The organism is Tenacibaculum sp. 190130A14a (assembly GCF_964048965.1).
GTDB lineage: Bacteria > Bacteroidota > Bacteroidia > Flavobacteriales > Flavobacteriaceae > Polaribacter > Polaribacter polynesiense.
On record NZ_OZ040189.1, the window covers coordinates 2,768,228 to 2,998,913 of the forward strand.

The following is a 230,686-nucleotide window of genomic DNA, read 5'->3' on the forward strand; positions in this document are numbered from 1 at the left end:
ACGCATAGCTATTGGAGCGTTCGTTAACACAAACTCTGCTCCTTCTTCATGAGCACGTTCAGCTACTTTCCAAGCGATAGAATTTTCATCTAAAGCTCCAAAAATAATTCCTTTTTTTCCTTTTAATAAATTATACATACTGTTTGTTTTAGTCTTTAGTTTTGTTAAGCAAATATAGTTTAATTTAATAATTCTTTTGCATGAGTTAAAGCACTTTCAGAGAAGTCTTTTCCACTTAGCATTTCTGCTATTTCTTCTACTCTTTCTTGTGTTGAAAGTAATTTTAAATTAGACTCTGTTATTCCTTCTACTTCAGATTTATATACTTTGTAGTGTTGAACACCTTTGGCTGCAATTTGTGGTAAATGCGTAATAGTTATTACTTGCATATGACTACTCATTTGTTGCATAATTGCAGCTATTTTATTTGAAACCTCTCCGGAAACTCCAGTGTCTATCTCATCAAAAATTATGGTTGGAAGTTTACTATTTTCAGATAATATCTTTTTAATTGATAGCATAATTCTAGAAAGTTCTCCTCCAGAAGCTACTTTTTTCAGTTCTCCGAAATTCCCACCTTTATTTGCAGAAAATAAAAATGATAATTCATCCTTTCCATTTGAAAAATAGTTATCAGATAAGTTCACATCAATAGCAAATCTAGCATTCGGCATTCCTAAATCTGCTAATAATACCTCTAATTCCTTTTTTAACTTTGGAATCACTTTATTCCTAGCACTTGAAATTGTTTGTGCCAGCGCGTCCAGCTTTTCAGCAACATGAGCAATCTCTTTTTCTTTATTAGCTATAATACTACCAGCATCTTCTACTTGAGCTACCTTATCTGCCAAAGATTCATGAATCTTTTGTAACTCTTCAATAGAACTTACAAAATGTTTCTTTTGTAAATTATAAATCAATTGTAAACGATCATTCAGCTCTTCAATTTCTGAAGGATTGTATTCAATCAACTCATTTGCATTTTCTATTTCTTTTGCTACATCATCTAACTCAATTTTCAGGCTAGAAACTCGGTTACTTAACTCCTCGTATTCTTTAGAAAAGGAACTGATTTTTTGCAAATTATTCTCTAGAGAGTACAACATCGTTTGAATACCAACTTCTTCATTGATTGTCTTTTCTAGTGCTTCAGATAAGTTTAACTTAATTTCCTCAACATTATTCAGCTTATCTAATTTCTCTTCTATACTTTTTTGTTCTCCAATCTGTAACTCAGCTTCTTCTAACTCTTTAAATAAATGCAAGTTATACTCATATTGTTGTTTCGCTTCTTCTTGAGAAAGCAATAACGTTTTTAATTCTTTCTGTAAGCCATTATACTTTTTCAAACCTCTTTTATAAGAAGCTATTTTTGTATGATTTCTTGCTAAAACATCAATAACATGAAATTGAAAATTAGTGTCTGACAACTCCATCGTTTGATGCTGTGAATGAATATCAAGTAACTTTGTTTTTAAAGATTGTAAAACGGATAATGTTACTGGAGTGTCATTTACAAATGCTCTTGATTTTCCTGAAGGAAGAATTTCTCTTCTAATGATAGTTTCATTCTCATAATCTACATCCAATTCATCAAATAATTCTTGAAGATTATAATCTGCTACAGAAAATTGTGCTTCTATTACACATTTTTTTTCTGTATTTTTTAAAGAAGATAAATCAGCTCTATTCCCAGTAACCAAACCTAAAGCTCCTAATAAAATAGATTTACCTGCTCCTGTTTCTCCTGTTATAATAGATAGTCCACTGCTTAAATCAATAGATAACTGATTGATTAATGCATAGTTTTGTATAGTTAAATGTGCTAACAAATTTTACTCTTTAAAAAAGAATAAAAGTACGGATTTTTAACAAACTAAAAAGAGAAGTTTTAAACTAAAACTATATCCATTCAGAGATAAATTAAAATAGGTGTTACTCAAATTTCACCTATCTTTAAACAAAGAAGATCAGCAAAAACTTCATATACTTTTGACCTTGATTACAGATTACTCTTCAAAAAAAATAACCTATTAAAAATTGAATTTAATAGGTTACTAATATTTTATTTATGTATCAACGTTTAATTAATTCTCTTCCACTTGTCTGAGTAAGTTGGAGAAATATCTCTTAACGTTTGTACCATTTTTGCTTGATTACTAGTAGGTCGACCATCTGAAAAAACATTTACAATTTCATCTGATTTTGCATCTAAAAATACACGAATCATGTAGTTACCAACGGTTATATTGAACATCTTATCCAAATCTATTACCGCCTTTTCAATAGCTTGTTTTGCTTTATTTTCGTCTTCTGAAAAGTAATCAAATCCTTGTCTATGATAGTTATAATATATATTTCGTAAGGTCTCAAATTTTGAAGATAACAAACCATCAATCAAAGCAAATCTATTTTGCTTTCCTACTTGGTTTTGCCAGTTTGTATCACCACTTTGTTGTGCCTGTAACATTACGTTCTCCGCTTTTTTCAAATACTCTTGTCCTCCTTTTAATGCAAATGTATCTGCATCTACTCCTAAAATGGTGTACACATAAAAAACAATGGTAGATACTAAATTAGAATCAAATCTTGTGGGATTAAATAACAACGGATCAAACTCATTATATTCAAAATTAAATCCTGTATCATTGATATTTAAAAGAGGTGTTGCATATGAAGAACCATACACCGGTCTTGTCGATTGAATTTGCAAGCTTCCTAAAAACTGATTATTATTTTGTTCACTTACTATAATTGTAAATGCACAATTAATACGTTCTTGCGGTTTAAAATTTCTATTAGTCCATTTTGTTTGGTTTATAAACTCTGTCAACGCCTTTTGTAACGTTTGATAAACTTGCTTATTTGAACTTTGAACTTTATCAGCATTAATGGTTACCAAAGCATTTATTTCTTGCGCTTGAACAAACGAAGAAACAAGTAAGACTACTCCTAATAAAAACTTACGCATTTAATTTTTGAATGATTTCGTTAATTATATCTTTAGATACTTCTTTTTTAGATTTTAACGCAAATTCTTTTTTGCTAAAATCTACATCAATAATAGTGATTTTATTTGTATCTGTTGCAAAACCTGCTCCCTTATCTCTTAAGGAATTTAGAACTATCATATCTAAATTCTTTCGTTTGATTTTACTTTTCGCATTCTCTTCTTCGTTATTTGTTTCTAAAGCAAAACCAACTAGTAATTGGTTTTTCTTAATTTCACCTAACGATTTTAGAATGTCTTGGGTAGGTTCTAACTCTATACTTAACGCTGCTTCTTTCTTTTTTATTTTTTGAGAAGCTACATTTTTTGGTCTGTAATCGGCAACTGCAGCAGAAAGTATAGCTACATCAACATCATTATAGTATTTATGACAAGCTTCATACATTTCTTGCGCCGATTTTACATCTATTCTTTTAATAAAAGAATGTTTTACTGATTGGTGAGATGGTCCTGAAACTAAAAATACCTCAGCTCCTAAATTTGCAGCTGTTTTGGCTATTTCAAAGCCCATTTTTCCAGAAGAATGGTTACCAATAAATCTTACTGGATCTATTGCTTCATATGTAGGTCCAGCTGTTATTAATACCTTTTTACCTCTTAAGGGTAACTTTGATACTATATCTTTTTCAATAAAATCTATAATATCTTCTGGTTCAGCCATTCTTCCTTCACCAACCAAACCACTCGCTAGTTCGCCAGAAGTAGAAGGAATCATTATGTTTCCAAAACTTTGAAGTTTATCAAAACTTGTTTTTGTTGAAGGATGCTTATACATATCTAAATCCATTGCAGGAGCAAAATATACTGGACATTTTGCCGATAAATACGTTGCTAATAATAAATTATTGCAAGTACCATTGGTCATTTTAGATAAGGTATTAGCAGTTGCTGGGGCAATAATCATTAGATCTGCCCATAATCCTAATTCAACATGATTATTCCAAAGCTCATTTTCGTCTTCAGAATCATAAAAAGTTGAATTAACTGGATTTTTAGATAAGGTAGATAAAGTAAGTGGTGTTACAAAATCTTTAGACGCAGGAGTCATTACTACTTTGACTTCTGCGCCTGATTTTATAAATAAACGGACTAAATTTGCTGTTTTATATGCTGCAATTCCCGCAGTTACTCCTAATAAAACTTTTTTCCCGTTAAGTACAGACATTCTTACTTCTTGTCTGAATTTCTAAAATAAATTTTCTCTTCTAACCACTCTTCCACTGCAATTGCATGTGGCTTAGGTAAGCGTTCGTAGAATTTTGAAACTTCTATTTGCTCTTTGTTTTCAAATACTTCTTCTAAGCTATCGTTATACGTAGCAAACTCATCTAATTTATCTATTAATTCTTTCTTAAGATCAGAATTAATTTGTGTAGCTCTTTTCGCTATAATCGAAATAGCTTCATAGATGTTGTCTGTAGGAGTTTCTATTACCTCTTTGTTGTAAGTTACTGTAGATACAGGTGCCTTCGTTTCTTTATAATCCATCACTTAACTTTTAACTAATTGTTCTTGTTCCTTTTGTAATGCTGTTAGCATCTTATTAGAATCTTCCATGAATTTAGACTCAGGAAAATTTCTTTTTAATTTATCGTAAGCTTTAATTGCTTCTTTAATTCTTTCTGCCTTTCTTCTTTCTGTACTCTTCAATACAAAATCGTGCGCAGCCTTTAATCTGTAATACAAGGCTTCTTCCTTAAAAGAAGTTCCTAAATAATCAGATAATAAATTATCGAACGCTACAATTGCCGCTCTATAATTTCTTGGATAAGTTTCTGCTGTTCTGTAATAAGTTTTAGCTATTTCAAAAGCTTTTTTCTCTAACTTATATCTTAATTCAGCATAATACTTATTTGCTTCGTCTATCTTATCAGAATTTGGATAAGCGTCTATAAATGCTTGAAACTTTTCTAACGCTTTATTAGTATCTGTTGGATCTAAACTAAATCTTGGTGCTGCTTTGTAATATCCTAATGCTGATAAAAATGCAGCTTCCTCACTCTTAGAACTTTTAGGATAGTTCTTAGAAAAACGCTCAAAATAATATCCTGCTAAGCTGTAGTTTTTCACATTAAAATTAGACTGTGCCACCATGTATTGAATACGCTCCATTTGTGGTTTTCCTCTGTAAGAAGGAACTATTTTTTCAAACAAACGAATGGCTTTATTGTACTTTTGAGCTTCGTACATCTTCGTAGCCATTTTATATTGCTCTTCTACTGTTCCTTTATTCAATACTTTTTGATATTCTCCACAAGAAGTTAACAATAAAGTAACTACTAATAAATACGCTAAATTTTTAATTTTTTGCATTCGGCAAAATTAATGATTAATTATGGATTATTAAAACGATTTTTTACACTTCAAATTGTGTACCGCAATAAACTATAATTTATGTTAGTAAAAAGGTAAAGAAACCCTAAATGTTTGTTAATCTTAATTATTGAGGTGCTTCTCCTCCAGCATCTGCTCCTACCAGTTGCTTTACATCATTATCAAACAAATATAAACCTCCCTTATCATCTCCAATCAAATTGATCTTATCTAGGATGTTTCGTGCTAACGCTTCCTCTTCTATCTGCTCAGAAACATACCATTGTAAAAAGTTATGCGTAGCATAATCTCTTTCTTCTAATGTTATATGAACTAAATCGTTAATTGATTGAGACACCATTACTTCATGATCAAACAATTCTTGAAACATATCTTTAAACGATCCAAACTCAGTTGGAGGTGCTGCTAATTCAGAGATCTTAGCGTGTCCTCCTCTTTCATTTACAAACTTTACCAATTTCAACATATGCATACGTTCTTCATCTGAGTGTGCATACATAAATTGAGCTACTCCTTCAAAACCTTGAGTTTCTGCCCAACAAGCCATTGATAAATATACTTGAGATGACTCGGCTTCTAATTTAATTTGTTTATTTAATGCGTCTTCTATTTTCTTTGATAACATAATTGCTTCTAATTTTGAAATACAAATATCTTAAAAAAAGCGCAAAAGAAGATTTATTATCAATTAGAAATATAAAAGATTTCACGCAACTAAGCACTCTCATTTAATAACTAATATTAGGATAACATTTTTAAAAACCATGAACCTAAAGGTAATTGTAGTAACATCAATTGTTAAACTTCCAACTATTCTACGTATCCCTAACATTAATAGTAGTTGTTTTTCAATTGAATTAATTAGCAAACTGTTCAAGTAATATTTAAACAGTTATTTTATTAAATCTTAGCAGATTGTCATCTTATATATAAGATGCAAAAAAGACCATAGTGTACACTATGGTCTTTTATTTATGTTTCGGTGTAGTCTTTTTATAAATTATCTAAAAAGTCACCAATTTTTCCCTGTAATTCTTTACTCGCTACTACTAATGGCAAACGAACATTATCAGAAGTAATGTTCAATTTCTTTAAAACGGCTTTTATTCCTGCGGGATTATTCTCTTCGAAAATATAATCTACAATATCCATTAATTCAAAATGAATATTAAATGCCTCTTTGTTCTTTCCTTCTAAACCTAGTTGAATCATTTGAGAAAACTCTTTAGGTAAACCCTGTCCTATTACTGAAATAACTCCCGCTCCTCCAGCTAAGACAATTCCTAAAGCTAAATCATCATCACCTGAAATAATTAGAAAATCTTCTGGTTTATCTTTTAATAAACTATAGTATTGTTGCTGATTGTTTCCTGCTTCTTTGACTCCGATTACGTTATCAAAGTCTTTTGCTAAACGTAAAGTTGTAGCAGGTTCCATATTTTTCGCCGTTCTCCCTGGAACATTATATAAAATAACTGGTTTAGGGCTTGCTTCTGCTACCGCTTTAAAGTGTTGATAAAACCCTTCTTGTGTAGGTTTACTGTAATATGGTGCTACAGATAATATTGCATCTATTTCAGTTAAATCTAACGTTTGTAGCTCTTCAACTACAGTTTGTGTATTGTTACCTCCAACACCTAAAACAAGTGGTAAACGTTTCTTGTTTACGGCTGCAACAACTTTTATAATTTCTGTTTTCTCTTCTTTTGTGATAGTTGCACTTTCACCGGTGGTTCCATTAATTACTAAATAATTAGTTCCGTTTTCTATGTTATAGGTTACTAATCTTTCTAACGCATCGTAATCGACACTTAAATCTTCTTTAAATGGAGTTACCAATGCTACACCAAGTCCATAAAACTGTTGCATTATATTTTATTTAATATGGTTAAATACTTTTTTAATTCTTGATTCAAAATTGCCTCATTAAAAGCTTCATCAGATACTACAATATCAAACAATCTATCATCGATATTTGCAAACCCAGCCTTTAATTTTGCTTGCGATAACAAAGTTACCATATTTGTAAAAATATTAGACGATTTAGTGTAGTTAATCAGTAAATCATATTCATTTTTAACGAAGTTTTTTAGATTGTCTGATTTTAAACTTGCTTTGAATCCAAAATCATTCTCTGTAAAGAATTCTGGAGATTCCTCTTGTTTTTTAGAATATTCTCTAAGTGTAAAAACAGTTATTTGTTCCTTTGTAAAAGGAAGCTTATTTGTTAAGTTAGCTAATACAATGTTTATAAGTGATTCATTATCTAATACAATAGCTACTTTCTTAATTTTATTAGAATCTTGACGTTTACTTATTGACTTTCGAACTAGTTTGTCAAACGCCTTTTGAATAGATTTTTGTTTAAATTTGGATATCATTGTAAAAAATTGCGGACGCTAAAAATACATTATTTATTGTGAATTTCTAAAAGAATAAATTGATTCAATTGCTTTCCATACACTTGAAAATTATCATCAGAAATTAAAATGACCGATTGATTTCCATTAGACAACGTTGGTCCGAAGGTTATTCCTTCAATATTATCTATTATTCCTTCTGTTAACTCTTTTTGAATTGAATCAAAATCTAATAATAATTCTTTCTTTAATGGAATATACGCTTCTTTCTTCAAAGATCTTAAGGCTAGAGTGTTTGTTGTTTCTTTATCTGCAAATGCATTGAAAATTCTCACAACATTCCCATGACTTCCATATCCACTTTGATAAATTCTTTCTACTACGAGAAACTTCCCCTCTTGATACTCTAAAATAGCAGTGACACCATTCAGGTTTATTTTACCTTTTGCAGGTTTATCAATCTTTTCTAATTCATAGGCATATTGCTTTTCAGCTAATTTGGTCTTATTATTAAAATAAGTAATTCTAACTGGTGATTGTGTTTTATGAAAAGTTGGTTCTTCTCCATCTGCACGTAACGGCGCTTCCATAGCAACCCAAAATCCATCAGTACTAAAGCCTCTACTTGAACCTTCAAAAACACCATTATGTTTGGGTTTTTCTTTTGAACTTGCTTTAAAATAATCAGGAACTATAAACTCTGTAACAGCTCTTGAATTGATATCAATCGTAAAAACAAGTGGGTCTTTTCCTTTTCTAATTGATCCTTCAGAAACTAAATTTAGCTTTCCTCCAGCGTCTATAAAAACTGATTCTAAATCTAAAGCATTACTATTGTAAAATGAGCTTGTAGTATCTTTTAATTTGATAATATTGTTAAAATTTACTGCTTGAATTTGATCTTCATCAATTAGAATATCCGCCTGTAAAATTCGTGGATTTCTTGCATCATCGACTACCATATAATATTGGTCCTTATATCTATCAATTCCTGATAACCCACCTATTACTGTAGTACCAAACTGAAGAGAGTCTTTTACAACAAGTTCATCTAAAAAAGTTAGGGTCATTTTTTTCTTCTGACAACCTAAGAATACAACTACCATCATTAGGGTAGTAAATGTTATTTTTTTCATAAAACAAAAATACTATTTAATTAGTTCCTGTAAGGATTAAAAACCACTTCGTCTAAATTATAAAACCAATACATAATGAATAAATATTTGCCTATTATTTTAAAACTTGTGGCAGCTGTAATAATGTTACAAACATTATTTTTTAAGTTCACAGGCGCTCAAGAAAGTATCGATTTATTTACAAAACTAGCTGGAGAAAATGAAGCGTCCATGAGAATTGGAACTGGAGTTTTAGAATTGATAGCATCGATTTTACTATTTATTCCGAATAAAACTTGGTTAGGCGCAATACTAACTGTAGGATTAATGGGAGGTGCAATAATGGGACATTTAACCAAGATTGGTATTGAACATAATGGAGATGGAGGTGGATTATTTATTTGCGCTATTATAACTTTAGTTGCTGGGGCAATCTTACTCATACTAAATAGAAAGCACATTCCTTTTATAGGAAGTAAATTATAATTTTTCCGATTTAATTTGTTAACTACAACAAGCGGTTTTAGAATTTTCTCTAAAACCGCTTGTTTATTTTAATAATCAAAAGTTATTCTTATTCTATGGCGATAAAAATTTCTGCTTCTCCATTTTTAGGGTCTTGTGCTTTTTCTCCATACACTTCAAAATCTGCTGTATAGGTTCTTTTACTATCAGAATTCCAAATTTTCATCCACTCGTTTACCACTGCGTCTTTTGTTAAATCTCCTTTAGCAATGTACTTCTCGTAATTTGAAGCCTCTATTTTTGTTCCAACCATGTTTTCTGGAAGGTTTTCCAAATTTTCCACTCGATAACCTAATATCATTGTATATGGCTTTGTATGATCTTTTTCATAATCAGTATATACTGCATAACTTTCTGAACCTAATTTATTCAAAAGTTTCTCGCCTACATTTTCAACCATAAATTGTTGCCATAATGCCGGTATATCTTGCATTGCTTTTCCATTCTCATTAGTTGTTCTAACAGAGATTCCTGCAACGTAAAACGCTTCTTTTTTTATTGTGTCCATTTTCTTATTTTTTAATGTTTACACAAAAATAAAAGTGGGTGATGACAACAGTTTGTCAGGGGGTATTGTATTTTTCTTCACAAATTTTAAAATACTCTTCCAAAGTTAAATTATGAGGTTCAAAATTGCCTCCAGTTAATTGTATATTCTTAATACAATCTATTCTAAAGGCTCTAAACTCATTACGTAATCGACAGAATGCTATTAACAACCAATTTAAGTTCGTACTGTACATTGCAAAAGGTTCTACCACTCTTTTGGTAGCTTGATTTTGAAGAGATAGATAAGCGATTTCTACCAATTGAAAGTTTGTTATTGCCGTTTGCAATTGCATCAAATAATTACTGGATCTTTCATTATCTTGATTCAATCGAAATACAATTCGTTTTGACAGTAAATCTGCTTTATCTTTTTGAGAATATTTTAAAACAGCTTTAATTTTTGTAATTGCATTACTGTAATTATCTACAAAAGAAGCATCCTTGTTTTTTAATATTAATTGTTCAGCCGTTATCAATGCATTTGCCTCTTCTTCAGAAAACATTACAGGAGGTAATTGAAAACCTTCTTGTAAAAAATATCCCTTTCCTTCTTCAGTTACTACAGGTACCCCAGCATCTTCTAGCGTTCTTATATCTCTGTAAATTGTTCTAATACTTACACTGAATTTTTCTGCTAGCTCCCTTGCTGTCAGCAATCTTTTCGACTGCAATAAAGTAACCATTTGTGTTAACCTGGTAAGTCTAGGTTTTTCCATTATTATTTCAAGTTAACTCCTTTTTGCTATTAGTGCTTTTACTATAAGAAATTGAGATACAATATATAAAGCTATAATTGAAACATCAAAAAGTCTTTTAGGTGTATAAAAGTTATTCAATGCAATTAAACTATCAGAAGCTATAAACAACACGGCCCCTAACAACAACCAGGTACTTGCAGTTGTTTTATCTTGTCGATAATGCAACAATGCTGCTGTACCAAAAGTTGAAATAGTTACTCCGTACACAATTACAGGCACTAACATATCCCCAAGATTCGCATAAATCAAACTTAACAAACCAATAAACAACACTACAAAGGGAATTGCTGATGTTATCATTTTCGACGTTAACTCTTTCTGCAACAGATCGGTAGTGATTTTTATATAAATAACATGAGCTAACAAAAATAATGCTAAACCAAATACAAAAAACTTCTCTTTATCTAATAAAAACACATCTCCCCAAAACGAAAAGAACAATGCTGATAATACCCAAAAGCTTGGTTTTTTAACCGAAACCAAATACACCACTGCCAGTGTTGTCATTAGTAAAGGTTTAAATATCATTTCTAATGTTTTGTTTTGCGTAATTACTGCATATACATCAGTAATTGCAACACCTAAAAACAGCAGGCTTACAATGGTTATTCTAGTTTGTTTGGTCATTATTCTTATTTATTATAAAAGGAGCATACTTATTTTCTCCATGCCAATGTTCAACTACCTTTAATTTTCTAAATCTTGGATTAACTATAAACAGTATACGATTTTCATTCATTTGTACTTTAATCCAAAGAGGCATCTTATTTCTTTGCGTTATTAGAACTTCACTAATTTCATCTAAAGAAAGTAATGTATTTTGAGTTTGTTTAATCAACTTCCTTTCTATTACTCCCATTACACCTGAATCAAAGGGCTCTCCTTCACTAAACTCAAATTCAAAACAACCTTGATTACATCCAAAATCAACTTCTAAAAGTTTTATTTTTTTCTTTAAAAAATCTTTATTTGATTTTTGCATAAAGAATTACCCTATCATATCAATAAAATCTTGTTCTGAAATGATTGGTATTTCAAGGTTTTGTGCTTTTTCCAGTTTACTTGGCCCCATATTATCTCCAGCTATAACATAACTTGTCTTTTTAGAAATAGAAGAACTTACCTTTCCTCCATTATCTTCAATAGCCTTTTTTAATTCATTTCTACTCATCTGGTGAAACACTCCTGAAACCACAAATACTTTTCCAGACAATTTATCTGTTTGCCCTTCTAAACTCTCAGCAGAAATTTCTAACTGTACTCCATACAATTTTAATCTATCTACCAATTGAATATTCCCTAAATCGTTTGAAAAATCAATAATACTTTGAGCGATTCTATCTCCAATTTCATCAACCGCCACTAAGGTTTCAAAATCAGCAGCCATTAAATTATCAATCGACTTAAAATGTTTCGCCAATTTCTTAGCTACAGTTTCTCCAACAAATCGAATCCCTAATGCATACAATACTTTTTCAAATGGAATTTCTTTAGATTTTTCTATTCCATTGATCATATTTTGTGCTGATTTTTCCGCCATTCTCTCTAACGGAATTACTTGTTCAACTTTCAACTCATACAAATCCGCATAGTTTTGAATCAAACCTTCTTTTCTTAATAAATCAACAGTCTCTCCTCCTAACCCATCTATATCCATTGCTTTTCTACTAATGAAATGTTGAATCCTTCCCGTTATTTGAGGAGCACATCCAAATTCATTCGGACAATAATGTTTAGCATCTCCTGCTGTTCTTATTAATTCTGTATTACATTCAGGACAATGCGCAGCATATACTGTAGGCTGTGAATCTTGATTTCTTTTGGTAAGATCTACTTTAATTATTTTCGGAATAATTTCTCCTCCTTTTTCTACAAACACAGTATCTCCAACTCGAATATCTAATTTTTCAATCTGATCGGCATTATGCAAGGAAGCTCTCTTTACAATTGTTCCTGCCAAATGAACTGGCTCTAAATTAGCTACAGGTGTAATTGCTCCTGTTCTTCCTACTTGATAGGTAATTTCATTTAACACTGTTGAAACTTGCTCTGCTTTAAATTTATAGGCAATTGCCCAACGTGGTGCTTTTGAGGTATACCCAAGTTCATCCTGTTGTTGAAAAGAGTTCACCTTAATTACTACACCATCTGTTTCATAGGGTAAATCATGGCGTTTTTCATCCCATTCATTTACAAAAGCTAACACTTCTTCTATTGAGTTTTTCAACTCAATAGTTTCCGGAACTTTAAATCCAACTTTACGGGCCGCTTCTAAACTTTCATAATGTGAAGCATACTTACGTTCATTCGTTACAACTTGATATAGCAAACAATCTAATGGTCGTTTTGCAACCTCTGCACTATCTTGTAGCTTTAAACTACCACTTGCAGTATTTCTTGGGTTTCTATAAGGGTCTTCTCCATTCGCTACTCTTTCTTCGTTCATCTTATCAAAGCCAGCAATCGGTAAAATTATTTCACCTCTCATTTCAAAGTCAGAAACAAAATCGCCATTTGGCACCAATGGAATGGATTTTATAGTACGTATATTGGTTGTTACCTCATCTCCTTGAAATCCATCTCCTCTAGTAACGGCTCTTACAAATGCTCCATTTTCATAAGTCAAATTTATAGAAGCACCGTCATATTTAAGTTCACAGGTATATGCTATTTCTGTTGTTCCTAGTATTTTTTGAATTCTCTTTTCCCAATCTAATAAATCATCTTTAGAATACGAGTTATCTAAAGAGTACATTCTGTTTTTATGAACAATGGTTTCAAAGTTCTTAGTTACATCTCCTCCTACTCTCTGAGTCGGTGAATTAGGATCAAAAAACTGTGGATTATCTTCTTCTAATTTTTCTAATTCTTTCAACATAATATCAAACTCATAATCTGATATTGTAGCATTGTCTAACACATAATAATTATGATTGTGTTGACGTAATTCTTCTCGTAATTGCTGTATTTTTTGTTCGATTGTCATTCTAATAATTAGCTTTTATCCTTCAGGATTAAAAATCCCTAAAGCCATTTTAATATCTATATCCGTATGTACTCCCTCTAAAATTTGTAATGAATCTTTTTGTTGAAGTACTACACCATAATCCAATTCTTTTTCTCTTCTATCAATATAAGTAGTATCACTTTGGGAATTAATTATAGCTACATTAGGTTGTTCTGCAAAATATATCTTGTATTCGTCTTTGTGTTCTTTGTAAAACTGATTTGCATAATAGTTAAAATCTCCAGCCACCTCTTCAATTCCCTCACTACCTTTCAAATGTTCTTCAAAGTACTTCTCCGAAGGCTTTAAAAACAATATACAGTTGCCTTTTACAAAAAATGTTGGGCTACTATTCTTGGAAGAATACTGAACCTTTTTCTTCGTTTCTGTATTCTTACAAGCTACTATACATATTAGTAAGAGTACTATTAATTGTCTCATTTTATTTCCTTACCGTTCCAGTTAAAAAACTTGGTCCTTTAGGCAAAGGATTTCCCGCAGAACGTCTAAAAGAAACTATTTGACCGCAATGCCAAATTGCATCCGCTATTGGTCCGTTTAACTGATTCCAAAATGGATACTCAGCTACGTTTCCATTTCTTCTTGGTATTTTCATTACAAACTTTGATAAATCGTCTGAAGCTTTTAAAATATCACTAGCCTTCTTAAAATTTTCAAGTGTTAATTTTCTCATTTCAGCAAAGGTTAAGGAACCTTCTTTTGGAAATGTCATCTCAACACCTTCTACTGCACTTAATGTCATAATAGACAGTACTAGAATATGATCTACTGTATCAAATAAACTTCTTCCATCTTCACTCGGTTTAAATTTCAAATCTTTATCCTGTAAACCTTCTGTTGCCCAATAATATCTAAACCCAAGACCATCAACTAACCTTCCAGCAACTGTGCCTTCTGTATATTTTTTTGGTGCTTCTGGTATTTCATAATAAGGTAGTTCTTGTGCATTCATAGCAGTACAAAATAGTATTAATAAAAAAGATGTAAAGATTGATTTCATTTCTATGTTTTATGGGCTAAGTTAAAGAAAACTTTTGAGTAATTTCATGCCGAAACCTTTCTCTTATCAACAAAAAAACCGAAGTATTTCTACTTCGGTTTTTAACTATTCTAACATTATATAACACTATCTTCTTAAGGTCATTGTATATACAATGTCTCCTTCAGTTGCAGAAAATAATAGTTCTTTCTCGTTTAACTTTTCTATTTTGAAGCCAGCTGCTAATGCTTTATCATCTTCAAAAGTAACAGCTTTCTCTTCTTCATCAAATTTCCATAGACCTTCTTTTTGATCATTACTCATTTTGATTTGATACTTTCCATCTGCATGAAAACGCATCCAACTATCTTGCTGAGTAAAATCTTGCTTTTGTTCACCAATTTGAACAGAACTTAAAGACCATTTACCAGCGGTTAAAAAGTCAAGTTCATTAATTTCTTGAGCATACGAAAATGTTGAAATAACTATAAGAAATGTGAAAATAGAGAATACTTTCACAAAAAGTGTAAGTACTTTTTTCATAATAAGGGGATATTTTAGGGGTTTATCTTTTCAAAAATAACAAAAAAACCGAAACATTCAAATGTTTCGGTTCTAATTTTATTTATTTCTTAACTTATGTTAATAGTAAGTATAACGACGTACTTTAGCAATATGCTTTGCTAAACGCATTACTTGATGAGAGTATCCATACTCATTATCATACCATACATAAATTACAATTGTATCTCCATCAGCTATTGTAGCTTTGCTATCAAAAATAGAAGGCGCCGTAGTTCCAACAATATCAGAAGAAACTAATTCATTACTTAAAGAGTATTGAATTTGCTCTACTAAGTTACCTTCTAAAGCGTTTTGTTTCATAATTGCATTTACAGACTCAACAGTTGCAGTAGAGTTTAACTGTAAGTTTAATATCGCTAAAGATCCATTTGGTACTGGTACACGAATAGCACTAGAAGTTAATTTCCCTTCTAAAGCTGGCAACGCTTTTGATACCGCTTTTCCTGCTCCTGTTTCAGTAATTACCATGTTTAAAGCTGCTGCTCTACCTCTACGATATTTTTTATGCATATTATCTACCAAGTTTTGATCATTGGTATAGGCATGGATCGTTTCTAAGTGTCCTTTTTTAATTCCGAAGTTATCTTCTAATACTTTTAATACCGGTGTAATTGCATTGGTAGTACAAGAAGCTGCCGAGAAAATATCAATAGTATCTGGGTTATTTTCTAAGTGATTTACTCCATGAACGATATTAGGAATTCCTTTTCCAGGGGCAGTTAATAATACCTTGCTTGCTCCATTTGGAACTAAGTGACGACTTAAAGCTTCTTTATCTCTAAATGCTCCAGTATTATCAATAATTAAAGCATCGTTAATTCCATATTCAGTATAATCGATATCTTCTGGCTTTGCAGCAGAAATCATATATACTGTAGTCCCGTTAATGATTAATGCATTGTTTTCAACATCTACTTGAACCGTTCCTAAAAAATCTCCGTGAACAGAATCAATACTTAATAAAGAAGCTCTTTTTTCTAAAACTGCCTCATTAATTTCTCCACGAGTAACTACTGCTCTTAAACGTAATTGAGAACCTTTACCCATTTTACTGCTTAATTCACGAGCCAATAAACGTCCAATACGACCAAAACCGTATAATACAACATCTTTTGGTTGAATATCAGCTGCTCCAGTAGCATCCGCTAATTGATCCTTTACGAAATCAACTGTATCAATAGCGCTATCTTCTGCTAAATGATATTCGTAAGCTAATTTCCCTATATCTAATTTTGAAGCAGGTAAGTCTATTGATTGAATTGCTTTGGCAATAGCTAAAGCGTCTTCAATGGTAATTGGCTTTGCAACAAACTCTTTTGCATAGTTGATTAAATTTAAAACCTCACTAGCTCTTTTATCTACTAATGGGTTTCTAAATAATACTAATTCAATAGATTTATCATACCATAAATCATTCACGATATTGATAAACTCAACTGTAGCTCTTCTTACTTGTGCTTGATTTACTACTTCTTTTTCGTAATTTGTTATTGTTGACATAGTTGTGTGTTAACTAAATTTAAAAAATTTGCTGCAAAAGTAGTTATTTCAATCGATTTCGTAAACCTTTTATAAAAGAAAAAATCTCATCAAATTTTGATGAGATTTTTTCTTTTATATTTTAATAAACTTCTTAGTATCTAAATCTTTCCACTTGTCCAGACGGACTTACCATTTCTAGTAAAAGTCTTCTTGTTCTACTATAGTTAGCATCTAACATTTGAACAGCCTCTTTAGCCGAAGTTACTTGCTTTCCGTTAATTTTGGTTAAAATATATCCTTTCCCAACCTCAAATTCCTTGAATGCAGCGTTTTGAGTACTTTTAATCTTAGCTCCTCCTTCTATATTATACTTTTGCAGGTCTTTCTTAGAAACATCTTCGAATTCTGTTTGTAAAACTCTACTAACTGGTACTTCTATTAATTTGGTTAACTTCACCACCTTTGTTAGCTCTTCTCCATCTCTATCTACTGTTACGTTAATATACTCACCAGGCCTTTTTGCTGTTAACTGTCCTTTTAAGTCAGAAAATTTAGAAATTTTCACATCATTTACTTTGGTAATAACATCTCCATCTCTTAATCCTGCTTTTTTCGCTCCTCCTTCTTCAAAAACTTTATCAATTTTAACTCCTTCAATTACACCCTCAACATCTTGATGGGGTCTAAAACCAATTAAAGCCTGCTGTACAGAACCGAATTCTAATAAATCATCAACAATCTTCTTAGTAATGTTTGAAGGAACTGCAAATGAATACCCAATAAACGAACCTGTTCTTGAAGTAATAGCTGTATTTATACCAACTAATTCTCCTCTTGTATTAACCAAAGCACCTCCACTATTCCCAGGATTCACAGCTGCATCTGTTTGAATAAAAGATTCTATTTTATTTCCATTCCCTTCTAAATCACGCCCTTTTGCACTCACTATTCCTGCAGTTACAGTAGAGGTTAAGTTATATGGATTTCCAACAGCCAGTACCCATTCACCTACTTTTACATTGTCTGAATTTGCAAACGGTAAATTTGGTAAGTCACCTTCAAAATCTACTTTTAATAAAGCAATATCATTTGCTTCATCTGCTCCAATCAATTCTGCTTTTATTTTCTTTCTATTATTCAAAGTAATTTCAATGTCTGTAGCATTCGCAATTACATGGTTATTAGTAACAATATATCCATCAGGTGAAATAATCACACCACTTCCTGTACCCACTTGCTTGTATTCACGAGTTCCATCCCCACCAAAAAAGAAACTATACGGATCTTGTTTGGTTCTTACAGAAGTGTTTTTAACATGCACTACTGCATTGACTGTTTTTTCTGCCGCTTCAGTAAAATCTGTGGGCTTTGATGATGAATTAATAACTGTAGGTGTATAACCTGCTTTTACTGTTTGTAAAGTAGGCTCTGTTTGCTCTACAACAACTTGTGGTTTTTCAATTAACACTTTGTAGCCTGTAAGCGCAACTGCGCCACCGATAAACGCTACTCCTAAGATTCCAAAAATTTTCTTCATATGCTTACAAATAATTTATGATTCAAATATACATTTTTAACATTTTAACAAAATGTGTTTAACTTCATTTTAACGCATTTTAACCGCTATTTAACACACCTCTTTTCCTCCATAAATATGTATCTTTGCTAACGCAATGATTTTAGATTTTTACAAATATCAAGGAACGGGTAATGACTTTATTATAGTCGATAACCGTACAAAAACCTTTCCAAAAAACAACATCGCTTTAATAAGTAAATTATGTGATCGTCATTTTGGAATTGGAGCAGATGGAGTTATGTTATTGGAAACACATGAAACTGCTGATTTTAGAATGATTTATTACAATGCCGATGGAACCCAAACCATGTGCGGTAATGGTGCTAGATGTATTGTTGCTTTTGCTAAATATTTAGGCATAATCGATTCTAAAACCAATTTCATGGCTCATGACGGAGAACATTATGCTGAAATTTCTGATGGTATTGTATCACTGCATATGATTGATGTAGATGAAGTAAAAGTAAATAATCACTACGTTTTTGCAGATACAGGCACACAGCATCATGTTCAAATGGTAAATGATTTAACAGACTACCCAGTTTATGAACAAGGTAAAAAAATTAGATATGATGTTTATGGAGTACCTGGAAGCAATGTGAATTTTGTTCAGCAAATTGACAACAAAACTTTTCGAGTAAGAACGTATGAAAAAGGTGTAGAAGATGAAACATTAGCTTGTGGTACCGGAGTAACTGCTGTTGCATTGGCAATGCATGCTACAAAAAAAACTACCGAAAACAATCTTACACTTCCAGTTGAAGGAGGGACACTTTCTGTTAGTTTTAATGAACACAATGGTTCATATTCTAATATCTACCTAAGCGGCCCAGCAACTTTTGTTTTTAAAGGACAAATTTCTATTTAAATGAATACCTTAGAAGGACAACATACAATACTTCGTGCTATAGAACCTGAAGATCTTCAGTTTCTTTTTGAAATAGAAAATAACGAAGAGTTTTGGGAAGTTAGTCATACACAAGCACCCTTTTCTAAGTTTCTTTTAAGACAATATTTAGAAAATGCTCATTTAGATATTTATGAAGCTAAACAGTTACGTTTAGTAATTGAAAATGAAAGTGGACAATCTGTTGGAATGATTGATTTATTTGATTTTAATCCGCAACACAAAAGAGCTGGTATTGGTATTTTGATTCATCCCAGCTTTCAAAAACAAGGGTTTGCTTCAGATGCTTTGCAATGTTTGATAAAATATTGTTTCAATCATTTGAATTTACACCAATTATACGCTAATATTACAGCGATCAATTTAAATAGTTTGGAATTATTTAAAAAACATGGATTTCAACAAGTTGGTATAAAAAAAGATTGGATTTTTAGTAATAAAACTTTTAAAGACGAAATACTTTTTCAGTTAATCAATGAATAAAAAAATTATTTACATATCGGTTTTAGCTCTACTTATTATTGGAGGAATTGTCGGATTTAATTTTTATCAGAAAATATTCGGTAATGCGGTAAAAAAAGATGGAGCCATTTATATAGGATCTAACTATCATTTAATGGATGTTAAAAAGCTATTAACCGAGTATATTAATAAACCTGAAAACTTTGTTTGGGTTGCTGAAAAGAAAAAATTTACCAAACCCAAAGGTGGTAAATATTTACTGAAGAAAGGGATGAGTATGAATGATGTGGTCAATTTATTAAGAAGTGGAAATCAAACTCCTATTAAAGTAGCCTTTAATAATCAAGATACTTTGGAAAAATTAGCCGGAAGAATAGCCCAACAAATTGAAGCTGATTCTACTTCACTAATAAATGCTTTTACAGATACTAGTTTTTTAAAGAAAAATGATTTTAGTAAAAAATCGGCATTAGGAATGTATATTCCGAATAGCTATGAATTGTATTGGAACACCTCAGCAGAAAAATTTAGAGATAAAATGCTTCGAGAGTACAAACGTTTTTGGAATACTACTCGATTAGAAAAAGCAAAAAAACAAAATTTGACACCTCAAGAAGCCATTACATTGGCCTCTATAGTTCATAAAGAGACGGTACAAAAAAGCGAGAGACCTACGGTTGCTGGATTGTATTTAAATCGTTTAAGAGATGGATGGCCTTTAGAAGCTGACCCTACAATTATTTATGCAAAACAACAGCAGGATAAAAATATTGTTATTAAGCGTGTTCTCTTTAAGTATATTGACGAAACCAAAGACTCTCCTTATAACACCTATAAAAATAGGGGCTTACCTCCTACTTTAATTGCGATGCCTGATATTTCTGCTATCGACGCGGTTTTAAACCCTCAAAAGCACAATTATTACTTTATGTGTGCAAGTATTGATAAAATCGGTTATCATGATTTTACAAACTCTTTAGCACAACATAATAGAAATGCAGCGAAATACCAAAGATGGATTAGCAAACAAGGAATTAAAAGATAATTTTAACAAAAATTTATTTTCAAAAGTATTTGTTAAATTTTATCAAGTTGATAATTATTCTTGATTTCTATTTTTATCCTCATAAAAAACACAGGGTTTTTTTCCTATTTTGACAAAATGAAAAACACCGTAAATTTCTGATTTTTAGTTTATTACACTTATTTAACATACCTTTGTACCGCTAAACAGAAAGAAATTAATTATTAGAAATTTAGTATTAATAATATTAGGGTTTGTCTTACTAAGTAGTTTTACAAATCCAACAACAAACAAAAAGGGGAAAACAACAACGACTACTGCTACGGTTACTTTTATCACTACAAATGAAAAAGTAAACATTCCTTTTTTACAAAATGACTTCGTAGGTTTTAAAGAAGCAGTTGCTTTTAAAGAATCACAAGGAAAGTATAGAATTGTTAACAAATTAGGTTATTTAGGAAAATATCAATTTGGTAGAGAAACTTTAAAACGTTTTAGAGTTTATAACACACAACAGTTTTTAACAAATCCAGAATTACAAGAGAAAGTTTTTATTGCTTACTGTAAAGTAAATAAATGGATTTTACGTAAAGACATTAGAAGAAGTGTTGGTAAAACTATAAACGGAATTAAAATTACTGAATCAGGTATTTTAGCGGCAGCACATTTAAGTGGAGCCGGTAATGTTAAGAAGTATTTAAGATCAAATGGGCATCATAAATTTAAAGATGCATTTGGTACTTCTATTGAAACCTATATGAAGAATTTTGGGGGTTATGATGTTTCTAACATTAAAGCCAACAAAAAACCAATAGTTTAAAAACTAATTAATTGTTTCAAAAAAGCATCAATCTGCCGATTGGTGCTTTTTTATTTTATTTCATATTTTTTATATTTATGGGTATGAAAAAAATTGCTTTACTTTTTATTACTTTAAGTTTTATCAATTGTCAGAAAAAATTTGAACCTCATAAATTCAATGGAGTTTGATTTAATATGAACAACGATGGTAGTTTCTCTAATTTACCTTCTATCATCTTTAAAAATGATTCTGCTTATTTTTCTGATATGTACTCTTATACTACTAAAGCTCGGTATCAAAATCAACAAAATAAGATAACCTTCTTTTTCAAAAAAGATACGTTAATGCAGAAATTAAGATTTAATACTAAAGACTCAACTTTATATATTGACAATCATAAATACAATTTTTGGAAGAATTATTATGGTAAAAATGATTGTACAAATTATGATTTGATTGGAATAAAAAGTAATATTATTAAAGATTCTATAAGCGGATTCGACTCAGGGTTCCATCTATTCAAAACTGATAAAGATTCTGTTAAATTAAAAATCAATGATAAAATCTTATCCGATAAAACAAACATCAAAAACTTTCTATTTATTAATCACCGAAGTTTTGAAAGACCACCTGTTGCTGTAATTTATATAGGAAAAGGAATCCTACTAAAAGATTTAGTAGAATGTTATATAGAAACGTGGGAGGTAAATTGGCAAAACGTAGTATTAATTACAGATTATAACTTCAAAGAAAATTCATATGCCTTTTTTTTCGATTATTTCCAATTTTCACACAAACAATTAGAGCAGTTTAAAAATACATTGCTCCCTCCTTATCCATCATATAATGAAAGTATGGAATTTTACCTGAAAAAATATTCTCCCAAAATAATTACAATAAACACCAAAGAAGATTTTCATTTCTTAAATACGTCAATAGAAAAGAAAAACCTTCTTATTAGCATCAATCCAAACTTAGATTTAAAAGATTATTTTATCTTAAAACAAAAAATTCGATTTCTAAAAAAAGAGAATAAACGAAAAATTCGAACAGAGTTTAATTTATCTTTATTAAACTAAAGCTATTTGAAAAGAAAAACTTTGCATTCGGAAAGTTAACGCTGTACAATACTTTGCTTCAACCTAAATTAGTGAAAAATACTAATTTAAAATATTATGAAACGAAACATTTTAAACCTAAAAGAGGTAAAAGAATTATCAAAAGAAGATTTAAAAAACGTACAAGGTGGAGTTATTGTAGGTTGGAGTAACTATTGGACTGGAGGTACTAACGAAGGTAATTCTACTCCAATTTATAGTGAACCAGACGATTATGTTCCTACTTGGAAATACAGATGCTATCCAAAAAATTACCAAACTGGAGGAACTTACTATATGAGTAATACTCTATTAAACGGATACGACTGTTATCCTGCATAAGTTAGAAAGAAATACTCTTAATTAAATTTGTAAATTTTTCCTTTAGTATATTAAGAGGTATTAAAAAAGCGAACCTAAATGGTTCGCTTTTTATTATAATTCTTCTAAGTTGGTTGGCTTTCGGTATCCTTGAAAAGGTTGCTTTAATAGCTCTTTTAAACTTGAATTCTTTTCTTCATCTGGAAAAGTATCAACTCCATACACTATTTTCTCTCTATCTAATTCCATGTACGTACCTAATAAGCGATCCCATACAGAAAAAATGTTTCCATAATTAGAATCGGTGTATGGTAGCAAATTATGATGATGTACTTTGTGCATATCTGGAGAACAGATAATATAACTCAACGCCTTATCTAGTTTTCTTGGCAGTTTAATATTAGCATGATTGAATTGTGTTAATACCAAAGAACACGATTGATACAACATTACAATAGCTATTGGTGTACCTACTAAAAATACTCCCATTAAGGTAAATGCAAATCGAATCACACTTTCTATAGGATGATGTCTATTAGCTGTAGTGGTATCTACTTTATGATCTGAATGATGTACCAAGTGCACCATCCACAAAGGTCTTACTTTGTGCTCTACTAAATGTGCTAAATAGGCTCCAAAGAAATCTAAAAATAATACGCCTAATAATACATATAACCACAAAGGCATTTCTGGCAACCAATTAATCAATCCAAAATCATTCGCAACTACCCAATCTGAAGTTTTTAATAACAAGAAGGCCAATACAAAATTGATGATTACCGTTGTTCCGGTAAAAAATAAATTAGGCCAAGCATGCTTCCATTTTTTATAGTCAAACTTAAATAAAGGTACCGCACTTTCAAGCAACCAGAAAAAAGTAATTCCTCCTGTTAATATTAATGCTCTGTGGGTTGATGGGATCGTTTCGAAATAGTTTACAAGGGTTTCCAATATGATATATTTTTTCTAAAAATAGTAATTTCTGATGAATCGCACTTACTACTATTTAATTGCCTTATAACTTCCCTTTATAAAAAGGTATATTTAATCTTGTTTCTGATACATGTTCAATGAGAACTCTTTTACAAAACCTAAGTTTTTATAAAGTCGTTCTGCACCTGAACTAGACAATACTTGAAGCGCTAATATACTATCTTTTGGAAGTTGACACGCTTCTAATGACTTCTTCATTATGGTAGTTGCTACTCCTTGTTTTCTGTACTTCGGATTTGTAGCTATAGCATAAAGACCATAAATCTTTTTATCTTCTACAATTAAACATACTCCAACGGGCACTTCATTTATATAAGCTATATAATAATGCTGATTTTCATATGTAAAACCTTCAACATTCTGTGTTCTTAACCAAGGATACCAATCTGAATAAGCTTCATCAGTTTCATTAAATCCACGTACTTGAACTTCGCTAAAAACTTCTAAATCTGTAGGAGTTGTAACTTTTTTTACTGTTATCGCAATATTTTCATTCCAACTTGAAATTACCTCAGAAGAAGCCGTCATATAAGTGATATTATTAACTAAAGAATAGTTAGTTTCCGGTATAATATTAGTATCATCTGGAATGTATAAAAATTCACTTTCTATTTCTAAATCAAATTTTTGATCCAATATGATACTTATATTAAACTCTCTTCTTTGACTAACAATTGTTTCAATATTTTTAAAACACTGATGTATTCCTCTATTTTGCTTTAAAAAGCATAAATGATGTTCAATTAGTCGCTTCTTATTCATAGCAATTAATATTTAGCGCTTCTTACTTCCCGACATAGGTAATCTCTTCTTCAATTCTTCTACGATTCTATACGTTGCTGGACAAACTTCTGTGTTTTTAATTGTTAAGTTTGTTAACTGAATAAACTTCCTTCTATTGGTATGTGGATACTCAGAGCATGCTTTGGGACGCACATCATAAATAAAACAAGAATTATCGTTTAAATCTAAAAACGGACAAGGTGCAGACTTCAACACATGAAAATCATCAGAGTCAATTTCTAAATATTGTTCTTTGAAATCGGCTACCTTCATTTTCAAATGCTTTGCAATTCTTTCAATGTCTTTATAGGTAAACATCGGACTGGTAGTTTTACAGCAGTTTCCACAGTCTAAACAATCGGTACGTTCAAACTCTTCTTCATGAATTTCTTGAACCACTAAATCTAATCGTTTAGGTGTTCTTTTTTTTAAACGTTGAAAGTATTTTTTATTCTCTTCTAACTTATCTGCCGATAACTTTTTTAAATTTTCTAAGTCTTTGTCCATTGATACATCTTTTATTACTCTACTACTTCGATTATTTCATTCCCTTTAAAATTGTCAAGCCTATCAATTATGGCAGGCATCTTCATTGTTGGGCAATGATTTACAACCACATCAAAATCTTTAGCATAATCTACAGTGGTTAAATAATATTCTTTTTTATTTTTTTCATTCTGATACGTCATTACATATAAGAAGTCTTTTATTCTTTCTATTTCTAGAATAGACCTTTGATCAGATGATAATGATTTATGAGTTTTCAATTCTAACTTTATCTTATTCTTAGAAATCCTAACCAACTTTGTAATAACCTCCACATAGGACTCTAAAGGCCCATAAAAAACAAAAGCATTTTTCTTTATCGCAAACCGAGGGTCTATACCATCACATGGGTCTAACAATACAAACTCATTATTTAACTTTCTCAAAGAAATGTAATGAATCGGAAAATTATAAGTATCAATATTCTTATCCTTTATTTCTACTCCTAACTCTTTTAGAGAAGCACTTATCAATGCCTTATCTAAATCCGATTCCTTCCACGAAATGATACTTTTATAATTCTTTGAATTTCCAGTAGTATCAATAAATATTTGGTGTTTCGTTAAATCTAAAAATCTTGGATTGTTCCTTTCCAAAACAGTATCTTCAATAGTTTCAGGTAATTCTGTTGAAGGTATTTTCATGCTGTTTTTCTCACTTCTAAAACAACCTAATAATAAAAAAAGGGAACATGACTTTATGAGATTTTTAAACATTCTTTTTGGATAAAACACCCTACAAAAATACCCATATAAATTGTTAGAATGAGTTTAAATATCATCCAAATAAATTATGTAATTTTGCACTTCAATTTTAATTAACTAATGAGTATTCAAACATTACTAGAAACTAAAGTAAAAGAAGGATTTTTAGCCTTGTATGATGTAGAAATTCCAAGTGTGGAATTTCAAGCAACCCGTAAAGATTTTGAAGGAGATATCACAGTAGTGGTTTTCCCATTATTACGGTACAAAAAAGGAAATCCAGTTCAAATTGGTGAAGATTTAGGAACCTACTTAGTTGAAAATATTGAAGATATTACTAGTTATAACGTAGTAAAAGGTTTTTTAAACTTAGTAGTTGCGGATAGTTTTTACACCAACTTTTTTAATCAAATTTCTACAGATGAACGCTACGGTTTTGCAAAGGCAGATTCAGTAGATAGCCGTATGGTAGAATATTCTTCTCCTAATACTAACAAGCCTTTACACTTAGGACATGTTCGTAATGTATTATTAGGATATTCTGTTGCAGAAATTTTAAAAGCTGCTGGGCATAAGGTATATAAAACACAAATTATCAACGACCGTGGTATTCACATTTGCAAGTCTATGTTAGCTTGGAAGCGTTTTGGAAACGGTGAAACTCCTGAATCTACAGGATTAAAAGGAGATAAATTAGTTGGTAATTATTATGTAAAATTTGAGCAGGAATTTCAGAAAGAATATTCAGAATTTGAGAAAACTGACGAGTTTAAAAAACAATTTTTAATCGATCAAAATAAAAATTTAGCTGAAAAGCTAACTAATGAAGATGGGGAAAATCATATTATTGCTTCTCCACATCCAACTGATAAGGATTTGTTTGAGTTTGATTTTAGCGATGAAGGTCAAAAGAAAATGTTTAAATCTAACTTCAAGAATGAATATTTCAATAAATTTAGTAAAATTGGTTCAGAAGTAAAAGATATGCTTTCTAAATGGGAATCTGGAGATACTGAAACTGTTTCTTTATGGGAAATGATGAATGGTTGGGTATACGACGGATTCGATGTTACCTACAAAAACATTGGTGTTGATTTTGACAAATTATACTATGAAAGTAACACCTACCTTTTAGGGAAAGATATTATTGAGCAAGGGTTAAAAGACAAAGTTTTTATCCAAAAGGAAGACGGTTCTGTTTGGTGTGACCTAACGGAAGATGGTTTAGACGAAAAGTTAGTTTTACGTTCTGACGGTACTGCAGTATATATGACACAAGATATTGGTACAGCAATTCAACGTGCAAAAGACTTTACGGATTTAAACGGTATGGTATATACGGTAGGAAACGAACAAGATTACCACTTTAAAGTATTGTTCTTAATCTTAAAGAAATTAGGTTATTCTTGGGCAGACCAGTTATACCACCTAAGTTATGGTATGGTTGATTTACCTTCTGGTAAAATGAAATCTCGTGAAGGTACCGTAGTAGATGCGGATGATTTAATGGATGAAATGACGGGAACTGCTCGCGAAATTTCTCAAGAATTAGGAAAATTAGAAGGATATTCTGATGAAGAAAAAGAGGCTTTATACAAAGTGATTGGTTTAGGTGCTTTAAAATATTTTATTTTAAAGGTAGATCCTAAAAAGAGAATTTTGTTTGACCCTCAAGCATCTGTAGATTTCCAAGGAAATACAGGTCCTTTTGTACAGTATACCTATGCAAGAATTCAGTCAATCTTACGTAAGGCTACATTTGACTATTCAGCTCAAGTAAGTGTTGAGTTACACGAAAAAGAAAAGGAGTTAATCAAACAATTAGAATTATATCCTGAAGTAATTCAGCAAGCAGCTAAGAATTATTCGCCAGCTGTTATTGCTAATTATACCTATGATTTGGTAAAAGAGTTCAATTCTTTTTACCAAAACGTATCGATTTTAGGAGAAGAGAATCAAGATAAAAAAGTATTTAGAATTCAGTTATCTAAAAAGGTAGCTGATACTATAAAATCTGCATTCGAATTATTAGGAATTCAGGTTCCTGAAAGAATGTAATTTCGCGTTAGGGATTGAATGGTTTGTTTGAGCTCGTTTAAGAAAACAATAGCGAGTAATGAAAGCCCGCTCGAACGCCCAAAACAATATTAAAACAAACAACAAGAAAATTAAACATCATGAAATACGACGTATTAGTAATTGGAAGTGGTCCTGGAGGTTATGTAACCGCTATTAGAGCATCACAATTAGGATTTAAAACTGCCGTAGTTGAAAAGGAAAACTTAGGTGGTATTTGCTTAAACTGGGGATGTATTCCAACAAAAGCATTATTAAAATCTGCTCAAGTATATGATTATTTAAAACATGTTGATGAGTACGGATTAAAAGCAGAGGCAATTGATAAAGATTTTGAAGCTGTTATTAAACGTAGTCGTGGTGTTGCTGAAGGAATGAGCAAAGGTGTTCAATTCTTAATGAAGAAAAATAAAATTGATATCATCGACGGATTTGGAAAGGTAAAACCTGGAAAGAAAGTAGATGTTACTGATGCAGATGGAAAAGTTACTGAATACAGTGCTGACCATATTATTATTGCTACTGGAGCACGCTCTCGTGTGTTACCAAACTTACCACAGGATGGTAAAAAAGTAATTGGATACCGTGAGGCAATGAGTTTACCAACACAACCAAAATCGATGATTGTTGTAGGTTCTGGTGCTATTGGAGTTGAGTTTGCTCATTTCTATAACTCAATGGGTACTGAGGTTACTATTGTTGAGTTTATGCCAAACATTGTTCCTGTTGAAGATAAAGATGTTTCTAAGCAAATGGAACGTTCTTTCAAAAAAGCTGGTATTAAAGTAATGACGAGCTCTTCTGTTGAGTCTGTTGATACTTCTGGTGACGGAGTAAAAGCTACTGTTAAAACAAAGAAAGGTGAGCAAGTTTTAGAAGCTGACGTTGTTTTATCGGCAGTTGGAATTAAAACAAACATTGAAAACATCGGATTAGAAGATGTTGGAATTATTACTGATAGAGATAAAATCTTAGTAAACGATTGGTACCAAACAAACATTCCAGGTTATTATGCTATTGGTGATGTTACTCCTGGTCCTGCTTTAGCGCACGTTGCTTCTGCGGAAGGAATTACTTGTGTTGAAAAGATTGCAGGTGTACACACTGAAGTTATCGATTATGGAAATATTCCTGGGTGTACATACGCAACTCCAGAAATCGCTTCTGTTGGTTTAACTGAAGAAAAAGCTAAAGAAGCTGGATATGAATTAAAAGTTGGTAAATTCCCATTCTCTGCTTCTGGTAAAGCAAAAGCAGCTGGAACTCCTGATGGATTTGTAAAAGTAATTTTTGATGCTAAATATGGTGAATGGTTAGGATGCCATATGATTGGTGCTGGTGTTACGGATATGATTGCTGAAGCGGTTGTTGCTCGTAAATTAGAAACTACTGGACATGAAGTATTAAAAGCAATTCACCCTCACCCAACAATGAGTGAAGCAGTAATGGAAGCAGTTGCTGATGCTTATGATGAAGTAATTCATTTATAATAAAAAATCAAAACCTTTAGATTTTTAGAAACAAGAGAATAGATATAAAAAAGCCTCGCAAATTGCGAGGCTTTTTTATATGTAAAAGTTCTATCTATACTATTTCAAATAATCAAATGTATTGACCATTTTATACTTTGGACTTCTACTTATAAAGTCTCTAAAAAAAGCAGTATGACTTGCTCCCATTAATATAAACACTCGGTCATCTTCGTTAAGTTCTATTCTGTTTAAATTGGTGTACATTCTTAAGTTTCGTTGATAATATTTTGCTGCCTCATCAGCTCCTTCAAAATTATCTTTTGTGGCAGCATGTGTTAACATATCTGCGTTAACTGTGATTAAAAAATCTAGAAAACGATCGTGGTTGGTTTGTTTTAACTTTTCTAAAAGGTTTAATTGAGTTTCATCATAGTTAACTTCAGGATAATATTTTAAAGGGTTTTTATAATACTTTTCATACCATTCAGCATCTACTTCATTTTTTATCTCTGCTCCAATATTATAATTATAACTCATTTTATGATCGATACCATAAATTCGTTTTGTATTTGACAACCTTCCCAATTCATACGCTAGTAACTCCACTTCATCTGGCCTTTCAAACTTCATATTTGGGTTATCCACATACGCCTTATACAGCGATTGTAACTTTTCATTATACGATGCAGTTGTTTCCACAATAATAACAGTAGGCTTAAACTGAGCTAACATTGCTGCCACTTTATGAACTTCTTCTTGATTTTTTTTATCATGTTCATCAAACTCTGTTTTGGTCGCATCTGAAGTTTCTCCCATATGAAAGGTTCCAAAATTTAGTACCGGAATTTTCTTTAAATCACTCGTTGCTTCTTGCTGAACTATTTGTTCTTTTTCTTTTGTTTTTTCGTCCGATTTTTGTTTTGCACATGCAGTAAGTAACAAAACTGCAGTTGCCAATAGTAAGTATATTTTTTTCATATTAATTTTATTAAAGTTTAGTAATCTCTTCAAAGCTTTTCAAATTGAAATCTACAGATGATTTTGCCAAGAAATTTAAAATTGATAAGTGTCCTGCTCCCATTAACACAAATACTTTATCCTCTCCAGCATTATTCATATTTAAAATATTTTGAAAAATTCTTAGGTTTCTGCTATACCACCAAATTGAATTGTCTGCTCCAAAATAATCTCCTTTTTCTGCCTCTCCCATTTTAAACTCACCAATTAAGTAATGCCCGTGATTATGGCTAACAACATCTAGATTATTCATGATTTTAAAATACTCTATCAAAGACATTTCCGTTTTTAACTTATCTCCTTTTTCATATAAACTAAAATAGGTGTCGTTAATATCCATTTCTCTTTTAAACATTGCTGGACCTGCCTTTTGAACATAATAGTTCTTCTTTGCTTTATATTCTTTTTGAGTTAAATCACTCTTAAAATTTCTTGAAGGAGCATCTACTGCATACAACTTTTTATGTCCTAATTCTTTACCTAACTTAAATGCTACTTGAAAAATTTCGTTTGACTTTAATGTGAACTTTCCATCTAAATAAGCAGTATATAGAGAGTCTAGTTTCTTCTGTCTGCTTGCCTTCCACTCTACTCCTATTTTTGTAGGTGCGTATTTTTTAATAACATTTAGTAATTCTCTTAATTCTTTTTGACGCTTTTCTGAAAAGATATCTACCGTATGCTTTGGTTTATAACTATCTAATTGTGGATTTGCAAAATGGAATGATCCTAAGATTAATAAATCTGATGACTTGACATTTTTAAAATGTTCATCTATTTGAGCTTTTTGAGCAAATATTGAAGTTGTAATAAACAAAATGATTAGTAAAATTCTTGATTTCATGGTTCTAAGTTTTTGATTTCGATACTCCAAAAGTATGTACTTAGTCTCCTTTAAAACCTCAATTTCAACCAACACTCAAATACATCGTATCAATCCTACAAAACATTACATCATCTATTTCATTGTATGGTTTTACCTGTTTGTCCTAAAAAACAGAAACTACATCTTAAAAAGAAAAAGAAAGTTACCTTTATGGCTACTTTTGAACTATGGAATTAAAAAACACATATAAATACCACTTAGTTTTAGGGCTCATAATTGTAGGAATGGACTTATTTCGAAGTTATGTAACGGGTGGTCACGAACGTTTCTTCTCAAACCTTCAACTAGGACTATTATATAAAACAACTTTCTATATTACATTCTTTAGTGTATATGCAATTAATGTTGGAATTATTTGTCCGAGAACTTTAGCTAAGAAAAATCTTATCTATTTTGTTCTTGGTCAAATTTCATTGTTTTTCATTTTTGCTGGTATTCGTTTTTTTTTAGAAGAAATTGTGGTGTATTCTATTGGAGGCTTTCACAATTACTCTGATAGCTCACGTACTTTTTGGTATTATATTTTTGACAATTCTTATTACAGTTTAAAAATCATTTTATTTAGTACATTTATTTATTTACTATTTCGTTTTTTAGAAAATAAAAACAAAATTCATGAACTAAAATTAGAGCACCAGAAAGCAGAATTAGATGCATTAAAAACACAATTAGAGCCTCATTTCCTATTTAATACCTTAAATGTTTTTTATTCTGAATTGGCAGAAAAACAGCCAGAAACTGCCAAGGGCATTCATAAACTCTCCGAGTTATTACGATATCTTACTTATGAAGCTCAAAAAGACTATATGCCTTTGACAAAGGAACTTAAATTTATCAAAGACTATATTTATTTTTATGAAAAAAGATTTGAGAACAATTTGTTTCTAAATCTATCTATAAAAGGTGAAGTAAAAGAGCAAGAAATTCCTTCATTAGTACTAGTACATTTTATTGAAAATATTTGCAAGCATGGCATTATCAATGATTCCGATAATCCAGCTGAAATATCTATTACCGTACATTCAGACTCTTTAGAACTTAGAACTAACAACAAAGTATCTAATGTTAAGAATTATAGTAGTAAAGGAATAGGACGAGAAAATCTAAAGAAACGTTTAGAGTTATTATTTTCTAACAACTTCATTTTTGAACATAAAGAAACAAACAATATGTTTACTTCATATTTAAAAATACCTATAAAAAATAGCTAACCATGAAAATTTTAAAATGTTTAATTGTTGATGATGAAGCACCTGCAATAAGATTATTGGAATCCTATGTAAAAAAAGTTCCTTTTTTAGAACTTGTTGGGTCTACAACTAATCCAATTGAAGCTATTAGTATTATAGAATCTGAAACCCTCGATTTAGTTTTCTTAGACATTCAAATGCCCACAATTACAGGTATTCAGCTATCTAAAATTATAAAGGACAAAATCAATATTATTTTTACAACTGCGTATCCTCAATTTGCCTTAGAAAGTTATGAGTTAAATGCTATTGATTATCTTCTCAAACCTTTCGAATTTGAACGTTTTTATAATGCGATTTTAAAGGTAAAGCCAACAAAAGATATCAAACCAATAACTAATAGTGATACATATATTTTTATAAAAACCGATGGAAAAAATAATTTTGAAAAAGTATATACAAACGAAATACTATATATAGAAAGTTTGAAAAATTATGTTTCTCTTCATTTAAAGAATAAGCAAATTATTACTTACAGTACCTTAAAACATTTTGAAAATGAATTGTCATCTAAAAATTTCGTCAAGATTCATAAGTCATTTATTGTAGCTATTCAGCATATTTCTAAAACAGATTCTCTTTCTGTTTACCTAAGTAATGGAAAAAACTTACCTATTGGAGATACTTATAAGAAGCATTTTTTTGAAAAAATTAATAAACTGCTCCTTTAAAAATATTTTTATTTCTTAATAGTTTCCTAATTATTAAATATTTAACAAATTAATTTTCTTTTTTTTCTAACCTTCGCAATAAATATGTTAAAAAGTTACAATTTTCGGCACGATAATTGTTTTAACATAGTCTTAACAAAAACATCTATACTATGATAAACTATCTACTATCACGTTTACATTTTGTGGGAGAGTTGTTATGAAAAAAGAAAAACTAAAAACCGAAGCTGCTACTTCGGTTTTATTTTTTATTTCTAAATTAGTTTCTTTACTGCGTGAAAAATCTTTGCAACCTTTAAATCAAAAGGTTACCTTACCATGCATAAAACTCAAATAATTTGTTAAATTCTTTGAAAAGAACAGTAAAAAAAGTATTTTCGGCTCTTATTTAAAGAATTAATACCCCTGTATTAGATATTTTATTATATTTAATATGAACACCCTAAAAACCTACAAAAAAATGAAAAAATTAGCATTTCTAACTCTCTTAGGATTAGCTATTGTATCTTGTAAGGACGATAAACCTGCTAAAGATTATTTAGTTCTTTCGGGTAAAATAGAAAACTTAAAAAAGAGAAATCTAACACTATCTGGTTTTAACTTTGAGAAAAGAATAAAATTTGATAGAAAAACTAGTTCTTTTGTTGATACTCTTAGAATTGACAGAGATGGTTATTACACCCTTATCTACGATAAAAACAAAGCTTTAACGCTTTATCTTTCAAAAACAGATGATACTGGAGTTTTGTTTGATTCGAAAAAAGCAGACTTAATTAATTTTGAAGGAAAAAATGCAAATATCAATGCATACTTCGTAGAAAGAGCTAAAAAATATCCAGAAATTTTTGGAAGCGCTCGTAAATTATATTCATTAGAAGAAAGTGAATTTGTTGATAAAGTAGACGAATATAAAGAAGCTTTAACTGACTTGACTATTAGCAGTAATTTACCTGCTGATTTCTTAAAAAGAGAAGTTCAAAATATAGAAAGTGAGTGTTTAAGAAACTTAAGTTTATATCAAAAGAATTACAGATTACTTTCAGGAGATAACGAATATGTTGTATCTGAAAACTTCCCTAATGTATTAGAAGATTTATCTTTTAATGAAGCTAATAATTATATGGACTCATTTTCTTATTCTAAGTTAGTTTCTGAAGAGCTTGAGAAAAAAGCTAAAGAAAATAATAAAGAAGGTGAAGATTTTTATTTAACACATTTAGAAACAATTCAGACTGAAGTAACTGATAGTTTAATTAAAAACGACTTGTTATATAAGAGAGTTAAAGGTGATATTACATATACTGAAAACTTAAAAGAGTACTATAATAAATTTATGGGGTACTCTACCAATAAAGGTCACAAAGAAGAAGTTACTAAAGATTACGACTTATTAAAAACAGTTGCAAAAGGTAAACCTGCTCCTAAGTTTAAAGATTATGTAAACTATAATGGAGGTACTACTTCATTAGATGATTTATTAGGACATGGAAAATATCTTTATATTGATGTTTGGGCAACGTGGTGTGGTTTCTGTAAAAGAGAAATTCCTTTATTAAAAAGATTAGAGCAAGAATATCATGGTAAAAACATTGAGTTTGTAAGTATTAATGTTGATACACAAGATAAACTTGAAAAATGGAAAGAAACTATTGTTAATAGAGAAATGACTGGTGTACAATTATTTAGTGGACAAAGTCATCTACGTTTACCTTGGGCGCAAAACTTCTTAATTAAAGGTTTACCAAAGTTTATTTTAGTTGATCCTGATGGAAATATTGTTAGCTCAAATGCTCCTGCACCATCTCAAGGTGAAAAACTAATTAATATGTTTGAAGATTTAGGAATTTAATAAATTCTTACAACAATAAAAAAAGCCCAAAGTATATACTTTGGGCTTTTTATTTATAAACAAACTTTTAATTTATAATAGCAATTGCTTTTGTTGTGTTAAGGTGTTATTTTCTCCTCTTCTGCTAACAAACCAAAAAACTTATCCAAATTCGGTAGTATCACGATTCTAGTCCTTCTATTTCGAGCTCTATTAGCTCGAGTATTATTCTCTACTAAAGGTACTGAACTTCCTCTTCCAGATGCAATAAGTCTACTAGCATCAACCCCATATTTCTTCTCTAGGATTCTTACAATTGATGTTGCTCTTTTTACACTTAAATCCCAGTTATCTTGTAATACAGCTGTATTAATGCTTCTAGAGTCTGTATGTCCCTCTATCATTACATCCATACTTGGTTCTGAGTTAATTACTTCAGCTAATTTTTTAATGAGCTTATAAGCACTCTTTTTGACTCTATAGCTTGCTGTATTAAATAGCATTTTATCTGAAACAGAAATCATCACAACTGTTTGGTCAATATCAATATTAATATCATCAGAATTCTCTAAGTCATTCGTATTAATAGATTTCTTCAAGTTATGAGCTATCGCAACATTCATAGAATCTTTTAAAGTTTTTACTCCTTCTAACTCTGAAGGATCTACCTTTGATAAAGTAGCTCTCATCTTTTTCTTTAATGAATTAGATATCACGGTATTCTCAACCATATCTAACTTTACATTATTTTCTTCTTCTAAAGATGCATTTACATTTTTAAGAGAGTTAATTTTATTGTTATAATCACTCACTCTCGCTTCTATTTTAGCGAATTTCGCTTCCAATTGTTCCTTCTCAAGAGTTGTTTTTTGCAAATTACCTCTTGTGTCATTATAACGCTGTTCTAACTCTACATATTTCTTTTTTGAAACACATGAAGTTGTTAATACAGCAAGTACTGCTAAAGGGAAAATTACTTTTTTCATGATATGTTTATTACTATTTACATTTACTCTTATAACTTCATCTATTGGCTTTTATTATATCTAAAATCAAAAAGCTCTGTTAAAAAACAGAGCTTCATGGTGCGTATTTCTACGGCTTCAATTTAAGGGGAAACTTAAATCTATAATTTCAGCTGCTTTGCTGATTTAATATTGTCTTCACAATTATCGTCTTCTTTTAAACATTTGTCATTTCCTTTTGAATCAGACTTTTTAAAGTTCTTTCTTAAAAATTGTAGAAAATTATTCCTTCTTGATATTTTCTTTTGAACCTTTATTTTTTCAGCTTCCTGACGAGCTTTTATATTTTCTCCTCCTTTTACAATGTAAAAATAAGATCGTCTATTCTTTTGATGATCTACATCTGAACACTTCTTATTGCTATCATCACAATTATTCAATAATTGATCTTCTCCATACCCAATAGCACTTTCTATTCTGTTTTTTGAAATACCTCTAGAAATAATATAATCTCGAGTAGCTTTAGCTCTTCTATCTGATAACTTTCTATTATAATCCTTACCTCCTCTACTATCCGTATGTGATTCAATCTTGATTACTACTTCAGGGTGATTCGTCATTACCGTAACAATATTCTCTAATTCGTATTCAGCATCTTCTCTAATTAAAGCTCTGTTATAGTCAAAATAAATCGGATTTATTACAATTTGGTTTCCAACAATTAACGGAGTTAAAGTTATATCCTTTCGTATTTCCTCACCTCTTTTTTCTCTTGTTGTAATGGTAGTTGCATTCGACCTATGGTCAAACTTACTCACTTGTACTATAAATTTAGTACTACATAAAACATTTGTAAAAGAATAACCTCCATTTACATCAGAGAGTGTTTCACTTATTACTCGACCGTTTGTTCCAACTAATTTAACTACGGCTCCATCAATAAAACCATTGGTTTTAGCATTTGAAATAACTCCTGTCACTGTTTGGTAGCATACAGGAGGATCTGAATAGATAAAAAAGCTATAAATATCATCATCTCCTTTTCCTCCTCTTCTATTAGAGGAGAAAAAACCTTTTTTACCATTTTCATTCAAGAAAAATGAAAAATCATCTCTTTTACTATTGAATGGATATCCTAAATTTTTTGCACTAGAAAAGCTATTATCTGATTTAATTTTAGCTTGAAAAATATCAAGCAAACCTAAACCTAAGTGTCCATCAGATGAAAAATACAATGTATTATCTTCTCCAATAAAGGGAAACATCTCTCTTCCAGGGGTGTTTATTTTTTCTCCTAAATTTTCAGGTTCTCCATACTCACCTTCATCATTGACTGAAACTTTGTAAATATCTGTTCCGCCATAACCATCAGGCATATTAGAAACAAAATACAATGTTTTTTCGTCAGGACTCAAAGCAGGATGTCCTACTGAGTATTCATCACTATTAAAAGGTAATTCAGTAACGTTAATCCAATATCCGTTTACCAAAGAAGCTTTGTATATTTTTAGATTGGACGTATTCTTTTTATCCTTTCCAACCTTTTTACCATTAGAATTGTTTCTTGTAAAGTAAATCGTCTTACCGTCTTTTGAAAAAATAGGTGTAGATTCATGTACATCCGTTGTTATAGGAGCTTCAAAAAGCTCCTGATTTACCAAACGCAAAATGGTATCTTTTTTACTTTCCTCTAAAGTTGTAATTTCTTCATCAGATTTATAAATATTTAAAAATGGTTGGTTATTCCATTTATAAATTCGTTCTCGTTTCGTATTCTTAGGAAGAGCAGATGTAAAATATACTTTTCCATTCAACAAGAAACCTCCAAAATCCGATAAAGGAGAATTAACTCCTAGGTTTCGTATACTAATTCTTTTATCATCATTTTTAGAAAAATCAAGTAAATAATCTTCATTCTCAAGCTCATTTGTTAAACCAGAATGCGCTCCTTTTGAAGCATATACATGAAGTATCGAGTCCGACTCTTTATATTTTCCAATACTTCTTAATACCTGAGCATACTTAAACAAGTACTTATTATCAATCTCTTGATAATTCTTTAAAAGCTTTTGATACCATTTTTCGGCCTGTTCTGTATCTGCATTATTATAATACGAATCAGCTAACCTAGATAAAACATGTTGCGAACTGTCTCCTTTTTGAAGTACTAGAGCTTCATAAATCTTAGCAGATTCCATAAACGAAAACTCGTCGAAATAACGATCTGCTACTTTTAAACTTTGACTAAATAAATTTCCCCCTACTATAAAAAATAGTATAGGTAATAACCTAACATTCATATTCTTTTAATATAAATTATACAATAAGATGGGGGGGATTAAATTATTCTTTCTTCTTTTAGAAGAATCGAGGAGATCTATATTTTATTTCTTTAAATACTTCGTAACGTAACATAATTTCATGGGTTCCTGAATTAACTACATTATAATTAGACGTTGTTAAATCATAGGCATACCCAATCATTAAAGAGTCTGAGATTTGAAACCCTAATAGAGCACTAATAGAGTCATCCCATCTCCAACCTACACCAACTCTAAATCTCTCACTAAATAGTAAATTTGCAGAAACATCTAACGATAACGGTGCTCCTGAAACTCCTTTTAATAAAAGAGCTGGTTTAAATTTTAAATCTTCATTCAAATCAAAAACATATCCTGTAATGAAGAAAAAGTGCATTCTTTCTAAAGCAACTTCTCCACTTGGTAAATCATTATCATAATGCTCTGTTCTGATAATATTCGGAACCGATAATCCAACATACCATTGTGGCTCATGGTAATATAACCCAGCACCAATTGTTGGTAATATTCTGTTAACCGGAGGAAATGTTTCAGCCGTTGTTGTTGTTCCTTTAGACCAATCAATATTCAACCATCTACCTCCTAAACGTAAACCAAATGCCAAATTACCTTGTTGACCAGTTTCAATTGTATAAGAAACATTAGCATCCAAATAAATTTCATGAGAAGGTCCGATTTTATCATTAACTAAGTTAACTCCTAGTCCTAAACCTGTATAACCTAAAGGAGTATCGTAACTTAAATTTTGAGTATCTGGAGCACCATCAAAACCAACCCATTGCGTTCTTCCTAAAGCTGAAATTACCGTATGTCCTCTAGATCCAGCATATGCAGGGTTAACCGACATTGTATTAAACATGTACTGTGTATACTGTGGATCTTGTTGTGCATAGGTATTTGATACAACACAAATACCCATGACACTTAATAAGAATATACCTAATAATGATTTCATTCTAATTGAACTTTTTTTCATAATCATTTTTACCTGTTAATATAAATCCAACCTTTTCTTACTTTAGAACCATTTCCTAAATCTAAGATATAGAAATATGTTCCAACCGGCAATTTATCATCTACATTAATATTTACTCTTCCATTTGATATTCCTTCAAACCTCTTGTCGGCTTCAATATTAGAATATCCCTTCATCTTAAATACTGTGTTACCCCAACGGTTAACAATTTCTATAGTATTGTTTCTATACTCTGGATTATCAATACAAGGAATGTGTAAATATTGGTTGGTATCATCTCCATTTGGACTAATGATATAATTTTCATCTTTGATACAACTATCATCAATAGCATCTCCAAATCCGTCTAAACCATCAACACTATCAGCAATTCCATCTCCATCTTCATCTGTACCAGTATCTGTTACAACTCCTACTCCTCCACTAACAGGATCTGTTGGATCTGTATCATTTACATCTGTATTTCCATCATCTCCAAAGTTCAGAACGTCATCGTCAACTTCATCTAAGATTCCGTCACCATCCGTATCAATACCGTCAATAACACCATTTCCATCTGCGTCATCGTTACCTCCTTCTTCAACATCATTAACTCCATCATCATCACTATCTAAATCTTGGTAATCAGGAATTCCATCTCCGTCACTATCTGTATTATCAGGTTCTCCATTTGATCCCTCACCAAATACACTATCATCAGCATCAACGCTATCTACAATTCCATCTCCATCTGCATCTACACCATCTGCAATACCATCGTTATTAACATCTACGTTTTCATCTTCAATTACGTCGTTAATACCATCGTTATCACTATCTAAATCTTTGTAGTCAGGAACTCCATCTCCATCTGTATCTGGCTCCTCATTTGCATCTACAGATCCATCTGCTTGTCCGTCATTATTAGCATCTGCAAAGTCAGAATCATTCGCATCAATAACGCCATCTCCATTAGTATCTAAAGCTCCGTTTCCTCCTTCATCAACATCTAAAATACCATCATTATCACTATCTAGATCTAAGCTATCTGGAATACCATCTCCATCAGTATCGTCATTTCCTTCATCAATATCTGGAATACCATCATTATCATCATCAACATCATCAATATCTGCAATTCCATCTCCATCGGTATCAATAGCATCTCCAAATCCATCTAATCCATCAACAGGGTCAAGAATACCATCTCCATCTGAATCTCCACCAGAAAGAACTCCATTACCTCCACTATTTGGATCAATTGGGTCAGAATCATTATCAGGATCATTTGCATCTCCATGTCCATCTAATCCATCAACACTATCAGCAATTCCATCTCCATCAGAATCTACATCTGGATTATCTACTTGACCATCTCCATCAGTATCATCATTACCACCTTCTTCAACATCATTTACTCCGTCATTATCACTATCTAAATCTTGATAATCTGACACTCCATCTCCATCACTATCAACAACATCTTCCGTTCCTGAGTCTCCTTCTCCAAATCCTGATGTATCACCATCAATACTATCTGCAATACCATCTCCATCGGTATCTGCACCTCCAGTATCATTAGCATCTATAACTCCATCATTGTTAGTATCAGATGAACCATTTCCGTTCTCAATAACATCATTGATTCCATCGTTATCACTATCTAAATCCTGGTAATCCGGTACTCCATCTCCATCTGTATCTGGCTCTTCATTTACATCTACAGATCCATCTGCTTGTCCGTCATTATTAGTATCTGCAAAACCTGAATCGTTCGCGTCAATAACTCCATCATTATTAGTATCTAATACTCCATTTCCTCCTTCATCAACATCTAAAATACCATCATTATCACTATCTAAGTCTAAACTATCTGGTACTCCGTCACCATCTGTATCACCATTTCCTTCTGCAACATCTGGAATTCCATCATTATCGTCATCTACATCATCAACATCTGGTATTCCATCTCCATCTGTATCAGTAGCTATAGTTAATTCATCCGTAGTTACATCTGAACTTGTATTTCCTGCAGCATCTGTAGCTTCTACTGTTACATCATACGTTCCTTCTGGAATCTCATTTCCTGCTGGAATGTTTAATGTCCATGTTCCATCTCCATTATCTACTAAGTTACCATCTCCTTCTGTATACGTTACTCCGTTTACTGTTACGGTAATCGTATCTGCCGAATCTGCAGTACCTGTGATTACTGGTGTAGTATCATTAGTAACTTGACTGTTTACTGTTGGTACTGTTGGTGCAGTAGTATCAATGATTAATTCATCTGTTGTTACATCTGAACTTGTATTTCCTGCTGCATCTGTAGCTTCTACTGTTACATCATACGTTCCTTCTGGAATCTCATTTCCTGCTGGAATGTTTAATGTCCATGTTCCATCTCCATTATCTACTAAGTTACCATCTCCTTCTGTATACGTTACTCCGTTTACTGTTACGGTAATCGTATCTGCCGAATCTGCAGTACCTGTGATTACTGGTGTAGTATCATTAGTAACTTGACTGTTTACTGTTGGTACTGTTGGTGCAGTAGTATCAATGATTAATTCATCTGTTGTTACATCTGAACTTGTATTTCCTGCTGCATCTGTAGCTTCTACTGTTACATCATACGTTCCTTCTGGAATCTCATTTCCTGCTGGAATGTTTAATGTCCATGTTCCATCTCCATTATCTACTAAGTTACCATCTCCTTCTGTATACGTTACTCCGTTTACTGTTACGGTAATCGTATCTGCCGAATCTGCAGTACCTGTGATTACTGGTGTAGTATCATTAGTAACTTGACTGTTTACTGTTGGTACTGTTGGTGCAGTAGTATCAATGATTAATTCATCTGTTGTTACATCTGAACTTGTATTTCCTGCTGCATCTGTAGCTTCTACTGTTACATCATACGTTCCTTCTGGAATCTCATTTCCTGCTGGAATGTTTAATGTCCATGTTCCATCTCCATTATCTACTAAGTTACCATCTCCTTCTGTATACGTTACTCCGTTTACTGTTACGGTAATCGTATCTGCCGAATCTGCAGTACCTGTGATTACTGGTGTAGTGTCGTTAGTAACTTGACTGTTTACTGTTGGTACTGTTGGTGCAGTAGTATCAATGATTAATTCATCTGTTGTTACATCTGAACTTGTATTTCCTGCTGCATCTGTAGCTTCTACTGTTACATCATACGTTCCTTCTGGAATCTCATTTCCTGCTGGAATGTTTAATGTCCATGTTCCATCTCCATTATCTACTAAGTTACCATCTCCTTCTGTATACGTTACTCCGTTTACTGTTACGGTAATCGTATCTGCTGAATCTGCAGTACCTGTGATTACTGGTGTAGTGTCGTTAGTAACTTGACTGTTTACTGTTGGTACTGTTGGTGCAGTAGTATCAATGATTAATTCATCTGTTGTTACATCTGAACTTGTATTTCCTGCTGCATCTGTAGCTTCTACTGTTACATCATACGTTCCTTCTGGAATCTCATTTCCTGCTGGAATGTTTAATGTCCATGTTCCATCTCCATTATCTACTAAGTTACCATCTCCTTCTGTATACGTTACTCCGTTTACTGTTACGGTAATCGTATCTGCTGAATCTGCAGTACCTGTGATTACTGGTGTAGTATCGTTAGTAACTTGACTGTTTACTGTTGGTACTGTTGGTGCAGTAGTATCAATGATTAATTCATCTGTTGTTACATCTGAACTTGTATTTCCTGCTGCATCTGTAGCTTCTACTGTTACATCATACGTTCCTTCTGGAATCTCATTTCCTGCTGGAATGTTTAATGTCCATGTTCCATCTCCATTATCTACTAAGTTACCATCTCCTTCTGTATACGTTACTCCGTTTACTGTTACGGTAATCGTATCTGCTGAATCTGCAGTACCTGTGATTACTGGTGTAGTGTCGTTAGTAACTTGACTGTTTACTGTTGGTACTGTTGGTGCAGTAGTATCAATGATTAATTCATCTGTTGTTACATCTGAACTTGTATTTCCTGCTGCATCTGTAGCTTCTACTGTTACATCATACGTTCCTTCTGGAATCTCATTTCCTGCTGGAATGTTTAATGTCCATGTTCCATCTCCATTATCTACTAAGTTACCATCTCCTTCTGTATACGTTACTCCGTTTACTGTTACGGTAATCGTATCTGCTGAATCTGCAGTACCTGTGATTACTGGTGTAGTATCGTTAGTAACTTGACTGTTTACTGTTGGTACTGTTGGTGCAGTAGTATCAATGATTAATTCATCTGTAGTTGAATCAGGACAAGAATCATCATTTACTGAAACATCATACGTTCCTTCTGGAATCTCATTTCCTGCTGGAATGTTTAATGTCCATGTTCCATCTCCATTATCTACTAAGTTACCATCTCCTTCCGTATACGTTACTCCGTTTACTGTTACTGTAATCGTATCTGCTGAATCTGCAGTACCTGTGATTACTGGTGTAGTGTCGTTAGTAACTTGACTATTTACTGTTGGTAGTAGATTACTATCATAATTATAAACTTGAGTAGCAGTACTAGTATTTCCATTTCCATCATCAAACGTCCAAGTAATTGTAGTACTTCCTCCATCTACAAAATTCAGGGTATCTGTTGTAGTTCCAGTTATAGTTCCTCCACAAGCATCGGTAGTTGTTGGAGCAATTAAAGCTACATTACATCCCACTGTAACAGCTGATAAAGTAGGTACTACTGGTGCAGTTGTATCTGCTATGTTAATTGTATGAGTAGTTGTCTCTGCATTTCCACACTCATCAGTAATAGTATAGGTTCTTGTGATGACTACAAGGTTAGGTAAAGTTCCTGCTACACTTGAATCACTACTAGTTACTGTTAAGTTAGCATCCGTAGTACATGTATCTGATATTGTTAAGCCTAAACCTTCTAAAGCTGCAACGGTAGTTACGGCAGCTGGTGCTGCACTTACATCACATCCCTCTACCGTAGTAGCAGTGATACTTCCGGTTACACTTGGTGCTGTTGTATCATCAATATTTATTGTGTGAGTTGCTGTCTCTGCATTTCCACACTCATCAGTAATGGTATAGGTTCTTGTGATTACAATCGGACAAGTACCTGTACTTGAATCACTACTTGTTACTGTTAAGTTAGCATCCGTAGTACATGTATCTGATATTGTTAAGCCTAAACCTTCTAAAGCTGCAACGGTAGTTACCGCAGCTGGTGCTGCACTTACATCACATCCCTCTACCGTAGTAGCAGTGATACTTCCGGTTACACTTGGTGCTGTTGTATCATCAATATTTATTGTGTGAGTTGCTGTCTCTGCATTTCCACACTCATCAGTAATAGTATAGGTTCTTGTGATTACAATCGGACAAGTACCTGTACTTGAATCACTACTAGTTACTGTTAAGTTAGCATCCGTAGTACATGTATCTGATATTGTTAAGCCTAAACCTTCTAAAGCTGCAACGGTAGTTACGGCAGCTGGTGCTGCACTTACATCACATCCCTCTACCGTAGTAGCAGTGATACTTCCGGTTACACTTGGTGCTGTTGTATCATCAATATTTATTGTGTGAGTTGCTGTCTCTGCATTTCCACACTCATCAGTAATAGTATAGGTTCTTGTGATTACAATCGGACAAGTACCTGTACTTGAATCACTACTTGTTACTGTTAAGTTAGCATCCGTAGTACATGTATCTGATATTGTTAAGCCTAAACCTTCTAAAGCTGCAACGGTAGTTACGGCAGCTGGTGCTGCACTTACATCACATCCCTCTACCGTAGTAGCAGTGATACTTCCGGTTACACTTGGTGCTGTTGTATCATCAATATTTATTGTGTGAGTTGCTGTCTCTGCATTTCCACACTCATCAGTAATGGTATAGGTTCTTGTGATTACAATCGGACAAGTACCTGTACTTGAATCACTACTAGTTACTGTTAAGTTAGCATCCGTAGTACATGTATCTGATATTGTTAAGCCTAAACCTTCTAAAGCTGCAACGGTAGTTACGGCAGCTGGTGCTGCACTTACATCACATCCCTCTACCGTAGTAGCAGTGATACTTCCGGTTACACTTGGTGCTGTTGTATCATCAATATTTATTGTGTGAGTTGCTGTCTCTGCATTTCCACACTCATCAGTAATGGTATAGGTTCTTGTGATTACAATCGGACAAGTACCTGTACTTGAATCACTACTAGTTACTGTTAAGTTAGCATCCGTAGTACATGTATCTGATATTGTTAAGCCTAAACCTTCTAAAGCTGCAACGGTAGTTACGGCAGCTGGTGCTGCACTTACATCACATCCCTCTACCGTAGTAGCAGTGATACTTCCGGTTACACTTGGTGCTGTTGTATCATCAATATTTATTGTGTGAGTTGCTGTCTCTGCATTTCCACACTCATCAGTAATGGTATAGGTTCTTGTGATTACAATCGGACAAGTACCTGTACTTGAATCACTACTTGTTACTGTTAAGTTAGCATCCGTAGTACATGTATCTGATATTGTTAAGCCTAAACCTTCTAAAGCTGCAACGGTAGTTACCGCAGCTGGTGCTGCACTTACATCACATCCCTCTACCGTAGTAGCAGTGATACTTCCGGTTACACTTGGTGCTGTTGTATCATCAATATTTATTGTGTGAGTTGCTGTCTCTGCATTTCCACACTCATCAGTAATAGTATAGGTTCTTGTGATTACAATCGGACAAGTACCTGTACTTGAATCACTACTAGTTACTGTTAAGTTAGCATCCGTAGTACATGTATCTGATATTGTTAAGCCTAAACCTTCTAAAGCTGCAACGGTAGTTACCGCAGCTGGTGCTGCACTTACATCACATCCCTCTACCGTAGTAGCAGTGATACTTCCGGTTACACTTGGTGCTGTTGTATCATCAATATTTATTGTGTGAGTTGCTGTCTCTGCATTTCCACACTCATCAGTAATAGTATAGGTTCTTGTGATTACAATCGGACAAGTACCTGTACTTGAATCACTACTTGTTACTGTTAAGTTAGCATCCGTAGTACATGTATCTGATATTGTTAAGCCTAAACCTTCTAAAGCTGCAACGGTAGTTACGGCAGCTGGTGCTGCACTTACATCACATCCCTCTACCGTAGTAGCAGTGATACTTCCGGTTACACTTGGTGCTGTTGTATCATCAATATTTATCGTGTGAGTTGCTGTCTCTGCATTTCCACACTCATCAGTAATGGTATAGGTTCTTGTGATTACAATCGGACAAGTACCTGTACTTGAATCACTACTAGTTACTGTTAAGTTAGCATCCGTAGTACATGTATCTGATATTGTTAAGCCTAAACCTTCTAAAGCTGCAACGGTAGTTACGGCAGCTGGTGCTGCACTTACATCACATCCCTCTACCGTAGTAGCAGTGATACTTCCGGTTACACTTGGTGCTGTTGTATCATCAATATTTATCGTGTGAGTTGCTGTCTCTGCATTTCCACACTCATCAGTAATGGTATAGGTTCTTGTGATTACAATCGGACAAGTACCTGTACTTGAATCACTACTTGTTACTGTTAAGTTAGCATCCGTAGTACATGTATCTGATATTGTTAAGCCTAAACCTTCTAAAGCTGCAACGGTAGTTACGGCAGCTGGTGCTGCACTTACATCACATCCCTCTACCGTAGTAGCAGTGATACTTCCGGTTACACTTGGTGCTGTTGTATCATCAATATTTATCGTGTGAGTTGCTGTCTCTGCATTTCCACACTCATCAGTAATGGTATAGGTTCTTGTGATTACAATCGGACAAGTACCTGTACTTGAATCACTACTAGTTACTGTTAAGTTAGCATCCGTAGTACATGTATCTGATATTGTTAAGCCTAAACCTTCTAAAGCTGCAACGGTAGTTACGGCAGCTGGTGCTGCACTTACATCACATCCCTCTACCGTAGTAGCAGTGATACTTCCGGTTACACTTGGTGCTGTTGTATCATCAATATTTATCGTGTGAGTTGCTGTCTCTGCATTTCCACACTCATCAGTAATGGTATAGGTTCTTGTGATTACAATCGGACAAGTACCTGTACTTGAATCACTACTTGTTACTGTTAAGTTAGCATCCGTAGTACATGTATCTGATATTGTTAAGCCTAAACCTTCTAAAGCTGCAACGGTAGTTACGGCAGCTGGTGCTGCACTTACATCACATCCCTCTACCGTAGTAGCAGTGATACTTCCGGTTACACTTGGTGCTGTTGTATCATCAATATTTATCGTGTGAGTTGCTGTCTCTGCATTTCCACACTCATCAGTAATGGTATAGGTTCTTGTGATTACAATCGGACAAGTACCTGTACTTGAATCACTACTAGTTACTGTTAAGTTAGCATCCGTAGTACATGTATCTGATATTGTTAAGCCTAAACCTTCTAAAGCGGCAACGGTAGTTACGGCAGCTGGTGCTGCACTTACATCACATCCCTCTACCGTAGTAGCAGTGATACTTCCGGTTACACTTGGTGCTGTTGTATCATCAATATTTATTGTGTGAGTTGCTGTCTCTGCATTTCCACACTCATCAGTAATGGTATAGGTTCTTGTGATTACAATCGGACAAGTACCTGTACTTGAATCACTACTAGTTACTGTTAAGTTAGCATCCGTAGTACATGTATCTGATATTGTTAAGCCTAAACCTTCTAAAGCGGCAACGGTAGTTACGGCAGCTGGTGCTGCACTTACATCACATCCCTCTACCGTAGTAGCAGTGATACTTCCGGTTACACTTGGTGCTGTTGTATCATCAATATTTATCGTGTGAGTTGCTGTCTCTGCATTTCCACACTCATCAGTAATAGTATAGGTTCTTGTGATTACAATCGGACAAGTACCTGTACTTGAATCACTACTAGTTACTGTTAAGTTAGCATCCGTAGTACATGTATCTGATATTGTTAAGCCTAAACCTTCTAAAGCGGCAACGGTAGTTACGGCAGCTGGTGCTGCACTTACATCACATCCCTCTACCGTAGTAGCAGTGATACTTCCGGTTACACTTGGTGCTGTTGTATCATCAATATTTATCGTGTGAGTTGCTGTCTCTGCATTTCCACACTCATCAGTAATGGTATAGGTTCTTGTGATTACAATCGGACAAGTACCTGTACTTGAATCACTACTTGTTACTGTTAAGTTAGCATCCGTAGTACATGTATCTGATATTGTTAAGCCTAAACCTTCTAAAGCTGCAACGGTAGTTACGGCAGCTGGTGCTGCACTTACATCACATCCCTCTACCGTAGTAGCAGTGATACTTCCGGTTACACTTGGTGCTGTTGTATCATCAATATTTATCGTGTGAGTTGCTGTCTCTGCATTTCCACACTCATCAGTAATAGTATAGGTTCTTGTGATTACAATCGGACAAGTACCTGTACTTGAATCACTACTAGTTACTGTTAAGTTAGCATCCGTAGTACATGTATCTGATATTGTTAAGCCTAAACCTTCTAAAGCGGCAACGGTAGTTACGGCAGCTGGTGCTGCACTTACATCACATCCCTCTACCGTAGTAGCAGTGATACTTCCGGTTACACTTGGTGCTGTTGTATCATCAATATTTATTGTGTGAGTTGCTGTCTCTGCATTTCCACACTCATCAGTAATGGTATAGGTTCTTGTGATTACAATCGGACAAGTACCTGTACTTGAATCACTACTAGTTACTGTTAAGTTAGCATCCGTAGTACATGTATCTGATATTGTTAAGCCTAAACCTTCTAAAGCGGCAACGGTAGTTACGGCAGCTGGTGCTGCACTTACATCACATCCCTCTACCGTAGTAGCAGTGATACTTCCGGTTACACTTGGTGCTGTTGTATCATCAATATTTATCGTGTGAGTTGCTGTCTCTGCATTTCCACACTCATCAGTAATGGTATAGGTTCTTGTGATTACAATCGGACAAGTACCTGTACTTGAATCACTACTAGTTACTGTTAAGTTAGCATCCGTAGTACATGTATCTGATATTGTTAAGCCTAAACCTTCTAAAGCGGCAACGGTAGTTACGGCAGCTGGTGCTGCACTTACATCACATCCCTCTACCGTAGTAGCAGTGATACTTCCGGTTACACTTGGTGCTGTTGTATCATCAATATTTATTGTGTGAGTTGCTGTCTCTGCATTTCCACACTCATCAGTAATAGTATAGGTTCTTGTGATTACAATCGGACAAGTACCTGTACTTGAATCACTACTAGTTACTGTTAAGTTAGCATCCGTAGTACATGTATCTGATATTGTTAAGCCTAAACCTTCTAAAGCGGCAACGGTAGTTACGGCAGCTGGTGCTGCACTTACATCACATCCCTCTACCGTAGTAGCAGTGATACTTCCGGTTACACTTGGTGCTGTTGTATCATCAATATTTATTGTGTGAGTTGCTGTCTCTGCATTTCCACACTCATCAGTAATGGTATAGGTTCTTGTGATTACAATCGGACAAGTACCTGTACTTGAATCACTACTAGTTACTGTTAAGTTAGCATCCGTAGTACATGTATCTGATATTGTTAAGCCTAAACCTTCTAAAGCTGCAACGGTAGTTACCGCAGCTGGTGCTGCACTTACATCACATCCCTCTACCGTAGTAGCAGTGATACTTCCGGTTACACTTGGTGCTGTTGTATCATCAATATTTATTGTGTGAGTTGCTGTCTCTGCATTTCCACACTCATCAGTAATAGTATAGGTTCTTGTGATTACAATCGGACAAGTACCTGTACTTGAATCACTACTAGTTACTGTTAAGTTAGCATCCGTAGTACATGTATCTGATATTGTTAAGCCTAAACCTTCTAAAGCTGCAACGGTAGTTACGGCAGCTGGTGCTGCACTTACATCACATCCCTCTACCGTAGTAGCAGTGATACTTCCGGTTACACTTGGTGCTGTTGTATCATCAATATTTATTGTGTGAGTTGCTGTCTCTGCATTTCCACACTCATCAGTAATGGTATAGGTTCTTGTGATTACAATCGGACAAGTACCTGTACTTGAATCACTACTAGTTACTGTTAAGTTAGCATCCGTAGTACATGTATCTGATATTGTTAAGCCTAAACCTTCTAAAGCGGCAACGGTAGTTACGGCAGCTGGTGCTGCACTTACATCACATCCCTCTACCGTAGTAGCAGTGATACTTCCGGTTACACTTGGTGCTGTTGTATCATCAATATTTATTGTGTGAGTTGCTGTCTCTGCATTTCCACACTCATCAGTAATGGTATAGGTTCTTGTGATTACAATCGGACAAGTACCTGTACTTGAATCACTACTAGTTACTGTTAAGTTAGCATCCGTAGTACATGTATCTGATATTGTTAAGCCTAAACCTTCTAAAGCTGCAACGGTAGTTACGGCAGCTGGTGCTGCACTTACATCACATCCCTCTACCGTAGTAGCAGTGATACTTCCGGTTACACTTGGTGCTGTTGTATCATCAATATTTATCGTGTGAGTTGCTGTCTCTGCATTTCCACACTCATCAGTAATGGTATAGGTTCTTGTGATTACAATCGGACAAGTACCTGTACTTGAATCACTACTAGTTACTGTTAAGTTAGCATCCGTAGTACATGTATCTGATATTGTTAAGCCTAAACCTTCTAAAGCGGCAACGGTAGTTACGGCAGCTGGTGCTGCACTTACATCACATCCCTCTACCGTAGTAGCAGTGATACTTCCGGTTACACTTGGTGCTGTTGTATCATCAATATTTATTGTGTGAGTTGCTGTCTCTGCATTTCCACACTCATCAGTAATAGTATAGGTTCTTGTGATTACAATCGGACAAGTACCTGTACTTGAATCACTACTAGTTACTGTTAAGTTAGCATCCGTAGTACATGTATCTGATATTGTTAAGCCTAAACCTTCTAAAGCGGCAACGGTAGTTACGGCAGCTGGTGCTGCACTTACATCACATCCCTCTACCGTAGTAGCAGTGATACTTCCGGTTACACTTGGTGCTGTTGTATCATCAATATTTATTGTGTGAGTTGCTGTCTCTGCATTTCCACACTCATCAGTAATGGTATAGGTTCTTGTGATTACAATCGGACAAGTACCTGTACTTGAATCACTACTTGTTACTGTTAAGTTAGCATCCGTAGTACATGTATCTGATATTGTTAAGCCTAAACCTTCTAAAGCTGCAACGGTAGTTACGGCAGCTGGTGCTGCACTTACATCACATCCCTCTACCGTAGTAGCAGTGATACTTCCGGTTACACTTGGTGCTGTTGTATCATCAATATTTATTGTGTGAGTTGCTGTCTCTGCATTTCCACACTCATCAGTAATAGTATAGGTTCTTGTGATTACAATCGGACAAGTACCTGTACTTGAATCACTACTAGTTACTGTTAAGTTAGCATCCGTAGTACATGTATCTGATATTGTTAAGCCTAAACCTTCTAAAGCTGCAACGGTAGTTACGGCAGCTGGTGCTGCACTTACATCACATCCCTCTACCGTAGTAGCAGTGATACTTCCGGTTACACTTGGTGCTGTTGTATCATCAATATTTATTGTGTGAGTTGCCGTCTCTGCATTTCCACACTCATCAGTAATAGTATAGGTTCTTGTGATTACAATCGGACAAGTACCTGTACTTGAATCACTACTAGTTACTGTTAAGTTAGCATCCGTAGTACATGTATCTGATATTGTTAAGCCTAAACCTTCTAAAGCGGCAACGGTAGTTACGGCAGCTGGTGCTGCACTTACATCACATCCCTCTACCGTAGTAGCAGTGATACTTCCGGTTACACTTGGTGCTGTTGTATCATCAATATTTATTGTGTGAGTTGCTGTCTCTGCATTTCCACACTCATCAGTAATGGTATAGGTTCTTGTGATTACAATCGGACAAGTACCTGTACTTGAATCACTACTTGTTACTGTTAAGTTAGCATCCGTAGTACATGTATCTGATATTGTTAAGCCTAAACCTTCTAAAGCGGCAACGGTAGTTACGGCAGCTGGTGCTGCACTTACATCACATCCCTCTACCGTAGTAGCAGTGATACTTCCGGTTACACTTGGTGCTGTTGTATCATCAATATTTATTGTGTGAGTTGCTGTCTCTGCATTTCCACACTCATCAGTAATGGTATAGGTTCTTGTGATTACAATCGGACAAGTACCTGTACTTGAATCACTACTAGTTACTGTTAAGTTAGCATCCGTAGTACATGTATCTGATATTGTTAAGCCTAAACCTTCTAAAGCTGCAACGGTAGTTACGGCAGCTGGTGCTGCACTTACATCACATCCCTCTACCGTAGTAGCAGTGATACTTCCGGTTACACTTGGTGCTGTTGTATCATCAATATTTATCGTGTGAGTTGCTGTCTCTGCATTTCCACACTCATCAGTAATGGTATAGGTTCTTGTGATTACAATCGGACAAGTACCTGTACTTGAATCACTACTAGTTACTGTTAAGTTAGCATCCGTAGTACATGTATCTGATATTGTTAAGCCTAAACCTTCTAAAGCGGCAACGGTAGTTACGGCAGCTGGTGCTGCACTTACATCACATCCCTCTACCGTAGTAGCAGTGATACTTCCGGTTACACTTGGTGCTGTTGTATCATCAATATTTATTGTGTGAGTTGCTGTCTCTGCATTTCCACACTCATCAGTAATGGTATAGGTTCTTGTGATTACAATCGGACAAGTACCTGTACTTGAATCACTACTAGTTACTGTTAAGTTAGCATCCGTAGTACATGTATCTGATATTGTTAAGCCTAAACCTTCTAAAGCGGCAACGGTAGTTACGGCAGCTGGTGCTGCACTTACATCACATCCCTCTACCGTAGTAGCAGTGATACTTCCGGTTACACTTGGTGCTGTTGTATCATCAATATTTATTGTGTGAGTTGCTGTCTCTGCATTTCCACACTCATCAGTAATGGTATAGGTTCTTGTGATTACAATCGGACAAGTACCTGTACTTGAATCACTACTAGTTACTGTTAAGTTAGCATCCGTAGTACATGTATCTGATATTGTTAAGCCTAAACCTTCTAAAGCTGCAACGGTAGTTACGGCAGCTGGTGCTGCACTTACATCACATCCCTCTACCGTAGTAGCAGTGATACTTCCGGTTACACTTGGTGCTGTTGTATCATCAATATTTATCGTGTGAGTTGCTGTCTCTGCATTTCCACACTCATCAGTAATGGTATAGGTTCTTGTGATTACAATCGGACAAGTACCTGTACTTGAATCACTACTAGTTACTGTTAAGTTAGCATCCGTAGTACATGTATCTGATATTGTTAAGCCTAAACCTTCTAAAGCGGCAACGGTAGTTACGGCAGCTGGTGCTGCACTTACATCACATCCCTCTACCGTAGTAGCAGTGATACTTCCGGTTACACTTGGTGCTGTTGTATCATCAATATTTATTGTGTGAGTTGCTGTCTCTGCATTTCCACACTCATCAGTAATGGTATAGGTTCTTGTGATTACAATCGGACAAGTACCTGTACTTGAATCACTACTAGTTACTGTTAAGTTAGCATCCGTAGTACATGTATCTGATATTGTTAAGCCTAAACCTTCTAAAGCGGCAACGGTAGTTACGGCAGCTGGTGCTGCACTTACATCACATCCCTCTACCGTAGTAGCAGTGATACTTCCGGTTACACTTGGTGCTGTTGTATCATCAATATTTATTGTGTGAGTTGCTGTCTCTGCATTTCCACACTCATCAGTAATGGTATAGGTTCTTGTGATTACAATCGGACAAGTACCTGTACTTGAATCACTACTAGTTACTGTTAAGTTAGCATCCGTAGTACATGTATCTGATATTGTTAAGCCTAAACCTTCTAAAGCGGCAACGGTAGTTACGGCAGCTGGTGCTGCACTTACATCACATCCCTCTACCGTAGTAGCAGTGATACTTCCGGTTACACTTGGTGCTGTTGTATCATCAATATTTATTGTGTGAGTTGCCGTCTCTGCATTTCCACACTCATCAGTAATAGTATAGGTTCTTGTGATTACAATCGGACAAGTACCTGTACTTGAATCACTACTAGTTACTGTTAAGTTAGCATCCGTAGTACATGTATCTGATATTGTTAAGCCTAAACCTTCTAAAGCGGCAACGGTAGTTACGGCAGCTGGTGCTGCACTTACATCACATCCCTCTACCGTAGTAGCAGTGATACTTCCGGTTACACTTGGTGCTGTTGTATCATCAATATTTATTGTGTGAGTTGCTGTCTCTGCATTTCCACACTCATCAGTAATGGTATAGGTTCTTGTGATTACAATCGGACAAGTACCTGTACTTGAATCACTACTAGTTACTGTTAAGTTAGCATCCGTAGTACATGTATCTGATATTGTTAAGCCTAAACCTTCTAAAGCTGCAACGGTAGTTACGGCAGCTGGTGCTGCACTTACATCACATCCCTCTACCGTAGTAGCAGTGATACTTCCGGTTACACTTGGTGCTGTTGTATCATCAATATTTATTGTGTGAGTTGCTGTCTCTGCATTTCCACACTCATCAGTAATGGTATAGGTTCTTGTGATTACAATCGGACAAGTACCTGTACTTGAATCACTACTAGTTACTGTTAAGTTAGCATCCGTAGTACATGTATCTGATATTGTTAAGCCTAAACCTTCTAAAGCTGCAACGGTAGTTACGGCAGCTGGTGCTGCACTTACATCACATCCCTCTACCGTAGTAGCAGTGATACTTCCGGTTACACTTGGTGCTGTTGTATCATCAATATTTATCGTGTGAGTTGCTGTCTCTGCATTTCCACACTCATCAGTAATGGTATAGGTTCTTGTGATTACAATCGGACAAGTACCTGTACTTGAATCACTACTAGTTACTGTTAAGTTAGCATCCGTAGTACATGTATCTGATATTGTTAAGCCTAAACCTTCTAAAGCGGCAACGGTAGTTACGGCAGCTGGTGCTGCACTTACATCACATCCCTCTACCGTAGTAGCAGTGATACTTCCGGTTACACTTGGTGCTGTTGTATCATCAATATTTATCGTGTGAGTTGCTGTCTCTGCATTTCCACACTCATCAGTAATGGTATAGGTTCTTGTGATTACAATCGGACAAGTACCTGTACTTGAATCACTACTAGTTACTGTTAAGTTAGCATCCGTAGTACATGTATCTGATATTGTTAAGCCTAAACCTTCTAAAGCGGCAACGGTAGTTACGGCAGCTGGTGCTGCACTTACATCACATCCCTCTACCGTAGTAGCAGTGATACTTCCGGTTACACTTGGTGCTGTTGTATCATCAATATTTATTGTGTGAGTTGCTGTCTCTGCATTTCCACACTCATCAGTAATGGTATAGGTTCTTGTGATTACAATCGGACAAGTACCTGTACTTGAATCACTACTAGTTACTGTTAAGTTAGCATCCGTAGTACATGTATCTGATATTGTTAAGCCTAAACCTTCTAAAGCGGCAACGGTAGTTACGGCAGCTGGTGCTGCACTTACATCACATCCCTCTACCGTAGTAGCAGTGATACTTCCGGTTACACTTGGTGCTGTTGTATCATCAATATTTATCGTGTGAGTTGCTGTCTCTGCATTTCCACACTCATCAGTAATAGTATAGGTTCTTGTGATTACAATCGGACAAGTACCTGTACTTGAATCACTACTAGTTACTGTTAAGTTAGCATCCGTAGTACATGTATCTGATATTGTTAAGCCTAAACCTTCTAAAGCGGCAACGGTAGTTACGGCAGCTGGTGCTGCACTTACATCACATCCCTCTACCGTAGTAGCAGTGATACTTCCGGTTACACTTGGTGCTGTTGTATCATCAATATTTATCGTGTGAGTTGCTGTCTCTGCATTTCCACACTCATCAGTAATGGTATAGGTTCTTGTGATTACAATCGGACAAGTACCTGTACTTGAATCACTACTTGTTACTGTTAAGTTAGCATCCGTAGTACATGTATCTGATATTGTTAAGCCTAAACCTTCTAAAGCTGCAACGGTAGTTACGGCAGCTGGTGCTGCACTTACATCACATCCCTCTACCGTAGTAGCAGTGATACTTCCGGTTACACTTGGTGCTGTTGTATCATCAATATTTATCGTGTGAGTTGCTGTCTCTGCATTTCCACACTCATCAGTAATAGTATAGGTTCTTGTGATTACAATCGGACAAGTACCTGTACTTGAATCACTACTAGTTACTGTTAAGTTAGCATCCGTAGTACATGTATCTGATATTGTTAAGCCTAAACCTTCTAAAGCGGCAACGGTAGTTACGGCAGCTGGTGCTGCACTTACATCACATCCCTCTACCGTAGTAGCAGTGATACTTCCGGTTACACTTGGTGCTGTTGTATCATCAATATTTATTGTGTGAGTTGCTGTCTCTGCATTTCCACACTCATCAGTAATGGTATAGGTTCTTGTGATTACAATCGGACAAGTACCTGTACTTGAATCACTACTAGTTACTGTTAAGTTAGCATCCGTAGTACATGTATCTGATATTGTTAAGCCTAAACCTTCTAAAGCGGCAACGGTAGTTACGGCAGCTGGTGCTGCACTTACATCACATCCCTCTACCGTAGTAGCAGTGATACTTCCGGTTACACTTGGTGCTGTTGTATCATCAATATTTATCGTGTGAGTTGCTGTCTCTGCATTTCCACACTCATCAGTAATGGTATAGGTTCTTGTGATTACAATCGGACAAGTACCTGTACTTGAATCACTACTAGTTACTGTTAAGTTAGCATCCGTAGTACATGTATCTGATATTGTTAAGCCTAAACCTTCTAAAGCTGCAACGGTAGTTACGGCAGCTGGTGCTGCACTTACATCACATCCCTCTACCGTAGTAGCAGTGATACTTCCGGTTACACTTGGTGCTGTTGTATCATCAATATTTATTGTGTGAGTTGCTGTCTCTGCATTTCCACACTCATCAGTAATAGTATAGGTTCTTGTGATTACAATCGGACAAGTACCTGTACTTGAATCACTACTAGTTACTGTTAAGTTAGCATCCGTAGTACATGTATCTGATATTGTTAAGCCTAAACCTTCTAAAGCGGCAACGGTAGTTACGGCAGCTGGTGCTGCACTTACATCACATCCCTCTACCGTAGTAGCAGTGATACTTCCGGTTACACTTGGTGCTGTTGTATCATCAATATTTATTGTGTGAGTTGCTGTCTCTGCATTTCCACACTCATCAGTAATGGTATAGGTTCTTGTGATTACAATCGGACAAGTACCTGTACTTGAATCACTACTAGTTACTGTTAAGTTAGCATCCGTAGTACATGTATCTGATATTGTTAAGCCTAAACCTTCTAAAGCGGCAACGGTAGTTACCGCAGCTGGTGCTGCACTTACATCACATCCCTCTACCGTAGTAGCAGTGATACTTCCGGTTACACTTGGTGCTGTTGTATCATCAATATTTATTGTGTGAGTTGCTGTCTCTGCATTTCCACACTCATCAGTAATAGTATAGGTTCTTGTGATTACAATCGGACAAGTACCTGTACTTGAATCACTACTAGTTACTGTTAAGTTAGCATCCGTAGTACATGTATCTGATATTGTTAAGCCTAAACCTTCTAAAGCGGCAACGGTAGTTACGGCAGCTGGTGCTGCACTTACATCACATCCCTCTACCGTAGTAGCAGTGATACTTCCGGTTACACTTGGTGCTGTTGTATCATCAATATTTATTGTGTGAGTTGCTGTCTCTGCATTTCCACACTCATCAGTAATGGTATAGGTTCTTGTGATTACAATCGGACAAGTACCTGTACTTGAATCACTACTAGTTACTGTTAAGTTAGCATCCGTAGTACATGTATCTGATATTGTTAAGCCTAAACCTTCTAAAGCTGCAACGGTAGTTACGGCAGCTGGTGCTGCACTTACATCACATCCCTCTACCGTAGTAGCAGTGATACTTCCGGTTACACTTGGTGCTGTTGTATCATCAATATTTATCGTGTGAGTTGCTGTCTCTGCATTTCCACACTCATCAGTAATGGTATAGGTTCTTGTGATTACAATCGGACAAGTACCTGTACTTGAATCACTACTAGTTACTGTTAAGTTAGCATCCGTAGTACATGTATCTGATATTGTTAAGCCTAAACCTTCTAAAGCTGCAACGGTAGTTACGGCAGCTGGTGCTGCACTTACATCACATCCCTCTACCGTAGTAGCAGTGATACTTCCGGTTACACTTGGTGCTGTTGTATCATCAATATTTATTGTGTGAGTTGCTGTCTCTGCATTTCCACACTCATCAGTAATGGTATAGGTTCTTGTGATTACAATCGGACAAGTACCTGTACTTGAATCACTACTAGTTACTGTTAAGTTAGCATCCGTAGTACATGTATCTGATATTGTTAAGCCTAAACCTTCTAAAGCGGCAACGGTAGTTACGGCAGCTGGTGCTGCACTTACATCACATCCCTCTACCGTAGTAGCAGTGATACTTCCGGTTACACTTGGTGCTGTTGTATCATCAATATTTATTGTGTGAGTTGCTGTCTCTGCATTTCCACACTCATCAGTAATAGTATAGGTTCTTGTGATTACAATCGGACAAGTACCTGTACTTGAATCACTACTAGTTACTGTTAAGTTAGCATCCGTAGTACATGTATCTGATATTGTTAAGCCTAAACCTTCTAAAGCGGCAACGGTAGTTACGGCAGCTGGTGCTGCACTTACATCACATCCCTCTACCGTAGTAGCAGTGATACTTCCGGTTACACTTGGTGCTGTTGTATCATCAATATTTATTGTGTGAGTTGCTGTCTCTGCATTTCCACACTCATCAGTAATGGTATAGGTTCTTGTGATTACAATCGGACAAGTACCTGTACTTGAATCACTACTTGTTACTGTTAAGTTAGCATCCGTAGTACATGTATCTGATATTGTTAAGCCTAAACCTTCTAAAGCTGCAACGGTAGTTACGGCAGCTGGTGCTGCACTTACATCACATCCCTCTACCGTAGTAGCAGTGATACTTCCGGTTACACTTGGTGCTGTTGTATCATCAATATTTATTGTGTGAGTTGCTGTCTCTGCATTTCCACACTCATCAGTAATAGTATAGGTTCTTGTGATTACAATCGGACAAGTACCTGTACTTGAATCACTACTAGTTACTGTTAAGTTAGCATCCGTAGTACATGTATCTGATATTGTTAAGCCTAAACCTTCTAAAGCTGCAACGGTAGTTACGGCAGCTGGTGCTGCACTTACATCACATCCCTCTACCGTAGTAGCAGTGATACTTCCGGTTACACTTGGTGCTGTTGTATCATCAATATTTATTGTGTGAGTTGCCGTCTCTGCATTTCCACACTCATCAGTAATAGTATAGGTTCTTGTGATTACAATCGGACAAGTACCTGTACTTGAATCACTACTAGTTACTGTTAAGTTAGCATCCGTAGTACATGTATCTGATATTGTTAAGCCTAAACCTTCTAAAGCGGCAACGGTAGTTACGGCAGCTGGTGCTGCACTTACATCACATCCCTCTACCGTAGTAGCAGTGATACTTCCGGTTACACTTGGTGCTGTTGTATCATCAATATTTATTGTGTGAGTTGCTGTCTCTGCATTTCCACACTCATCAGTAATGGTATAGGTTCTTGTGATTACAATCGGACAAGTACCTGTACTTGAATCACTACTTGTTACTGTTAAGTTAGCATCCGTAGTACATGTATCTGATATTGTTAAGCCTAAACCTTCTAAAGCGGCAACGGTAGTTACGGCAGCTGGTGCTGCACTTACATCACATCCCTCTACCGTAGTAGCAGTGATACTTCCGGTTACACTTGGTGCTGTTGTATCATCAATATTTATTGTGTGAGTTGCTGTCTCTGCATTTCCACACTCATCAGTAATGGTATAGGTTCTTGTGATTACAATCGGACAAGTACCTGTACTTGAATCACTACTAGTTACTGTTAAGTTAGCATCCGTAGTACATGTATCTGATATTGTTAAGCCTAAACCTTCTAAAGCGGCAACGGTAGTTACGGCAGCTGGTGCTGCACTTACATCACATCCCTCTACCGTAGTAGCAGTGATACTTCCGGTTACACTTGGTGCTGTTGTATCATCAATATTTATTGTGTGAGTTGCTGTCTCTGCATTTCCACACTCATCAGTAATGGTATAGGTTCTTGTGATTACAATCGGACAAGTACCTGTACTTGAATCACTACTAGTTACTGTTAAGTTAGCATCCGTAGTACATGTATCTGATATTGTTAAGCCTAAACCTTCTAAAGCTGCAACGGTAGTTACGGCAGCTGGTGCTGCACTTACATCACATCCCTCTACCGTAGTAGCAGTGATACTTCCGGTTACACTTGGTGCTGTTGTATCATCAATATTTATCGTGTGAGTTGCTGTCTCTGCATTTCCACACTCATCAGTAATGGTATAGGTTCTTGTGATTACAATCGGACAAGTACCTGTACTTGAATCACTACTAGTTACTGTTAAGTTAGCATCCGTAGTACATGTATCTGATATTGTTAAGCCTAAACCTTCTAAAGCGGCAACGGTAGTTACGGCAGCTGGTGCTGCACTTACATCACATCCCTCTACCGTAGTAGCAGTGATACTTCCGGTTACACTTGGTGCTGTTGTATCATCAATATTTATTGTGTGAGTTGCTGTCTCTGCATTTCCACACTCATCAGTAATGGTATAGGTTCTTGTGATTACAATCGGACAAGTACCTGTACTTGAATCACTACTAGTTACTGTTAAGTTAGCATCCGTAGTACATGTATCTGATATTGTTAAGCCTAAACCTTCTAAAGCTGCAACGGTAGTTACGGCAGCTGGTGCTGCACTTACATCACATCCCTCTACCGTAGTAGCAGTGATACTTCCGGTTACACTTGGTGCTGTTGTATCATCAATATTTATCGTGTGAGTTGCTGTCTCTGCATTTCCACACTCATCAGTAATGGTATAGGTTCTTGTGATTACAATCGGACAAGTACCTGTACTTGAATCACTACTAGTTACTGTTAAGTTAGCATCCGTAGTACATGTATCTGATATTGTTAAGCCTAAACCTTCTAAAGCTGCAACGGTAGTTACGGCAGCTGGTGCTGCACTTACATCACATCCCTCTACCGTAGTAGCAGTGATACTTCCGGTTACACTTGGTGCTGTTGTATCATCAATATTTATTGTGTGAGTTGCCGTCTCTGCATTTCCACACTCATCAGTAATAGTATAGGTTCTTGTGATTACAATCGGACAAGTACCTGTACTTGAATCACTACTAGTTACTGTTAAGTTAGCATCCGTAGTACATGTATCTGATATTGTTAAGCCTAAACCTTCTAAAGCTGCAACGGTAGTTACGGCAGCTGGTGCTGCACTTACATCACATCCCTCTACCGTAGTAGCAGTGATACTTCCGGTTACACTTGGTGCTGTTGTATCATCAATATTTATTGTGTGAGTTGCCGTCTCTGCATTTCCACACTCATCAGTAATGGTATAGGTTCTTGTGATTACAATCGGACAAGTACCTGTACTTGAATCACTACTAGTTACTGTTAAGTTAGCATCCGTAGTACATGTATCTGATATTGTTAAGCCTAAACCTTCTAAAGCGGCAACGGTAGTTACGGCAGCTGGTGCTGCACTTACATCACATCCCTCTACCGTAGTAGCAGTGATACTTCCGGTTACACTTGGTGCTGTTGTATCATCAATATTTATTGTGTGAGTTGCCGTCTCTGCATTTCCACACTCATCAGTAATAGTATAGGTTCTTGTGATTACAATCGGACAAGTACCTGTACTTGAATCACTACTAGTTACTGTTAAGTTAGCATCCGTAGTACATGTATCTGATATTGTTAAGCCTAAACCTTCTAAAGCGGCAACGGTAGTTACGGCAGCTGGTGCTGCACTTACATCACATCCCTCTACCGTAGTAGCAGTGATACTTCCGGTTACACTTGGTGCTGTTGTATCATCAATATTTATTGTGTGAGTTGCTGTCTCTGCATTTCCACACTCATCAGTAATGGTATAGGTTCTTGTGATTACAATCGGACAAGTACCTGTACTTGAATCACTACTAGTTACTGTTAAGTTAGCATCCGTAGTACATGTATCTGATATTGTTAAGCCTAAACCTTCTAAAGCTGCAACGGTAGTTACGGCAGCTGGTGCTGCACTTACATCACATCCCTCTACCGTAGTAGCAGTGATACTTCCGGTTACACTTGGTGCTGTTGTATCATCAATATTTATTGTGTGAGTTGCTGTCTCTGCATTTCCACACTCATCAGTAATGGTATAGGTTCTTGTGATTACAATCGGACAAGTACCTGTACTTGAATCACTACTAGTTACTGTTAAGTTAGCATCCGTAGTACATGTATCTGATATTGTTAAGCCTAAACCTTCTAAAGCTGCAACGGTAGTTACGGCAGCTGGTGCTGCACTTACATCACATCCCTCTACCGTAGTAGCAGTGATACTTCCGGTTACACTTGGTGCTGTTGTATCATCAATATTTATCGTGTGAGTTGCTGTCTCTGCATTTCCACACTCATCAGTAATAGTATAGGTTCTTGTGATTACAATCGGACAAGTACCTGTACTTGAATCACTACTAGTTACTGTTAAGTTAGCATCCGTAGTACATGTATCTGATATTGTTAAGCCTAAACCTTCTAAAGCGGCAACGGTAGTTACGGCAGCTGGTGCTGCACTTACATCACATCCCTCTACCGTAGTAGCAGTGATACTTCCGGTTACACTTGGTGCTGTTGTATCATCAATATTTATTGTGTGAGTTGCTGTCTCTGCATTTCCACACTCATCAGTAATAGTATAGGTTCTTGTGATTACAATCGGACAAGTACCTGTACTTGAATCACTACTAGTTACTGTTAAGTTAGCATCCGTAGTACATGTATCTGATATTGTTAAGCCTAAACCTTCTAAAGCGGCAACGGTAGTTACGGCAGCTGGTGCTGCACTTACATCACATCCCTCTACCGTAGTAGCAGTGATACTTCCGGTTACACTTGGTGCTGTTGTATCATCAATATTTATTGTGTGAGTTGCTGTCTCTGCATTTCCACACTCATCAGTAATGGTATAGGTTCTTGTGATTACAATCGGACAAGTACCTGTACTTGAATCACTACTTGTTACTGTTAAGTTAGCATCCGTAGTACATGTATCTGATATTGTTAAGCCTAAACCTTCTAAAGCTGCAACGGTAGTTACGGCAGCTGGTGCTGCACTTACATCACATCCCTCTACCGTAGTAGCAGTGATACTTCCGGTTACACTTGGTGCTGTTGTATCATCAATATTTATTGTGTGAGTTGCTGTCTCTGCATTTCCACACTCATCAGTAATAGTATAGGTTCTTGTGATTACAATCGGACAAGTACCTGTACTTGAATCACTACTAGTTACTGTTAAGTTAGCATCCGTAGTACATGTATCTGATATTGTTAAGCCTAAACCTTCTAAAGCGGCAACGGTAGTTACGGCAGCTGGTGCTGCACTTACATCACATCCCTCTACCGTAGTAGCAGTGATACTTCCGGTTACACTTGGTGCTGTTGTATCATCAATATTTATTGTGTGAGTTGCCGTCTCTGCATTTCCACACTCATCAGTAATAGTATAGGTTCTTGTGATTACAATCGGACAAGTACCTGTACTTGAATCACTACTAGTTACTGTTAAGTTAGCATCCGTAGTACATGTATCTGATATTGTTAAGCCTAAACCTTCTAAAGCTGCAACGGTAGTTACGGCAGCTGGTGCTGCACTTACATCACATCCCTCTACCGTAGTAGCAGTGATACTTCCGGTTACACTTGGTGCTGTTGTATCATCAATATTTATTGTGTGAGTTGCTGTCTCTGCATTTCCACACTCATCAGTAATGGTATAGGTTCTTGTGATTACAATCGGACAAGTACCTGTACTTGAATCACTACTTGTTACTGTTAAGTTAGCATCCGTAGTACATGTATCTGATATTGTTAAGCCTAAACCTTCTAAAGCGGCAACGGTAGTTACGGCAGCTGGTGCTGCACTTACATCACATCCCTCTACCGTAGTAGCAGTGATACTTCCGGTTACACTTGGTGCTGTTGTATCATCAATATTTATTGTGTGAGTTGCTGTCTCTGCATTTCCACACTCATCAGTAATGGTATAGGTTCTTGTGATTACAATCGGACAAGTACCTGTACTTGAATCACTACTAGTTACTGTTAAGTTAGCATCCGTAGTACATGTATCTGATATTGTTAAGCCTAAACCTTCTAAAGCGGCAACGGTAGTTACGGCAGCTGGTGCTGCACTTACATCACATCCCTCTACCGTAGTAGCAGTGATACTTCCGGTTACACTTGGTGCTGTTGTATCATCAATATTTATCGTGTGAGTTGCTGTCTCTGCATTTCCACACTCATCAGTAATGGTATAGGTTCTTGTGATTACAATCGGACAAGTACCTGTACTTGAATCACTACTTGTTACTGTTAAGTTAGCATCCGTAGTACATGTATCTGATATTGTTAAGCCTAAACCTTCTAAAGCTGCAACGGTAGTTACGGCAGCTGGTGCTGCACTTACATCACATCCCTCTACCGTAGTAGCAGTGATACTTCCGGTTACACTTGGTGCTGTTGTATCATCAATATTTATTGTGTGAGTTGCTGTCTCTGCATTTCCACACTCATCAGTAATGGTATAGGTTCTTGTGATTACAATCGGACAAGTACCTGTACTTGAATCACTACTAGTTACTGTTAAGTTAGCATCCGTAGTACATGTATCTGATATTGTTAAGCCTAAACCTTCTAAAGCGGCAACGGTAGTTACGGCAGCTGGTGCTGCACTTACATCACATCCCTCTACCGTAGTAGCAGTGATACTTCCGGTTACACTTGGTGCTGTTGTATCATCAATATTTATTGTGTGAGTTGCCGTCTCTGCATTTCCACACTCATCAGTAATAGTATAGGTTCTTGTGATTACAATCGGACAAGTACCTGTACTTGAATCACTACTTGTTACTGTTAAGTTAGCATCCGTAGTACATGTATCTGATATTGTTAAGCCTAAACCTTCTAAAGCGGCAACGGTAGTTACGGCAGCTGGTGCTGCACTTACATCACATCCCTCTACCGTAGTAGCAGTGATACTTCCGGTTACACTTGGTGCTGTTGTATCATCAATATTTATTGTGTGAGTTGCTGTCTCTGCATTTCCACACTCATCAGTAATGGTATAGGTTCTTGTGATTACAATCGGACAAGTACCTGTACTTGAATCACTACTAGTTACTGTTAAGTTAGCATCCGTAGTACATGTATCTGATATTGTTAAGCCTAAACCTTCTAAAGCTGCAACGGTAGTTACGGCAGCTGGTGCTGCACTTACATCACATCCCTCTACCGTAGTAGCAGTGATACTTCCGGTTACACTTGGTGCTGTTGTATCATCAATATTTATTGTGTGAGTTGCTGTCTCTGCATTTCCACACTCATCAGTAATGGTATAGGTTCTTGTGATTACAATCGGACAAGTACCTGTACTTGAATCACTACTAGTTACTGTTAAGTTAGCATCCGTAGTACATGTATCTGATATTGTTAAGCCTAAACCTTCTAAAGCTGCAACGGTAGTTACGGCAGCTGGTGCTGCACTTACATCACATCCCTCTACCGTAGTAGCAGTGATACTTCCGGTTACACTTGGTGCTGTTGTATCATCAATATTTATCGTGTGAGTTGCTGTCTCTGCATTTCCACACTCATCAGTAATAGTATAGGTTCTTGTGATTACAATCGGACAAGTACCTGTACTTGAATCACTACTAGTTACTGTTAAGTTAGCATCCGTAGTACATGTATCTGATATTGTTAAGCCTAAACCTTCTAAAGCGGCAACGGTAGTTACGGCAGCTGGTGCTGCACTTACATCACATCCCTCTACCGTAGTAGCAGTGATACTTCCGGTTACACTTGGTGCTGTTGTATCATCAATATTTATTGTGTGAGTTGCTGTCTCTGCATTTCCACACTCATCAGTAATGGTATAGGTTCTTGTGATTACAATCGGACAAGTACCTGTACTTGAATCACTACTTGTTACTGTTAAGTTAGCATCCGTAGTACATGTATCTGATATTGTTAAGCCTAAACCTTCTAAAGCTGCAACGGTAGTTACGGCAGCTGGTGCTGCACTTACATCACATCCCTCTACCGTAGTAGCAGTGATACTTCCGGTTACACTTGGTGCTGTTGTATCATCAATATTTATTGTGTGAGTTGCTGTCTCTGCATTTCCACACTCATCAGTAATAGTATAGGTTCTTGTGATTACAATCGGACAAGTACCTGTACTTGAATCACTACTAGTTACTGTTAAGTTAGCATCCGTAGTACATGTATCTGATATTGTTAAGCCTAAACCTTCTAAAGCTGCAACGGTAGTTACGGCAGCTGGTGCTGCACTTACATCACATCCCTCTACCGTAGTAGCAGTGATACTTCCGGTTACACTTGGTGCTGTTGTATCATCAATATTTATTGTGTGAGTTGCTGTCTCTGCATTTCCACACTCATCAGTAATGGTATAGGTTCTTGTGATTACAATCGGACAAGTACCTGTACTTGAATCACTACTTGTTACTGTTAAGTTAGCATCCGTAGTACATGTATCTGATATTGTTAAGCCTAAACCTTCTAAAGCGGCAACGGTAGTTACGGCAGCTGGTGCTGCACTTACATCACATCCCTCTACCGTAGTAGCAGTGATACTTCCGGTTACACTTGGTGCTGTTGTATCATCAATATTTATTGTGTGAGTTGCTGTCTCTGCATTTCCACACTCATCAGTAATGGTATAGGTTCTTGTGATTACAATCGGACAAGTACCTGTACTTGAATCACTACTTGTTACTGTTAAGTTAGCATCCGTAGTACATGTATCTGATATTGTTAAGCCTAAACCTTCTAAAGCTGCAACGGTAGTTACGGCAGCTGGTGCTGCACTTACATCACATCCCTCTACCGTAGTAGCAGTGATACTTCCGGTTACACTTGGTGCTGTTGTATCATCAATATTTATTGTGTGAGTTGCTGTCTCTGCATTTCCACACTCATCAGTAATGGTATAGGTTCTTGTGATTACAATCGGACAAGTACCTGTACTTGAATCACTACTTGTTACTGTTAAGTTAGCATCCGTAGTACATGTATCTGATATTGTTAAGCCTAAACCTTCTAAAGCTGCAACGGTAGTTACGGCAGCTGGTGCTGCACTTACATCACATCCCTCTACCGTAGTAGCAGTGATACTTCCGGTTACACTTGGTGCTGTTGTATCATCAATATTTATTGTGTGAGTTGCTGTCTCTGCATTTCCACACTCATCAGTAATGGTATAGGTTCTTGTGATTACAATCGGACAAGTACCTGTACTTGAATCACTACTAGTTACTGTTAAGTTAGCATCCGTAGTACATGTATCTGATATTGTTAAGCCTAAACCTTCTAAAGCGGCAACGGTAGTTACGGCAGCTGGTGCTGCACTTACATCACATCCCTCTACCGTAGTAGCAGTGATACTTCCGGTTACACTTGGTGCTGTTGTATCATCAATATTTATTGTGTGAGTTGCTGTCTCTGCATTTCCACACTCATCAGTAATGGTATAGGTTCTTGTGATTACAATCGGACAAGTACCTGTACTTGAATCACTACTAGTTACTGTTAAGTTAGCATCCGTAGTACATGTATCTGATATTGTTAAGCCTAAACCTTCTAAAGCGGCAACGGTAGTTACGGCAGCTGGTGCTGCACTTACATCACATCCCTCTACCGTAGTAGCAGTGATACTTCCGGTTACACTTGGTGCTGTTGTATCATCAATATTTATTGTGTGAGTTGCTGTCTCTGCATTTCCACACTCATCAGTAATGGTATAGGTTCTTGTGATTACAATCGGACAAGTACCTGTACTTGAATCACTACTAGTTACTGTTAAGTTAGCATCCGTAGTACATGTATCTGATATTGTTAAGCCTAAACCTTCTAAAGCTGCAACGGTAGTTACGGCAGCTGGTGCTGCACTTACATCACATCCCTCTACCGTAGTAGCAGTGATACTTCCGGTTACACTTGGTGCTGTTGTATCATCAATATTTATCGTGTGAGTTGCTGTCTCTGCATTTCCACACTCATCAGTAATGGTATAGGTTCTTGTGATTACAATCGGACAAGTACCTGTACTTGAATCACTACTAGTTACTGTTAAGTTAGCATCCGTAGTACATGTATCTGATATTGTTAAGCCTAAACCTTCTAAAGCTGCAACGGTAGTTACCGCAGCTGGTGCTGCACTTACATCACATCCCTCTACCGTAGTAGCAGTGATACTTCCGGTTACACTTGGTGCTGTTGTATCATCAATATTAATTGTGTGAACAACATTTGCACTATTACCTGAATCATCAGTAATAGTATAGGTTCTTGTGATTACAATCGGACAAGTACCTGTACTTGAATCACTACTGCTTACTGTTAAACTTGTATCACAAGCATCATTAATCGAAGTTACTCCTAATGCAATAATACCAGCTACATCTGTAGCTGCTGCTGGTGCTGCACTTACATCACATCCCTCTACCGTGGTAGCGGTGATACTTCCTGTTACTACAGGATCAGTTGTATCTTCAACCGTTACCGTAATTGTTCCTGTTGGTGAACTCTCACAAGTAACACCATTTTGTAATGCTAATGTAGTTCTTCTAAATAATGTAGTAACAGATAATGCTCCGGAGTCATAAGTAGATGTAGAAACTCCCAAATCTGTCCAAACACTTCCATCTGTGCTTGATTCCCATCTATAGCTAATTGTTCCACCTCCTGTTCCATCTGTTATACTTGTAAAAGCTACAGGGTCTCCTGCTCCTCCAGGACAAACAGTTTGGTCACTACCGATACTTCCGGCTGTAACAGGTGTATTTACTGTAACAACAACTGATTCTTCCTGGACACAACCATCAGAACTTGTTGCCAATACATAATATGTAGTAGTTACCGTAGGGCTAACCGTCCTAGCTGCTCCTGTTAATTCATTTACGGATGTGGCAGGAGTACCTGTGTGGTATGTATATGAAGCTCCAGAACTATTTGCATCTGTAATAGTTAAGCCAGCTAAATTAAAAGAATCTCCTTCACATATGGCATTTGGAGGAGTAATAGTTATGTCTGGTGGTAATAATGCTTGAATTGTCGCTGTCGCAAAATCATCTTCATGGTCAATATTATTATTTGCTGTTGAACCAGTGTAAGTATCAAATACTACAGGAGTAGTAATTTCTGTAGTAACAACACTAAATTCATTATCAAAATAGCCATTACTAATGTCTCCTGCTGTAATAGTATAATTTACCGAGTAAGTTTTTACTTGTCCTACTGCCAAATTATCTCCAGAAACCACTGATGTTCCTCCATTTAATGTAACATTAACTCCGGATAATGCAACATTCCCAATATTTCTTACAGTTACTTGATAAGTTATAATATTTCCTGCAACATTAGCCCCATCATCTGTGGTAGAAGAAGGTGAAGCGTCTGTAGTAGTTTCATTAGCAATTATTGCTATACCTTGAGAAAATACTTTTTGAGGAGTAAATGCAAAAGTAAATAGAATACATAATATCCCTAAAATATTTTGTCTGCCTCTACTTTTAGTTGTGTTGTCGTATTTTTTTCCCATAACTGTTAATTTCCGTTATTTGGTAGTGAGTCCATATTTAGTTGATTACCTTTCGAAAAATCAATCGTATTTATTTGTACTTCCGAATTGCAAACTACATCTGTAGCCAATTCTTTTTTATCTTTAAAATTTTTAAGCTTAAGAATCTTTTTTCCACTAACAACATTAATTTCCAATGGCATTGAGAAGTTCTTATTATAGATATGACCCAATAGGAGATCTTCGGTCACATTAAGTTTTACAACATTAAAAGGTTGCTTTCCTTTTAACATTGGTAAACAAGAATTTACCACCTTTACATTCCATAATATTTTTTCTTCATTATTAATATTACGTGGATTAAACTCGGTTAGTTGTAACTCAACTATACCTAAATTATATGTACTTCCTAATGCTAGTTGAGTACAAAAAGGCTGTATATAAAAAACAAAAAGTAAAATCAGAACAACTTTGATTCTGTTGTTCTTCAAAAATGAATTAACGTAGTTTTTCCCCATAAATTTGTTTTTAGTCTGCACATATTACAATACTACTAAAGTGAATTTCACACTTCCTTTTTACATACTTCATAAGATCTCTTGATAAACATTTGAGTCCCCAGAAGTTACACTTAGATATAATCATATACTACTATACAATACATCTTTGGTTTTATGGGGGGGACTCTACCAATCTAATCACTAGCTTGGTACATTAAACACAAAAATAAATTTTTTAATTAAATAAATTAACATTTTTTAACAAACTTCTCAAAAAAATGTCTTTTTAACTATTCTAACCGTCATTATTCGGAGTTGAATCTATATCTGTTTCATTTGTTTGTGAAATTTGCGCTGTATTTATTATGGCTCCTGCCTGATCGACAGTTGCTACTATTTCTAACGTTTTAGTTTCTCCTACACCTACATCTCCTATAGTCCAAACACCTGAAACATTATTATAACTACCCTGCGAAGGGTTATTACTCACATATGTTAACGACGATGAAGGTAAAACATCTACTACATTTACACCGGTAGCTTTCGACCTACCGTCGTTTACTACAGTTAACAGGTAAGTCACGTTATCCCCTACTTTTGGAATAGCCGCATTTACGGTTTTTGTAAGTTTTAAATCGATTGTACAAGCTGTACTAATAGCATTATTTGTAACTTCAGCTGTTGTCGCTTGGCCCGATGGAGCAAGAGAATCTATTAATCCGTCGTTATTCGCATCGGTTCCTGTCAATCTATCACTAGTTAAATCTGAAGGATAAAAATCTCCTGCAGCTTCTACAGCGTCAGGACACCCATCATTATCTGAATCTGTATCTAAAAAATCAGGAGAATCGGTTCCATCTGTATTACGAGCTTTACAAAAGGTCATATTACCAATTGCTGAAGCCTGAACCTCTCCTAAAGAAGGGTTTGTAGTTAAGTTACTATACACCACTTCTACCTTCCTAACCCATGCCTGAATACCATCAATATCAACTGTCTGATTATTTGTTAAGTTTGTACCTACAAAAGTATTGGACGAAGGATTAGTTTGGCCATTTAAAGTAAACTCGGCAGCCGTTAATGTATGTAAGGTTCCATCTTGCTTCGTTATTATCAACTCAATTGAGTCCTCCCAATCCGTATTATTAGAACCAGCATCAACATCAGCCAACGAAAACGCTAAATTATATACTGGCTCACTGAACTCAAAAATATGCGTGGAACTACCTCCTATTTCAGCTCCTTGCACTAAAGAATAACCACTTGTAAAATATGAATTATTCACTTTAAATCTTTGGTCATCGATCAGTAAATTAGACTCCCTTCTAATATTGATAGTAACACCATCAGCCACAGGAGCACTATTTACTAATATAGGATCATCTCCCGTACTACTTCCTCCAGTTCCCAACGAATACAATGAACTCCATGCTAAACTAGAACCGCTAGTTGCACAAGTACCTAACTCATTAACATCCAAAATACCGTCATTATCTGAATCTAAATCACAATAATCAATCACTGAATCCCCATCTACATTAGCTACAAAAACACTACAGTCTGCTGGCGCACCACTACAAGAAACAGTGGCTTGCCACCCTAAACCTGTAATCGAATTGTCAGACTCCCATTCAATATGTAATGCATTCCCTGTAGACACAATAGTACCTGGAATATTTGCATTACAATACCTTCCAATCTGAGGAGCCATATTATCAGCCCCGTCATATATTATTAAAAAATCAAAAACACAAGCAGCTCCCCCATCCTCTACATCAAAATTAGTAAAGGTTAGTGTTATAGTCCCATTATTTCCAGAAGTAAACGTAACTGCATCGGTCTCATTATTTGTATAAGAATTACCTATACCCGGCCCACCAGAATCGGTAAAAATTCCTGAACAAGCCGTTATAACTTGCCCATCAATTGCATCAACATTATAGGTTTGTGCAAAAATTTGCACATTAAACAAAAACAAAACAAGAAGAAAAAAACTTTGCTTTCCCTTCATTTTTCTCAACTTAAGAGGTTGGTTTCTCATAAAACTTATATATTCATTAATAAAACCAGAGAATATAAAAACCCCCCGAAACAAATTTAATCACTTGACAACAAGCAACATAACATCTGTTTCGGGGAACCATTTTTTTATACTACAAATATAATTAATCTAACTACTTTTCAAATAGTTAGACACTTTTTTTATTGGGATGTCACAAAAAAAATATTTTTTTTATTAAATAAACAAAATTTATTTCAAAAAACAAAACAATAATTAATACAAATAATACTCGGTTATTTAAAACATGATTTAACGTAGAAAAAAAACAAAAACATACGACTACAACACCAAACAACAAAACTACCCTTAAAACAGTTTAAAATTGAAATTTTGATTTTTTTAAAAAATTCACAACATAATCAACTTCATCTTTTGTCGTATATTTACTAAAAGAAAACCTGATAGAAGTTTTTCTTGATTCCTCTTCATTTAAAAACTCTCTCAACACATGAGAACCTTTATTACTACCACTTTGACAAGCACTTCCTCCTGAAACAGCAATACCTTGTAAATCCAAATTAAACAACAACATTTTATCCTCTATCGGAAACCGTACACTTAAAACAGTATAAGTACTCTTATCAAGCAACGAAGACAAACCATTAAACTTAATCTCTTCAGAAATCCCCTCTAACTGTTCCTTAAAATATTTTTTTACACCTTTTATATAAGCAACATCTTCATTCAAATTATCATAAGCAACCTGAAACGCTTTACCCATCCCTAAAATTGAATGCACATTTTCCGTACTTGACCTAACTCCTTTCTCTTGATTACCACCATGTATCATTGGTTGTATTCCAAACCCCTTTTTAAAGTATGCAAAACCAACTCCTTTTGGTCCGTGAAATTTATGAGCAGAAGCTGTAATAAAATCAATTGGAATCTCTTTTAAATCTAATTGATAGTGACCAACTCCTTGAACTGTATCAGAATGAAAAAACGCTTTATGTTTCTTACATAAATCAACAACTTCTTTTAACGCAAGTAAATTCCCAATCTCATTATTCACCCACATCAAACTTACCAACACCTTACTACCAACACTCTTTTCCAATTTATTTTCTAAATCATCCAGTAACACCCCTCCAAACTCATCCACATCAACAAAAACTACTTTCACCTGATACTTCTCTTTTAGAAACTCAACCGTACGCAACACAGCATGATGCTCAATTTTAGAAGTAATTATTGTATCTACCCCTAAATTCTCCACTGCATTTTTTAGAATCAAATTATCAGCTTCAGTCCCTCCAGCCGTAAATATAATTTCACTTGACGATACATTAAATTGTTTCGCTATCTCTTTTCTAACTCTTTCAATGGCAGCTTTTGCTTTTCTACCAAATTGATGCGTAGAAGAAGGATTCCCAAAATTATCCCTCATCGACTGCTGCATAACCTCCATTACCTCAGGAAGCATCGGTGTAGTTGCTGCATTATCTAAATAAATTGACTTCATTTTGTAAAATTCTTTTAAATACTATTTTGAAAAATATACACCTCGGTAGCCCCTAAACCATATTTCTGATAAGACGCATCATAATACTTTACCGGGTAATTATTAAACAAATAATTCAACTCTGTTTTCAAAACCCCTTCACCGACCCCATGAATAAAAACAATCTTTGAAATTCGATTTCTCAAGCAATATTCCAGTTTCGCTTTTGCAGTATTCACTTGCAATGTTAAAATATCATAATTATCCATTCCCCTATAGGATTTCACCAACTTCTCTATATGTAAATCCACCTCCATTACGACCTCATTTCTCTGCTTTACAAAAAGTGACTTCTTCTTCCTCTTCTCTTCTTTTTTCTCTTTTAAAAGAGCATTATCAATATCTGAAAATTTTGTTAAATCATTTTGATCAACTTCAACTTTAACCAATTCAGAAGCAAAAAAACAGAACTCCATCCCCTCTTCATCTTTAACAAAAACTCTGTCTTTCACTATTTTTGTTACGATACCCTTAACAACATCATCAATTACTGAGACTTTATTACCAATTTCTAAACACATCCTTAACCTTAGCTTAATTATAAAAACCTCTTTAAGATTTTACTTTTGCAAAAGTAAAACAAATAATAGCTAAACGCTATATGATGCAGACCAAAACGACGAATCCAATACTTTTTTTTGAAGAAGCAAAAAAAGGTACTTTTATTTCAACAGACAGAATAAACCTTTTACACAATATCGCTAAAACGTTTTTCCACGCGTTTGATGACAGAAACAAACTTAACATTAACTTCATTTGTACGCACAATTCAAGACGAAGTCAAATAGCACAAGTATGGAGCTTTCTTGCTACTGAATATTTTGAATTAGAGAATATTTTTTCGTTTTCAGGAGGAACTGAAGTAACCGCTTTCCACAGAAACACTGTGAGAACCTTACAAGAAGTTGGTTTTGAGTTTAACGTTATTGACTTCTCACATCAAAACCCGAAATACTTAATCACTTTCAACAAAACAAAGAAATCGATTATTGGATACTCTAAGGTTTACGATGACTCTGAAAACAATTTTCCGTATATAGCAATTACCACTTGTGATAGCGCAGACGAAAATTGTCCATTCATTCCTGATGCAATCGAACGCTTTCATCTACCATTTATTGACCCTAAAACTTCTGACAACACCCCTTTAACCTCAGAAACTTATTTAAAAACCAACCAGCAAATAGCCGCTGAAGTATTTATAATTTTTAAAGAATTTAAAACTCTTTTAGAACAAAACTAATTTAAACTTCGGTGTTTTTATCATAAGGAATGCTATTTAGTATATGCTGAATAGCATTTACTCTTGCTGTTGTTTTTCTATTTGCTCTAATTACTCTCCAAGGAGATACTTTGGTATTCGTTTTAGAGAACATAGCTTTTTTATACTCTGTATAATCATCCCATAATTCTTGAGCTCTTTCATCAACAGGTGTCATTTTCCACTGTTTTAAAGGATTATTTTTTATATCCTTAAACCTTTTTGCCTGTTCCTTTTTAGTTATCGACATATAAATTTTCACCAATCGAATTCCAGATTCTAAAATCATCCTTTCAAAATCATTTACCTGATTCATAAAAACCTTATACTCTTCCTGTGTACAAAACCCATTAACTGGTTCAACCACTGCTCTGTTATACCAACTTCGATCAAAAAAAACTATTTCACCTGCTTTTGGAAACTGCTCTACATAACGTTGAAAATACCATTGAGTTTTCTCATCTTCGGTGGGTTTTGGTAAAGCCACAATCCTCATAAAACGTGGATTAATTCGTTCTGTAATTCTCCTAATAGCACCTCCTTTTCCTGCAGCATCTCTTCCTTCAAAAATCACAATAATCCTTTCATTTTTTTCAATACCCCACGTTTGCAGTTTAATCAACTCCAATTGAAGCTTCTTAAGCTTTCGCTCATAGTCTACGTAACGAAGTGCTCTCTCTAAATTAAATGGCTCTCGTGATAAAATTGCTTTAATCCCTCTAGTAGAACTTAATTTATTTACATCTTTTTGAGTTAACTTTTCCATATACTTAATCTAAATGACTTACTGACCTATAATACCTCATTACCACATTTGGATCAGGGTTTAACAGTGTACTTGCCTCTTCTTTTCCCTTGTAATTAAACTGAGACAAGACATATCGCATACACTCTACTCTTGCTACTTTCTTATCATTAGTTTTCACTACTATCCAAGGACTATAAGTTGTATGAGTATTACTAAACATTTCATCCTTGTAAAAAGTATACTTATCCCATAACTCCTGTCCTTTTCTATCTACAGGACTAAACTTCCATCTTTTTAAAGGATTTTTATTACGAGCATTAAATCTTCTTAATTGCTCTTCTTTAGAAATAGACAACCAAAACTTTATAATAACAACACCATCTTCATACAACATATGTTCAAACTCAGGAACTTGCACTAAAAACTTTTTATATTGTTTCTCGGTACAAAACCCCATCACTGGTTCAACTACCGCCCTGTTATACCAACTCCTATCAAAAAACACAATTTCTCCTGGATTTGGCAACTCCTTGATATACCTTTGGAAATACCACTGCCCCTTCTCTACTTCTGTTGGTTTATTTAGCGCCACTAAACGCATTGACCTCGGATTTAAATGCTCCATAAATCTTCGTATACTCCCTCCTTTTCCAGCAGCATCTCTTCCTTCAAAAATAACCGCAACCCGTTTATTTTCTTTCGCTATCCATTGCTGAAGCTTCACCAACTCTATCTGTAATTCTTTTAATTCATTCTCATAATTTAGCTTTACATCTACAGCCTCTGTAGAAATCCCTTTCTGATCAAGAAGCTCCCTAAACTCGATATTAGAAGTTATATTTTCAAAGTCTTCTACCGTAAGTTTTTTGTTTTTCTCCATATGAATATTTAACAGAAGACTAATGTAATGATTATATCAAAAACCCACTTATTTTTATACGTTAAAAAAGTATCTCATTTTTTTTACCCCAACAACACTATAAGCCAACAAAATGTTAAACTAAAAAAAGCAGGCCATTAAAATTATATATTTGTCAACATGATTAAGAAACTTATTGTATTCATAATACTACTCTCTGCGCACACTATTTTTGCTCAGAAACAATTCTCGAAAGAATTTAGTTTTCTTAATGACAATGATTTATACGTATCTGTAAAAAGAGATAGGTATTACACCAATGGAATGTTTTTATCTTACAGATATCTATCAGGAACCTCAAGTGATAAAGTCAAGAAAAAAATATATGAATTTCAAATAGGCCAAGAAATGTACACCCCTTTTAAAGCTACAGTAGATTTAAAAGGTGACCATGACCGTCCTTTTGCTGCGCATCTCTTTGGTAGTTTTGGTATTCATCGTTTTTATCAAAACAACTCAGCTCTAAAAACCTCTTTACAACTAGGAATAATTGGTCCTGAAGCTTTAGGTAGAGACTTACAAGATTTCATACATGATATTTATGGATACAAAAAAGCTATTGGGTGGAATTATCAAATTGCAAGTGCCATTTCAATTAACTTAAATGCCAGTTACTTAAAACAAATATCAAGTAACCAAGCAAAAACTCTCGACTTAACTTGGAGTAATCGTTTAAGAGTTGGAACTGTTTATACAGATGCAAGTACTGGTCTTTACGGACGAATAGGACTCAAACCTCTTCAAGACCTAGTCAATACCATAGCCTTTAATAGTAACTTAAATAATTCTAACTCAAAAACCACAAACGTTTCTGAGATATTTTTCTTCATAAACCCAATGATACATTACACCCTGTATGACGCCACTATACAAGGGAGTTTTTTAAATAACAATAGCCCTATTACTTTTGATATCAACCCTTTTAAATTCACTACTCAAATAGGGCTACAGTTCACCTTAAACAGATTTAACCTAGGTTATTTCATTAACTACCATACCAAAAAACTGAAAAGCATTCAAGTTCCTGGCTCAAATGTTTATGGAACTGTTCTTATAAATTACCAATTTAATTAATGCAAAAAGTATTTTTATTTTTATTTTAATTATCATCAAATTAAAATATATTTGTAAGTCTAATAATTAGAAACAATAATCAATGAAATTTATCGTATCTAGCTCTCAACTATTGAAACAATTACAAGTTTTAGGAGGGGTTATAAACAGCAATAACACATTACCAATTTTAGATAATTTTTTATTTGAACTATCTGAAAACCGACTAAACATCTCTGCATCAGACTTAGAAACCACAATGTCAGCTGCTGTTGAAGTTGAAAGTACCGATACTGGTTCTATAGCAATTAACGCTCGTTTATTACTAGACACCTTAAAAACATTTCCTGATCAACCTTTAACATTTAAGACAGAAGGAGATAGCACTATTGAGATTATTTCAGAACAAGGAAAATATGACATGGCTTATTTTAGCGGTGAAGAATTTCCTAAAGCCGTTGAACTTCCTTCTCCTAGTAGTACAGAAGTACCTTCTCATATTTTAGCTACCGCCATTGCAAAAACAATTTTTGCGGCTGGAAACGATGATTTAAGACCTGTAATGAGTGGTGTATTCTTTCAATTTAATTCAAAAGAGTTAACTTTTGTTGCTACAGATGCTCACAAACTTGTAAAGTATACACGTACTGATGTTACAGCAGATAAATCAGCTGAATTTATCATGCCTAAAAAACCTTTAAACCTATTAAAAGGTATTTTATCAGGTTCTGAAGAAAACGTAACTATCGAATATAATGACACCAATGCTAAGTTTACATTTGATAATGTAATTTTAGTTTGCCGTTTAATTGATGGGAAGTATCCTAATTATGAAGCGGTAATTCCAAAAGAAAATCCAAATAAATTAACTGTCGATAGAGCTTCTTTCTTAAATTCAGTTCGTCGTGTTTCTATTTTCTCAAGTAAAACTACACATCAAATTCGTTTAAAAATGGCTGGTACCGAGTTAAATATTTCTGCAGAAGATTTAGATTACTCTAACAAAGCCGACGAACGATTAAGTTGTGATTACCAAGGTGATGACATGCAAATCGGATTTAACTCTCGCTTTTTAAGTGAGATGTTAAGTAACTTAGGATCTAACGATGTATTAATTGAAATGAGTTTACCTAACCGCGCTGGTATTTTAACTCCTATTGACGGTACTGAAGAGGGTGAAAACATAACAATGTTAGTAATGCCTGTTATGTTAAATAGCTAGACATAAAACTTTTATACAATATAAAAACCATGGTAAAACACCATGGTTTTTTTTATTTACTTCTAGCAATCAACACCTTACCATATTGTTAACATCTTTCACTTTTAAAAACCATAAATAATTGTAAATTTACCTCTTTCAAACTTTTTTAAACAATGGGTAGAATTATTGCAATTGCAAATCAAAAAGGAGGGGTAGGTAAAACTACTACAACGGTTAATCTAGCTGCAGCACTTGGTGTTTTAGAAAAAAAAGTGCTTTTAATCGATGCAGACCCTCAAGCAAACGCTACTTCAGGTTTAGGTTTAGATGTTGAAACAATAGAACTAGGAACTTACCAAGTTTTAGAACATACTATATCTCCGAAGGATGCAATTTTAACAACAGAGTCTCCCAATGTAGATTTAATCCCCGCACATATTGACTTAGTTGCTATTGAAATAGAATTAGTAGATAAGCAACAAAGAGAGTACATGTTACAAAAAGCCTTAAAAGATGTAAAAGATGATTATGATTACATTTTGATTGATTGTGCCCCTTCTCTTGGATTAATTACATTGAACTCATTAGTAGCAGCTGATTCGGTAATTATACCTATTCAATGCGAATATTTTGCATTAGAAGGATTAGGAAAATTGTTAAACACCATTAAGAGTGTTCAAAAAATCCACAATCAAGATTTGGCTATTGAAGGGCTTTTATTAACCATGTTTGACGCTCGTTTAAGACTTTCAAATCAAGTGGTTGAAGAGGTTCGTAAACACTTCAGTACAATGGTTTTCGAAACAATTGTACACAGAAATATTCGCTTAAGTGAAGCTCCTAGTTATGGTGAAAGTATTATTTCTTACGATGCCACTAGTAAAGGAGCCGTAAATTACCTAAATTTGGCGAACGAAATTTTAAATAAAAACGCGTAACTATAATGGCAAAAGCAACGAAAAAACAAGCTCTAGGTAGAGGTTTATCGGCATTATTAAAAGAAACAGCTGAAGTAAATTCAGCTTCTGACAAAAACGCTGATAAATTAGTTGGGAATATTATTGAAATTGATATTAATTCAATCGAAGTAAACCCTTATCAACCAAGAACTTATTTTGACGAAGAAGCTTTACGTGAATTAGCTAGCTCTATAAAAGAACTAGGTGTGATTCAGCCGATTACTGTTCGAAAATTAGATGGAAATAAATTCCAATTAGTATCAGGTGAAAGACGTTTTAGAGCTTCGAAATTAATAGGTAACAAAACTGTTCCTGCGTATATTCGATTAGCAAACGATCAAGAAATGCTAGAAATGGCATTAGTTGAAAATATTCAACGTAAAAATCTTGACCCTATAGAAGTTGCTTTATCTTATCAACGATTAATTGACGAAATACAATTAACCCAAGAAGAATTAAGCATACGTGTAGGTAAAAAAAGGTCTACTGTAACAAATTACTTACGCTTACTTAAACTAGACCCAATTATCCAAACAGGAATGAGAGATGGTTTTATTTCAATGGGACATGGAAGAGCTTTAATTAACATTGAAAGCACAATAGATCAGCTTACGATTTATGAAAAAATTGTAAGAGACAAACTATCTGTTCGCCAAACAGAAGAACTAGTAAAAAACTTAAAAGCAGGTACAGTTACTAAAGCTGCTAAGAAAAAAGCATTACCAAAGTATATTTCTGAGAGTGTAAGTGATATTAGTGAATACTTTGGGCATAAAATAGACGTTAGTGTTAATAACAGAGGAAAAGGTAAAATCACAATTCCTTTTCATTCTGAAGAAGATTTTAACCGTATCAAAAACCTATTAAAGTAAATTGTCTATTTTACGTAACATATTAATCATCGCGGGTCTTTTTTGGCATACATTTTCTTTTGCTCAAAAAGACTCTCTTGATATTAAAGCGAAACAACTTCAACTAAGTAACGATAAATATAATCCGCTTTCTCCTTCTAAAGCTGCATTTTACTCTGCAATTTTTCCTGGAGGGGGACAGATTTACAATAAAAAATACTGGAAAGCTCCAATTGTCTGGGCAGCCATAGGAACGAGTGTTTATTTCTATATAGATAACAGCAATGAGTATGACAGATACAGAACTGCCTTCAAATTAAGAAGTCAAGGAATTCGAGATGAGTTTACAAGAGAAGATGGTACTGTGCTGATATCAACAGCTGGTTTAGAAAACGCTCAAAAAACACTTAGAAAAAACAGAGACCTATCACTTTTATCTGGAATTTTACTATACGTTTTACAAATTGTTGAGGCTAGTGTAAATGCGCACCTTTTACAGTTTGACACTGATGATAGTTTATCAATAAGACCAAGTATTAACATGGACCCAAAACTTATTGAAGCTCCAAAAGTAGGTTTAACCTTTAAATATTCTTTTTAAATGAAAATAGCTTTACTTGGCTACGGAAGAATGGGTAAAGAAATTGAAAAAATTGCTTTACAACGAGGACATGAAATAGTAATCAAATATTCTGGAAAAGAAAATTACGATATTACAAAAGCAGATGTTGCTATTGATTTTAGCTTACCACATGTTGCTTTTGACAATATTTCTAACTGCATTCAACACAACATTCCTGTAATTTCTGGAACTACTGGGTGGCTTGATCAGTATCAAGATATTGTAAACCTTTGTAATGAAAAAAAGGGTGCTTTTATTTATGCATCTAACTTTAGTTTAGGCGTAAATATCTTCTTCGAACTGAACAAACAACTTGCAAAAATGATGAATGCATTAAATCAATATAACGTTAATATTGAAGAAATTCATCATACAAAAAAATTAGACGCCCCTAGTGGAACTGCTATTACTTTAGCTAAAGGAATTATTGAGCATTCAGACTTAAATGGCTGGACTCTAACACCTGAAAAGGAAGAAAACAAAGTACCTATTACTGCAGTAAGAACTCCTGAAGTACCTGGCACCCATACTATCGAATATCAATCTGAAATTGATACTATTGAAATAAAGCATACTGCTCATAACAGACAAGGTTTTGCATTAGGAGCTGTGGTTGCAGCTGAATGGTTAGCAAATAAAACTGGAGTATACACTATGAATGATGTGTTAAACTTAGGTTAAAGAGCGTAACATTTATAACTAAAAATTACTAATACTCTATTACAAAGAGTACAAAATAAAATATTATGACATTTACTGAGTGGTTTATCGTTTTTTTAATCATACAAGTAATACATTTTCTTGGAACTTGGAAATTATATGTTAGAGCAGGTAGAAAAGCATGGGAAGCAGCTATTCCTGTGTACAATGCTGTTATTTTAATGCAAATTATAAATCGCCCAAAATGGTGGGTAATTTTGTTGTTCTTTCCAATTGTCAACCTTCTGATGTTCCCTATTATTTGGGTAGAAACTTGTAGAAGTTTTGGCTTTAACGAACGAAAAGACACCATTTTAGCTATTATAACTTTAGGTTTTTACATTTACTATGTTAATTATGCTACCAATGCTGAATATATAGAAAACAGAAGTCTACAACCTAGATCTCCTTTAGGTGAATGGATTAGTTCAATTGCATTTGCAGTTATTGCTGCGACATTAGTTCACACCTACTTTATGCAGCCTTATACTATTCCTACTTCATCACTAGAAAAAACCCTATTGGTAGGTGATTATCTCTTTGTAAGTAAGTTTCATTATGGTGCAAGAGTTCCCATGACAACAGTTTCTGCTCCAATGGTTCACGACACTATACCTGGATTAGGGGTTAAATCATTCGTGTCTGATGACTCCAATAAGGAGGGCTTATTAAACAAATTATCATTGCCATACATGCGTCTTCCAGGCTTACAAAAAATAAAGCGTAATGACATTGTTGTATTTAGTTGGCCTATAGATACTGTCAGATATTTTAGAGATAATTCTGGCATTCATAAATACAAGCCAATCGATAAGAGATCTAACTACGTTAAGCGTTGTGTTGGAATTCCAGGAGATAGCTTAGAGGTTAGAGACGGATATGTTTATATTAACGGAAAAAGAACTGTTTTACCAGACAGAGCTAAACCACAGTGGTTGCATATAGTAGACACTGGTGGAGAAAAATTTAGCTCAGGTGCTGCTCAGCGATATAACATAAGAGAATGGGGAGTACAAGGTGAAAAGTTTGTTTTAAACTTAACAGACGAAGAGGCTGCATTAGTCGCTAAAAACCCTATTGTAAAGAGTATAGAAAAACAACTGCAACCTAAAGGTTTTTACAATAAATCTGTATTTCCACATAATCCAAAATATGCTTGGTCTAATGACAATTTTGGTCCGATTTACATTCCTAAAAAAGGTGTTACAGTTAGTTTAAATGCTTCATCAATTCCTTTTTATGAAAGAATCATTAGAAATTATGAACATAATGATCTTACCATAAACGGCAATGACATATACATTAATGGAAAAAAGGCTAATACATACACTTTTAAGCAAGATTATTTCTGGATGATGGGTGATAATCGTCAAAACTCAGAAGATGCTAGAAGTTGGGGGTATGTACCTTTTGACCATGTGGTAGGTAAACCTGTAATGATTTGGTTAAGCTGGGATGCTAAAGCAACTAACATTTTTGCTAAACTTCAATCTATCCGTTGGGACAGAATGTTCACCACTGTTGGAGGTAGTGGAAAACCAGTGTCTTACTTATGGGTAGTTATCTTATTAATCTTAGGTTACACAATTTTTAGTTTTAATAAAGGAAGAAAGAAAGAATAATGGGGTTATTTATTCCGACATACTTCTCTCCTATTGCTCAATATTCAGCCATTTTTAAAGGAGAATCTGTTACATTTGAAATGGAAGACAACTTTCAAAAGCAAACCTATAGAAATAGATGTTATATCTATGGTGCAAATGGAAAACTTTCTTTAAATATTCCCGTCAAACATAGTACAACAGAAGGAAGAAAGAAAACCAAAGATACTCTTGTTGAAAATGATTTTCCTTGGCAACAACAACATTTAAAATCATTACAATCTGCTTACAGAGCTTCTCCTTTCTTTGAATTTTACGAAGACGATTTACTTCCAATATTTAATAAAAAATACACCTATTTACAGGATGTAAATATTGACACCTTTTTATTCGTTACAGAAGCCTTAGAACTCTCTAGTAACTTTAATAAGTCCATTGAATATAAACCAACCATCCAACATGATTATAGAGATTTAGCTATTGCGAAAAAAGGCATAAACATTAGTATGAATTCCTACATTCAAATGTTTGATGACAAGCATGGTTTCATTCCAAACCTCTCTATATTAGATCTTTTATTTATGGAAGGTCCTAACACGATTAGCTTTTTAGAAGAAATTAATGTAGATTTGAAGTAAGAGTTTATACTACTTGCTTATGAAAACTATACACCAATTTTTAGCTGGGTATAGTCCGCTTTCTTCAAAAGCAAAAAAAGAATTTGAACAAATCTTTAGTTTAAATACTTATCGAAAAGGAGAAATTATTGCTGGCTATAGTCAATCTAAATGTAAATTCTTTCTGGTAAAAGAAGGCATTGTCTGTTCTTATTTAAACGATTCTAAAGGCAAAAAGGTTATTAGAACGTTGTTTACTCCAATATCTGTTATTGCCTCCTTAAAATCCATAATAAACATTAATAGCACTAATGCAAACTATCACTGCTTAACCAATTGTTCTATTTTAGCAGCAAACTTAGATGACTTTCTTTATTTGGTAGATAAACATCATGACATTTCAAAATTATATATTGAAATATTAGAAAAATCTTATGCTAAATTATTAGAAAGAGTTACCTATTTAACTACTTTAGAAGCTACTGAGAGATATTTAATGTTAAAAAAAATTGCTCCAAATATTGAAAATCAAATTCCACAATACCAAATAGCTTCTTACTTAAATATTAGTCCTATACAGCTTAGCAGAATTCGTAAAAAGCTATTATTTGAATCTTAATTTTAATATCCAAACGATATGATATTCCAAAAAAAATAATGTAAATTTGGAATAAGTCCCTTGTTTAAAATCATATTATATGGATTTTTTAAAAAATTTTGTATATAACTTTCACCAGGTTTCAAATCCTTCTTTAAAAGAATTTGAACATATAGTAACGGAAAAAAGTTTTAAAAAAGGCCATACTTTGGTTAAAATAGGTGAAATCTCAAAAAACTTTTACATTTTAAAAGAAGGAATTATAAGATCTTTTTTAGTTGATGATAAAGGTAAAGAACACACAAGAACGCTTTATACACCTCCTTCTACTTCTGGTAATTTATCTTCATTAATTAGTAAAAAACCTTCTATTCTAATTTATGAATGTTTAACGGATTGTAATGTTTTGGAATGTAACTATGAACAATTCTATCAACTTTCGTCTAAATATCATGATTTAGCTATCTTTCAATATAAAGCCTTAGAGTTTATATATATTCGTGAAGAATCTCGTATTCTAGAACTTAGCATGTTAAATGCTACTGAACGCTATCAGCTTTTACTTAAAACATCTCCTGGTATTGATCAGAAAATTAACCAGTATCATATTGCATCTTACTTAAATATTACTCCAGTTCAATTAAGTCGAGTTAAAAAAGGATTGTTAAAAAATTAACTATTAACATATGTTAATGCTTAAACCGCCAAAGCCACATATATTTACTTTGTAATTAACAAGTTACATCCGTAAAATTCTTTTCCCCTTATATCAAAGTTTTTTCGGCAAGCAAACCTATATAAAACTATGTAGGTTTGCTTTTCTTGTTTTACATTTTGCTTTATTAAAGTAAAATGGCTAAATTTATTCTGTATAACATATACAAACATAACTTGTTAATTACATATGGTAAACAGCGATATTGAGGTTTTTTTAAATCGATATATCTCCTTACCCCAGAAAATCACTGATCTTTTTGGGGAATTGATAGAATATGTCGAATTTTCACCTAATGACTTTCTTGTAAAAGCTGGAGAGTTTTCATCTGAATTTTTTATTATTAAATCTGGCATAGTAAGATCCTACTTCTTAACCCAAGAAGGCAAAGAGATTACACGTGCTTTTTTCACTCCTGGTTATATAACAGGCGCTTCTTCCGCTATAATGAAAGGAATACCTTCTGAGCTGAATTACCAATCACTAACCCCAGTTACAGCATATAAAGGGAATCTAATTAAATTAAAAGAATTAACCCTTGAGCATCATGAACTTGCAATGTTTTACATTAAAACACTGGAAGATGCATATTTAAAAGCCGAAGCTATAGTTTTGGAAATAGCAAGTTCTAACGCAGAAGAACGATATATTAATTTAAAAGAAAGAATCCCTAACATCGATAACATTATTGCACAAAAGTACATCGCATCTTACCTAAACGTAACCACTGTGCAGTTAAGTAGAATTAGAAAAAAAATGTATTCTAGATAATTACTGTAACCTTCTTTCTATTAAACCATTTATTTGCTTAGATATTTTCAATTTGTAAGCTATAATAAAATACAAAGGAACGATTATTACACTTTTCAAGATAATATTCACTACAGGATGTATTGCATAATCTCCAAAGTAAAATGCTGGTATATTGAAATTCCACGCGTTAAATATTACATAGAAAACCACAATTTGAATTACAATCAATAAAGTCTTACTTGTGAACGGATTCATACGCATCTTATAATGAACAAACCATAATCTAAATGTTCCTACCAACAACGTAACCAATAAAGTTGAAAATGCTAAACCATTCGTACCAAAAGCAAGTTTATAATAAAAATAATCATTCAAATAATAAACCAAAAAAGCCATTGACAATCCCATCGGTAATGTAATCCTATAAAATTTTGAGTTATTTATAATAGCCCCATTGTTTCCTAAAAACATTAGAAACAGTTTTGCCGAAGATATCATAAGTACAACCAGCTCCCCTCCTGCATACCCTTTATTAGGCAATACTCTAAATAACTCCGTTACATTAGAATTTACAAGAATAAAAAACAAACCTCCCACAAGTAATAAGTTTATCGAACTTTTCTTGTACAAGCTTCTAACTTCATCATTGTTTTCTTCGTTTATTGATTTAGAAGTTAAAGGCTGTAATATTTGCGTCATAGCTCTACTTGGAGCTTCAATAAAAGAACCTATAAACAATGCCACCGTATAAAATGCTGCAACTTGAAACCCTTCTTTCCCCGGTATCATAACCTTATCAATATCTAGTACAATAGCACCTGCACTACCGGCCAATAATATATATACTGTATATTTTACAACTTCTTTGATGTTGTCTGGTAAAGAGAAACTAATTTCTGGGAAGTAAAGTCTAAATGCATATACCATCATTAAAATAGTTCTTAAAATATATGCTAGTGACATATAAAATAGAAATTCTTCTTTTCCGAAAAATCCAAAAGCTACAGCAAACAACATAATCATTGTTGCCAACCTATTATAAAGCTCTTTTAACGCATTTCCAAATACACTTTGCATCTGAACCTTGGCCCAGGCATAAAATACTTCAAAATAAGCACAACAAACCGCTATGATATAAATGTAAAAGGTATAACTCTCTACAATTAAATTTTCTTCAACATCACTTTGACTTACATAAGACATGATTAAGTTATGAAAGTAATCCCAAAAAAAACCAATTGGAAGAGCTATCAGTAAAGGAACGAATAAGAAAGAACTTAAAAATTTATCTCTTTGCTTCTTTGTCTTATATGCTGAAAAAAACTTAATAATGGAAAAGTGAACTCCAAATGCTATTAAAGGGGTAATAATATTGGATGCCGCGAAAATATACTGCGCCAATCCATAATATTCTGATGTTAGAAAACGATCATAAAGAATAAGTGTATTAATTCCTCCAATTAAAAAACCTAAATAAATAATAAAGGTATTCTTTAATGATTGTTTAAATATTATTCCCAAATTTTATACTTTTAGTTAGTTATTGCACACCTTTTCAATATAATCGACCAATTTTTTGGTTAAATTTCTTCTATGATATTTCTCAATAGAATTATTCAAGTTCGGTATTCCTCCTTTTTTATATTGATTATATAGTGTTACAATATACTCTTTTAACTCTTTTTTACTAGTATAACTAAATACTTTTCCTGCATTATTCTTTGACACTATCTCGGCCAAATCGCCTTCCTCTGGACCAATACCAATTATAGGTCTTTTAGCTTGTAAATATTCAAATGTTTTACCAGGAATCATTTCCTTTGCACTTGGATAATCATTTACAACAATTAATAAAACTTGTGTTTGCTTTTGGTATTGCTTTGCTACTGGATGTGGTACATAGCTAACCTTCTCTACATTTTTAAGTCCACAACTCTCAATTTCTTCAGAAATAGTATCATCAATTTTTCCTATAAACTTTAAGACAAAGTCATTTGCAAAGTCTTCACGTTCTTTTGTTAACTCTCCTAGTACTTCCCAAAGTTTTTTTGGGTTTCTTTCAGAATTCATCATTCCAATATGAGTTAATGTGAACTTTTTATCTAGAACAATATCACTTTCTTTTTTACTTATTCCATCTACATCAAAACCATTTGTAATTACTTCAATTAACTGGGCTTTCTCTTCATACTTCTTCTTTGCATGATTACTTACCATTAAAACACCATCTGCCTCTGTTACAACTTTCTCTTCTAACTTATAATGCTTTTTTAATGATGATTTGGTTAAAGGTAATAAATGAAAATAATCTACGCTGGTCCAAGGATCTCTAAAATCTGCTATCCATTTTACTTTTAACTCTTGTTTTATTTTTAAACCTATTAAGTGAACACTATAAGGTGGACCCGTTGTAATAATTACATCTACAGGATTGTCTTTTAAATATTTCTTTATTCTTTTCACAGAAGGTTTAATCCAAAATTTCCTAGCGTCAGGTATAAAATAGTTAGCTCTTATATACATTAAAACCTTATCTAAAAAAGTAGGATTGGGATTCAAAAATCCCATGCTATTTTGTGTCCCTTTTTTCTTAAACTTTGATAAAACACTATTGGGTTCTATTATTGGACACTTAATTACTTCTATTCCTTCAAGAACATCTTTTTCTAGAGAAGCATCTACAATTGGATAGCTAGCATTGTCAGCAGTAAACACCACTGGTTCGATATTAAAATGGCGTAAATATTTGACAAACTTCAACCATCGTTGTACTCCAGGGCCTCCTGCTGGTGGCCAATAATATGTTACAATTAAAACTTTCAAGTCAAACTATTATATAATCCTATTAAATCTTTAGAGGTTTTATCCCAGGTAAAATGGTTTCTTACATATTCTTTCCCTCTTTCTCCCATAGCATTGCGCATTGCTACATCTTTGTACAAGCTTAGCATTTTTTGAGTAAAATCTTCTACATTTCTTTCTTCATGTACTAGCCCAGATTGTACCTCTTCTACCAACTTTTTTTGAACCGTTGCATCACTTACCAAAATAGCTTTTCCAAAACTCATATATTGAAACAACTTATTTGCAAAGGTAGTATCGTGATGTATATTTCTATGTAAAGGAGACAAGCAAACATCAGCGTTTTGCACCCAATTAGGAAATGTTTTAGCATCTCTCCAACCCATTAATAACACTTCCTCTTCAAGCTCTAAGTCTTTTACTTGTTTTTCTAGCTTTGGATTTGTTTTTCCAACCACAACAAACTTAAGATTATTAATCTTTGTTTTTAAAGAAACCATACTCTCAAGTACTGTTTCTAATCCTCTTCTATCTCCAGTATCGCCTAAATAAAGCATGGTAAACTCATTTTCCTTTTTCTGATAAGGAATTTCGGGTACATTTTGATTTTCATAAAATGATTTACGCACTGTATTAGGTACCACCACAATTTTATTCGCTTTTACTCCTACTCTATCTACAATTTCCTTCTTAGCTTCTTCTGTTACGACAATAACTTTTGTGGCTTTTCTAATAAACTCTTCTTCTTTCTTTTTCCATTTTTTAATAGAAATAAGAAGCTTTCCTCTTAATTTTTGCATATGAGGGTAAAAACGCATTATTTCTGGTCTATTTTCATGCAAATCTAATATCGTTGGTACATCTAAACCTTTATTAGCCTCAAATGCCGCTGCTGCAATTCTCATATCGTGTATATGTATTGCCTCTACTTTGTTTCTAATGATAAAGTTTCGAATTTTCTTTTTCATTAAAATTGTATACAGAGGTATAGTATATGCAAGTGCAGACATTTTATATTCAAAAGTATTGGTTCTATACCTTCTAACCTTTATGTCTTTAATTACCTCTTCTTCAAGTTCATTTCCATAAGACAAACAGAACAAAAATACCTCATGTCCTTTTTTAATTAATTCAATGGCCTCATTTTCCACCCTAGGATCAGGAGGATAAACATTGTCTAAAATCATTCCTATCCTCATCCTTCCATAAATTTCTCAGCGTAAACTGCATAATATCTTGGAGTAAAACTTCGAAGTAAAGGTCTAATTCCTAACTTACCGACTGGGTTCGTCCATTTTTCTCTATCCTTTATTTGCCATCCAGATTTTTCTAGTAACCAATCAAATTGCCAATCTTCAAACTCGTGGTAATGTCTATCCCACATATCTGTTTTACTTCTATATGCACTCGAAAACCATAAATCTAAAGGAACCGTTGCAACCAATTTAGTTGCTTCAATTTGTCTTAAAACATTGAAAGGAGCTATTAAGTGTTCAAATATTTCAAACGCCGTTACCACATCTACATTGTACTCCTTTACTAGTTCAGGTAATAAGTCCAAATCCTCACCGTTTGTATTAAAAACGGTATAACCATTCTCTTCCATTATTTTGCTAAATGGATTTCTAACTCCTAAATCGAGAACTGTTGATGAAGCTGGAATATGACTTTGTAAAAAATTAAGTGTATGTGTATATCTTTTCTTAGGAAGTTTACTATACATTTTACTATTTTACAGCAAATGTATTATTATTTTACCTATTATATAAATAAAAAAGAGGGCAAATAATTTTACCCTCCTTATAAGAACTGATTCTTCTTCAATACTTCTTCTTTCTAATATCAATTGAGATATTGTTTTCGAATACAAATATAATTTTCAAATAGTAGTTTATCAACTGTAATATACCTGCTTTTATAAAAAGCATGTATATTTGTATACTCCATGATATACTTTTTATAAAAAGTATAAGAGTTAATTGTTTTTATATGTATCGGTACCTTATTGTTTTCTTGTTATTTACTTTCATAAACACAGGTTATACCCAAAATAATTCTCTAGACTCGATTTACTTAAAAAAAATAGCACTATTTAAAAACACCAATTACGACAGTACTATTTTATACTCGGAAAAATTAGAAAGCTCTTCTAATATTTGCAACCAACTAAGTGGAGCCAATGTCAAAATTTATGCGTTTTATCGTAAAAAAAAGTACAAAGAAGCCCTAGCAAAAATTGAAATTTTAAATGCTAAAATAGACTCTTTACTTAAAAAGGAGGAAACTCCATGCTTTTATGATCATAAAGCTGCCATATACAACCGTTTATTTTGGATTAGTAAAAATGAAGAAAACTATAATCAAGCATATAAGTATTTACTTAGGTGTGAAACCTATTTAAAAGGTCACCCAGTAAAAGATGCTAAAAATTACATGAATAATTTGGGATTAGCTTCTAGCAAAGCCTTGATAAAAAACAAGCTTAATATGCAAGAAGAAGCTAAACAGATTCTTCTAAAAACCTTCTCTGAAACTGAAAACCCTATACTTAACGATTTAAAAAACAAGAACAGTCTAAATTTACTTAAAGCAAATGTTTTAAACTCTTTAGGAAACACGTATTTGTCAATAGCAAATAAAAATGATAATTCAGTATTTCTTGATTCAGCATCATATTATTACGATAAGGCTTATGATGTAACAAAAATATTTGAGCCTTTACATGAAGATTCCGAAATCATATATAGCTTTAGAAAAACAGAAGTTTTAATTGCTCAAAAACAATTTAATAAAGCTATAAAACTCATAAATAACTACAAAAACATTCATAACGGATTTCATTACAAACACAGAGAGTTCTTCCAAAAAACCCTTTGCTTTAATGGATTACACCACTCAGATTCTACCATTTACTATGCCTATAAATTACTTTTTGATAAAAAAGATGAATGTAAGCGTAGTAACTTAATCACTACATATGATATTCTTTCTAAACAATATGACAAACTAAACAAGCAGGATAGCGCTCTAAAATATTCACAAAAAACACTAGAACAATTTCATTTGGCTGATAAAAACAAGGAAGAAACTTTTCATTTACTTTATAAAAACGACTTTGAAAAAGCTCAAAAATTAAACAATTCTTTACTTAAAAAGAAAGACAGCAATACCAATACATTGTTAAGTTTTTTAGGAGGCGCTACCATCCTTACTTCTTTTCTTTTTTTCCTTTTTTATAAGAAAGAAAAAAAGGTTAAGAAAAAACTAATTCAAAAATTAAAAGAAAACACTCAAGAAGATGAAACGTCTAAAAAAGAGTATAATATTGACGATACTTTAGAAGCTAACATCTTGAATGAAATTAATAGAGTTGACAACAATTTTGACTTTATAAAACCTGACTTCTCTATTACAGATATTGCAGAGGCTTTACATACAAATACTACTTATATTTCTTTTGTTTTCAATAAAACAAAAGGTACTACTTTTAAACAGTATTATACAAGTTTAAAAATAGCTTACATTCAGAAGAAGTTAAAAGAAGAGAAAAAATATAGAAATTATTCTATAAAAGCCTTAGCAGAAGAAATTGGATATTCTAACGCCTCTGCCTTCTCTAGAGCTTTTAAAAAACATACAGGTACAACCCCTTCTGAATACATAAAAAATCTAGAGGTTTAACTTTTATATTTCCTTCTATCTTTTAAAAACCATCCTATAGGAATAAGCAAAATCATAGCATATGAAATTAATGAAATCATATTCCCTTTACTTATTACTGTTGGTTCAAACTTAAATTCTATAGTATGTTTTCCTTTAGGTACTATCATACCTCTTAAAACATAATCAACCTGGTAATGTGGTACTAATTTTCCATCAATGTATGCATTCCAACCATCTTTGTAAAAAATTTCAGAGAACACCGCAAATTGCTTACTAGAAGTAACACTCTCATAAACCAATCTTGCAGTATCGTATTCTTTTAATTGAATTGTTGCTATAGAATCTTGAACAATTGACGTTCCTAATTCTTTAATTAAAACATTAGCATTTCCTTTCAAGATATTTACCACCGCCGTTTCTTTCGTTTTTAGTGAATCTAGCGCTTGTATTTCTTCATTTGCAGTTTCTACATACTTCATTTTATCAACAAACCACACATTACCATTGGCTTCTGGGTTTATCTGAACTTCTGTATCACTAACAATAAAATACTTTGTATTAAGCATGTTTAGAGTCTCCACATTATTCTTTGCTATCTGATATTCAAACAACTCTTGATAACGTTTCATTTTAGCTGCATGATATCCTCCTAACGAATTATGGAAATATGAAGTTCTTGCCTCATTTAAAATACTACTTGAAAAATTAGCTACTCTATAATACGATTTATCTTTCAAAATCTTTTTATCTGCTTCATTTGCTACAAATGGTTTTTCCACTTTTCTTGCAGAAGTAAAATCTTCTTTGTTTACATAATTTAAGTTAATGGAAACCAAATCGAACAATACCAAAACAGTAAGTCCTATAATTACTGGTAATCTTTTTACCTTTTGTTTTAAATACAACCAAAGCCCTCCACCAACTAATAGTATTAATACAAAAGATCTTAAACTATCCGAAATCATCATAGACTTCCTATCCGCTATTAAAGCATCAACCAGTTCAGGCAATTGTTGTTGATATTGAGCATCTCTTAATCCTTCAAAAGCAAACAAACTACTTCCTACCAATGCAAAAAACAATGTAATTCCTCCTCCAACATAAAATGCTTTTTTCAATGCAGTTTCTTTTTCTTCTTTTTCTCTATTAGGCGAGAAAAACTCCTTTAAAGCAATTATTCCTAATAGCGGAACACACAATTCTGCAATTACTTGAATAGAAGAAACAGCTCTAAACTTATTATACAAAGGGAAATAATCTATAAATAAATCAGTTAAAAAGGAGAAATTCTTCCCCCAACTCATCACAATTGAGAAAACCGTTGCACCAACTAACCAATATTTTAATTTACCTCGTACTAAGAAAATTCCAAGAAAGAATAGAAAAAACATAATAGCTCCAATATAAGCTGGTGCTTCTACTATAGGTTGTTTTCCCCAATAGGTTAACACTTGACTAGAATAATCTTTCGCCACTTTATCTCCTGCTCTTACCTGAACTGTTTCATAAAAACTAGTTCCCTTATCTAATTTTTCAACTGTTCCTCCTCCCATAAAACGAGGAATTAATAAATTAAAAGTCTCGGCTATACCATAACTATATTCTGTGATATAAGCTTTATCTAAACCAGATGTTGATTCTTTTGGAGATCCATCTGGTGAAATTGTTAACTCAGATTTTCCTCTAGTACTGTAATTAGCATATTCTTTTGTTGCTAAAAGTCGAGTTGCATTTACACTGATTCCAAGTAAACAAGCTACTAAAACAACTCCGGTTTGTTTTACAAACAATGATAGCTTTCTATTTTTAACAGCCTCCAATAATTCAACTAAACCAAGAATTAGTAAACAAAACCCTAGATAATATGTCATCTGTGGATGGTTTGCACTGATTTCTAAAGCCATGGCCAATGAAGTAAGTACAAAACCTAACATATATTTATTTTGATATATGTATAAAATCCCAGCCAATACTAATGGCATGTAACCTATAGCATGAGCTTTCGCGTTATGACCTGCTCCAAATATAATTATCAAGTAAGTAGAAAATCCGAAGGATAAACTTCCCAAAATGGCCAATTTCCAATCGACCTTTAGGGCTGTTAACAAAATGAAAAAACTAAAAAAATACAGAAACAAATAATCTGCTGGTCTTGGCAAAAACCTAATCACCTTGTCTACATAGCGAATAAAATCATTTGGGAAATAAGCGCCTACTTGATAGGTAGGCATCCCTCCAAAGGCATTTCCTAACCAATAAGATTCTTCTCCTTTCTCTGCTCTATAATTAGCAGATTCACGAGCCATTCCAACAAATTGAGTTATATCTCCTTGTTTTATTTTTTTCCCGCTCAAAACAGGATTAAAATATAATACAGACGCAATTGTAAATACGACAAATGCAATAATGTACGGTAAAAATTTCTTAAAGTTCATAGTTAGTCTAGTTCTTCAAAATCAACATACTCTCCTACTGAGTTGTTACTTTGTTTAGTATTTTGAGGCTTTTTATCTATTACAGTTTCTCCTTCATTAACATTAGATTCTTTATATCTATTGTTGTATTGTTGTTCTGCTTTTTCCTGCATTTTATTCATTGCTTTCTTTACTAAGAACGGCGCGAATAACTTAAACAAAAAACGTGTGGCATAGTAAATTACTAATATTATTAATATTGTTCTGATCATATTTATAGGTCCAGCTTCTTGAATATTCATTGTATTTTTTAAAAAAACAATCAAAAATAACAATTTGACACAAAAGCTAGCGTTAAGAGTTTACAAAACTTATCATCTATTATATTTGATATTTTTAATGTATGTTTGTGTAACCTCTTTCAAATTTGGATTTATTTCATGAATAAGAAAATTTTATTTTTCATTTTGCTCCTTATAGCTAGCGCAGTTAAGGCTCAGTATACAAATGTTATTAATTCTAACAGACCTGGTTTTTCAGAGAATCCATATAGTGTTGGAACAGGGGTTTATCAATTTGAATCTAATATTTTTTTTAGAAAAGCAGAGGCTACTCCACTTTTTAGTAACACACAATCATTGGGATTAGATTTACTTTTTAGAACAAGTTTTCTCTACGAAAAGCTTGAATTAAACTTACACACTTCTTTTCAAAATGACAAAATAGCTCTGAAAAATGTTTTTGAAACTTCTCAAACTCAAACAGGACTAGGTAAATTTACTTTAGGAGCGAAATATTTGGTATACGCTCCAGAGTATAATGACAAAGGTAAAGAAATAAGAAGCTGGAAAGGTCGTCATTCATTCGACTGGAAAAGATGGATTCCTCACGTAGGAGTTTATGCTGGACTAAATTTTGGTTCTTTTTTAACGAGTTATCATGAAAGAGGTGGAATTTCTCCTAAGGTTGGTGTTTTGTTATTAAATGAGTTATCTAATGAATTTAATATAGTAACTAATTTATATTATGATTATATAGGAACTGATTTCTCTCAATTTTCATACATCCTTACAGGTACCTATAATGTTAATGACTATTGGTCAGTTTTTGGAGAAATGCAAAGTCAGTTCGAAAAATATGAGACTAAAACTAATCTTGGGTTAGGTTTGGCTTATTTATACAATGAAAACCTACAATTTAACACCTCTGTAAGAGCGATGCTTGAAAGAGAAAATGCAGGGGTTTACGCCGGTATCGGTGTTTCATATAGAATTAACAGACACGTTGATGAGTTTAGTGAAATAGATGAATTTGGTAATATTATTGAAGAACCAGAAACTGTTAAATATAAAGAAAACAAAGGTTTCTTTGGTCGCTTATTTGGAAAAATTGGAGGTCTATTTAAGAAGAAAGACAAAAACGTAGAACTTGACATCTCTAAAGAAGAGAAGGAACTTATTAATGAAGAAAAGCCAAGAAGAACACGTCAAAAATCATTAGTAGACGAAATCATCAAAGAAGACGCTAAACAGAAAAAGAAAACTACTAAAGAAGAGAAAAAAGCTGCTAAAAAAGCACAAAAGGCCGCTGAAAAAGCGCAAAAAAAATTAGAAAAGGACAAAGCTAAAGAAGCGAAACGCCAAGAAAAAGAGCGACTAAAGCTAGAGAAAGAAAAAGAAAAGGAGCGTTTAAAACTTGAAAAAGAAAAACAAAAAGAACGCGAAAAACTTGAAAAGGAAATTAAAAAGTTAGAAGAGGAAATTAAGAAAGAAGAAGAAAAAGAAAAGAAAAAAGACGGAGAAAACTAGAAATAAAAAAATTACTTTTGTTACATGATTCATGTAAAAGAAATACAAAATAAAAAGGAAATGAAACTGTTTGTTACATTTCCTTTTTCAATTTATAAAAATAACAGTTCTTGGGTACCTCCTATTATAAAGGATGAATTGGAAACGTTTGATCAAAGTAGCAACCCTGTTTTTGAACACGCAACAGCTCGTTTTTTTATTGCCTATAAAAATGATAAAATAGCGGGTAGAATAGCCGCTATCATAAATACGTACGAGGTAAATCAACAAAGCATAAAAAAAATGCGTTTTGGTTGGTATGACACTATTGATGATTTGGAAGTAAGTCGTGCCTTAATAGAAAAAGTAAAAGAAATCGGATTTCAAAACGAACTTGAATATATTGAAGGACCAGTTGGCTTTAACAACTTAGATAAGACTGGAGTACTAACTGATGGTTTTGATCATATTGGAACTATGATTACTTGGTATCATAACCCATATCAACACAAACATTTAGAACAACTCGGTTTTATAAAAGAGAAAGAATATTTAGAAAATAAGTTTTCATTTGTTAATGTTGATTTTGAAAAGTACCACAAGGCTAGTACCATCATTAAGAAGAGATATCAATTAACTGCTCTTAACTTCTCTAAAACTAAAGATATAATGCCTTATGTAGATGAGATGTTTGATTTGTTTAGTAAAACATATTCAAAACTATCTACCTACGTACCTATCTCTCAAAATCAAATAGAGTATTTCAAAAAGAAATATATCAGCTTTATCAACCCTGAATACATTAAGTTTGTTCTAAACAAAGAAGGAAAATTAGTTGCTTTTGCAATTGTAATGCCTTCATTCTCAAAAGCATTACAAAAAGCAAATGGAAAATTGTTCCCTTTTGGGATTTTTCACCTTTTAAAAGCAAGAAAACATGCCAAAGATGTTACCTTTTATTTGATTGGTGTACATCCAGAATATCAAAATAAAGGTGTTGTTGCAACCATATTCGAAGAATTTCATAAAACATTTACCAAAAAAGGCATAATAAACTGTATACGAACTCCTGAACTAGAAAATAATACAGCCATTCATCAAATTTGGAAAAACTTTGACCCTACAACCCATAAAAGAAGAAGAACCTATAAACTTGATTTATAATGCAGCTTTTTTATAACTCAGAAATATCAAAAGAAACCACCCAAATTCATTTTGAAAAAGATGAAAGTAGGCATATCATAAAGGTATTACGAAAAAAAGAGAACGATATTTTAAAAATCACAAACGGTAAAGGACTTCTTTTTGATGCTGAAATAATTATTGCCAATGATAAAAAGTGCGTGGCAAATATTGTTAATATTGAAGAGAAAAATAAATCACGTGATTATTATTTACATGTGGTTATAGCTCCAACAAAAAGTAACGATCGTTTAGAGTGGTTTTTAGAAAAAGCTACAGAAATAGGAATTGATGAAATAACCCCTATTATTTGTAAAAATTCTGAAAGAAAAGTAGTCAAAATTGATAGGCTTTCTAAAATTGTGCAATCTGCAATGAAACAATCTTTACAGTTTACACTTCCAAAACTAAATGCTCCAGTTAAGTTTTCTGATTTTATTGATCAAGATTTTAATAGTCAATTATTCATTGCTCATTGCGAAGAAAATTCTGAAAAAAAATATTTAAAAACTGAAATTATTCCTAAAGGAGCTTATACTATTTTAATTGGCCCAGAAGGAGATTTTTCTAATGATGAAATCTTAAAAAGCTTATCAAAAGGATTTACACCAATCTCGTTAGGATTAAATCGTCTTAGAACAGAAACAGCCGGTATATCAGTAGTACAAAGTATTGCCTTTCTACACCAATAACCTATTTTTTGTATATTTAGCTGTTAAAACCTACTATTTTTGACTATTACAGAGTTATTCAACCTATTTCTACTAGTTAGTGCGCTACATGGTTTCGCATTTAGTATTGTACTCTTTTTTTCCAAGTACGGAAAAGATCGTAGTATGATATACCTAAACCTTCTTATACTTGCTATTTCATTGAACAACTTCCAATCTTGGGTCATTGAACGCAAATTATTTCAACATCGATTTGCTCTAGATTATATTGAGGTACCATGGATTTTTCTTGGAATGCCGTTTCTTTACATGTTTTTAGTTCATTACCTAAACATCGAAAAAAAAACATTCAATATTCTTAAAATAGCGATTCCAATGTTTTTCATAATGACATTAGCTCAAATTGTATTTGTACTGAAAAACAGTGGTCTTCATCCTCAAGAAAACTTAGATTACGTATATGAAAAGTATACAACGACTGAGGAAATAGTGAGCTTCGTAACTTCTATTTCTTTGTTCATCTATTCTTTCTTGATTTTATTGAGAAAAGAAAAACTATTTGAAAAGATTCAATCTTATGATAATTTAAAGTGGTTATACACTTTTTTTAAACTTACCAGTGTTGGCTATCTACTTTGGATGGTTGCTTTAATAATAACCGTTAGTTTAAACTATACAGATTTTATCTTTTCTTATTACCCTCTAAGAGTTTACACAACCGTACTTATTTACTGGTTAGGTTATCAAGGCATAAGACAATTACGAATTTTAAAAGAAAGAAAAGTTATACGTGAGGGAATTCAAAAAGGAAATTCTAAAAGCACCCCTAATGTTATTCCTACAAAAGTTTCCTACCATGTAAAAAGTCATAATGTATCTGAAACACAATTAGAAAAGCACAAGGAACAATTTGAAGTAATTGATAATTATATTAAAAAGAATAATAAATTCCTTGAAAGTAAATACACTTTACAAAATTTATCCTTTGACACAGAACTAAGTTCAAGTACACTCTCTGTAATAATTAATAATATTGCTGGAAAAACTTTTACCGATTATTTAAATGAAATGAGAGTTGAGCAAGCTAAATCATTATTATTGGCTCCAGAGTTTTCAAATTACACTATTACTTCTATTGGGTTAGAGTCAGGATTTAACTCTAAATCTACTTTTTACACCGTTTTTAAAAAACATACTGGAATCACTCCATTTGAATTCAAAAGCTCTATTTTAATTACTAATTAATAGCTCTACTTAACATTTAAAAAGTTTTGATTCACCCAATCTGGATGATTTCGAACCTTAAAAACTTTAATCTTCGTTATATTTACATAAGTTAAAGTAAAAACTTAAAAATTGAAGATATGAAGGGGTTTTCAATTTTTAAGAACTAAACTTTTAAAAAGCATTGTTGATAGGCTGTAAGTGCCGTCAATAAAGAAAAGGGAAAGAGTCGAGAACAAAAAACACCAGTATATTATACTGGTGTTTTTTTGTTTTAAACATCACTTTTAAAACTGATAAATTTATACATTTTATAAAAAGTCAACTTAAAAACATCCAATTTGGATGTTTTTGAACTCTTAATTTTAATTCTCATAATACATTTGAATTAAAGAAATCAAACATTTTTTCTGAAAGCAATGTAAGGGGGTAGCTTATCAGAAAATACAAATGTTTTCTTAAGGGGAAAAACAACACCGGTGATTAAAATTCATTGGTGTTTTTTTTTGTTTTATTATATTGCTGTTATTATAATTTTATCAAATGAAATTACTGTTTAGCTTTCTTCTTCTTGTCTCATTAAATATACAAGGTCAAGAAATAGCCATATTAAAGTATAAAGGAGGTGGCGATTGGTATGCTAATCCAACTTCCTTACCGAATTTAATTAATTTCTCAAACATTAATAGTAAAACAACTATCAGTAAGAATGTTGCTACCATCAATTCAGATGATGAAGATATTTTTAATTATCCAATTGTATTCGTTACTGGGCATGGTAACATTTTCTTTTCTGCTGATGATATTGAAAACCTTAGAAACTACTTGAAATCTGGTGGGTTTATACATATTTCAGACAATTATGGCTTTGACAAATATGTAAGACGCGAGTTAAAAAAACTATTTCCAGAGTTAGAACTCAAAGAAATACCAGTAAACCATCCTATTTTTCATCAAACATTTAAATTTAACAACGGCCTTCCTAAAATACACGAACACGATAAAAAAGCTCCACAAGCTCTAGGACTTTTTTATAATGAAAGACTTATTGTGTTTTATGATTATGAAAGTGACTTAAGTGATGGATGGGAAGATCAATCAGTACATAACAACCCCAAAGAAGTAAGAGAAAAAGCTTTAAAAATGGGGGCTAATATCCTTGAATATGCTTTTAATAACTAATCAAACCCCTATAGACAGTATTAAAATAAATTTTGATACTGAAGCTTTATGGTTATTAAATATTGCTTTAGCAATTATCATGTTTGGTGTTGCTCTTTCTATAACTATTGACGATTTTAAAAGATTGATTAAAAACCCCAAAATTTTAGTTGTAGGACTGCTGTCTCAATTTATTCTTTTACCTTTTTTAACATTTTTAGCTATTCTTATTATTAAACCTCATCCTAGTTTTGCACTAGGAATGATGTTAGTAGCTGCTTGCCCAGGAGGTAATGTTTCAAATTTTTTCAGTAAAATGGCTAATGCAAATGCAGCACTTTCAGTTAGTTTAACTGCCTTTGCTACTGTTTTTTGTTTGATCATGACTCCTTTAAATTTAGAGTTTTGGGGCAGTCTTTATGAACCTACAAACAATATTTTAAAAGAGATACAATTAAATCCATACGAGCTTTTTAAGCTTGTTCTATTGATTTTAGGCATACCCTTGGTACTTGGAATGATTGTCAATCATTATCACCCCCTAATGGCTGAAAAAATCAATAAAATACTTCGACCTTTTTCTATTACTGTTTTTATGATTTTAATCATCGTTGCTCTTTATGACAATGCAGATATTTTTAAGAACCATATTCATTTAGTTTTATTTCTAGTAATATTCCATAATATCTTTGCGTACTTCATAGGCTATTTTACTGCAAAATCTTTCAGACTTGCAAAAAAGGATATAAAAACAATTACAATAGAAACTGGTATTCAAAATAGTGGATTAGGTTTACTATTAGTTTTTGGTTTTTTTGAAGGTTTAGGAGGAATGGCATTATTAACTGCCTTTTGGGGAGTATGGGATTTATTTTCAGGAATGGCATTGGCAACCTATTGGGGAAGAAAAAAGAAATAATGAAAACGTTATTATACTATTTAGTTAAACTATATATTAAAACTGGGCTCTATTTTTATTCTAAAAAAATAAGAGTTATTGGTTCTGAGAATGTCCCTAAAAAAGGCGCCGTATTATTTTTAGCAAATCACCCTAATGGTTTAGTAGACCCTTTATTTATTGCTACTAACACATCAAGGAAAACATTTTTCTTGGTAAGAGCTGCCGTTTTTAAAAATAAGATTGTCGCTTTTTTATTTGATTTGATTGGAATGATGCCTATTTACAGGATACGCGATGGAATAAAAGAACTTTCTAAAAATGATGCTATTTTTAACAAATGCTATGACATCCTTGGAAGTAAAAAATCTTTATTAATATTCCCTGAAGGAAGTCATAACAGAAAAAGAACAGTAAGACCATTAAGTAAAGGGTTTACTCGTATTGTTTTCGGAACTATTGATAAATATCCTAATTTACCAATACATCTCGTTCCTGTAGGAATTACCTATCAAAACTCTTCTACTTACCCTTGTAAAATTGCCTTACATTATGGAAATGCAATTATAGCTAATGACTATTATAATAAAGAAAACATTAATCAATCTGCAAATCAGTTAAAAAGCAACGTACAAGATGCATTAGAGAGGCTTTGCGTACATATTCCTACATCAGAATACGAACACACAAATAACCTTTTAAACACTGCTAATATTGATTTTACCAATGTAGAATACACAAATCAAATAATTCAGGATAAAGTTCTTCCAGTTAATACTCCCAAAAAGAAAAAGAACATCGTCCTACTATCTCTTGTTATCATAAATTCTTTCATTCCGTATTTTCTATGGAAAACAGCTTCTAAAAAAGTAGATGAAATTGAGTTTGTAGATACATTTAGGTTTGCAATGACTATTGTATTGTTTCCTCTATTTTACGCATTACAAGCTTTTATAATCTATAGAGTTATGAACAACATAAGCTATGCTGTTTTATATTTCCTTTTCTCAATACTCTTAGTTCTTTTATACACAAAAACTAGCACTACTAATTCAGAATAGCGCTCTGTATATCTGCTTGAATTTTGGTTCTCATATTACTTTTTACCAACCCTCTATTTCTCATAGTAGGATACACTCTATTAGATAGAAAAACATACAAGATTCCACTTTCAGGATCAGCCCAAGTGTACGTCCCAGTAAAACCACTATGTCCAAAACTCTTTTCAGAAACACATCCACAGGTTGGTTTTTCCTTTGGATTAATTTGTGGTTTATCAAAACCTAACCCTCTTCTCACGTTTTTATCGGCATAATAACGCTTATTAAACTTGGCTACTGTTTCTGGTTGATAATATTGTTTACCACCATAATATCCTTCTTGTAAAAACATCTGCATAATCTTTGCCACATCATTCGAGTTACCAAACAATCCAGCATGACCTCCTACTCCACCTTGCATTGCTGCTCCCATATCATGTACATAACCATGAACCAATTGGTTTCTATAATAAGAATCCTTTTCACTTGGCACAATTGCCTTCTTCGCAAATTTTTGCAATGGTAAATAAGACGTTCTATTTGCTCCTAATGGGGCATATAAATAAGTTTCAGCAAGTTTATTCAGCGGTTTATTAAACTTAGTTTCTAATATATCTTTGAATATATAATACCCTAGATCACTATACTTATATCCTTTTCTTTCTCTTTGCTCTGACTCTAAAATAAGTTTAGAAATAGAATCTTTATAAATTCTATTTAAGTATAAGTTTTTAGCTACTCTTGTGTTGTACTTTTTACTCCATTTTGAACTATAAAACTCCGGCAAATTTTTATGAGTAATGCTATCTTGTGTTTTAATATAAAAAGGAATCCAAGACTTTAAACGTGCCATATGCGACAATACTTCTTTCACCAATAAAGTATCCTTATTAGAATCTTTATACTTGCTTAAAATATCTCCTAAGCTCGAATAGATACTAAACTTTTTCTCCTCCTCTGCTTTCATAATTAAAGGAAGTGAAGCTAGAATCTTAGTTAATGAAGCCAAATCATAAACATCGTTATCCTTTACTCTTAACTTTTTCGAATTGGTATGATACCCAAAGTTCTTTTTGTAAATCACGACTCCGTTTCGAGCTACTAAAACCTGACCACCTGGAGTCATTCTTTTTCTTAAAATTGTATCAATTCGTTTATCAATAACTGATAAACTATCTGAAGACATCCCTACTTCCTCTGGAATTGAGTACTGCAATCTTTTTAATGATTTTTTCTCTACTCCATCACCAACATTAAAGTCCTCTTTGATAGACACAGGTAACTTACCATTTACATCAAAAGCTCCAAAAATAGCTTGGGCAGATAATTCCTGAGCTAGTTTACTATTTTGATAAGAAACAACAATACCATCTATGTTTGTAAATGATTTTACCTGTAATAAACTATACGGACTAGCAAGTACATTTAAAATAACTTTATTCTGTCTAGCAATTTCCTGTAATCGAACAAGCTCAACATTTTTAAACTTATACCCCTTCCATGGATGGGCATTTGATTTATGATATCCAATAATAACAATATCGTATTTCTTTAACTTCTTTAATAAAACGTCCAATTTAGAGCTAGATACAACATCTACTTGTGTGTAATTGTTCAGCATTCTTACAAAACTCTTATTCTTCGCATCTCCTAATTTTACATAAGCTATTTTTTTTCCAGCTAATTCTTTTATTGGCAAAACATCGTTCTTATCTTTTAAAAAGGTAATTGACTTTTTAACTAGTTTTCTATGTAACACCTCGTCCGAAGCACTATTCAATTCTAAACGTAAATTCTCTTCTTCAATTGGTTTGTACTTGTGTAAACCAGCCCAATATTTTGTTTTCAATATTTTTCTTACTGAATGATCAAGTCTTTCTTTAGATAATTTTCCAGACTCAACTGCTTTTTTAAATAAAGCAACTGTTTTTGGTACGTCTTGAGGAATCAACAATAAATCATTCCCTGCTAATATTGCCGCTAAATTTATTTCTTCCGAAGTAGAATAATTAGCCGCTCCTTTCATATTCAACCCGTCCGTAATAACCAATCCATTAAACCCTAACTTATGTTGTAGTAAATTAGTTACTACATTTTTTGAAAGAGAGGTAGGTAAGGTTTCATTTGTTTCTAGAGCGGGAATACTTAAATGCGCCGTCATAACACTTCCAACTCCAGCTTCAAACATTTTTTTATACGGATATAGCTCTATAGAATCGATTCTTTGTTCTGAAAAACTTATAGTTGGTAATGTATGATGAGAGTCGGTTGCCGTATCTCCATGACCAGGGAAATGTTTCGCATTTGCTAGTACTCCCATACTTTGCATACCTTCTGTCATCGCAATAGCTTTCTCAGTTACATTTTCCTTACTTTCTCCAAACGATCTATTTCCAATAATTGGGTTATCAGGATTTGTATTTATATCTACAACTGGTGCAAAATTTACATGAATACCTAAACGTTTACAATGTGCTCCTAAGTGTTTACCAAACTCCTTTAAGGCATTATTATCTTGAATAGCCCCCAAAGTCATATTCCAAGGAAAACGGTATGTATTTTTCAAACGCATATCTAAGCCCCACTCTCCATCAAAACCAATAAGCAAAGGAACTTTAGCTATAGACTGATACTCATTATTTAAAACCGCCTGTTTTTCTGGTGTTCCTTGCATAAAAATTAAATTCCCAACATGATACTTTGTTATCATTTCAATAATAAAATCTTTATGTTTTTTATCTTTATTTGAATAGGCCTGTACCATAAACAACTGACCTATTTTTTCTTCAACGGTCATATTGTTTAGAATACTATCTACCCAAATAGTTTGATTTTCAGCATCAATAGTTCGCAACGGATCTATCTGTTGTGCTGATATAAATTGAACAAAAATTAGGGGTAAAAATATTAGTAGTCTCTTTTGCATTCGTATTCTCTTTCTTTAAATATTACAATTCTTATACCAAAAAGCGCGCGTGCCAACTATTACTTGCAGGCACTTCCCATTTAGTCTCAAAATCTTCCTTTGTATTTACCATATTGTTAAACACTACCGTTTCTGAAGTTATCTTTTGCTCTTTAGCGTATTTTTGAAAATCTGGTAACTTGACAATATTAATATTCTCTCCATCTTTAAAAGAGATATTCATCTTATTCATTAAATCTACCTGAAGTTCTTTTTCTAGCTCCTGTACAAAGCGAACAGAAGCATCTATAGAACATCCAGAAACATTATTAAAACCTTCGTCTACTCCTAGTACCAAAAACTGATTATACTTTATAGTAAATGACCCTTTTAAGTCATCTCCATGACGTGTCCAATTCTCTATAAATAACAAAGCCTTTGCACTAATATGCTCTATTTCTTCTTGTGTAAACTCTCTATCTGATTGATACACCCAAACTCTTGAGTTATTGGGTAAATTTGTATATGATGTAAACATGTAATTGATGTTTATTTATTGTAAAAAATAACTTTTGATAAAGTTAGCGAAATTGCTGGTTGTATCCCATTTTCTTGACAAAAAAATATAAAAAAAAGCTCTTACAACCTAAGGTTTAACGAATGTAAAAACTGTAAGTTATAAGAGCTCTTAAGTTGATGTTAATTTTTAAATTATCTCAAATTAAACTTTTGTTGTAAAGCCTGTAACTTTTCTTCATCGGTCATGGTTTCTTTTGGAACTGACATACGTTCTTTTATTTGACGTAATACCTTTTTTGTATATAAAGGGAAATCGGCATTTTGCATCCAAGAATTGTACCCTGGATTTTCCTTTAACACCTCTTCAACAGTTCTTCCTTTATACTTTCCAAAAGAGAATATTTCTTCTTGCTTATCATTAAACAATATGAAACCAGCAAAATCTGCTCTTTGTGTATGTGAAGAAAATTCACTTAACGCATCGACAGAATTTTCGATATCTTCATATTTATCCAACTGAGCTTTTAAAATTTCATAGGTAGCTAAGGTATCTGCTTCCGCTGAGTGTGCATCTTCTAGTGTTTTTCCACAATAAAATTGATATCCTGCACTTAAGGTACGTTGTTCTTTCTTATGAAAAATTACTTGTACATCAATTGCCTTTCTATCGTCCATATCAAAATCAATTCCAGCACGTAATAACTCCTCCGCTAACAAAGGAATATCAAAACGATTCGAATTAAACCCTGCTAAATCGCATCCTTGAATCATTTCATTTATTTGAGGTGCTAACTCTTTAAACGTAGGTTCTGTGACAACTTTTTCATTCGTAATTCCATGAATTTCTGAAGCTTCCCTCGGAATTTCAATTTCAGGGTTTACTAACCACGTTTTACCTTCTTTATTTCCATTAGGAAATACTTTTAATATTGAAATTTCAACAACTCTATCAGTAGCAATACTAATCCCTGTTGTTTCTAAATCAAAAAATATGATGGGTCTTGTTAAGTTTAATTCCATTGATATCTTAATTGGAAAGTTTTAAGATTAAAAAGCTAGTTGTTTTACTAACAACTCGCTTTGTAAAAACCTTAAACTTAATATTTATTCGTTATTTAATTGAGCTTTAAACTCCTCTAATTTTTCTAGTACGTCTGCTTCTAATGAAGGCTCGGTAAAATTATACTTTTTCATGGTTTCCAACAAGGTTTTGGCAACTATAAATCTTGCCGTAGGCTTATCATCTGCAGGAACCACATACCAAGGAGCATAATAAGTAGATGTCCTGTTTAAAAGATCTTCATAACATTCTTGATATTTATCCCATAACTTACGTTCTTTCATATCACCTGCAGAAAACTTCCAATTCTTTTCTGGTATATTCAATCGTCTTAACAAACGATTCTTTTGCTCCTCTTTAGATAAATTTAAAAAGAACTTTAAAACAATAGTTCCATTATCAGACAAATGCTTTTCAAACTGATTCATTCGGTCCATTCTAGAATGATAAAAAGCATCATCTAAATCTTCTAAACTCTTTACTGTTGGAATATTTTCTGAAAACACGTATTGTGGATGCACTCTTGTTACCAATACATTTTCATAATGTGTACGATTGAATACTCCTATTTTACCCTTAGGTGGCAATGCAATATAGTGACGCCACATAAAATCGTGCTTCAGCTCATGTTCTGTGGGTACTTTAAAGCTATGAACCTGAACACCGCGAGCATTTACATCTTTAAAAACTTCTCGTATTAAACTATCCTTTCCTGAAGTATCCATTCCTTGTAAGCAAATCAAAATACTATATTTTCCCTCTGCATACATCCTATCCTGCAATTCACTAATTCCTTTTCTAAGCTTCTTTAATTTCTTTTTGGCATCTTCTAGAACCTCTTTAGTTACTGAATTCTTTAAAGAAATACTTTCAGCTACCTTATAATTATCTGTATTCATTCGCTTCGTTTTATAGTATAAATGTAACAATTTTATATCATTTTTTAATCGATTTTATCTTGGGTTCTATCAATTTTAAAAATTACGTATTTCTAAACTTTTAAATTTTATTAGTCAATTTTATGATCTCAAAAATTAAAAAAATTATGAATTCAACAGTTATTATACAAGCCAGTGCTCAAAGTTTTGGAAACACTTATAAAGTTGTAAACTACCTCAACAAAAACAATGATTTTGATGTTATAGATATTGCTACCAAAAATATAGGTCATTTTAATTACAAGTTTGAAAATGCCAATGATGACTTTATTACTACCATAGAAGAAATTATTGAAAAATATGACACAATTATTTTTGCTACTCCGGTATATTGGTACACCATGAGTGGGCATTTAAAAGTCTTTTTTGACCGCATGTCTGATCTTCTGCACTACAAAAAAGAATTGGGAAGAAAAATGAGAGGTAAAAAAATGGCTATGATTAGTAATTCTTATGGAAATGATAGACGTGATGGTTTTGACATGCCATTTATAGAAAGTGCGAAATATTTAGGAATGGATTACTTAGGAGATGTACATACCTTTTTTAACGAAGACGAAATTCACACAGAAGCAAAAGAAAAAATTGACACTTTTAGAGGAAGTTTTATAAATTAGTTGCTTCTCTAAATTATTTACATGAAAAATATCATCATTCAAGGTATACAATTTGACAATAATTCTTCTTATCAAAAAGGACCTAAATTAGCCCCACCATTAATACGAAAAGTACTACACTGTGGTTCATCAAATTTATATGCTGAAAATGGTATTTCTATAGAAAGTGAATATATTCAAGACAAAGGAGACTTTGATATTAAAGATTACTTTGACATTGAAAAAATCACCCAAAAACATTTAAATATAGGTGATAGAATTATTACCCTCGGAGGTGATCATTCTATCACCTATCCTATTATAAAAGCCTATCATAATAAATATAAAAAGATAGACATCCTTCACATTGATGCACATTCTGATTTATATGATAATTTTGAAGGAGATAAACTCTCGCATGCTTGTCCATTTGCAAGAATCATGGAAAGTGATTTTGCTGAAAGGTTGGTACAAGTAGGAATTAGAACATTAAACACGCATCAAGCTGAACAGGCTGAAAAGTTCAATGTGGAAATACATCAAATGAAAGATTTAGACCTTTCTAAAATTAAAAAGTTCGAAAACCCATTATACATTTCTTTAGATATGGATGGATTTGACCCTGCCTTTGCTCCTGGTGTTTCTCATCATGAACCTGGTGGATTGTCTTCCAGACAGGTTATTGATTTAATTCAGAATCTTGATGCAGAAATTATAGGTGCTGATATTGTAGAATACAATCCGACAAGAGACTTTCAAGAAATGACTGCCTTTCTAGCCGCTAAAATGCTTAAAGAAATTTCAGGTAAAATGTTAACCTAACGTAAACAAACCTCTAGTAATATGTTAAAAATAAGTTCGTTCAAGTTTGAATTAAAATATTAATCGTAATATTGCAATATAATAATTAATAAATGGGACTTACTAAATCAGAAATATTTACAAAAGAGCAAAACGAGATAGCCAAAATAGCCAAAGTGTTAGGACACCCAGCTCGTATTGCTATTATCCAGTATTTATTAAAAATGCAATCTTGTATTTGTGGTGATTTAGTAGAAGAAATTGGATTAGCGCAGCCTACCATTTCTCAACATTTGAAAGAATTAAAAAGCATCGGAATTATCAAAGGAAGTATTGAAGGAACTAGCGTATGTTACTGTATTGATGCCACCAACTGGAAAACTATTCAAAATACACTTAATACAATTTTTAATCAAAATTCAGAAAATATAGATTGCTGCAACTAAAAAAATTTAAAACATTTAATCGCAATATTACAATGAATAAAAAATTAACTGAAACTATCGAAAAAGCCTCTAAAATTCCAATTAACAACAATAGAATTGAAATTTTAAACCAACTTTCATCTTATATTCAAAACAAAATCGATCAAAACAAAAAGATTGACATTAATTTCATTTGTACACATAATTCCAGAAGAAGTCATCTGGGGCAGGTTTGGATGCAAACATTAGCTGAGCATTTCAATATTAAAAACTTACATGCATATTCTGGAGGCACTGAGGAAACGGCTATGGCAAAACCCATTGTACATACATTGACTGAACAAGGTTTTACTATCAACGCTTTATCTGATAATACCAATCCGGTATATGCAATAAAAACCAGCGATAACTCATTACCTATTATCGGTTTTTCTAAAAAATATGACCACTCTTTCAATCCTACATCTAGCTTTGCAGCAATCATGACTTGTTCTCAAGCTGATGAAGGCTGTCCATTTGTGGCAGGATCTGACAAAAGAATTCCGATTACTTATGAAGACCCTAAGTTATATGACAACACCACTTTACAAGACGAAAAATACCAAGAAAGAAGCTATCAAATTGCTTCTGAAGTATATTATATATTATCTCAAATAAAACAATAATTATGACCTTATCAGAAATAAAAAAACATTTACAAACACTAGATACCATAGCATTTGAATTACCTAATGGAGATTTAGTTCCTGCCCATTTTCACGTAACTGAAGTTGGTAAAATATCAAAACACTTTATTGATTGTGGAGGTACCGTGAGAACAGAAAATGTGATAAACTTTCAACTTTGGAATGCAAATGACTACAACCATCGTTTACATCCAGAAAAGTTGGTACATATCATAGAACTTTCTGAAAAAACCTTGGGATTAGAAGATTTAGAAATAGAAGTAGAATACCAAGGAGATACTATTGGTAAATATGCGTTAGATTTTAATGGCACTAATTTTTTATTAGTTAACAAAGCTACTGCTTGTTTAGCAGAAGATGCGTGTGGTATTCCAAAACCTAAAGTACGTTTATCAGATTTACAACAACAAACTTGCACTCCAAATTCAGGATGCTGTTAATAAAAAAGAGCGCTAAAGCGCTCTTTTTTATTTATTCTACAGGAATACAAAGATCTACAATCCATTTCCCTTCAGGGTGTTCCTGTGCATTATTATAATAGATTTCAAATGGATCTCTATCAGCTTTTCGATAACCATTCTCACTCATCCAAACAAAATTACTTTCCCAAGCTTGTTGAAACTCTCTTGGTGTAACCTCTAAATGTGCCACGATACATTTTGTAGCCGGAATTGTTTTCAAATTAATCTCTCCGTTAGCTGTCACTTTTTCATTCAATATCATGCAAGCGCTCATTCTTATTTTAGAAGGATCTGTAATCTTAGGACTATCATGATAAATAGTCATCATTCGTAAATTGGGTTGATTCATCAATCCCTTTGGTACTGCCCACTTCACTAATCTATCATAAGCATTACCTACAGAATCCATTCTTCCTTGATGACTTATATAAGCTAATTCTATTTCAGGAAGTACTTTTACTTCTATTTTTTTTGCATTCATTTTAATCCAGTTTAAAGCATTATTAATATTGCTAATGTATTGCTCAAACCGAACTTCTATTTGACCATTCTTGCTTTCTGTTTTACAAATCTTGCTAAATTTTACAGGACTTTCTTTTGAAAACTGTGCTGGCGACATTCCATAAAATTTTTTAAATGCTCTAGAAAACGAAGACAAATTTGTAAACCCTACTTTTTCAGAAACCTCTGTTACACTCCTATCTTTTTGATGTAATAAATAATGTGCCGCCCTTTCAATTCTTTTTCTTGTTATGAACTCATTAATGGTTTCTTTGGTTACAATTTTAAAAAGCCTATGAAAATGAAACGCAGAAAAATGGGCTTTAGTAGCAATCTCTTCTAAAGATAATTTTTTATCTAAGTTTTCTTCTATATAAAAAATCGCTTTACTTATTCTTACTGCCGTGGCATTAGGTATGTTTATTTCTTTTTTCAGGACTTATTTTCTGTTTGAAATGAATATTGATTCTTCTTTTTAAACGGACGAATTATCAAACGTGTTTCTCTATCAAAACGGATATAATTATACACCCAGTTCATAAAAACAATTACTTTATTTCTAAAACCAATTAATGAAAATAAATGTACAAACATCCATACAAACCAGGCAAACACCCCTTGAAATTTCCATTTTGGTAAATCTACTACTGCTTTGTTACGTCCAATAGTAGCCATTGACCCCTTATCATTATATTTGAAAGGCTTTTGTTTTTTTCCTAAATATTTTGCTACTAAATTCTTTCCTAAAACAGTTCCTTGTTGAATAGCCGGTTGTGCCATCATTGGATGTCCAAACTTAAATTTTTCAGTTTCCATACATGCAACATCTCCAATAGCATAAATATTATCGTATCCTTCTAACTTAGAGAATCGATCTACTTTTAATCTATTAGGTCTTTCTATCAAACACTCTGAAGAAAGTCCATCAATTACTTTTCCTTTTACTCCAGCCGCCCAAATTACGGTAGCAGCATCAAAATGGTCATTTCCATTTGTGGTCACTGTAGTACCGTCATAATCCAACACCCGCAAATCCTTCCATACATCTACGCCTAATTTAATTAAAAAATCTTCTGCTTTTGTTGAAGCTCCTTTACTCATTCCATTCAATAGTTCGTTAGAACTCTGAATAAGATTGATTTTCATTTGACGGATATCCAAATCTGGATAATCTTTCGGCAAGATGCCCTTTTTCATCTCTGCCAAAGCTCCCGCTAATTCCACTCCTGTTGGACCTCCACCTACAATAACAAAATTCATCAAGGCTCTTCGCTTCTCCAAATCGCTTTGTAACAAAGCTTCTTCGAAATTTTCCAATACCAAACTACGAATATTTAATGCTTGCGGAACAGACTTCATTTCCATCGCATATTTTTCAATATTTGTATTTCCAAAGAAATTTGTTGTTGATCCTGTGGCAATAATCAATTCGTCATACTCTAAATTCCCTATAGATGTTTCCAAAATATTTTCTTCGGCATTTACATTAGTTACTTCTGCCAAGCGAAAAAAGAAATTGTCTACATCATTGAATCGCTTTCTTAAAGGAAAAGCAATACTATCGGGTTCCAATCCTCCTGTAGCTACCTGATATAATAAAGGTTGAAAAGTATGATAGTTATGTTTGTCTATTAAAACTACTTGAAGTTCTTGATTTTCTAATCCCCTAGCAACGGCTAATCCAGCAAAACCTCCACCTACAATCACAATACGTGGAAAACTGGTTTGAGGTATATTCATATATACTAAATTTTAGATAACAAATTTACGAAACAGATCACACAAATTGATATCGATTTATTTGTTTATTTTAGTCAAAATTTGCAATTCATGAAACTTTTATTATCTCTTTTATTTTGTTTAGGAATCGGTCTCCTAATTAGATACCTATTGAACAAAATTCCAAATGATACAACTCCAAAGAAAAAAAAAATTGAAATTAAATTAAACGAAGCTTTTTTAGAAAACAACAAAACTGAAGTTGAAAATTTAAAACTCCCTGCATATATGTATCAAATATATGAAGGTAATGCAGACAAAGAGTTACCTTTTGGGGGTTGGCACAAACCTGCAACTTTTTCCTATATGACCGATGAAGAATTACAAGATTATAAAATACCCGACAGAATTGTTCCTTTTATTGAAGACTATATGGTATTTGCTTTTGACAAAGAACGTAATTCATTTTTACAGTTTCATGTAGAAGATACAAAACCCTATAACGAATACCCGAAACAAAACTGGCAACAATTTCTAACCACCATATTTTACAATTGGTATTGGAATCTATATCTTCTAGATGAAGATTTTGATGAGCTCGTTAAGTTTAAAAAAGTGTCAAATCTTTTAGAATACAAACACCTTGATTCTTTTCTAAAATTATTAAGTGACAACCATGAAACGACCTACCTGGAAATCGAGAAAAAAATTGAAACTTTTAAAACAACAATGAATTAATTATAATTCATGCCTTACAGCAACTTTAATCTCTTGTAATGATTTCGGACCATTTATTAATTCATGGATTACTTTTTGTTGAATTTCCTGTAATTCACCATTAAGATACTTCATCCATTTAGTATCCTTAAAAACAGTTTGAACACTTTTCAATTTTTGATGTGCGATTTCTGAGGTCATTAAGAAAAACTCTTTAGTAACCCCACTTTGCACTCTACAAATTTTAGCCTGTTCATTTTTAAAATCTACAATTACATAAAAAACTTTATCTGTATTATTTAAAGGATAAAAGTCACTCCATTTCGCAAATCCGACATAATATTTTTGATTCTTGTAGCCTTCGATTCCTTTTATTTTCCATCGGCAATTAGCTACTCTACCCCAATGGTTTGAATATCTAAACACTCCTTCTTCAGTATAATAGTAATAGCTTCCAGATTTACTTTGAAAATGCGCTTTCATGTCTTTAAAGAAATCCACATTTTTCATTTCAAATTCGCAATACGTATATCGGTAAAAATTAAATTTATGATACTGCTTCAATTATAATCTATTTTTAAGTTTAGAAAACTCCTGTTCTAAAAATGATAGTTTATCCTCCAATGGGCTATGAAACTCAGGTAATCGATTTAAAAATACATACTGAACATTCCATAATTCTTTGATCGCTTTTTTATCAAAAACTTTATCATCAATATTTTTATGGTCTGCTCTAAAAACAAAAGTAGCTTCTTTCTTAAAAATGCGTCTTAAAATTAACTCCTCCTCTACAACTGCCAGTACTAAGTTCCCTTCTTTGACTTCATCAACTGTACTAAGCCCTACTTGTTTACCCACTACCATGTCACCAGGATACAAACCTTTATCATTCGAAGTCATCTCCAAATTCGGAACAATTAAACCTCTTAATACAGCTTCACCTTCAATAGGTAACTTTACTACAGGTAAATCTTTTATAAACTTTGGCTTATCATAGTATTTGACATAGTCAGCATAATAATCCTTTGTAATCAGAGGAATTTCCAAAAACTCTCTTTTTGTTACTTCTTCTGCCTTAATTGTAACATCTCCTTTAAACCTTAATAATGCATTTACGGTCAATTCAGAAGTTAAGATATCATCTATAGTTATGCTAAAATAATTAGCAATCTTTATAATTGTTTCTATTTTAGGTTCACTCCTACCTTCCTCATAAGCACCTAAAGTAGCTCTTTTTAAGTCAAATAGCTCTGCAAACGCCTGCTGACTCATTCCTTTTACTCCTCTAATTTTTTTTATGTTTTTTCCAAAAAAAGACATTTTTGCTAATTTTATTTGCAATTTAAAAAATAAATCGTACTTTTACACTAACAATATTAGCTAATTATTCTGTTTTGTGCTAATAATTTTAGACAAAAACAAAAAAACAAACCAAATATTAACCTAAAAAAGACACAATGATTGCAATAAGTATATACGTTACCGGCGTAATTCTTCAAACTTTTTTGTAATATTACACCGCTAAAAAGAAAATCATATTAACAACTACTAAGCCAATTGCTAATGGACAATTACTATTTAAAAACCAAGAGTTTCTTACAAGAACTCAATGTGAACATTATTAAAGAAGACGAGAAAGACGGAATTTTTGTTATTGAAAAGGAAAGCTTTGGTATAAAAAGCATGATTATTGGAGTTGCTGCTCCTATTGTAATCATTGAACAATTTATATTCAAAGTAAACCAGCCCAACGAAGAAATCTTCAAAAGTCTTCTTAAGAAAAACCGAGACATTGTGCATGGTGCCTTTGTTTTAGACGACAGTGGTGAGCGTGTTATTTTTAGAGACACCTTACAGTTAGAAAACCTAGATCTAAATGAATTAGAGGCTAGTTTAAACTCCTTAAGCTTATTGCTAAGTGAGTATTCAGAACAAATTATTACATATTCAAAATATTAAAAAAATTATCATGAACATTTTTAGAAGACTTTTTAGAATAGGAAAAGCTGAAGCACATTCTGCTATTGACAAAATGGAGGATCCTATTAAAATGACCGAGCAAGGAATTAGAGATATGAAGCAAGATTTAGACAAAAGTCTTGAAGCATTAGCTCAGGTAAAAGCTATGGCTATTAGAGCTAATAACGAAAAAGAAGAATACACTTCTAAAGCTGAAGATTACCAAAATAAAGCAATGCTCATTTTAAAGAAAGCTCAAAACGGTGACTTAGACATGGCAGAAGCTGATCGTTTAGCTAAAGAAGCTTTAATTAAAAAAGAAGAAGCTACAAAGCATGTTGAGAGAGCAACTGTTGAAGCAGATAAATTTAACCAATCAGTTTCTCAATTAGAAAAGAATGTTTCTGAAATCAAATCGAACATTAGCAAATGGGAAAATGAATTAAAAACCCTAAAAGCTAGAGTTAAAGTAAGCAACGCTACTAAGAACTTAAACAAGCAAATGGCTGAGATTGATAGTTCAAGCACAGTTTCTATGCTTGAGCGTATGAAAGAAAAAGTACAACAAGAAGAAGCTTTGGCAGACGCTTATGGAGATATTGCTAACAAATCTAAAAGTATTGATGAAGAGTTAGATGCTGCAGTAGACACTACAGAAGCAAGTGCTATGAGCGACTTAGAAAAGTTGAAAGAACAATTAGGAATGAATAATAAAGATAAAGAATCATAATATTGAACTCGCTAACCGACATTCTATTTTCTAGTGTAAACATTACACTTACCTTACTCGTAATCATACTAATCACTTATTGGTTAATTACCATGTTAACGGGTATTGACTTTGATTTAGACGTTGATGTTGATATTGACATAGACGTAGATACTGATGTTGATATTGATACTGGAATAGAGGGAGGAAATGTTGATTTTCATGATATTTCGAATACAGAGATCAACAAAGAAGATATAGTTGACAATAAACGAAGAAAACCACTAAAATGGTGGCAGGTTATCTTAATCTATTTCAACTTTGTCGGTTTACCTTTTATGTTCACATTCACCTCTTGGATTTTCATTTGGTGGATTTGCACAGCTATTAGTACAACTATAACACATAGCTTTAATAATAATTTTGGATTTATTTTAATGCTTGCAGGGTTTATTCCTTCATTATTTATTACTAAGATTTTTACAACCCCATTTAAAAATTTCTTTAAAAACTTAAATCAAGATGGAGACAAACCAATTGACTTAATAGGGAGAACAGGTATCTCATTGTCTACTATTACTGAAAATAAAATGGGTACAGCAGAAGTAAAAGCTGAAAACAAAAATCTTACAATTAATATAAAGCCTCTGAATAACGAAAAAATAAATTATCAAGACCAAATTCTTATTATTAAAGAGAGTAATGATAATTCTTTTTACTTTGTTCAAAAATATATCAATTAAACACTAAATAATTACTATGGATAATTTACTACAAATAATTGGAATGGGAATTGGATTGTTCTTATTCCTAGTCATATTATATTTTGCTATTGTAGCAATGTTCTACAAAAAAGTTCCTCAAGGAAAAGCTTTGGTTAGAACAGGTTTTAAAGGAGCGAAAATTGCAACAGACAAAGGTCTTTATGTCGTTCCTGTTTTCCACCGTGTAGAAATCATGGATATTTCTGTAAAAAAAATAGAAATAGAAAGATTGGGCTCTGATGGTCTAGTTTGTAAAGATAATGTTAGAGCAGACATAAAGGTAGCCTTCTTTATTAGGATTAATGAGGATGTAAAGGATATTAAAAAAGTAGCTGAAACCATTGGTTGTGAAAGAGCTTCTCATATTGACACCCTCAAAGACTTATTTGAAGCAAAGTTCTCAGAAGCACTAAAAACTGTTGGAAAGAAATTTCAATTCACTGAATTATATGAAGCTCGTAGAGAATTTAGAGACGAGATTAAAGATATAATCTTGGTAGACCTAAACGGATATGTTCTTGATGATTGTGCTATTGATTATTTAGAACAAACTCCAGTAAATTATTTAAAACCTGATAACATCTTAGATGCTGAAGGTATTAAGAAGATTACTGAATTAACTGCTGCCCAAAACATCAAAGCCAATCTAATCAAACGTGACGAGGAAAAAGTAATTCGTAAACAAGATGTTGAGGCCAGAGAAGCTATATTAGAGTTGGACAAACAATTAGCTGAAAAAGAAGAGCAACAAAAAAGAGAAATTGCTAACATCAAAGCACGTGAAGAAGCAGAGATTTTAAAAGTAGCTGAAGAAGAACGTTTAAAATCTGAAACTGCTCGTATTGCTACTGAAGAAAAGGTACAAGTTGCAGAAGAAAATATGCAACGTCAAATCATTGTTGCAGAGAAAAACAAAGTACGTACAGAAGCTGTTGAAACGGAGCGTGTTGAAAAAGACAGGGCTTTAGAGGCTACAGAGCGTGAACGTATTGTTACACTTGCTCAAATTGAAAAAGAGAAAGTGGTAGAAGTTGAAAAGAAAAACATTCAAGATGTTATTCGCGATAGAGTGATGCTAGAAAAAGGTGTGGTAGAAGAAAAAGAGAACATGAAAGATATTGAAGCTTTCAAAGGTGCTGATCGTGAAAAGCAAGTTGCTATTACTCTAGCTGAAAAGTCTGCTCAAGAGCAATTAATTAAACGAATTAAGTTGGCAGAAGCAGAAAAAGAAGCTGCAAAGCAAAAAGCTGAAGAAATTAACATTCATGCTCAAGCTCAAAAAGAAGCGAGTGAAAAAGAAGCAGAAGCAAGAAAAACATTAGCAGAAGCTAAAGCAAAAGAAGAAGCTACTATTGGTATGTCTGAAGCACAAGTAATGCACGCAAAAGCAGATGCTAACGAACGTCAAGGACTTGTAGAAGCTACTATTATAGAGAAAAAAGCAAAAGCAGAAGCTGCTGGTACTTTGGCAAAAGCGGAGGCTTTAAAAGAAGAAGGTATTGCAGAAGCAGAAGTAATCAAAGAGAAAGCACTTGCGCAAGCAACTGGAGACAGAGAAATCGCATTAGCAGAAGCTGCTGGAATTGAAGAAAAAGCAGAAGCAATGAAGAAACTTGACGGTGTTGGTAAAGAACACGAAGAGTTTAAGCTACGCTTAGATAAAGAATTAAAAGTTGATTTAGCTCATATCAATGTTCAGAAAGATATTGCAGATGCACAAGCACAAGTTATTGGTGATGCATTAAAAGCTGCTAATATTGATATTGTAGGTGGAGAAACAATGTTCTTCGATCAAATCATTGGACAAATAACCAAAGCTAAAGGATTTGATAGATTAGTACAGCATAGTGATAATATTCAAGATGTAAAAGATGCTATCTTAGGAAGTGACGATGTAAAAGGAAACTTATTAGATAAAATAAAAGACTTTGCTACCAAATACGGAATCTCTTCTGAAGATATTAAAAACCTAACTGTAGCTAACCTTTTAATGGACTTAAAAGGAAAAGCAACCAGTTCTGATGATGAAACACTTTTTGGTAACCTATTCAATTTAGCTAAAGGTTTAGGTTTATCGAACCAAAAATTATCATAAAAGCTAGATTCAAGAGCTTAAAAACTCTTGAATCTTAACTGTCTTAAAATTATAATCGTCATTCCGATGGAGGTACGAATGAAGGAATCTTTGAATAAAAAATAGATTACTTCTTTTCACTGCGTTTCAATCGCAATGACGATTTCCTGTAAAAAAAACCTTTTTACAGAGTACACAATGATTCCACTAGAATTCACTAAAAAAAGTACATGGAAAACCAAAACAATGCGCAGCAATTAGACGGCGGTACTTATGAAATCATTCAAGGTAGATTGCAAAAACAAAAGCAAGACCTACAAGAACGATTGCATAAGCTAAATGAAGACAGAAAACATGTTTTTGGGGCTATAGAAACCAAATTAATTGCTAACGATAGAATCAACACCGAAAACAATTGTATTGCTAGAGATATTGTGTCTTTAGGAAACATTTCTATTTTCGGATATAACGTTCACTTTGGATTAAGAACCGACATTAAATTATCGGATGTGTTTAGTATCTATGAATTTAAAGAGCAACACTTTCAAATTCAGTCTTTAGATTTATTAAACGATCCTGTTTTTATAGACGATTTTACCAACCTTTATAAATATTATCGAAATACCATTTTCTCAAAGTTTGCCATTATTGGAAACTACTTGTACATGGTTTTTCAATTAAGCGAAAACAAAAGCGATATCAAAGCTTTTAAATGGTTAATTAATGAAGGTAATTTACAGTATATAGACAATCGTAGTGAACATGAATATAAGTTTCCTACCCAACATGAGTTTAAATGGCAAGAGGTAACTCGTGACATGCACCGATATGGTACCTACTCTCATGTTTCTATTTTAGACAAAGTTTTTGTAGAAACTATTGGTGGAGACTTAACCATTAAAATTGAAGATAACACAGATGAAGGAAGAGGAATTCTTGCCGAACCTGTTGAACATATAGATCAAACCTTAGATGATGGTCAATTTCGTTATGGTAATTTAGGAAACCTAATTACCCTAGAAGTAAAGCCATTTCAAGAACCTGCACGATACTTTGTATACAATCATAAACTTCAAGAAGTTCAAAAAATTGATAGTATTAAAGACACGGCGGTTCAGTTACCAGATGATCATGGTATTATATTCCCGAACGGGTACTACCTTCAAACTGGAGAATACAAACTTTTTGAAAACGATGCTAAAGAGGTAAAGTTTCAAGAAAAAATAATCTCTCCAAACGGAGAAGACTTCTTATACGTTTTCTATGCAACCATTCGTGGTTTGTATATTTTAATGTCGTATAATATTATTGAGCAAGAAGTTAAAACTCCTATTATTTGTAATGGTTTTACCGTATTACAAAATGGAGAACTTTGTTATTTTAAAACAGAAAACGAACAAACCAAACACCATGTTGTACAAATTTGGCAAACTCCGTATTTAAAGGGAGATTTTATGCCTTCTCAACATGAAGATAGTTTGTTATATAAAATAGGAAACAAAGACATTGTTCGTGCCATGGCAGAGTGTCACGAATTAATCAACCTATTAAACAAAGAAGATAATTATACAGGTTTATACAATGATATTGCCAAAATATCTAAAGATATAAACGACACTTATTATTGGTTACCAGAAAAAGAAACTTCTCAATTAAACCTACCAATTGCTCAAATTAATGAAGCTGCCAATGCTGCTATTGAAGAATTTGAGAAAGTTGTACAGTTAAAAAAACAAGCTGAAAAGGAAACCAAAAGTATCAATACGAAATCAGAAGAATTATTTGGTAAAATTAAAAGTACTTCTTTTAAATCTATTGATGATTTTGTTGTGCTTTTAAACCAGCTTCGCACCTTACGTGGAGAAGTAATTAGCTTACATGATATTCGCTATATAAATGCAGCTCTTTTAAAAGAATTAGAAGAACAAGTTGCTGAGCAAAACAACCTTATTTCTAAGCGTTGTGTACAGTTTCTTTTAAACGATAAAGCTTTAGAACCATATCATAATCGCGTTGCAGAAAAACAAGCCGCATTACCAAACATTAAAAAGGTAATCGACGCAAAATCTTTAGAAAAAGAAGTGAATCAAATTACATCGGATTTAGAGATGTTAATTGATATTGTTTCCAATTTAGAAATCGAAGATACTTCTCAATCTACTAAGATTATTGACAATATTTCTTTGATATTCGCTACACTAAACCAATTAAAATCTGGAATTAAAAACAGTATTAAAAGTTTAGGTAGTAAAGAAGCTAAAGCTGATTTTAATGCGCAATTAAAATTAATTGACCAGAGTATTATCAACTATATTGATATTGCCAATACTCCGGAAAAATGCGACGAGTTCTTAACCAAAACAGCCATTCAACTTGAAGAATTAGAAGGTAAGTTTGCCGACTTCGAAGAGTTTATTGTTCAAATTATTGAAAAAAGAGAAGAAGTTCATGCGGCTTTTGACAATAGAAAGAATAGCTTAATTGAAAAAAGAAATAAGAAAACCGTTGCTTTACAAACTGCTTCAGAAAGAATTTTAAAAGGTGTTCGTAAAAAAGCATTGAGCTTTAATTCTAATCAAGATATCAACGGGTACTTTGCTGCTGACTTAATGATTAACAAAGTAAGAGACATCATTAGTCAGTTAAAAGAACTAGACGATATTGGTAAAGCAGAAGCCATTGAAACGCAATTAAAGGTTGCCAAAGAAGATGCTCTTAGAAAATTAAAAGACAAACAAGAGTTATATGAAGATGGTGAAAATGTAATCAAATTAGGACAACATAAGTTTGGTGTTAACAGACAAATATTAGACTTAACGATTGTTTATAAAAATGAGCAATTATACTATCACCTTACAGGAACTGATTTCTATGAAGAAGTTTCTAATGAAGTCTTACTAAATTCAAAAAAATACTGGAACCAAGAGCTCGTTTCTGAAAACGATAAGGTATATAGATCTGCCTACTTAGCTTTTAAAATATTTAAAAAGTTCAAAGAAGAAGAACTCATCAACCTAACAGAAGAAGATTTATTGACTTTAATTCAAAAAGAAAGCAGTAATTCATATGCTGAAGGATATGTAAAAGGAGTTCACGATGTAGATGCAGCTAAAATATTACACTTATTGGTACACAAACACCATGAATTAGGTTTACTAACCTTTACTCCTGACACAAGAGCATTTGCACAATATTTCTGGAACTCTTTAACAGAAGAGCAAAAGAGTGTCTATAATAATTCTATCAAAGCTTCTGGTGAAGTTTTAGCAGTGTTTCCAAACAGTACTGCTTATGATTTTATTATTGATGATTTGACGACCGCTTTGAATACATTTTCTGAAGAAACACAACTTTTTTCTACAGAACAATCGCAAACAATTGCTAAGTATTTATTCAACGAATTAAGAAGTGACAATACCTTCCATACTAGTAGTGAAGCATTGACTTTAAAGGAAACATTTATAAAAACTTTAGACAAGCAAGATGCACTTCATAAGTTCAAATTAGGAATTCAAAAATTAGAAGCCTATACAGACAAAATTCAGTTAGCTAAACAATGGATAAGTTCTTATATCATTGAAAAAGCTCCTAGCGATGTTGAATACATTCATGAAGTGGTTGTATTATTATTATTTGAAGATTTATCGGCTTTAAATCCGATTAATGTACATCCTAAACAAATCTTAAACGATTTAAAAGGAAACCATACAACCATTAATGAAAGTTCAATTGAGTTCGATTATCATCAATTCATTAAAGATTTAACACACTTTAATCAAAACGAAGTACCAAACTTTATTCAATATAGAGAAGCAAAACAGCAAGTTACAGAAGAACTAAAAGAAGATTTAAAACTCGAAGAATTCAAACCTAGAGTACTTTCTTCTTTTGTAAGAAATAAGTTAATTGACCAAGTATATTTCCCTTTAATTGGAGATAACCTAGCAAAACAATTGGGAACGGTTGGAAATAATAAACGTACCGATAGAATGGGAATGTTATTATTAATTTCTCCTCCAGGATATGGTAAAACTACCTTGATGGAATATATCTCGAATCGATTGGGATTGGTATTTATGAAAATCAACGGTCCGGCTATTGGTCATGAGGTAACTTCTGTAGACCCAATGTCTGCAAACAATTCAGCTTCTCGGGAAGAATTAAAAAAGTTAAACTTAGCTTTTGAAATGGGAGACAATGTAATGTTATATCTTGATGATATTCAACATTGTAATCCAGAGTTTTTACAAAAATTCATTTCTCTTTCCGATGGAACAAGAAAGATTGAAGGTATTTACAACGGAAAATCTAAAACCTATGATTTACGTGGTAAAAAATTCTGTGTAATCATGGCAGGAAACCCGTACACCGAAAGTGGAGATAGATTCCAAATACCAGACATGCTTGCCAATAGGGCCGACATTTACAATTTAGGAGATATTATTGGAGATACAGAACACCTATTCAAACTAAGTTTGATAGAGAACTCTTTAACTTCAAATCCAGTGTTACATCAATTAAGTAGTAAATACTTTGAAGATGTATATGCCTTGATTGATAAAGTTGAAAACAATACGCAAGAGGTTAACCTAAAAGGAAATCACACCAAACAAGAAGTGCAAGATTACACAGCAGTTCTTGAAAAAGTAATCACGGTTAGAGATACTATTTTAAAAGTAAACCAAACCTATATTCAATCAGCCGCAATGGAAGATAATTATAGAACGGAACCTTCTTTTAAACTACAAGGTTCGTATCGTGATATGAATAAATTAGTGGCTAAAATTGTTCCGATTATGAATCATGATGAGTTAGAACGTTTGTTATTATCTCATTATGAAAGTGAATCACAAACCTTAACCTCAGCAGCTGAGGCGAACCTTTTGAAATATAAAGAATTGATTAGTTCTTTATCGGAAGAAGAGCAAACTCGATGGGATGACATTAAGAAGATTTTTGTGAAAAACAATAAACTAAATGGTTTAGGAAACAAAAATGAAATGGCACAAATTCTAAGTCAGATGATGGCTTTTACAGAGAATTTAGAGGGAATAAAATCTGTTTTACAAAAAGGATTAGATAACAAAAATTAACAACCTACTACTATGGGATTTTTTGATTTATTCAAAAGCAATAAAAACGAAGAGGAAAAACATTACGATCCGATTGACATCAAAGTAACCGATTTAGAAAATGGTTATTTATTGGATTATGATTTAGAAACATGGACGGTTACCAAAATGTCTGAATATGACTGGGGAGACAATCATTTTTCTAGAGAATTTGTGATTGAATCTAAAGGGAAGAAGCGTTTTCTTCATATTGAAGAAGATGATGAACTGATCATTTCTCTTTCGGAAGAACTAAAATATCGAAAACTTGGGCCAACGGTTACCGATTATATTGATACTAATGGTAAACCTCCAAAGCAAATCGTTCATCAAGACATTACTTACTATTTAGATGAAGAAGCTCCGGGATACTACCGAAATGTAGAAAATGAAGATTGGGAAGAACTGATTTCTTTTTACTATTTAGATGAAGACGAAGAAAAATGTTTAACAATAGAACAATGGGGAGAAGAAGACTTTGAAGCAAGTATCGGAAACATACTGAAGTCTTATGAAATCTCAAATATTTTACCATCATACAACGAATAAAACTACCATGCGATATATCAACTATCTTTTGCTACTTACCATTTGCTTACTTATAAGTTCATGTGGCGCAGAAAGAAAACCAAAATTTGTAAAATCACCAATTGACAATATCATTACCAAATATATTGACAAAAGTGATTATAGTGTCATACTAGCCGATATGGACTATAAAGAAGACACCGATAAGTACTTTCATAAATATCGTATTCTTATTGAAGAAAAACAACCAAGCTTATCTATTGAGCAATTAAAAGATAGCTTAGCTGAACCTACAGATATTAAAGTTATTGATACTGATTGGAAGGAAGTATCTCCAATCACTTTTGAAGAATATCAAAACGACTTAGGAATGACCATTTTGAGTAAGAAAAATGGTAAACTAGACAAAAACTCCTCTCCTGCAGGTGTAGACAACTATGTTGGAAATCCGAAATATGGAGAATGGAGAACGCATAGTGATGGAAGCTCTTTTTGGGCTTTTTACGGACGTTATCGTTTGTTTTCTGATTTATTCTTTGGTCCAAGATATGGCTACGGATACGGGTACCCTAGAAACGATTGGAACGACTATAATAGAAACTACAGAAACAAAAAGTCTTATTACGGAACTTCGAGTAAATATGGTACTACCTCTTCCACAAATTCAAAAACCAGCTGGGCTAGTAAACCTAAAACTTTTAAAGACAGAGTTAATTCAAAAGTAACTCGAAGCGCTTCTGATTTACGTTCAAGAGGATATACTTCTAGCAAAAGTTATAGTAAAAACAGTAAGACTAGCCGCAGTGGTTCTCGCTATAGTAGATCTTCCTCTCGTTCAAGAAGTGGCGGATTTGGTAAATAACAACTAACTAAAAAGAATTATCATAGATGGACAATCTAACCGAATATATAGATTTTAACAGCCTAACCCACTCTTTGGGTTATATCGTTACAGCTTTCCTTGTTTTTTATATTGGAAAGTTACTTTACAAACTTGTAAACCCAAAGATTAATATTACCAATGAACTTATCGAAAAGGACAATTTTGCCTTTATTCTTGCCTATGTTGGTTATTTTACTGGACTTGTTATCATTTTAGGTGGTGCTATTATTGGAGAAAGTGCGGGTTTTACAACTGATATTATGCATATTGCTATTTATAGCATTATAGGTATGCTTTTACTGCATATATCACTATTTGTAAGTAACAAATTAATTTTACCAAAATTCGATATTAAAAAAGAAATCATTACCGATAAAAATGAAGGTACTGGAATCATTGAAGCTTGTATTTACATAGCCAATGCGCTACTACTTCATGGTGCACTTATTGGTGAATCTGAAAGTTTACAAGAAGGACTTTTCACCTTTGTAAGCTACTGGGCAATTGGTAATATTATGCTCGTTGTAGCTGCTAAGATTTTTACAATTTGGATTCGTTTTGATGTACACGATCATATTGAAAAAGATAATGTAGCAGTAGGAATTAGTTTCGGTGGTGCCATATTGGCTATTGGTATTGTTATTATGAATGCCTTATTAGATCCGTTTATTGACTGGACTACAACTATCGTAGATGTAAGTTTACAAACAGTTTTAGGTATTGTATTATTACCTATCATGCGCTTTATTACTGACAAAGTTCTATTGCCAGGACGAAGATTAACAGATGAAATTATCAATCAAGAAAAACCAAATATTGGAGCAGGATTAATTGAAGCTTTTGCTTATATAGGTTCTGCGATATTAATTACATGGAGTATTTAAAAAACAATTCATTTATATTAAAATCGGCAATTTTTGCAACTGGTTTTGCAGGAATTGTTGCTGAATATGTTCTTTCTACGCTCGCTACTTATTTTATAGGAAACTCTGTTTTTCAATGGACTATGATTGTTTCCTTAATGTTGTTTTGCATGGGATTAGGTAGTAGATTGAGTAAATACTTCAATAAGAACCTAATCAGAAATTTTTTATTGTTAGAGTTAGCGCTATCGTTAATCGTAGCCTTTTCTTCTGTATTGGTTTATACCTTAGCAGCTGTCTCTTCATACTATGAGGTAGTCATTTACTTTTTAAGTATGTTGGTAGGACTACTTATTGGTTTAGAAATTCCTTTAGTAGTAAGAATCAATAAAGAATATGAAGATTTAAAAACCAACATCTCCTCTATTCTAGAAAAAGACTATTACGGAAGTTTACTTGGAGGGGTTTTCTTTGCTTTTATTGGACTACCTATACTTGGGCTTACTTACACTCCTTTTATTCTAGGTTTGATTAACTTTTTTGTAGCTTGTATTGTCTTTTATCGATTTAAAGGAAAAATGCTTCAAAGCCAATTAAAACCAATGTTTGGAATGATCAGTGTGGTTTTGATAGTATTAGCTTTAGGAATTAATTTTACAGACGCTATTATTACTTGGGGAGAACAAAAAAAATACCAAGACAAGATCGTTTTTGCAACACAAAGTAAGTATCAGAAAATAGTTTTAACAGAATGGAAAGATGAACATTGGTTGTACCTCAATGGAAATTTACAATTTTGTTCAATTGACGAGGAGATGTATCACGAACCTTTGGTACACCCAATTATGCAATTACATCCTAATCCTCAAAAAGTTTTAATTCTTGGAGGTGGTGATGGATGTGCTGTTAGAGAACTTCTTAAATATCCTTCTGTTGACAATATTGATATGGTTGATCTAGATCCGAACATGACTGATTTAGGGAAAAACAACCCTATTCTAATCGATATTAATGAAGGTTCTATGAGCAGTAACAAACTCAACATTTATAACAAAGATGCTTATGTTCATTTAGAACAAGACAATACATCTTTTTATGATGTTATCATTATTGACCTACCAGATCCAAGAAGTGTAGAACTTGGAAGACTATATTCTCATGAGTTTTATAGTTTATGTAAACGTAAATTACGTCCTAATGGATTAATCATTACACAATCTGGAAGTCCATATTTTGCAACCAAAGCATTTCATTGCATTGATGCTACTTTGCAATCAGCAGGTTTTACTACAGTACCTATGCACAACCAGGTTATTTCCATGGGAGAATGGGGATGGATTATTGGAACTAAAAACAATCAAATTACCCGAGAAGAATTTAAACAAAAATTGCAAGGACTGAAGTTTTCTTCTATTCCTACAAAGTGGATTAATAACGAAGCCATGATGTTAATCACCTCTTTTGGGAAGAAAGATTTTTTCAATATTGATGCTAACGAAATAGAAATTAACAAAATTCAAAACCCAGTATTATATCAGTACTATTTAAAGGGTAATTGGGATTTATATTAACAAGAAATGAATACCACATATAAACATATAAAAGCACAAATTTTTAATCTACAAGAATGGATTTCTGAAACCAATCCTGATGTTTTAAAAAATAGATTTGAAGCTTTATTGAAACAAAGTAAGTTTACCATACTTGCCTTTAACGAGCATTACTTTGAGCAACAGGGATATACTTGTTTTTGGTTATTAGGTGAAAGTCATTTAGCTATTCACACCTTTCCTGAAAGCAATAAAACCTATGTAGAGTTAAGTAGCTGTAATCAAGAAAAGTTGGATTTGTTCAAAAGTTTGATGTAAACATGAGTACCAAACAAAAACTAATCGTTTTTGGAGTAATTACTCTTATATACAACTTGCTTGTTTATGGATTATATTACTTCGAATCTAACTTTGAAAACACAAATATTCATAATATTTCCGATGCTTATTGGTATTCGCTAGTAACGCTAACCACGGTAGGATACGGAGATTTTTATCCTATTACTTTTTGGGGAAGACTTATTGGAATCCTATTTGTTTTAGGAAGCCTTGGAATATTAGGATATATCGTAACAGAATTAAGCTTAAAAATATCAGAATACTTAAAAAAAAGAGAAATGGGATACTTTGGAACCGACATGAATAACCACTGTATAATAATAGGTTGGAATGCCTTTTCTAAACAAGTTGCCGAACAAATTATCAAAGCCAATGAAGATTTGGCTATCGTGGTTAATCAAGAATCAGATTTAAAAACTATAAGACAGATATATTCTGATAAAAAATGTTTTGTTTTATTGGCTGATTTAAATGACTATAACGCTTTAGAAAAAATAAATATCACCTCATCAAGACGTGTTTATATAAGCTTTGAAAATGACACAGATTCATTGGTTTATACCATAAGTTTAAAAAAACAGTTTGAAAGTGTTAACTGTGTTGTTGCTATAGAAAATATTGAACTAAAATCATCTTTCAATTATTTAGGTGTTCAATTTATCATTCCTAAGAAAGAAATCGTTTCTAAGTTTATTGCTAGTTATATTTTTGAACCAAATGTAGCTCTATTAACAGAAGATTTAATTTCTACTTCTAACGACAAAACTAACCTTGACATTTGTGAAACCAAGCTAACTAACAATCACAATTATATCAATACCAGTTTTCTTAAAACTTATATAGACCTAAAAGAAAAATCAGGAATCACACTAGTTGCATTAAGTAGAGAAAATCAATTGATAAAGAATCCAGAAAACAATCTGATTCTTAAAGAAAACGACGTACTACTTTATATTGCTAACGGAGAAAACAAACAATTTTTGAATTAACCTCTCATGCAACATCAATTAAATGATATACTCAGTAATACTCCATTGCTAAGAAAAAAAATTGACAAAATAAGTACGCAACATCAAGTTGATACTGATGAATTACTTTTTGAAATGATTAAATTTTTAAATCTAATTCATATAACGAATGAGAAATTAAGCCCGTCTCTAATTGTTGATCTTGCTTGGCATGAATTTATATTATTTACTAGGTATTATCATGAATTTTGTCAGTCTTACTACCAAAGATTTATTCATCACACTCCAAGCGAGAATAGTAATCCTAAGATCTTTCAAAAGACCATTGAACTATATATTAAACATTACAATAAACCTCCAGAAGCTATCTGGGGAACCTATGCTATAAAAGAGTGGGAAGATAGCAATTGTGGAGCTTGCCACAACTAAAAATTAACTTATGTATTTAGAAGGAACTATTACTATTGATCCATCTCAACTAACCGAGATAAAAAAAGTAAAGCCAACAAAGGCTTTTAAAAAGATTTTTCACTATTTAACTATTGGTGCTATTTCAGATAAAGAAGAAAGAGAAACCTTTACTGCAGTAGCTATCCTACAACAACTCAATGCTACTTTTAGAAGTTTAAATATTACCAATATTATCAAAATATCTCATGATGATATTACTTTTTATCATGACAAAGACGGTAAAGAAAATGACCTAAAGCACGCCCTAGACAAGTATGAAATTGAAGTGAACGAAGCCATGTCTATTCATTTCAAACAATTAAAGCTTGTTTTAGAACATGAAGATGATAATTTCAAATACCTTATAGAAGTTGAAGTCAACAGAGACCATAAAGTTGGTGTATACCCAATAGTTATTAAAGTTTCAGGGTTATTTAAAGAATTTAGCTCTGGGGATATATCTAATAAGATTACTGAAACAACCAGTTCTCAACAAAAATTTGATTCGTTTAGAGAGAAAAAAACAGAACGTTTTGATTATTTCTCAAACCAAATAAAATTGGCTTTGAAAAAACAAATTGAAACCGACGATATTCAAACCTATACCAAAACCAAACATATTTTACCTAAGCGTAAGATTAAAGATAGAAAAGACTTTCAACCAAATACCAACGGAGGAGGAATTTATGAAAGACACCATGGATTTGATGATTTTATTTTCTACAGCTTTATATGGTCAGATATAATGCATCATAATAACAATATCATTATAAAAGACGCTTATTTTGAAAATGATGAAGGCGAAGAAGTTGGATACTCAAATGAAATAGACACTTCAAATGATGTTTTTGACAGTGATTCTAATGAAAGTCTTCTAAACTCAAATACATTTGAAGAAGATCCATTAAAAATCAATGAACCTGAATCTGAGGAATCAACTAGTTGGTTTGACTTTGATTCCTTTGGAGGTGATTCCTTCTCAGATTCCTCTTCTTGTTCTAACTGTTCAAGTTGTTCAAGTTGCTCAAGCTGTTCTTCTTGTGGAGGAGATTAATTAATTTAGTTATTATGATATTAGCATTTGACACGTACTATTTTGAAGACAAAGCAAAAACCATTGGTTTGGAATTTAATCAATGGACAGACGAACAAGAATCGAATACATTCGAAGAAACTATAGAAGGTATTAGTGAATATGTTTCAGGAGCGTTTTACAAAAGAGAACTCCCTTGTATTCTAAGTCTTCTAAAAAAGATAAACTTAGATCACTGCGAAGCCATTGTTATTGATGGCTTTGTAGTGCTTAACGATGAAGATAAAAACGGCTTAGGAGGCTACTTATATGAAGAATTGGATAAAAACATTCCGGTTATAGGAGTAGCCAAAAATAATTTCAATCAAATTACGCAACATAAAAGAGCTGTTTATAGAGGAGAAAGCAGAAAACCACTTTATATTACTGCTAAAGGTATTGATTTAGATGAGGCTGTTCAAAAAATTGAACAGATGCACGGTGAATACCGCATTCCGCATCTATTAAAAAAAGTTGATTCCATAGGAAGAGAAAATAACGATTAATATATGTTTAACGCAACAACTAAAAATACCTTAGAAGAAGACATTTCCATTTTAGTAAAAGTCAATAATCATCCTTGGAATTACTTATGTGAATGTGGTGAAGCCAGTAAATTAAGCATTAAAGAAATCCAGAACTGCAATGCTATTTTCATAAGCCATGCCCACATAGATCATTTTATCAATTTTGATACTATTATAAGACATCAAATAGGAATTGAAAGAAAAGTTACTATTTGCGGCCCCCAACATATAGCTACGCAAGTTCAGCATAAATTAAAAGCCTATACTTGGAATCTTATACACAAAAAAGCGCTCTCATATGAAGTAAAAGAAATGATTTCAGACAATGAAATTGTTACCTATGAATTATTTCCCCCTCTATGGGACTTTAAAGAAGTTTCAAGAACAAATTCTAATATTCTTTTTGCTGATAAAAAATTTGAAGTTCGCGGAACTTTACTCGATCATAAAACCCCTACTTTGGCGTACAAGTTTATAGAATTCGACACTGTAAGCTTCAATATTTCAAAGACGAATTTTCAAGGAGGTAAATGGGTTAAAGAGCTCAAAGAAGCTTTTGACAAGAAACTAGATCATCAAATCATTCAAATTGAAGACGCCGAATACAAGGCTCAAGACCTTTTTCATCTTCTTGAACCAAAGAAAGGGAATACCTTAGGAATTATTATGGATCATGCACCTTCTGAGATAAATCATAAAAAGATAAAAACACATTTCCTTAATTGCGATACTGTTTTTATAGAATCGTTTTATAAAAATGAAGATCAACAATTCGCTGAACTGAATTATCATAGCTATGCTAAAATGTCTGGTCAAATTATGAAGGCTTCTGTAGTAAAAGAAGCTATTCCAGTTCATTTTTCTAGAAAATATAACTCAGAAGAAATTGAAGAATTACGACAAGAATTTCAAGAAGCTTTTACGAATTTCCAAAAACAGTAATCACAATTTTTCTCCTCCCTCCATAATTACGATGTTCTCCTTAACAAACTACTTCTCAAGTATTTATTTTTCAATATCTTAACACTATTTAATTTTGAGGGGTTTGAGCTATTCACTTAACGTTAGTAGGATATAAAATTCAATTTTAAGTTTTTTTACTCGATATCAAATACTCCTTCTACTCTTGTATATTTGCAGGAAAATTAAATTATGAAAAAACTTGATGATGGAACAATTGTCCTTTTTTCAGTATTGGGAATTATAATTGTTGTGCTCTATTTTATAGTTAAAGGTAGAAATGATTTATTGAAACGTGATTTCACAATTACTCAAGCTAAAATTGTAAAAGTAAAACTGAACGCTAATATGGGAACTATTAGTGATCAAAATCTAGCTACATTTACTTATGTCTACGAAAATAAACTCTATAAAAAAATAATAGATATCTATAATAGAAAAATTACTAAAGGGGAGTGTTATGAATTAAAAATAGCTAATAAAAATCCTAATATATTTAAAATTAATTTTAACAAAAAAATGAAGTGTAATGAATAGAGGATATATATTATTATTTTTTAATAGCATTTCATTTTCACAAGAAAAAAAAGTTTTAAAGGAATTATCATTTATGATAATATTTATAAAAAAGAAAATCTTTTCATTAAGTTAATAATAGTTTAGTTGAAGATTATATACATAGTAAAATCTCCTTTTTTGCAAGTTGTGCGAATTTATAAGTTAAACTTAAGGTCAAAAACTAAATTAAATCTATATTCCAAAAACAGTAATTACAATTTTTCTTCTCCCTCCATAATTACGATGTTCTCCTAAATAGATTCCTTGCCAAGTACCTAGGTTTAACCTTCCGTTCGTGATAGGAATTTGCACTTGACATCCTAACATAGAACTTTTAATATGCGCTGGCATATCATCTGACCCTTCATAATCGTGTTTGTAATACGGCATATCTTCTGGAATCATTTTATTGATATGGGTTTCAAAGTCCATACGTACTGTGGGGTCTGCATTTTCATTTATGGTTAAGCTTGCAGAGGTATGTTTTATAAATGCTTGGAATTGTCCTATTTTAATTTCTTTTAATTGTGGTAAAACAGCTACTAAAACATCTGTAATTAAATGATATCCTCTTCTATATTCTGGTAATTGAATTTCTTTTTGATAAAACTTCATACCTCAAAAATAACAAAAGCCAATGACCTAACATCATTGACCTTTTAAACAAACAACTTGATTAAAACCTATAAAATTCGGTTTTAAACTTAAAATCTCTTGGACTCTCTTTGCTTTTAGGGCGTATTATGAACGCTCCTCCCCAAACATTTTCGTTCCCTAAAACTTTCTTTACAATCACTCTCATGTCTTTGTATGCTATTTTTTCTATAGCCTTATTTATAGGAGCCCAAGCTGCATCACTACACGATGGAGGTGCTTTTATAGCTCCTGAAACATAGCTGGCTTGATAATAATGCATTAAAGTAGGCTTATGATAACCTTCAAAATGAAATGTAAACAATCCTTTTAGTTTAATATTTTCAACTTCCACACCTGCGGATTTCGCCATGTTTTTTACAAATTCCTTCATCCCAAAATTTCCAGCAAACCGTCTTCCTTGAATTTCCCAATCGTTCTTCCATTTTACCAGTAATATTTCATTTGCTTCATTTGTTATCATCAACTTTACAAATGAATAATTTGGTTCTATAGATTTCTCTTGAGCATTTAATTTAATCCCTATTAAAAAAAATACTAATACAATAAACTTCTTATACATACTTTTATAATTTAAAAAAAACCGAATAGGTCAACATCTATTCGGTTATCAACTAAATACTCACAAACGCTATTTATTCATCTAAATAGTCTTCTAAAACTGTAATCCACCCCTTAACTGGATCCAATAATAACTTCTCGGAATTTGCGGTATATTCTAATTGTATTGTTCCTTGTGCAACTGGATCTATGTTTTGTCCATCTTTAAATGCCCAAACAGTCACTTTTAAATCATAAACTTTTCCTTCTTGTAAATTATCTTGTGTCTTTCTTAATAATTCTAAGAAAGCATAATCTGCCACATTATTAGATGTATTTACAGTAACTTTAGGATAAAAGAAATAGAAATCATTTGTATAATCATCTAATTGAGGAATGTTTTTAGAGAATTTTGTACTTGTCTTTCTCAACGCTTCTCTATCTGTTTTTTGACCAGCCATTTCATAAGTAATGTTAAACCAAGCTCCAGGATGTGATACTGCTAATGGTTGTTCAAAATATGGTTTAAAAGCAACAGTCTCTCCTAATTCTCTTTTAGTAATAAAATTGGCTACTTTTTCTACTGGTTGATTCGATCTTGAATTTCTTAAGTAGTTTGTTCCCTTTGCAAACGCAACCTTACCATGGTAGTTCTTATAAGCATCAAAACGCATTAATTTCTTTTTCGTTTTTGCCATTTTAAGTGAACTTAATTCACTTATCATCATATCTACTTTAGCTTGTGCTGTTTCGATATCCCAAGTATCAAAGTCAGATTTGTTTTTTGCCATTACCTCTATTACAGTCCTTTTTGAGTCTAATGGTACAGATTCTTCGTACTTGTTTAAACTTCTATCTGTTTGTTGCGTTTGGGCTAAAACTCCTGGAGCTACTTCAAAAACTTCTATATATGATTTTGCTGATGTTGAGTACCAAACGAAAAACATTTTAACTTGTTTTTTTCTGTAGTAACTCTCCTTAAAATTCATTTTTAATTGAGGCTTCTCTTGTTTCTTTTCCCAATAATGTAACTGATTTACAACTTTCCCCTCATCTTCTTTCACAAACTTAAATCCAAATGCTTTTTTATCTTTTAATCCAAAGTATTCCCCACTTAAACCTAATTCATCATTTTCACCATTTAAGTAAGCGAATGTTCCTCCTGAGGCTCCTCCAGATTTTTTTGAACTTCTAGATGAACTCTTCTTTGAAGTAACCTTCTTTAATAATTTTTTAAATTGTGCATTAGATTCTGTGCTTGTTCCTAAAAACATAGCCACACTTAACATACATGTTATTAATACCTGTCTTTTCATTTTATTTTATTTATAATAGTTAATTAGAAATTCAATTGTACTGGTTTTGTTTGCCTAGTGATTCTTCCAGGATCTCCTGAAACCCCACTTCTTCCTCTACTTGCATGGGAATATTTTGGTGCACCTCCTTTTCCTCCGGCTCCTCCGTCATTATTCAGTTCTATATTCAACTGTTTTACCGATGGATCTTTTATCAAAAGAATATTTCCTCCTGCTCCACCATTTCCACCATTTCCACCATTAGGAGAACTTTTACTTCCTTCAAACCCATTCATACCGCCACCTCCTTGATTATTAACAATCAATTTAGTTCCTGTAGTCAACTTATAGCTAGCAACATGCTTTTGTTTTGTGGTATTATAGATATCGATCTTGTTTAACTTAACTCCCGTTTGTTTATGCGTAACGGTTTTTACTTTTATGGTAAGGTTATCTCCTCTACCTGCATGCTGTCCATTTTTACCCTGAAAAACAGTTACATGTTTATGTCGATTATATCCCCAAAAACCACTTTGATTTACCTGAATAGAAATATCATTAGTGGTGTTAATATGTTTAACTGCTTTTAAATTTGGATGATATTTCGAAATAAGTTGAATTGTAATTCTATCATCCTTCAGAGTTTTTGCATTCTCATCGACTCTTACTTCATCAATTGTATTACTACATCCCTTATTTTTTAGTGTAAAATCACTCCAAGGTAATTTTCCTCCAAGGTTTTCTGTAGATACTTTAGAACCATCTTTTAAAGTTGCTACCACTCCGTATTTAATTGCTTCTGAAAAATGTGCTACTTTTTTAGGTTGATTTACTAATTGAATTTCAATTTTTTGTACCTCTTTGTTTTGAAGAGAGTTTTTCTTCCTTTCAGCCTCTGCTATTGCTTTCTTTTGCTCTTTAACATTTGCTCTTGCAGAAGTTTGATTCTTAAAAACTGCTTTTGCATACTCTTCTACAAGTTTGTTTAACTCTTCATATTTTTTTGATAGACTTCCATTCTTAGAGAACACATACTTTGTAGTTGCCTGTTCTTTTCCATTCCAACTATAATACACCCCTAAACCATCGATAAATGTTAATCGATATGATGAAAACGAAAAATACGCTGGATAACCTGGAACATCAGGAATAAAGTTTTCATCTAAAATCCCAGCTCTCTTTACCAAAACTTTTTGTACCTCTGTTCCCTGTTTAGAAATTTCAATTGGCCATTGTTTTTTAACCTTGACCATTTTATATTTTTTGTAGGACACCTTTTCTACTTTGAACACAGTATACTTTCCTGATTGAAAGTTCGCCAGAATTTCATTCTGATTACTTTGCCCGAATGCTAAAATCGATATAAACGATAAAATAAAAACGAATAGTTTCTTCATTGTGAACCCCTTTTTAAATTCTTTCACAAATAAAACTCAGTCTTAAAGAAAATAGACCAAATTACTTCCCAATGAATCATTTTCTCTTCCAAACAGCAACTACTATCAAAAAACTAAACACTAAACACAACCAATTGATTAACAGTTACATAAATACAAACACCTTAATCTTTTACGAATAAAAAAAGCCAAAACTATATTAGTTTTGGCTTTAGCGACATCTTTAAAAACGTTACGTCTAGAACTTTGAAAGTTTTAATGTTTTTCCACAATGTTTACTTTCAATTTTAAAAATAATCTTTCCTTTTCTCCCATTACTTGCCCAGCGTACTTCTTTTCCTACCTTACAAGATATACTAGTTTTTGATCCTTTATTCAAAGTAACAAAACCAGAACCTGTATAAATAGATACTTTTTGTTTAGTATCATTAATCAAAGAAATACTGCTTCCTATAATTTCTATTCTTGAATCTTTATTTTTAGTATCTGTTTCTTCTACTTTATGAAAAGAGCAAAATACCAAAAAGCTGAAAACTGCAACAATTATTCTCATACTTATTCGCTTTTTATATTACCATTCAAAAAAAGAGTAACTTTATTAAAACTAAGACATTTTATTTCCAAATGAAGTAGATTTTCTTCCGAATACTTATGCATAAAAGAGTTCTTCAAAGCTTTCTTTATAACTTTTACTAACTGGAACTTTATAATTAGTATCTAGCGTTACTTCTTTTTCCTTCTTTGAATAGACTTCAATTTTATGCACGTTAACAATCCATGATCTATGAACTCTAAAAAAATCTTTGTCTTTACACAATAGATTTTCATAATGACTTAATTTTTTAGCTATAATATATTTCTTCCCATCGTTGGTATATAGATTAGAATACATTCTATCTGCTTCTATACATAAAACATCATTTATATCTAAAATAGCATAATCGCTTTTGTATGGAATTGCAATTTTTTTAATTTCCTTTTTATTAGCCTTAAGTACCTCTATTTTTGTTTGATTATAATCAACAGTTTCAATTGCTTTTTTTACTTTTTTCACAGCTTCTTGCAGGCGCTCTATATCTACTGGTTTTAATAAATAGTCAAGTGCTGCTACTTCAAATGCCCGAATAGCATACTTATCATAAGCGGTTACAAATATTACTTGAAAATCTATAGAAGGAAACTCTTCTAACAATTGAAATCCGTTTTTCTGCGGCATCTCAATATCTAAAAACACAAGTTGGGGTTTGTGTTTCTTTATTTCTTTCACTGCTTCATCAACATTTGAAGTTTCCGATACTACGGTTACTTCTTTACAGAACTCATTTAGCAAAAAACGTAAATTCTCTCTAGCATTAGCTTCATCATCAACAACTATGGCTTTTATCTTATTCATCTGAATTTGTATATGGTATTTTAATAATTACTTTAGTTCCTTCTTTTACTTGTTGGTAATAAAACCCTATATCTGTTTTATAATAATCTTTCAATAAAGAAAGTCGGTCTTGTATTGCCTTCGTTGAAAAGGAATTATTTTGATTCTGATTCCGTCTATTAATTTCTTTTGATGCTGCTATACCTACTCCATTATCTTCAATAATACATGTAAAAACATCTTCCACCTTAAAAGTGATTTTTACTTTTTTTACTCCATTTAATTTGTGCAATAATCCATGTTTTATGGAATTCTCTACAAATGGTTGAATTATCATAGAAGGCACTTTTATATCATAAACTTGTTCAATACCTTTTATCACATACTCAAAGTCTTCCCTAAACCTCAACTTCTCTAATTCCAAATATTTCTGTAACAAAGACAGTTCTTCTTCAAAAGAAACAAAACTTTTCTCGCTCATATTTAAGTTTTCTCGTATCAAAGAAGAAAACTTTGTTAGGTAATTATATGCTTCTTGCTTATCTCCTTTCAAAACTAAATTTTGAATAGAATTCATCGCGTTGAACATAAAATGAGGATTCATTTGTGCTTTTAACGACTTTAATTGTAAATGAGCCAATTCACTTTGTTTTCTAGCTTCTAATGCCACATAAGCCATTTCTAATTCATCTTTCTTTTCAGACAAAAGAGCTTCTTTCTTAAAATTTAATACTCTAAAATAGTTTAGAATTACAAAGTTTCCTATGAATACCATTAATGCGAGTACGATAGTATTTACAGAATGAAAAGGATATTCTCCTGTAATAAGCCAACGTGGTAAAAAGTAAAATATCCAACATATAATTAAGATAGTAATGCTAATCCATTTTCTATTAATAAACAACAAACTCACTAATGGATACATAAAGTATAGGTTTTCCATTAAAGTTAATGGCTCTGCATAATTGGAAAAAATAAAAGTTACAATGATTAAAGCAAGAATAAAAATGATTCTTGCCATTATATACATTCTACTCCTTTGTAATACATACACTAAAAATAATGTTCCAAAAGAGGAAAGATGAATTTTTAAACTTTGATAAAAATCTCTTGCGAAAAAATAATCCAAAAAAACAAAGCATATGATTGCTATACCCCATGTTAAACAGAAAATATTTAATAATTGTATTTTTTTCTGTTCACTTTCAACAGTATCATCATAAATACCAATACGGGTTATATTTTTATACCTCCCTTTCATGACTTACGCAGTTTTGTACGGAATTTTTATAACCACTTTTGTTCCTTCTTCTACTTTTTCATAATGAAAACCTATATCAGTTTTATAATAATCTTTTAATAAAGAAAGCCTATCTTTTATGGCTTTTGTTGAAAAGGAATTGTTATGATTTTGGTTTCTTTTATTAATTGCTTTGGAAGCCTCTAATCCCACTCCATTATCTTCTATTGTACATTTAAAAACCTTGTCAATCATAAAAGCAATCTTAACTTTTTTCACTCCATTAAGTTTATGAAGTAATCCATGTTTAATTGAATTTTCTACGAAAGGTTGTATAATCATAGAAGGCACCTTTATATCATCTATACGCTCTACCCCTTCTATTTCATATTCAAAATCTTCTCTAAATCTCAATTTTTCTAACTCTAAATACTTTTGCAACAATGACAATTCTTCTTCAAAAGAGACAAAACTTTTCTCGCTCATATTTAAGTTTTCTCGTATCAGGGAAGAGAATTTTGTTAAATAATTATAGGCTTCTTCCTTATCTCCCTTTAAAACTAGGTTTTGAATAGAGTTCATAGCATTGAACATAAAATGAGGATTCATTTGAGCCTTTAAAGATTTTAGCTGTAAATGCGCTAACTCATTCTTCTTTTGCTCCTCTAACACTTCATATGCGCTGGCAAGCTTCTCTTCATTCTTTTTATTTAAGGTTTGTGAATAGTTAAGTATTACAAACCCACCAATAAACACAGCTAAAATAATTACAGGGTTTTTAAACAATAAATCATAATGATTAAAAACAATATTGGGAATATAAAACAGCACAAAACAAAGCACTAAAAAAAATAAATTCGTTCTGAAATCCTTTATTATTAAGAGTGACATTAAAGGAATTAAAAAATAAATAATTTCTAAATTTTTACCTTTCTCTACATAGTTTGTAAATAAAGAAACCAAAAAGGTAAGTATTATTAAGAAACAAAAGCTCGCTAGTTTAAAATTACCTCGTTTCTGCGCCCAAAAAACTAAAAACAAACACAAAAATCCAATAAAATGAATTAACAAACTGCCTTGTATGTTATTAGAAAAAAACAAATCAGCAATTCCAAAAGGAATAATTAACAAGCCCCAAGTAATACAAAAGCTATTGAGCAATCGTATTTGTTTATGTTCATGAACATTTTCTTCATAAACTCCTAAATTTAAAATTTGATTATATAGTTTGGCTAAGCTTTTCATTTCCCGTTTTTATAAAAATGAAAGTTGAAATAATTCTCTCTAATTAAACAAATAAGTTTCCGAATGATTTAAAAACTCTTCCGAATAACTAAGAAAGCTTTGAATATGGGATCCTAATAATTACTTTAGTTCCTTCATGAACATCCTCATACTTTACTCCTATATCTGTTTGATAATATTCTTTTAACAACAATAATCTTTTTTCTACTAAGTCTGTTGCCTTTGAAACAGTTTCTTCTTGGTTTAACTTGGTGATTTCTTTTGAAGCATCTATTCCTATTCCATTATCCAAAACAATGCACTGAAACAAATCCCCTTGTTTAAACTTTACAGTTACCTTTTTAATTCCATTTGTCTTATGTAATAAACCGCATCGAACAGCATTTTCAATAAATGGCTGAATAATAGCAGATGGAATTTTAATCTTCTCTATTAATTCCTCACCGATAAACTCATAAACAAAATCGTTTCCAAATCGAAGCTTTTCTAACTCTAAATATTTCTTCAACATAGATAACTCTGCATCAAACGCTACATAGCTTTCTTCACTAGCCTTAATACTCTCTCTAACAAAAAGAGAAAACTTTGTTAAATATGTATAAGCCTCTGTTTTCTTATCAGTCAAAATTAAATTTTGTATTGCATTGATACTATTAAACAAGAAATGAGGATTCATTTGTGTTTTCAATGCTTTAAGTTGTAATGCGGCTACTTCACTTTTCTTTCTTTCTTCCAACTCTAAATAAGCCTGCTCTAAACTCTTTTTACTTTTTAAAAGCTCTTTTTCATGCTTTTTATTTAAGTTTTCTGCATAACTAAGTATTACATACGTAGCTACAAAAACAGAAAATATTAATACTGGTAAAATGGTCGTTTCTGGATAATGCTTAAAGTAAAAATTAGGAACAAAATAGAGTAAAAAGCACAGTAATAGAATTCCTAAGTTTATCCATTTTTTCTCTATTAGAATTATAGCTATCAACGGATAAATAAAATAGAAATTTTCAATTAAACTAAAAGGCGTAACATAATTAGCAAACACATATGTAACTCCAATAATAGCAGTTATAAAGAGTACTCTAGACAAGGTGTAAAACCTTGTTTTCTGTAAATAAAAAATAATAAAAATGAGTACATATGAAACTCCATGAATTTTTAAACTATCTATCAATTCTCTTTGAAAAAGAATATCAAAAAAGGTAATTACAAGAATCATAATTGCCCATGTAAAACAAAAGATGTTTAAAAGTTTAATCTTTTTATTCTCTTTTACATTGTTATACTTACAAACACCTGTATTAAGAATTTTATTAATGATTTGTTTCATGGATTAATGGATTGTAAAAACAGGAAAACAACTGTTTGTTTTCACAGAAATACACTTGTAATATATTGTATTTTTTTAGCTAAGGAAAGATTTTTTTCCTAATCCTATAATTTTACTTCCTAATTTTCTTTTTACTGATTATAAGGAAGTTTAATAATTACTTTAGTTCCTTCATTTACCTCTACATACTCTACTCCAATATCTGTTTTGTAATACTTTTGTAGCATCGACAACCTTTCTTTAATTGCTTTTGTTGAAAATGACTCTCTCGATATATTACTTTTTTCTTTTATTTTTTTCGATGCTTCAACACCAACTCCATTGTCGTACACAACACATATTAATGTTTTCTTTTCCTTATAAAACTCTAACACCACTTTTTTATCGTTTCCTTTTTTATGTAATAAACCATGTTTAATCGCATTTTCTACATATGGCTGAATTATCATAGTAGGAATTTGTATTGTTCCTATCTCTTTCTTTCCTAATATTTCATATGAAAATTCATTTCTAAATCTCAATTTTTCTAATTCAAGATACTTTTCCAACAATCTAATTTCATCTTCAAACGATACAAAGCTTTTTCTACTCATATTCAAGTTTTCTCGAATAAGAAGAGAAAACTTTGTTAAGTAATCATATGCTTCTAACTTATCTCCTTTCAACACTAAATTCTGGATAGAATTTAAAGCATTAAACGTAAAATGTGGATTCATTTGCGCTTGCAAACTTTCTAATCTTGAAGATACGAGTTGTTTTTGCATACGTTCCTTTTCCAATACTTCTTCTTGTTTTCTCTCTAAATCTTTTAATCGAACATTGAATCTATACCAGATTAAAAAAAACAAAACTGTTATAAGGCTTAGCAGAAACCACCATTTTTTATAAAAAGGCAATTGAACCTCTAACTGAACGCTAATTGTACTACCTTCTTTATTTCCAGCATAGCCTAAAGCCTTTAATTCAAATCTATATTTCCCTGCCGACAAGTCATTAAAAGTGATTTGATCCACACCCTTATCTAATATATCCCATTTTGATTTCTTACCTTCTTTGACTAATCGATATGCACACTGAACATTTTCTTCCGATAAAAAACCATTCACATGAAGTTTAAACTGTATTTTATTTTCATTGTATTTTAACTTATAGAAATCTTTTATCGCTACGTTTTTGTCATCAACTAAAATATTTGAAAAATAATAATCCCTTACCTGAACATCTTTGAAACCTTTATCTTTATTTACTTCAAACACCCCTTTATTTGAACTAAAAAAAACAGATGTATCAAATACAGCTATGTCGGAAATATTATAAGAATTAATTCCATCTCTTTTTGTTAGATTTTCCAGCTTGCCATTTTTTGTATTCAAAACTTGAATTCCTTTACTAGTAGCAATCCATAGATGATGTCCATCTGCTTTAATTACACTCGTTAAATTAGAGAGTAACCCATTTTTTTCTGTATAGTTTACATGTACCTTTTCATTTTTAATCCCAATTATACCATCTTTAAAAGTAGATGTCCAAATAGTTCCATCATTAGTTTCTTCAATGTCAAGTGCAAATATTGGTTTGTTATTGTGTAGAATAGGAGTGCCCTCAAATGCATTATTGTATACCTGAACTCCATCTACATATCCAACATATATCTTGTCGTTTGTTCGACTGTAATGAGTTGAATACGATCTCTTTCCACGAATTCTTGTCTTTTCTTCTCCCTCGTCAATTGTATTAATCGATGCATATGCAAAAGCCGCAAAAACTATTTTCTTTTCATTGTATAAAGAAAAATCCTTTGCATTTCCAAAACGAGAAAGTCTCTTATATTCTAAGGTATTTAAATCTAAAAGGATAGAATTCGAAGAAAAACTAACCAGAGCAGTATTCTTATCAATACCAATTATTGAAAATACTTTTTCACGAGACCCAACATCTATGTCAACTTTCTCTTTTGAGCGCGTGTTTAAAAGTGTTAAGTAACCATTGGTAGAGCCAAACAAAACACTATGATCTCCTACCTTACTCATTGCACTGATATTTTGAGTAATGTCAGTACTTTCATATTTATTTAAGTAAATATTCGGTATTATAAAAATTCCATCTCTTAAAGTAGAAAGCCAATAATTGTTATTGGAATCTTTAATAACTTTGGTTATTTGCTTATTCTTAAAATAACTCTTAACATGACGTATTTTTCCATCTGAATACTTACAAACATATACCCCTTTATCCGTACAAAACCATAAAAAATCTTCTCTTATAAAAATCCGGATAGTGAAGTACTTTTGTAAATCTATTGGAAGCTCAACCTTTATTAATTGGTTATTTCTTTCTAAAACTAATTTTCCCTTCTCGTTTTTATTTATATAACCATTAAAGTCATAACTATAGTGGAATTGCGTTTCATCAAACCTAAAACTTCTCCAAGAAATCCCAGAGTATTTAATGGATTTTTTAAAGTTATTTCTTTCCTTAAAATCTCTACCATTAAAAGAATAATTAAGCCCTTTTTGACTTAGATAGAAGAGTGAATCATTTCGTTTATAAACTGAAGCTATAAAATTGTTTTTATTAACAAATTGATACTCTTTGGTTGTCAAATCAACACTTAATATATACCAAAAATTAAATACAATTAAACGATTCTTGAATAACTTATAGTCTGCCAATTGTCCATTAGCTTCTTTTTCTAAATCAATAAAAAGTTGAAGTTCATCATTTTCAACATAAAAAAATTGTCCTGTAATATTATTACACCAAACCCTTCCTTGTTTATCTAGTTTTAAACCAAATACAGACAATGCTCTTTTTTCAGGATGGGTATAATTTTTGAATTCTTTTCCATCGTACCTAAAAAGACCTTTGTCAGCAGCAAGCCAAATATACCCTTTATCATCTTCCAAAACATCGTAAAATTCAATATCTGGCAACCCATCTTTCTCTGTCAAATGTTCAAAAACAGGATGCTGAGCAAATACTATACTAGAAGAAAACAATAGAATATAAAATAAGTATAACGTAACTTTATTCATCATACTCAAAACTACATTTTTAACTTGATACTTTAGTAAAAAAATGAATGTATTAGTTCTCTGTAATTTGAATAAGTAAATTATGTAATCTTTCATCTGAAGATACTGCTTCTATAGAAATATCAGGAGTAGTCTTTGCTTCCTCATTCGCACTTCCATCCGGATTGAGTCCCATTTCTCCTGTAAATCTAACTACGATACCGCTGTTAGGTAAAGTCAATAAAAGAGGATCTGTTCCAACCCCATCTCCATTAGTTCGTTCTCCTACTACTTTTCCAATTTTAGTAGTTTTAAAAAAGTGCGCTAAAGCCTCTGCACTTGAATACACTAAACCATCTACTAATAGATAAATATTCCCTTGATACTTTTGAGTAGACTTAGGCGCTATTGACTGTTCTGTTGAATAGATTAAGTATTCATTTGTTTTAAGTTCTTGTGGTAAGTTTTCTAAATCTAAATCTTTGTAGTTATACTTTTTTTTAAAATAACTTGGCTTAAACTTTCGTATTCTTTCAGAGTTTTTAAATCCATAATTGACTGTATAATTCAAGCTATCTTTTATTAAATAACTAACAATATGATCCATCCAATAAGTGGTATCTCCCCCTTCGTTTCCTTGAATATCAATTATTAAATTAGCATAGTTTTTTAGATCATTTTGAAAAAATGTTTTTAATCTTTTTGAATCTTCCGCTACTAAATCATAACTAAAAGATTTTATTCTAAGAATAGCAACATAATCTTCTTTCTTTAAGTCAATCATTAAATTTTGCGTTTCAATACCATCTAAATTTTTTTCTTGGCTCTCTGCTATTTTAGTATGCTTTACTTCTTGTAATTGTTCTTTTATTGAACTCCAATACTTAGTTTTAACAGTATCTGTTTTTTCAAGTTCTTCTACATAAGATTTATACATTCCATATTCTGCCAACGCTCCTTTATAACCTTTGTAAAAATAATCGTAGATTATAGTTGGGTATGTATCGGTATGATCATTATTTAAATCACCTAATATTTCGTTGATAGCAATAAAGAATTCTTTATCGTTCCTTGTTTCCGATATTCTCTTTAAATAATCATTTTTGTTTGCAAGCCAATCTACATTATTCAATCTTTTATTTATATAAAAATAAGGATAAGACTCTTTTAACTCTTTATACAAATACTCAAAATCGTATTTTTTTTCTTCCTCAGACAATTGTGAACTATTATTCTTTACACAACTCGTACCAATTACTGCAACCAAAAGAAGTAGTATGAATTTTCTCATTTTTTAAGTGACTTTAAAATATAACAAAGAAGGAATAACTGAAAACAGCATGAATTAACCCTTGATATACTTCCCAACATCACTTTTAAACTTCCTAAAAAGAAAAAGAGATTGTTCTAAATAAGAACAATCTCTTTTACAATCAATATAAAACTTAGGTGTTTACTTCACTTCTTCGAAGTCTACATCTTCTACATTATCACTTTCAGAAGAAGCATTTCCTTGAGCTTGTTGCTCTGCTCCATTAGCTCCAGCTTGTTGCTGAGCTGCATACATTTCTTCTGAAGCTACTTTCCATGCTTCGTTTATTTTCTCCATTGCAGCATCAATAGCAGCTAGATCTTTAGATTCGTGAGCTTTCTTTAACTCTTCTAAAGCAGCTTCAATTGGTTGCTTTTTATCTGCTGATAACTTATCTCCAAACTCCTTTAATTGTTTTTCTGTTTGGAAAATCATAGCATCTGCTCCATTGATTTTATCTGCTGTTTCTTTAGCTTTAGCATCTGCCTCTGCATTTGCCTCTGCATCTGCCTTCATTTTAGCTATCTCTTCTTCTGATAACCCTGAAGATGCTTCAATACGAATATCTTGAGATTTACCTGTAGCTTTATCTACTGCTGACACTTTTATAATTCCGTTTGCATCAATATCAAAAACTACTTCAATTTGAGGAACTCCTCTTGGTGCTGGTGGAATATCAGTTAATTGGAAACGTCCAATTGTTTTGTTATCTGCAGCCATAGCTCTTTCACCTTGTAACACGTGAATATCTACTGATGGTTGGTTATCTACTGCTGTAGAGAATACTTGTGATTTCTTTGTTGGAATAGTTGTATTTGCTTCAATTAATTTAGTAAATACATTCCCCATTGTTTCAATACCTAAAGATAATGGAGTAACGTCTAATAATAATACGTCTTTCACATCTCCTGTTAAAACCCCACCTTGAATTGCTGCTCCTAAAGACACTACCTCATCTGGATTTACTCCTTTACTTGGTGCTTTTCCGAAGAACTTTTCTACAGCCTCTTGAATTGCAGGAATACGAGTTGAACCTCCTACTAAGATTACTTCATCAATATCAGAAGTAGATAAATCTGCATTCTTTAATGCAGTTCTACATGGTTCAATAGTACGTTTTACTAAATCATCAATTAACTGCTCAAACTTAGCTCTACTTAAAGATCTTACTAAGTGCTTAGGCCCTGAAGCCGTAGCTGTAATATATGGTAAGTTAATTTCTGTTGAAGTTGTACTAGATAATTCTATTTTAGCTTTTTCAGCAGCTTCTTTTAAACGTTGTAAAGCCATTGGATCTTTACGTAAATCCATGTTTTCTTCCGCTTTAAACTCTTCTGCTAACCAACTAATAATTTTTTCATCTACATCATCTCCTCCTAAATGTGTATCTCCATCTGTTGCTAATACTTCAAATACTCCGTCTCCTAATTCTAAGATAGAAACATCATGCGTACCACCTCCAAAATCAAAAACAACAATTTTCTTATCTGAATCTGCCTTATCTAATCCATATGCTAATGCAGCTGCAGTTGGTTCATTAATGATACGACGAACTTTTAAACCTGCAATTTCTCCTGCTTCTTTAGTAGCCTGACGTTGAGCATCGTTAAAATATGCTGGTACTGTAATTACTGCTTCAGCAACATCTTGTCCTAAATAATCTTCAGCAGTTTTTTTCATTTTTTGTAATACCATTGCCGATATTTCTTGTGGCGTATATAAACGACCATCAATATCAACACGAGGAGTATCGTTATCTCCTTTTACTACATTATAAGGTACTCTTTCAGCTTCTTTTTGAGACTCAGAGTATTTGTTCCCCATAAAACGCTTGATAGAATAAACAGTTTTTGTTGGGTTTGTTACTGCCTGACGTTTTGCTGGATCTCCTACCTTACGTTCTCCTCCTTCTACAAATGCAACAATAGATGGTGTAGTTCTTTTTCCTTCTGCATTAGGAATTACTACTGGCTCATTTCCTTCCATTACAGAAACACATGAGTTAGTTGTTCCTAAATCTATTCCTATAATTTTACTCATAATCTTTATTTATACTTTTTTAAGTTTTTAATTCAAATTTACGTTTTGAATTAGTCAAAGTATATGCCAATACAGATTTACAGGAAATTTGACAGAAAAATAAAATAAATTAGTTTTTTTAATGACAGTGTGTCACAAAATCAGACATTTTTATAGCACTCATGCACCAATTTAATATTCGCGTAAGTATCCTTTAAAGCTTCTTTAACTCCATTCTCTCCCCTAAATTCAACTTTAGTAATTCCTTCTTCTAATTGAGGAGTAAGCTTTCCTTTATAATTAGACTTCATTAAATACCAATAGGTCTCTTTCAATCGGTATTCATTATCTTGTACAAACAAATGGTAGGTATTTAAAAGAAAATCAACAATTGAAATATTACTTATACCACACTCTTCTTCTACTTCTCTTACCGCAGTTTCTTTAACAGACTCTCCTTTTTCTATTCTTCCTTTTGGTAAATCCCACTTATTACCTCTATAAATAAATAGAATTTCATTTTCATCATTTAGTACCAAACCTCCAGCTGCAGAAATTACTTTAAACTCCTTTTTAAAATTGTTCCAATCGTTTTCTAAATTGTTACTATACAAATACACTCCTTCGTACTTTCCTAATTTAAGTTTATGAATTAATTCACTTATGGAAACAGTTTTTATAATATATACCGGGTATTTTTCCTCTTTTTTTAGTGATGAGGTTAAGATAATTGGCTTATCATTGACAAAAACTTTATACATTTGCGGTATGGATTTTAACAAAGATACGGCAAAAAAAACAGCTGAACTTCTTTTACAAATAAAAGCTATAAAATTGAGTCCACAGACTCCATTTACTTGGGCTTCAGGTTGGAAATCTCCTATTTATTGTGATAATAGGATTACCTTATCATACCCTCCAGTAAGAAACTTTTTAAAAGAAGAGATTGCTAAATTAGTAGAAGAAAAACACGGAAAACCTGATGTAATAGCAGGTGTTGCCACAGGAGCTATTGCAATTGGTATATTAGTTGCACAAGAACTAGGGGTTCCTTTCGTATATGTTCGACCAGAGCCAAAAAAACATGGTAGAAAAAACCAAATTGAAGGGCATATTGAAAGCGGACAAAATGTAGTAGTAATTGAAGATTTAATTAGTACTGGGAAAAGTAGTTTAAACGCTGTTCAAGCTTTAAAAGAAGCAGACGTTAATGTTAAAGGGATGGTTGCTATCTTCTCTTATGGTTTCGATTTAGCTACTGAAAACTTTAAAGAGAAAAACGTAGAGCTAACTACCTTAAGTAACTATGAGTACCTATTAGAACAAGCTTTAGATAGCCAATACATTACATCAGAAGAATTAAGAATGCTTGAAGACTGGAGAGTATCTCCAAGTACTTGGAAGCAAAACGAAGAATTATAAAAAAACAACATATATGAATATAGAAGGAAATACTATAACTGTACAAAAATCATCAAAAGAGTTATTTGAGTTTTTTTCAAAGCTTGATAACTTTGAACAGTTAATGCCAGAAAACACTCAAAAATTTGAGGTAGATGGAGATAGCTTTATTTTTGGCTTGAAAGGAATGCCAGAAATACGTTTAGTTATGAAAGAAAAAACAGAGTTTTCTAATATTACATTAGGTGCTGCGAGTAGTAAATTACCTTTTACTTTAGCTGCTGATATTAATGAAGTTTCAGAAAATGAAAGTAAGGTTACCTTAAAATTCAATGGAGATTTTAATCCAATGATGGCAATGATGGTAAAAAAACCATTATCAAAATTTATAGAGACCTTAACTGAAAATATAGAAAAAATTTAAGCGAATGAAACCTCTTTGAGGTCGAATTCTTTTAAAGTTTCATCTTCTAATTCTAATTGGAGTTTCCCTTCTTGAGAGACTCCAATTATTTTTCCCATAAATAATTTACCCTCCATTGTTTTAAACATACTCGGAATATTTTTTTTGTAAAGATTATTGAGATATCTAGTTTCCAAAATATCTTCTTCCTTTTTGTTTAATAACTTTATATTTGATTGCAATCTTTCCAAGATTAACTGAAACACCTTTTCTTTTGATATTTCTTGTCCTATAATATTTCTTATGGAAGTTGCATTAGGTAACTCTTCAGTAAAAAAATCTTGATTAACATTTAATCCAATTCCAATTATCGAAGACACAATGAGGTTTCTACTAAGTGAATTTTCAATTAAAATTCCACCTATTTTTTTATTCCCTGACATTATGTCGTTAGGCCATTTAATTGTCAATCTATTTATTCCTAAACTTTTAACCGCTTCAAAAACACTTAATGCCACGGCAAAACTCAAATATCTATGCTGCTCAAACAACAGCGACTCAAACCTAACAAAAGTACTAAAAGTCAGGTTTTTACCCTCTTCTGAAACCCATTTACTATTCATTTGCCCCCTTCCCTTTGTTTGACGCTCAGCAACAACTGTTGTAAAATTGTCAATGACACTATTCTCTGCCATTTCTTTTAAAAAAGAATTGGTAGAATCAATGGCACTAAGTTTGATTATTTTCATGTACGTTTTGTGGTAAAAACAAGTATCAATATTACATAAATTACTCGCAAAAAAATAATAACTTTGCTAAAACTTAATTTTTTTTAATGACAAAAAAACAAGCAACTGCAGATGAATTAATATCTGTTATAATTAAAGGGATTGATGATGTAAAGGGTGAGGACATCCAATTATTAGATTTAAGAGAAATAGACAATACCGTTTGTGATTACTTTATCGTTTGTTCAGGTAATTCAAACACTCAAATAAATGCCATATCTGGCTCTGTACAAAAAATTGTAAGTAAAGAACTTAAAGACAAACCTTGGCATGTCGAAGGAACGGCAAATGCTGAATGGGTTTTAATGGATTATGTGAATGTAGTAGTTCATATTTTTCAAAAACAAGTTCGTGAATATTACGATATAGAAAGCTTATGGGGCGATGCAAAAATCACTCAAATAAACCCAGCGTAATTGCTATTTAATTCATATTCAATTTATGAGCGATAAGAAAAAAAATACACCTAAATTTTCATTCAATTCATTTTGGATATACATTCCTATTTTTGTTATTCTTTTGGGATTAAGCTTTTTTAATTCTGGAAGTTTAGCATCAAGAGATATATCTAAAAATAAGTTTGAAGAAATCTTAAAAGCGAATGACATTAAGAAGATCATTGTGGAGAATAACAATGTTGCTAAAATCTTCTTAAAGGATGAAGCTGAGAAAAAAGAAGAACACAAACAATTAACAGAATCTCCTTTTTACAGAAAAGGCACACCTTTGTATACGTATAACTTCGGTGATTTACAAAACTTCGAAAATCAGATAGATAAAGAAAAGGAAAAGTTAAATTTAGATTTCGACAAGTCTAACATTGAAAAAACCAGTCTTCTTGAAAATATCTTTAACTTTTTACCTTTTATCTTACTAATCGTTATTTGGCTATTCTTTATGAGAAGAATGTCTGGAGCTGGTGGATCTGGTGGTGCAGGTGGACAAATTTTTAACATTGGTAAATCAAAAGCAAAACTTTTTGATCAAGACACTTTGGTTAAAACTACTTTTAAAAATGTAGCTGGTTTAGAAGGAGCTAAAGAAGAAGTTCAGGAAATTGTAGATTTCCTAAAAAGCCCTGAAAAATATACCAAGTTAGGTGGTAAAATACCTAAAGGAGCCTTATTAGTAGGACCTCCAGGAACAGGTAAAACTTTATTAGCTAAAGCAGTTGCAGGTGAAGCGGGAGTTCCTTTCTTTTCTTTGTCTGGATCTGATTTTGTTGAAATGTTCGTTGGGGTTGGAGCATCTCGTGTAAGAGATTTATTCAAACAAGCGCAACAAAAGTCACCATCTATCATTTTCATTGATGAAATTGATGCTATAGGACGTGCTCGAGGAAAAAACAGTATGACTGGTGGTAATGATGAACGTGAAAACACATTAAACCAGTTATTAACTGAAATGGATGGTTTTGGTACAGATACTAACGTAATTGTATTAGCAGCTACCAACCGTGCAGATATTTTAGATAAGGCTTTAATGAGAGCAGGTCGTTTTGATCGTCAAATCTATGTTGACTTACCAGATTTGCACGAGAGAAGAGAGATTTTCGAAGTGCATATTAAACCATTAAAGTTGGCAGACAATGTAAATATAGAGTTCTTAGCACAACAAACCCCAGGGTTTTCTGGAGCTGACATTGCCAACATGTGTAACGAAGCTGCGCTTATTGCCGCTAGAAACAACAAAGAAGCTATTCAACATCAAGACTTTTTAGATGCTGTAGACAGAATAGTGGGAGGTTTAGAAAAGAAGAATAAAGTAATTACTCCTCGCGAGAAAAAGGTTATTGCATTTCACGAAGCAGGGCACGCAACTGTTAGCTGGATGCTTGAGCATGCCGCACCTTTAGTGAAGGTAACTATTGTTCCTCGTGGACAATCTTTAGGAGCTGCTTGGTATTTACCTGAAGAGCGTAAAATTGTTCAAACAGAACAAATGCTTGACGAAATGTGTGCTACTATGGGAGGTCGTGCTGCTGAAAAATTAATTTTTGATAAAATTTCTACTGGAGCTTTAAGCGACTTAGAAAAAGTTACAAAGCAAGCACGAGCTATGGTTACCGTATATGGACTGAATGATAAAGTAGGAAATATTACTTATTATGATTCTGCTGGTAATGACTCGTTTGTCAAGCCTTATAGTGATTCAACTGCAAAGACTATTGACGAAGAAATTTCTAAGATTATCGAAGGTCAATATGAACGTGCTATTGAAATTTTAAAAGAGCATCAAGACAAATTATCTGAATTAGCTGATATTTTATTAGAAAAAGAAGTTATATTTAAAGACGATTTAGTTAAGATATTCGGAACTAGACCTTTCGATCAAGAAAAAGAAAACGAAGTTGTAAACCCTAATACCGAAGAATAGCTTACGTTTTAATGAATTTTTTTAAAAAATTATTTAAATCATATCAAGATTCATCTAGAGACAAGGAAATAAAAGAACAACATGTTAAACTTGCTCTAGATGATTCTTTTGTTCATCATTTTATTAATAAAGGTGGTAAATTTTTGTACTGCACTTCTTTTAATGAAGTCATTGCCAACTTTAAACACATCCTTCAAGAGAATAATTGGAAAAAAATTTCTTGTTCTGATGTTGATTTATTGAAAATTGCAAAGCAAGTAGACGTAAATACATTTGAAAAAAACGATACTAAAATACCTTACTTTACTACTTGTGAACACCTCATAGCTAATAAAGGTGATATTCTTTTTTCTTCAAATCAACTTGGTAGCAATAAACTATCTAGCTTAACAGATCATTTTATCGTTTATGCAACCACAAGTCAGCTTGTTAAAAATACTGGAGAAGGATTAACAGGTATAAAAACTAATTACAAAGGCAACATTCCTACTAACATTAGTTCTATAACAAATTATGTTAAAGAAAATGTAGAAGAGGATAACTTTTTGAATTATGGCAACAGTAATTCAAAAAACTTATATTTGCTGCTCTTTGAAGATTTATAATATGCGAGATCTTTTAACAAGAAGTGTTTCGGCACTTATCTATGCTGCTGTTTTTATAACAGCAATTTTCTTTTCAAAAGAAAGCTATTTAGCAATAATTGGTATTTTCTCTTTGATAAGTTTATGGGAATTTTCAAAAATAATTCAATCTAAAAATTATATATCATTTATAATATTAGCCGTGTTATCAACAATAACTGTCTATGTTTTAGATAAAGAATACCCAGCAATACTATTAGCTTTCTCTTTATTTTGTTTAGCAATATTACTGTACTATCTTTTTTCTTTAAAAAAAATACATTACTCAAATACACAACAGAAAATCTTTCTGAAGTATATATATATTGTACTTCCTTTCTTTTATTTAGCAAAACTTCCTTTTATCAATTCTGAATACACTCCTAGTATCATTCTTTACATCATACTACTCATATGGACCAATGATAGTTTTGCTTATTTAGTTGGAAAAAACTTTGGTAAACATAAACTTTTTGAAAAGGTATCACCCAAAAAAACAATTGAAGGTTTTTTAGGAGGACTTTTATTTGCCATTTTAGCGGGCTTTATCATTGCCAAAAATTCAATAATATTTTCCGTTGCCGATTGGATTATAATCGCCATTATTGTTTCTATTATGGGGAATTTAGGTGATTTAGTGGAATCAAAATTTAAAAGACAAGCAAATGTAAAAGACAGCGGTACTATCATGCCAGGCCATGGTGGACTACTAGATAGGCTTGATAGCTTGTTTTTCCTTGCTCCCTTCGTATATTTGTATATACATTATATAATGTAATATTTTCCAGACTTTATGGCAGATGATTTAGACATCTTATTTGAAGAAGCCTATAAAAAAGCTTCTAGCACTAATGAAAAATTACCACCAGATGTAATGCTAAAACTTTATGCTTATTATAAGCAAGCAGTAAAAGGAGATCATTTTTCATTCAATGCAAATACGGATGCCAATCTTAGAAATGCATTCAAGTTTAATGCTTGGAGGCAACTCAAAGGAATGTCTGAAGATGAAGCTAAAAGAGAATATATAAACTTAGTTAACACAATTATAAAATAATCCTCATGAAAAAAATCGTATTTGCTTTAGCAGTATTGGTATCATCTAGTACTATCATTTCGTGCAAAAAAGAAGCTAAAAAAGAAACTCCAACACAAGAACAAGAAACTGTTGTAGAAAAGAAAGCTAGCTATGTTTTACAAGATGCAAACAATACAATTAACTGGACAGCTTACAAAACAACAGACAAAACTCCTGTAAAAGGACAATTTCAAAAGGTAAATATTACTGCTGGAGGTCAAGGAGAAAGCGTTAAAGAAGCCATTAATAATGTAGAGTTTTCTGTTCCTGTGAGCAGTATCTTTACTAAAGATACTAGTAGGGATTTTAAAATTAAGAAGTTTTTCTTTGCTGTTATGGATCAAACACAATTACTTTCTGGTAAATTAGTTTTAGAAAACGATTCAATTGGTTATGCTGATTTAACCATGAACGGTGTCACTAAAAAACTTCCTTTCAATTATACAATTTCAGAAAAAACTTTCAATATGAATAGTGTGATGAAAATTACAGATTGGAACGCTGAAAAAGCTTTAAGCTCTTTAAACGAAGCTTGTAAAGACTTACATAAAGGTGCTGATGGTGTTTCTAAAACTTGGGATGAAGTTGCCATTGATATCTCATCTACATTCGAATAAAAAGCCAATTATAAATTACAAAAAAGCCTTAGATTTTATTCTAAGGCTTTTCTTTTTATTCTAACATCCAATTCAACAAATCATCAACCTCAACAATTGACCAACTATGCGGATTTCGATCTCCATTAGAACGGTATCCCTTTTCCGATGTTTCTATAAGCGCTACGTTCATCCAACCTTCTCTTTGCAAGCGATAGTACAATTCTTGAATTGTATGTGCATTGGTATCTTTAAAATCTACTTTCCTTACATTTTTATACCAATCTAAATCTGGTTCTATATAAAACCTAGTTTTAATAGTTTTTAATTGAGACATATTCTTAATATTTCTTGTCTTACTAGTATAGGGAGCTACTTTCTGAATATTTTGTAAAACTGAATCTTTATGAAAAGATTCTTCAAAAAAACTAATAATCCATCTTGGTTCCGACAAACGTTCTTCGGATAAATCTTTACGTTCTACATCTTTAAGAGAACTTTCATACAATCCATATAAATCAATCGGAGAATCTATAATAAAACTACCTTGTAACGGTAATTCTTGTGTAACTAACAAATATTGTGACAAGGTGAGTGCGATATTTCCTCCTATAGACATTCCTCCTATAAAGACATTATCAGATTCTAATTTATGAACCTCTATTATAGCCATTATATCTGAAGCCAATTTTCTACAATCTTCTTTTTCAATCCATAATCTTCTTGAAAAATTCATCATTAACACTGATACTCCACGCTTAACTGCTTTATCTATAATAGCAAATTCATTCTTTATAGTCGTAGCATTACCTCCTGCTCCCGGAAACAAGATTAGCACCCCCTTTTCGTTTTGGGCTTTGATTAATTCATAATCTTCCTTCTTAATTACTTTAGCCTTTGTTTCTTCAAAGCTACTCTTGCAACCTATAATAAACACAACTCCTAATAAAACATATATAATTTTCTTCATAGGTTTTTATTTTTTAATGTACACTATTCATCATTTTCTTTATTGGTAATGAAAAAACTACCACAAGTATACCTATAAATGATGCAATAACGCCAAAACTCGCATATACGGATACATATGAATACAATTGCTGAAAAGCCTCTCCTTTGGTTAGTATCATCTCTTTGGACAATCCTGTAACCAATGAAGTAACTTTACCAAAGACTCCATCAGAGAAAACCCCTAATTCTCCATTAGAAACTGCTGTTAGCTTTGCTATTTTTCCTGCAAAAAAATGCCCATAAAAATTAGCGGAAAACCATACTCCCATGATAAAAGCAACATATTTTATTGGAGATAATTCGGTCATCTTAGACAATCCTATTGGCGACAAAAATAGTTCTCCAACTGTATAAACAAATGTTCCGAAAACTAAATAGAACATTGGTGTTCTGGCAAATGCATCTACTTGGTGCGCAGACAATCCAAAAATAACAAAACCTAACCCTAAAAAGAATACTCCTAACCCAAACTTTACTACCGAATTTGGGTTCTTTTTTATTTTACTTAAATAAGTCCATAATACAGAAAAAGGTATGGCAAGAAGAATTATAAACCCTGAATTAATACTATTTGTTTGAGCAGCATTCAATCCCACTAAGTTGACACTTCTATCTGCAAATAATGTTAACGAACTCCCTGCTTGCTCAAAAATTGCCGAAAACAAGGTATATAATACGGTAAAATATACTGCTACTAATAGCTGCTGCCTTTCAATCTTAGTTACTTTTTTCAAAATATAGGTCAAATACATAATTAGAAATGCAGAAACTATCCACACCAAGTAATGTTCGAACTGATGATATCTTACAATCACTGCAAAAACAGGAACAGATAAAAAAGCACAAAGCGTTACTAAATACCCTGATTTCATTCCAAACCTCCTTTTCTCAAAAACTTCTTGATTCGGAACGAGTCCGTACTCGTCAAAAACATTTGCATTTAATCCTCTTTTAAACACCAACAATCCTATTAGCATCCCTATTCCTGCCAATACAAAACCGTAATGCCAACCATATACTTCCGCCAACCATGCACATAGCAGCGGAGCAACTGCTCCTCCAATATTAACTCCCATATAAAAAATGGTAAACCCAGAGTCACGTCTATTATCATCCTCATTATACAATTTCCCAACAAATGAAGATATATTAGGTTTAAAAAAACCATTCCCTACAATTATTAAAGACAAAGAACTATAAAAAAACAATGGATGTTCAAACGTGAGAAAAAAATGACCTAAAGACATCAAAACACCTCCTAAAACAATTGCTTTCCTAAAACCTAAAATTTTATCAGCTAACATTCCTCCTATTAAAGGGGTAACATATACTAAAGACATGTAAGCTGCATAAATTCCAAATGACATTTCATCTGAAAATAGCAAATGCTTCGTCATATATAATACAAGTAATGCCCGCATTCCATAAAAAGAAAATCGTTCCCATAGCTCTGCGAAAAATAAATATAATAACCCTCTTGGATGTCCAAATACATCATTTGTTGACGCTTGTGTTTTCATATAAATAAAGTTTTAGCGAAACTATTTTTTGACTAAAACTTAAAAAAGACTTGTTGTAAATTGTTATAAAAAATAAGGTTTGTGAGTTTCTGTAACTCAAATAAAACAAGACGTTAATAAATATTTAACATTAAAACACTCTTAGTTAATAGTATTACTATTAAATTTGCAATAAGAATAATTATTTATGAAAAATCTACTTTCAAACTTAAAAATAGAAATTCCAACTGGAATTTACATTAAGGATCCTGAAACCTCTGATTTGGGAAAACGAATCATAGAAAACAGTATTATACTTATAGAAGAGGTAGGCTTTGAAAAGTTCAATTTCAAAAAATTAGGTCTAAAAATTGGCTCTAATGAAAGTTCTATTTACAGGTATTTTGAAAGTAAACACAAACTATTAATTTACTTAACTTCATGGTATTGGGGATGGATTCAGTATCAATTAGTCATTGAAACCTACAGCATTCAAGACCCTAAGGAGAAACTTAGTAAAGCTATTGAAGTTGTAACAAAAACAACCAAGCAGGATAGTAATTTCTCTCATATTAATGAAATTCTGTTGAACCGAATTGTTATTGATGAAAATTCAAAATCCTACTCCACTAAAGAGGTAGATACCGAAAATAAAGAAGGTTTTTTTAGACTGTATAAAGAAGTTGTTAGGCGCTTAGCTGATATTATCATTCAATACGCTTCAACTTACAAACATCCATTAACATTAGCCAGCACCATTATTGAAGGTGCACTTCATCAACAGTTTATTCGACAACACTTTAAAACACTAACAAATTGTGATGATAATATCACTCCAACATCATTTTTTATCGATTTAACACTAAACACTTTAGCTAATGAGCGAAAATAAAATTCTTACCCCTTGGAAACGTTTTGTTGGTTTATTAAATCTTGAGAAAAAAGATACTTTTCAAATTGGTTATTATGCAATTTTTGAAGGTATTGTAGCGCTTTCGCTTCCTCTTGGAATACAAGCTATTATTAACTTGTTACAAGCAGCACAAGTATCTGCATCTTGGATCGTTCTTGTTGTACTTGTAACAGGTGGTGTTGCTTTTAGTGGTGTGTTAAAGCTAATGCAAATTCGAATAATAGAAACCATTCAGCAACGCATATTTACCAGAGCTTCAATTGAGTTAAGTTATCGTTTTCCTAAAATAAAAATGAAAGAATTAGAAAATTACTATCCTCCTGAATTGGCTAATAGATTCTTTGATACATTAACTATTCAAAAAGGGCTTTCTAAAGTTTTAATTGACGTTCCATCGGCATTTTTACAAATTATTTTTGCATTAATATTACTTTCGTTCTATCATCCATTTTTTATTGTATTTGGTATTCTCTTACTCCTATTAATTTATGTAGTATTTAAGTTTACTGCAGAAAAAGGGCTAGAGACAAGTTTGAAAGAATCTAAAAACAAATACAAAGTTGCTCACTGGTTACAGGAAATAGCACGTACAATTATAAGTTTTAAGTTATCAGGTAAAACAACATTGGCTCTTCAAAAGAGTGATGATCTTGTAAATGACTACATACAATCTAGAGAAAGCCACTTTAAAGTATTACTCACACAATACATTCAAATGATCAGTTTTAAGGTTATTGTTACCGCTGGATTGCTTTTAATTGGTGGGTTCCTTGTATTAAATCAGCAAATGAATATCGGGCAATTTGTTGCTGCTGAAATCATTATTCTATTGGTTATTACTTCTGTTGAAAAACTTATTTTAGGACTGGAGTCTTTTTATGACGTACTTACTTCTATTGAAAAATTAGGACAAGTAGTTGATAAACCTATCGAATCACAAAAAGGAACTAAACTTGAAGATTTAGATGCTTTAGAAATTGAAATTCAAAATGCTAGTTATTCTTCTACAAATAAAGAAACCCCCATTCTTAATGATATTTCCTTTAAGATTAATTCAAAGGATCGGATTTTAGTTCAAGGGAAAAGTAGCTCTGGAAAATCAAGTTTGTTACAACTTATTGCTGGAGTTATAGAACCCACTTCGGGGAATATTTTCGTTAATAATCTATCATTAAAAAGTTTACTATTAAATGACTATAGATCAAACTTAGGATTATCTCTTTCAGAAGAGACTCCCTTTGAAGGTACCATACGTGAAAATATTACTTTCGGAGACCCAACAATTACAGATAAAGAAATATATGAATTGTTTGACGCTATTGGATTGTCTTATTTTCTAAAACATCAACCTAATGGACTGGACACTTTCATTCAACCAGAAGGGAAATTAATTGGTTATACCATTGCCAAGAAAATCATTCTCGCAAGAGCCATGATTATTAAACCAAAACTATTAATTCTTGAAGACCCTCTAGATCAATTAGAAAAAGAAGAAGCTCAGAAAATCATCGATTATATAACAGATCCTTCTAAACCATGGGGATTAATTATAGTAAGTAGTAACGACGCTTGGAAAAAGAAATGTAATAAGCAAATAACACTAGTAAAAGGAGTTATTGTAAATTAAAAAGACCTTTATATGTTAAACATATCTAAGAATAGTATCTCACATTATGTAGATATCACTAAATTTAAATCTGGTAAAGAAATATTCACTAAAGAACATCATAAGCTCTTTAGAAAGTTTTTACTTGGCTTTTTAGTTGCCCTTATCATTATTTTATTTTTACCTTGGACTCAAAATGTGTCTAGTACTGGTAGAGTAACTACTTTAAAACCGAATCAACGTCCACAAACACTACAATCTCAAATACCTGGTAGAATTGAACAATGGTTCGTTCAGGAAGGAACTTTTGTAAAAAAGGGAGATACTATTTTAAGAATCTCAGAAGTAAAAAGTGATTATTTTGATAGTAAACTGACTGAAAGAACTGGACAACAATTAAATTCTAAAACACTGTCTGTTAAAGCATATAACAATAAAGTAAATGCTCTCAAAAAACAGATTGGTGCATTAAAAAACGAACGTATCTTAAAGCTTGAACAAGCTAAAAACAAACTTCAACAGTCTTACTTAAAAGTAAAAACTGATAGCATCGATCTTGAAGCTGTTAAGATTAAGCAGCAAATTGCCAAAACACAATTTGATCGAACGGTTATGTTAGAAAAAGAAGGGCTAAAAGCAGTAAAAGATGTAGAAGAGAAACGAGCGAAACTACAGGAACAATCTGCCAAATTAGTTTCTCAAGAAAACAAACTTTTAAATGCTCGAAACAATGTTTTAAATGCTCAAATTGCCATCAATAGTATTCAGGCATCTTATACTGACAAAATATCGAAAGCTGAGAGCAATCTATATACTGCAGAATCAAATGCTTTAGATGCTGAAGTTCAAGTATCAAAACTAGAAACAAGTTTATCTAACTACAGTAAAAGAAGTTCTTTACTATATGTTACGGCTCCACAAGATGGGTACATTAACAAAGCAATTAAAACAGGTATTGGAGAAACCTTTAAAGAAGGTGAAGCTTTAGTAAAGATAATGCCTGCTAATTATGATTTAGCAGTAGAAATGTTTATTGAACCTATTGATTTACCTTTAATACACATTGATGAAGAAGTACGTGTACAATTTGATGGATGGCCAGCAATTGTTTTTAGTGGATGGCCAAATGCTTCTTATGGAACTTATAGTGCTAAAGTGGTAGCTATTGAAAACTTTATCAGTGATAATGGTAAGTACCGTGTATTAATTGTTCCTAATAACCCAGACCAACCATGGCCTACTGCCATAAGAGTAGGTTCGGGAGCTAAGACCATTGCCTTATTAGAAAATGTTCCTATTTGGTTTGAACTATGGAGGCAAATTAACAGCTTCCCTCCTAACTTTTATCAACCAAAAAAAAATAATAACGTAGAAGCAAAGAAGAAGAAATAATGAAGTTAACGCATTTACTTATTACTATATTATTAATTGGATTTAGCGCAAACTCTCAAAATACGATGCTCGACAAACTGAGCTTAGAAGAGTATTTGGGATATGTAAAAAAGTACCATCCTGTTATAAAGCAAGCCAATTTAATAACTAGCACAAATGAAGCCAAGTTATTAAAAGCTCGTGGGGCTTTTGATCCTAAAATAGAGGTAGACTTTGAAAAGAAAGAATTTAAAAACACCGCATACTTTGAAAAGTTAAACTCAGTATTTAAAATTCCAACTTGGTATGGTATTGAACTAAAAGGGAGTTACGAAAATAATTCAGGACAATTTCTAAACCCTGAATTAAATACTCCTGAGAATGGTTTGTACAATATTGGTGTTTCTGTATCATTGGCCAAAAATTTGTTTATAAATAAAAGAATGGCAACCTTAAAACAAGCCAAATTATATTTAAAGCAAGGAAAGCTCGAACAACAATTATTAGTTAATGAAATTCTTTTTGAAGCAATTGAAGCGTATTTAAACTGGACAAAATACCATCAAAGCTTGGAAGCTTATAAACGCTTTAGTAACAATGCTCAATTTAGATTAAACAATGTAGTAAAAAGTTATAAAGCAGGAGACAAACCTGCTATTGATACTTTAGAAGCTAGTATTAATTTAAATAGTAGAAAATTAGATTTAGAAAAATCTAGAATTAACTATTTAAAATCGACACTAGCACTATCTAATTACTTATGGATTGGCGATAATACTCCTTTAGTTTTAAAAGAGAACATTGCTCCAGTATCGGATACATTTGTTCAAATTAGAAGTTTATTAAACAGTTCAATTTCAAGTACAACAACTCCGATTGAAAACCATCCGAAATTGCAATTATTAGAATTGAAGAAGCAAAACCTACAAATAGAAAAGAGGTTAAAAATCAATAATCTATTACCCAAGGTAGATTTTCAATACAACTTACTTAGTTCAAACGTTGATAATTTCGATTCTTTTAAAGCTGCAAATTATAAAAAATCATTGCAAGTTAGTATTCCGTTATTCTTACGAAAATCTAGAGGTGATCTACAGTTAGCTAAAGTAAAATTACAAGATATCGATTTCGAAATAGCTTCAACAAAAACTATTCTTTTAAATAAAATAAAAGCAACGGAACAAGAAATCACATCTCTAGAAACTCAAAACAACTTACTAAAGGGATTAGTGAAAGACTATGACAAAATAGTAAAAAGTGAAGAACGAAAATTTTCTTTAGGTGAAAGCTCGGTATTTTTAATCAATTATAGAGAGGTAAAGCTTATTGAAACACAATTAAAAGAAATTGAAAACAATTACAAATTTGCCAAGACACAAAGTAAATTTTTCAAACTTTTAGGAAGACTAAATACGTTATAGTTCTCTCTCAAATTCAGCTAGTAAGGCTTTATCAAAAGAAATATACTCAGGTAATATTCGTAAACGATATTTACTTTCTCCTATAAACGTAATTAAATCTTTTCTTTCTAATTTGTTATCGTCTTCTAAAGAAAGTATTGAATTAATATTATCTATAATTCTCGTTAAATAGGTTTGACTTTTAATCTCTCCTCCTGAGTTCACTATTATAGATTGTTTTTCGGCCTCTAGGTATTTTCTTTTGTAAGCAAAATTCAATAAGTTTCTGTATTGTGTTGTCTTTGAACCAAAATCAATCTTCTCATTTATTATACCTTTTGACGGGATACTTAACTGAATTAAAGACCAATCTAAAAAACTTATTTTCATTTCATTTGGTTTAGGCATACTTGCTAACTGTATCACCCAACTTGTTGCTAAAACTAAGAATATTGACACTAGAGAAGTCTTTGCTATAATACGTATTAGTTGATTGACAAAATCGTTGTCTAAGCCTACAAAAACATCAGATAATTGAGAAACAAATAATAAAGTTATTGCTATGATTGAAATAAACGCTACTAATTTTAAATCTCTATACATGAAAGTCCTGTAAAAAGAAACTCCCATTAAAAAACATAAAAAAGTGGTTAACAACACATCTGGTATTGACACTATTTTAACTCCTGAAATTACTTTATTTCCTAAAATTGAAGACAACACTAATGTAAGAGCAGCAACAGCTACAATAATAACAGCAATAATCTTAGCATTCTTTTCATTTCTGTAAATAAATTTTGGTGCATCATACACATAATATAGCGCTAAGAGCCAAAATAAATTATTAATTGTAGAAAGTATATTTACTCCTATTTGATTAAATAAGGTATCTTGAAATGAAAAATAATTAATCATAAAAGCCCAAGCTCCCGAAACTACCCAAACCAGCATTCCAAAACTAAAATACAACAATCCTCTATCTACTCTTTTTATAGCGTTTCCTTCTTCTAATACAGCTCTAAAACGCTTTCGAATATTATAATAGATAGCCAACAGTAACACAGCTCCAATTAGTGAAATACATATATGTGATAAGTTATGGAACTGTGTTACTTCTGTCATTTATTGTAAAATTTTATTTACTAAGTTTTGTTTTGCTTTTTCATCATCTCCATACAACCACTGTAAAACATTATCTTCCCACATCTCATCTTTCTGTTGCTCATTGATAATGTTTCTATCAATTGCTAAATCTAATATTTTTCCCGGATATGAAGACTGTTTATCACTCTCCATTTCTCCTAAAGGATAAGGATCATCTAATCCTATTAGCACTTGTTTCGCTCCTTGATTTTTAATTAACAAATCTAAAGACCCTGTATCATGCACTAATGTATCAAAGAATATGTTTTTATGCCCTACTGCTTTTCTCGGATGCTCTTTTCCTTCAAACAAATCAGGTCTACCATCGAATCCTTGTATACGACGTCCTAAATTCATTTGAGCTAATTGTCCCCCATGCGCAAAACAAATTCGCATGTTTGGATACTTTTCATAATAACCATTTAAGGTTAAGAAATGATATGCATCTGCACATTGTGCAAGCATCCATATCAAATGAAAACGCCAAGATGTGTTTTGGAGCTTGATAAACTTCTCTCCATCATATGGATGAATTTCAACTGCTAGGTTATACTTATTAGCTAATTCAAAGATAGGTTCATTTTCTTCATCAAAAATACAACGCCAAGTACCAATAGTATCCATATAATGCGTTGGTAAACATAATAAGCGCATCCCCAGCACCTCAACACAACGTTCTATTTCCCATAATGCTCCTCTTACAAAACCAGGGTGCACCACAAATCCACAAGTAAATTTATTCGGATTATCGTGTTGCACTTTTGCATTAAAATCATTTTGAAAACGTAAAGCTTGCTTCATTTCTTCTAAGCGCAATCCATTTCCATAAAGTTGCGAAAGATTTAAAACTACCGCATGATCAATTTTAAAATGTTCCATCCAAGCCAACTTTTCTTCTAAAAAGAAACTTGAATCTGTTACTGGTCTACTCCAATCTTTTTGAAGCATATACTTCCTGTCTTTATCTACCCAAAAGATTCCTTTATCTTTCATGTATTGCGGAATTTCCTCTGGATAAGGTAGCAAGTGCGAATGCCCGTTTATTCTAAGTTTTCGTTTCATTTTAGTTAGTTTGTTTTAAGGAAATCATTGTTCCTTGCATGGTTGTATATAAAATCTCTTCTTTTTCATCGGTAACTTTTGCTTCACAAAACGCCAATGTTCTTCCGCTTTTAACTACACGTCCAGTAGCAATAATAACATCTGCTTTAGCTGGACGTAATAAGTTTGTTTTAAACTCAACAGACAACACATCAGAACCTTCTTCCATTGTTGTGAGTGCTGCATATCCACATGCTACATCCATGATACTGGTAAGCACTCCTGCATGAAAAAAACCATGTTGTTGTGTTAATCCATCATTCTTTTCACATCGTATTTTGAGCAATCCTTCTTCTATATGAATGATCTCAGCTCCTAAGGTTTTCATAAAACCCTGTTTTAAAAAACTTTCTTTTGCTGCTTCAATCATTATTTTACTTTATTCGGAGCTTCCATTACTGTACCACAATTAGCACAAGTACATTTTGCTCTATCCGAGTAATACTTATCGAAAATAATAGGCATATCTGTTTCAATATTGTCTAAAGCAAACTCTTCTCTATATAATGGTGTACCACAATTTTCACAATACCACTCTAATGCATCCATCATCCCCTCAGATCTTGGGTACTCTATTACTAGACCTACAGTATTTGCTTTTCGTTGAGGAGAATGTGGAACTTTTCCTGGCAATAAATAAATATCTCCTTCTTTAATTTCAACATCTACCATTTCTCCTTTATCATCAATAATCTTTAACACCATATCACCTTCTACCTGATAGAAAAACTCCGGTGTTTCGTTATAATGATAATCTTTACGATTGTTAGGTCCTCCAACTACCATAACTATATACTCACCATCTTTCCATACTTGTTTATTTCCCACAGGTGGTTTAAGTAAATGACGATGTTCATCTATCCACTTTTTAAAATTCAAAGGTTGTACTAGCTTGCTCATGATTGTTTAGATTTTATAATGATTTCGTTCTTCCTCCGTCTACGGGAACATTAATTCCGTTAATAAAACTTGCTTTTTCACTTGCTAAAAACACTATTGCATTCGCAATTTCTTCTGGTTGTGCAAAGCGTTTTGCTGGCGAGGCATTTTTCATTGCTTCAGCAACTTCCTCTACAGACTTTCCTGTTTTATTAGCTTTGTTATTGATAATTTCATTCAATCGTTCTGTTCCCGTTGCTCCGGGTAATACATTGTTTACCGTAATGCTATATTGTCCCAGTTCATTAGCCAAGGTTTTTGACCAATTTGCAACAGCTCCACGAATGGTATTTGAAACTCCTAATCCATCTAAAGGCTGTTTTACCGAAGTAGATATTACGTTGATTACTCTACCATACCCTTCTTCTTTCATAAATGGCACTAAAGCTTGTACCAATACATGGTTGCATTTTAAATGTTGTGTAAAGGCTCTTTCAAACTCGTCTAATTGTGCGTTAAATACAGGTCCTCCTGCTGGTCCTCCAGTATTATTTACTAAAACATGAAAGTTTACATCAGACGTTTCTATTTTCTCTTTTAACTCTAATGGGTTAGAGAAGTCAGCAACGATATAACCATGGTGTTGATTGTTATTAGGCAATTCTGCTAAAACAGCTTTCAACTTTTCTTCATTACGAGCTATCAATGTTACATTAGCTCCTTCTTCTGCTAACTGAATAGCAGTTGCTTTTCCTATTCCTTGTGTACTTCCGCAAACTAATGCGTTTTTATGTTGTAATCCTAAATTCATTATTTTATGTGAAAACTGTTTAATACTTGATTCCCAATTTCTATAAAACCATCATATGTATTCGGCAACGTTGTTAATGTTAATACATATGCTTTTTCATCTTTTAAAAAATAGTATTGTTTAAACTGAAGCAAATTCTCTCCAATTTTACCTTGCCAAACCGTTTGTTGATAATCCAACTCTTTTCCTTTTATCAATTTACTCTCAATCAACTTACCTTCTGGAACCATTGTTTTAATTTGTACTTCAGAAAGCTTGGTATAAGATGTTAAAGTGAATCCCTGATTCTTAAGATCTTGAACCAGTAAATTTACATTTTCTTGGAACGTGTCATTTTCATCCAATTCTGAAAACAAAATAAAAGTAGAATTCATTTGTCCAGAAGTATCTAAACGCCACGTTTTTGGATAACTTATCTCAACTCCATTTTTATCATACTTCAACCACCCTTCCTCTTGGCCAAAAACAACTGAAGTTATTATTAAAAAAAGAGAGCTAATTATTTTTCTCATTATTTTATTCATATTTAATACATATATTCTTTGGTTCTGTAAAAAAGCGTAATGCTTCAAAACCTCCTTCTCTACCTACTCCACTATCCTTTTGTCCACCAAACGGAGTTCTTAAATCTCGCAACAACCAAGTATTTACCCAAACAATTCCTACGTGTAATTGTTTACTTAATCTCATGGTTCTATTCAAATTATTCGTCCATAAAGTTGATGACAATCCGTATTTTACATCATTTGCCATTGCTAATGCTTCTTCCTCTGTTTTAAAAGACATAATAGTAACTACCGGTCCAAATATTTCTTCTTGGTTAAGTTTACAATCATTACTTTCTACTTCAATAATTGTTGGTTGTAAATAATATCCTTCTTCATAATTATCAACTGTAACTCTATTACCTCCAAACAATACCTTTCCTCCTTCTTCTTCGGCGATTTCTATATAGGATTGTACTTTTTCTAAATGTGGTTTCGAAACCAACGCTCCTACATTAGTATCTTCATCAAAAGGATTTCCGACTTTTAATTCTGAAACTTTCAGAACAAAATCTTTTTTAAATTGCTCATAGATACTTTCTTCAACAAAAATCCTACTTCCGCATAAACAAATTTGTCCTTGATTAGCAAATGAAGAACGTACCGTAGTAGTTAACATTTTATCGTAATCACAATCTGCAAAAATGATATTCGGATTCTTACCTCCTAATTCTAAAGAGAGCTTTTTAAACATTGGAGCCGCTACGCGAGCTATATGAGCTCCTGTTGTAGTTCCTCCTGTAAATGATATAGCTTTTATATTTGGATGTTCAACAATTGCTTGACCTGTTGTTCCTCCTAACCCATGTACTATGTTTAATACTCCCTTAGGAAGCCCTGCTTCATTACATATTTCTCCTAGCAAATATGCTGTCATCGGAGTTACTTCACTTGGTTTTGCAACTACACAATTCCCTGCTGCAATGGCTGGTGCTATTTTCCAAGTAAACAAATACAATGGTAAATTCCAAGGAGAGATACAACCTACAACTCCAATTGGCTGACGTAATGTAAAATTCATCGCATCTAAGCCTACGCTTTCATGGGCCTCTGAAGAAAATTGCGTTATGGCATTTGCAAAAAACTGAAAATTTGACGATGCTCTTGGGATGTCAATAGCCGTTGCTAAACTCAATGGTTTTCCATTGTCTTTTGCCTCTGCTTCTGCCAATTCAGGTAATTTATTTTGAATGAGCTGTGCTATTTTAGCCATAATCTTACTTCTTTCTTCAAGAGAAGTATTTGACCAAGCTGGAAAAGCGTCTTTTGCTGCTTGATACGCTAACGCTACGTCCTCTTTTGAAGAGTTAGGTATTTCCCCGTATACTTCTCCAATAGACGGATTATAATTATCTATATAATTGCCATTAATAGGACTAACAAACGCTCCGTTTATATAATTTTTAATGTTTTGCATTTTAACTAACCATCTTTTTTTCGAGCCATCCCATTGGAATTTCTTGGTTACAAAATTCTAAATGAATGACTCTTCTATCATATGCTGAAACCGACTTTGAAGAAGCATGCAACAATAAAGGGTTCATTAACATCACTCCTCCTTTTTCAACAACACATAACTCTTCATTTCCTAAAGAGCTTTTATCAAAGCTCTCATCTACTCTAATAATTCCTTTTGAATGTGTTTTAGGGATAACACTTAAAGCACCATTTGTTTCATCAGTTTTATCTAAATGAATTCTAAATGTAATTGTTTTATCTAAAATCTCAGTTGGTGGAATTACTCCGAGTTGACCATTCTTTTTAGTCCAATTTGTATATCCATCCTCCTTAAACTTTCTTGATACACTTACACTCAAATCTTGATGCATACTCACAAACCAATTAGATTTACTTGGTTTGTTAAAGAAAATTGCTTTGGATAAGAAATATTCTTTATCACAAATCGAATTGTATAACTTCTTGAACTTCTCATTACTAAAAATCACGTCCATTATTTCAGGTTTTTTGGTAACGAGTTGCCTTATTGCATACTCCTTTTCTGAAGTTTCAATCAACAACAATAATCGTTGAATTTCTTTATTACTAAAAATACATTCAGTAATTGAGAACCCTTGATTTGTTAATGCTTTTTTATGTTGATTGAAACTCATCCTTGTGTATTAAGATTTAGGCTTATAAGCCACTACTTTTATTTCAATTAACAAATGAGGGTGTGGTAGTTGATGTACTGCTACAGTTGTTCTTGTAGGGCCATTATAATCAAAATATTCAGCATATACTTTATTATAACCTCCAAAATCATTCATATTTACTAAAAACGAGGTTACATCAACAATATCAGATAAATCTGCTCCTACTTCTTGTAAGATATCTCTAATATTTTCTATTACAGCCTTTGTTTGTTTTTTAATATCCAAGTTGGTTGTTCCAAATTCATCTACCTCTACTCCTTCAAAAGAATTATCAGGTCTACGAGAACTTGTTCCAGACACATAGATAAAGTCTCCTACTTGTTTTACATGCGGAAATTTCCCTCTTGGTATTGCTTTTCCTTTAATTACTTTACTGTCCATAATATTATTTTAACGTCATTGGTAAACTTGTAAAAGTTGAAGCAATCTTTTAAAAGATTACTTCGTCGCTTCTCTCCTTGTAATGACGATTTTAATTTTTCGTTGCCAATTCTAACAACTTTATTGTTGTTTTATAATTTCTTGTTGTAGCTATTACACCTAGCTTCTTTTCAATAACATTGTTCGTTAGTTTTGTTTTTCCAAATCCAGAAGAGCAATACAAATAGACCATATCATCTTCTATTTTATATTTATCATCATTGATTCCTTTTACTTCTATTTCTTCTTTAGAAGGAACTTTGTTTAAAAATGAAAATGCTACTATTTTTTCATTTTCTATTGGAAAAGGATACTTATCAATCGTTTTTTTCCATTCTTCAGGTGTTCTTGCTAACACAGGAATATCAAATCCAAATTTCTCTTTGATACCTAAATGAACTTTATCACAAACTTTAACTTTTGATTCGTCTGTATCTAGAACAATGTTTCCACTCTGAATATAGGTTTGTACATTTTGAAAACCTAAAGTATTTAATACTTCTCTAAGTTCTGCCATGGGAATTTTATTCTTCCCCGACACATTAATGCCTCTAAGTAAAACAATATACCTATTCATTATTTGAGTCCTGCTACTTTATCTTCCTCTAAAATCTCAATGGTTTCTTCTTGTACTTTCTTTAACACCACCTTTAACTCTTCTTTTGTCATATCTAAAGAAGTTGTTACTTCCTTATCTGCAATAAGATTTAATAGTGCCTTATCTTGGGCTCTTCCTTTTTTCATTGCATTCGCATATGGAATTTCTTCATTAAAGGTAACCATCGAATATTTAGAAAAATATTCTGATGGAAAGTTACTTTCTAAATCCATTTCAATCTTTCGTTTTTGTTTGAACAAAGGATTTGCTACATGATCTCGCATTTCATAATAGTTATCAATTGCTAAATCAGCAATGGCATCGGTATCTTCTTTTCTTGCATTTTGATATACTGAAAACACCTTTTCCCAATCTCCTTCATACTCCTCTAAAATAGCATCAAAAACAGTAACATCCTCAAAAGAAGCGTTCATCCCTTGTCCATAAAATGGTACTATGGCATGTGCTGCATCTCCCATTAACATTGTTTTGTTTTGATACATCCAAGGAGAACATTTTACGGTTCCCAGTGCTCCTGTTGGATTATTAAAAAACTCATCTTTTATATTAGGAATCAATGCCAAAGCATCTGGAAACTCATTTTCAAAGAAACTTGAAATCTTTTCTTCCGAAGTTAAGTTATTAAAGTTATACTCGCCTTCATCATAACTTAAGAATAGTGTTACCGTAAAACTTCCATCTAAATTTGGTAAGGCTATTAACATATATTGTCCACGTGGCCAAATATGTAAATGATCTTTGCTTATTTGATGATTCCCGAGTTTATCGGCTGGAATTTCTAATTCTTTGTACCCATGTGTTAAATAGTTTTGCGAATAACTAAATAAGAATTTTTTTTCTAAATAATAACTCTTGCGTAATACTGACCCTGCTCCATCTGTTCCAAAAACAACATCTGCATCTACAGAAAATTCTTCTTTGGTAATATAACTCTTAAAATGAACGATTGTATTCTCGATATCTACTGAAGTACATTTTGTATTGAAATGAATGGTTACATTTTTATGTTTTTCCGCTTCCGTAAGCAAAATTCCATTTAAGTCTCCTCTTGAGATTGAATTGATATATTCGTTTTCTCTTCCTGAATAATTAGAGGCAAAGGTATTTCCTTCTTTATCATGAATTAATCGCCCATACATAGGAATACAAATCTCTCTAGCCTTTTCCTCGACACCAGCCAATCTCAATGCTTTAAAACCTCTATCTGATAATGCTAAGTTTATTGAACGCCCTGCAGAAATATCGGTAGTTCTTAAATCAGGCCTACTTTCATACACAGAAACCTTATATCCTCTTTGTGCCAAACGAAGTGCTAATAAACTTCCACACAATCCCGCTCCTATAATTACAATATTATCTTTTTTGCTCATTCTCTTTTAATTCTTTTGACCTATAAATAAACTCAACATTAATATCACTGGAATAATAAATGTCAAATACTTAAATACCTTCTTTAATATTTCTGATTCTTTTACATTTATCATTCTGTCCATCATTTCAACCACTAATAAAACCAGATTACTTCCTATAAACCAATACACAACTTCTAAAACAACTATATCTTTCTTAAAAACTGTAATAAAAAAACTTAAAACCAATACTATAACTATTAATCCAAGCAACAGTAAGTTCATGTTTTTTCTTGTTTGATTCCAATAGTCAATTTTTCTTTTATTCATTTTACAATAATCCTTTTAAAATCTCTACCATTCTAAATACGTCTTCAAAACTATTGTACATTGGTACAGGTGCACAACGTATAACATCTGGCTCTCTCCAGTCGGTTATTACATTTTTTTCCGTGAGTTTATGATGTAAACTTTTATCAGCATTCTTCACTTGAATGGATAATTGACATCCCCTTTCTTTAGGATTACTAGGAGTTATTACCTTAATTCTATCGGTATCAATTTGGTTTACTAAAAACTCAAAATATCCAGTTAATCTCTCTGATTTTTCTCTTAAAGCTGCCATTCCAACCTTGTCAAATAAATCTAAGGATGAACGTATAGCTGCCATTGATAAAATTGGCGGATTACTCAGTTGCCATCCTTCTCCTCCCGCCATTACATCAAAAGGCTGACGCATGTTAAAACGGGTTTCTTTATTGTGATTCCACCATCCTGCAAATCGAGGTAATTCTTTATTATACGCATGTTTTTCGTGCACAAACAACCCTGCTAAACTACCTGGACCAGAGTTTAAATATTTATAAGTACACCAAGCGGCAAAATCTACTCCACTTTCATGTAATTCAGGAGAAATATTTCCAGCTCCATGCGCTAAATCAATCCCTACAAAACAGTCTTTAGCATGACCTATTTCTGCAATTCGTTTTAAATCTAGATATTGTCCGGTATAATAGTTTACACCACCAATTAGTAGTAACGCTATTTGATCTCCCTGTTCAGAGACGATTTGTTCCAAATCTTCTATTCTAAGTAATTCCTCCCCTTCTCTTGGCCTCCATTCTATCAATCCCTCTTCTGGATCAAATCCATGAAACTTTAGCTGTGATTGCACTGCATATCTATCTGAAGGAAAGGCATCTGATTCTATCACAATTTTAAACTTGGTTTTGGTTGGTTGGTAAAAAGAAACCATTAACAAATGAAGATTGGTTGTAAGTGTATTCATTATAACTACTTCCAATGGCTTTGCCCCAACAATTGTTGCCATTTTTTCTGTAAGAAATTCATGATATGGCATCCATGGATTCTTCGCTTCGAAATGCCCTTCAACTCCATACTTAGCCCAATCATCTAACTCTTGCTGAATGTATTGCTGTGTTTGTTTTGGCTGTAACCCTAAGGAGTTTCCTGTAAAGTATAACCAATCATTCCCTTCTTTATCTTTTGGTATATGAAACTGATCTCGTAAATAACTTAATTTATCTTCCTTATCTAATTGTTGTGCGTATTCTAATGTTGCTTTGTACATGCTGCTTTTTATTTCAAAAAACCTTTTCTAAAAGAACACTAAAGATACTCTATTTCCGATCAAAATAAAAAACCAAAGTGTTTCACATTATGAAACGGCGTTTTATAAATCTAAACATTTTTTTTATCTTGGTCAACACATTTTTTATTTTTATGAGCGACAATGACAAAAAAGTAAATCAATCTGTAGTAAAGGCTTTTGCTCTACTTGATGCTTTTACAAACGAAAAAACTACCTGGGGTGTACGTGAATTAGCTTTAAAAACAGGTTATAATAAAAGCACCACGTATCGTTTACTAAACACTTTAGCCGCTTTAAACATTGTTCATCAAAACGACAATGAAAAATATAGCTTAGGAAGTAAACTGTTCGAATTAGGAAATAGGGTAGCCATATACAAGGCTATTTCGAAATCAACGAATACGCCTATTAAAAATGTTGCTCTAGAAATTCAGGAAACTGTATTGTTAAGTATCTTAAAAGAAGACCAAGTATTTCACATCAATAAAGCTGATAGTTTACATGGGTTAAAAATAAATACTTCCATCGGTTCTTACCAACCTATTCATGCTACAGCATCTGGTAAACTACTACTCGCTTTTTCTAATAAAGAAACACAGCATGAAATTTTAAAAAGAATACAGCTCTATAAAGCTACTCAGCATACAATTACTAATTTAAAGAAATTTAAAGAAGAATTAAACAAAACATATACTCGAGGATACGCTCTCGATATTGAAGAATTTGAATTAGGATTAGTCAGTATTGCTATTCCTATTCGAAATAAAACAGGTAACATAATTGCAAGCATAAGTGCTTCTGGGCCTTTAAGTAGATTTAGGACTGAAAACATTCCTAATTACATTGGTATTCTCCAAAAAGGTGTTACCATTATGGAAAAAGAGTTTAAAGACTTTGACAGTTTATAAATAAAAAATCCCGCTCAACGCGGGATTTTTCTTATTTCTTAATATAGAACTCTAAACTTAATGGTACCATCCACATTCTTCAGTTTTGCAACTACATCTTGATCATATTCCTTATCAACATCTGTAATTACATACCCAACTTTTTCATCAGTAGATAAATACTGCCCCGTAATGTTCAACTCATACTTAGCAAGTACTTTATTAATCTTTGCCATTACTCCTGGTACATTCTTATGAATATGTAAGAAACGATGTGCATTATCATGTTTTGGTAATCTAATATTCGGGAAGTTTACAGCATCTACTGTATTTCCAGAGTTTATATACGCCATAATTTTACCAGGAACAAAATCGGCAATATCTTTTTGCGCTTCTTCTGTACTTCCTCCAACATGTGGTGTTAAAATTACATTATTCAATCCTTTTAACTTAGTAAAGAATTCTCCATTCTTTCTTGGTTCTTCCGGATATACATCTACTGCTGCTCCAGCAATCTTACCTGACTCTAAAGCACCTACTAACGCCTCAATATCCACTACAAATCCTCTAGATAAATTCACTAAATGTGCCCCATCTTTCATCTCTGCAATTTCCTCTTTTCCTATATAGTTTTTATTTGCTGCATTGTCATCAATATGCAATGTCACTACATCAGATAAATTTAAAAGTTCTTTTAAAGTATTTACTTTGGTAGCATTACCTAATGCCAACTTATCTTCAACATCATAATAATATACATCCATTCCTAAAGCTTCAGCTAAAACAGATAATTGTTTACCGATATTACCATACCCAACAATTCCTAATTTTTTACCACGTACTTCTTTAGAACCTTGTGCCGTTTTATTCCACTGTCCGTTATGTAATTCTGTACTTCGTTGAAAAACACTTCTCATTAACATAATGATTTCACCAATAGCCAATTCTACCACTGAACGTGTATTACTATACGGTGCATTGAATACAACAATTCCATTTTCTTTGGCTGCTTCTAAATCAATTTGTTTCGTTCCAATACAAAAGGCAGAAACCACCATTAATTTTTCAGCAGCTTCAATAACTCTTCTTGTTACTTGCGTTTTCGATCTAATCCCTAACACATGAACATCTTTCAATTTCTCTATCAATTCATCTTCAGATAAACTTCTAGAAACTGTTTCTACTGAAAATCCATCACCTGATAATTTTGTAAACGCATCAGGGTGTACATTCTCTAATAATAGAATTTTAATTCTATGCTTTGGAAATGATATGTTTCTTGGTAATTTATTCACGTATAAAAATTCGTCTAAATTTGGTGTTATATGATCAGCGCTCGCAATAGTTTTATCGCGTATTACATTTTCTGTATAAGCAAAAAATGTATCTGCAACTCCTGCTTCTTTAGTTACTGCATCACTGTATCCATCTCCAATAACCTGAATTTCTCCTTTTAAATCCAAATCTTTTAAACATTGGATTTTTCCATTATGAGTAGATAGTACATTCTCTCTATCAAAACCAACAATCATTTCATTTTCATCAAACTCAAAGGTATTTGCAAAAACTCTTTCTGATGGAATATTGTATTCTGCAACAATTGGGTCTATAAACTCTTTAAACCCAGCTGAAATTACATAAATATCTTCAGAAAACCTCTCAAAAAACTCTTTATTTCTTTCAATAGAAGGAGAAACCTTCTGTTTTAACTCATCGATTAAAATGGATAAGTCTGCTTTTTTAGCATTCAAAACTTGAATACGTTTTTCTAAAGATTCCGTAAAGGAAATTTCACCATCTATCCCTAAATTGGTAATATTGGTAATCCCTTCTAAGATTTCTTCTTTTTGCGGGTTGTTAGCTAAGGTAATCTCAGCCAATACATCTAAAGCTTCTACTTTTGTTAAAGTGCTATCAAAATCGAATACAAAGTTTCTTTTTTCAGTACTCATAATTACTGTGTTGTGTTGTGTTTTTTAAGCCCACTAAAGTACAAAGGATACGCAAAAAAAGTATCACAAAATGATAACATTTTCACACAAAGCCTATTTTTCTTATAAAAATTAAGTTAAATGCTTTTAAAACTATAAAAAAGAAAGAAAAACAAACCAGACGATAGGAATAGCTTCCACTATAAAAGAACTATAGTACTTAGGCTGGCTTTCATTTGCTTTTATTAACAATATAAAAAACAACAAGGATGTTAAGAGAAAGGTTTTTCTCAGTTGAAAACTGTTCGTAATAAAAAACTCCAACATCACACATAAAACAAGTAAAAGACCTCCAAACAACTTGGTATTATTCACTCCAATTTTTATGGGAATTGTTTGTAATGATAGTACATCATACTTCGCATCTCTAATGTCAAAAGGCAAAATTAGTGTGAAGACAAATAAAAATCTTTGAAAAAAAACGAGTAAACTTTTTTCTCCAAAGCAATCATAACCAACATCATGCAATGGCAACAAAACGGTTATTCCCGCCCATACAAATGCAACCACTATTACTTTAATATAACTTATACTTCGTAAATTTTTTTGAAACCCTCCTAAAAATGGAATCGCATATAAAAGCGTTAATAAAGCTAAAGGAGTTAAAAACAATACGGTTTGTATGGATAATTGAAGCGTGAAATAAATCAATACAAAAAAACAAATCAAGGAAAAAATTTGAATAATTTTTAAATGAGTTGTTAAACTATGATGATGCAATTTTGCGATACCTGCATACTTCACAAAGTTATACCCTGTTATGGTTCCAAAAAAAATGAACCAATCTAAAGGCTCGTTATAAGATAAATCAAAATAGCTCTCTGTTACCCTCACTAAACAATACACTGCCAAAGCCACGTGAATACTGGAATTAACATAAAAATCGAGCATATTTTTCAACCACTTCATGAAACAAAAATAAGAGATATGTTTATAACGTTTCCTTTTGGTTAATAAAATATTGTTTTAAACAAAAAATATACAAGGTCAAATCAACCATTTTGGTTATTTTTGAGGCACTTAATAACAACAACACAAATGAACACAAATTCATTTCAATTACGTCATATAGGTCCACGTTCTAAAGACCATAAACAAATGCTTGAAACGATAGGAATTGAAAGCATTGATCAATTAATTTACGAAACTATTCCTGATGATATTCGCTTACAAAATGAGCTAGATTTAGATCCTGCCATGAGTGAATATGAATACTTATCTCACATCAATGAGTTAGGTGCCAAAAACAAGGTTTTTAAAAGTTATATTGGTTTAGGATATCACGAGGCAATTTTACCAAGTGTTATTCAACGTAATATATTAGAAAACCCAGGATGGTATACTGCTTACACTCCGTATCAAGCAGAAATAGCTCAAGGTAGATTAGAAGCTTTGTTAAACTATCAAACAATGGTTTGTGATTTAACAGGAATGGAACTTGCAAATGCTTCTTTATTAGACGAAGGAACTGCTGCAGCTGAAGCCATGGCTTTATTGTTTGATGTTCGAGAAAGAGCTCAAAAAAAAGCAGGAATAAATAAGTTCTTTGTTTCTGATGAAATTTTACCACAAACCTTATCTGTATTACAAACTCGAGCTATTCCTATTGGAATTGAGTTAGTGATTGGTAATCATGAAAAATTTGATTTCTCTGAAGAGTTCTTTGGTGCTATTGTTCAGTATCCAGGAAAACACGGACAAGTTTATGATTATACTGAGTTTACGGCCAATTGTAATGCTAACAATATTAAAGTAGCTGTTGCGGCAGATATTTTATCATTAGTTAATTTAAAAGCTCCAGCAGAATTTGGTGCTGATGTTGTAGTAGGTACTACACAAAGATTCGGAATTCCTTTAGGTTATGGAGGACCTCACGCAGGATACTTTGCTACCAAAGAAGCTTACAAACGTAGTATTCCTGGTCGTATTATTGGTGTTACTAAAGATACTGACGGGGGACGTGCATTACGCATGGCTTTACAAACTCGCGAGCAACATATTAAAAGAGAAAAAGCTACTTCTAATATTTGTACTGCACAGGTACTATTAGCTGTAATGGCTGGTATGTATGCCGTTTACCATGGAAAAGATGGTATTCAGTTTATCGCTAATCAAGTACATACTGCTGCTACCACTTTAGCTAATGCTTTAGACAGTTTAGGTTTTAAACAAAAGAACACTTCTTTCTTTGACACTATCGTCATTGAAGTAGAAACAAATCAATTACGTCCTGTAGCCGAGGCTAACGGAATCAACTTCAACTACATTGATGAAAATCATATTTCAATTTCTATCAATGAAACAGTAGGTTTAAAAGAAATCAATGCTATTGTTGATTGTTTTGAACAAGCTTTTAACATTCAAGATATTACTATAACTGAATTTACTTCAGTAGATGTAATTCCTCAAAACATTCAAAGAACTACGTCTTTCTTAGATAACGAAGTATTTAACACGTATCAATCAGAAACTGAAATGATGCGTTATATTAAGAAATTGGAACGTAAAGATTTAGCTTTAAATCACTCTATGATTTCTTTAGGTTCTTGTACCATGAAGTTAAATGCTGCTTCTGAAATGCTACCTTTAAGTAATCCGCAATGGGGAAACATTCACCCATTTGTACCAATCGATCAAGCACAAGGGTACCAAGAAGTATTAACAAACTTAGAAAAACAATTAAACGTAGTAACTGGTTTTGCTGGGACTTCATTACAACCTAATTCTGGAGCGCAAGGTGAATTTGCAGGATTAATGGTTATTAGAGCATACCATGAAGCAAACGGTAATACACATAGAAACATTTGTTTAATTCCAGCATCTGCACATGGTACTAACCCTGCTTCTGCTGTTATGGCCGGAATGAAGGTTGTAGTAACTAAAACTGATGAACGCGGTAACATTGATGTAGAAGATTTACGTGCAAAAGCAGAAAAACATAAAGATAATTTAGCTGCTTTAATGGTTACCTATCCATCTACTCATGGTGTATATGAAAAAGCTATTAAAGAGATTACTCAAATCATTCACGACAACGGAGGTCAGGTATATATGGATGGTGCAAACATGAATGCGCAAGTTGGATTAACCAATCCAGCAACTATTGGTGCAGATGTTTGTCACTTAAATTTACATAAAACATTTGCTATTCCTCATGGTGGTGGAGGACCAGGTGTAGGACCAATTTGTGTTGCTCCTCAATTAGTTCCTTTCTTACCAACCAATCCTGTTATTGCTACTGGTGGAGAAAATGCTATTACAGCAATTTCTGCAGCTCCTTGGGGGTCTGCATTAGCTTGCCTAATTTCTTATGGTTATATTACAATGTTAGGTTCTGACGGTTTAACAAACTCTACTAAGCTTGCTATTTTAAACGCAAACTATATGAAAGAGCGTTTAAGCGGTCATTTTGAAACGTTGTATACTGGAGAAATGAATAGAGCTGCTCACGAAATGATTTTAGATTGTCGCGAGTTTAAGAAAAATGGTATTGAAGTAGTAGATATCGCGAAGCGTTTAATGGACTACGGATTCCACGCCCCTACTGTATCATTCCCTGTTGCTGGAACTATAATGGTAGAGCCAACAGAATCTGAAAGTGTTGCTGAATTAGATCGTTTTTGTGATGCTTTAATTTCTATTAGACAAGAAATTGAAAATGCTTCAAAAGATGATAATAACAATGTTCTAAAGAATGCTCCTCACACACAAGAGATGTTAACTTCTGATGAGTGGAACTTACCTTATACTCGTAAGCAAGCAGCTTTTCCATTAGATTATATCGCAGAAAATAAATTCTGGCCAACGGTACGTCGTGTAGATGATGCTTTTGGAGATAGAAACTTAATTTGTTCTTGTAATCCTATCGAGGATTATATGGAAGCAGAAGCTTAAAACAAATCATTATAATACAATAAAAAAAGCCCTTGATAATTTCAAGGGCTTTTTTTTATGCTACTGCAACAATATCACTTAGCGGTACTACCGTATTATTTTTAAGAATTATTGCTTTCTCAGAAATAGTCCAAACAGAAGTCTCTACTTTATGCAAACCTGAATGATCTGTAAAAAAAATCTTGAGTTTAGTTCTATTCAAATTTTCTTTAAAAAATGCTCTCTTAAGATTTAAAGCATCATTTACTTGGTCTATTCTGTGTTCTAACACATTAATCTGAGGGAATCTCAAAAGCTTCTCTTGATCTTCCTTTACTACTTTCGTTTTTTTAAAGAACATAATACACTTTGGGGAATTGGGGTTAATTCAATTTATCAAAACTACAAATCGCTTCAATTCAACAAATTGAAATGCAAAGATAAACAATGTTATCAACAATTGTTAATAACATATATTAATAATTCTTAATATCTAAAAAGTGATAATACTTGAGTTATCAAAGAGTTATTACAGTGACTAAGCTCCTATAGTATTTAACATATTGAAGTTATTAACAATTAAAAAAAGCCCTCGAAATTCGAGGGCTTTTTTTAAGCTATGCTAACTATTCTTTTAAGTGGAATAATGGTGGATTGTTTTAGAATTACTGATGTATCAGTAATTCCCCACACTGTGGTTTCAACTTTCTTCAAACCATCAATGTCCATAAAGAATATTTTGACTTTTTCTCTTTCTAAGTTACCTAAAGAAAGTGCTCTTTGTAAATCTAAAAAACGATTTACAATTGCATTTTTCTTTTTTAACACTTCTTCCTTAGGAAACTTCAAGAACTTAATTTGTTCTTTTGCTACAGTCTGAAAATTTGAGTTTGTAGTCATATATATTAGGGAATTTAAGGATTACGCGCTCAAAACTCGATTTGAAGATGTAATACACAAATCGCGTTACCTTGTAAATATATATGTTTTTCCTAATTGATATACATGCACTTATATCAAGTTATTAACAACAAACTTATTATATCTTTTTAATTCTTTTATACCGCTACTTAACTAACCATGTTAATATCTGCAATTTTATCGATTCGATTGCGTTTTAAGAAAGCATCAATTGTTTCAAAATGCTCTATGACTCTTTGGTCTTTAAACTCAAATACTTTTTGAGATAACCCTTGTAAGAAATCACGATCGTGAGATACCAATATCAAGGTTCCATCAAAAGACTTTAATGCTTCTTTCAATACATCTTTCGATTTTAAATCTAGGTGATTCGTAGGCTCATCTAAAATTAAAAGGTTTACTGGTTCTAACAATAACTTCACCATTGCTAAACGTGTTCGTTCTCCTCCAGATAAAACCCCTACTTTTTTATCTAAATCATCTCCGCTAAACATAAAACGACCTAGAATATTCTTTATTTGTGTACGAATATCTCCTTCAGCTACCTCATCTACCGTTTGAAAAACAGTCAACTTCGAATCTAATAGCGCTGCTTGATTTTGGGCAAAGTACCCCACTTTTACATTATGTCCTAATTCACAAGTTCCTTCAACTTCTATTTCATCTAAAATAGCCTTAATCATGGTTGACTTTCCCTCTCCATTTCTTCCTACAAAACACACTTTTTCACCTCGTGCAATAGATAAGTTAGCATTTTTAAACACCACTTTGTCTTCATAAGATTTTGAAACGTCATTTACTGTAACTGGATAATCACCTGAGCGAGGTGCTGGTGGAAAACGTAATTTTAATGCAGAGTTATCTATTTCATCGATCTCAATAATTTCTAATTTTTCTAACATACGTTCTCTTGAAGCTACCTGATTCGTTTTTGAATAGGTTCCTTTGAATCGCTCAATAAATGCTTTAGTTTCTGCAATAAACTTTTGCTGTTCTTGATATGCTTTTAATTGATGTGCTCTGCGCTCTTTACGTAATTCCAAATAGTGAGAATAATTGGCTTTATAATCATAAATACGTCCCATAGTTACTTCTATGGTTCTATTGGTAATGTTATCGATAAATGCTTTATCATGTGAGATTACCATTACAGCGTTTGCTTTATTAATTAAGAAGTCTTCTAACCACACTACCGATTCTATATCGATATGGTTTGTAGGCTCATCTAATAAAATTAAATCGGGCTTCTGTAATAAAATTTTTGCCAATTCTATTCGCATGCGCCACCCTCCACTAAACTCATTTGTTTGTCTGGTAAAATCTTCTTGAGTAAATCCTAATCCTTTTAACGCCTTTTCTACTTCCGCATCATAATTTACATCTTCTAAGGCATAATATTTTTCTCCCAAATCAGAAACACGTTCAATAATTTTCATGTACCCATCGCTTTCATAATCGGTACGTGTTTCTAATTCTTTGTTTAGTTTATCCATTTCATCACGCATGTCAAATACATGTTGAAATGCTTTGGCAGTTTCTTCAAAAACAGTACAGTCATCTTCTGTTAGTAAATGTTGAGGTAAGTAAGCTATTACCGTATCCTTTGGTGAACGCACTCCTCCTCTTGTAGCTTTTTGAACTCCTGCTACAATCTTCATCATGGTAGATTTCCCTGCTCCATTTTTACCCATTAAGGCAATCTTATCGGTAGGATTAATCACAAAAGAAACATCACTAAACAAGGTTCCTCCATTAAACTCCACTGCTAAATTATCTACTGAAATCATATACTGAATTTTTAACCCTGCGAAAGTAGTAAAAAGACCTAAAAACTTAAGAAAAAGTTTGATTCATAAAAATCATACGCTTATGTATCAAACAAACAATTATTGTTTTAAAAAAATTCATTATTTTCGAATTTAATAGAAGTGAATAAAATTGCTATAAACTTCCGCATACCCACCAAATTGGAGGTATAAAAGTGCTTTTGTTCTGCATATAAATAAATTGTAATACATTATCAAAATGAATAAAAAAATCTTTTTGATCATATCTCTCCTTATAGGATTTACTATTGTATACTTAAACTTGCGCAACGCAAAAAACGAGAATAGGTATAGTGACAATCATGGAAATCATTTTATTGAAAAAGGAAATCGATTATTCATTGTACCATCAACTTATATTATAATTGGGAATAGACATAACATTTTTTTATATAACGAGAGCTCAAACGATGTTGAAATAACAAAAGAGCTAAAAATCAAACCAAATCACTTTAGAATTTTAAACATGCGTGAAACCGATTCATTAATTCTGAATAATAGAATTAAGTTTACCTTCAACGATGATAATGAACTAGAAATTGAAGATAATAATTCCCAAATTTCAGGACTTGGAGGTGAATTCCTAAATGATTATAAGGTTCCTAATGGAGTTGAATGGGCTTTTGTCATTGTTGAACCTAATAAAGGTGATTAAAAAAACGGGTTACAACTAAACCTAAACTGCTTTAAACTTTGTTTAGCAAAACGTTGTAATGTATTAAAATAAGATACTAAGAAGATTATATAGATGAGAACTTATCCAGAAAATATTGAAGAACTAGAAAAAAAACATAGTTTTAGTTTTCCTTTAGATAATAAAAAATTAGAGCTTATTCTTAATAATGTTATTTTACGTAATGATATTGCATATGTATTTTTAAAATCCCGAATCTTAAATTCACTGAAAATGCAAAATCTATTTGAAAATGAATTATTCAGTGAGTCATTTTTGGATAAAAAATTTAACCAAACGGATAGACTTAAAATTTATAAAGCAATAAAAAATCAGCTTCCTATGCCGGTTAATGAGAGAAAGAAATTGAGTTTACATTCTTTGTTTCAGTTAAATAGAAAACCAAAAATTAATACAAGAGTACTAACAATTAAAGATTTAATTTTTGATTTAATCAAACAACACAGATTAACTATTAAGAGAAGTTTTGAAACTTTTTTTAAACATGAACTTGATAACTTAAAACAAGACTACAACAATATGTGAAAATATATTAAAAGGCATTTTTCACTAAACGTTATTGGTAATAAAAAAATAAAGTAATGTCTATATCACCAAAATTATTTGAAATAACATTAATAGATGTTCAAAATGAATTATGTACAGAATGGCAGAAATCTTTTGAGGAGTTCTCTGAAGTCAGTATAGTGAATGGAAAATTTGAACTAGAAAGAGAATATGACTGTTTAGTAAGTCCTGCAAACTCATTTGGTTTAATGGATGGAGGAATTGATTTAGCAATACGAAACTACTTTGGCATGAAGATTCAATATAATGTTCAAAAAAGAATTCAAAAAGAATTTTATGGAGAACAACCTGTTGGAACTTCAATTATTGTATTTACAGAAAATGAGTGCCATCCATTTTTGGCTCATACTCCAACAATGAGGGTTCCAACGGATATTTCAAAGACAGATAATGTTTACAATGCATTTTTTGCTATGCTAACTTCTATCGCTAATCATAACAAGACTGGAAAGGCAAGAATAGAAAAGGTGCTTTGCCCTGGAATGGGAACAGCCACTGGAAGAATGTCTCCAAAAGAGGCCGCTAGACAAATGTCCATTGCTTATAAGAACTTTAAATATCCAACAACCAACATGAATTGGAAAAACTTAAATAAAAGACATCTAGAAATAATAGGGTAAAACTATCTACAATATAACTGAAAATACATTAAAATGCAGCTTAACCAAAACGTACATAATCAGAAAAATCAAACTGAACGAATGAAAAAACTCATTTCAACATTATTAATCTTAACAATTTTAATTGGGTGTAATTCTTTAAGAAAAGGAACTAAATCTGCAATTTCCGTTGCAGGTTCAACTTGGGAGTATTCAGATGAAGACTGGACTTATCAGATTGAATTTGTTGAAAATGGACAAATAAAAAGTACGCATCCGAACGACAATACACCTGAAAATGACTTTTGGAAACAGTCTCATAGTAACATCCATTTTGAATTTAACGATGGTTTTTCAAAATATGACGGGAAGATGAAATCCATTGACTTAATTACTGGAATTGGGAAAAGTACGAGCGGAAAGTGGAAATGGAAAATGAAAAAAATAAAATAAAATAACCACTTACAACAATGACTATAAATAATTGATGGTTCTAAGGTATTTTTGAAATTTTATACGAATTCCCAACTTTACATACACGGATATACTACATAAACAATTATTGTTTTATAAAATTTCATTATTTTCGAATTCAATAGAAGTGAATAAAATTGCTATAAACTTCCGCATACCCACCAAATTGGAGGTATAAAAGTGCTTTTGTTCTGCAAAATAAGTTGCCACAATATGCCGAAACCCCAAATCAAACATATAACCACTAAGATTCATTTCTATCTTTTGGGAATTGTTATATTGAATTTCACTCTGAAAAGTACAATTAAAATAAGTTTTAATTATAAATTGACTAATTTAATAACCTTATTAATTTATGCAAGCGGAATTATTCTCTTCATATGGAATTTCAAGTCATTTAAAAAAATTGGTTTTTACTTTAGCTTATATGTAATTACACCTATTCTAACTTTATTATTTGGGTTGTTTGGTGGAATGTTTCTAGGAATTATTACCTCAATAGTTCTTTATCCTATACAACAGAATAAAGTTGAAATGGAAAAAGAAAATTTTGTGATTTATCAAAAAACCGAAGGATTTTTAGGAATGTGTTGTGCTTATGAAATTACTGAAAAGAAATTTTTAATACTTGAAAAAACAATTAAAGAAATAGATTTAAACACTGAAATTCAATTTAATGAGAAATCATTGTACACTAAAAACGGAAAAACAGAACTGAAAATAAACTATGAAAAATATCAATTTGCTGAACATAGTTTACCCAAAAAAGACACAATAATTTTAATTAAAAAGGAATAAATGCTGTGGCTAACAACTTGTATTTAATCGCTAGCTTATGCCTACTTTAGAAAATTCTTTCAGATTTTCAGCTTGGAGTACACTTGTACATAAAAACATTCATAACAGAAATTATTAAAAAGAAACGCTTGAAATATTCATTTAAAATAATCGATTACACTATCACTAAAGGTTTTTGGGAAAACAAAAAATCCGAAATACTATTTGAACAATGGAAAATATTAAAAAAAATTGATGACGAACGTTTCATAGTATTGAAAGACAAATCAGTACATTTTGTAGATTTAAAAGGAAATGGAATATGGAAAAACTCAATTAAATGTAGCGGAATACCTAATTGTGCCAAAATCTCAAAGGACAGATTAATTCTCACTACAAATTCTGAAAACTATCATTCCTGGGGACATTTAGAACCAGTTATACTAATTGATTTGAATAATGGAACAATTATTAAAGAATTAAAAGGAAGAAAAGCTGAAACTCTTAACAATGGGAATTTTTTACTTGGACTTGAAGGCTATGATATTTTTAATACCTGGCTCTACGATAAAAATGGACGATTGTTAGATGAATGGAGAAGTTATGGCAATTATTTAATAATAGATCAAGACGTATTTGTTATTGAAGACGACCGAAACAATCCTACTAGAGCTTATGTAAGTAAATTATGTCCTAATGGAAAAATTGAAAACGGAAAAAAATTAAAAACTTCATCTTCTTCAAACCCATTACTTTTAAGTGATGGAAACTTTATATTTGAAAACTCTGGAGAATTAAACATAATTAGTCCTGACTTAAGAGAAATTGAAAACTTTAAATTATTGAATTATGCAGAAAGAGAATCTTGGCGTTTTTTTTCCAAAATATCAAAAGAAGAAAATATTTTAACCGTTAGTATTCTTGAACGTTCTAATGAGCCGCCAATTGATTATAAAACACATAAATGGAAAATTACAATTGAATAAATCACAACATATAACACCATGTGTAATTCATTTCTATTAAGTACTAACCTCAAAGGATTATTCATACTAAAAAGTCCGCCAAACTTTCAGTCTGGCTTTCAAAAGAAAAAAGCATAAACAAAAACGAAATATAAAAATCCGGCTCTCTGTTACTAAGAAAATATAGTGTTCTTTCATACACTATATTTGGTAAACTAGACCGTTAGCAACTATAATTAAAAAATGAAATACATACTTATATTTTTCATCTTTTTTCTAACCTTAGCTGTAAACGCTCAAGATTTCAGCCAGTTAGTCGATTCGACATATGATTTTTCACCTCACAAATTGAGCAAGAAAGAACAAGAGACAAAATTCCCAAAACTTGACACCTTTTTTAAACTAGTATTAAGAGATACAGCTACCTATGTTCCTCTTCTAAAGACTGAACTTAAAAAAGATGGTCATATGCCATATTTCTATTATGATGGGGCTCATTTATTAATGATTATCAATCAGATGAATACGACAGATGACAAATTAATTATCAGCAGCTTCAAGAAATCAGATATAAGAGACTTAAACCCTAGGATATATACTTCTTTATTGACACAATTATCACTAAGAGGAACGAATACAAGTGATTTGGCTATTCAAATTTTGCAAGATTCTACATTTTCATTTTTTATCCCTTCTCATGCTTTCAATTTCGACCAAGGTTATTGTCTCTCCTACATATTGTTACCTCTTACGCCCCAATTATACACTGCTAAATTGATTAACGCATTTGATGATTTATCAGATGAATCTAAAAAATCAATTATCACAACATTGTGGTTTAGCTACTCTTGTGAAGGAGATTTGTTTCTTAACTCAGTTAAAGAAAACTCAAAGTATTCTGAAAATATTAGAAACTATGCAGCAAACTTATTGAGTCGAAAAAAAGTAAATTCAGAAACTAAAAAGATAATGACTGAGATTTATGGCAATAATCTTGACAAACTATGGATTGACTCCTTTTATAGGTTCAGTGATGAAGCGATTGGAAATATAGATTATGTTACAAGAATGCGAAGAAACAAAGAAAAATGCCGATAATACTATATATAGCTAATGAAGAAGAAAAAAATCATATTAATTCACCTGGCGTTATTTCTAATCTTAACAGTGACTTTGTTTTTTTCAGCAGAGTCTTTATTGAATTTACTTGCCTCAGGTTTTCACGATGTTTCAATGTGGTTAAGTTTGATATTTTGCGGTACAATTGGAATGTTCATTTTGACAATTATCTCGTGTTTAGTATTCATAAAACGACATAATTAATGTTCTGGAAAAAGAAAAAAAGTAAATCAGCAGAATTCAAATGTTCTCAATGCGAAGAAGTCTATTTGGAACTACCAAAGCAAGTACTAAACTAAAAGACCATAACTTAAACCCCATAAGTAACCGTTATACGAGACCGTTATAAGTAATTAAACATAAATTAAATGAATAAAAAAATTAAACTCTTGACCTTATTAATCGTTACTGTTTTTTCAACAAGTATCTTAAAAGCACAATCGACCGAAGAAATTACAAAGGAATTTTTTAAAACATATGAAAAGTCACCTCAAAAAGCAATTGACTATGCTTTCGGAACAAACAAATGGATGGACCGAAATCAGGATGGAATTGAAAATGTCAAAAATCAATTGAACAATTTACTAGGTTTAGTTGGAGATTATTGTGGTTACGAAAAGATTACAGAAAAGAGCATTGGAGAAAGTTACAAACTTGTTAGTTATATGATAAAGTATGACAGACAACCTATTCGATTTACTTTTATTTTTTATAAACCAAAAAATAAATGGCAAGTTCTGAATTTCCAATATGACGACAAATTAGATGATGAATTGGAGGAATCTGGAAAAGTATATCGGCTGAAAGAAAATTGGGAATAAAACTCACTTACAACAATAGCTATAATTCAGGGAACAGAATGAACTACAAAAAGAAATATTAACTTTAAAACGACTGATTTCTAAAACAGAATAGTCTTTGATTTATTCCTCGTCAATATAATTGTCGAGAACTTTAGGTTTTATAAAAATGAATAGAAAAGAAGTAATAGAAAAATATATTTCATTAATTATTGAGGGCTACTCTGAAGATAAAAGAGAAGAAGAAATTACTCAATTACTTTTGGAAAATTGGTCAAATGTGCAAGGATGGACTAATCTTCCAGATAACCTTCAGAAGGAATTCAATAATGGAAAGCTTGACGGAAATTTTAATGATAAGAAGTATAACGACATATTAAAATTCAAACTCCATAATGATATCAAAGGGTATAACAATGAATATCTCTCGGAAGCAACTGGTATTATTATAACACGAGGAAATGCTTGCGATTTAATAGCTTGTCCTTGCTGTGGGTATAAGACTTTAGAAAGTAGAAACGAATTTGATATATGTAAAATCTGCTGGTGGGAAGATGACGGACAAGATAATGAACAGGCAGATGATATTTTGCGGTACAATTGGAATGTTAATTTTGACAATTATCTCGTGTTTAGTATTCATAAAACGACATAATTAATGTTCTGGAAAAAGAAAAAAAGTAAATCAGCAGAATCCAAATGTTCTCAATGCGGACAAGTGCATTTGGAATGGCCAGCTTTGACTTTTAAAGTACCGGTGAATTACGACTATCTTTCTAATCAAGAAAAATCTGAATTAGGAAAATTGAATTCTGACTTTTGTGAAATCCATTATGAAGATCAAATTGACCGTTTTATTAGAGTAACACTAACTCAAAAAGTGAATGGCTTTTGTGAAAATTTGAACTACGGACTTTGGGTTTCATTAAGCGAGAAAAGCTATTCAGACTATAAAGCAAATTTTAACAGTAAAAACCACAAAACTAGATATTTCGGATGGTTATGTAGTAATATCCCTGGATATGCAGAAACAATATCGATTCCTTGTGATGTAATTACTAGAACAGCGAATAGTAGGCCTGAAATTTTTCCTCATCAAGATTTTGATCATCCATTTGTTAGAGATTATTATGATGGAATTACGAAAGTTGAAGCAGAAAAAAGAATAAACAACATGATAAAAAACGTTGGGTAACAAATTTTATATTGCATATGGCGTCTTCGGCTGGTAGACCCTACATACAAAGAAGATTGTATTTAAATCAATAAAATGAAAACTTTGGATTTTAAAATATGTACATCAATTGAGATAATCCTTAACGCAGAGATTACCAAAGGAAATAAGATTGTAGAATCAAGTAAAGGGTGGCCTGAAAAAAAATCCACACTAATAATACTAGAAAAGCCTTTTCATGAAAAATATGAAATTGACAATCTTGAATACAGATGTTTAAATGATCCTCATTACTGGAAAGAAGAATATCTTGATAAGAGTAATTCGCAAACAATAGCATGTAGATTTTAACAGTTATATCAAATTGGAAAATTGAAATAAAGAAGACCTATAACAATCTATAACCGTAAAACAATAACACTAACCCGGTAACGGACGGTTATAAATGACCATCATAGCACATTATGAAAAAAATCATCCTTGGAATAATAATGGCGTTTTTAACATTGGCTTGTAGCTCGAAAAAAACGACTTTTTGATTAAATTTCACATAGGAGAAATTGACGAAATTGGAGTTCCTTCTGGCTATCTGAATTCAAAAGGAGACACTATAATACCAACTGAAAAATATTATTATTGTTATACCGATACTATTAAAAACTTCGGTATGGTACTCGAAAAAGGAACTGGAAAAATAATTGGAATTAACCAAAATGGTATTGAGTTATTTGAAATTGCAAAGATTGACAACGGACCTGATTATATCAAGAATGGACTCTTTAGAATTATAAAAAACAATATGTATGGATATGCAAATAAAAAGGGAGAAATAATTATAGAACCGAAGTTTAAATGTGCACATCCGTTTTTTATGGGCAAAGCCCAAGTTTCAGATTCTTGTATAGTTAAAACATCTAGTAGACAACAAATGTTCTTATCGAATAATTGGTACTATATAAATTCAAAAGGAAATAAAATCGAAAAATAAAGCATACAACCTATAACCGACAGCTCTAAATGAGCATTCTCAACAACGAAAATGATTACAGAAAAAGAACAATATATTATAGAATATTACCTTCATTTATTACCATTGAAGGAAAAGAGTAAGTTAAAATACCCATATCTTCGAATTGACGAGATTGATGAAGAAAAAAGACGTTTAGCAGAAATATTAATAAAAGATTACAAGGATAAAATATTCTTTAATAATTGTCCTAATTGTGGAAAACTTGCCAGAACACCAAATGCAAAACAATGTAAATTTTGTGAACACGACTGGCATTAAGAAAATATGGATTGAAGCAGAAAATTAGTTAGAGAAAAAGACTGCTACTCATATGGCAACAGTCTATTATTTGTTAAAAGATTGATATTATTTTCTTCTGAGTTGATAAACTGATACTAATCTTTTAATTTATCTTTCGCTCTTTGAAGATTCTCCTTGTATGCTTCTAAATTTCTATGAGTGTTTTTTTTCGCCAAAAAAACCGCTTTTTCATAGCAAGTAACCGACTGATTATAATCCTCATAAGTTAAATACGCTTCTCCTAAACTATCCCAAGTATTTGGCGAATTTGGAAATCTTAATATTCCTTCTTTAAAAAACTCCAATGCATATTTTGGATAATCTGAACTTAAAAAATAATATCCTAAATCATTTAATGTGCTTTCATTTGGGTTATATGTTTTCAAAAAAACTGTTTTTAAACTATCAGCAACCTCAACTTTACCTGCTTCTAAGTGAATTCCCATAACACCTCTCATTGTGCTGTTTGAAGGGTTTACTGTATACCCACTATACTCTGAAAGTCTGTTGAAATAATCTTTCAAAGCATTCATCCCTCCTGCCTTTATAAATTTATCGTAAGAACTTCTATTAGGATATCCTTGTAACTTATATTCATCTTTTAGATTATTTGCTCTTAAATGGATTTGGTGCAATATTTCTTCTGCTTTTAAATTACTTCTATTCGCCAAATATATAATAGTAGTTCCATCATCATACATTCCTATAAAAGCGCTGTTTCCCGCTAAAGCTCCTCCATGCCCATATAACCGAACTTTTATATTTTTCTCTATAATATCATCCCAATTTCTTACCCATCCATAACAATGTCCATGCATATAGGGAGTTAACATTACTTTAGTTAATTCTGGTGATAATAATTTAAATGATTGTACGGCCTTACTCCAAGTAAATAAATCTTCTACTGTAGAATACATCCCACCTGCAGTATATGCCGTAGATTGATCTCTAAAAGGTGCTTCTCTAGTAACCCCACCGTGCTCTGAAGTCCACCAATCCCAGCCATAAGCTTCTCTATACTGATAGCCTTTTGCCAACTCTTTTGATACAAATTCGTTCGTTCCATAGCCTGTATTTTTCAAGTTTAATGGAATAGTTATTTTCTCTTGTAATAAATCAGCGAAGTTTTTTCCTGATACTTCTTCTAACACTGCTCCTAAAATATCGTATCCTAAACTACTATAATAAAACGTACTTCCTGGCTCACTGAGCAAATCAGTTTTTGCTATTAATAAAACCAATTCTTTGGGAGTATAACTTTTCTTTCCAAACTCTCTTAAACTCACCCCAATATTCTCCAATCCATTATAATGTGGTAACCCTGATGTATGTGACAGTAGTTGATGAATCGTAATATTATTTCCTTTTTCACTTGGTAAATAAGGAAGGTATTTACCAATAGTATCCTGTAATTTAATTTTTTTCTCTTCAACTAACTGCATAATAAGCATAGCAGTAAATTGTTTCGTTACAGATCCAATTCCATATTTCGTAGCAATAGTATTAGGACTTTTTGTTTCTCTATTCTTATCTCCATAGGCTCCTTTGAATATGACTTTATTATTCTTTGCTACCAAAACCGAGCCACTAAAAGGACTTCTTATTTTTATTTTTATTCCCGGATTTTCATAGCTTTCCATTAATCCGCTTATGCTTTTTGGTTCAGGTTTAAATATTAAAAAACCAATCCAAACCAATAAAATTGCTACAATACATAAACTTACTTTGAGAATACGTTTCTTCATTTTTACTTTTCTTATAGTTATAATTTGAAGTCACGAAATTATTTGGAAAGAGCAATATTCATTGTGTCAAAAGCACGTCTTTATTACTTCTTTCTTACTGCATCAAAAAGTAATCATCACAAAATCAAACACTTAAACTTAGAAGAAATTTGGAACAAAACTCAAGGTTTTTTCATTTTCTTGTGTAAGACTTAACGACGTTTTAATAATCAAATAAACGTTGAAAAGTACTGCAAGAAGATAAAACAGCATACTAACAAAAAGTCCGTTACCGGCATTCCCAATTATTAGATTGGATAAAAAAAGTGTCATAATAACTCCTATAATCATCAGAATTCCCCATAACAACTGTAGACTTATAATTTTACCTGCTATCAAATTTTCTTTATCCTTACTATATTTCCATAAAATAAAAGGAGCAACAGTATTTATTAAAGGGAAAAAAGCCAAAAGTAAAATTGATAAGTTCATTTTCTTTAGCAAAGAAAAATTGATTAAAGACTTTCCTTTTTCATTTGATTCAGAAACCAAATCAACTATTTCTAAATTCAAGGTTTTCGCTAGTATCTTTATCGTATGTGCTCGAGGACTTACCGTTCCTTTTTCAATACGTTGTATCGTACTCAGAGAAACATTTGCTTCTTCTGCCAATGCTTCTTGCGATAACCCAAGTTTTTTTCGTGACGCTACAACTATTTTGGCCAAGTTTGAATTTACATCCTGCATACATTCGATAATTATCTCGACTACGAAAGTACCAAAAAGTTTATAGTTTTAAAGGAAGTGGTTTTAGTATATTTGAAAAAAAGTAAATTGATTTATGAAAATATTCAAGACGATACTCCTCACTCTAGCTACTGCTTTTACATGTATCATACTATTCTTTTTTATTTCAAATTCATATGTTCTTCCATGGGAAAAGGATGAAGTTATTGAAACTACTTTAGCATGGGGAGGACTACATGATTTACCTAAAGAAATTAAAAATTTGAAAATTAACAAAAAGGGAAGCCCGTTCACAAGACAATTTATTATTGAGTTTGAAGTTAATCAACCTGAACAAATTACTAATTGGATTGATAAAAGTAAAAGACTAAAAAATAACACTGCAAAAATAAACCAACATAAAAAAGTGTTTGAAATTTACCCCGGTGAAGAAGGAGCCAATGGAGGAACAGTAGAAATTATAGATACAAAAGTAAGAATCAATATGAGTTGGAGTTAATTAAACTGTATTTTAACGAATGAAAACTTATTACTACAAAAAGCAATTAAACGGTAGAGGAAGATTTGGTGGAACTGAATTAGAATTGGTCTATACTACGGAGACTTCAGAAATAGTAGACAAATGTAAATGGAGAGATTTTATAACAGAAAAAAGTTCTGTCAAAGAAACACCTCCTATTCTTAACTCTTATAAAAAGTATGTTTTAGAAGCGCTCAATTTTATCATCCAAAATCATCATTTACCAAAACCTGTTAAACTAATTCTTCACGATATTAAAATCTTACTAGTCGACACCAACCCTTCTCATGTATTAGCTTCAACAATTATAGGGTCCTTGGATCTTTTAAAAATCAAACTGGATAAGGACAGCATGAAGATGATTGATGAGTTTATAATCATCAATGAAAATATCAATTTTCCTAATTTTGAAAACTTAATTCTTGCTCTTTTTAGAGAAAATACAGAGTCTTTAAACCATCACCCCTAAAACCTTTTCTAAAAAAACAGGTAAAAATACAGTTTAAAAGACAATACATCTATAAACACACTTAAAACAGAAAAATAATCTAATTATTAACACAAATACTGACTCATTATATGGTTTCTATTATTTTTGCGCGCTAAATTATAAAAAAGGCATGGCAAGCGATATAAAATTACCCTTAGAGAGTCAGCAAAAACTAGCAAATTTAAAAGAAGAATTAACCTCAGCGAGAGACACATTTTTAGGATACCCTGTATCTAAAGATTTTGACTATTCTGCATTGAATGAGTTTTTTCAGTTTCCTATTAATAATTTAGGAGATCCTTTCGAGCATGGCACTTATCGGGTTCAAACACACGAAATGGAGCGTGAGGTTATTGCTTTTTTTGCGAAGTTGTTTAGAGCGAATCCGAAAGATTTTTGGGGATATGTTACCAATGGCGGTTCTGAAAGTAATTTATATGGATTATACATTGCTAGAGAGTTATTTCCTAAAGCCATTGTATATTATTCAGAATCGACTCACTATAGCGTTCGTAAAAACATTCATTTGTTAAATATTCCTAGTATTGTAATCAAATCGCAACCAAATGGTGAAATGGATTATGAAGATTTTGAAAATACGGTACGTATGAATCGTCATAAGCCTGTTATTGTCTTAACTACTTTTGGAACAACCATGAAAGAAGCTAAAGACGATGTAGCCAAGGTAAAAGGTATTTTAAGCAACTTAGCAATTCAAGATCATTACATTCATTGTGACGCAGCTTTAGCTGGTTCTTTTGGCCCTTTTATGCAACCTCGTTTACCTTTTGATTTTATGGATGGTGCTGATAGTATTTCTATAAGCGGACATAAATTTATTGGTTCTCCAATTCCAACTGGTGTATTAATTGCCAAACGTTCCAATAGAGATCGTATTGCAAAAGGTATTTCATACATCGGTTCTTTAGATACTACAATTACAGGTTCAAGAAATGGACATTCTCCTTTATTTTTATGGTATGCCTTAAAACAATTAGGTGTTCAAGGTTTAAGAGATCGATATTTGCATAGTTTAGAGGTTGCCGAATATTGTGAAAAACAATTAAAAGCAATTGGTATAGCCGCTTGGAGAAACCCTAATGCCATTACAGTGGTGTTACCTAAAACTCCAAAAAGTATTAAAGATAAATGGCAATTAGCTACAGAAGGTGAGGTAGCTCATGTAATTTGTATGCCAAACGTAACCAAAAGTCAAATTGATGAGTTTATTGCAGATATGAAAAACTGTAACGAACCTGTTATTGAAGATGAGTTTTCTTACGATTTTTCATTAAGTTAATAACTTAAACTATTATATCATCACAAAAAAGCCTAAGGAGTTCCTTAGGCTTTTTTAACACATGCTATTATTTGAAATTTTTTATTCTGTTGCAAAACCTCAACTTGTTTAAATAACTTACTCAAATGTGTACGATAGTTTAAATGTGTATTTGCAACTAAAACCAATCTTCCATTTGGTTTTAAAACTCGAAAAACATCTTTAAACAATGCTAAAGTAACTTCTATGTTATTTTCATGTTCAAAATGAAAAGGAGGATTAGAGAGTACTAAATCAAAACTATCATCTTCGCTACTAGTAAGGGTATCACTACAAACAAAATTCGCTTTTTGGTTTTTAATATTCAATTTTGAAGAGGCTACTGCCAAATTAAAATCGTCTACCAAGGTCACTTCAGCGTCAGAGTTTTGCTGAGTTACCCATCGAGCAATAACTCCATTTCCTGAAGCCAAATCCAACACCTTCTGCTCTTCTTGTTTCAATTGTAGATGTTCAAGAAAAAATTGAGTACCAATATCTATATTACCCGACGAAAAGACACCAAAATATTGTTTATACTCACTTCCTTTCCATTCAAATGAATGGATTAATTCTTTATAAGATGCTATCGATTTTGGTTGTTTTAATATAAGCAAACGTGCTTTTTTCCATGCCTGTGATTGTTCCACCACCTCAAAATACTTCTCTGCTATTTTTAAATAAGATGCCGAAAAATATTTGGTCATAAACCCACCAACCACTTCTGTATTTACATTAGAAGATTTATGAACCTGTTGTAAAAACATTTCAAACAACTCTAATGATTTAGGTACTTTAATTAATGCCAATGCTACCGAATCTAACTTCTCTAGCGAAGTTTTGTAGGTTACCTCTATAGACAATTTATTCAACAACAAGTTTTGTTCAATTGCTTTTTGTTGACTGGCATAATTCCAAATGGTGGTTACTTTGGTATTGTTGAGTGTACAATTCCAAATTCCAAAACGATCATTAAAAGTATGTATGCTTTCTACTTTTTTGTCTTTGATATAATCGAGCACCAACAACTCTGCATTGCTCCATGCTCGTAAAGATTTATCTGTGGTAGCCGGATATCTTGTTAATTGAATTTCTTTATCCTGGTAAATAAATGTTGTTTCCAATAATCTTACTAAAGTAGTTACTGCAATTCCAGTAACATTAATTTAAATTGTAAATCTTGTCTAGAGAGGCAATATCGCCAGCTTTGTTTCTTCTAAAGAAATGTTTTGCTTCTACTTCTTGAATAGAAGATTTCCCCATAGCAGCTACTACTTCTTTTACAGCATCAATAGTTTTTGCATGATAATTTTTAACACGTACATTTTTGTCTTCAACTACCAGCGCTTTTACCAAATCATCATCTTGTGTTGCAACTCCTACCGGACAACTATCTAAATTACATTCACGCGCCTGAATACACCCTAAACTTAGCATAAAACTACGTGCCATTCCAATTGCATCTGCTCCCAAAGCCAAATACTTTACTACATCAAAAGCATCAATTGCTTTACCACTTGCAATAATTTTTATTTGGTCTCTTAGGTCGTATTTCTTCAAAATTTGATCAACAAACGTTAATCCTTCTAACAAAGGAGTTCCTATATAGTTAGAAAACTCCAATGGCGCCGATCCTGTTCCTCCTTCTCCTCCATCCACTGCAATAAAATCTGGATAGTTTTTTGCATCGGCAAACGATTGTACCATTTCTTCTAGTTCATCATGGTCTCCTACGCAAAATTTCACTCCTACTGGTTTTCCCTCTGCTAACTCACGTACCTTTTGAATAAAGGTTATCATCTCTTCAAAATTAGAAAAAGCATCGTGACTTGGTGGTGAATCTACTCTTGTAAAAGGCTCTACAGAACGAATTTTTGCAATCTCTTCTGTATTTTTCTTCGCTGGTAAAATACCTCCATGACCTGGTTTTGCTCCTTGAGAAAATTTAATTTCAATCATTTTAACCTCTGGTCTTACTGCGTTTTTTTTAAAAATTTCATCATCAAAAACACGTTTACCATTTTCAGTTCTTCCAGCGCCAAAATATCCTGTTCCTACTTGAAAAATTAAATCACCTCCTTGTAAATGATATGGCGAAATACCTCCTTCTCCTGTATTATGTGCAAACCCTCCCATCTTTGTTCCTTGGTTTAATGCCATAATTGCATTTTTACTTAAAGATCCAAAAGACATTGCTGAAATATTGATAATAGAAGCGTTATATTTTTGTGTACACTTATCTGAGCCTATTAATACTCGTTCTCCTGAGATATCATGATGGTCTTTTGGAAATAACGAATGTTTTACAAATTCATATCCTTTTTCATAGAGATTATGCTGTGTACCAAAAGGAACTGTTTCTATTTCTTTTTTCGCTCTTTGATAAACAATACTTCGCTTCTCTCTATTAATAGGAGTTCCATTTAAATCATCTTCAATAAAATATTGCTGTATCTTTTCACGTTCTTCTTCAAAAATCCAACGAACGCGTGCTACGATTGGGAAAGACCTCCATAGGGAATGTTTGTCTTGAAACGCATCATACAAACCTAAAAGTAATAGAATAACACTGGTAGATAACATTATTACCGTACCAACATCGGGTGTAAAATATACCAATACTCCACAGCTTACTACTGCAAGTATTAATACAGTTAATATGGTATTTCTCATTTTTGTTAGTTTTGTCGCCTAAAAATACAGTTTTTTAGACATAAAAAAAGCTCTAACTGATGTTAGAGCTTCTTTGTATGTGTGTACTACAAAATTACTTCTTGAATTTCGCGTATTTGTTTTTGAACTTATCAATACGTCCAGCAGTATCAACTAACTTAGACTTACCAGTATAGAACGGGTGAGAAGTTCTAGAAATTTCCAATTTAATTAATGGATACTCAACTCCTTCAACCTCTAAAGTTTCTTTTGTATTTGCAGTAGAACGAGTTAAAAACACATCTCCGTTAGACATATCTTTAAATGCAACCATTCTATAATTTTCTGGATGTATACCTTTTTTCATCTCTGTATAATTTAAATCTTTTATTTTTGGCTGAAGTAATATATAATTGGTAAAGTTATATAGCACTTCAAAAAATCAAAAACCTGCAATGGCTATTTGAGGGTGCAAATTTAACCCTTTTTTTTAATTTACAAACAAATAATTTGCTTTAATTTGTAGGACTAGAAAATAAAAATAAGAAAATAACATTTCACATATGCGTATTTACAAATATTTAGCTTTAGGAATTGCTTCATTAATTATAACTTCTTGTAGTGAAAGTAATTACAAATTTAAATTAGATACTACTAAACAGACCACATTAGGTAAAAAAGCGGCTATTAAATTTGAACAATTAAAAGGTACTGCTATCGATTCTGTTCATATTTATGTGAACGGAAAACGAGTAAACAAAACTGAAACTAGTGTAACCATTAACACCAATGATTTTGGAGTTGGAAAACATCAAGTAACAGCATTGGCTTTTTACCCAGGAAGAACTAAAAAAATAAACAACTCAATAGAGGTTTTATCTAAAAATCCGCCGAAAGTATACTCTTACAAAATCGTAAATACGTACCCTCATGATAAAAAAGCGTATACACAAGGATTGGAATTCAAAGATGGGTTCTTATATGAAACCACTGGACGCAGAGGAGAATCTACATTAAGAAAAGTAGACATAAAAACTGGAGAAGTTGTTCAAAAGATTGATTTAGACAAAAAATATTTTGGAGAAGGAATGACTATCTTTAACAATAAAATATTTTGGTTAACGTGGCAAGCTCGTAAAGGTTTTATTTATGATTTAGAATCTTTCAAAGAATTAGGATCATTTAATTATGATAATAGTAATGAAGGTTGGGGATTAACTCACAGTCATTCTGAATTAATAAAATCAGATGGGACCAACAAAATATGGTTTTTGAATCCAGAAAATCAAAACGAAACAAAAAGTATTCAGGTGTATACCAACAAATATCCAATTGACAATCTAAACGAAATTGAATTAATTGATGGAAAAATCTATGCTAATAAATGGCAACAAAATTCAATTGTTATTATAAATCCAAACACTGGAGAAGTTGAAGGTGTAGCTGACTTAAATGGATTGAGAGATATTGTTTCGAAAGATCAAAAATTAGAACCTCAAGATGATGTTTTAAATGGAATTGCCTATGACGCAGAAAACAATCGTTTGTTTGTTACAGGTAAACATTGGGGGAAACTTTTTGAAATTGAATTAATTGAAAAGTAATATTTTCGTCATAAAATAGTTAATACCTCTATGAGATTTTTTTATTCCCTTCTAATTGTTGCTGTTCTAATAGCTACAAGTTCATGTAGAAAAGATTTTTCTACAGTACCAAGCTTTGGTAAACTTCAATTCTCGAAAGACACCGTTTTTCTTGATACTATTTTTACCAATATAGGTTCAGCCACCTACAATTTAAAAGTCTACAATAGAGGTAACAAAGCTATTACCATACCTGAGATTAAACTTAAAAATGGTATAACCTCTAATTACCGCCTCAATGTTGATGGTATTACTGGAAAAGAATTTCAAAATATTGACATTTTAGCCAAAGACAGTATTTTCATTTTTGTTGAAACAACTATCGATTTTAATAACGTTCCTGATCCTTTGTATACAGATCAAATTTTATTTGACAACGGAGAAAATCAACAAGATGTTGATTTAGTTACTCTTGTTCAAGATGCCAATTTTATTTTTCCTTCTAAAAGTAGCATGGGTATTAAAACATTAGTTATTGATGGCAAAACGACTGAGATACAGGGAAGGTTTTTAGAAGATAGTGAACTTACTTTCACCAATGAAAAACCCTATATTATTTATGGGTATGCAGCTGTTCCTTCGGATAAAACTTTAACTATTGAAGCAGGTACAAAAATTCATTTTCATAGAAATTCAGGATTAATCGTTGACAAAAAAGCTACTTTAAAAGCGAACGGAACTATTGATGAAAAGATAGTTTTTGAAGGAGATCGACTAGAGAACGCATTTAGCAATATTCCAGGACAATGGGGAACCATATGGATGCGCGCCGGGAGTAACGACAATGAACTGAACAACACCTTAATTAAAAATGGAATTATTGGTGTTTTAGTTGATAGTATTGGTTCTAATACTGACCCAACTTTAACTATAAAAAACTCGGAAGTATACAACCATTCATCTTACGGGATTCTTGGTAGGCAAGCAAATATAATTGGAGAAAACCTAGTTATAGGAAATGCAGGACAATCTTCTTTAGCTGCGACCATTGGAGGAACCTATAATTTTACACATTGTACATTTGCCAATCATTGGACAAATAGCTTTAGAGATTTACCAGCTGTTGTTGTAACCAATCATTTTACTTATGTTAATGATTTAAATCAAGAAGTAACTGAAACTAGAGATTTACACGCAGCAAATTTTACCAATTGTATTATTGAAGGAAATAACAATGTAGAATTTGTCTTAGATAAGATTAATGGAAGTAGCTTTAACTACTTTGTTGAAAGTTGTATGATTCAATTTGAAGATTTTAACAATGCTTTTATCAATAATGAAGAACTAAATTTTAATGACACTACTCATTATCAAAATATTATTTTGAATGGAAATCCTAATTTCAGAAATGTAGATAAGAATGATTTTATTATCGGAGAAGAGAGCGATGCTATTGGCAAAGCAATTGCAACTTCCATATCTAATGATATTTTAGGAGTTGATAGAACTACTAATCCAGATCTTGGTGCGTACCAGCATATATCGTTTTAATCTATTAACTTTTAGAAAAGTACCATTTATCGAAAGATTATTGCCGTTTATCGAATAAGAACCTCAACCAACCTACTTTAACTCTACCTTTAGAGTAAATAAATTTTCATTGTTATAATTTATAAGTTTGGTTAGTTTTTAGAAAAGCTATTTACATAAAATCTATGTAAATAGCTTTTTTTATTGTTTATAAGTTAAAATTACCACATATCTTCTTTTCTTTTTAGTTCATCAGATTAAACATGTCATTCATCTAAACTCCAAAAACTACTTTTCAAAACTTACCTATTTTTATAATATAGTTAGATATTTCATGGTTAGTATATAAGGTAGAAAGAACTATTTATTGTTAGCAAAGCAATTAATAGTTCTTTCTTTTTAGTACTTATCCTTAAAAATTTTACAATTAGCATCTTTCTTCACAACCCATACTAAGTCAATATCATCTTAACAAGCAAGAAAACACAATTAAACTTATCTATATAATTATACCACTCAACAAGTAAGCACTACTATTAAACGAATACCAAAACCACTACCTGTCAATAAATTATATCTTTATTACAGATAAATTTTCATTGTTAAAATTTATAAGTTTGGTTAGTTTTTAGTAGGGTTATTTATATACTTCATATAAGTAACCCTTTTTTGATTCAAATACCTTGCACAACTATAGTTTACAACCATTCAACTCTACAAAGATGTCATTCGTCTAATCTTAAAAACAACAAAGAATAACATACCTACCTTTAAGGTATAATTGACATATTTTCATGATTATTAATTTATAGGGAATTAAGAGCTATTTATTGTCTAGGGAGCAGTAAATAGCTTTTTTACTGATTAATTATAGTATTTATTTTTGACACAAAAGTTTCCTTCTTATCTATATGCAATGCCAAAGACGTTGCCTTCTTTGTAACCCCATAAAAGCTTTCAAAACGAATCTCTTTATTAAAGTGAACAATTACATTATGTCCTCCTGCCCTTCCTATTGGAGCAAAGAATTTAATTGGTGATTTTTCAGGAATCTCCTTACTATTCATTTCTATGCTCGCTATTTGATCTACAGAAATTCTTGCGTTTGCTAAAATTCCAAACCTTAAAACAAGTTCTTTCTTTTGTTCATCAATAAACATCGGTCTTTTAGCAAAAGAACGTAAAATTGCTATAATTTGTAAAGCAGTATATCCACTTAAAATAGCCAAAATAAAAGAACCACTCACATTTCCTTGTTTCATCATAGAATGTGTCACAAAAATCTCTATCACTACCACTAATAAAAATCCTAAAATAACACTCACTGCCATTCCGTCTTTGTGATAAGTATACTCATTATCATTAATTTGTCTTTTCTTCCAATTTAACAAACCATAATAGATTACTGCTATTTCTGAAGCAAAAACACTCGCTATTTTACCAGGTAAAATTTCTTTACAAGCAATATTAATGACATCAAAAAAATCAAGAGATTGATCATTTATTTCTTTTACTTTTTTGAGTATAGCTCTCCCTTTTAAAACAACAAAAGTGATTAAGCCCAATTCAATAACTGGAATCAAAAAAGTTTTAATGGTAGTTAAAAGCTGCTGTTGCTCTTTTGGTAATATAAAACTTGCCGTTACCAATCCCACCATAAAAACTGTGAATACTGTTATTTTAGAAACAGCTTTTTTTCGTATCAAAAGAAAATAAACTATGGGAATAGTTATCAAGAAATCGACAATAATAAAAGGAGTAATTTTAGGAATAAAAAAAGATGACTTCACCAACATTACTAGCGATAAAATCATCATTAATGGAATACCAAAAACTACTAAATTACTCCTTAGATTCAATGTGTTTTGCATAACATTTACTTTTTAAACAGTTCTAATTATTAGTAGTTTCTGAAGTATTATTGTTACATATTTTAGCATTTAATTTTTCTTATAAACTTCTCCATTTTTCATAACAAAAACGACATTCTCCATCGTACTAATTTTCTCTGTAGGATCTTCATTTACGGCAATAATATCAGCGAAAAATCCCTTTTCAATTTTCCCTATCTCATTTTCCATTTCTAAAATCTTCGCATTGGTAATGGTAGCAGATTGTATGGCCTCTATAGCAGGCATCCCAGCTTCTACCATATATCTAAATTCTTTTCCATTAATTCCATGTTCAAATACTCCTGCATCTGTTCCAAAAGCAATACCTACTCCCTTTTTATAAGCTCTTGCAAAGGTGCCTTGAATTTGTGGGCCTACTGCTAAAGCTTTAGGGACTACAATTTCTGGATAAAACCCCTTTACTTTTGCTTTTTCCTCTACTTCTTTTCCTGCAGTAATAGTTGGAACTAAATATGCATTATGCTTTTTCATCAGCTCCATCGTTTCATCACTCATATAAGTTCCATGTTCAATGGTTTTTACTCCTCCTAAAATAGCTCGCTGCATTCCTTCATCTCCATGAGCATGTGCCGCCACATGCATACCATAGTCTTTTGCCATTTCACAAATCGCTTTGACTTCTTCAATTGTAAACTGTGGATTATCTCCACTCTTAGCAACACTTAATACACCACCAGTTGCTGTTATCTTTATACAATCAGCTCCATTTTTATAACGTTGTCTTACTGCTTTCTTAGCATCTTCAACACTATTTACCACCCCTTCTTTTGGTCCTGGATTCCCTACTAATTTTCTACTACTACCATTGGTCGGATCTGCATGCCCTCCCGTAGTTCCTATAGATTTACCTGCTGTAAATATTCTTGGCCCAGGAAGCTTACCTGCGTTGATAGCATTTCTTAACGATATGTTTACCCCTGTTCCTCCTAAATCTCTTACAGTAGTAAACCCGTTTAATAGTGTTGTTTTAGCAAACCCAACAGAATTAAACGCTCTATCTGCTTCATTTAAAATGTATTTTTCTAATCTTGTTTTAGGGCTATGCTCTTTTTCGATGTGTACATGCATGTCTATAAGACCAGGCATTACCACTTTATCTTTAAGGTCAATAGTTACAATTCCCTTACCTCTTGGAGTTATATAACCATCGTAAACCATCATAATTTTATTTCCTTTAACTGCTATAGTTTGTTTCTCTTTAACAATTCCTTTTTCAGTATCAAGCAATTTTCCGCAATGAATATAAGTATCTTGAGAAAAGGTTTGTAAAAAACTAAATAATAAAACGAACGATAAAAGAATTCTCTTCATATGATGGATTTTCAGTAATGTTAGTAGTTTGTTATATACAACTGTAAAATTTGTATAATTTTTAAGTGATTATTCTTGATAAATGTAAGAATTTTTAAGTAGTTTGTCCTTTTAACTTCTCTTTGCTTACATAAAAGCATCTAAGATTTTTTTGATAGAACTATCACAGAAGTTAATATGCAACTTATTAAATTTAAACGTGTGAAACACATAGTAATTACAGGAACAAGTAGAGGAATTGGATTTGAACTAGCGCAACAATACGCTAACGAAGGACACAAAATATTGGCTTTATCTAGAAATACAAAACCTTTAGACATCGTTAATCACAAAAACATTACCACTATTTCAGTAGACTTATCTTCAGAAAAAGATATTAATAAAGCTATTGATTTTGTTAAAACTAAATGGAATCAAGTTGATATTCTTATCAATAATGCAGGTAAATTAGTAAACAAACCTTTTGAACAATTAACAACACAAGATTTTGAAGAAGTTTATAAAGTAAATGTATTTGCTGTAGCTGCATTAACAAAAAACCTTCTACCATTTATGAATAAAGGAAGTCATGTAGTTACCGTAAGCAGTATGGGTGGAATTCAAGGAAGCATGAAATTTCCTGGTCTTGCCGCTTATAGTTCTGCTAAGGGTGCAGTAATTACCTTATCTGAATTACTAGCAGAAGAATACAAAGAGCAACAAATAGCTTTTAATGTATTGGCTTTAGGTGCAGTTCAAACAGAAATGCTAGAAGAAGCATTCCCTGGTTATGTAGCCCCCTTATCAGCCAAAGAAATGGCTGACTATATTTTTGACTTTGCTTTAAATGGCAACAAATATTATAACGGTAAAGTATTACAAGTATCTAGCTCTACTCCATAACTCTTGAAAGAAACACTTCTTAAATACATTCCTGCCAAAGCAATTCCATTAGTTGAGTATTTAATCAACAAACATAAGGTACACTTAAAAATTGTGAGTCAACGACAAACCAAACACGGTGATTTTAGACGTTTACCAAATGGGCATATGCAAATTACGGTGAACAATAATTTGAATCCTTATCAGTTTTTGATGACTTTAATTCATGAGATTGCACATCATGTCACCTATCAAAAATTTGGAAAAGTTCAACCACATGGAAAAGAGTGGAAAACGGTTTTTCAGCATTTAATGTTACCATTTCTTCGTCCCGAAATTTACCCCAAAGAAATGCTACCTTATTTAGCAAACCACTTCAAAAACCCGAAAGCAAGTACTGATGCTGATGCTAAATTATCTCTAGCTTTAAGAGGAGGTATGGCTGAAAACGGAAAGAATTTTATCTTTGAAATTCCTAATGGAAGTGTTTTTCAGTTTAAAAACACACTTTATAAAAAAGGGAGTATTAGAAGAACACGTTACGAATGTTTAAATTTAGACAATAAACGAGTGTATCTTTTTAATCAGAATGCAGAAGTAATATTAATCCCCTCTAAATAATAATATTCTTGTTTTTACAAGAATGACAATACAAGTTTATGAATAATAACTATTACGCAGTAATCATGGCAGGAGGTGTTGGTTCGAGATTTTGGCCAGTTAGCACCCAAGAATTTCCGAAACAGTTTCATGACATGCTCGGTACAGGAGAATCTCTTATTCAACGTACATATAATAGGATAGAGCGCTTGATTCCTTCAGAAAATATATTAATAGCTACGAATAAACGCTATGAGCAGCTCGTTTTCGAACAATTACCTAAAGTTACTCATCAACAATTATTACTTGAACCTGCAATGCGTAATACAGCTCCTTGTATTTTATATGCCGCTTTAAAAATATATCAACAAAATCCAAATGGTGTTATGTTAGTAGCTCCATCGGATCATTGGATAGAAAATGAGAAGGAGTTTACAGAAAATATTAAAACATCATTCGATGCTTGCGCTCAACAAGATATTTTAATGACCTTGGGTATTCAACCTAATTCCCCAAATACTGGATATGGATACATTCAATTTGAAAATAATTCTTCAGAAATTAAAAAAGTAAAAAACTTTACCGAAAAACCAGATTTAGTAACTGCTAAACAGTTTATAGAAAGTGGTGATTACCTGTGGAATGCAGGAATTTTTGTTTGGTCAGTTCAAAGTATTTTAAACGCTTTTAAAATCCATTTACCAGAAATGGTTGCTATTTTAGATGATGGATCTAATGTATACAACACCGATTTTGAAGATGATTTTATACGTAGTAATTATGAAAAATGTGAAAACATTTCTATTGATTACGGAATCATGGAACGTTCGAATAATGTTCATGTATTGCCTGTTAGCTTTGGATGGAATGATTTAGGTACATGGGGTTCTTTGTATCAGAAATTAGAAAAAGACAATAGTCAAAATGCTACTGTTGGAGCAAACACTTTATTAAGAGATGCTCAAGGAAATATGATTAGTACAACATCTGGAAAGAAAGTGATCATTCAAGGCTTACATGATTTTATCATTGTTGAAAAAGACGATGTTATTTTAATTTGTCCTCGTAAAGATGAACAAGACATTAAACAAATTAGTACTGCTGCTAAAGAGCAATTCTAGTTTCTTTTCTATTTATTCGGAATAATACTATATGAACTACGATCAAATTCTAAATATTGGAATTCTTGCACATGTTGATGCTGGTAAAACTACTTTAACCGAACACTTACTATACCATTCAGGAGCTATTAGAAATATTGGGAGTGTAGATAAAGGGTCTACCATAACTGATAGTATGGCCTTGGAAAAAGAACGAGGAATCTCTATTAAAGCTACTACAACTTCTTTTATTTGGAATAACACAAAAATTAATCTAATTGATACTCCTGGGCACGTTGACTTTTCTAGTGAAGTAGCTAGAACTTTATGTGTGGTAGACGCTGTTGTATTAGTTGTTTCAGCTGTTGAAGGAGTACAAGCACATACTTTAACAATTTCAGACGCTCTTCAAAAATTAAAAATTCCAACTATAATTTTCATTAACAAAATTGATCGTCAAGGTGCAGACAGTGAAGAAGTATTAAAACAAATAAAAAAAGAACTACAGTTTAAAACAGCACCTATTTACACAAGCCAAAATGATGGTTTAGATATTGCCAACATACAACCTGTTTTTCATAATGAAATTATAAGTAAAGAAGAAAAGGAACTGCTTTTAGAAGAACTAGTAGAAACAGATGAAACATTATTAGAACAATATTTAAATGGTATAAATGTTTCAGATGAAACCTTTATAGATGCTGTTGTTAAAAATACTAGCAATGCCAATATCGTTCCAGTATTTACTGGAATTGCTAAAAACAATATTGGCGTAGAAGAGCTTTTAGATGGATTGACTTGTTTTATCAAACCTCAAAAGGAAGTAAAAACTGAAGAAACCTCAGTCTATGTCTATAAACTGGAGCATCATAAGTTACATGGAGCAATGGCCCATGTCAAGGTTTTTTCTGGTGAATTAACGTCAAAATCCGTTATTCATAACCATACGCAGGCGCGAGATACTAAAATAAATCAATCTAAAATTTTCCATCATACCAAACATATCGATGCTCCAATAAAAACAGGTGATATTGGAATTATAACGGGAGTTATAGATACAAAATCAGGAGATGTTTTAGGAAATCCTGATTTTATCCCTAAACTTCCCGAACTAAATACTCCTGTGCTCAGTGTTCAAGTATTACCAGAACAAGATCAAGATTACAATAATCTCGCTCAAGCGTTACAAATTATTGATAGAGAAGATCCTTCTTTACAATTTAAATGGCACAAATCAGAAAAAGAACTTTTATTATTACTCATGGGTGATATGCAAATTGAAGTACTTACCCATACCTTATTAGAACGTTTTTCTTTACCTGTACGTTTTACAGAACCTCAAATTGTATACAAAGAAACGATAAGTCAAGCTGCTGAAGGTTATATTCGTTATTGGATGCCAAAACCTTGTTGGGCAATTATGACCTTTTTAATTGAACCTGCTCCCTTAAATTCTGGAGTTACTTACCAGTCTATTGTTTCAAAAAATGATATTCATAATAAATATCAAAATGAAATTGCCAGAACTATTCCAAAAGCTCTTGAACAAGGATTACTTGGTTGGGAAGTAACCGATGTAAAAATTACATTAATTAACGGAGAAGATCATAATGTACATTCCAGACCCGGTGATTTTAATCTTGCTACCCCTATGGGTATTATGAAAGGTTTACAAGCAGGAGGTACGCATTTGTTGGAACCTTTAATGCGCTTTGAAATAAAAACCAACGAAGAATTTCTTGGTAAACTCATTTCAGAACTTACTACTAGAAGAGCTAGTATTGATTCTCCTAATTTTGAAAATGAAATTGTACATCTTACAGGAACTGTTCCTGTGGCCACTAGTTTAGACTTAAGTATTAGATTAAATGCTATTTGCGGTGGACGTTTACGTTTACGAATGGTATTTTATGGATATGATGTTTGTCCAGAAGGAGAAGGGACTTCTAAAACTTTTAAAGGGGTGAATCCTCTAGATGAGGCACAATGGATTTTACATCGTCGTGGTGCTTATAAGGCAGATGAACGTGTAATCTAGATATCTAGATACATCATTGATAAAAAACGGCCTGGAATTGAGGTTTCTAACTTTCCTTTTGTTTTAAAACCAAAATATTGATAAAATTTTTCAGCATTTGGATCAGAATCAAGAAGAACTTTTTCGTATTTCTGTTTTTTCAATTGATTTAAAAAATTATTCATCAAAAGTTTTCCATAACCATTACCTATATAAGTAGGTTCAACAAATAAATAGTTTAATTTAGCTACTTTACTTTTTTCTTCTTCGTAAGAATAAAACCCTATTAAATTATTAGAAATAGTGAGTTTATAAAGCTCTTTTTCCTCTATATATTTTGAAGAAATGGTTAATTTACTTCTCCATTTTTCAATTTGCTCTTCACCATAACTCCAATAATTCATTGAGCGAAGTGTTAACTCAGTAAGTGTTTCTGAATCTTCTTTTCGAGCTCTTTCTATTTTTACCTCTTCATTCATTACAAAGCTCCTTATTTATTTCATTTTTCACTAAGGTATCAAAAGTATTTTCATCTCCTAAAAATTCGTTTTTAATACCAATATAAACAAGGTTATTTAGCTTCCCTTCTAACCTTACATAGTCTTTTTCTGTAGTTACTATAAATTTATTCTTGCCTTCTAAAGCTTCATATTGTTGCTGAATCTTTGATACATCTGCTTCAGAAAAATGATGATGATCAGGAAATTTTATATGATGAAAATTGATCTTTCTTTCGTTTAGATATTGCAATAATGAACTCGGGTTCGCAATACCAGTTACTAAAACTACTTTCGACCTTGTTAAGTCCTTTAATTGAAGATTTTCTATTCCTCCCAAATCTTCATTATATACAATCCTACTAAAAAAGACTTCCTGATTTGGAGATGGATTAATTCTTCTAACCAATTCATCTTGTTCTAAAATTGATAATTTTTCTGGGCATTTAGTAACTACTATGGCCTTTGCCCTTTTAACTCCTCTCCTACTTTCCCTTAAATTTCCTGTAGGAAGTATAAAATCATTAATAAATAAATCATCAAACTTAGTTAGTAATATATAAGAACTTGCGGTTACTTTTCTGTGTTGGTAAGCATCATCTAATAAAACCAATTCTGGCGGATTTTCTAGTGTTAATAACTGCTCTATTCCATTAGTTCTATCTGAATCAACCGCTACATAAACTTCTTCTTTAAATTTTCTATAAAACTGCATAGGTTCGTCTCCTACATCTTCTGTTGTATGACTATCGTTAATTAACTGAAACCCCTTTGTTTTTCTCTTATAACCTCTACTTAAAACGGCTACTTTATAAGTCCCTTTTAATAATCTAATTAAATATTCTATTTGTGGTGATTTCCCAGTTCCTCCAACACTTAAATTTCCCACCGCAATTACTGGAATATTGAATTTTGTTGATTTCAAAACACCAGTATCAAAAAAATAATTTCTAATACTTGTTACAATATCATACAATACTGCAAATGGGTATAGTAAAATTCGAAGTAGTTTCATTAGATCAAAAGTAAAGATTATTTTGTCATAATGAACACTTAAGACTGTTCAGGTAAAATATATTTACAGTCTACAATCTTCAAAATAGCTAGTTTTGTTAACTTTGAAGTAACTAAACAGAACAAAATGCAAATTAAAGAAGTTACCAATTACATTGAGCAACTTGCTCCATTGGCATACGCAGAAGACTTTGATAATGTAGGCCTATTGGTTGGAAATTACAACACTACCGTTACAGGGGTTTTAGTTACCCTAGATACTTTAGAAGCAACAGTAGAAGAAGCCATCGCTAAAAACTGTAACCTAATTGTAAGTTTTCATCCTATCATTTTTGGCGGTTTAAAACGTTTAAATGGTAATAATTATGTAGAACGTGTTGTACTAAAGGCTATTCAAAATAACATCGCTATCTATGCTACGCATACTGCTTTAGATAATGTTAACAATGGGGTTTCTGCTAAAATGTGTGACGTATTAGGTTTAGAAAAATGCAAAACTCTTATTCCGAAGAAAAAGATTATTAAAAAATTAACCACCTATACCCCTACAAATGAAGCTTCTGACTTAAGAAAAGCCTTATTTAAAGCTGGAGCAGGAAGTATTGGAAACTACGAAAACTGTAGTTTTAATACAGAAGGAAAAGGAAGTTACCAAGGTAATGAAAGTTCCAACCCAACTGTTGGTAATAAAGGACAACTCATGTTTGAAGATGAAACTTGTGTTTCTGTAACTTTTGAAGCGTTTAAAGAACGTCAAATTCTAAATGCATTATATAACAACCACTCTTATGAAGAAGTGGCATATGAAGTAGTTACTTTAGACAATATCCATCAAAATGTAGGAATGGGAATGATTGGGGAGTTTAATTCTCCTATGAATGAATCTGATTTTTTACAATTTGTAAAAAGTACTTTTAAAACAGGTTGTGTACGACATTCAGAAAAATTAAACAAACCTATAAAAACAGTGGCTGTACTAGGAGGTTCTGGAAGCTTTGCTATTGGTAATGCTATAAAGGCTGGTGCTGATGCCTACATTAGTGCTGATTTTAAATATCATGAATTTTTTAAAGCAGAAAAAAGGATTCTTTTAGCAGATGTTGGACATTATGAAAGTGAGCAGTTTACAAAAAACCTTTTAGTTGATTATCTTAACAAAAAATTTAGTAGTTTTGCAATTATTTTAAGCGAAGAAAGTACAAATCCAATATACTATATTTAACAGATGGCAAAAAAAGAAGTAACGGTAGAAGAAAAATTAAGAGCGTTGTACGATTTACAATTAATCGACTCAAGAATTGATGAAATTAGAAACGTTCGCGGTGAATTACCATTAGAAGTTGAAGATTTAGAAGATGAAGTTGCCGGATTAAACACAAGGTTATCTAACCTAGCTGATGATGTTTCTAATTTAGAAACTGACATCACTAACAAGAAAAATGCTATCGAAGAATCAAAAGCATTAATTGCTAAGTATGGAGAGCAACAAAAAAATGTTAGAAACAATCGTGAATTTGACTCTTTAACTAAAGAAGTTGAGTACCAAGAATTAGAAATTCAATTATCTGAAAAGAGAATTAAAGAATTCAAAGCAAAGATTACTCAAAAGAATGAGGTTATTGGTGCAACTAAAGATAAGTTAGCTTCTCAACAAAAGCATTTAGATCATAAGAAGAATGAATTGAGTGCTATCTTAAAAGAAACTGAAAAAGAGGAAGAATTATTAAAGAAAAAATCTGAAGAGTTCTCACAATCTATTGATACTCATTTATTAACTGCCTATAAGAGAATTAGAGCCAAAGTTAAAAATGGTTTAGCAGTTGTTGCAATTGAGCGTGGAGCTGCTGGAGGATCTTATTTTACAATTCCACCACAAGTTCAGTTAGAAATTGCTAATCGTAAAAAAATTACGATTGATGAGCATAGTGGTCGTATTTTAGTAGATCCAGCATTAGCGGCAGAAGAGAAAGAAAAAATTGAAAGCTTATTAGCATAAGAAACAATTTTTCAACTTATATATGAAGCTCTCATTGTACAATGAGAGCTTTTTTTGTACCTCAAAAGTAAAGAATCTCTTATTCATACGTCTCAGTTATCATAACCATTACATTATGAAACTTATTAAAATATTATTACCAACCCTTTTATTGATTAGTAGTTTTAATTACGCTCAAATTACTAAGCCTAGTTTAAGTCCAAAAATTAAAACCCAACAACAAGTAGGTTTAGCCAACTTTACTTTAGAATATGGACAACCAAATGCACAAAACCGTAAGATTTTCGGATCATTAATTCCTTATAACAAATTATGGCGTACTGGAGCTAATAGCTCCACCAAATTTACCGTTGATAAAGATGTAAAACTTGCCAATAATACCATTCCAGCGGGAACATATAGTTTATACACCATTCCTAATGAAAAAGAATGGACTATTATTATCCACAAAAACAGTAAACTATGGGGTGCAGGAGGATACCAAAAAAATAATGACTTGGTTCGTTTTAACGTGCCTTCAACACATTTAAAAAGTTTTTTAGAAACCTTTACTATTCATTTTGAAAACTTTCACACCAACGGTGCAGATTTAGTAATTGCTTGGGAACACACCAAAGTAAAAATCCCAGTATTTGTAGATTCTGACAAAGCGATCTTTGATCAAATTGACGCCAAAATCACGAAAAACACTACTGGTAAAATACATCCTCAAACTTATTTCGACGCTGCCCAATTCTATTATCATAAAAATGTAAAATTAGAACAAGCTCTTAAATGGTTCAATAAAGCTACCGAATTACGACCAAATGCCTTTTGGTATGAATACTACAAGGGTGAATTAGCCTTACATATGAAAAAGTATGAAATCGCAAGAAAGAGTGGTACAAAGTGTCTGAAAGCCGCTAAAAACAGCAAATCTTCCGACTATGGCTATATTTCAAAATGTAGTTTACTATTAAAAGCCTTAGATAGTAAATAAACACAAAAAAGCCTTTAGCGAATTTACTGCTAAAGGCTTATATTTTTTATATGATTGGATTTTTAATAATTCAATCCTCTTAAATAATCTAATTTCGCTTGCCATATATCCAATTCGTCTTTGAAACCTTGGATTCCAGCACGTACATTCTTAACTAACGGATTATCTTCTGTAGCATTAGAAATAAAACTTAAGTTATTTTCTAACTGCTGCATTTCACGAACCGTTTCATCTATCTTTCTTCTTAAAAACAACTGTTCACTATCTAATTTTCTATAATCTTCCTGAGCTAAATACGTATCAACTACATTCTTAAACTTAAGCATTGCTATTTCTTCTCTACTTAAATTTTGCTTTTCTAAATGTGCATCAATAACCTTATTAAACTTACCATCTAAGTGGCGTGCATTTCTTGGTAAAAATCCTAAATCCTTCCATTGTCCAATAGCTTCTTTTACCTCATCTAAAGAAATCGATTCTTTTTCTTTTAACTCTTCAATAAAAGCTTTCTTTGCATCAACAACTACTTGTTGCTCTTTATTAAGCTCGTTCTTACGTTCGTGCAACCTATCAAAATAATGATTACAAGCACCTTTAAAACGATTCCAAATATCATCTGAATATTTACGAGGAACATGACCAATCTTTTTCCAATCAGATTGAATACGTTTCATTGTATTTGTAGTTTCATCCCAATCTTCACTATCTTTAAGACTTTCAGCTAACTCTACCAATTCCATTTTCTTTTTTAAATTGGTACTTTGTGCACTTTTTTCTGACTTATAAAATGCATTTTTTGCAGCGTTGAATTTTTTAGTAGCTTCTTTAAACTGTTGCCAGACAGCTTCACTTTTACTATAAGGAAGTTTTCCTATATCAAAATATTTTTGACGAAGACTTTCTATTTCCGTGATACTTTTTTGCCAATCTTTATGAGTTTTATTTCCAGAAGTATCAAACGCATTAATTTCAGCAACTACTAACAACTTAGCATCAATCATTTCTTGATACTTTGATTTCAAGTTACGATAATGGTCATGACGCTTATCATGTAATTTTTTCGTTGCAGCACTAAATTTACCCCATACTTCTTCTCTGTACTCCTTACTTACTGGACCTACTTCTTCTTTCCACATTTTGTGTAATAGTTGCAACTCTTTAAATGCAACATTTACATCTTCTATTTTTAAAAGACCTTCTGCTCTTTCAATTAACTTTAACTTTTCATCTAAATTATGTTTAAAGTCAAGTTCTCTTAAATCTTTATTAAGGTGTAATAAATCATAAAAACGCTCTACATGATGATGAAACGTTTTCCATGTATCGTTGTATTTTGTTTTAGAAACTGGTCCAATAGCTTTCCAACGATTTTGAATTTGTTGGAAGTCATTGTACATTGTATTAGAATTCGCGTTTTCAATTAATTGTTTTAATTCTTCAATTAAGGTGTTTCGCTTTTCTAAATTTTCTTTTAATTGTTTTTCTAGCTGATTGTAATATGCATCTCTTTTAGTTTTATATTCTCCTAAAAGCTTATTATATTCCGATTTTACAGGACTGGAAAATTGAAAATCTATGGAGTTACCTCCTTCAGCTAAAAATGCTTCTTTCTTTTCTGCTAGTAATTTTCCAAACTTAGAATTAAAGGCAAACTTTAAAGAATCAACATTTGCTTTTAACTGTTGAACTGGATAACTTTCAAGTAACTTTTGAAGTTCTTCTACTAATTTTTCCAATTCCATTGAAGCATAATCAAGCATCGGAATTTGATGTTTCTCATCATCCTTTTCAGCTGCATTTGCAACTTCATTCTCTACAACATCTACCGCATCATTAATTTTTTCTTGACTTTCTTGTTGAATATTTACCTTCTCTTCGTTGTTTTCTAACATATTTACAATGTTTAAGTTCCTTGAATTAAGATTATAAAGATAAGGATATTTGTAAAATAGCAAACTTTATTTTAAGGTAAAACTTTGGTTGCATATTTAAGATTATATCTACTATGAGTTCCAGATTCTCCAAGCCTTCTCTGCCTGTAACTCTAACATTTCATAGCCATTCTTTATTGTAGCACCCTTCTCTACTCCCTTTTGTAAAAAAGTTGTTTGCTCTGGATTGTAAATTAAATCATATAATAAATGCCCTTCAGTTAAATGCTCATATGGTATGTTTGGACAATTTTCAATATTTGGAAAAGTACCGAGAGGGGTACAATTAATTAATAATTTATACTCATTTAAAGTATCTTTTGAAATCTCATCATACGTTATTTGTTTTTTACCCTCTGGGCTACGAGAAACAAATTTGTATTTTATATTTAAATCATCTAATACATAAGCTACAGCTTTCGAAGCTCCTCCAGTTCCAAGTATTAACGCCTTAGAGTGTTCTTTCTTTAATAAAGGTTTAAGAGATTTTTTAAATCCGTAAATATCTGTATTAAATCCTTTAAGCTTTCCTTTCTTTGTAATTTTGATAGTATTTACTGCTCCTACTCTTAAAGCTTTTTTATCAAACTTGTCTAAATAATTGAAAACTTCTAGTTTATAAGGAATTGTTACATTCATTCCTTTTAATACTTTTTTGTATTCCTCTATTTTCTTTGGAAGTTCTCCAATTTCTTCAATATCAAAATTGATGTATTCATTATTCTCTAAGTTTTCCTTTTCGAATTTTGTATTGAAGTATTGGCGAGAAAATGAATAAGATATATTACGTCCTACTAAAGCAAAAATGTTTTTACTTTCTTTTTTTTCCATAATAATCGATAAATAGTATTAATAGTATTCCAAATAAAATAAACCCAATAGCTAACCATGTTTCTTTTGAATTAAACTCTGGCATAAACCTTTGGTAGTTTTCTACAATTTTATTTCCTTTTTTGTCAAAAATATAAGTTCCTTCGACAGTTTTGTATATTGTTTCTTTCCATGGCCATACATTTCCTAAAGATCCAGTTATAAAGCCTATAATTAGAGCTGTTACAATTTGATGCCATCGTTTTAACACGTAACCCAATACATGTGATATAGATACCAATCCAAATGCCGACCCTAAGGTAAAAACACTAATTATTTTCAAATAACGCACCTTTACTGCATCTTTTAACACTTCTGTATTACCCGATAAAAGCTGTGTGATAACACTACCTAATACATTAACGCTATCTACTAATAACAATACGTAATTACCTAATAAAATTAAAATAAAGGAACCTGATAAACCAGGTAATGTCATTCCAGATACACCTATGATTCCACATAAAAAGACAAACCATAAATTGTCATTTTCTTTTGCAGGGGTCATAAAACTTATGCTTAATCCAATTGCTGCACCCATTAACAAGAAAAAGACAGTCTTAGGTCTCCAATCTCCAAAATCTTTTGAAATATAATATATCGAACCGATAATCATTCCAAAAAACCACGACCAAACATAGAGTTCATAATTTTTTAAAAAGTAATCTAATATTAATGATACACTGAAGTAACTAAACATACTACCTATCATTACATAAGACAAAAACTCTAAATTAGTGTATTGTGAAAAGCTTTTAAAACGACCATTTAGCAGCAACTTAAATGCCTTTACATTAATACGCTGAAAAGTAAAAATAAGTTCTTCATAAAACCCCATCACAAAAGCTACCATTCCCCCAGAAACTCCAGGTACTTTGTTAGCTCCTCCCATGGTTAATCCCTTTAAAAATAGATTTACCTTTTCTAAAAATGTACGTTCTTTATACATACGGTTTGGTTGGTATGACTAAGGTACTGATTTATTACTGCTTTTTAACGGCTAATTTTTCTAAAAGTAAAATCATACCAAAACCTAATAATGCTAATAACGAAGCTTGAAGAATTTGCGGGTTTCCTTCAAATGAGAAAGGAGAAATTGACAACTCATTAAAAGGCACTTTTTCTCCATGTGAATTGGTTCTATAACTCAACACCTCTTTCCAAGGCCAAATTTTATTCAACGAACCAATAATAAATCCTGTTAAAACCGCTAGGGTATAATTTTTATAATTATTGAAAAGCCATTTTAAAACTCTTGAAAACAACAATAATCCAACTATAGCTCCTGTCGCTATTAAAGCAATTTTACCTAAATCTCTATTATTTACAGCATTCAACACTTCCTTATAAGCTCCCAACAACACCAAAATAAAAGATCCTGAAATTCCAGGTAAAATCATTGCACAAATAGCCAAAGCTCCTGAAAGAAACAAAAATAACGGTGATGAATTTTCAGAAACCATTGGGTTTAAAGTCGTTATTTTATAAGCTGCAAAACTACCTATCAATAAAAGAATAATGGTAATTACATTCCATTTAGTAATCTGTTTAGCAATGTAAATAACACTTGCCAATACTAACCCAAAGAAAAATGACCATAACATGATAGGTTGATTATCTAACAGCCAAGAAATCACTTTAGCTAATGATACAATACTTATTGCAATACCTATTAATAAAGACAACAAAAAACTCCCATTTAACTTCTTCCAAGCTTCTTTAATCCCTTGTTCCTTTAAAACTTTTAGTAACTCTAAATTTATATTACTAATAGACCCTAATAATTCTTCATAAATCCCGGAAATAAATGCTATGGTTCCACCAGACACTCCTGGAACCACATCTGCAGCTCCCATTGCTACTCCTTTTAAACTAATTAAGAAGTAATCTTTAATTGTTCGTTTCATTTAGTTTGATTCGTTATCTTTCTTCTTTTTTGATTTAAACTTGATTAAGTTACTCTTTTTAACTATTACAGAATCTTTTTTCTTTTCTTCTTTTTTCTTCTTCTTTTTCTTTAATCCTAATTTCTGACCTAATTCAGATAAATTATCAAAATTTACTTGATATGAGATACCAACTCCTTGCGTGTATCCTTCATCGTCAACATTATTTTGAATTTCATTTTGACGATTGAATACGGTTCCTCTTAATGTTCCTTCCTCATTTAATAAAACTTCTACTTTTACTTCTCCAACAACATTGGTTTGGGTATTTGTTCCAACTGGCACCCCTACTTTTCCATTTACAATAACTCTATCACTTAATTGAGTAGTTACAGATACATCAACTTGATCATCTGAGTTTAAGTTACCAACATCTCCTCTATCACCTTGAGTATACCCTACTCCTACTTGAATTTTATCATCTCCTTTGTTTAATACACTAGATAATATGCTAGTAGCAATTTCAGAAGCTGTTCCTGTAATACCAGATGATGCACTACTTCCAATGGCTTCTTCGTTATAAAAAGTACCAAAAGCCAATAAAAATGTAAAATGCTGCATTTTGGTATTAAGGTCATTTTTATTTAAGATAAATTCTAATTCAGAAGCAACTGTAGAATTTGCGTTTGGTATTTTAATATCGAACTCTTGTTTTGAATCGAAAAGTCCTCCTGTAATTTTGGTATATAAATCTATTGGAATTTTTCTACTCGAGTTAATATTATCTAATAACTGTGCTGGGTTTGCCTTTGTACTATAAACGGCTGTTAAATCTAATTCCGCCTCAAAAGGACTACCCGTCCAAGAGATAGTTCCTCCTTGTTGTACTTTAAATGGTTTTGTTATTCCGGGGTATCTAAAATTATATACTCCTTCATCTACAATAAAATCACCATACATATTAAACTTTCCTCTCGTATCAATTTCAATATATAAATTACCATCACCTCTACCTTTTAATTCACTTCCTGAAACCTTGTCTATTACTACTTGTGCAAGGGCATCATCAGTTACTTCAAGGTAAATTCTTAAATCCAATCCTTTAATATCTTTTAGTTGATTTTTATCAATTTCCTCTCCTCCTTCTGATTTGAAATGAATTAGTTTAAAATTATCAATGGTAGTAACATCGCTTAAAGGAATAACAAAAACGGTTCCTGGTTGTGTACTTCCATTTACTTCAATATCTAAATTACTAGTAAGTCCTCTTATCTTTGCATTTCCTTTTAAAAACCCAGTTCCATAGTAAGGAATTTCTTCTGATTCACTTGTATTAAGTATTAGCAAATTATCAGTATCTATATCTAATTTCATATACCATTGCTCAAAATTTTGATGGGCAATAGATCCTTTTAAACTTCCTTCCGTTTTATGCTCAACATCGATCAAAGTAATGTCATCAAAAATAAACTGTCTTCCATCTAACACAATGGAAGCATTCTGATTCAAATCAAAATCTACATTTAAATATGGAAATGCCAAACCTGCATTTTCTAGATTCAGTACTCCTTGTAAATCAGGATCTCTTAAATATCCTTTTGCGGTAAAATCTCCAGTGACTTTTCCTCTCAACTTTGACAATACATCTTCTCCTAATGGACTAAATGCTTCAATTTGATAATCTTTTAAAGAAAAAGCTAAATCTATAGTTGGTCTTTTCGCACTAAAATCAATTTTTCCTAATGCCGAGATGTTCTTTGCTTTATTATTAATCAAAGATAAACTCACATCATACTTTTCGAATGAATTTTCTCCCGAAACATTTAATGCCAAATCTCCTTGATAAAAATCATTGATATGAAAATTTTCTATTAAGAGATTTCCTCGAGGTGACACCTTCATATCTGCTTGTTTAAAATCAACAATTCCATTCAAATTCCCTTTAAGATTCAAACTATCTATTGGAGGAACAAAACTTTTGAGTTTAACATTGGTAAATTTCGCCTGCAAATCTTTATAAGTACTGTCTCTTAAAGCTCCTTTAAATTCTATTTTTTGATTTCCAGAAGTTAGTATAAATGGACTAATATCAAACTCACTTTGTTTTAAGTCAAATACTACTTTATTCTGTTTGTTATTCTTCGGGTTGATAGTCCAATCAAAATCCTCATAACTAAATGTTGATTTTTGGATTCCAACAACCGACTTTTTCAATTGATCTATAGTATAGTAAAAGTCCAAATTAAACTTTTCATTCTCTTTTTTCCCTCCCTTAAAAACCGATTTAAAAAACAGTGTATCCTTATGAGTTCTATTTAACAAGTTTAACTCTTTTACTTTATAATATGGGGTGTTTACAGCATTTGCTGTTAAGTGTGTATTATATAGTGGGTTCTTATTATCAATTCGTAAAAGAAACTTATCTACGATATTTGAATAGGCTTCTATCTTAGGAGAACTAAAAGTTAATTTCAGAGAGTTCTTATCTGAATTAATCCTACCTTTTAAACGTGTGTTTTCAGCAATCGTTACTTGAGGTAAAAACACATCAATAATTTGATTATGTATAGTGAAATCGAAATCCAAAAATTGTCCCTTAGCAACAGGATACGGTTCATAATTCGTATATACACTTCCCAAAGCATTTTCTGTGATAGGTAGTAACTCATCAAAAGTAAACTTCCCTTTTAACTCACCATTTACAATATCTTTAGATGTAACTCTTATTGTTTTGATACTATCTTTTACGGCTGATAATACTTCAAACTTTTTAAACTCATATGCTCTTTTTTGATTCGTATAGGTTAGATTATTAAATCGAGCTACTCCAATAATATCGTCTAAAGTGTTTCCCGAAATATCCAATTTCACTACACCCTTAAGTTTTGCAATACTATCTCTTGTAAAGAGATTTGTCTTTTTTAAATCTAGATCTGTAATATTTGCAGTAAAGTCAAACTTGTTAATTTCAGAAGAAAAATCTGCCAAACCTTGAAACACTAATTTAAAATTAACATCATCTGAATTTAAAAACCCATCAAACTTCTTGTTTTCAAATTGCCCATTTACCGTTAAATTTTTATACGAATACTCATTAAAATCTACTGTACTTACCTTTCCTATTATGGTTGTATTGATATTATCAACACTAAAACCACTTCCATTTACATCTGCTTTTAATGAGATTTTTCCAAGCAACGGATCATTCGTAAATATTCCTAAGTCAAACTCTTGAAATTCTACCTCTCCTACATAGGAAGCAAAATCGATATCATCTATATTGGTCAACTGTAAATCTGAAATAATAGCTCCAATTTCCGATTCAACATTAAGCGTAGCATCCATTTGTTCTGGAGTTACTTTTACCAAACCAGATAAATTAAAATCTCCTAATCTTTTAAACTCTGTAGGTAATGTTTTCCCTAATAAATTGGGAAGAACACTTTTTAACTGACCATAATTAGCTTTGACATTATCTAAATCTCCTTCAAAAATAAACCCTCTTTCTGTTTTCACAGCATTTACAAATGCCAAATCTCCACGTATTTTTAAACCATTTCTAGAATACAAATTCAAATGGTTTACATCAAAATTATTAAGCACTCCATTAAGTTTTCCAGTGAAATACAACACGTCATTACCACTTAACTCTCTGTATAACTTTGATAAATCTCGAACCGATAATTTACTCTTTTTAAAATTAGCGCTTATAGTTACTTTATCGTTAAAGTCTGCTAAATATTTTCGTTTATATGTGAATTTAATATCTCCAACAATATTGGTTTTATTGTCCGTTTTTAAGGAAGTATTATCAAAAAGCATATGCGTTTTGGTATACACAAAATCGGTGCTGAGATTTGATACAACCACACCTCTATTTTCTGTAAAATATAATCCTCTCACTTTCATTGAAACGTCTGGACCTACTATTGAAAAGTTTTGAAGATTCCCTCCTCCATTGGATGCAGAAAATTGTAAAACGTCTTTTTTATTAAAATCTAACAATTTGAAATTCAAATCATCAATATATACATTCGAAGTTTTTAAAGTAAATGGTGGAGTATTCGGATCACGAGGTTTGTCATCATCAAAAGTTTCTACAAATATGGATAAATTATCATTTTTTTCTCCCTTATATGTTTTTAAATGAAACTGTACTCCTTCAAGAGATAAACTTCCTAAATCAACACTATTTTCTAATACCTTTTTAGCATTTAAAAGAGACGTATTTAATTTATCTACAAAAATTAAAGTGTCTTTATGATGATCTCTAATTTCAATTCCTTTTAATTGTACACTTCCTAAAAAGGATAAATCAATTTTTTTTACAACTAAATCAATCCCTAACTCTTTATTTACCTTATTCGTAACAATTTTCCCCAATTGGGTTTGAACTGCAGGAATTGATAGTAATATGCACAACAGTAATAAAAAAAGTAGTGTATACTTTAGTATTCGAAATAGTATTTTACCAATTTTTTTTATGATTGAAATGCTTTAGAAGTTCAACAAGATTTATTGTGTTAAATCAAAAATATTGCCAATAAATACAAAGAACGTTCAATTTTAACTAATATTCAATATTTTTGTCCCTTTAACTTATTTTTAGGACATTTTGAGTACAAAACAAGTTTATATATTAGGAATAGAGTCTTCTTGTGATGATACAAGTGCTTCTGTTATTTGTGGTGGAAAAGTTTTAAGCAATGTAATCGCCAATCAAGAAGTACATTCTAAATATGGAGGTGTTGTTCCTGAGCTAGCTTCAAGAGCACATCAACAAAACATTGTACCTGTAGTTCAACAAGCGATAGAACAAGCAGGCATTATGAAAAATCAACTTAGTGCAATTGCATTTACGAAAGGCCCAGGGTTGATGGGATCTTTATTAGTTGGTACTTCTTTTGCAAAATCTTTAGCACTTGGGTTAGATATTCCTTTAATCGATGTGAATCATATGCAAGCTCATATTCTGGCACATTTTATTAAAGAAGAAAATGCAAAAATCCCTCCTTTTCCTTTTGTTTGTTTAACCATAAGTGGTGGACATACGCAAATAGTAAAAGTTACCAATCACTTTGAAATGGAAATTTTAGGAGAAACGATTGATGATGCTGTTGGAGAAGCCTTTGATAAATCTGCTAAAATTTTAGGACTTCCTTATCCAGGCGGTCCTTTGATAGATAAATATGCCCGAGAAGGAAACCCTAAAGCTTATAAATTTTCAAAACCTAAAGTAGGAGATTTAGACTTCAGTTTTAGTGGCTTAAAAACAGGAATTTTATACTTTATTCAAAAAAACCTTAAAGAAGACCCTAACTTTATTAAAGACAACCTACACGATATTTGCGCCTCTATTCAACATACGATTGTTGAAATTTTAATGGATAAATTAAGGAACGTTGTAAAGTCGACCGGAATAAAACATATTGCTATTGCCGGAGGAGTTTCTGCCAATTCTGAAATCAGAAAACGACTACAGGTAGCTCAACAACATTGGGGTTGGACCACTTATATTCCTAAATTTGAATACACTACTGATAATGCTGCAATGATTGCTATTACTGGATATTTAAAATATTTAAACAACTCTTACTCTGATGTTTCTGTAACAGCGCAAGCTAGATTAAAAGTAACCGAATAAAATAACTATTTACTATATAAATGAATCTTCTTAAAACTCGCCTTTATTCCTGTCTTATCTATTTCTTTTCATGGGTAGCTTACTTTTTTATCGGACGCTTTATCTTTTTAGTGTTTTATTATGAAAAGACTAGTCAATTAGACTTTTTAAGTATCTTAAAAACATTCTTATATGGTATTCGATTAGACATATCCTTTACTTCGTATCTAAGTGCTCTACCTTTTTTACTCATTCTTTTGAGTGTTTTTATTTCAAAAAAAATCATCAAAAAGTTACTTAAATCTTACACCTTTATAATTGTTCCTATTATTACCTTGTTACTATTAATAGATACAGTACTATATGCATCTTGGGGAGTAAGACTAGACAGTACTTTATTAAATTACATAAATACGCCAAAAGTAATGTTAGCCTCTGTATCAGCTAGTTTACTTTTCTTCGGAATTTTAATTTGGCTTTTACTATCTGCATTTTTTATTTACTTAAGTAATAAAATTATCAACCGAATAACAAAAAACCTTGACACTGGTGCATATATACATGCATTAGTATTATTGCTTACAACGGCTTTTTTGATTGTTCCATTAAGAGGAGGTTTTCAAGAGATTCCTGTAAATCAAAGTAATGTTTACTTTTCTAAAAACATGTTTGCCAATCATGCTGCTGTTAATTTTGCTTGGAATTTTGGTAATGATGTTGCTAGAGGAATTGGTAAAAGAAATCCGTATAAAAAATTTGACAAGGAAATTGCTCAAGAAATTATTGCCAATAGAAGAAAATCATTGTTACAACAACCTACTGATACGATTTTAAAGACGAACAAACCTAATGTAATTTTATTAGTTTGGGAAAGTTTATCTGCTAAAGTTGTAGAGGTTGTCGGAGGAGAACCAAATGTTACAGAAAATCTTAATAAACTGTCAGAAGAAGGTATTCTTTTTACCAATTTTTATGGAAATGGAGATAGAACAGATAAAGGTATTATTGCCATTCTGAGTGGTTATTATCCACAACCAAAATACAGTATCATAAAAATGCCTAACAAAACAAGAAGTTTACCTAAGCTTCCGATTGAAATGAAAAAATTAGGATATAGTACTTCTTATTATTATGGAGGAGATACCAACTTTGGAAACATGAATACTTACATCCGAATGAGTAACATGGATTATATTGTAGATGGAAGTGAATTTGATAGAGCAGATTGGAATTCAAAATGGGGGGCTCATGACCATATTTTCTTAGAAAGATTAGCTTCTGACTTGAGTAAACCACAAAAAGAACCATTCTTTGTAACAGCATTAACCTTAACAAGTCACGAACCTTTTGAGTTTCCAGATGAATATAAATTTGGTAAAAATGGTGATGACAACTTATATAGAAGCGCTCAGGCATATACTGATAAAGCAATAGGTAGTTTTATTGAATTTGCAAAAAAACAATCTTGGTGGGATAATACTTTAATTGTCATTATGTCTGATCATGGAAATAGATTACCTAAACACGAAGGTTATTTTCATTCTCCTAAGAAATTCAAAATACCAATGGTATGGCTTGGAGGAGCTTTAAAGGAAACAGGTAAAAAAGTTAGTACTTTATCTGGTCAAACAGATTTTGCTTATACTCTTTTACAACTTCTTGGTGGAGAATATGAACAATTTAAATGGGGTAAAAATATTTTTAATGATTCTAAAGATCAATATGTACATTACGTGTTTAATAAAGGGTTTGGAACCTTAACGCCTGAAGGTACTTATGTATATGATTTTGTAGGAAAAAAACCTGTTGTTAAAGAAGGTAATATAACAAAGTTAGATTCTCTAGGAAGATCACTGAGCCAAGATGCTTATCAGGATTTTATAGATAGAAGATAATATTTACAAATCAAAAATAAGAAAAGACTACCTCTAGAATTTGACTTCATCGAGGTAGTCTTTGGTTAAAATTCCCCAATTTTAATTGTTTACCTGAATGCTTGCACCTCCCTTTACTATATAAAAATAGGAACGTCGATTTTTTTGATGTTCTTCCTCAGTACATTTACTTTGGTTAGTATCATTGCAATCATTCAATAATTTATCTTCACCATAACCTATAGCACTTTCTATTCTTTCAGGAAGGATTCCTCTTGAAATAATATAATCTCTTGTAGATTTGGCTCTATTACTAGATAAATTTCTATTGTATTCTTTCGTACCTCTACTATCTGTATGAGATTCTATTTTAATAACTAAGTCTGGATTATTATTGAGAACAGACACAATATGCTCTAATTCATACTCTGCATCCTCTCTTATATTGTATAAATCAAAATCAAAATATATTGGATTTATAACAATTTGATTTTCTACAATTAACGATTCCAATTGAATATTCTCTACAATCGTTTGTTTATTTACATCTAAAGTTTGCGTGTCTTTTGTCTTGTTCCTATAATTTTCTTTTGAAACCACTACAACAAAGTTTTTCTCACAGTCTATTTTTTTGAATACATATGCTCCTGATGTATCAGTTTGTTGTTCTTCTATTGGTTCACCTTTTTCATTCATTAATTGAACCAAAACTTCAGAGATAGGAGCCCCAGTTCTTGAGTCTGAAACAATTCCTGTAATATCTTCTTTACAATTATAAATCGTGAAACTATAAATATCATCATCTCCCACTCCTCCTTTTCTATTGGATGAGAAAAAACCATGAGTATCATCATTATTAATAACAAAGGCAAAATCATCAAAAGGTCCGTTAACAGGTGTTCCTACATTGATAGGAGCAGTATATTTTTGATTCTCAAACTTTGATTCAAAAATATCTAATCCTCCTAGACCTAAGTGTCCATCTGATGCAAAAAACAAAGTACCATCATTTTTTATAAATGGAAACATTTCTCTTCCTTCAGTATTTACATTTTTTCCTAAGTTTATAGGTTCTCCAAAAGAGTTATTTTCTAAAATGGAAACTTTGTATATATCGGTTGCTCCCAAACCATTCCCCATATCTGAAACAAAATATAGTGTTTTTTCATCAGGACTTAATGCCGGATGTCCACAAGAATAATCTTCACTATTAAATGGTAATTCTACAATATCTCCCCAATAATCTCCTATTTTTTGAACTTTATAAATTTTAAGATGTGACACTCTATCTTTATCTCCTCTTAGTCTTTTTCCATCAAAATTATCTCTCGTAAAATAGGCCGTATTTCCATCTTTGGTTATCACCAAATTTGATTCATGATATTTCGAACTCAATTCTTCTATTAAATTGGCATCCTCTACATCCAATACCTTATCTTCTTTTATCTCCTTCTTTTCAGTTTTATAAATATTTATAAAAGGCTGTCTGTTCCATCGATATAACTTTTTATCCTTATCTGATTTTGGTTTCGCTGAAGCGAAATACAAATTATTATCATATAAAAAACCTCCAAAATCTGAATATTTAGTATTTGAAGCTATATTATGAATATTGATGTAAGTTTTTGGCTTGTTCGAATACTCAACAAAATAATCCATATTATTCTCTAAGGCTTCTGCTCTACTATCTTCTCCTAAGTCTTTCAATTTAAGTAGCCATTTATCTGACTCTTTTATTTTTCCATTTGATTTCAAAACCTGAGCATATCTGAAAACATGTTTCGGAGAAGCCACAGACATGTAAGAACTCATAAGGTTTTTATAGTATTTCTCAGCCAAATCAAATTCAAAATTAAAATAATGTGAATCTCCTAGTCTACTTAAAACTAAATAAGAATCGTCTCCCTTATCATAAATCACTTTATATAACTCTGCCGATTTTTTATAAGCAAATTCATTAAAATATCTATCTGCAGCATATTTACGTTGTCCAAACGTAGTTGCTGTAAATAATACACATATTAATATTTGTAGTGGTATAAATCTTATCATTGTATTTTTTTTAAAAGAACCTTGGAGACTTTGTTGCAAGCTCTCTAAATATCTCCCATTTTATCATTAATTCATAAGTCCCAGA

194 protein-coding genes (2 of these 194 cut by a window edge) are annotated in these 230,686 nt (G+C 32.3%); 94 read left to right on the forward strand and 100 right to left on the reverse strand.

The window, feature by feature from the left end:
* From ABNT22_RS12945 to ABNT22_RS12990, 10 genes are all read right to left on the reverse strand, one after another.
* Positions 1-138, reverse strand: the 5' portion of a protein-coding gene (locus ABNT22_RS12945) for an enoyl-ACP reductase (protein WP_348713819.1). 675 nt of this gene lie to the left of the window's left edge; 138 of the gene's 813 nt are visible here — the first part of the coding sequence; its start codon is at positions 136-138; its stop codon lies off the left edge, out of view.
* A gap of 41 nt (positions 139-179) precedes the next feature.
* Positions 180-1,832: a DNA repair protein RecN gene (recN, locus tag ABNT22_RS12950; protein ID WP_348713821.1), complete on the reverse strand. Its 1,653-nt coding sequence runs from the start codon at positions 1,830-1,832 to the stop codon at positions 180-182.
* Positions 1,833-2,083: 251 nt separating this feature from the next.
* Positions 2,084-2,971, reverse strand: coding sequence for a DUF4835 family protein (locus tag ABNT22_RS12955; RefSeq protein ID WP_348713823.1), 888 nt, complete (start codon positions 2,969-2,971; stop codon positions 2,084-2,086).
* Positions 2,964-4,175 carry a bifunctional phosphopantothenoylcysteine decarboxylase/phosphopantothenate--cysteine ligase CoaBC gene (coaBC, locus tag ABNT22_RS12960; protein ID WP_348713825.1) on the reverse strand — a complete coding sequence of 404 codons (1,212 nt, stop codon included), beginning with the start codon at positions 4,173-4,175 and terminating at the stop codon, positions 2,964-2,966. The genes ABNT22_RS12955 and coaBC overlap by 8 nt, the downstream gene beginning before the upstream one ends.
* 2 nt (positions 4,176-4,177) lie before the next feature.
* Positions 4,178-4,498: a DNA-directed RNA polymerase subunit omega gene (locus ABNT22_RS12965; protein WP_348713827.1), complete on the reverse strand. Its 321-nt coding sequence runs from the start codon at positions 4,496-4,498 to the stop codon at positions 4,178-4,180.
* Positions 4,499-4,501: 3 nt separating this feature from the next.
* Entirely contained in the window at positions 4,502-5,323 is an 822-nt protein-coding gene (locus tag ABNT22_RS12970; RefSeq protein WP_348713829.1) for an outer membrane protein assembly factor BamD, read from the reverse strand.
* A 127-nt stretch (positions 5,324-5,450) separates the two neighbouring features.
* Entirely contained in the window at positions 5,451-5,969 is a 519-nt protein-coding gene (locus tag ABNT22_RS12975) for a ferritin (RefSeq protein WP_348713831.1), read from the reverse strand.
* A 368-nt stretch (positions 5,970-6,337) separates the two neighbouring features.
* Positions 6,338-7,213: a 4-hydroxy-tetrahydrodipicolinate synthase gene (gene dapA, locus ABNT22_RS12980; RefSeq protein ID WP_348713833.1), complete on the reverse strand. Its 876-nt coding sequence runs from the start codon at positions 7,211-7,213 to the stop codon at positions 6,338-6,340.
* Entirely contained in the window at positions 7,213-7,725 is a 513-nt protein-coding gene (locus ABNT22_RS12985; RefSeq protein ID WP_348713835.1) for a DUF6913 domain-containing protein, read from the reverse strand. The genes dapA and ABNT22_RS12985 overlap by 1 nt, the downstream gene beginning before the upstream one ends.
* 29 nt (positions 7,726-7,754) lie before the next feature.
* Entirely contained in the window at positions 7,755-8,840 is a 1,086-nt protein-coding gene (locus ABNT22_RS12990; RefSeq protein ID WP_348713837.1) for an esterase-like activity of phytase family protein, read from the reverse strand.
* Between the two features lie 75 nt (positions 8,841-8,915).
* Between ABNT22_RS12990 and ABNT22_RS12995 the strand changes: the two genes are divergently transcribed.
* Entirely contained in the window at positions 8,916-9,305 is a 390-nt protein-coding gene (locus ABNT22_RS12995) for a DoxX family membrane protein (protein ID WP_348713839.1), read from the forward strand.
* Positions 9,306-9,393: 88 nt separating this feature from the next.
* Here the strand turns inward: ABNT22_RS12995 and ABNT22_RS13000 are convergent, their stop codons facing one another.
* The 10 genes from ABNT22_RS13000 to ABNT22_RS13045 form a co-directional block, all read right to left on the reverse strand.
* A complete protein-coding gene (locus ABNT22_RS13000; protein ID WP_348713841.1) occupies positions 9,394-9,852 on the reverse strand; it encodes a GyrI-like domain-containing protein in 459 nt (152 codons plus the stop codon).
* A gap of 55 nt (positions 9,853-9,907) precedes the next feature.
* Complete coding sequence (locus ABNT22_RS13005; RefSeq protein WP_348713900.1) at positions 9,908-10,615, reverse strand: YafY family protein; 708 nt, start codon at positions 10,613-10,615, stop codon at positions 9,908-9,910.
* Between the two features lie 6 nt (positions 10,616-10,621).
* Positions 10,622-11,278, reverse strand: coding sequence for a lysoplasmalogenase (locus ABNT22_RS13010; RefSeq protein WP_348713843.1), 657 nt, complete (start codon positions 11,276-11,278; stop codon positions 10,622-10,624).
* Complete coding sequence (locus ABNT22_RS13015; protein ID WP_348713845.1) at positions 11,262-11,633, reverse strand: hypothetical protein; 372 nt, start codon at positions 11,631-11,633, stop codon at positions 11,262-11,264. Before ABNT22_RS13015 ends, ABNT22_RS13010 begins: the two co-directional genes overlap by 17 nt.
* 6 nt (positions 11,634-11,639) lie before the next feature.
* Positions 11,640-13,637 carry an NAD-dependent DNA ligase LigA gene (ligA, locus tag ABNT22_RS13020; RefSeq protein ID WP_348713847.1) on the reverse strand — a complete coding sequence of 666 codons (1,998 nt, stop codon included), beginning with the start codon at positions 13,635-13,637 and terminating at the stop codon, positions 11,640-11,642.
* A 15-nt stretch (positions 13,638-13,652) separates the two neighbouring features.
* Positions 13,653-14,099 carry a hypothetical protein gene (locus ABNT22_RS13025; RefSeq protein WP_348713849.1) on the reverse strand — a complete coding sequence of 149 codons (447 nt, stop codon included), beginning with the start codon at positions 14,097-14,099 and terminating at the stop codon, positions 13,653-13,655.
* A 1-nt stretch (position 14,100) separates the two neighbouring features.
* Complete coding sequence (locus tag ABNT22_RS13030) at positions 14,101-14,679, reverse strand: hypothetical protein (protein WP_348713851.1); 579 nt, start codon at positions 14,677-14,679, stop codon at positions 14,101-14,103.
* 126 nt (positions 14,680-14,805) lie between these two features.
* Complete coding sequence (locus tag ABNT22_RS13035) at positions 14,806-15,201, reverse strand: hypothetical protein (protein ID WP_348713853.1); 396 nt, start codon at positions 15,199-15,201, stop codon at positions 14,806-14,808.
* Between the two features lie 99 nt (positions 15,202-15,300).
* Positions 15,301-16,743 (reverse strand): glyceraldehyde-3-phosphate dehydrogenase, encoded by a 1,443-nt coding sequence (locus tag ABNT22_RS13040; protein ID WP_348713855.1) that lies wholly within the window; start codon positions 16,741-16,743, stop codon positions 15,301-15,303.
* Between the two features lie 133 nt (positions 16,744-16,876).
* Positions 16,877-18,262, reverse strand: coding sequence for a trypsin-like peptidase domain-containing protein (locus ABNT22_RS13045; protein ID WP_348713857.1), 1,386 nt, complete (start codon positions 18,260-18,262; stop codon positions 16,877-16,879).
* A gap of 136 nt (positions 18,263-18,398) precedes the next feature.
* Between ABNT22_RS13045 and dapF the strand changes: the two genes are divergently transcribed.
* The 5 genes from dapF to ABNT22_RS13075 all read left to right on the forward strand — a co-directional run bounded on the left by dapF (position 18,399) and on the right by ABNT22_RS13075 (position 22,938).
* Positions 18,399-19,172, forward strand: a complete 774-nt coding sequence (dapF, locus tag ABNT22_RS13050; protein WP_348713859.1) for a diaminopimelate epimerase — start codon at positions 18,399-18,401, stop codon at positions 19,170-19,172.
* Complete coding sequence (locus ABNT22_RS13055) at positions 19,173-19,694, forward strand: GNAT family N-acetyltransferase (RefSeq protein ID WP_348713861.1); 522 nt, start codon at positions 19,173-19,175, stop codon at positions 19,692-19,694. It abuts the gene before it with no gap.
* On the forward strand, positions 19,687-20,718 hold the full coding sequence (mltG, locus tag ABNT22_RS13060; RefSeq protein WP_348713863.1) for an endolytic transglycosylase MltG: 1,032 nt from the start codon (positions 19,687-19,689) through the stop codon (positions 20,716-20,718). The genes ABNT22_RS13055 and mltG overlap by 8 nt, the downstream gene beginning before the upstream one ends.
* Before the next feature lie 1,125 nt (positions 20,719-21,843).
* The gene (locus tag ABNT22_RS13070; protein ID WP_348713865.1) at positions 21,844-22,578 is read left to right on the forward strand and encodes a hypothetical protein; all 735 of its coding nucleotides are present in this window, start codon (positions 21,844-21,846) and stop codon (positions 22,576-22,578) included.
* 96 nt (positions 22,579-22,674) lie between these two features.
* Entirely contained in the window at positions 22,675-22,938 is a 264-nt protein-coding gene (locus tag ABNT22_RS13075; protein WP_348713866.1) for a bacteriocin, read from the forward strand.
* A gap of 93 nt (positions 22,939-23,031) precedes the next feature.
* Here the strand turns inward: ABNT22_RS13075 and ABNT22_RS13080 are convergent, their stop codons facing one another.
* From ABNT22_RS13080 to ABNT22_RS13095, 4 genes are all read right to left on the reverse strand, one after another.
* Positions 23,032-23,868 (reverse strand): sterol desaturase family protein, encoded by an 837-nt coding sequence (locus tag ABNT22_RS13080; protein ID WP_348713868.1) that lies wholly within the window; start codon positions 23,866-23,868, stop codon positions 23,032-23,034.
* 93 nt (positions 23,869-23,961) lie between these two features.
* On the reverse strand, positions 23,962-24,672 hold the full coding sequence (locus ABNT22_RS13085; protein ID WP_348713870.1) for a GNAT family N-acetyltransferase: 711 nt from the start codon (positions 24,670-24,672) through the stop codon (positions 23,962-23,964).
* A gap of 12 nt (positions 24,673-24,684) precedes the next feature.
* Positions 24,685-25,200 (reverse strand): YkgJ family cysteine cluster protein, encoded by a 516-nt coding sequence (locus ABNT22_RS13090; protein WP_348713872.1) that lies wholly within the window; start codon positions 25,198-25,200, stop codon positions 24,685-24,687.
* Positions 25,201-25,214: 14 nt separating this feature from the next.
* Positions 25,215-25,883 carry a hypothetical protein gene (locus ABNT22_RS13095; protein ID WP_348713874.1) on the reverse strand — a complete coding sequence of 223 codons (669 nt, stop codon included), beginning with the start codon at positions 25,881-25,883 and terminating at the stop codon, positions 25,215-25,217.
* A gap of 180 nt (positions 25,884-26,063) precedes the next feature.
* Here ABNT22_RS13095 and argS point away from each other — a divergent pair, with 180 nt between their 5' ends.
* Positions 26,064-28,001, forward strand: a complete 1,938-nt coding sequence (gene argS, locus ABNT22_RS13100; protein WP_348713876.1) for an arginine--tRNA ligase — start codon at positions 26,064-26,066, stop codon at positions 27,999-28,001.
* A 119-nt stretch (positions 28,002-28,120) separates the two neighbouring features.
* The gene (lpdA, locus tag ABNT22_RS13105) at positions 28,121-29,509 is read left to right on the forward strand and encodes a dihydrolipoyl dehydrogenase (protein WP_348713878.1); all 1,389 of its coding nucleotides are present in this window, start codon (positions 28,121-28,123) and stop codon (positions 29,507-29,509) included.
* A gap of 99 nt (positions 29,510-29,608) precedes the next feature.
* Here lpdA and ABNT22_RS13110 read toward each other — a convergent pair whose 3' ends face one another.
* Together ABNT22_RS13110 and ABNT22_RS13115 are read right to left on the reverse strand one after the other, a co-directional pair.
* Complete coding sequence (locus ABNT22_RS13110) at positions 29,609-30,469, reverse strand: DUF5694 domain-containing protein (RefSeq protein ID WP_348713880.1); 861 nt, start codon at positions 30,467-30,469, stop codon at positions 29,609-29,611.
* Between the two features lie 10 nt (positions 30,470-30,479).
* Positions 30,480-31,352 (reverse strand): DUF5694 domain-containing protein, encoded by an 873-nt coding sequence (locus ABNT22_RS13115; RefSeq protein WP_348713882.1) that lies wholly within the window; start codon positions 31,350-31,352, stop codon positions 30,480-30,482.
* A 209-nt stretch (positions 31,353-31,561) separates the two neighbouring features.
* Here ABNT22_RS13115 and ABNT22_RS13120 point away from each other — a divergent pair, with 209 nt between their 5' ends.
* The 3 genes from ABNT22_RS13120 to ABNT22_RS13130 all read left to right on the forward strand — a co-directional run bounded on the left by ABNT22_RS13120 (position 31,562) and on the right by ABNT22_RS13130 (position 35,164).
* A complete protein-coding gene (locus ABNT22_RS13120; protein ID WP_348713884.1) occupies positions 31,562-32,605 on the forward strand; it encodes a sensor histidine kinase in 1,044 nt (347 codons plus the stop codon).
* Positions 32,606-32,607: 2 nt separating this feature from the next.
* Entirely contained in the window at positions 32,608-33,315 is a 708-nt protein-coding gene (locus ABNT22_RS13125; RefSeq protein ID WP_348713886.1) for a LytTR family DNA-binding domain-containing protein, read from the forward strand.
* 460 nt (positions 33,316-33,775) lie between these two features.
* Positions 33,776-35,164, forward strand: coding sequence for a TlpA disulfide reductase family protein (locus ABNT22_RS13130; RefSeq protein ID WP_348713888.1), 1,389 nt, complete (start codon positions 33,776-33,778; stop codon positions 35,162-35,164).
* 98 nt (positions 35,165-35,262) lie between these two features.
* Here the strand turns inward: ABNT22_RS13130 and ABNT22_RS13135 are convergent, their stop codons facing one another.
* The 8 genes from ABNT22_RS13135 to ABNT22_RS13170 all read right to left on the reverse strand — a co-directional run bounded on the left by ABNT22_RS13135 (position 35,263) and on the right by ABNT22_RS13170 (position 74,861).
* A complete protein-coding gene (locus ABNT22_RS13135) occupies positions 35,263-36,129 on the reverse strand; it encodes an OmpA family protein (protein WP_348713890.1) in 867 nt (288 codons plus the stop codon).
* 140 nt (positions 36,130-36,269) lie between these two features.
* Positions 36,270-38,408 carry an OmpA family protein gene (locus ABNT22_RS13140; protein ID WP_348713892.1) on the reverse strand — a complete coding sequence of 713 codons (2,139 nt, stop codon included), beginning with the start codon at positions 38,406-38,408 and terminating at the stop codon, positions 36,270-36,272.
* A 58-nt stretch (positions 38,409-38,466) separates the two neighbouring features.
* Positions 38,467-39,384, reverse strand: coding sequence for a type IX secretion system membrane protein PorP/SprF (locus tag ABNT22_RS13145; RefSeq protein ID WP_348713894.1), 918 nt, complete (start codon positions 39,382-39,384; stop codon positions 38,467-38,469).
* 29 nt (positions 39,385-39,413) lie between these two features.
* Positions 39,414-70,298: an Ig-like domain-containing protein gene (locus tag ABNT22_RS13150; protein WP_348727112.1), complete on the reverse strand. Its 30,885-nt coding sequence runs from the start codon at positions 70,296-70,298 to the stop codon at positions 39,414-39,416.
* 5 nt (positions 70,299-70,303) lie between these two features.
* On the reverse strand, positions 70,304-70,795 hold the full coding sequence (locus ABNT22_RS13155) for a hypothetical protein (RefSeq protein WP_348718611.1): 492 nt from the start codon (positions 70,793-70,795) through the stop codon (positions 70,304-70,306).
* Between the two features lie 277 nt (positions 70,796-71,072).
* Positions 71,073-72,740 (reverse strand): CUB domain-containing protein, encoded by a 1,668-nt coding sequence (locus ABNT22_RS13160; protein WP_348727114.1) that lies wholly within the window; start codon positions 72,738-72,740, stop codon positions 71,073-71,075.
* A 415-nt stretch (positions 72,741-73,155) separates the two neighbouring features.
* Entirely contained in the window at positions 73,156-74,301 is a 1,146-nt protein-coding gene (locus ABNT22_RS13165; protein WP_348718614.1) for a cysteine desulfurase family protein, read from the reverse strand.
* Between the two features lie 14 nt (positions 74,302-74,315).
* Positions 74,316-74,861, reverse strand: coding sequence for a DNA mismatch repair protein MutS (locus tag ABNT22_RS13170; protein ID WP_348718615.1), 546 nt, complete (start codon positions 74,859-74,861; stop codon positions 74,316-74,318).
* Positions 74,862-74,941: 80 nt separating this feature from the next.
* On the opposite strand from ABNT22_RS13170, the gene ABNT22_RS13175 reads away from it, so the two are divergent.
* Positions 74,942-75,583: a hypothetical protein gene (locus tag ABNT22_RS13175; RefSeq protein WP_348718616.1), complete on the forward strand. Its 642-nt coding sequence runs from the start codon at positions 74,942-74,944 to the stop codon at positions 75,581-75,583.
* 1 nt (position 75,584) lies between these two features.
* Here ABNT22_RS13175 and ppk2 (ABNT22_RS13180) read toward each other — a convergent pair whose 3' ends face one another.
* Together ppk2 (ABNT22_RS13180) and ppk2 (ABNT22_RS13185) are read right to left on the reverse strand one after the other, a co-directional pair.
* On the reverse strand, positions 75,585-76,367 hold the full coding sequence (gene ppk2 / locus ABNT22_RS13180) for a polyphosphate kinase 2 (protein ID WP_348718617.1): 783 nt from the start codon (positions 76,365-76,367) through the stop codon (positions 75,585-75,587).
* Positions 76,368-76,371: 4 nt separating this feature from the next.
* Positions 76,372-77,229 carry a polyphosphate kinase 2 gene (gene ppk2, locus ABNT22_RS13185; RefSeq protein WP_348718618.1) on the reverse strand — a complete coding sequence of 286 codons (858 nt, stop codon included), beginning with the start codon at positions 77,227-77,229 and terminating at the stop codon, positions 76,372-76,374.
* Between the two features lie 159 nt (positions 77,230-77,388).
* Here ppk2 (ABNT22_RS13185) and ABNT22_RS13190 point away from each other — a divergent pair, with 159 nt between their 5' ends.
* The 11 genes from ABNT22_RS13190 to ABNT22_RS13240 all read left to right on the forward strand — a co-directional run bounded on the left by ABNT22_RS13190 (position 77,389) and on the right by ABNT22_RS13240 (position 86,958).
* Positions 77,389-78,342 carry a lipid A deacylase LpxR family protein gene (locus ABNT22_RS13190; RefSeq protein WP_348718620.1) on the forward strand — a complete coding sequence of 318 codons (954 nt, stop codon included), beginning with the start codon at positions 77,389-77,391 and terminating at the stop codon, positions 78,340-78,342.
* An 82-nt stretch (positions 78,343-78,424) separates the two neighbouring features.
* Positions 78,425-79,543: a DNA polymerase III subunit beta gene (gene dnaN, locus ABNT22_RS13195; protein ID WP_348718622.1), complete on the forward strand. Its 1,119-nt coding sequence runs from the start codon at positions 78,425-78,427 to the stop codon at positions 79,541-79,543.
* 155 nt (positions 79,544-79,698) lie between these two features.
* A complete protein-coding gene (locus ABNT22_RS13200; protein ID WP_348718623.1) occupies positions 79,699-80,463 on the forward strand; it encodes an AAA family ATPase in 765 nt (254 codons plus the stop codon).
* A 5-nt stretch (positions 80,464-80,468) separates the two neighbouring features.
* A complete protein-coding gene (locus ABNT22_RS13205; RefSeq protein WP_348718624.1) occupies positions 80,469-81,356 on the forward strand; it encodes a ParB/RepB/Spo0J family partition protein in 888 nt (295 codons plus the stop codon).
* A gap of 1 nt (position 81,357) precedes the next feature.
* A complete protein-coding gene (locus ABNT22_RS13210; protein ID WP_348718625.1) occupies positions 81,358-81,936 on the forward strand; it encodes a DUF5683 domain-containing protein in 579 nt (192 codons plus the stop codon).
* Complete coding sequence (dapB, locus tag ABNT22_RS13215; protein WP_348718627.1) at positions 81,937-82,638, forward strand: 4-hydroxy-tetrahydrodipicolinate reductase; 702 nt, start codon at positions 81,937-81,939, stop codon at positions 82,636-82,638. It begins immediately after the preceding gene.
* 65 nt (positions 82,639-82,703) lie between these two features.
* Positions 82,704-84,278, forward strand: coding sequence for a signal peptidase I (gene lepB / locus ABNT22_RS13220; RefSeq protein ID WP_348718628.1), 1,575 nt, complete (start codon positions 82,704-82,706; stop codon positions 84,276-84,278).
* Positions 84,278-84,895, forward strand: coding sequence for a WbqC family protein (locus tag ABNT22_RS13225; protein WP_348718629.1), 618 nt, complete (start codon positions 84,278-84,280; stop codon positions 84,893-84,895). The genes lepB and ABNT22_RS13225 overlap by 1 nt, the downstream gene beginning before the upstream one ends.
* A gap of 19 nt (positions 84,896-84,914) precedes the next feature.
* Complete coding sequence (locus ABNT22_RS13230) at positions 84,915-85,493, forward strand: Crp/Fnr family transcriptional regulator (protein WP_348718630.1); 579 nt, start codon at positions 84,915-84,917, stop codon at positions 85,491-85,493.
* Positions 85,494-85,572: 79 nt separating this feature from the next.
* Positions 85,573-86,148 carry a Crp/Fnr family transcriptional regulator gene (locus tag ABNT22_RS13235; RefSeq protein WP_348718631.1) on the forward strand — a complete coding sequence of 192 codons (576 nt, stop codon included), beginning with the start codon at positions 85,573-85,575 and terminating at the stop codon, positions 86,146-86,148.
* 228 nt (positions 86,149-86,376) lie between these two features.
* The gene (locus ABNT22_RS13240) at positions 86,377-86,958 is read left to right on the forward strand and encodes a Crp/Fnr family transcriptional regulator (RefSeq protein ID WP_348727116.1); all 582 of its coding nucleotides are present in this window, start codon (positions 86,377-86,379) and stop codon (positions 86,956-86,958) included.
* Here ABNT22_RS13240 and ABNT22_RS13245 read toward each other — a convergent pair whose 3' ends face one another.
* Genes ABNT22_RS13245 through ABNT22_RS13260 form a run of 4 tightly spaced genes read right to left on the reverse strand, consistent with a single transcriptional unit; the run spans position 86,959 to position 91,465 of the window.
* A complete protein-coding gene (locus tag ABNT22_RS13245) occupies positions 86,959-88,461 on the reverse strand; it encodes a lipopolysaccharide biosynthesis protein (protein ID WP_348718634.1) in 1,503 nt (500 codons plus the stop codon).
* A 15-nt stretch (positions 88,462-88,476) separates the two neighbouring features.
* Complete coding sequence (locus ABNT22_RS13250) at positions 88,477-89,763, reverse strand: glycosyltransferase family 4 protein (RefSeq protein WP_348718635.1); 1,287 nt, start codon at positions 89,761-89,763, stop codon at positions 88,477-88,479.
* Positions 89,760-90,941 carry a glycosyltransferase family 4 protein gene (locus ABNT22_RS13255; protein ID WP_348718636.1) on the reverse strand — a complete coding sequence of 394 codons (1,182 nt, stop codon included), beginning with the start codon at positions 90,939-90,941 and terminating at the stop codon, positions 89,760-89,762. The genes ABNT22_RS13250 and ABNT22_RS13255 overlap by 4 nt, the downstream gene beginning before the upstream one ends.
* Entirely contained in the window at positions 90,938-91,465 is a 528-nt protein-coding gene (locus tag ABNT22_RS13260; RefSeq protein WP_348718637.1) for a methyltransferase, read from the reverse strand. The genes ABNT22_RS13255 and ABNT22_RS13260 overlap by 4 nt, the downstream gene beginning before the upstream one ends.
* A 266-nt stretch (positions 91,466-91,731) precedes the next feature.
* Here ABNT22_RS13260 and ABNT22_RS13265 point away from each other — a divergent pair, with 266 nt between their 5' ends.
* A complete protein-coding gene (locus tag ABNT22_RS13265; RefSeq protein WP_348718638.1) occupies positions 91,732-93,423 on the forward strand; it encodes a helix-turn-helix transcriptional regulator in 1,692 nt (563 codons plus the stop codon).
* Here the strand turns inward: ABNT22_RS13265 and ABNT22_RS13270 are convergent.
* Both ABNT22_RS13270 and ABNT22_RS13275 read right to left on the reverse strand, forming a co-directional pair.
* Positions 93,420-95,840, reverse strand: a complete 2,421-nt coding sequence (locus ABNT22_RS13270; protein ID WP_348718639.1) for a YfhO family protein — start codon at positions 95,838-95,840, stop codon at positions 93,420-93,422. The genes ABNT22_RS13265 and ABNT22_RS13270 overlap by 4 nt on opposite strands.
* Positions 95,841-95,842: 2 nt before the next feature.
* Positions 95,843-96,121: a DUF4834 family protein gene (locus ABNT22_RS13275; RefSeq protein WP_348718640.1), complete on the reverse strand. Its 279-nt coding sequence runs from the start codon at positions 96,119-96,121 to the stop codon at positions 95,843-95,845.
* 138 nt (positions 96,122-96,259) lie between these two features.
* Here ABNT22_RS13275 and ABNT22_RS13280 point away from each other — a divergent pair, with 138 nt between their 5' ends.
* The 7 genes from ABNT22_RS13280 to ABNT22_RS13310 all read left to right on the forward strand — a co-directional run bounded on the left by ABNT22_RS13280 (position 96,260) and on the right by ABNT22_RS13310 (position 103,803).
* Positions 96,260-97,627, forward strand: coding sequence for a transporter (locus ABNT22_RS13280; RefSeq protein WP_348718641.1), 1,368 nt, complete (start codon positions 96,260-96,262; stop codon positions 97,625-97,627).
* A 24-nt stretch (positions 97,628-97,651) separates the two neighbouring features.
* On the forward strand, positions 97,652-98,770 hold the full coding sequence (locus tag ABNT22_RS13285; RefSeq protein ID WP_348718642.1) for a GTP cyclohydrolase: 1,119 nt from the start codon (positions 97,652-97,654) through the stop codon (positions 98,768-98,770).
* Positions 98,770-99,480: a 16S rRNA (uracil(1498)-N(3))-methyltransferase gene (locus tag ABNT22_RS13290; RefSeq protein WP_348718644.1), complete on the forward strand. Its 711-nt coding sequence runs from the start codon at positions 98,770-98,772 to the stop codon at positions 99,478-99,480. Before ABNT22_RS13285 ends, ABNT22_RS13290 begins: the two co-directional genes overlap by 1 nt.
* A 144-nt stretch (positions 99,481-99,624) precedes the next feature.
* Entirely contained in the window at positions 99,625-100,704 is a 1,080-nt protein-coding gene (locus ABNT22_RS13295) for a helix-turn-helix domain-containing protein (RefSeq protein ID WP_348718645.1), read from the forward strand.
* 522 nt (positions 100,705-101,226) lie between these two features.
* Entirely contained in the window at positions 101,227-101,865 is a 639-nt protein-coding gene (locus ABNT22_RS13300) for a DUF4159 domain-containing protein (RefSeq protein WP_348718646.1), read from the forward strand.
* Positions 101,849-102,763 (forward strand): bile acid:sodium symporter family protein, encoded by a 915-nt coding sequence (locus ABNT22_RS13305; protein ID WP_348718647.1) that lies wholly within the window; start codon positions 101,849-101,851, stop codon positions 102,761-102,763. The genes ABNT22_RS13300 and ABNT22_RS13305 overlap by 17 nt, the downstream gene beginning before the upstream one ends.
* The gene (locus ABNT22_RS13310; protein WP_348718648.1) at positions 102,763-103,803 is read left to right on the forward strand and encodes a lysophospholipid acyltransferase family protein; all 1,041 of its coding nucleotides are present in this window, start codon (positions 102,763-102,765) and stop codon (positions 103,801-103,803) included. Before ABNT22_RS13305 ends, ABNT22_RS13310 begins: the two co-directional genes overlap by 1 nt.
* On the opposite strand, the gene ABNT22_RS13315 is transcribed toward ABNT22_RS13310, so the two are convergent.
* From ABNT22_RS13315 to ABNT22_RS13330, 4 genes are all read right to left on the reverse strand, one after another.
* Positions 103,790-106,708, reverse strand: coding sequence for a glycoside hydrolase family 3 N-terminal domain-containing protein (locus tag ABNT22_RS13315; RefSeq protein ID WP_348718649.1), 2,919 nt, complete (start codon positions 106,706-106,708; stop codon positions 103,790-103,792). The genes ABNT22_RS13310 and ABNT22_RS13315 overlap by 14 nt on opposite strands.
* A gap of 31 nt (positions 106,709-106,739) precedes the next feature.
* The gene (locus ABNT22_RS13320; protein ID WP_348718650.1) at positions 106,740-107,225 is read right to left on the reverse strand and encodes an ABC transporter ATPase; all 486 of its coding nucleotides are present in this window, start codon (positions 107,223-107,225) and stop codon (positions 106,740-106,742) included.
* A gap of 173 nt (positions 107,226-107,398) precedes the next feature.
* Positions 107,399-108,226: an exonuclease domain-containing protein gene (locus tag ABNT22_RS13325; RefSeq protein ID WP_348718652.1), complete on the reverse strand. Its 828-nt coding sequence runs from the start codon at positions 108,224-108,226 to the stop codon at positions 107,399-107,401.
* 84 nt (positions 108,227-108,310) lie between these two features.
* Positions 108,311-109,165, reverse strand: coding sequence for a PPK2 family polyphosphate kinase (locus ABNT22_RS13330; RefSeq protein ID WP_348718654.1), 855 nt, complete (start codon positions 109,163-109,165; stop codon positions 108,311-108,313).
* 146 nt (positions 109,166-109,311) lie between these two features.
* On the opposite strand from ABNT22_RS13330, the gene ABNT22_RS13335 reads away from it, so the two are divergent.
* From ABNT22_RS13335 to ABNT22_RS13355, 5 genes are all read left to right on the forward strand, one after another.
* The gene (locus ABNT22_RS13335) at positions 109,312-109,821 is read left to right on the forward strand and encodes an NAD(P)H-dependent oxidoreductase (protein WP_348718656.1); all 510 of its coding nucleotides are present in this window, start codon (positions 109,312-109,314) and stop codon (positions 109,819-109,821) included.
* 21 nt (positions 109,822-109,842) lie between these two features.
* Positions 109,843-110,622 (forward strand): agmatinase, encoded by a 780-nt coding sequence (gene speB, locus ABNT22_RS13340; RefSeq protein ID WP_348718657.1) that lies wholly within the window; start codon positions 109,843-109,845, stop codon positions 110,620-110,622.
* 92 nt (positions 110,623-110,714) lie between these two features.
* Entirely contained in the window at positions 110,715-111,047 is a 333-nt protein-coding gene (locus tag ABNT22_RS13345; RefSeq protein WP_348718658.1) for a metalloregulator ArsR/SmtB family transcription factor, read from the forward strand.
* A gap of 32 nt (positions 111,048-111,079) precedes the next feature.
* Positions 111,080-111,691, forward strand: a complete 612-nt coding sequence (locus tag ABNT22_RS13350) for a protein-tyrosine-phosphatase (RefSeq protein ID WP_348718660.1) — start codon at positions 111,080-111,082, stop codon at positions 111,689-111,691.
* Between the two features lie 2 nt (positions 111,692-111,693).
* On the forward strand, positions 111,694-112,152 hold the full coding sequence (locus ABNT22_RS13355; RefSeq protein WP_348718661.1) for a DUF6428 family protein: 459 nt from the start codon (positions 111,694-111,696) through the stop codon (positions 112,150-112,152).
* A gap of 31 nt (positions 112,153-112,183) precedes the next feature.
* On the opposite strand, the gene ABNT22_RS13360 is transcribed toward ABNT22_RS13355, so the two are convergent.
* Both ABNT22_RS13360 and ABNT22_RS13365 read right to left on the reverse strand, forming a co-directional pair.
* Positions 112,184-113,110: an AraC family transcriptional regulator gene (locus tag ABNT22_RS13360; protein ID WP_348718812.1), complete on the reverse strand. Its 927-nt coding sequence runs from the start codon at positions 113,108-113,110 to the stop codon at positions 112,184-112,186.
* A complete protein-coding gene (locus tag ABNT22_RS13365; protein ID WP_348718662.1) occupies positions 113,107-114,414 on the reverse strand; it encodes an NAD(P)/FAD-dependent oxidoreductase in 1,308 nt (435 codons plus the stop codon). The genes ABNT22_RS13360 and ABNT22_RS13365 overlap by 4 nt, the downstream gene beginning before the upstream one ends.
* Positions 114,415-114,504: 90 nt before the next feature.
* Between ABNT22_RS13365 and ABNT22_RS13370 the strand changes: the two genes are divergently transcribed.
* Positions 114,505-115,131, forward strand: a complete 627-nt coding sequence (locus ABNT22_RS13370) for a hypothetical protein (RefSeq protein WP_348718663.1) — start codon at positions 114,505-114,507, stop codon at positions 115,129-115,131.
* On the opposite strand, the gene ABNT22_RS13375 is transcribed toward ABNT22_RS13370, so the two are convergent.
* The gene (locus ABNT22_RS13375) at positions 115,132-115,620 is read right to left on the reverse strand and encodes a hypothetical protein (RefSeq protein WP_348727119.1); all 489 of its coding nucleotides are present in this window, start codon (positions 115,618-115,620) and stop codon (positions 115,132-115,134) included.
* A gap of 54 nt (positions 115,621-115,674) precedes the next feature.
* Entirely contained in the window at positions 115,675-116,430 is a 756-nt protein-coding gene (locus tag ABNT22_RS13380; RefSeq protein WP_348718666.1) for a helix-turn-helix transcriptional regulator, read from the reverse strand.
* Between the two features lie 243 nt (positions 116,431-116,673).
* Between ABNT22_RS13380 and ABNT22_RS13385 the strand changes: the two genes are divergently transcribed.
* From ABNT22_RS13385 to ABNT22_RS13460, 16 genes are all read left to right on the forward strand, one after another.
* Entirely contained in the window at positions 116,674-117,069 is a 396-nt protein-coding gene (locus ABNT22_RS13385; protein ID WP_299109266.1) for a molecular chaperone Tir, read from the forward strand.
* Between the two features lie 10 nt (positions 117,070-117,079).
* Positions 117,080-117,799 carry a PspA/IM30 family protein gene (locus tag ABNT22_RS13390; protein ID WP_348718667.1) on the forward strand — a complete coding sequence of 240 codons (720 nt, stop codon included), beginning with the start codon at positions 117,080-117,082 and terminating at the stop codon, positions 117,797-117,799.
* Between the two features lie 2 nt (positions 117,800-117,801).
* Positions 117,802-118,521, forward strand: coding sequence for a hypothetical protein (locus ABNT22_RS13395; RefSeq protein ID WP_348718669.1), 720 nt, complete (start codon positions 117,802-117,804; stop codon positions 118,519-118,521).
* 16 nt (positions 118,522-118,537) lie between these two features.
* Positions 118,538-120,637, forward strand: a complete 2,100-nt coding sequence (locus ABNT22_RS13400) for a flotillin family protein (protein ID WP_348718670.1) — start codon at positions 118,538-118,540, stop codon at positions 120,635-120,637.
* A 209-nt stretch (positions 120,638-120,846) separates the two neighbouring features.
* A complete protein-coding gene (locus tag ABNT22_RS13405) occupies positions 120,847-125,709 on the forward strand; it encodes a DNA repair ATPase (RefSeq protein ID WP_348718671.1) in 4,863 nt (1,620 codons plus the stop codon).
* Between the two features lie 12 nt (positions 125,710-125,721).
* Entirely contained in the window at positions 125,722-126,276 is a 555-nt protein-coding gene (locus tag ABNT22_RS13410) for a DUF4178 domain-containing protein (RefSeq protein ID WP_348718673.1), read from the forward strand.
* Positions 126,239-127,117: a hypothetical protein gene (locus ABNT22_RS13415; RefSeq protein ID WP_348718674.1), complete on the forward strand. Its 879-nt coding sequence runs from the start codon at positions 126,239-126,241 to the stop codon at positions 127,115-127,117. The genes ABNT22_RS13410 and ABNT22_RS13415 overlap by 38 nt, the downstream gene beginning before the upstream one ends.
* Before the next feature lie 26 nt (positions 127,118-127,143).
* The gene (locus ABNT22_RS13420; RefSeq protein WP_348718676.1) at positions 127,144-128,022 is read left to right on the forward strand and encodes a DUF350 domain-containing protein; all 879 of its coding nucleotides are present in this window, start codon (positions 127,144-127,146) and stop codon (positions 128,020-128,022) included.
* On the forward strand, positions 128,010-129,572 hold the full coding sequence (locus ABNT22_RS13425; RefSeq protein ID WP_348718677.1) for a polyamine aminopropyltransferase: 1,563 nt from the start codon (positions 128,010-128,012) through the stop codon (positions 129,570-129,572). The genes ABNT22_RS13420 and ABNT22_RS13425 overlap by 13 nt, the downstream gene beginning before the upstream one ends.
* A 6-nt stretch (positions 129,573-129,578) precedes the next feature.
* On the forward strand, positions 129,579-129,869 hold the full coding sequence (locus tag ABNT22_RS13430) for an S-adenosylmethionine decarboxylase family protein (protein ID WP_348718678.1): 291 nt from the start codon (positions 129,579-129,581) through the stop codon (positions 129,867-129,869).
* Positions 129,870-129,871: 2 nt separating this feature from the next.
* Positions 129,872-130,879 (forward strand): potassium channel family protein, encoded by a 1,008-nt coding sequence (locus ABNT22_RS13435; RefSeq protein WP_348718679.1) that lies wholly within the window; start codon positions 129,872-129,874, stop codon positions 130,877-130,879.
* A gap of 6 nt (positions 130,880-130,885) precedes the next feature.
* The gene (locus tag ABNT22_RS13440) at positions 130,886-131,287 is read left to right on the forward strand and encodes a hypothetical protein (RefSeq protein WP_348718681.1); all 402 of its coding nucleotides are present in this window, start codon (positions 130,886-130,888) and stop codon (positions 131,285-131,287) included.
* A 10-nt stretch (positions 131,288-131,297) separates the two neighbouring features.
* The gene (locus ABNT22_RS13445; protein ID WP_348718683.1) at positions 131,298-132,362 is read left to right on the forward strand and encodes a hypothetical protein; all 1,065 of its coding nucleotides are present in this window, start codon (positions 131,298-131,300) and stop codon (positions 132,360-132,362) included.
* Positions 132,363-132,376: 14 nt separating this feature from the next.
* Positions 132,377-132,886 (forward strand): endonuclease V, encoded by a 510-nt coding sequence (locus ABNT22_RS13450; RefSeq protein WP_348718684.1) that lies wholly within the window; start codon positions 132,377-132,379, stop codon positions 132,884-132,886.
* 3 nt (positions 132,887-132,889) lie between these two features.
* Positions 132,890-133,849 (forward strand): peptidase, encoded by a 960-nt coding sequence (locus ABNT22_RS13455; RefSeq protein ID WP_348718685.1) that lies wholly within the window; start codon positions 132,890-132,892, stop codon positions 133,847-133,849.
* A 210-nt stretch (positions 133,850-134,059) separates the two neighbouring features.
* Entirely contained in the window at positions 134,060-134,404 is a 345-nt protein-coding gene (locus ABNT22_RS13460) for a hypothetical protein (protein WP_348718687.1), read from the forward strand.
* Between the two features lie 213 nt (positions 134,405-134,617).
* Here the strand turns inward: ABNT22_RS13460 and ABNT22_RS13465 are convergent, their stop codons facing one another.
* The 13 genes from ABNT22_RS13465 to ABNT22_RS13525 form a co-directional block, all read right to left on the reverse strand.
* A complete protein-coding gene (locus tag ABNT22_RS13465; protein WP_348718689.1) occupies positions 134,618-135,040 on the reverse strand; it encodes a secondary thiamine-phosphate synthase enzyme YjbQ in 423 nt (140 codons plus the stop codon).
* A gap of 61 nt (positions 135,041-135,101) precedes the next feature.
* A complete protein-coding gene (locus ABNT22_RS13470; RefSeq protein ID WP_348718690.1) occupies positions 135,102-135,641 on the reverse strand; it encodes a hypothetical protein in 540 nt (179 codons plus the stop codon).
* Positions 135,642-135,714: 73 nt separating this feature from the next.
* Complete coding sequence (locus ABNT22_RS13475; RefSeq protein WP_348718691.1) at positions 135,715-136,935, reverse strand: hypothetical protein; 1,221 nt, start codon at positions 136,933-136,935, stop codon at positions 135,715-135,717.
* A 23-nt stretch (positions 136,936-136,958) separates the two neighbouring features.
* Positions 136,959-138,311, reverse strand: a complete 1,353-nt coding sequence (locus ABNT22_RS13480) for a hypothetical protein (protein WP_348718692.1) — start codon at positions 138,309-138,311, stop codon at positions 136,959-136,961.
* A gap of 238 nt (positions 138,312-138,549) precedes the next feature.
* On the reverse strand, positions 138,550-138,864 hold the full coding sequence (locus tag ABNT22_RS13485) for a hypothetical protein (protein WP_348718694.1): 315 nt from the start codon (positions 138,862-138,864) through the stop codon (positions 138,550-138,552).
* Positions 138,865-138,960: 96 nt separating this feature from the next.
* Positions 138,961-139,704 (reverse strand): LytTR family DNA-binding domain-containing protein, encoded by a 744-nt coding sequence (locus ABNT22_RS13490; protein ID WP_348718696.1) that lies wholly within the window; start codon positions 139,702-139,704, stop codon positions 138,961-138,963.
* The gene (locus ABNT22_RS13495) at positions 139,697-140,704 is read right to left on the reverse strand and encodes a sensor histidine kinase (RefSeq protein WP_348727121.1); all 1,008 of its coding nucleotides are present in this window, start codon (positions 140,702-140,704) and stop codon (positions 139,697-139,699) included. The genes ABNT22_RS13490 and ABNT22_RS13495 overlap by 8 nt, the downstream gene beginning before the upstream one ends.
* Before the next feature lie 243 nt (positions 140,705-140,947).
* Complete coding sequence (locus ABNT22_RS13500) at positions 140,948-142,168, reverse strand: sensor histidine kinase (protein WP_348718699.1); 1,221 nt, start codon at positions 142,166-142,168, stop codon at positions 140,948-140,950.
* A gap of 88 nt (positions 142,169-142,256) precedes the next feature.
* Entirely contained in the window at positions 142,257-143,495 is a 1,239-nt protein-coding gene (locus tag ABNT22_RS13505; protein WP_348718700.1) for a sensor histidine kinase, read from the reverse strand.
* 131 nt (positions 143,496-143,626) lie between these two features.
* The gene (locus tag ABNT22_RS13510) at positions 143,627-146,533 is read right to left on the reverse strand and encodes a histidine kinase (RefSeq protein WP_348718702.1); all 2,907 of its coding nucleotides are present in this window, start codon (positions 146,531-146,533) and stop codon (positions 143,627-143,629) included.
* Between the two features lie 49 nt (positions 146,534-146,582).
* Positions 146,583-147,800 carry a S41 family peptidase gene (locus ABNT22_RS13515; protein WP_348718704.1) on the reverse strand — a complete coding sequence of 406 codons (1,218 nt, stop codon included), beginning with the start codon at positions 147,798-147,800 and terminating at the stop codon, positions 146,583-146,585.
* Positions 147,801-147,962: 162 nt separating this feature from the next.
* Positions 147,963-149,861 (reverse strand): molecular chaperone DnaK, encoded by a 1,899-nt coding sequence (dnaK, locus tag ABNT22_RS13520; protein ID WP_348718705.1) that lies wholly within the window; start codon positions 149,859-149,861, stop codon positions 147,963-147,965.
* Between the two features lie 140 nt (positions 149,862-150,001).
* Positions 150,002-150,601 (reverse strand): NUDIX hydrolase, encoded by a 600-nt coding sequence (locus ABNT22_RS13525; RefSeq protein WP_348718707.1) that lies wholly within the window; start codon positions 150,599-150,601, stop codon positions 150,002-150,004.
* Positions 150,602-150,608: 7 nt separating this feature from the next.
* Between ABNT22_RS13525 and pyrE the strand changes: the two genes are divergently transcribed.
* Positions 150,609-151,262 (forward strand): orotate phosphoribosyltransferase, encoded by a 654-nt coding sequence (pyrE, locus tag ABNT22_RS13530; protein WP_348718708.1) that lies wholly within the window; start codon positions 150,609-150,611, stop codon positions 151,260-151,262.
* 13 nt (positions 151,263-151,275) lie between these two features.
* Complete coding sequence (locus ABNT22_RS13535; RefSeq protein ID WP_348718709.1) at positions 151,276-151,665, forward strand: SRPBCC family protein; 390 nt, start codon at positions 151,276-151,278, stop codon at positions 151,663-151,665.
* Here the strand turns inward: ABNT22_RS13535 and ABNT22_RS13540 are convergent.
* Positions 151,662-152,393 carry a biotin--[acetyl-CoA-carboxylase] ligase gene (locus ABNT22_RS13540; RefSeq protein ID WP_348718710.1) on the reverse strand — a complete coding sequence of 244 codons (732 nt, stop codon included), beginning with the start codon at positions 152,391-152,393 and terminating at the stop codon, positions 151,662-151,664. The genes ABNT22_RS13535 and ABNT22_RS13540 overlap by 4 nt on opposite strands.
* A gap of 86 nt (positions 152,394-152,479) precedes the next feature.
* On the opposite strand from ABNT22_RS13540, the gene rsfS reads away from it, so the two are divergent.
* Genes rsfS through ABNT22_RS13570 form a run of 6 tightly spaced genes read left to right on the forward strand, consistent with a single transcriptional unit; the run spans position 152,480 to position 157,126 of the window.
* Positions 152,480-152,848 (forward strand): ribosome silencing factor, encoded by a 369-nt coding sequence (rsfS, locus tag ABNT22_RS13545; protein WP_348718712.1) that lies wholly within the window; start codon positions 152,480-152,482, stop codon positions 152,846-152,848.
* A 25-nt stretch (positions 152,849-152,873) separates the two neighbouring features.
* On the forward strand, positions 152,874-154,808 hold the full coding sequence (gene ftsH, locus ABNT22_RS13550; protein WP_348718714.1) for an ATP-dependent zinc metalloprotease FtsH: 1,935 nt from the start codon (positions 152,874-152,876) through the stop codon (positions 154,806-154,808).
* A gap of 11 nt (positions 154,809-154,819) precedes the next feature.
* Positions 154,820-155,413, forward strand: coding sequence for an LUD domain-containing protein (locus ABNT22_RS13555; protein WP_348718716.1), 594 nt, complete (start codon positions 154,820-154,822; stop codon positions 155,411-155,413).
* Positions 155,361-156,209, forward strand: coding sequence for a phosphatidate cytidylyltransferase (locus ABNT22_RS13560; protein ID WP_348727122.1), 849 nt, complete (start codon positions 155,361-155,363; stop codon positions 156,207-156,209). Before ABNT22_RS13555 ends, ABNT22_RS13560 begins: the two co-directional genes overlap by 53 nt.
* Before the next feature lie 15 nt (positions 156,210-156,224).
* A complete protein-coding gene (locus ABNT22_RS13565; protein ID WP_348718718.1) occupies positions 156,225-156,488 on the forward strand; it encodes an acyl-CoA-binding protein in 264 nt (87 codons plus the stop codon).
* 5 nt (positions 156,489-156,493) lie between these two features.
* Positions 156,494-157,126, forward strand: coding sequence for a YceI family protein (locus ABNT22_RS13570; protein ID WP_348718720.1), 633 nt, complete (start codon positions 156,494-156,496; stop codon positions 157,124-157,126).
* A gap of 55 nt (positions 157,127-157,181) precedes the next feature.
* Here the strand turns inward: ABNT22_RS13570 and ABNT22_RS13575 are convergent, their stop codons facing one another.
* Entirely contained in the window at positions 157,182-158,075 is an 894-nt protein-coding gene (locus ABNT22_RS13575; protein ID WP_348718722.1) for a hypothetical protein, read from the reverse strand.
* 13 nt (positions 158,076-158,088) lie between these two features.
* The gene (locus ABNT22_RS13580; protein ID WP_348718723.1) at positions 158,089-159,636 is read right to left on the reverse strand and encodes a peptide MFS transporter; all 1,548 of its coding nucleotides are present in this window, start codon (positions 159,634-159,636) and stop codon (positions 158,089-158,091) included.
* A gap of 187 nt (positions 159,637-159,823) precedes the next feature.
* Between ABNT22_RS13580 and ABNT22_RS13585 the strand changes: the two genes are divergently transcribed.
* The 4 genes from ABNT22_RS13585 to ABNT22_RS13600 are packed head-to-tail and all read left to right on the forward strand — an operon-like array spanning position 159,824 to position 164,926.
* Positions 159,824-160,507: a TetR/AcrR family transcriptional regulator gene (locus ABNT22_RS13585; protein WP_348718724.1), complete on the forward strand. Its 684-nt coding sequence runs from the start codon at positions 159,824-159,826 to the stop codon at positions 160,505-160,507.
* A complete protein-coding gene (locus ABNT22_RS13590; protein WP_348718725.1) occupies positions 160,494-162,155 on the forward strand; it encodes a peptidase domain-containing ABC transporter in 1,662 nt (553 codons plus the stop codon). The genes ABNT22_RS13585 and ABNT22_RS13590 overlap by 14 nt, the downstream gene beginning before the upstream one ends.
* 12 nt (positions 162,156-162,167) lie before the next feature.
* A complete protein-coding gene (locus tag ABNT22_RS13595; RefSeq protein WP_348718726.1) occupies positions 162,168-163,526 on the forward strand; it encodes an HlyD family secretion protein in 1,359 nt (452 codons plus the stop codon).
* Positions 163,526-164,926: a TolC family protein gene (locus tag ABNT22_RS13600; RefSeq protein WP_348718727.1), complete on the forward strand. Its 1,401-nt coding sequence runs from the start codon at positions 163,526-163,528 to the stop codon at positions 164,924-164,926. Before ABNT22_RS13595 ends, ABNT22_RS13600 begins: the two co-directional genes overlap by 1 nt.
* On the opposite strand, the gene ABNT22_RS13605 is transcribed toward ABNT22_RS13600, so the two are convergent.
* From ABNT22_RS13605 to kynU, 13 genes are all read right to left on the reverse strand, one after another.
* Positions 164,921-166,027 (reverse strand): hypothetical protein, encoded by a 1,107-nt coding sequence (locus ABNT22_RS13605; protein WP_348718729.1) that lies wholly within the window; start codon positions 166,025-166,027, stop codon positions 164,921-164,923. The genes ABNT22_RS13600 and ABNT22_RS13605 overlap by 6 nt on opposite strands.
* Positions 166,028-167,110 carry an amidohydrolase family protein gene (locus tag ABNT22_RS13610; RefSeq protein ID WP_348718730.1) on the reverse strand — a complete coding sequence of 361 codons (1,083 nt, stop codon included), beginning with the start codon at positions 167,108-167,110 and terminating at the stop codon, positions 166,028-166,030.
* A 1-nt stretch (position 167,111) separates the two neighbouring features.
* Positions 167,112-167,477 (reverse strand): PaaI family thioesterase, encoded by a 366-nt coding sequence (locus ABNT22_RS13615; protein WP_348718731.1) that lies wholly within the window; start codon positions 167,475-167,477, stop codon positions 167,112-167,114.
* 41 nt (positions 167,478-167,518) lie between these two features.
* Positions 167,519-168,049 (reverse strand): 3-hydroxyanthranilate 3,4-dioxygenase, encoded by a 531-nt coding sequence (locus ABNT22_RS13620; protein ID WP_348718732.1) that lies wholly within the window; start codon positions 168,047-168,049, stop codon positions 167,519-167,521.
* A gap of 13 nt (positions 168,050-168,062) precedes the next feature.
* Positions 168,063-168,839 (reverse strand): SDR family oxidoreductase, encoded by a 777-nt coding sequence (locus ABNT22_RS13625; protein ID WP_348718734.1) that lies wholly within the window; start codon positions 168,837-168,839, stop codon positions 168,063-168,065.
* Entirely contained in the window at positions 168,839-169,351 is a 513-nt protein-coding gene (locus tag ABNT22_RS13630) for a hypothetical protein (protein WP_348718735.1), read from the reverse strand. The genes ABNT22_RS13625 and ABNT22_RS13630 overlap by 1 nt, the downstream gene beginning before the upstream one ends.
* A 4-nt stretch (positions 169,352-169,355) precedes the next feature.
* Positions 169,356-170,801, reverse strand: coding sequence for an aldehyde dehydrogenase (locus ABNT22_RS13635; protein WP_348718736.1), 1,446 nt, complete (start codon positions 170,799-170,801; stop codon positions 169,356-169,358).
* 1 nt (position 170,802) lies between these two features.
* Positions 170,803-171,495: a phytanoyl-CoA dioxygenase family protein gene (locus tag ABNT22_RS13640; RefSeq protein WP_348718738.1), complete on the reverse strand. Its 693-nt coding sequence runs from the start codon at positions 171,493-171,495 to the stop codon at positions 170,803-170,805.
* Between the two features lie 9 nt (positions 171,496-171,504).
* Positions 171,505-171,918 carry a RidA family protein gene (locus ABNT22_RS13645; RefSeq protein WP_348718739.1) on the reverse strand — a complete coding sequence of 138 codons (414 nt, stop codon included), beginning with the start codon at positions 171,916-171,918 and terminating at the stop codon, positions 171,505-171,507.
* 91 nt (positions 171,919-172,009) lie between these two features.
* The gene (locus tag ABNT22_RS13650) at positions 172,010-172,534 is read right to left on the reverse strand and encodes a DUF1697 domain-containing protein (RefSeq protein ID WP_348718740.1); all 525 of its coding nucleotides are present in this window, start codon (positions 172,532-172,534) and stop codon (positions 172,010-172,012) included.
* Positions 172,534-173,946, reverse strand: a complete 1,413-nt coding sequence (locus tag ABNT22_RS13655) for an NAD(P)/FAD-dependent oxidoreductase (RefSeq protein ID WP_348718742.1) — start codon at positions 173,944-173,946, stop codon at positions 172,534-172,536. Before ABNT22_RS13655 ends, ABNT22_RS13650 begins: the two co-directional genes overlap by 1 nt.
* 6 nt (positions 173,947-173,952) lie before the next feature.
* Positions 173,953-174,255, reverse strand: coding sequence for a hypothetical protein (locus ABNT22_RS13660; RefSeq protein WP_348718743.1), 303 nt, complete (start codon positions 174,253-174,255; stop codon positions 173,953-173,955).
* Position 174,256: 1 nt separating this feature from the next.
* Positions 174,257-175,516 (reverse strand): kynureninase, encoded by a 1,260-nt coding sequence (kynU, locus tag ABNT22_RS13665; protein ID WP_348718744.1) that lies wholly within the window; start codon positions 175,514-175,516, stop codon positions 174,257-174,259.
* Positions 175,517-175,668: 152 nt separating this feature from the next.
* Between kynU and ABNT22_RS13670 the strand changes: the two genes are divergently transcribed.
* On the forward strand, positions 175,669-176,445 hold the full coding sequence (locus ABNT22_RS13670; RefSeq protein ID WP_348718745.1) for an IclR family transcriptional regulator: 777 nt from the start codon (positions 175,669-175,671) through the stop codon (positions 176,443-176,445).
* 38 nt (positions 176,446-176,483) lie between these two features.
* On the opposite strand, the gene serA is transcribed toward ABNT22_RS13670, so the two are convergent.
* Complete coding sequence (gene serA / locus ABNT22_RS13675) at positions 176,484-178,376, reverse strand: phosphoglycerate dehydrogenase (protein WP_348718747.1); 1,893 nt, start codon at positions 178,374-178,376, stop codon at positions 176,484-176,486.
* 132 nt (positions 178,377-178,508) lie between these two features.
* On the reverse strand, positions 178,509-179,306 hold the full coding sequence (locus ABNT22_RS13680) for a hypothetical protein (RefSeq protein WP_348718748.1): 798 nt from the start codon (positions 179,304-179,306) through the stop codon (positions 178,509-178,511).
* A gap of 147 nt (positions 179,307-179,453) precedes the next feature.
* On the opposite strand from ABNT22_RS13680, the gene gcvP reads away from it, so the two are divergent.
* Entirely contained in the window at positions 179,454-182,309 is a 2,856-nt protein-coding gene (gene gcvP / locus ABNT22_RS13685; protein WP_348718749.1) for an aminomethyl-transferring glycine dehydrogenase, read from the forward strand.
* 55 nt (positions 182,310-182,364) lie between these two features.
* Here gcvP and ABNT22_RS13690 read toward each other — a convergent pair whose 3' ends face one another.
* The 3 genes from ABNT22_RS13690 to ABNT22_RS13700 form a co-directional block, all read right to left on the reverse strand.
* Positions 182,365-182,649, reverse strand: a complete 285-nt coding sequence (locus ABNT22_RS13690) for a hypothetical protein (protein WP_348718751.1) — start codon at positions 182,647-182,649, stop codon at positions 182,365-182,367.
* 251 nt (positions 182,650-182,900) lie between these two features.
* Positions 182,901-183,188: a hypothetical protein gene (locus tag ABNT22_RS13695; RefSeq protein WP_348718753.1), complete on the reverse strand. Its 288-nt coding sequence runs from the start codon at positions 183,186-183,188 to the stop codon at positions 182,901-182,903.
* Positions 183,189-183,358: 170 nt separating this feature from the next.
* Positions 183,359-184,996 carry an ABC-F family ATP-binding cassette domain-containing protein gene (locus ABNT22_RS13700; RefSeq protein ID WP_348718754.1) on the reverse strand — a complete coding sequence of 546 codons (1,638 nt, stop codon included), beginning with the start codon at positions 184,994-184,996 and terminating at the stop codon, positions 183,359-183,361.
* 238 nt (positions 184,997-185,234) lie between these two features.
* On the opposite strand from ABNT22_RS13700, the gene ABNT22_RS13705 reads away from it, so the two are divergent.
* From ABNT22_RS13705 to ABNT22_RS13765, 13 genes are all read left to right on the forward strand, one after another.
* A complete protein-coding gene (locus ABNT22_RS13705; protein ID WP_348718756.1) occupies positions 185,235-185,690 on the forward strand; it encodes a hypothetical protein in 456 nt (151 codons plus the stop codon).
* Between the two features lie 93 nt (positions 185,691-185,783).
* Complete coding sequence (locus tag ABNT22_RS13710) at positions 185,784-186,254, forward strand: hypothetical protein (protein ID WP_348718757.1); 471 nt, start codon at positions 185,784-185,786, stop codon at positions 186,252-186,254.
* Positions 186,255-186,310: 56 nt separating this feature from the next.
* Complete coding sequence (locus ABNT22_RS13715) at positions 186,311-186,916, forward strand: macro domain-containing protein (RefSeq protein WP_348718759.1); 606 nt, start codon at positions 186,311-186,313, stop codon at positions 186,914-186,916.
* Between the two features lie 81 nt (positions 186,917-186,997).
* The gene (locus ABNT22_RS13720) at positions 186,998-187,348 is read left to right on the forward strand and encodes a hypothetical protein (RefSeq protein ID WP_348718761.1); all 351 of its coding nucleotides are present in this window, start codon (positions 186,998-187,000) and stop codon (positions 187,346-187,348) included.
* Between the two features lie 348 nt (positions 187,349-187,696).
* On the forward strand, positions 187,697-188,167 hold the full coding sequence (locus ABNT22_RS13725) for a hypothetical protein (RefSeq protein WP_348718763.1): 471 nt from the start codon (positions 187,697-187,699) through the stop codon (positions 188,165-188,167).
* A gap of 128 nt (positions 188,168-188,295) precedes the next feature.
* Complete coding sequence (locus ABNT22_RS13730; protein WP_348718764.1) at positions 188,296-189,132, forward strand: hypothetical protein; 837 nt, start codon at positions 188,296-188,298, stop codon at positions 189,130-189,132.
* Positions 189,133-189,354: 222 nt separating this feature from the next.
* Positions 189,355-190,209: a hypothetical protein gene (locus ABNT22_RS13735; protein WP_348718765.1), complete on the forward strand. Its 855-nt coding sequence runs from the start codon at positions 189,355-189,357 to the stop codon at positions 190,207-190,209.
* 389 nt (positions 190,210-190,598) lie between these two features.
* On the forward strand, positions 190,599-191,051 hold the full coding sequence (locus tag ABNT22_RS13740) for a hypothetical protein (RefSeq protein ID WP_348718766.1): 453 nt from the start codon (positions 190,599-190,601) through the stop codon (positions 191,049-191,051).
* Between the two features lie 148 nt (positions 191,052-191,199).
* Positions 191,200-191,685: a CPCC family cysteine-rich protein gene (locus ABNT22_RS13745; protein ID WP_348718768.1), complete on the forward strand. Its 486-nt coding sequence runs from the start codon at positions 191,200-191,202 to the stop codon at positions 191,683-191,685.
* 3 nt (positions 191,686-191,688) lie between these two features.
* Positions 191,689-192,225, forward strand: a complete 537-nt coding sequence (locus ABNT22_RS13750; protein WP_348718769.1) for a DUF2199 domain-containing protein — start codon at positions 191,689-191,691, stop codon at positions 192,223-192,225.
* 75 nt (positions 192,226-192,300) lie between these two features.
* The gene (locus tag ABNT22_RS13755; protein ID WP_348718770.1) at positions 192,301-192,555 is read left to right on the forward strand and encodes a hypothetical protein; all 255 of its coding nucleotides are present in this window, start codon (positions 192,301-192,303) and stop codon (positions 192,553-192,555) included.
* A 184-nt stretch (positions 192,556-192,739) separates the two neighbouring features.
* A complete protein-coding gene (locus ABNT22_RS13760; protein ID WP_348718771.1) occupies positions 192,740-193,192 on the forward strand; it encodes a WG repeat-containing protein in 453 nt (150 codons plus the stop codon).
* 51 nt (positions 193,193-193,243) lie between these two features.
* A complete protein-coding gene (locus ABNT22_RS13765) occupies positions 193,244-193,492 on the forward strand; it encodes a hypothetical protein (protein ID WP_348718773.1) in 249 nt (82 codons plus the stop codon).
* A 116-nt stretch (positions 193,493-193,608) separates the two neighbouring features.
* Here ABNT22_RS13765 and ABNT22_RS13770 read toward each other — a convergent pair whose 3' ends face one another.
* Complete coding sequence (locus ABNT22_RS13770) at positions 193,609-195,258, reverse strand: serine hydrolase (protein ID WP_348718774.1); 1,650 nt, start codon at positions 195,256-195,258, stop codon at positions 193,609-193,611.
* Between the two features lie 138 nt (positions 195,259-195,396).
* A complete protein-coding gene (locus ABNT22_RS13775; RefSeq protein ID WP_348727123.1) occupies positions 195,397-195,984 on the reverse strand; it encodes a helix-turn-helix domain-containing protein in 588 nt (195 codons plus the stop codon).
* 94 nt (positions 195,985-196,078) lie between these two features.
* On the opposite strand from ABNT22_RS13775, the gene ABNT22_RS13780 reads away from it, so the two are divergent.
* The 3 genes from ABNT22_RS13780 to ABNT22_RS13790 all read left to right on the forward strand — a co-directional run bounded on the left by ABNT22_RS13780 (position 196,079) and on the right by ABNT22_RS13790 (position 198,294).
* On the forward strand, positions 196,079-196,483 hold the full coding sequence (locus ABNT22_RS13780; protein WP_348718776.1) for a hypothetical protein: 405 nt from the start codon (positions 196,079-196,081) through the stop codon (positions 196,481-196,483).
* Between the two features lie 19 nt (positions 196,484-196,502).
* The gene (locus ABNT22_RS13785; protein WP_348718777.1) at positions 196,503-196,973 is read left to right on the forward strand and encodes a hypothetical protein; all 471 of its coding nucleotides are present in this window, start codon (positions 196,503-196,505) and stop codon (positions 196,971-196,973) included.
* Positions 196,974-197,124: 151 nt separating this feature from the next.
* Positions 197,125-198,294, forward strand: a complete 1,170-nt coding sequence (locus ABNT22_RS13790) for a histidine decarboxylase (RefSeq protein ID WP_348718778.1) — start codon at positions 197,125-197,127, stop codon at positions 198,292-198,294.
* A 44-nt stretch (positions 198,295-198,338) separates the two neighbouring features.
* On the opposite strand, the gene ABNT22_RS13795 is transcribed toward ABNT22_RS13790, so the two are convergent.
* The 3 genes from ABNT22_RS13795 to ABNT22_RS13805 all read right to left on the reverse strand — a co-directional run bounded on the left by ABNT22_RS13795 (position 198,339) and on the right by ABNT22_RS13805 (position 201,331).
* Entirely contained in the window at positions 198,339-199,436 is a 1,098-nt protein-coding gene (locus tag ABNT22_RS13795) for a class I SAM-dependent methyltransferase (RefSeq protein ID WP_348718780.1), read from the reverse strand.
* 37 nt (positions 199,437-199,473) lie between these two features.
* Entirely contained in the window at positions 199,474-200,985 is a 1,512-nt protein-coding gene (locus ABNT22_RS13800; RefSeq protein WP_348718781.1) for an FMN-binding glutamate synthase family protein, read from the reverse strand.
* Positions 200,986-201,079: 94 nt separating this feature from the next.
* Positions 201,080-201,331 carry a type B 50S ribosomal protein L31 gene (locus ABNT22_RS13805; RefSeq protein ID WP_047789607.1) on the reverse strand — a complete coding sequence of 84 codons (252 nt, stop codon included), beginning with the start codon at positions 201,329-201,331 and terminating at the stop codon, positions 201,080-201,082.
* Positions 201,332-201,527: 196 nt separating this feature from the next.
* Here ABNT22_RS13805 and ABNT22_RS13810 point away from each other — a divergent pair, with 196 nt between their 5' ends.
* On the forward strand, positions 201,528-202,568 hold the full coding sequence (locus tag ABNT22_RS13810; RefSeq protein WP_348718782.1) for a glutaminyl-peptide cyclotransferase: 1,041 nt from the start codon (positions 201,528-201,530) through the stop codon (positions 202,566-202,568).
* Positions 202,569-202,598: 30 nt separating this feature from the next.
* On the forward strand, positions 202,599-204,098 hold the full coding sequence (locus ABNT22_RS13815) for a hypothetical protein (RefSeq protein ID WP_348718783.1): 1,500 nt from the start codon (positions 202,599-202,601) through the stop codon (positions 204,096-204,098).
* Between the two features lie 836 nt (positions 204,099-204,934).
* Here the strand turns inward: ABNT22_RS13815 and ABNT22_RS13820 are convergent.
* Both ABNT22_RS13820 and ABNT22_RS13825 read right to left on the reverse strand, forming a co-directional pair.
* Positions 204,935-205,948: a hypothetical protein gene (locus ABNT22_RS13820; RefSeq protein ID WP_348718784.1), complete on the reverse strand. Its 1,014-nt coding sequence runs from the start codon at positions 205,946-205,948 to the stop codon at positions 204,935-204,937.
* 69 nt (positions 205,949-206,017) lie between these two features.
* Entirely contained in the window at positions 206,018-207,301 is a 1,284-nt protein-coding gene (locus ABNT22_RS13825) for an amidohydrolase family protein (RefSeq protein WP_348718785.1), read from the reverse strand.
* A gap of 201 nt (positions 207,302-207,502) precedes the next feature.
* Here ABNT22_RS13825 and ABNT22_RS13830 point away from each other — a divergent pair, with 201 nt between their 5' ends.
* The 4 genes from ABNT22_RS13830 to ABNT22_RS13845 are packed head-to-tail and all read left to right on the forward strand — an operon-like array spanning position 207,503 to position 211,900.
* Entirely contained in the window at positions 207,503-208,183 is a 681-nt protein-coding gene (locus tag ABNT22_RS13830; protein WP_348718786.1) for an SDR family oxidoreductase, read from the forward strand.
* A 3-nt stretch (positions 208,184-208,186) separates the two neighbouring features.
* Complete coding sequence (locus ABNT22_RS13835; protein ID WP_348718788.1) at positions 208,187-208,783, forward strand: SprT-like domain-containing protein; 597 nt, start codon at positions 208,187-208,189, stop codon at positions 208,781-208,783.
* 38 nt (positions 208,784-208,821) lie between these two features.
* Positions 208,822-209,883, forward strand: coding sequence for a mannose-1-phosphate guanylyltransferase (locus ABNT22_RS13840; protein ID WP_348718790.1), 1,062 nt, complete (start codon positions 208,822-208,824; stop codon positions 209,881-209,883).
* A gap of 31 nt (positions 209,884-209,914) precedes the next feature.
* The gene (locus tag ABNT22_RS13845) at positions 209,915-211,900 is read left to right on the forward strand and encodes a translation factor GTPase family protein (protein WP_348718791.1); all 1,986 of its coding nucleotides are present in this window, start codon (positions 209,915-209,917) and stop codon (positions 211,898-211,900) included.
* Here ABNT22_RS13845 and ABNT22_RS13850 read toward each other — a convergent pair.
* On the reverse strand, positions 211,897-212,358 hold the full coding sequence (locus ABNT22_RS13850) for a GNAT family N-acetyltransferase (RefSeq protein ID WP_348718792.1): 462 nt from the start codon (positions 212,356-212,358) through the stop codon (positions 211,897-211,899). The two genes, ABNT22_RS13845 and ABNT22_RS13850, sit on opposite strands and share 4 nt — an antisense overlap.
* Positions 212,351-213,391, reverse strand: a complete 1,041-nt coding sequence (gene lpxK / locus ABNT22_RS13855; RefSeq protein WP_348718793.1) for a tetraacyldisaccharide 4'-kinase — start codon at positions 213,389-213,391, stop codon at positions 212,351-212,353. Before lpxK ends, ABNT22_RS13850 begins: the two co-directional genes overlap by 8 nt.
* 126 nt (positions 213,392-213,517) lie before the next feature.
* Between lpxK and ABNT22_RS13860 the strand changes: the two genes are divergently transcribed.
* From ABNT22_RS13860 to ABNT22_RS13870, 3 genes are all read left to right on the forward strand, one after another.
* Positions 213,518-214,612, forward strand: a complete 1,095-nt coding sequence (locus ABNT22_RS13860; protein WP_348718795.1) for a Nif3-like dinuclear metal center hexameric protein — start codon at positions 213,518-213,520, stop codon at positions 214,610-214,612.
* 3 nt (positions 214,613-214,615) lie between these two features.
* Complete coding sequence (locus tag ABNT22_RS13865) at positions 214,616-215,386, forward strand: hypothetical protein (protein WP_348718796.1); 771 nt, start codon at positions 214,616-214,618, stop codon at positions 215,384-215,386.
* Positions 215,387-215,501: 115 nt separating this feature from the next.
* Positions 215,502-216,365 carry a DUF2911 domain-containing protein gene (locus ABNT22_RS13870; protein ID WP_348718798.1) on the forward strand — a complete coding sequence of 288 codons (864 nt, stop codon included), beginning with the start codon at positions 215,502-215,504 and terminating at the stop codon, positions 216,363-216,365.
* 62 nt (positions 216,366-216,427) lie between these two features.
* Here the strand turns inward: ABNT22_RS13870 and ABNT22_RS13875 are convergent, their stop codons facing one another.
* The 5 genes from ABNT22_RS13875 to ABNT22_RS13895 form a co-directional block, all read right to left on the reverse strand.
* Complete coding sequence (locus tag ABNT22_RS13875) at positions 216,428-218,257, reverse strand: DUF349 domain-containing protein (RefSeq protein ID WP_348718800.1); 1,830 nt, start codon at positions 218,255-218,257, stop codon at positions 216,428-216,430.
* Between the two features lie 111 nt (positions 218,258-218,368).
* The gene (gene aroE, locus ABNT22_RS13880; protein ID WP_348718801.1) at positions 218,369-219,127 is read right to left on the reverse strand and encodes a shikimate dehydrogenase; all 759 of its coding nucleotides are present in this window, start codon (positions 219,125-219,127) and stop codon (positions 218,369-218,371) included.
* Positions 219,108-220,115: a DUF368 domain-containing protein gene (locus ABNT22_RS13885; RefSeq protein ID WP_348718803.1), complete on the reverse strand. Its 1,008-nt coding sequence runs from the start codon at positions 220,113-220,115 to the stop codon at positions 219,108-219,110. Before ABNT22_RS13885 ends, aroE begins: the two co-directional genes overlap by 20 nt.
* A 34-nt stretch (positions 220,116-220,149) precedes the next feature.
* Positions 220,150-221,073 carry a DUF368 domain-containing protein gene (locus ABNT22_RS13890; RefSeq protein ID WP_348718804.1) on the reverse strand — a complete coding sequence of 308 codons (924 nt, stop codon included), beginning with the start codon at positions 221,071-221,073 and terminating at the stop codon, positions 220,150-220,152.
* Positions 221,074-225,435 carry a translocation/assembly module TamB domain-containing protein gene (locus tag ABNT22_RS13895; protein ID WP_348718805.1) on the reverse strand — a complete coding sequence of 1,454 codons (4,362 nt, stop codon included), beginning with the start codon at positions 225,433-225,435 and terminating at the stop codon, positions 221,074-221,076.
* A 232-nt stretch (positions 225,436-225,667) separates the two neighbouring features.
* Here ABNT22_RS13895 and tsaD point away from each other — a divergent pair, with 232 nt between their 5' ends.
* Both tsaD and ABNT22_RS13905 read left to right on the forward strand, forming a co-directional pair.
* Complete coding sequence (tsaD, locus tag ABNT22_RS13900) at positions 225,668-226,696, forward strand: tRNA (adenosine(37)-N6)-threonylcarbamoyltransferase complex transferase subunit TsaD (RefSeq protein ID WP_348718806.1); 1,029 nt, start codon at positions 225,668-225,670, stop codon at positions 226,694-226,696.
* 20 nt (positions 226,697-226,716) lie between these two features.
* Positions 226,717-228,570: an LTA synthase family protein gene (locus ABNT22_RS13905; protein ID WP_348718807.1), complete on the forward strand. Its 1,854-nt coding sequence runs from the start codon at positions 226,717-226,719 to the stop codon at positions 228,568-228,570.
* A gap of 81 nt (positions 228,571-228,651) precedes the next feature.
* Here ABNT22_RS13905 and ABNT22_RS13910 read toward each other — a convergent pair whose 3' ends face one another.
* On the reverse strand, positions 228,652-230,601 hold the full coding sequence (locus tag ABNT22_RS13910) for an OmpA family protein (RefSeq protein WP_348718808.1): 1,950 nt from the start codon (positions 230,599-230,601) through the stop codon (positions 228,652-228,654).
* A gap of 10 nt (positions 230,602-230,611) precedes the next feature.
* On the reverse strand, positions 230,612-230,686 hold the end of the coding sequence (locus ABNT22_RS13915; RefSeq protein ID WP_348718809.1) for a type IX secretion system membrane protein PorP/SprF. The gene runs 846 nt beyond the window's last position; the window shows 75 of its 921 coding nt (coding positions 847-921); its start codon lies off the right edge, out of view; the stop codon is at positions 230,612-230,614.

Bases quoted from the DNA above. Each gene is read 5' to 3' on its own strand.
- ABNT22_RS13660 (WP_348718743.1), bottom strand. From the start codon at position 174,255: ATGAATAAAAGAAAAATTGACTATTGGAATCAAACAAGAAAAAACATG.
- ABNT22_RS13750 (WP_348718769.1), top strand. From the start codon at position 191,689: ATGTTCTGGAAAAAGAAAAAAAGTAAATCAGCAGAATCCAAATGTTCT.
- ABNT22_RS13225 (WP_348718629.1), top strand. From the start codon at position 84,278: ATGGGGTTATTTATTCCGACATACTTCTCTCCTATTGCTCAATATTCA.
- ABNT22_RS13720 (WP_348718761.1), top strand. From the start codon at position 186,998: ATGAAAAAACTCATTTCAACATTATTAATCTTAACAATTTTAATTGGG.
- ABNT22_RS13285 (WP_348718642.1), top strand. From the start codon at position 97,652: ATGATTCATGTAAAAGAAATACAAAATAAAAAGGAAATGAAACTGTTT.
- ABNT22_RS13135 (WP_348713890.1), bottom strand. From the start codon at position 36,129: ATGAAAAAAGTAATTTTCCCTTTAGCAGTACTTGCTGTATTAACAACT.
- ABNT22_RS13845 (WP_348718791.1), top strand. From the start codon at position 209,915: ATGAACTACGATCAAATTCTAAATATTGGAATTCTTGCACATGTTGAT.
- ppk2 (WP_348718617.1), bottom strand. From the start codon at position 76,367: ATGGAAAAGTTAACTCAAAAAGATGTAAATAAATTAAGTTCTACTAGA.
- gcvP (WP_348718749.1), top strand. From the start codon at position 179,454: ATGAACACAAATTCATTTCAATTACGTCATATAGGTCCACGTTCTAAA.
- ABNT22_RS13865 (WP_348718796.1), top strand. From the start codon at position 214,616: ATGGCAAAAAAAGAAGTAACGGTAGAAGAAAAATTAAGAGCGTTGTAC.
- ABNT22_RS13495 (WP_348727121.1), bottom strand. From the start codon at position 140,704: ATGGCAAGAATCATTTTTATTCTTGCTTTAATCATTGTAACTTTTATT.
- ligA (WP_348713847.1), bottom strand. From the start codon at position 13,637: ATGACAATCGAACAAAAAATACAGCAATTACGAGAAGAATTACGTCAA.
- ABNT22_RS13240 (WP_348727116.1), top strand. From the start codon at position 86,377: ATGGTAAACAGCGATATTGAGGTTTTTTTAAATCGATATATCTCCTTA.
- ABNT22_RS13630 (WP_348718735.1), bottom strand. From the start codon at position 169,351: ATGAGAAAAATAATTAGCTCTCTTTTTTTAATAATAACTTCAGTTGTT.
- ABNT22_RS13320 (WP_348718650.1), bottom strand. From the start codon at position 107,225: ATGTTTACATCATATACAAATTTACCCAATAACTCAAGAGTTTGGGTG.
- ABNT22_RS13785 (WP_348718777.1), top strand. From the start codon at position 196,503: ATGAAAACTTATTACTACAAAAAGCAATTAAACGGTAGAGGAAGATTT.
- ABNT22_RS13480 (WP_348718692.1), bottom strand. From the start codon at position 138,311: ATGAAGAAACTATTCGTTTTTATTTTATCGTTTATATCGATTTTAGCA.
- ABNT22_RS13045 (WP_348713857.1), bottom strand. From the start codon at position 18,262: ATGAAGAAAATTTTTGGAATCTTAGGAGTAGCGTTTATCGGTGGCGCA.
- ABNT22_RS13115 (WP_348713882.1), bottom strand. From the start codon at position 31,352: ATGAAATCAAGAATTTTACTAATCATTTTGTTTATTACAACTTCAATA.
- ABNT22_RS13540 (WP_348718710.1), bottom strand. From the start codon at position 152,393: ATGAAAATAATCAAACTTAGTGCCATTGATTCTACCAATTCTTTTTTA.
- argS (WP_348713876.1), top strand. From the start codon at position 26,064: ATGAGTATTCAAACATTACTAGAAACTAAAGTAAAAGAAGGATTTTTA.
- ABNT22_RS13740 (WP_348718766.1), top strand. From the start codon at position 190,599: ATGAATAAAAAAATTAAACTCTTGACCTTATTAATCGTTACTGTTTTT.
- ABNT22_RS12965 (WP_348713827.1), bottom strand. From the start codon at position 4,498: ATGGATTATAAAGAAACGAAGGCACCTGTATCTACAGTAACTTACAAC.
- ABNT22_RS13070 (WP_348713865.1), top strand. From the start codon at position 21,844: ATGCAGAAATTAAGATTTAATACTAAAGACTCAACTTTATATATTGAC.
- ABNT22_RS13010 (WP_348713843.1), bottom strand. From the start codon at position 11,278: ATGACCAAACAAACTAGAATAACCATTGTAAGCCTGCTGTTTTTAGGT.
- ABNT22_RS13130 (WP_348713888.1), top strand. From the start codon at position 33,776: ATGAAAAAATTAGCATTTCTAACTCTCTTAGGATTAGCTATTGTATCT.
- ABNT22_RS13555 (WP_348718716.1), top strand. From the start codon at position 154,820: ATGAATTTTTTTAAAAAATTATTTAAATCATATCAAGATTCATCTAGA.
- ABNT22_RS13475 (WP_348718691.1), bottom strand. From the start codon at position 136,935: ATGAAAAGACAGGTATTAATAACATGTATGTTAAGTGTGGCTATGTTT.
- ABNT22_RS13860 (WP_348718795.1), top strand. From the start codon at position 213,518: ATGCAAATTAAAGAAGTTACCAATTACATTGAGCAACTTGCTCCATTG.
- speB (WP_348718657.1), top strand. From the start codon at position 109,843: ATGAAAAATATCATCATTCAAGGTATACAATTTGACAATAATTCTTCT.
- ABNT22_RS13270 (WP_348718639.1), bottom strand. From the start codon at position 95,840: ATGAACTTTAAGAAATTTTTACCGTACATTATTGCATTTGTCGTATTT.
- ABNT22_RS13840 (WP_348718790.1), top strand. From the start codon at position 208,822: ATGAATAATAACTATTACGCAGTAATCATGGCAGGAGGTGTTGGTTCG.
- ABNT22_RS13400 (WP_348718670.1), top strand. From the start codon at position 118,538: ATGGATAATTTACTACAAATAATTGGAATGGGAATTGGATTGTTCTTA.
- ABNT22_RS13710 (WP_348718757.1), top strand. From the start codon at position 185,784: ATGAGAACTTATCCAGAAAATATTGAAGAACTAGAAAAAAAACATAGT.
- ABNT22_RS13620 (WP_348718732.1), bottom strand. From the start codon at position 168,049: ATGAGCAAGCTAGTACAACCTTTGAATTTTAAAAAGTGGATAGATGAA.
- ABNT22_RS13090 (WP_348713872.1), bottom strand. From the start codon at position 25,200: ATGGACAAAGACTTAGAAAATTTAAAAAAGTTATCGGCAGATAAGTTA.
- ABNT22_RS13190 (WP_348718620.1), top strand. From the start codon at position 77,389: ATGATTAAGAAACTTATTGTATTCATAATACTACTCTCTGCGCACACT.
- ABNT22_RS13295 (WP_348718645.1), top strand. From the start codon at position 99,625: ATGATATACCTAAACCTTCTTATACTTGCTATTTCATTGAACAACTTC.
- ABNT22_RS13765 (WP_348718773.1), top strand. From the start codon at position 193,244: ATGATTACAGAAAAAGAACAATATATTATAGAATATTACCTTCATTTA.
- ABNT22_RS13355 (WP_348718661.1), top strand. From the start codon at position 111,694: ATGACCTTATCAGAAATAAAAAAACATTTACAAACACTAGATACCATA.
- dnaK (WP_348718705.1), bottom strand. From the start codon at position 149,861: ATGAGTAAAATTATAGGAATAGATTTAGGAACAACTAACTCATGTGTT.
- ABNT22_RS13575 (WP_348718722.1), bottom strand. From the start codon at position 158,075: ATGAAGAAAATTATATATGTTTTATTAGGAGTTGTGTTTATTATAGGT.
- ABNT22_RS13040 (WP_348713855.1), bottom strand. From the start codon at position 16,743: ATGTCAACAATAACAAATTACGAAAAAGAAGTAGTAAATCAAGCACAA.
- ABNT22_RS13525 (WP_348718707.1), bottom strand. From the start codon at position 150,601: ATGTATAAAGTTTTTGTCAATGATAAGCCAATTATCTTAACCTCATCA.
- ABNT22_RS13885 (WP_348718803.1), bottom strand. From the start codon at position 220,115: ATGTATAAAGAACGTACATTTTTAGAAAAGGTAAATCTATTTTTAAAG.
- ABNT22_RS13870 (WP_348718798.1), top strand. From the start codon at position 215,502: ATGAAACTTATTAAAATATTATTACCAACCCTTTTATTGATTAGTAGT.
- ABNT22_RS13280 (WP_348718641.1), top strand. From the start codon at position 96,260: ATGAATAAGAAAATTTTATTTTTCATTTTGCTCCTTATAGCTAGCGCA.
- ABNT22_RS13175 (WP_348718616.1), top strand. From the start codon at position 74,942: ATGATGCAGACCAAAACGACGAATCCAATACTTTTTTTTGAAGAAGCA.
- ABNT22_RS13150 (WP_348727112.1), bottom strand. From the start codon at position 70,298: ATGGGAAAAAAATACGACAACACAACTAAAAGTAGAGGCAGACAAAAT.
- ABNT22_RS13595 (WP_348718726.1), top strand. From the start codon at position 162,168: ATGTTAAACATATCTAAGAATAGTATCTCACATTATGTAGATATCACT.
- dapF (WP_348713859.1), top strand. From the start codon at position 18,399: ATGATTTTAGATTTTTACAAATATCAAGGAACGGGTAATGACTTTATT.
- ABNT22_RS13095 (WP_348713874.1), bottom strand. From the start codon at position 25,883: ATGAAAATACCTTCAACAGAATTACCTGAAACTATTGAAGATACTGTT.
- lpdA (WP_348713878.1), top strand. From the start codon at position 28,121: ATGAAATACGACGTATTAGTAATTGGAAGTGGTCCTGGAGGTTATGTA.
- ABNT22_RS13155 (WP_348718611.1), bottom strand. From the start codon at position 70,795: ATGGGGAAAAACTACGTTAATTCATTTTTGAAGAACAACAGAATCAAA.
- ABNT22_RS13615 (WP_348718731.1), bottom strand. From the start codon at position 167,477: ATGAAAACCTTAGGAGCTGAGATCATTCATATAGAAGAAGGATTGCTC.
- pyrE (WP_348718708.1), top strand. From the start codon at position 150,609: ATGGATTTTAACAAAGATACGGCAAAAAAAACAGCTGAACTTCTTTTA.
- ABNT22_RS13370 (WP_348718663.1), top strand. From the start codon at position 114,505: ATGAAACTTTTATTATCTCTTTTATTTTGTTTAGGAATCGGTCTCCTA.
- ABNT22_RS13670 (WP_348718745.1), top strand. From the start codon at position 175,669: ATGAGCGACAATGACAAAAAAGTAAATCAATCTGTAGTAAAGGCTTTT.
- ABNT22_RS13695 (WP_348718753.1), bottom strand. From the start codon at position 183,188: ATGACTACAAACTCAAATTTTCAGACTGTAGCAAAAGAACAAATTAAG.
- ABNT22_RS13290 (WP_348718644.1), top strand. From the start codon at position 98,770: ATGCAGCTTTTTTATAACTCAGAAATATCAAAAGAAACCACCCAAATT.
- ABNT22_RS13450 (WP_348718684.1), top strand. From the start codon at position 132,377: ATGATATTAGCATTTGACACGTACTATTTTGAAGACAAAGCAAAAACC.
- ABNT22_RS13445 (WP_348718683.1), top strand. From the start codon at position 131,298: ATGTATTTAGAAGGAACTATTACTATTGATCCATCTCAACTAACCGAG.
- ABNT22_RS13410 (WP_348718673.1), top strand. From the start codon at position 125,722: ATGGGATTTTTTGATTTATTCAAAAGCAATAAAAACGAAGAGGAAAAA.
- ABNT22_RS13605 (WP_348718729.1), bottom strand. From the start codon at position 166,027: ATGACAGAAGTAACACAGTTCCATAACTTATCACATATATGTATTTCA.
- ABNT22_RS13140 (WP_348713892.1), bottom strand. From the start codon at position 38,408: ATGAATGTTAGGTTATTACCTATACTATTTTTTATAGTAGGGGGAAAT.
- ftsH (WP_348718714.1), top strand. From the start codon at position 152,874: ATGAGCGATAAGAAAAAAAATACACCTAAATTTTCATTCAATTCATTT.
- ABNT22_RS13470 (WP_348718690.1), bottom strand. From the start codon at position 135,641: ATGTATAAGAAGTTTATTGTATTAGTATTTTTTTTAATAGGGATTAAA.
- ABNT22_RS13515 (WP_348718704.1), bottom strand. From the start codon at position 147,800: ATGAGAAAATTCATACTACTTCTTTTGGTTGCAGTAATTGGTACGAGT.
- ABNT22_RS13770 (WP_348718774.1), bottom strand. From the start codon at position 195,258: ATGAAGAAACGTATTCTCAAAGTAAGTTTATGTATTGTAGCAATTTTA.
- ABNT22_RS13640 (WP_348718738.1), bottom strand. From the start codon at position 171,495: ATGAGTTTCAATCAACATAAAAAAGCATTAACAAATCAAGGGTTCTCA.
- ABNT22_RS13655 (WP_348718742.1), bottom strand. From the start codon at position 173,946: ATGAGCAAAAAAGATAATATTGTAATTATAGGAGCGGGATTGTGTGGA.
- ABNT22_RS13435 (WP_348718679.1), top strand. From the start codon at position 129,872: ATGAGTACCAAACAAAAACTAATCGTTTTTGGAGTAATTACTCTTATA.
- ABNT22_RS13375 (WP_348727119.1), bottom strand. From the start codon at position 115,620: ATGAAAAATGTGGATTTCTTTAAAGACATGAAAGCGCATTTTCAAAGT.
- ABNT22_RS13110 (WP_348713880.1), bottom strand. From the start codon at position 30,469: ATGAAAAAAATATACTTACTATTGGCAACTGCAGTTTTGTTACTTACT.
- ABNT22_RS13565 (WP_348718718.1), top strand. From the start codon at position 156,225: ATGGCAGATGATTTAGACATCTTATTTGAAGAAGCCTATAAAAAAGCT.
- ABNT22_RS13055 (WP_348713861.1), top strand. From the start codon at position 19,173: ATGAATACCTTAGAAGGACAACATACAATACTTCGTGCTATAGAACCT.
- lepB (WP_348718628.1), top strand. From the start codon at position 82,704: ATGACATTTACTGAGTGGTTTATCGTTTTTTTAATCATACAAGTAATA.
- ABNT22_RS13205 (WP_348718624.1), top strand. From the start codon at position 80,469: ATGGCAAAAGCAACGAAAAAACAAGCTCTAGGTAGAGGTTTATCGGCA.
- ABNT22_RS13440 (WP_348718681.1), top strand. From the start codon at position 130,886: ATGCAACATCAATTAAATGATATACTCAGTAATACTCCATTGCTAAGA.
- ABNT22_RS13420 (WP_348718676.1), top strand. From the start codon at position 127,144: ATGGACAATCTAACCGAATATATAGATTTTAACAGCCTAACCCACTCT.
- ABNT22_RS13810 (WP_348718782.1), top strand. From the start codon at position 201,528: ATGCGTATTTACAAATATTTAGCTTTAGGAATTGCTTCATTAATTATA.
- ABNT22_RS13715 (WP_348718759.1), top strand. From the start codon at position 186,311: ATGTCTATATCACCAAAATTATTTGAAATAACATTAATAGATGTTCAA.
- ABNT22_RS13505 (WP_348718700.1), bottom strand. From the start codon at position 143,495: ATGAAACAAATCATTAATAAAATTCTTAATACAGGTGTTTGTAAGTAT.
- ABNT22_RS13305 (WP_348718647.1), top strand. From the start codon at position 101,849: ATGCTTTTAATAACTAATCAAACCCCTATAGACAGTATTAAAATAAAT.
- ABNT22_RS13030 (WP_348713851.1), bottom strand. From the start codon at position 14,679: ATGAAATCAATCTTTACATCTTTTTTATTAATACTATTTTGTACTGCT.
- rsfS (WP_348718712.1), top strand. From the start codon at position 152,480: ATGACAAAAAAACAAGCAACTGCAGATGAATTAATATCTGTTATAATT.
- ABNT22_RS13570 (WP_348718720.1), top strand. From the start codon at position 156,494: ATGAAAAAAATCGTATTTGCTTTAGCAGTATTGGTATCATCTAGTACT.
- ABNT22_RS13380 (WP_348718666.1), bottom strand. From the start codon at position 116,430: ATGTCTTTTTTTGGAAAAAACATAAAAAAAATTAGAGGAGTAAAAGGA.
- ABNT22_RS13905 (WP_348718807.1), top strand. From the start codon at position 226,717: ATGAATCTTCTTAAAACTCGCCTTTATTCCTGTCTTATCTATTTCTTT.
- ABNT22_RS12995 (WP_348713839.1), top strand. From the start codon at position 8,916: ATGAATAAATATTTGCCTATTATTTTAAAACTTGTGGCAGCTGTAATA.
- ABNT22_RS13415 (WP_348718674.1), top strand. From the start codon at position 126,239: ATGAAATCTCAAATATTTTACCATCATACAACGAATAAAACTACCATG.
- ABNT22_RS13390 (WP_348718667.1), top strand. From the start codon at position 117,080: ATGAACATTTTTAGAAGACTTTTTAGAATAGGAAAAGCTGAAGCACAT.
- ABNT22_RS13825 (WP_348718785.1), bottom strand. From the start codon at position 207,301: ATGAAGAGAATTCTTTTATCGTTCGTTTTATTATTTAGTTTTTTACAA.
- ABNT22_RS13000 (WP_348713841.1), bottom strand. From the start codon at position 9,852: ATGGACACAATAAAAAAAGAAGCGTTTTACGTTGCAGGAATCTCTGTT.
- ABNT22_RS13890 (WP_348718804.1), bottom strand. From the start codon at position 221,073: ATGAAACGAACAATTAAAGATTACTTCTTAATTAGTTTAAAAGGAGTA.
- ABNT22_RS13260 (WP_348718637.1), bottom strand. From the start codon at position 91,465: ATGTATAGTAAACTTCCTAAGAAAAGATATACACATACACTTAATTTT.
- ABNT22_RS13815 (WP_348718783.1), top strand. From the start codon at position 202,599: ATGAGATTTTTTTATTCCCTTCTAATTGTTGCTGTTCTAATAGCTACA.
- ABNT22_RS12990 (WP_348713837.1), bottom strand. From the start codon at position 8,840: ATGAAAAAAATAACATTTACTACCCTAATGATGGTAGTTGTATTCTTA.
- ABNT22_RS13820 (WP_348718784.1), bottom strand. From the start codon at position 205,948: ATGCAAAACACATTGAATCTAAGGAGTAATTTAGTAGTTTTTGGTATT.
- ABNT22_RS13910 (WP_348718808.1), bottom strand. From the start codon at position 230,601: ATGATAAGATTTATACCACTACAAATATTAATATGTGTATTATTTACA.
- ABNT22_RS13460 (WP_348718687.1), top strand. From the start codon at position 134,060: ATGAAAAAACTTGATGATGGAACAATTGTCCTTTTTTCAGTATTGGGA.
- ABNT22_RS13490 (WP_348718696.1), bottom strand. From the start codon at position 139,704: ATGAATAAGATAAAAGCCATAGTTGTTGATGATGAAGCTAATGCTAGA.
- ABNT22_RS13465 (WP_348718689.1), bottom strand. From the start codon at position 135,040: ATGAAGTTTTATCAAAAAGAAATTCAATTACCAGAATATAGAAGAGGA.
- ABNT22_RS13800 (WP_348718781.1), bottom strand. From the start codon at position 200,985: ATGAGAAATACCATATTAACTGTATTAATACTTGCAGTAGTAAGCTGT.
- ABNT22_RS13790 (WP_348718778.1), top strand. From the start codon at position 197,125: ATGGCAAGCGATATAAAATTACCCTTAGAGAGTCAGCAAAAACTAGCA.
- ABNT22_RS13235 (WP_348718631.1), top strand. From the start codon at position 85,573: ATGGATTTTTTAAAAAATTTTGTATATAACTTTCACCAGGTTTCAAAT.
- ABNT22_RS13705 (WP_348718756.1), top strand. From the start codon at position 185,235: ATGAATAAAAAAATCTTTTTGATCATATCTCTCCTTATAGGATTTACT.
- ABNT22_RS13015 (WP_348713845.1), bottom strand. From the start codon at position 11,633: ATGCAAAAATCAAATAAAGATTTTTTAAAGAAAAAAATAAAACTTTTA.
- aroE (WP_348718801.1), bottom strand. From the start codon at position 219,127: ATGGAAAAAAAAGAAAGTAAAAACATTTTTGCTTTAGTAGGACGTAAT.
- coaBC (WP_348713825.1), bottom strand. From the start codon at position 4,175: ATGTCTGTACTTAACGGGAAAAAAGTTTTATTAGGAGTAACTGCGGGA.
- ABNT22_RS13310 (WP_348718648.1), top strand. From the start codon at position 102,763: ATGAAAACGTTATTATACTATTTAGTTAAACTATATATTAAAACTGGG.
- ABNT22_RS13350 (WP_348718660.1), top strand. From the start codon at position 111,080: ATGAATAAAAAATTAACTGAAACTATCGAAAAAGCCTCTAAAATTCCA.
- ABNT22_RS13745 (WP_348718768.1), top strand. From the start codon at position 191,200: ATGAATAGAAAAGAAGTAATAGAAAAATATATTTCATTAATTATTGAG.
- ABNT22_RS13165 (WP_348718614.1), bottom strand. From the start codon at position 74,301: ATGAAGTCAATTTATTTAGATAATGCAGCAACTACACCGATGCTTCCT.
- ABNT22_RS13690 (WP_348718751.1), bottom strand. From the start codon at position 182,649: ATGTTCTTTAAAAAAACGAAAGTAGTAAAGGAAGATCAAGAGAAGCTT.
- kynU (WP_348718744.1), bottom strand. From the start codon at position 175,516: ATGTACAAAGCAACATTAGAATACGCACAACAATTAGATAAGGAAGAT.
- dapB (WP_348718627.1), top strand. From the start codon at position 81,937: ATGAAAATAGCTTTACTTGGCTACGGAAGAATGGGTAAAGAAATTGAA.
- ABNT22_RS13680 (WP_348718748.1), bottom strand. From the start codon at position 179,306: ATGCTCGATTTTTATGTTAATTCCAGTATTCACGTGGCTTTGGCAGTG.
- ABNT22_RS13430 (WP_348718678.1), top strand. From the start codon at position 129,579: ATGAATACCACATATAAACATATAAAAGCACAAATTTTTAATCTACAA.
- ABNT22_RS13850 (WP_348718792.1), bottom strand. From the start codon at position 212,358: ATGAATGAAGAGGTAAAAATAGAAAGAGCTCGAAAAGAAGATTCAGAA.
- dapA (WP_348713833.1), bottom strand. From the start codon at position 7,213: ATGCAACAGTTTTATGGACTTGGTGTAGCATTGGTAACTCCATTTAAA.
- ABNT22_RS13735 (WP_348718765.1), top strand. From the start codon at position 189,355: ATGAAATACATACTTATATTTTTCATCTTTTTTCTAACCTTAGCTGTA.
- ABNT22_RS13535 (WP_348718709.1), top strand. From the start codon at position 151,276: ATGAATATAGAAGGAAATACTATAACTGTACAAAAATCATCAAAAGAG.
- ABNT22_RS13485 (WP_348718694.1), bottom strand. From the start codon at position 138,864: ATGAGAATAATTGTTGCAGTTTTCAGCTTTTTGGTATTTTGCTCTTTT.
- ABNT22_RS12970 (WP_348713829.1), bottom strand. From the start codon at position 5,323: ATGCAAAAAATTAAAAATTTAGCGTATTTATTAGTAGTTACTTTATTG.
- ABNT22_RS13780 (WP_348718776.1), top strand. From the start codon at position 196,079: ATGAAAATATTCAAGACGATACTCCTCACTCTAGCTACTGCTTTTACA.
- ABNT22_RS13805 (WP_047789607.1), bottom strand. From the start codon at position 201,331: ATGAAAAAAGGTATACATCCAGAAAATTATAGAATGGTTGCATTTAAA.
- ABNT22_RS13645 (WP_348718739.1), bottom strand. From the start codon at position 171,918: ATGGACAGTAAAGTAATTAAAGGAAAAGCAATACCAAGAGGGAAATTT.
- ABNT22_RS13145 (WP_348713894.1), bottom strand. From the start codon at position 39,384: ATGAAATCATTATTAGGTATATTCTTATTAAGTGTCATGGGTATTTGT.
- serA (WP_348718747.1), bottom strand. From the start codon at position 178,376: ATGAGTACTGAAAAAAGAAACTTTGTATTCGATTTTGATAGCACTTTA.
- ABNT22_RS13425 (WP_348718677.1), top strand. From the start codon at position 128,010: ATGGAGTATTTAAAAAACAATTCATTTATATTAAAATCGGCAATTTTT.
- ABNT22_RS13590 (WP_348718725.1), top strand. From the start codon at position 160,494: ATGAGCGAAAATAAAATTCTTACCCCTTGGAAACGTTTTGTTGGTTTA.
- ABNT22_RS13170 (WP_348718615.1), bottom strand. From the start codon at position 74,861: ATGTGTTTAGAAATTGGTAATAAAGTCTCAGTAATTGATGATGTTGTT.
- ABNT22_RS13610 (WP_348718730.1), bottom strand. From the start codon at position 167,110: ATGAAACGAAAACTTAGAATAAACGGGCATTCGCACTTGCTACCTTAT.
- ABNT22_RS13635 (WP_348718736.1), bottom strand. From the start codon at position 170,801: ATGCAAAACATTAAAAATTATATAAACGGAGCGTTTGTTAGTCCTATT.
- ABNT22_RS13085 (WP_348713870.1), bottom strand. From the start codon at position 24,672: ATGAATAAGAAGCGACTAATTGAACATCATTTATGCTTTTTAAAGCAA.
- ABNT22_RS13585 (WP_348718724.1), top strand. From the start codon at position 159,824: ATGAAAAATCTACTTTCAAACTTAAAAATAGAAATTCCAACTGGAATT.
- ABNT22_RS13120 (WP_348713884.1), top strand. From the start codon at position 31,562: ATGGAATTAAAAAACACATATAAATACCACTTAGTTTTAGGGCTCATA.
- ABNT22_RS13560 (WP_348727122.1), top strand. From the start codon at position 155,361: ATGGCAACAGTAATTCAAAAAACTTATATTTGCTGCTCTTTGAAGATT.
- ABNT22_RS13875 (WP_348718800.1), bottom strand. From the start codon at position 218,257: ATGTTAGAAAACAACGAAGAGAAGGTAAATATTCAACAAGAAAGTCAA.
- ABNT22_RS13325 (WP_348718652.1), bottom strand. From the start codon at position 108,226: ATGGAATTAAACTTAACAAGACCCATCATATTTTTTGATTTAGAAACA.
- ABNT22_RS13330 (WP_348718654.1), bottom strand. From the start codon at position 109,165: ATGAATACAGATAATTATAAGGTAGCTGAAAGTATTTCTTTAAAGAAT.
- dnaN (WP_348718622.1), top strand. From the start codon at position 78,425: ATGAAATTTATCGTATCTAGCTCTCAACTATTGAAACAATTACAAGTT.
- ABNT22_RS13075 (WP_348713866.1), top strand. From the start codon at position 22,675: ATGAAACGAAACATTTTAAACCTAAAAGAGGTAAAAGAATTATCAAAA.
- ABNT22_RS13345 (WP_348718658.1), top strand. From the start codon at position 110,715: ATGGGACTTACTAAATCAGAAATATTTACAAAAGAGCAAAACGAGATA.
- ABNT22_RS13200 (WP_348718623.1), top strand. From the start codon at position 79,699: ATGGGTAGAATTATTGCAATTGCAAATCAAAAAGGAGGGGTAGGTAAA.
- ABNT22_RS13580 (WP_348718723.1), bottom strand. From the start codon at position 159,636: ATGAAAACACAAGCGTCAACAAATGATGTATTTGGACATCCAAGAGGG.
- ABNT22_RS12955 (WP_348713823.1), bottom strand. From the start codon at position 2,971: ATGCGTAAGTTTTTATTAGGAGTAGTCTTACTTGTTTCTTCGTTTGTT.
- ABNT22_RS13625 (WP_348718734.1), bottom strand. From the start codon at position 168,839: ATGAATTTAGGATTACAACATAAAAACGCATTAGTTTGCGGAAGTACA.
- ABNT22_RS13775 (WP_348727123.1), bottom strand. From the start codon at position 195,984: ATGCAGGATGTAAATTCAAACTTGGCCAAAATAGTTGTAGCGTCACGA.
- ABNT22_RS13300 (WP_348718646.1), top strand. From the start codon at position 101,227: ATGAAATTACTGTTTAGCTTTCTTCTTCTTGTCTCATTAAATATACAA.
- ABNT22_RS13335 (WP_348718656.1), top strand. From the start codon at position 109,312: ATGAATTCAACAGTTATTATACAAGCCAGTGCTCAAAGTTTTGGAAAC.
- ABNT22_RS13510 (WP_348718702.1), bottom strand. From the start codon at position 146,533: ATGATGAATAAAGTTACGTTATACTTATTTTATATTCTATTGTTTTCT.
- ABNT22_RS13600 (WP_348718727.1), top strand. From the start codon at position 163,526: ATGAAGTTAACGCATTTACTTATTACTATATTATTAATTGGATTTAGC.
- ABNT22_RS13230 (WP_348718630.1), top strand. From the start codon at position 84,915: ATGAAAACTATACACCAATTTTTAGCTGGGTATAGTCCGCTTTCTTCA.
- ABNT22_RS13455 (WP_348718685.1), top strand. From the start codon at position 132,890: ATGTTTAACGCAACAACTAAAAATACCTTAGAAGAAGACATTTCCATT.
- ABNT22_RS12985 (WP_348713835.1), bottom strand. From the start codon at position 7,725: ATGATATCCAAATTTAAACAAAAATCTATTCAAAAGGCGTTTGACAAA.
- ABNT22_RS13315 (WP_348718649.1), bottom strand. From the start codon at position 106,708: ATGCAAAAGAGACTACTAATATTTTTACCCCTAATTTTTGTTCAATTT.
- ABNT22_RS13275 (WP_348718640.1), bottom strand. From the start codon at position 96,121: ATGAATATTCAAGAAGCTGGACCTATAAATATGATCAGAACAATATTA.
- ABNT22_RS13125 (WP_348713886.1), top strand. From the start codon at position 32,608: ATGAAAATTTTAAAATGTTTAATTGTTGATGATGAAGCACCTGCAATA.
- ABNT22_RS13700 (WP_348718754.1), bottom strand. From the start codon at position 184,996: ATGATTTCAGTAGATAATTTAGCAGTGGAGTTTAATGGAGGAACCTTG.
- ABNT22_RS13650 (WP_348718740.1), bottom strand. From the start codon at position 172,534: ATGAATAGGTATATTGTTTTACTTAGAGGCATTAATGTGTCGGGGAAG.
- ABNT22_RS13500 (WP_348718699.1), bottom strand. From the start codon at position 142,168: ATGAAAAGCTTAGCCAAACTATATAATCAAATTTTAAATTTAGGAGTT.
- mltG (WP_348713863.1), top strand. From the start codon at position 19,687: ATGAATAAAAAAATTATTTACATATCGGTTTTAGCTCTACTTATTATT.
- ABNT22_RS13385 (WP_299109266.1), top strand. From the start codon at position 116,674: ATGGACAATTACTATTTAAAAACCAAGAGTTTCTTACAAGAACTCAAT.
- ABNT22_RS13025 (WP_348713849.1), bottom strand. From the start codon at position 14,099: ATGAGACAATTAATAGTACTCTTACTAATATGTATAGTAGCTTGTAAG.
- ABNT22_RS13265 (WP_348718638.1), top strand. From the start codon at position 91,732: ATGTATCGGTACCTTATTGTTTTCTTGTTATTTACTTTCATAAACACA.
- ABNT22_RS12975 (WP_348713831.1), bottom strand. From the start codon at position 5,969: ATGTTATCAAAGAAAATAGAAGACGCATTAAATAAACAAATTAAATTA.
- ABNT22_RS13755 (WP_348718770.1), top strand. From the start codon at position 192,301: ATGAAAACTTTGGATTTTAAAATATGTACATCAATTGAGATAATCCTT.
- ABNT22_RS13255 (WP_348718636.1), bottom strand. From the start codon at position 90,941: ATGAGGATAGGAATGATTTTAGACAATGTTTATCCTCCTGATCCTAGG.
- lpxK (WP_348718793.1), bottom strand. From the start codon at position 213,391: ATGAAACTACTTCGAATTTTACTATACCCATTTGCAGTATTGTATGAT.
- ppk2 (WP_348718618.1), bottom strand. From the start codon at position 77,229: ATGGAGAAAAACAAAAAACTTACGGTAGAAGACTTTGAAAATATAACT.
- ABNT22_RS13365 (WP_348718662.1), bottom strand. From the start codon at position 114,414: ATGAATATACCTCAAACCAGTTTTCCACGTATTGTGATTGTAGGTGGA.
- ABNT22_RS13405 (WP_348718671.1), top strand. From the start codon at position 120,847: ATGGAAAACCAAAACAATGCGCAGCAATTAGACGGCGGTACTTATGAA.
- ABNT22_RS13035 (WP_348713853.1), bottom strand. From the start codon at position 15,201: ATGAAAAAAGTACTTACACTTTTTGTGAAAGTATTCTCTATTTTCACA.